The following is a 230,686-nucleotide window of genomic DNA, read 5'->3' as shown; positions in this document are numbered from 1 at the left end:
GTCTTTCTACATAACTACCATAAGGACCTGTCCCTTCATGGATTACCTTCTATTAGATAAATCAAGGCCAGCTCTGCTTGCCTTGATCGGTATAAATGCAATAAGCGCAGCACTATACGTACAGGCGGAACCGCTGGAAGTACAATTAAGCGCTACTCAGGAGTACTCCGATAACGTAACAAAAACTCAAAACAAAGAAGATGATTGGCTTAGCAAGGTGGGCTTAAAGCTGGGGCAAACGCTTACGAAAGGGGCTTTTGAGAGTTCACTTTCAGCAGATTTTGGGTTCGAGCACTATTGGGGCGACACCTTTGGGGATGAAGTTACCACTGAGGTGATATATGACGGTAGATATAATTTCAGTCCCAGCCTGTCTTGGCTTATTAAGGATGAATTGACTGAGGATGTGCTAAATAGCAGTACGCCAAATACCCCTGATACAAGAGTTCGGAAGAATGTTTTTACCACTGGACCTAGCTATCGTATTGCTGTGTCAGCGAAAGATGACTTGGTGCTAGGGGGGCAATATAAGCAAATCGACTTCGATAGTAATACCGCTATCGACAGCAAAAGAAATACCGCAACTGCCGATTATGTACATCGTTTTGCAAATGAGCTTACGTTTACATGGAGCAATAGTGGCGAGTGGGCTGACTTGGATAACGAAACGGACATTGAGACGTTAGAGTCTGAGGTGCGTCTCAGTAAACGCTACAATGATCTATTCGCCAGTATGGGTGTTGGTGTGACCAGGCTTACCACCGAGCAGTCAAGCGGAGACAGGAAGTCGGATGAGGTCACTGGATCTTTGAATCTAAGTTATCAGGCCAGCGCAGCAGTTGGTTTGACGTATGCCTATAATCGCAAGTTAACCGACAGCGCGTCTGAAACTGTTTTCCAAATTTTTGAACACCCGATCACGATAGGGTCTAGTGAGACCGTATTAATGCAAGAGCATGTTGCGGGTGTGAATTACAAGCCAAATTCCAGAGACGTGTTTCAATTAAAGGGTTCTAGTACGACCGAAGAAAATGAAACAACGACTCTGGAAGATAAAGAGTATTCCGCCGCTGTAAGCTGGTCTCATAAGGTTAACGCTGTCTGGAATTGGTTGATGTCGTCTGAATACACTAACAAGACCTTTGGGGGCAGTAACGCAGAGCAGGATACTTACGAGCATTCAATACAGGTTAACCATCATTGGTACAAAAACTTCAGCTCTCGCTATTACGTTGAATACGAGTCGAAAGATTCTGATGGCGGAGCAGCAGAATACGATGCCATGACAGTCGGAGTGGGCGTCGACTACGTCCCCAATTTTTAAGCATACAGGTGGTTGTCTTGCAGAACGCCTTGACTATAGATGTAGAGGATTATTTCCACGTTGCAGCGCTAGCGGAATCAATTGGCGTTGACGAGTGGACGAGCCGGGAGTGTCGTGTTGAAAAAAATACGCGAGACTTGCTCGAGTTGTTTGATAAGAAAGGTGTAAAAGGCACTTTTTTTGTTTTGGGCTGGGTGGCGGAAAGATATCCTCATATTGTCACGGAGATTCATCAGGCGGGTCACGAAGTGGCGTCACACGGCTACAGCCACCAATTGGTTTATTCGCAGACTCCTGAAGTATTCAGGGAAGAAACCGCTAAATCCAAAGATATTCTGGAAAATATCATCCAGCAGCCAGTGGAAGGGTATAGGGCGGCAAGTTACTCAATAACCGATAAGTCCAAGTGGGCGTTGGATATTTTGTGTGATTTAGGATTTAAGTGGGATTCAAGTATCTTTCCGGTAAGGCATGACCGCTATGGGATGCCGAACACACCGGAAGACCCTTATCTTCTACAAGCGCCAAATGGCAAACAGATTGTGGAGTTTCCCTTAACTACTTGCCCTATTGGCAAATACAGGCTTCCTATCGCTGGCGGCGGTTATTTCAGGTTGTTTCCCTATTGGCTTACGCGCTGGGGGTTGGGGCGGGTCAATAGATTGGGTCGCAGTTTTATTTTTTACTTGCATCCATGGGAAATTGATCCGAAGCAGCCCCGAGTCAAGGCCAGCATGTTGTCGACATTTAGGCATTACAACAATCTGGATGTTTGTTTTTCCAGACTAGAGGCGTTGCTCGATGACTTTTCCTTTACTACGGTTTCAGATGTGCTCAAGTCTCAGTCTATCGACTCTGCCCCAGTTGCGGTTTAACCCTTGTTATGAACGATGCTAACAATCTAGACAGCCTGAAGTTGCGGGAAGACCAGCTTAAGGCGCGCAAGGGCGAACTGTCGCGCTTAATTGGCGAGGCTAAAAAAAGTGGCTCCGATGATGCAGGCGAGCTCATTGTTGAAATGGGGGCGGTGTCAGCCGAGTTTAAGGAAGTAGCGGGGCGGATTAAGGCTTTTAAGAAAGCGCAGCGCCAGCAAGCTGGCCAATCGAGTGAAGTGCTTTCAGGTGGTCCCCTAGATAAGTCTAAGCAAGCGGAGAAGCTGCAACAGATTGTTGAAGAAGCCTATTCTGCGCCGCAGATCTTAAATCTTGCCGCCAAAGCGTTTCGAGTCGTGGAAGTCGACGCTGAGCCAGGCTTGCGAGCGTCTTGGGATGAATATGTCGACCGGCATCCACAGGCTTCTCCCTACCACAAGCTGTGGGTGAAATTTTTCGTGGAGTCGGTGTACGGCCACCCATGTCGATTTATTTGTGCGCTTGATGAGTCTGACAGAGTCGTCGGCGTTCTGCCGCTTACTCAATTGAACAGCCGTTTATTCGGAAACTTTATAGTTTCTACGCCGTATTTTAACTATGGCGGTGCTCTGGCGGACAGCAAGCAGGTTGCCCAAATGCTAATCGCTGATGCAGTGCGTTGGCGCGATCAGGTGGGAGCGGGGCATATCGAGCTGAGACATTTGACGTCATCCAATTTGGGCCTGCCGCAACGTACTGAAAAGTTGACGTTCTGGCTCGCGTTGCCCGAGCAGGAAGAAGATTTGTGGTCAAGCTTTAAGCCTAAAGTTCGAGCGCAAATTAAGCGCCCTCAGAAGGAAAGTGCGGAAATTACTATCGGTGGCGCTGAGTTACTGGATGACTTCTATTCCGTTTTCTCGCGGAATATGAGGGATCTTGGTACGCCGGTATATGGGAAAAACTTTTTTCATGGCTTCCTTAGATCGTACGGAGAATCTGCTAGAGTTGTCATAGGCAGATTAAGCGGCTCCGTGGTCGCATGTGCGATTATTATCGGTAGCGGCGATCGGATGGAAATACCCTGGGCTTCAACGGTGCATGAGGCGAATAGCTCCGGTATAAATATGCTGATGTATTGGGAAATCCTAAGGTTCAGCATTAGAGAAAAATACAAAATATTTGATTTTGGACGCTGTACGGAAGATAGCGGCACTTACAAATTTAAACAGCAGTGGGGCGCCACACCGGTGCGGTTACATTGGGACTACTGTCTTGCTGAAGGGAAAGAGGCGCCAAAGCTTAATCCTGATAACCCCAAGTTCAAGCTGCTGATTGCTGTATGGACAAGACTACCTGTGTGGCTGACTAATATAGTCGGCCCTATGGTGGTTAAGTATTTGCCCTGATCAAGAGCGTGCGATATGCAGTCTGGCCTTTACATGTTGCAGGGTTGAGGCGATGAGCAATACTCCCAACCATCGAGAACACCGCGCGGGTCTTTTTGCAATTGCGCAAGAGAAGGGCTGGGGACTGCCGGAAATCCTTCTTAATTCCGCTGAACGCTTCTCTGAAAGGCCTGCGGTAAAATCTGAAGATGGCGAGCTTAACTATCGCCAGCTTCTGCATCACTCCCTGCTGGTGGCTGAGCGACTCAAAGCGCTGGGGGTTGGCGCTGGTGACCGTGTTGCAGTATGTGTGAATCGTGATCATCATTTGCCGGCTTTGCTTTTAGGCGTTGGTATAGTTGGAGCAGCTTACGTTCCAGTTGACCCGGCATTTCCCGCAGAGCGCATCCGAATTATTCTGGAAGATGCAAACGCTTCCGCCGCCATATTTGAATCATCTACCTCTGATCTTTTGCAAGGCATCCCTGATTTGGTGCTATTGGATAAATACAAGGTAGCTGAGGCTGGCGATGGTGTGGTTAATAAGTCTCTTGATGATCTGCGTGACAACTATGTCAGTTTCAGAGGGTCGCTTGAGAGCGCTGCTGACTTGGTCGCGTATATCATTTTTACTTCAGGTTCTACAGGACGCCCAAAAGGCGTTCCTATTGCACAGTCCGCTGTTATTAATTTTCTATATGGTGTAGACGAGGCTATCGGGACTCGAGACGGCGATCGTTTTCTCGGGTTGACTACGATTTCCTTTGATATTTCTGTCCTGGAATTATTTCTTCCGCTGATTCTTGGCGGGGTTGTTTATGTCTGTAAGAAGAGCGATGCGCTGTCTCCAGATCGGCTTGGCGCTATTATCGAGAAAAATGACATTAATGTCCTGCAGGCGACGCCAGCAACTTGGCGTTTGATGTTAGAACTGGGGTGGCGTCCTTGCAATACGCACAAGATTTTGTGTGGCGGAGAGGCTTTTCCGGTTGATCTGGCGGGAAAACTCCTTAAGGAGGCCAGTGAAGTTTGGAATATGTACGGGCCTACCGAAGCGACGGTATGGGTTTGTAGTCATAAGGTAAGTCAAAAAGATATTGATGCGGGATTTATACCGCTAGGCGCTCCCTACACTAATGTCGACTTGGTTGTGGTGGATGAAAGTCTGAATCCAGTATCGGGTGAGGCGGCCGGAGAACTGTTAATTGGCGGCGCTTGTTTGTCCCCAGGATATTTCGGGAGGCCTGAACTCAATAAGGACCGCTTTGTTGTTCTCAATGTCACTGGTTCTCCACTGCCATACTATCGTACAGGTGATCTGGTGCAGGTCGCTGGCGGTCAGATGCGTTATGTGGATCGGCTTGATAATCAGGTAAAGATTCGAGGGTTTCGAATTGAGTTGGGAGAGATTGAGGCTGCGTTAACGTGTTTGCCGGAAATTGCTGACGCTGCGGTTGTTGCAGTGTCTAACCCGGCAGGTGACAACGTCCTCGTTGGTTGCTTGCGCTTTTCCAACAAAGCTCAGGCTTTTGAGGAGGTTGAGAGCTCACTGCGGCAAACGCTGCCGTTTTATATGGTTCCCGGCCTTTGGCGAATATATGACAGCTTTCCACAAACGCCGAATAAGAAAATTGACAAGAAAGCATTGAAAGGCGATGTGGAAAAGGGGATGGCGTCATCCGTATCGGCCGATAGGCTGTTTTCCTCCGATATGGAGCGGCGTTTGGCGTCTGCATGGAAGGCGGTTCTTGGCGTGTCCCCGCAGGACGTCCACGATCATTTTAATGAGCTTGGGGGGCACTCCCTGGCTTCAGCCAGGCTCTCAAACGAGATCGAGATTGAGTTTGGCAAATCCATTGGCGTTAATCAGTTGATCGCATGCCCCGTGTTTATTGAGCAGTGTGAACTTGTTACGGCTGCACCTGAGGCGACGAGTCACTCTGACCTAATAACGCTGGAAGAGTGTGCGGAGCTAAGTGATGGACAACGAAGAGTTTGGTTTATATGTCAGTTGGCGGGCTCCAGTAGTGTATTTAATGAATCTGAGGCGTTTATTTTAGAGTCGCCCTGGGATGCAGGTAGGCTGGAGCGGGCTATTTCCTTGCTGTTGCGCGAACTCCCTGTTCTAAGACTGAAACTGAATGCGGCTAATTTGTCGTGGCGCTTATACTCGGAGGTGGAGGCGCCATTGCAAGTAAGAGATATTGCAAGCTCATCAGATTCTTTAGAGGCGCTTCTGCATCAAGAAGCCAAGCGTGAGTTTGACTTTGATGCGGAATTACTTGTTCGCTTTGTCGCCTTTGAAAGAGAAGGGCGGATTTCAGCCCTGCAGATGGTGACTCACCATATATTGCTGGATGGCATATCCCAATTGAAGGTTTGGGACCGCTTGTTGCAACTTTATGAGGGAGGGGAGACTCTGGTTGCCAGCCAGGATAGTGAGGCAGGAGCTAAGGGTGTAATTGTCTCACCTCGCCGAGGAGACTTAGAGGAAAGCGTCGAGTTTTGGGTGCAGACGCTACGGAAGCCATTGCCGCTTTTAAGCTTGCGAACCGATTACGAGCGTCCTGATTTTTTTGACTTTAAAGGAAGGCAAGTTGTTGAGGTTCTAGGTCAAGATCTCTCTTCTAGACTCATTGGCGTAGCAAATAAATTAAGAACGCGGCCGTTTGTCGTGTTGATCAGTGCTTTCTCTGCGTGGTTAAGGAAAGCAACGGGCGCGCATGACCTGATACTTGGAACGGCTACAAGCGGTCGCGAGGGGCAAAAGGGACTACATGATGCAATAGGGATGTTTTTTAACACCATCCCACTTCGACTGCCTGAGGTGGTTGGCGGTTTGCAGGAGCAGCTAAGAAGCACGGAGCAAGCCTTAAATCTGGCCTTGCTGCATGGCGGGATCTCTTTTGAAAAGATAGTCTCTAGCATACAGGCTGCTCGCGATGCCTCCAGGCCTACTTTGGCGCAAGCTTATATAACATTTAACGATTTCTCTAATCGCAAGTTAAATGTGGCGGACAGCGGCGCTTTGAGTCCTGTGCCGGTTGATATTGGCTATACGCAGGGGGAAATCTTTCTTTACGTTGACTTTTATGGAGGCGACTTTGTTTTTCGCTTTCAGACAAGCACCGCCTTATTTAATTTGGACACAAGCAGGAAAATGCTTGCTGCGTATATGGCGACGCTAAAAAGTTTTATTGAAAGCATGGAAATTGGCGGGGCTGCACTAAACTCGGATGTCACAATAGATTGCTTTTCGGGAACTTTAGGCGCTAGCGGTACTGAGGGTCAGAGGCAGACTAGGTTTCATGATGGCGAGGATAAAGAGCTGCTTAATAAGGTTGGAGCCATTTGGAAAAGTGTTCTGGGGCTGGATGAGCTTGATCCTGACGCTAATTTTTTTGAGGTTGGCGGTCACTCGATTAAAGCGTTACAAGTATTTGACCAGTTACATCGGCGATATGGGATTAATGCGCCGCTGGCTTTGCTCTTCAAAGCGCCTACAGTAAGGTCCCTGGCTGGTGAGTTGGCGCGTATTAACACTAGTTATTCCGAGTCGGGGGTTGAGAGTAATAGCTATGCCGTCAGGGAGGTTGAGGGATGGAAAAACATCGTACAACTGTCTGCCGGAGGGGCCAAGACTCCCTTGATTTGTATTCATCCTGTCGGCGGTAACGTGCTTGCCTATAAGGCGTTGCTGGACTTTGACGATTTGAATCGCCCTGTTTATGGTATACAGGCTACCGGACTGGATGGGAAGAGCGAGCCCTCATATTCAATTCTTGATATGGCTCGCCACTATGCCGCACTTCTCGACGAACTTCTCAGTAAAAAGCAGGTTTTACTCTTGGGAGGTTCTATGGGGGGCTCAATAGCAGTAGAGCTGGCCAATGAGCTTTCAGTCAGGGGATTTAAGGTCGACTGGGTCATATTGCTTGACACCATCGGGCCTGCTGCTAAGCATTTACCTGAAGGATTCGCTGAGGATCGTCGCACCTTTTTACAAAAGGTCGCTCAAAGCACATCGGCCAGAATAAGATATTACAAGAATTTTTTAGAGGTCAGATTCTATCGGATGCTGGGCATTAGAATGCCTCAAACGTTGCGCGTGTTTGAGGTGCGCAGATCGAATCGACTTGCTGTTGAAAGGCATATTGAAAGAGCCTACAACGGCAGTGTAATGCTGTTGCGCCTGCCTTCCACCGAGTCTGGTGCATATAGCTTGCCCGTGTTGGGTTGGGAAAGGCACCTGACAGGAAGAGTAGAAGTTGAGACGGTGGATGCTGAGCATGCGCACTTTCTGGAGTCTGACGAGGCGAAGCGGGTGCTGGCTTGTTTTCTTCGAGAGCAAGAATAGAGTGCCGAAAGGGGTAACTTTCAGTTAATTTATGAAGAACGTATTACATATAATCGACACCACCGGCCCAGGCGGTGCGGAAACTGTATTTATTCAACTGATACGGAATCTATCCAAAGACAAATATCAACATCATGTCATTCTGCGAGGCGAAGGCTGGGTCGCTGACCAAGTCAGGGAGTCAGGTATTGAGCCTGTGTTCATCGACTCCAAGGGGAGTTTCAACCTGGGTTATGCTTGGGCGTTAGTCCGATTCATTCGTTCAAACAAGATAGATGTGATTCATGCGCATTTAATGGGCTCCAATGTATATGGCGCGCTTGTCGCCATGTTGACGCGTAAACCAATGATCGCCACATTTCATGGCGGGGTGGATGTAGCAAAGCAGGAAAGACTATTAAACCTGAAGTTTAAGGTTATTAGTCTGGGGGCTGATTCTATTATATGCGTATCCAAGAAGTTGGAAGAGGAGCTAAAGCTCAGAGGTGAGCTGGAAGTTAGTAAATTGAAGCTCATATACAACGGGGTGGATCCCAATCAGTTCTCGCGAAAAGGGGTGACCTTGAAAAGTGAGCTAGGTTTGCCCGAAGACGCAATTGTCGTGCTCTCCGTCGGCAACATACGTCCCGCAAAAGGCTATGAGTATTTAGTGGATGCCGCCGCAAAAATGAAAGGGGCTCATGAATATCATTTTGTTGTCGTGGGGCACCAGAAGAAAAGCCTGTATGACGAGCTGCTAAAGCGGATAGACTCCCACGGTGGTGTGCCTCATCTGCACTTTTTAGGCTTTCGCTCGGATGTCAAAGACATAATGGGGCAGGCTGATATCTTCCTTTTAACATCAACGAGCGAAGGGTTTTCCATTGCGACAGTCGAAGCAATGATGGCTGGCGTTCCTGTTGTGGCGACTCGCAGTGGAGGTCCGGAAGAAATTGTAGAGGACGGTGTGACAGGATTGTTGATTCCTGTGAAAGATCCAGAGGCTGTTAAAACGGCCTTATTAAAGCTTCGAGATGGGGAGTTGGTTAATAAAATGCGACAAGCTGCGCAGCAGTCAGCGACGGAAAAGTTTTCTTTGGTCAATATGGTTGGTGAGTACGAGACCCTGTACGACCGGCTGTCAGTCTGAGCATAGGGAGCGCTAGGCCCCGAAGGGCCTGATAGTTGGCGATGTTTTAGCTGCGTAAATCTCGGAAGTATTTCTTCAGCTCAAATATAAATGGACGGAAGTCTGAGAGCCGGTTGACTTCGTGCTTGGTATTTCTGTTGGGTAGCAGGAAGCGAAGTAATTCAAGCAGTTTCTGAGTAAGGGAATATTGCCGCTTTGGAGATTTCAAGACAAGGTATAAGCGGTCTAGGTCGCCAAGCAGCCAGCGCATTTTTTGTCCTGTGGTGAATGAACTGATAGGCGTGACTTCGCCGCCTCCAAAAGAGCTTAGCAGAAGGTAAGGGAAGTCCACCCCTGAGTCTATCGCCAATTGTAACGAGCCCCAGAATCGAGGGTTGATCTCCATCAAGTAGGGGGTGCCATCTTCCGCGACTTTGAACTCCACCATGGCTACCCCATTCCAATTAGCATGATGGAGCAGGGTGTCCGAAATATCCTTCATGCGAGAATCCACTTCTTTTGACTCGCAAAGTACGCTTACTCCCCCTGATGGCGGCTTTTCTCTCAGCCTTCGATGGGAGAAGTGGCAAAGGGGCGCGCCTTGGGAGTAAAGCGCAAACAACCCCTGGCCTTCACCCTTAATGTAAGACTGAATCATGAAGGGAAACTCGCGGAAATAACGCCTTTTAAGAGCCTCCTCCGCCTCCTCGCGAGAGTGAGCGATGATGACGGTGGTGCTAATAATTTCTCCGCCAGTAAGTATGCGCGACTTGAATGGCTTTAAAACAATTGGGTATTCACTAATGTTCTCTATCGCATCCTGCGCCTGCTCTATACTTTCTATATATAAGGTATGGGGTGTAGGGAGTCCCAGAGACTGCGCGAGCTGAAACAGGCGGTTTTTGTTAGCCAAATGCTCTATCGACTCAGCTTCGGAAAATGGCAGAATTAAGCCTTTTGGCAGCCTGTCTCTGTTTTCCAGGATGACGTAGGTAGAGGCCTCTGTCACAGGGAGCAGGAAGTTGATTTGTTGTTCAGAGACGATTTTAAGTATGTCTTCGAAAAATGCTGAAGGCTTGCTGTAAGGAGAGGCGTAAACGCCTCTTTCGCTTGAATATCGCGAAGCTCCAGCAAGTGTTTCAGAGCTTTCGTCTGCTGTCATGACCCAGACGCCCTTGCTTCCCAAGGAGCGAGTGGCGGCGAGAGCGGAGCGTTGGTTGGCGTCGAGTATCAAGGCGCGAGTATTGGTCATGGTAGGTTGGTCGCTTGATGAAAGGTAAGTAGCAGTGGTTCAGATGCCGGTGATAGTAATTGGGTAAGTGTTGAACTGTCAAAAGTTGTCTGCTGTGGTTTGAATAACCTCCAGCAGTCTCTATAATCGCGCTCGTGGAGCAAGTCCGACCCGGCGTCAATGTTAAGGTGAATCATTTTGGGTAAGCTAAAAAAGTTACTGAAGTTGCTATCAGAGTATCTTTTTATGGTGCTTGGGGTTTATAGACGATATTCCGATATTCCTCATGGATTCTCTCCAAAAAGAGTAATTTTTGTTTGCAAAGGGAATGTGTGTCGTAGCGTATATGCGGAAGCCTTTCTTAAGGGCAAGCTCCAAAAAGGTCAGGTTGAGATTGTGAGCTGCGGCCTTGCTACTGACGGAGGAACGCCCGCTAACGCAACAGCCGAAGAGGTGGCGGCTGAAAGGGGAGTAAGCCTTAGTGATCATCGCAGTACACGCATTCAAGACATGAGCATGCGCCAAGGCGATTTGTTTGTCGTCATGGAGCCATACATGGTTCATGCCTTGGATAGATATCGAAAGGACGATGCGGAGTCTCATGTTCTTATTCTGGGGATGGTTGGTTCGAATCAAAACCCTACCATCCCGGATCCATACGGCAGGGAAATTTCAGTTTTTAATAAAGTCTTCGATACTATTGAGTCGAAGCTTTCAGTATTGCAGAAAAGCTTGTAATGAACTTTCCCCAGTTAGGCCACTATCCTGGTCCTAATAAGCAGAAGAAATCGAGTGAACAGCCTCCACGCAGTGATATGGAACGGCTGTACTCTATGGACATTAAGTTTATCTATCAGACAATAAGGGCGGAAGGGTTCGCTTTTATTTGTATCTGCGGGTATTTGTTTTTCGAATATGTCAGGCCGCAATCGATTTATTTGTGGCTCAATATATTGCCGTGGGTGCCCCTTTTTATTATGTCGGCGTTTCTTTTTCATTGTGTGGAAAAGAAAAAGAAAGTGGATACGGGGCACGGGATAAACAAGCTGATGGTTCTCTACGGGGTGGTGGTGTTGCTATCTTCAGCCGCTTCCGAATACAGCGGGGCCTCATTCAATCGATTATGGACCTTTTTTGACTGGTTTTTGTTTTACTTCATGATTGTAACGATCGTGAATAATGAAAAGCGATTTTACATCTTCTTTCTCTCATTCCTGATTTACTCTTTTAAAATGTCCCAGCACGGATTTATTTCATGGATGAACCGTGGATTTGCATTTGCAAGTTGGGGTGTGACGGGCGCTCCTGGCTGGTTTCAAAACTCAGGAGAGGTCGGTATTCAGATGGCGATATTTACTCCTCTCTCGGTCGCGTTCCTGTTAGGCATCAGTTTATATATCAATAAATATTGGAAGATATTCTTTAGTCTTTTTCCGTTTACGGCCATTGGAACTGTCATCGCATCCTCTTCAAGAGGGGCGCTTGTGGCGGTTATTGGTATTGGCGTTCTTGCGTTGGCTAAGACTAAGCACTTTTTTAAAACGGCGATCGTTGCAGGCTTGGTTGGCTGGATTGTTGTTGTATCTGTTCCTGATGAGTTTAAAGCAAGATTTGAAACTTCCGGTGAAGATAGAACTTCACTGCACCGTATAGAGCGTTGGGAGCAAGGCTGGGAGACTATGAAAAAGTACCCGGTTCTTGGTGTAGGACACGAAGCTTGGACGACTTACCACCCAAGACATTTTTCGTCGGAGGTGAAGGGGAGCAAGCTGGTCCACAATATATTTGTTCAGTGTGGAACCGAGCTTGGCTTTGCTGGAATAACGGTTCTTGTACTTCTGATTTTGGCCAGCTTTGTGACAGATTATAAGGTTCGTAAGCTGGCGAAAAAAATGGAAAACCGTCTCTACCATTCTTTGGCGTTCGGGTTTGACTTCGCCATGATTGGTTTTTTGATTAGCGCCAGCTTTGTAACTGTACTGTATTATCCTTATTTGTGGATACATCTGGCTTTGGTTGTATGTATGCACAATTCAATTAAGAGAACCTATAAGGAACAGCAGCTTAAAGAGCGCGAGTCTAAGCTTGTGGGTGAGGCTTTGTGATGATGGACTCGAAAAAGAAGTGCAATGTCCTTATGGTCGACCAGGGCTTATCCTTTGGCGGTGCGCTAGTTGTACTGCTTAGCTTGGCTAAGTCATTACCAGAAAATTATCATCCAGTGGTGGTCACCGCAATTAAAGAAAATCCAGAGAAGTGGATTGATGCGGGTGATATAAAAGTTATTAGTTGCTCTCCTACATTCAATTATCTGGATTATTTCCGAGTTAGCCACAAAATTTCCAGTATTAGAAATAAAGTGACTCGAAAAATTCTGATATATGCACTGTCACTGTATTCGACCTGTAAAAACCTGTCTTATGTAACGAAGCTGATGAGAGTCATTCGAGAGAATGATATTGATATCGTGCATGCTAATAATAGTGTCTACGTACTTATGGCGGCGGCTCTGACCAGAAAACCTTGTGTATGGCATATTCATGGTGTAGTAGAAAGCCCTCTCTCATTTCTTGAAAGACTATTTTCACCAAGCGTCAAACTGTTCTTGGCGATATCTGGGTTTGTCTCCAATTCCGCCGTTAAAAATAGATACCCCGCTGACAGGTTGAAAGTCATTGAGAATCCAGTTGATCCCGCCGCTCTCGACTGGGCTCAGAATAAGGCTCAGCTGCAAAGCGTCAAGTCCCAGTTCAATTTGTTTGATGATAACTTCGTTGTTTCAATATTTGGGCGAATTATCCCTTGGAAAGGGCAGCTTGAGCTTATTGAGGCGATCGCTAAAGTCGCTGAGAAGTGGCCTGAAGTCAGGCTTTTAATTGTAGGTGACGCCTCAGAAGGCTTCAGCAAAGCATACAATGAAAAGATCAAGCACAGGGTTGAAGTCCTTGGTATCGAAGAAAATATCATATGGGCCGGTTTTCAAAAAGATGTTAGGCCTTTCTATGCTATTTCTGACTTAGTTGTTCACGCCTCAATAGACCCAGAACCTTTTGGCTTGGTAATAATTGAAGCTATGGCAAGCGGTTGCCCTGTAATCGTGTCAAATTTGGGCGCTGCTCCCGAGTTGGTGGAAGATGGGGTGGATGGTTACGTCATAAACCCCAAAGTTACTGATGAGCTGTCAAAGGGAATAATGACTCTTATTGAAAGTCCTGAGCTGAGAAAGAGTTTTGCGGAAAAAGGCCGGTATAAAGTTAATCAACGTTTTCACCCCCAGTCTTATGCTTTGCGGATGGCTGAGGAATACTCCTCTATTGTTGGAAAGGGAGGAGAGGCAGAGTAATGAATGCGCCTCAGTCAAAAGTGACTAATCCTGGAGCGGTAAAACAAACAAAAGTATTAGTGTCTAATACAGCTATATATGGGCTAGGCACTATTATTCGCTCCTTAGCGAGTTTCCTGCTTTTACCTATTTATACCCAGTATCTTTTGCCTTCTGAGTACGGTGTTATTGAGCTGCTTGGAATGCTGGTGGATTTGGCTGGTATTTTTTTCGGCGCGAGAATTGGGCAAGCCTTCCTGAGGTACTACGGGTTAGCGAATACCGATAACGAGAAGTATCAAGTTACTGGCAGCGCATTAGGTATGACCTGCGGCATGCATTTGCTGGCGGTGCTTACGTTAATATCCCTGTCTGGCCCAATCAGCGAGTTGCTGTTTGGCTCTTCGGATTTAAAGACGCTGGTGCAACTATACTCTTTGAATATGCTGCTTGGCGCCTTGATGGAGATTCCATTTGCATATCTTAGAGCTAATGGAAAAGCGCTCAAGTTTCTGGGGTATTCCGTTCTGCGTCTTACACTGCAGATATCCTTTAATTTATTTTTCCTTATATACCTTGAGATGGGGGTGTATGGGGCGGTTTACGCCTCTGTCATTGCCTTCTCATTAGCTGCGCTAGGTTTGACGCTTGGCGTTGTTGGAGAGCTAAAGCCTGAATTCAAATGGGAAACGGCGAAGAGCATGTTAGGCTTTAGCTTCCCTATCATTATTGCAGCCTTGAGTATGTTCTTTATTACATATTCGGACCGCTATTTTATTAGTGCATTCTTAGACTTGGACTCTGTTGGAATTTATTCTTTAGCGTATAAATTTGGCTTTATGCTATTCGCCTTAGGGTGGACGCCTTTTCTGAATATGTGGGATGCCGAGAAGTACCGTATCTACAAAGATCAGGAAAGCCACTATTTGTTTGATGCTGTCTTCAGGGTCGTATCAGGTATTCTGGTTTATATGGCGTTTGGTATTGCTTTGTGGTTGCCAGTAGTGCTGCGGTTTATGTCCGATGAAAACTACTGGGGAGCAGCGAGTATTGCCCCTATCGTTTTGATAGCCTACGTGCTTTTGGCTTGGACTAACTATTGCAATCTAGGGTTTTTTACAGAAGGCAAGACTGGGCGATTTGGCTGGATTTCTGTCGTGACGGCGATTTTCTGTGTGCTGGGCTACTGGGTCAGCATTCCCAAATATGGTATGTACGGCGCGGCATGGGTAACAGTGCTGGCATTTTTAGTCAGGTTCTTGTTAATTCATCACTTCGCAAAAAGACACTTTGACATGCAACTTAAGTGGCGTAGTCATATCGTGTCAATTTCGCTTGCGCTTTCCTTCTATCTGATCTCCGAGTATTGGATATTCTCAGATATGGATCCAGTAGGCGCTTGGGCGATCGCTATCAGAGTCGCCTTGTCTCTGCTTTATCCCGTCCTGGCGATAGCGCTGGGGGTTATTCCATTCGGGCATTTAAAAATGTTCTATCAGTCTATTATCAAGAAGCGTGGTAAGTAGCTAACTATGGGTGTGAAAGCAAACTTGTTTGTCATCGGGGCAATGAAATCCGGCTCCACTACTTTACACGATTGTCTGGCGAAGCATCCGGATATCCACATGACAGAGGAAAAGGAACCAGGGTATTTTGTGCCAGAGCTATGGGATGGGCGTGCTGAACAAGAATACGCCGAATTGTTGGCTCCTGGCGAAAATAAGAAATACGTGGGGGAGTCCAGTACGCATTATACGAAGCTGCCCACGTATTCAGGGGTGCCAGAAAAAATGCATGCCTACAACCCCAGCGCTAAAATTCTATATGTCATGCGTCAGCCGATAGCGAGGCTTATAAGTCACTACTACCATAATGTGCGTGACTTATATATGCACGGCGAGTCTCGCAGTATACAGAAGGCTATCCAGAGAGACCCTGCCTACATCGCTTACTCTGATTATGCATATCAACTTCGCCCATACTACGAGCTTTTCGGTGAAGATAAGATTTACATACTGACCTTTGAGGACTTGGTATCAGATCAAAATAAAGTAATGAGTGAGATCTTTGCCTGGTTAGGTGTGGATGCCGACTGTGAGCTAACAGAACAGGTCGACTCCAACAAAGCGCCGAAAACATATAGAAAGGTGCGCGGTTTGGGGCTGTTGAATAAGTTCCGCCATTCGAGAGTTTGGGATGGCGTATCAGCAATTGTGCCGAAGAGCATTCGCCGCATGGGAGTCAGGTTAGCTGAAACCCAAAGCAACGAGAAGCTTACTCAAGAAGAGATAGATGACGTATACAAGCTATTGACGCCCGTCTTTCAAGAGAAAGTGGCGGAACTCCATCGCCTCACTGGCAAAGATTTTAGTACTTGGAATCTGTAGGATGACTAACTCAAATCGGCCCGATACTCTCGCAGGCCCTGACTTTATATGCATCGGAGCTCAAAAAGCCGGCACTACCTGGCTTTATGATCAGTTGGCGCACCACCCCCAAGTCTGGTTGCCAGTAATAAAAGAGCTGCACTATTTTAATTTCGCACAGCCAAATGCGCTTTTAGCAGGGAAGGAGGGTTATCCTTGGGGGAGTCCTCTTGAGCGTATGCGTTTTCTCAAACAGCGGCCAGATATGGAAACCCTAAAATGGCTGCTACGTTATAACTTCGGCGCGAAGTCTTCGTCTTGGTATCGAAATCTTTTCCCCCGTATAGATGGCAAAGTTAGCGGGGAGTTGACGCCCGCATACTCTACGCTAGATGAGAGAGGGGTCGATCTCGTGAAGTCAACAGTCTCAGAGCGCTGCAGAATATTATTGATTATTCGGGACCCTGTTGAGCGCGCCTGGTCTGGGGTGAAAATGAACTACCGCTGGACAGGTGAGGACGTTACCCAAGAGGAAATTGAGGGGCTTCGAGCGAGAATAGGCTCCAATACCGTCCGTTTACGGTCTGAGTACTCGAAAATTATTCCCCGCTGGAAAGAGCGTTTTCCTGATCGCTTCAGTCTTTTGTTTTACGAGGACTTAAAAGCCGCCCCTGAGGCATTTTTCAAGCACGTATGTAGCCTGCTGGGAATTAGCCAGGACTACATTCCTGATACTCTACACAAGCGCTCCAATGAGGATAGAGAAGGGATTTCTATGCCCAAAGTCGCGCGAGAAATCCTGGAAGAGATGTTGGTAAGTGAAATTGAGCATTTTAAAGCTGTACGAGACGAATACTTGCGAGAGGAGGCCCAATGGCTAAGCCGTTGAGAATCCTTTCGGTCAACAAGCTAAAGTCAAAAGTGGAGGGGGTGGAAGTAACTTTCGCGCCTTTTGTTAATACTGGGCTGCAAGTGGTTGGCGAGTTACTGGGGTTTATTCGTCGGGCGTATAAGAATGATGTGATTCTTGCCTGGACGCCAAACTTGCGAATGCTTTGTATTTTTTTTCTTACGAAGTTATTAACCCTGGGGCGAGTGAAGATAGTCTATTTTGATGTTGTGCTTAGTCGCCCAAAAGGAAAGAGTGATAATGTCAAGATTTTGATGAAATCTCTTTTGTTAAAGTCCGCAAGCTTGATTATTTGTGTACATAAAGAAACATCAGGTTATGTAAAATATTACAGAATATCTGAAAGCAAGATTACTTATGTGCCTTTCAATGCAAACAACTTTGGCATATATGACGATTTTGTAATTAATGAAGGCGATTACATATTATCTTGCGGTGCATCACAACGAGACTTTGATACGTTATGTGAGGCGGTGAGTGATTCTGGTTATCCTTTAACCATATTGCTGCCGGAGCAAAGTATAACCAAGCATAATGCGCGCATTGACAAAGATAATCTTCCCGAAAATGTCACTTGGATAAATGCTTTTTTGCCTAGGAAAGAATGGTATGACTATTTGGCCAATTGCAAAATGGTAGTCATTCCTATTATAAAAGACGTCATTCAGCCGGCTGGTATCAGTGTGTGTTTGGAGGCGATGCTATTTAGAAAGCCTGTGATCATCACCCGGGGAACCTCGACGGTAGGTATCATGGATGATTCTCTTGCCATGGTTGTCTCTCCGGAAGATCGGATCGAAATGCGGCGTGCCATAGACGCTCTGTGGAAGGATGGGAAGAAGAGGGCGGAATTGGCGGAAAGGGGCTATAATTATGCCTATAGCCTTGGAGATAACGAACGCGTGGAGAGAGAGGTTCAACTCACTGTCCTGGAAAGATTTTGTTAAAGCCCTGGAAGTACTCTTGTGACCAAGTCGATAAAAATACGTACCGTAAAAGAAAGCGGCTCTTCTGTAACCGTATCCGGAATGGAATGAAAGTATACTGCTTATGAATTTATTGTTGGGGGGCAAATATGAAAATCAGATTTTTATCAGCCGTTTGCGCGTTGACGCTTAGTCTTAACGCTTTTTCAGAGGATTTTTCGAGGGAGGTTACCTTCGACAGCGGAGCGATAGGCGCCAAAGCCGAAACTGTTGACACCTTTGATGGAGTTGCTGGACGTACAACCTTTTCGACAGCTTTTCCCAGGCCTCTGGCGGATGGTACGGATCCCCAGCACGTAATGATGACTATTAAGGAAGGTGAAACGGGGTGGGGCGTATGGGGCGGCGCTATGAACTTCCGCAAAAACCTCTACAAAGGAGACACATTTTGGGCCTCTTTCCACATGTATGTCCCAGATGACTTCCAGTTTTACGCCGCAGGAAATGGGGCGTTAAAGTTTCTGCGAATTCGGACAAGAGCCTCAGCTGCAGATGGCGTTGGCGGCTTTAATGATTTTCAGATAATGGACGACCCATCATTTAATGGCTCCGTATATAGGTTTATCAAAGAGGGAGCTGCAGGTCGAGGCTGGAAGTATATTGGTACAAAAGATAAAAAAGATGAGTTATTGCCTCGTAACAAGTGGTTTAAGGTCGAAATCAGCCTGAGATTTGACTCTGTCCCAGTAAGTGAAGGCGGTTTGGCTTACTTTAAGTTGTGGATTGATAACAAGCTTGTTTGGGACGGGAAAGATGTACAAACTTTAACAAGCGCAGGCGATTGGGCTGATTCCTTGTATTTCTTTACGTACTGGAATGGCAAAGCGCCCAAAACACAGTCTCTATATATCGACAATATAGTAATGAAAAGCTCTGTCGATGCTGCCGAGTTGAGGCCGCAAGATAGAGATGCAGATGGCAACTTGTACATAGGCGAAAAAGGAAATCCATCTGCTCTTTATAAATCACCACCCAGTAGAGTGGAAGCAACCATTCAGTAGTCAGTAAGGATAATGTGAACTTAAGTATTGTTATTCCAGCTTTCAATGAGGAAGCTGTTATTGAAGAGACTCTGGCCTCTATCAAGATGTCTCTTCAAGATGTTTCTCATGAAGTGATAGTTGTCGATAATGGTTCTACGGATAGGACTTCTCAAATTGCTGAAAGCCTGGGCTGCCAAGTATTGGTGGCGCCAGGTGTTCTTATTGGTGAGTTGAGAAATATTGGCGCTCAAAAAGCTTCTGGTGATATTTTGTTATTTAATGACGCTGATGTCCTGCTGACACCGGAGTGGCGTCAAGCTTTTCTGAGGCTTAAAGACGAGCTTGAAGCCCAAAATCTCATTGTTGGCGGCTCTCTTCAGGTATCCGATCCAGAAAACATGCTCCATAAATATTGGTTTCAACCTCTTTTGAACAAAAAAGAGGGGGAATGCAATTATGTGGGAACCGGCAATATGCTGGTCTCACGACGTCTATTTGACCAAATCGGTGGATTTAGTCGTGATTTGCGTACCGGTGAAGACTATGATTTTTGCCTAAGAGCGCGTAACTCTTGTCATGCAACGGTTAGATATTTTTCTAATCTATCTGCTATTCATTTGGGTTATCCCGAAGATATGGGTTCGTTCTTCCGGCGAGAGCAATGGCATGGTAAGGGCGATGTGCAGACTTTGGCGGCGCTTTTAAAGTCAAAAGTAGCAATATTTTCTTCCGCTATCGCTATGCTTGTCGTTTTTTCTATCCTCTCTATTGCGTTGAGTAAGTGGTGGGTGGCGCTCTTTTTTGTTGCTATTGCAGCGGCCCTTGTTGTGTTTATGTCTTTTTATAAAGCTCGAGTAGTGGGTGGGGTAGAAGGGCGCTGTTATCATATATTCTTGACGTTTATGTACTGTATAGCCCGGGCGACCTCCAAATTTCGGTAGAACCCTGATGTCTAAATTCACCTTAACCTTGTATTGACAAACAGTGGCGGTAAAAGTGTTTGAGCAGGCCAGTAGTGGTATAGAAGTTTCTGTCATTATTCCTGTATATAACCGAGCCCGGGTTATTGGAAGGGCTATTGATAGCGTGCTTTCGCAGACTGGCGTGGGCGGCATTGAAGTGGTCGTCGTGGACGACGGGTCTCAGGACCATCTCGATGAAGCGCTGAGGGGTTATGAAGGACGCATAAAGCTTATAAAAAAGAGCAACGGAGGTGTCTCAAGCGCCAGAAATGAAGGGACGGCCAACAGCACGGGTAAATTTATCGCATACCTGGATTCTGACGATATATTTGAGCAAGGGAAGCTGAGCAAGTCATTGGAAATACTACGAAAACGCTCGGATGCTGGGTTTGTTTTTAGCGATTTTTCTCGTTTTGATATTGAGGAACCTTCCACAAGGTTGGAACATACAAACTCGTACTTTTTTAATAACATTTATCGCTATACTCAGTCCCCGCTTGAAGGTATTTCTTCTAAGTTATACTTCTTGCCTCAACAGGATGTCTTTGGATTATTATTGGCTGGTTATTTTATGTCTCCCTGTACGTTGGTTATGAGAAGGGAGCTGTATCAAGCCGCGCAGGGATGGCCGACAGAGTTTGACATATCGGAGGACTTTCATTTTTTTCTTCGGTTGTCCACTCTTGCAAACGCCGTTTACATAGACGAGCCATTAATTAGTGCGGGTCGAGGTGATAATAACTTGACGGAAAATCACCAAGATTGTGCAGAATCAGATATAAGTGTCTTAAAGTCCTGCTTGAATCTCAGTCATTTCGATGATGCCAAGAAGAGACAGATAAAAGCAGCGATTTCGGATAGGCTTGAGCGGTTAGGGTGGGGGCTAAAAAACAGTCGCTCATATAAAGAAGCTAGTCGTTGCTATAAAGAAGCCTTCAGCTTCAAACCTTCAAATATTAAGGCATTACTCAACTATTTGATGCTGCTGCCGAAATTATGACGAGCTAGTGTGCAGACGCGCCAATCACCAATGAGTAGGGATTGGCGCGTCTAGTGGCCTGACTACTTGCCACTTTTTAATGATAGAAAAACGTTGTTTAACTTTTCTTGAGCTTCTTTTACTTTAGTCGTAGGTATTCTGGCATTTTTCAATAGCTGGTCGAGAGTTTCATCTCCTGCTAGGAGGTAAGGCTGTGGTTCGGCGTCAATTGCAGTTCCATAGTCTCGGAATTTGAATCCGCCGCCAACTACTTTGTCTGATAGAGACATCCAAATGTTCGGTATGCCTAGGGCGTCAGCGGATATTATGCCGTGTAGAGATGAGGATAGAATATATTCACATTCGTCTATATCTTTGAATACTTCCCCAGGCTTTCTTTTTACACTAATTAGTTTTACTTCAGATGGGTAGCGGCTCGTTAATTGGGTGATGCGCCTATCGTTTGCGTCTACATAATGCGGAATTACTCCTAGAATATACTTCTTTTTGGCTCTTTCGCCTCGCAACAGCTTGGGCGCCAATAAGCCTGGATCGCCGAGTGGGACGTTGCTTGGGGCTTTGATTCTGTCTCTAGTAAGGCTCCCTCTGACTGCGAGAACATGCGCTTCAGGCATAGGAAATTCAAGGTCCTTTATCAGTCCTGATCCTATGATATGGCCTTTGTAGTCAATGGAGGAAAATTGCAGAATGCTACCTGTAGATAAGACTTCACAGCTTAAAGCCGAGGCATGGACGGGAGTAAACCCATAAAATTTTAGCAGCTCAGGGGTGATAAGGTCGCCAAAATTGGTTTCACCATTCCACCAGTACGCAGTAATTCTGTTTCCTTTAATTGTGCCTAATACGGAGCTGTACTTCTTAGTTGCGACTCGCTTTACTCTGTTTATTCCTTCGATAGTCTTGAGGTAGAGGCTATTTGACATGATTTGTTTCCGAGTAATTAGAAAGCTGTAGAGGAATACAGGCTATTTGCTTCGAGTTAGTTGCTGCTTTGTCAGACTTGTTAAGTTCTGGGTTTGAATCTCGGTAGAGAATTGGCTTTGTATGCGTGATACGGCATTTTGACTCATTTTCTCGATGTTGATGGTCTTGCCGAGTAGCATCTGAACTCGTTCGGCAAGCTCTGCTGCAGAACCAGGCGAAAATAGAAGGCCAGTTTCTCCATCAACAATTGTTTCTCTCAGGCCTTGTAAGTTCGATACAAGAAGTGGAAGTCCCGAGGCTTGCATTTCAATGGAGGACATAGTGAATGAGTCCCACCCTGTAGATGCGATAATGCCCGCTTTGCAGCTGCGGTGGATCCTGTGTAAATCCGAACGGTAACCGCCAAAAATAACCTGCTTTGACGACTTCTCGTTTAGTAGCGCCTGATAAGGGGCGGCCTCATCATTACGATTTCCAAATAATATGAAAGCTATGTCGTCGCGCTGAGCTGCAATAATATTGGCGGCTTCTGCTATAACTCGAACCCCTTTTCGTTCCTCAAAATGTCCAGAATAGAAAAATAATTGCTTATCTCTAGGGATGCCAAATAGGTCGTGAGCGTAATATTGATCTTCCTCATCCGGGTGGTACTTTTCTGTATCCACCCCTAAGTGGCAAAGGGCGGTTTTTTCTTTAGGTACGCCACGGCCAAGATAAGCTGACTGTCGCATGGCTTCAGACTCAAATATATAGAGATCGGGGCCATGTCTGTAACGCATCACGTCCAGCTTCTTTAATAGTAGTTTTAGACCACTATTGATGCTGCTCATGGGGGCTCCCCAGTAAGAAATGAAGGAGCTAACACCTGCTGAACGAGCTGCTTTATAGTAGGGAAGCGAAACGGGTTGATCGAAGCCGAAAATAACGTTGATATTATTTTTTTTCAGGTATGAGGCAAATAACTCAACCTTATCTGTAGCGTTCTGTCTGTCGGAGAACTCTACAAAATTGTCAAATCCTTCCGGAGTATAGTCAGGGTATCCATTGTTATATCCGGGGTAGCACAGGTGGATGTTGTCTGGCGATCCGGCTAAGCGTAAAGCCATGCTCCAGAATACTTTTTCCAAAGAGCCTATTGCATAGCCTGTATTTGCTTCGCAGTGATATAAAATTAAAATTTTAGTCATTTATCGCTGTCAGTTGATGGGGTTATAACATTCCTTGCTTCCAGAAAAGCGATAATGCCCGCAACAGACTCCTCAGTGCTTTCCTTGCTGGTGTCGATAACTAAGTCAGGGCTCTCAGGGGGTTCATAGGGGGAGTCTATTCCTGTGAAGTTTTTTATAGCGCCTTGTCTGGCCTTTTGATAAAGCCCTTTGGGGTCTCTTTGCTCGCAAACCTCAATAGGAGTGTTGACAAAGACCTCAATAAACTCGCCTGGCTCGTATAGAGAGCGAACCATCTTCCTATCATCACGAAATGGTGAAATAAACGCAGTCATGACAATTAAGCCAGCATCAACAAGTAATTTGCTGGCTTCGCCCACTCGGCGAATATTCTCTACTCGGTCTCTGTCTGAAAAAGTTAAGTCTTTATTCAGTCCGTGACGAACATTATCTCCATCTAACACATATGTGTGATAGCCGCGTTTGTGCAACGCCATGTCTAAAGCATTTGATACAGTGGATTTACCTGATCCACTTAGTCCAGTAAACCAGACAAGACATGGCTGTTGGTTCTTTATGTCTGCGCGATCTTGCTTCTTTAGCTTAAAATCGTGCCAGACGATGTTTTCTTGAGTCATCTAGATAGTTCCTGACCTAATAATTGGAAATAGAGGTTGAGATACTCGCGTGACTTCTTGACTGAATCAAAGTTTTCTCTCAAGTAACTCAGTCCGTTCATTTGCATTCGTTCTCTTTCGGCAGGGTTGCCGATTACTTTGTCGACGGCGGTAGCATAGCCCAAAGCGGAGTGGTCATCGACCAATAGGCCTGCGGCGCCAGAGTTGAGCGCTTCGGGAATTCCCCCAACATTGTGCGCGATCACCGGCACTTTCAGGGCCAGAGCCTCAAGCAGCGTCATCGGCAAACCTTCATGATCAGATGTCATTAGCAGTAGATCCAGTTTGGCTATTTCCGGTGTGGATGGGTCTACAAAGCCAGTGAATTCGATATGCTGACACAGGTTTTCATGGCGGACGAGATCCTCAATAGGCTTGCGTAATGGACCATCGCCAATTATCTTGCCTTTGATCTCATGATGCTTCTTTTTATGCAGCTCTTTGATTGTTTCAACAAATAAGTCTATTCGCTTTACTGGAGCCAGACGGCCAACTATTCCAATCGTAAAAGTTTCGTTTGGTGGCTTGTTAGGGGAGAGCGCTTCAAGTTCACGGCTATCGATAAAATTAAAAATCTTAACGACCTTGTTTGGGTGTCTTTCACTGAGCGACTGATATAATGGTCCAGAAACGGCCACAATTCGGTCGACTTTGTGTTTTGTCAGTAACTGGTCTGCAATATGTATAACTTTCTTGTGAGGTTTGCTCCACGAAACATCTGATTCGGAGCCTCCATGAATCGTGCGTACCAGGTTGGTAACTGGCGACTTTATACTTGCAATAGCGCCTAATATATTCTCTTTAAAACCGTGTGTATGCAGAATGCTACTTGTATGGCTAGTAAGGTGATTGCGAATATTGCGTATCATGGATAGAGGAGATAGCTTTGCTTCATTAACAACAGTAACGTCAATGTTGAGTTGGCGAAGTTTGTCTGCGAGAACTCCCTCATTAAATAATATGACCGATATGTCCAGTTTATTCGTTGAGACTAAAGCCTTACATAGTTCATATAGTTGTTTTTCTGCGCCAGCCCAGACATCCCCTGATGCAATGTGTGTTAGGTGAGGGCGTGAACTCTTCATTGTGTTACCCATTACTTAATGTTGCAAAGAAACTTACTTTCGATGAGGCATTGCCGTCATGCAGATTGTGGCGTTTCAACTGCATCAATGGGGTGTCAGGAGTGTTTGCGCCTTGTTTAGTTGTACAGGCGGCATTATAGTTTTGGGTTACAACTTGCACACCTTTTTCTGAAGTATTTCCATTGGGGTAGCAAAAAAACTCAGGTTGCTTCCCTGTTGATTGTGAAATTTTCAGTCTCGACTGAGCTATCTCGTATTCTAGCTCATCATCGCTTGCTATCTTATCGAGTCGTAAGTGGCGACACGTATGCGAGCCAAAATCAACCCAGCCCTCGTTTAATAATGCTGTAATATCTTCCTGACCAAGCAAGTTCCGGGTCTGTGATATGTCAGCTTTTTCCCCAAAAGTTTCAAGGGCTGCTTTATCTATTAGGGTGTTGAGAGCCCTGTCATCTATCGCTTTGCAAAGATTAATAACTGGATCTAACTGCTCAATGTCAGGAGGGCTGCTCCAATCTAGCGTTGCACCCAAGTCTTTCAGCCATTTGAATTGTGCCTGATCAAATGCGCTGGGCGTCTCTTTGAACGTCCGCTTCAAAAGATATATTAATTTTTCTGGCCAAAACAATGTGTCATGCTCTATGTAGTCTGCGACCAGGAAAATTGTACTAAATATCTTCTCCTTAGTAAGAAGAGGGATTGCGAACTCTGCGTTGTCTCGCCAGCCATCATCGAAGGTCACTGCAAAATAAATATTTGCAGGGAGGACGTCTTTCTCCTTTGTCCATCGCGCAAGAGAAATTGGGGTTGCTCCAAGTCTTTTCATCCATGCTACATGCTTGGCGACTAGCTCTGGCGCTATCATCATCCCGGGTTGTTCATATTCCCTTCGAGAATCGCTCTTTGGAAGCGTGCGATGATAGGTTAACACGTACAACGTTGGACAGGTGGCCTTCCTGATTTTTATCAAGAAGCCGACATAACGAAGGATTCGAAATACCTTTTTGACAGAATTTTTTACAAACACCCTGGCGCCTAAAATGTGAAGTCGTTCCCGTGTGATGATCAAGCTTTAACACACAGGAATTTTGAAGTTGTTTCTAAATTTTACTGGTAAAGTGTTTGGCTACAAATTGGGATAGCGAGTCCAAGGCTGCGTTGTCCGCGTTACACTCTTGTGTGGAGTTGCAGTACTTTGCAATTGCGATAAGTCCGCCTGATTCGTCGCCAGCAAGCTTGGAAAAGGCACCCAATACTTTTGCTTCGATATTGGTCTCTGCGATAAATCCGCCGACTTGATACCAGTGCCTTATTAGTACGTAGCTCTCAGTATTTTTCTTCTTCAGCAGCGTTTCCGCCACTTTCAGCTCTGATGTGGTGGATAATCTAATTGAAGAATTGCTAATCAAGCCCCACTGCTTTTCATCGAAAAGAAGGTTATTGAAGTATACCAGCTCTTTGCCTTGGTGTTGCTCAAAGTACCAGTTTATGCTCAGCTGCAAGCTCTCGCCGGTTTCATTGATGTAAACGCCATTGGTGCTTAAGTCAGTATTGTGAAAGCTGGGCTTCCAGTCCATATCCTTTATAAGGGGGCCTTTCCAGTTTTGGTCGCCAACAGGTAGGGCTTGGAAGTGCGCTGCATTTGTAGGCTCACTCTCTGTCGTTGACGAAAGTGTAAACAGCCAGGCGGGAGAAAAAAGTAAAGTGAATAGGGTCACGCCAACCAAGACAGCATTGCTGCGAAAGGGGGGGCGGTAAGTTGTGTGGTTGGTCGAGTCAGCCTCCTCTTCCTCAGGGTTTCCCTTTGCGGCATTCTTTTCAATAAAGTGGGCGGATATAAATAAAGGCAGAAGGCATACAAGCGCGAAAATGACCCACCCATACACTTCGTGATCATTAACCAGCGAGCTTTTCATGTCAGTCTGATATCCGGCGTATATAATGCCAAAAACCCGAACCCAGTTCGCCAGCATTGAAAAAAATATGCTAATAGAGAAGAGCATGAGGCTTCTTCTAATGTCTTGTAAATACAATATTCCATAGACATTTGCTATGAACATGGCCACTAACAGGTATCGAGAGCCACTGCAGCCGCCCGCTACAAAAAACGTTCCCTGAGGAATGGTAATATAAAGGTCCCTAATTACCGCAGGGATATCAAATATGCCAAGTAGAAATTGGTTGGTGAAAACAGTAATCCGCTGCAGCAATGGCGCTATGTCGTCCCACACAGGTAAGGCAAAATAGAGTAGCGCCAATGTAGGGACGACCTTTATGAAGAACTGTTTTCCATATAAGAGCAATCCGCTAAATATCAGGAAGCAGGGCAGGCTCAAGGTGGCTACGGTTTTCACGTCAGCAGCTTTCGCAAGCAGATGCGCGGAGGCCGTGATTATCAGTGCGGGAAGGAAGATCCACCATCTATTAGGCTGAAGCTTAAGGACTTCATCCCGTTTTGTGTAAAGGAGCCATATGGTGACAAAGAAGACCAAGAAGCCATGTGTATAGTCATAGGAGTCATTCCAAAGCTGAAATAACGACAGCCAATCTTGCCAATACCCTAGAGAAATGGCTAGAAGTACCAGGGAAATTGTGATCAGGTTAAGTTTTTTAATCTCTGACTGCATTGCTCGCACAACTAAAATTCAGTGATTGCGCACTATAAAGAAGAATAAAAACGGAGATCAACTGGTTTTGTGGCCTTATAACCTTCTTGTCAGGTTTTTTTACATCCTTAAGGTTTTTATAACTATCTGACTTTGTTTAAGTTATTGATTTACATTTGAAATTATTTTTTGGCACGCGTCATGCTATTAACTCTGCGGGTTTATCATCACTTTCTTTCAAAAGAAAAAAGGAATCGGTTATGAGTTCTTTCACCAAGTCAACTTTGGCGGCACTGGCGATCGGTGTTGCTGCGGCTTCTGCAAATGCTGCAACTATCAACGATGGCTATAACGGCGCTGGTCTTTCCTATAACGGCGACGTATTTGGTAATGCGAAGATTTATCAAGTGGATCGTATGGAAGTGTCCTACGATGCAGACAACCTGTACGTAAACGTATATACCAACTTCTTCGAAGGCGCTGACAGCCTGGGTCACAAGTTTGGTGACCTGTTCATCAGCACCAATGGTTGGAACCCTAACGGCACTGCGGCCAACCGTTATGGTACAGACGATGTTAGCAATGGCGAGCACTGGGAATATGCTCTGGATTCTGCAACTGGCGATCTGTATAGCTTGTCAGAAGTAGACTACGCTTCTCAGTTGGTTCTGTCTGGTCCTGGTTCTGTTCGTGTAAATCAAGAAGTTGGCGTTAAAACTGACGCTGCTAGCTTGGTTGCCGGCGAAACTTCTAGCGCTGACCTGAGTGGTGCGAGCACCACAATTGGCTCACTGGGCGTTCTGTCCTTTACTATTACCTTGGCTGACCTGGGTATTACTGATCTGAGCAAATCTACTGCTCTGGGTCTGCGTTGGACTATGACCTGCGCTAACGACGTTATCGAAGGCGGTTTCAACGTTCCTGAGCCAGGCACATTGGCTATGCTGGGCCTTGGCTTGGTTGGACTGGGTCTTTCTCGTCGTAAGAAAGCCTAATTCGGACCTGCCTAAAGGTTGAAATAATTGGGGTGTAAAGACTTCTTTACGCCCCTTTTATTTATTCTGCAACCAGTCTTGAGGGATGTCTTCCCATCACAAGAATAGTGGTTTGAGTTTATTTGAATGAGATGCCCATGGAAGCGGGTTCTAGTTAAATAATTTATGCCTCCAGGTTAGAAGGCTCTCCTTCTTAGCCATGCATTAAACCTTCCTTGTTCTTCTACTCCGCGGAAAAACCTTCTCCTGGCAAAGTTTGATGTCAGTAATTGCAGGGGCATAAAAGGTGTGGTGGAATGTGCGTTTTGACAGTTACCTTAAATAGGAGTTGGCGTGTTCGGCGAATTGGACCTCTGGTTATCTGCGCTGGTGGTTTTATCTATCCTTGTCGCGCTGGCTGCCACATCCTTGCGTCCAGCAATGGTGTTTATTTTTGGTTTGGTAGTCCTGTACGCCATGGGGCTGGTGGACCGTGAAAAAATGCTGGCGAATTTTACCAACACATCTCTGGCTTCATTGGTTTTATTGCTTTTGTGTTCGGTGGCGCTAGAAAAGACGTTGCTGCTGCCGAGAGTAGCGGGCTGGATAGTTGGAGAAACTGAGCGTAGTAGCTTGCTCAAGACTATCGGTGTTGCAGGAATTGTAAGCAGCTTTGCAAATAATACAGCGGTTGTAAGTTCGCTCATTGCCCCACTTAAGAATAATAACTTCATATCGCCTTCGCGCTTGCTTATTCCTCTATCTTACGCCTCAATTTTAGGGGGGGTTCTAACTCTGGTTGGTACTTCCACTAACTTGATTGTAGATGGGTTTGTTCGGGAGGCAGGGTACCCCCCTTTGGCGTTGCTTGATTTTATTTGGGTTGGAGTGCCGGTCTTCCTTTGTGGATGTGCATGCATTGTTTATGTCAGTGTTCGCTCTTTGCCCAAAAATGGCAAAGCCAAATCGTCTTTGCAGTCTGAGTACTTCCTTGAATATACCGTATTGCCTCAATCGCCGTTGATCGGAAAGACTGTGTCCGAGAACGGATTCAGAAATTTGGAGCAACTATTCCTTGTTGAAATTATTCGGCGTGGGCACTTGATCACGCCAGTGACGCCTTCTGAACTAATCGAACCCAACGATGTGCTTATTTTTGCTGGCGATATTTCGCAAGTGCAGTTGCTGAGCCATTTTCCTGGCTTGGAGCCTTTCGACGATAAGCAGGACTTGCTTGAGAGGAACTTGGTTGAAGTGGTGGTGACTCAGTCATCGCAACTGAAAGGGAAGACTCTGAAAGAGGTTAACTTTCGGGCGATGTTTGATGCTGGGGTCGTTGCAATCCGTCGGGGAGATGAGCGCTTAAAGGGGGGGTTGGGAAAAATCCGGATTTTCCCGGGAGATGCGCTGGTTTTGGCTGTGGGCGACGACTTTATGAATATGCCTAACCTGGCCTCTAATTTGTTGGTAGTTAGAGGGTTGCGCACTAATCAAAAGTTTTCAGGACTTAATAGCGCCTTAATTGTCCTGGGTTTTTTAGGGATGCTGCTTGGAAGCGCAATGGGAGCCTATTCACTCTTTGATGGCGCCTTGTTTCTGCTCCTCTTCTATATATCGATGCGCTTCATCAGTCTAAATGAGTTGTTCAGGAAGTTGCCAATAGAGCTGATTTTGATAATCGGCGCTGCGCTGGGCATCGCTCAGGCTATGACGCATAGCGGTTTGGCTGATGTTGTCGCTACTGGAATTATGTCTGTTTTTGGTGGGCTAGGTCCTTGGGGGGCCTTGGCGGGTATATATTTGGCGACTTGGTTGTTAACTGAGCTAATAACAAATAATGCCGCCGCTGCGCTGGCTTTTCCTATTGCCTTGGCGGCGGCGCAGAGTATGAATGTCGATCCAAAACCATTTTTTATGGTGGTTGCTTACGCTGCGAGTGCAAGCTTTCTCTCGCCTTATGGCTACCAAACAAACTTGATGGTTTATTCCGCTGGTAACTACCGGTTTTTGGACTACATCAAAGCGGGGGCTCCTGTGGCGTTGGTATACGGTGTCATGGTGGTCTTGCTTACGCCATTGTTTTTCCCTTTTTAACGGTTGAATCCAAAGCTAAAATTTCCAACTTGAAGTTGGCGATATGCTAATATCCTGCGCCAAATGCAGTGTTGACGCGATGCTCAGTTATTATGAGGTGGCGTTAATGTATGTGGACGGGATTTGAGAAGAATTTCTGCTTAATTTTGAATAGGTGACCCATGCTCAAGATACTATTCTGGGTGGCGTTGTTTGGCGCAGTATATAGCTACTTTTTATATCCTTTGATTTTGAAGCTGCTGCCCAAAAGAAGAATGGTTAGGGCGGAGGGATCGGCCGCAAGAAAAGTTTCGCTCATCATAACGGCTCATAATGAGATAGATCGAATTAGGGAGAAGATAGAGAACAGTTTGGAGCTGGACTATCCGGATATGGAGATTATTGTGGCGTCGGACTGCTCCACTGATGAAACGGACGATATTGTCAGAGAGTATGCGGATAAAGGGGTTCGGTTGGCCAGGGCCGATGAACGTAAAGGCAAAGAGTACGCTCAGCTGCAGGCAATTACTATTGCCGCTGGCGAGATACTTGTGTTTTCGGATGTTGCGACCAAGATTCCAGCGGATGCGATTAAAAAGTTGGAAAGCTATTTCGCAGATGAAAGAGTCGGTGCTGTGTCCAGTGAGGATCGCTTCATTACTAACGATGATCAGGTTGCGGGAGAGGGCGCTTATGTCAAATATGAGATGTGGTTGCGCCGCTTGGAATCTGAGCGTTTTGGTTTGGTTGGATTGAGCGGTTCTTTCTTCGCTGCGAGAAAGAAGGTATGCGAAGAATGGGATATCTACTCTCCTAGTGATTTTAATACTGCCCTTAACTGCGCGAAAAAAGATCTGGTTGCTGTGACGGCGCCGGATGTCTTGGGCTTTTATAAAGATGTTGCTGATCCGCAGAAAGAGTATCAGCGCAAGGTGCGGACAATTATCAGAGGAATTACCGCCTTGTCGCGTCATCCTCAAGTACTAAGTCCTGTCCAGTTTGGCTGGTTTGCAGTTCAGATATTGAGTCATAAGGTAATGCGCTGGGCGGTGCCCTGGTTTTTGGCGGCGTTGCTTGTATTTAGCTTGCTGCTGAATTATCAGGGGGGAATCTATTCTTTGGTGCTGCTGGGACAGACTGCATTTTACTTGCTGGTCTTGACTGGTCATTTCAAGCCGGACTTGCGCGAAAAAGTATACGTGAAGATTCCTTACTTCTTTGTCCAGGTAAATTTGGCGATCGCCAAAGCTACCATTGATTTCTTCAAGGGGACGAGAATGACCGTGTGGACGCCATCCAAGCGATAGGAGGCTGACGTGTTAGCTAAAGTCAGACCTGTAGGCGGCAAGGTTTATCTGTCGCAAAGTGCGCCAGTTGATATTCCATGGAAAGCGAGCTATCAGCATATCTATACTAATAGCGGCACTGCAGCTTTATCTCTGGCGGTTGCTGCTGCGATGCAGGCAAAAGCGTCATCAGTTGTTGGCGCTCCTGAGGTTATTCTGCCAGCTTATGCCTGCCCGGATTTGGTAGCGGCGATAATTGCTCAAGGGGCGTCTCCCGTTTTGGTTGATTTGGAAGAGAGCTCTTTCTTCCTGAATCTTGAGCAGCTTCAGGAGGCGGTGACTAGTAATACGGTTGCTATCATTGCGGTTAATTTTCTAGGCATGTATGAGCGGTTGCCTGAGTTGAGAGAGATTGCTGACGCCGAAGGCCTTATGTTAATTGAAGATTCAGCTCAGGCTCCTATTCCTCTGTCCGCTAAAGCAGCATATGCGGACTTCGCCATACTCAGTTACGGTAGGGGAAAGCCCGTAAACCTGATGGGCGGTGGTGCACTATTGTTTAAGTCCGCACATGCCGGGCTAATTTCGAGTATTACGAAAACTCTTGTACGTTCGCAGCTTGTCGTTAACTGGGCGTGGAAGCTAAAAGCGCTCATCGTGAATGCTCTGATAATGCGCTATCCGTATGGCTTGCTGGAGCGTATGCCTTTCTTGAATATTGGCGCCACGACCTATCATCCTCTTCAGTACATTGAAGTGAGGGATGGGATGGATCAGCTTGTCTCAATAGGGCTTAAGCATTTCTACGCTATTCGTGAAGCTCAAGTGACAGCATATGCCAGAGGGCTGGCGGAGCTTCGGAATGCTGGTTGGAAGCTTTTGCTGGATGGAGAGGCAGATAATGCTTCACGAAAGGGCTTGCTGAGGTTTCCAATTCTGGCTCCTTCGTGTGCGATGCGTGATCATTTGGAGTTGGAGTTGAATAGGCTTGGCTATGGCGTCAATGCGTTTTATCGTGTCCCTTTGTCGCAAATTGAAGGGATTAAGGCGCGAGTAAAGAATGGCGGGGATGATTTTCCGGTAGCGGAGGCGTTTGCGGATAGATTGTTAACTCTACCATGCCATGAGGGAATAACTACCAGTGAAATCGACGTGGTTGTTGATGCGGTGAAAACGGTGGCAAAGCTGGGATGCTGATCCTTATATAGGTTATAAAATTGGGATACAAAAAGGGGCGCTAATTGGCGCCCCTTTTTGTTGCTGTGGCGACTAGGTATTCCCTGAGTCGCCAAACTGAGTCATCACTGACCTGCTGCTTTTACTACTTCATCATAGTGGGCTTCGATTTCTTCGGACTTGCTGTCCAAAGTCGTAGCCTTCTTTAAGATGGGTAGGGCATTTTTGGCATCGCCATTTTTGTACATGATCCAGCCGTATGTGTCAGCGATAGCGGCGCTCTCTGGCTGTAGTTTATAGGCGTTTTCCGCCAGTTCCAGCGCTCTGGCGTCGCCTTTTTCAAAGTAGAGCCAGGAAAGATTGTTAAGCGCCACGGCATCATTGGGACGGATCTGACGTAGCTTTTCATACTGCTCAATCGCTTTGTCGGGCATGTTGTTGGCTTGGTAGCCCATAGCAAGCAGTGTAATGGTTTGTGGGCTGTTTGGCTCAATGGAAACCCACTCTTCAAGTGGTTTCAGTGATTTTGCGCCAGCCTGAGCCTTTTTCAGCGTTTCATGCATCTTGATCGCCAAAGATTGGCTTTGCTTCTGATACCAGGCTAGCTGGAATGCATTGATTGCTTTTTCAAACTGGCCTTTGCTGTAGTAATGGTCGCCTTCCACTTCATAGGGGAGGGAGGAGTCGCTAAATTCCTTCTTGATTTCGTTGAGCAGCTTAACGCCTGCAGCTTCATTGTCTGTTAAAAACTCTGTTTTAACGGGCAGTAGTCTTGCTTCTATACGATCAGGCAACGTCTTGGCGACTTCTGTGGCCAGTTTACGAGCTTCTTCATTCTTCTGGGCTTTGATTAAGCTGGGAATCTCCAGCGTGGCGACCAGAAGAGTTGTGCTTTCTAGCTGTGACCCGGCAGAGTCGAGGCCTTTTGCTTTGCTCAAAAATTGACGCGCCTTCTCAAACTCGCCGGTGCGAGCATAGAACTCCGCCAGCGTCAGGCTGGGAGCTGCTGTGGTGGTAACGTTATTTGCAATTTCCTCTAAGTAGGAAGTGGCTTCGTCAAGCTTGTTAAGCTTGTTGGCGGCCTCGAACAGGGCGCGAATAAGCGCTAAGTCTTCGGGGAACTGTTTAACCGCGCCTTTTGTTTCGTCCAGTAGCTTGTTCCAGTTCTGGGTCTTTGCAAACAGCAGAATGGAATTGCGGTATGGCGTTTTCAGGTCTGGAGAGATCTTTTTGGCTTGGTCGAACGCCTTTTCTGCTTTATCGAACTGGTCGAGGCTGGAGTAGTATGCGCCTTCTGCATTAAACGCCAGGGCGCTATTTGGTATCGCTTTCTTCCAGTCTTCGATTTCTGATTTGGCTTGATCGCCTTTTCCTGCCTTGGCGTAAGCAGAGACCAGAAGTGCGCGAATGCCTTCACTCTTGGGACTCTTGTCCTTACTGTCTGAGAGCAGGGTAATGGCTTTGTCGGCTTGACCGTTGGCCAAGTAGGCTTTGCCTAGTTTGTCGACCAGCACAGTATTAGACGCGTCCAGCGCTAACGCTTTTTCAAGTGCTTCTACGCCGCTAGCCAGATTGCCGGACTCAAGTTCCGCTACACCATAAATAGACAGTGAATCAGGGTCTTCTTTCGGTAACTTTTCGACCAGGCGAGCCGCAGCTTCAGGTTGTTGTAGCTTAAGTTTGGTGGCGGCAAGGGCTTTGGTGACGGCGCTGTTGACGTCTTCTGTGGCGAATTGGCTCAGATACTTGTCCGCTGCTTCCCAATCGCCCTGCTGGTATTTCACCATGCCCAAAAGAACGCCCGCTTCTCTGTGGCCTGGGGCTTTTTCAAGAATACCTTTCAGGTACTCCTCAGCTTTTGCGTAGTCCTTATTCTTAACTGCTTCGAGCGCTGAGACATAGCTGTTCTTGATGCTGCCTGGGCCAGACTTATCCAGCACTTCTTGGTAGGTGAAAGCTTCAGCATGTTTGCCTTGGGCGCGCAATACTTCGATTAATTCCGAAATAGTTTGATACTTCTGCAGGGTCATCAGGTCATACTGACCAATGTCTTCCAGGGCGCGAACATAAGCGTCTTCGGCAGCAGGGAAGTTCTTCTCCAAGGCGGACATTTTTGCTTTCCAGAGCCAAACATCGGAATCATTTGGCGCAAGATCCTCTGCTTTCTTCAGCTCTGCTGCTGCGCCGTCTTTATCGCTCTGCAGAAATGAGGCTTTGGATAAGCCAAGCAGTGCCTGGAATGATTTAGGGTCAGACTCCAGTGCTTTGGTATAGAGAGTGCGCGCGACGTCAGTGTTGCGCTTGGACAGCTCTATATCGCCTCTTACGATGTCTGCACGAGCTGACATGGTCGCATTGGGTTCTTGAATCTTGTCCAGCTCGGTCATGGCGTCATCAACTTTTCCGAGCAATAGCAGGGATTTAGCCAAGCCAACATGAGCCTCATTCAGCTCACCCTTTGTGGCTGTCTCTGGCTGAACTTTCAGCATTTGCTCATAGGCATCTTTTGCTTTAACGGCGTCGCCGGTGATCAGCAAAGTTTCGGCGATGATCAGGAAAGGCTTTCTGCTGGAAGGGTTGATGTTAATAGCATTTTGCGCTTCACGAATACTTGCTTTTAGCTGCCCTTGTTTTTGAAAAAAGCGAGCCTGATCCAAATGACTCTTAAACTGAATTTCTTCCTTGGAGGGGGCGCTGTTGTCTTGGCCGCTACATGCAACCAGAAGGCTGAATGCGGCCATAATTATAATTTTAAGGGATACTGCTTTTCGAAGTAGCATGATTGTTTCCTTGATTCACCCTGTATCAGGAGGACGAAATATTGTACTTATCGGTCAGGTTATACAGCGTCGGTCGGGTTATGCCAAGCAACCTGGCCGCTTTAGCCATATTGTTTTGAGTAGATTGCAGCGCTTGAATTATAGCCTGCTTTTCCGCCTCTTCGCGGACTTGGCGAAGATTCAGAATATCCCCGGCGAACTGAGGTTGTTCGCCGAGCTCCAGATCCTTGGCTGTTATTTTCTTTTCGTCGCACATGATGGTTGCGCGCTTTATTTTATTGATCAGCTCACGGACGTTGCCCGGCCATTCATAACATTGAATGGCGCGAATAGCGTCGTCGCTGAACCCAATGACGCCCTTATCAAGCGTTTTTGTAAAGTTCTCCAGTAGCGATCTGGCGATAACGATGGAATCGCCCATACGCTCGCGCAAAGGAGGAACTTTCAAGGTGATTTCGCTGACCCGATAGTAAAGGTCTTCCCGGAAATTACCCTCGGCGATAAGCTGGGTGACTTCTCTGTGCGTTGCGCAGATGACGCGAACGTCGACCGGGATTTCTTTCATCCCGCCAACGCGCTCAATGACGCGTTCCTGTAGGAAGCGCAGCAGCTTGGCTTGCAGAGACATTGGCATATCGCCGATTTCATCCAGAAATAGAGTGCCGCCGTGAGCCAGCTCTATTTTTCCCTTTTTCATTTGAGTGGCGCCGGTGAATGCGCCTTTTTCATAACCGAACAACTCGCTTTCCAGCAGGTTTTCAGGAATAGCGGCGCAGTTGATGGCGGCGAAATTGTGGTCTGCGCGGGGGCTTAAATCATGGATAGCGCGCGCGAGTACTTCTTTACCTGTGCCTGTTTCACCAAGGATGAGTGTGGTGACGTCAGCGGGGGCGATCTTCTCTACCGTTCGGCATACCTCCAGCATCTGTGTGCTGGAAGCGATAATGCCTTTCAGGCGTGAAGTGGATTTGCTTTGCTGAAGCTCACGGTTTTCATGCTCCAGTTCATACAAGCGGAAGGCGCGATTGACGACGAATGACAGAATGTCTGCGTCCAGAGGCTTCTGATAAAAATCGCTGGCGCCCATACCGATAGCCTTCACCGCATTCTCACGCTCTTCGCGGCCGGTTACGACGATGATTTTGGTCATCGGCGCAAGGGTGAGGATTTCCTGAAGCAACGCAAAACCTTCACTGGCTCCGCCAGGATCAGGAGGTAGACCCAGGTCAAGAGTAACGACCTGTGGTTCGACGCGTCGAAGATGCGACAGGGCTGATTCACGGTCGTCGGCGACGAAGACTTCTGTGTCCTCAAAACACCAACGCATCTGGCTTTGAAGACCCGGGTCGTCTTCAACAATGAGTAGTTTTTTCTTCACAGACTGATCGAACCTTAAAATTCCATGAACGGAGGTATGTAGTTTTTGGCGGTACATGTTAACAGGGAAATCCCCAAAGACAACAGAGGAAGAATGGCCTGTCAGGATATTTTACTACTTTGCTTGTCTTTACTGGTTAACCGCCTTCATATTGCTGAATCCGGGGGTAGGAACGGCTCCGCCAACGATGGGAATTTTGATCGTAAAACAGGTCCCTACGCCAACCTGGCTAGTCACATCGACCGACCCTCCGAGTTTGCGAATATATTCCCGGCTTTGGTATACGCCGATGCCCATGCCAGTTAACCCTTTGGTGCTTTCGAAGGGTTTGAACAACTGGCCTTTGATAAATTCATCCGTCATACCGCAGCCGGTATCCTGTACGAACACGACGACCCAGCCGGCGCTACGTTTTACGGAAATACTGACTTCGCCCGTTTTGTCCGTGGCGTCCTGCGCGTTCTGGATTAAGTGTATGAATACGCTTTTGAGTTTGTCGCGATCGGCGGTGATGGAAATCGCCGAGCTTTCACCACTGAAAGAGGGATGAGGCTCGCGTTTTGACTCATAGGCGATGACTTCCTTAATCAGGCTGACCAGATCAAACTGGGTGATTTCGTCTCTGGTGACGGGGTTTCTGATTTGCACCAGCAGATGGTTCATTTTTTTCAGGGCGTGTTCGGTGGTGCGAATCATATCGTCAATAAAGACGGGGTTGGTTTTATGCCTTTCCGCATTGTTCACCAGCAACGACAACTGAGCGATGATCGTTTTTAAATCATGCACCATGAAGGCGGAAGTTCTGTTGACCGCCTCAAACTGTTTTGACTCGGAAAGTCTATCCTGAGTCTGCAACAGCGCCAGATAGCCGCCAGCCTGACGGGCGACGATCTTCAATAAGTCGTAGTTTTCCCAGTTGAGTTCTATTTTGGCGATCGGCTCTGCGATCAAGACGAAGCCAAACAGGCTTTCTCGAACGAATAGCGGAACGATAAGCCAGGGTTTTTTGGTGTTCCAGATACAGTCTGGTATTTCCATGAGGTGATAGCGGGTAGGGTCGATCTGGTATTCCTTCAAATTGACGACCCAGTCGCCCTGGCTCAGAAACTCTATCAGCTCAGAGCTGACGTCGATCTTGTCGAACTTGATTTCACTCATGTTCCAGAAAGCTTTCGCCGAGAAGCTGTTGTCCTCGTCTCTTAACCATAATGCGCCGGCATGGCTCTCGACCAGGTTAGACATGACCCGGATGATTCTTTTTTCCAGCGCTTCATCGGAATCTAGCGCGGTGAGTAAGCGGGTGATGCTCAGCCACTCTTCCCGGTAGTCATATTTGTAGTTAAAGAAGTGCTGGCTGATAAAAACCATTAACCGTGCGCGCAACCAGGCGGAGCTGCCTAGTAGCACCAGAATAATGGTGGAAGAGAAGAAGAAAATAATCAGCAGCGCTTCGGACCAGGAGCCGCCAGCCGTGTTGATGTAGTAGCCGCCGGCGGACATGATGAGGAGGTACAGGCCGGCGAACACGAGGGCGCTGGTATGGAAGACAAACTGTCTCGATATCTGTACGTCAATGGGCTGTTTGCGCGTGTTGACCATGGTGAGCGCCACTAGCGGCGCGCAGATGGTGTTTACAGCGCCCCGGGCGTCCCAAAACGGCGCGGAGATCTTGTTGAACAGCAGCGCGTCAGAGTACAAAAAGAAGTCGTAGATATAAAAAGCGCCAATGCCCAGGCAGAGGTAGCGGATATTTGAGCGCTTATAGCCGGTGGCGTTGCGCCATACCTGCTCCAGCATGACCAGCCCCGCCAGGGAAACGCTGATTTGGCCGAGCAACAGCCACTGTCCTGAAATCAGCGGCTCGTCTGTAAAGCTGCGGGTGAAGCCCGCCACCAGCATGACCGCCAATACGGCGATGATAGACATGCCAAGCCAGTACTGAGTCGGCGTATTGCTTTTTCTTGGGCTGAGATTGATGCCCAGTATGATGAAAAGCACGCCAATCCAGGCCGCGTTGCGAACGACCTCCAGGCAGTAACGGGTGACGAAAGAGGGGGCTCCGATAGCCTGCTGCGCAGCAAGCGCTCCCAACCAGATAGAGGTGACCAGGCAAGCGGTCAACAACGCCCTGTCCACAAGGCGGCGCATATAACCCCTTGCGAGCAGAAGCGTAATAAGAAAGTAAACCAGGGCGCCAGTTGCGTGACTGATGGCTCCGAAATTAATAACCATACTGCAATACTAGGCCCGTCAAAGATGTCAAAGTCAGATCAGATGGATTCGTCAAGTATGCTGAAGGAAATGAAGGCTGTAAATATCGCTGTGGCGACGACGACCGGCAGGGATGGATTAGCCAACATAAATAGCCCGGAAATTAACCAGACATTCCTCACTATTTTCTTCTTCCACTTATACAGCCCTGTCGTTCGACGCAGGCTCGGATGCCTGCTCGCTTCCTCATCTGTAATGACTGCGCCTGGGTTGTAATACCGCTTCAGTGCGTAGTCCATCAAATCGAAGTGCCCCATGTCGACTTCTCCGCCTATGCGTTCGTCTTAAATAAAAAGTCTAGTACATACGTGAAGATGCCGCACAGGGCAAGTATGGGTCTACCGAAGCCTCTCAGCGTTATCCTTTTAAGTTACGGTAATAGCTGAAGATTTCATCCAGTGAATATTTAGGCGTGAACCCAAAAGTCGACCTGAATAGTTGGCCGTCGATGATCACTGGATATTTGAAATAGTTCAGCAAATAGGGAGGGAACGACTTAAGCTGCAGCATGTTGCTGATCAGTCTTGGCGCAATCGGTGGAATGGACCAAATTGGAATTTTTACGCAGTCGCAGCGGTCCAGCGCTTCTTGATAGGCGACCCAGTCTTCTGTCGCCACATTATAGATACCCCGATGATCCTGGCTTTTGATAACAGCGACAATCGCGTCCGCCATGTCTTCAATATGGATGAACTGCATCATCGGGGAAAAGCCCGCCAGCACTGGGCAATACTTGCTTGAGAGCAGCAGAGACATGGTGTTTCTGACGTCTGGGCCGACAATGTTGCAGGGGCGCAGCACGGTGATATTCAAATCCGGGTACTTCCAGAGATAAATGTTGGCCAGGTTCTCCAACTCCACTGAGTCGATCAGATCCATGGTCAATTCCGCGGCTTTGAGAGGGGCTCCTTCATCAATCAGCGCAGGATTGTAGGCGTTGGCTCCGTACACATGGTAGGTGGAAAGAATAATCACCTTGTGGATGTGATATTTGTGGCACAGGTCCAAAAGACGGTGGGAGCCAAGCACGTTAGAGTTATAGCGACGCATCCTGTTTTCTTCACTGGCGATCATCCTGCCGAGGTGAATAACGCCGGTGATGTTGTGCTTGCGGAATATGTCCTCAAACCCGCGCTTGTTGACGTCGATTCGATAGCTGGGAACATCGTCGCCCAGATACACCTGTTCACGAAAATCCACTGCGATGACTTTGTATTTTTCTCGCAGGCGCGCAATGACTTGTTGGGCGAGAGCGCCTGCCGCTCCGGTAACAAGTAACTCAGGTTTGGTCTTTTTTCTTCTCGCGGCCATTAAAATACCCTTTTCCGTTCATGCAGTCCCTTGTCGATCAGACGGCTGACCTCTGTCTTTACTTTATCCACGCGTTTGGTCACTTCGTCTTCCGTAATTTCTCCTGGCTCGAAATGTAGCGGCTCGCCAAAATTTAAAATGACCTTCGCTGGGAAGATAAACGGAATGGCGATGGGGGCGTAAGGAATGCCCAGCATCTTCGCCAGCGGAGCGATATTGGCGATGGCGGGAATAGTCTCTTCACAGCCAACCACGCCAACCGGAATAATCGGGGCGTTATGCTGCATGGCGAGGTGCATGAAGCCGTTGCCGAAACGTTTCAGTTGATATCGGTCCCGGTATAGTTTGCCGGAACCGCGGACGCCTTCAGGAAAAACGATGATGGCTTCCTCCCGTCCGAGCATCTTGGCGCAATTTACCGGGTCGCCCAGTACGGCGCCCATTTGGTTGAGCAGGTTGCCGATATAAGGGACTGTGGGGAAGAAGCGCTCAATCATGGCGCGAGGGATGCGGGGGCTGTCTTTACGAGTGGCTAGTGCGTAGGCGATTAGAACGCCATCAATAGGAAGCTGGCCGCTGTGATTGGCGACGATCAGCGCAGGCCCGGATGCAGGAATGTTTTCAATACCGTGAGTTTCAACCCGGAAATACTTCTCAAAGATGGGTTTGAACAGCGCCATTGCGACAATATTCGTGTCTACATTGAGGCCCCAGGGATCGTATCCGAGAGTTCCGACAGGTTTAGCGATGTTTGTATATTGGCGCTCCAGTTCCTCTGAGACAAAAATCCTTCTTAAAAGGGGGCGTAATTTCATGTCATTTATCCTTGGCGACATTGCAGCGTTTTTCTTATGTCTTATGGGCCGCTAGTATATCGATAAGGATGCATTGATGAAATCTGAAGCTGCATCATAAGCTTCTGATTTTGGCGCTAAATACTTTCGTTATATGAGTTTGTGAGCGAGATCAAAAAAACCCGAAACCCAGGGAGAGGCTTCGGGCTAGAGGTGTGAGTAGTATCCATGAAAGACTTCCTACATGACTGACCAGCAGGGTTGAGCAAGTCAGTCATCTTAAGTATTGATCTTTTACACATATTTACAAATCGAAAACGATTATTTTTTAATCATATTTTCTTATAACAATATAAGTTGCCTTTCATGAATGATATATAGGCAGGCAGATGGATCAATTATTCCAATTTGTCGTGATAACCCGGCAGATCATCAATATAAAGGTCGCTTTCCTCGGGAGAAAGTTTCTCGTTGCCGCTCCATGGCAATAACCGGTAGCGGGACTTGCTGTGTGAAAAATCAACAAACGGATACTTGATGATGTCGAAGTAGGGGGAGTAGTCAAAGTCGCTGGGCGTACACAGCTTCGGGTTGCGGCGAAATAGTTGGATGCCCTGCGCTGAGGTTTTTTTGACCAGAGGCAGAATGGGATACTGAATAGAGTTGAAGGCTTCCGCGATCATCGTGGAGCAGACAGTTTCCGTAGGCAACCCGGGGTGAGAACGAAACAGAGAGGAGCGCCAGCGTCGGGGCAGGATGGTCCAGGGCAGTAGAAAGCGAAACAGGTCGAAGATCTGGCGGATGTTGTAGTTGGCGCCCAGTTGCCGGATCGCGTAATTCAGAACATTCTGCGCGTCCTGATAATTCAGCTCTCTGGGGCGGCATATGCGGACATGATCACGGTCGTAACTGGATAGCGGCCGCACCACGGTGCCTCGGCCCAACTCACTTTCGACTATAAGCTGTATATTGGGTTGGCCATCGTAGTATTCGGAAATCCGCTTGCGCGTATAGGGGCTTTCAACCTCATGCAGGCGGCCTATATACAAGGCGGCGTGAGACCAGCGGCTTTGGGTGACGACCTTAATGACTTCGCTGACTCGGGAGCGACCTTCCACCAGAATGACGTCGCAGGGACGAATCTCATGGCGCAGGCGGTCGAAATTGCTCAAAGGGATTTCAGCGGCTGGTTTTTCTCTGACCAACCAGTCAACAAGCGTATCGAAAACTCCGGTTTTTATGCCTGCGCCCATTTTTCTACTTTGCGCCCACCTGTAAAAATCCTTTATGTGTTGATTACGTCGCCAGTGATAGTCCCCATCACTTTATACTAAATATATAGCATGGGCTTTATATGGCCGCATAGCATGAAAAAGCGGGCTTATATATCTTTAGCGCCTTTATCTTCCGGGCTTGTATTTTGCGCGGCTCGCAGCTCTCTTTTCCAGCTTTGCACCGCCACCTGTTCTTTGGACAGTTCAAGAATATCGACAATGAGTTCTATTACTTGGTCGTCCAACTGCATTAAGGCGCCGCCGCTACGCAGGTTAAGTTGTTCAAAACTGCTTTTGACGCCGTCAATATTGTCGGGAATCTCCAGATCTTCCAGCAGGTTGGCGATGGTGCTGACTACGATGTCGGCGATGGTGTCCTCCAGTCTGCCGGTGATATTGCTGCCAATAAAAGGAATGGCGTTGACGCGCCTGAAATTGACATGGGACTGCATGGCGTCGGTGAGGCTGCGACGCAGCTTGGCGACGAGCGGATTATCCGGGTTAGAGCGCATATTGCCGGACAGTTGGGTCACCATATGCGACCAGGTTTCCGCCAGTACAGGCAATCGGGGTTCGACGATTTTTTCCGCAATACGCCGTCCTATTTCGGAGTCATGACGCAGATCTTCCTGGATGCCGGAAATAACCTTAACCACCACCCGGTCGCTAAGTTCTTCGAGGAATACGTTGTAGTAAAAGGCGAAAAACGTGAACAGACGCGTGCTGGTGACGTCGATAATTTTATATTTATGCAGACGATAAATAATGGAAAACACGCGCAGGAAACGCAGTAGTCGGGTGGAGCCCAACGGTATGCAGCCAAGCAGGTCATACCAGTGCAGAAAGGGAAAGAAGTACCAGCGCTCGAATGTTTTCTCTTTGATGGCGACAAGCCAGCGCAGCATAAACTCTGATATAAACAGGGAGACGAAAGCGAGGTCCACCAATAAAAAGTTCTCATGCATCAACACTAGAGGCTCGTGCAGCCAAGGGGTGTAGTTGCGCGTCAGGAACTGCATCGCCGCTGTATCGAATAGAGCGTCAATAATGATCAGGGACAGGTTAATGATCAGCATAAAGAGCATGAACAGATCGAGGGCGATCCATATTCCCTGGCGGCTTTGCCTGAGGTGCTCGTAATCGACTTTTAGCAAACAGCGCTCCTTGAAGTTGTGTTTATTTAATTAGATAACACGGCTAGCCTATTTAATAAAGGCGTTCGCGCGCGTTAGTATGTCGCATTATTTGGCGTGCGGCGTTTAGAAAATATAGGCGCGTGGACACGGTAAAACAGGTTGGCAAATGGAATCGGCGGCGAATTGAGTGCATGACTATGACAGATCAGGACAACAACCCTAATTCCCCAAAGCAGGTGTCACAAAAAATAAAGGACTCAGCGCGTCAAATCTGGCTGGCTGGATTGGGCGCCTACAATAAGGCGGAAGAAGACGCTGGCAAAGTATTTGAGAAGTTAGTTCAGGAGGGAGAGGAGTTGGAGAAGAAAACCCGGGGCGTGTTTGAAAAGCAGTTGAAGGCGGTTGAAGACCGGGTGGAGGAGGTGAAAGACAAGGCCAACACCACTTGGGATAAACTGGAGCAGGTCTTTGATCAGAGAGTCTCGCGCGCACTGCACCGTTTGGGCATGCCTACCTACAAAGAGTTTGAGGCGCTACGTCGGGAAATCGAAGAATTGAAAGCGAAAATCGACGAGCTTGAGAGGTCGAAAATGAGCGGCGAATAGAGCAAGCAATACTCTTTAAGCCTGTTGTCGGGCGCTAAGTGAGATACTCCCGGCTCATCGTCATCAGCGCCTGCCTTTCTCCGTCGCGCAGGTAAGGCGCCACCAGCGACATCACCTGATATACCCCGTGCGATAAGTCGATATCCTGCGCATCCGCAGGGTGGCGGATGAGGTCAAAACTTGGCCAATAAGTAATGGTCAGGACAATATTGTTGCAAAGCGCCTCCAGTTCTTCGTTGGTGCCGATCAAAATCTCTTGACCGCGAAGACTGGAGCATATCGTCAGGGAGGCATCCGTCTTTTTATGAAGGATTTTTTTAAAGCGGGGGCGGATGCGTTCGTAGCGTTGCAGGATGTTGACCAAGTCTTTGTAGAGGAAACGGTATTCGGCGATTCTTTCAAAGATCAGGTGTAGAAACAGCCATTGATCTTCAATGCTTATCTCCACATTGGGAACATCCAATAACTCCAGCATTTGTTGCTCAAAGCGCGCGAAAAGCTCATGCAGGATTTCGGTCTTGTTCTTGTAATGGTAGTAAAGGTTGCCGGGGCTGATATCCAGTTCGTCCGCAATTTGCAGCGTGGTGACGTTGGGCTCGCCGAACCGGTTAAACAGGTCCAGGCTGATGTGGATGATGCGCTCCCTTGTTTTCATGCAACCTTTCTTAGCATCCTGTGGTTTCCAAGTCCCGATAATAATTCACTTTTCGCGTGTGCAAGGCAATTCCGAGCAGTGAAAATCGATAATTATTACCCAAAGTCCATGGGGCGGAGGGTGTCACTCCAGGTCAAAGTCAGCCCAGATTGGACAATGGTCGGAGGCCTTCTCCATACCCCGAATCTCGTAGGATACGCCGGCGTCGACGCAGCGGGCCGCCAGCGGTTGCGTGGCGAGAATCAGGTCGATGCGGAGGCCGCGCTTGGGATCATCCTCGAATCCACGACTGCGGTAGTCGAACCAGCTGTAGCGGTCTTTAACGTCAGGAAAATGCTGACGGAATGTGTCAACAAGGCCCCAGTCCAGCAGACGGTTCAGCCACTCACGTTCTTCAGGCAAGAAACTACACTTTCCGGTTCTGAGCCAGCGTTTTCGATTCTCTTCGCCGATACCAATGTCGTTATCCGTATGCGAAACGTTCATATCGCCCATCACAACTATCGGCTGATCCGGTGAGCGTTGTTTTAGGAAGTCCAGCGTTCCGGCGTAAAATCGCTGCTTGTTGGGGAATTTGTCGGGGTGGTTTCTGCTCTCGCCCTGAGGGAAATAGCCATTGCAAACGACAAGAGTTTGATCGCCCGCGGCGTACTCGCCCACAATCCAGCGTTTGTGCGCCTCTTCGCCGTCACCTTCAAACCCCTTAATGCAACGCAATGCGGGTTGTTTGCTAAGCAGGGCGACGCCGTAGTGGCCCTTCTGGCCGTAATATTCCGCTTGGTAGCCCATCTCGTTGATGGCTTCAATCGGAAACAGGTCGTCAATGACTTTGGTTTCCTGCAGACCGATGATGTCCGGCTGATATTGGCTGATAAGTTCTTTCAGCTGATGAAGACGTGAACGTACGCCGTTTACGTTGAATGAGACGATCCGCATGATAAGTACCTACCGGAAAAGGGAATTGTTTCGACATGTTGCGGGCCAATATACCGAACAACGTTGTCTATATGAAGAACCAAATCCTTGCGGTAGACGTATATAAACGAAGCATGTAGGAGCGAAGCTTCTATCCCGCTGGTTGAGTCGTATACGTTCATTGGTCTTTGGAGGCTGAAAGTGGAAAACAGCAAACGTCCTCAAATTGGCGTCAGTGCATGTTTAATGGGGGAGCAGGTCAGATTTGACGGCGGCCATAAGAAGTCTTCTCTTCTGACTGACCGGTTGCGAGATGTGTTCGACTTTCAGGCTTTCTGTCCAGAGGTGGCCATTGGCATGGGCATCCCACGTCGTCCGATTCGCCTGATAGAACGGGACGGACAAGTGCGAGCGGTGGGTTCGAAAGATGCGGAGCTGGACGTTACAGACAAGTTGGCCTCTTACGCGGTATCGCTGGAAGACAAAATTTCGCGTTTGGATGGCTATGTCTTTATGCAGAAGTCGCCGAGCTGCGGAGTCTTCAGAGTGAAACTATATAATGAAAGCAGTGACGCCGTTATTGGCGCCAGGGCGGGAATATTTGCAGAGAAAGTGATGCAGGCGCATCCCAATATGCCGATCGAGGAAGCAGGGCGGCTAAATGAGCCTGCGTTACTGGAAAACTTCGTGGTGCGAGTCTGTTGTTATCGCGAATGGAAAGATCAAGTGCTGGCCTCTCCTTCACCGGAGAAGCTGCAGCTATTCCACCGCAGATATAAGTATTTGCTGATGGCGCATCATCCACAGGATCAAATTCTGTTGGGTAATATTGCCGCGCAAGTCAGATCGGCCTCGATGGAAGGGGCGCTTAAACAATACGAAACCGTTTTGATGCGCTGTCTGACTCATCGAGCGCAACGAAAGAATCACTTTCATGTGCTTACCAATATTTCCAAAGTGTTGCGCAAGACGATGAATGGCTGGCAGAAGCAGGAGTGGGACACCGTGTTGACGGATTACCGCCATGGCGTCATTCCATTGGTGGCCCCATTGACGCTGCTGAAACACTACTGCTCTGCGACGCAGGATGGATTTCTCGCTGAGCAGGTCTATCTGCAACCGTATCCTTCCCATTTAGGGTTGAGGAACGCTATTTGAGTGAAGCCTGTCAGGCTTGTTTTCCATGGGGAGGTTAGCGCCTCCCCGATGCTTCACGGCTTGCGGTAGAAGTGGGCGATGGTTTCGTCTTCAAACTTATGGAAGAAGTTGCTGACTTCGCCAATGCGAACATATTGAGGGCGCGTGCGTTCGGGATCTGAAGGCTTTTGCATGACTTTGATATCTTCGTAAGCCCCTTTGATTTTGGAAAAACGTGCTTTCAGCGCACAGCAGACGACCTGCTCCGGCTTTAAATCATGGCGTTCAGCCAGCATGATTTTGATAGATTCCTGATCAATGGTTTCTGTGCTCTCTTGTGTATGAAGATGATGGGGGCGTACTCGGTTTATCATCATTTGCGAGTAACTTTTTGGCTGCTTTCTGGCGAGCAGTCTGAATTGCTCCCAAAAGTAGTTATCCGTTAAGTAGCAGAACTCATTGATATCAGTGAGGCAGGATCTCACATACTCTCCCACGTCCGGTTGACCGATGACTTCCTCCATCGCCTGTCGCAACAGCCAGTCAAAGCCTATGGAAGTTTTGTGACCATAAACTTTGCGATACATCTGATGGCGGGAGTAGACGAAATCTTCCAGTGCGCCCAGACCTTTCGGGGTGATGGCGAGGCCCATCCAGTTGGACTCCGGGTCCCAGCCTACATGAAGGTTCTTCAGCAAGTGATCAAGGTTGAAGCCGCCTATTGTCACTGAAGAGTGGAATCCATCTCGCAGCATGTAATCTGCACGATCAGCGTCAATTTCACCGGAGACAATCAGGCGCAGCAGGCGGACAATATGTCTCTCTGGCTGCTCGGGTGTTTCCGTCGAGCCACTGAGCAGCGGCCAGATTAACTCCGCATGCCGGGCGAACTCCGGCGTCACCGCGCCAGCAGTTGTTTCCATTAGCGCGCTGACGTCAAGGGCGGAAAAGGGCGATTTCTCGGCATTTTGAGAATGCAGGATTTCCCACGCGCAGCGAACGGAATAGTGCTCATGCTCCAGCTTATCCGGGGGCGCCGGATACAGGGCCGTCATGTCTTTATCGCTGATATTGGCCTGAGCCCACAAACGTTGAAACGGTTCACTGGTTCCCAGCATGGCGGCGATACTAGGGACTTTCGAAAACTGATGAGAGAAACTACTATGCCCGCAATCGTGCAACAGGCACGCCAGTCGCGTCAGCTTATTGAAAAAATCAATCGACGCCAAGGGCAGGGAAGAGGATGCTTGAGTTATTCTGTGCCTGCGCATGCAGGACTCCATCAATCCTCGGAACATTTTATGTCCGACATGCATGACGCCGATGCTGTGAAGGAAGCGTGAGTGGGTGGCGCCTGGGAATACCAACGAAAGAATGTCGTTTTGACAAATGTGGCGTAAACGTTGGAATAGCGGGTGATCGATGACGCGAACTTCGTGCTCAAATAACGTAATCGCGCCGTGTACGGGGTCCATTATGAGGCGATCTCTGACGCCCAGAAGATCGTATAAGAACTTATCCATGCTGAATTATTAAGAAATTGGATAGAGAGAAATGCGTATAAAATCTCATAGGGGCAATTAGTATGATAATTCTAATTTTTGACATTATGTTGCAAATGTATCTTGCAGGTCGAGCGGTTGTCCGCTAAAAACAAAGTAACGAGCTACAATAATATTCACTATGCCAGCTGTCGACCTACCCCAGTGTATAAAAATAGCTTAATAAGTAAGTGGCGCATGAGCCATGGCTGATCTAGAGGAAGCTCTTCTCATAATCGACTCCGACGAGGATGTATCCCGTCACATGAAGGAACACCTTACGTCCAGGGGGTTCCATGTGGTGCACTGCGCGTCGGTTAAGTGTTTTACGGATCTCAAAGCGCAGGTCACTCCCGACATCATCATTGGAGACCTCACTTCGGACGACATTAAGTCGTTGTATTCGCTGCTAAAAGACGTTCACCCCAGACCTCCCATTGTCATTCACAGCAAACGCGCTGGCGCGGAAGATATTTTGGGCGCTCTGCGTTCCGGCGCATCTGACTATATCGTCAAGCCTGTGGCGGATGTCGCGGTGTTGGACGAGGCCATTCAACGACAAATCGATCAAGTGCGCGTGTATCGCGAAAACCAGCAGTATCGATATGACCTTGAGCTGGCCAATAAAGAGCTGCGCGCAGGGTTGGAGGAATTGCAGGCGGATCAGCGCGCAGGTCGTCATGTGCAAATGAAAATGCTGCCTGAACGGGAAGTGGAATATGGCGGCATTCAGTTTGATCATTGCATCAAGCCGTCTCTATATCTCAGTGGCGACTTTTTTGATTATTTCCGTTTAAGCGGCGATAAGATTGCATTCTATTTCGCGGACGTTTCCGGTCACGGCGCCTCGTCCGCCTTCGTGACCGTGTTGCTTAAAAATTTGAGCAATCGACTGCAGCGTAATCTGCGTCGCCAGTCCAGCGATGACATATTGTACCCAGACCGCTTTTTGAAGCGGGTCAATGCCGAGTTATTGGATACGGATCTTGGCAAGCATCTCACGATGTTCGCTGGCGTCATCGATCTGCAAACCCGGGTGTTGAGCTATTCCATGGGCGCTCATTTCCCCATGCCAGTGATGTCCGTGAACGGCGTCAGTCGTTATCTGGACGGCAAGGGCCCGCCCGTTGGCTTATTTGATGATCCGGTTTACCCCTTGTACGAAGAGCCGCTGGCGCTGGGATTCTCCCTTGTTATATGCTCTGATGGCCTGCTTGAGGTGATTAATGCCAAATCACTCGCAGAAAAGGAGCAAGCATTGCTTGAAACCGTGCAGGAGGCGCGTCACACTATACCTGAACTGGAAAAAGCGTTCGGGTTGAGGTGGATTACCGAATTGCCCGATGACATAGCAATCGTGTCTATTATGGAAACGACGGTGTAATTGATGTCAGGGTATAAAATACTCCAGGCGGAAAAGCAGGGTGTTTACGTACTGAAGTTTATCGGAGAGATCCGACTGAATTTGTGTTCCACATTGGACCATTTGATCGACGAGATGAAAGAAGATCAGTCTTTCATAACGGTGGTCATTGATCTTACAGAGACGAGTATTGTCGATAGCACGACGCTCGGGCTCCTTGCAAAGATTGGGATTTTCGCCAAAAAGCACCGCAAAATTCTACCTACTATCGTCTCCACCAACGAGGATATTACTCGCTTGGTGTTGTCGATGGGGTTTGATCAGCTGTTCATTATTGTTGAAAAAGCCGCCACGGACATTGAGCACCTCTCGGAAATTCCGATTCTGCTGGCCTCAGAGCAGGAAGTGCGTGAGAAAGTTCTCGCCGCGCACAAAGTTCTGATGGAGCTGAATGAGAGCAATCGAGCCGCCTTCAAAGATCTGGTGCAGGCGCTGGAATGTGATCAAGGGCCTGCATCCTCCGTATCATACTGATTCCTATAAATATTGACGCGAGGGCGTTGCTGATAAGCGCCCTTAGTCTCGTCAAGGCCTTCCAAAGTATCTCTTCTCGGATTGTCATATCTTTTTTGTATAAGCATTTATAGCTGAGCTTTCATCATGCTGCCTGTGCGCTATCTTTTTATGGTGGGATGAGTGATGTCGTAAAGGGCGGTGGCATATGTTTTCTAAATCTGAAAAGTGTTAGAAAACTTCCACTTGGACGCTTACACTGGCGTTAAATGACAACCTAAACACAGTTAGTTCTATGGAAAAATCACAAAAAGTCACTGTTCTCGGCGGCGGCAGCTTTGGTACTGCACTGGCGAATATTGCGGCGGGTAACGGCTACCCCACGGTTCTGTGGATGCGAGACCAAGAGCGTGCTGCGGAAATGAGCAAGACAGGGGAGAACGCCCGATATCTTCCCGGAGTAAAGCTGAACGAAAATCTAATTTGTACGTCTGACATGGAAGAGGCGGTGGCGAACAGCGACTTGGTCTTGGTGTCCGTGCCGAGCAAATCCTTCGGCGATGTAGTGCGGGATGCTAAGCAGTACGCTAAACCCGGACAATTCTGGCTGAGTACGACCAAGGGAATTGATGAGAAAGGCTTCAAACTGATGAGCGATATCCTGCGGGAAGAATTGACCGAGCAGGAAATTGGCGTAATCAGTGGCCCCAACCTGGCGAAGGAGATTGGGCAGGAAAGCCTGGCCGCCACTGTGGTCGCCAGCAACAGCGAGCCAGTAAGGACTCTGGTGCAGGATGTCCTGAGCTGTCGTTATTTTCGTGTTTACGCCAATGTGGACATGTATGGCGTAGAGCTGGGCGGCGCATTGAAAAACATATATGCGATCATCGCGGGACTGGCCTCCGCGCTGGAGCTTGGCGAAAACACCAAGGCAATGCTGATTACGCGCAGTCTCGCGGAGATGAGCCGCTTTGCGGTATTCATGGGCGCCAATCCGATGACCTTCCTAGGGTTGGCTGGCGTAGGCGACTTAGTGGTGACCTGTAGCTCGCCTCTCAGTCGCAACTATCGCGTTGGGTTCGCTCTGGGTAAGGGCGAGAAGCTGGAGGATACCGTGGCGGCGCTGGGGGAAGTGGCGGAGGGCGTTAATACCACGCGTCTGGTGCGGGACAAATCCAGGGAGCTGGGTGTGGAGATGCCTTTGGTGGAGGGGCTTTATAAGATTATTTATGAGCACTTCCCCATTAAACAGGTGGTTTCCCAGCTTATGCTGCGGGAGCAAAACAGTGATGTTGAGTTTGTATTGCCGCGCTCGGAAGCCAATTGAGGGAATCTTTCATGCGAACCTGTTTTCTTATGCGTCACGGTGAAGCGGAAATGCGAGCGCCCTCGGACAGTCTGCGCGAGTTGACTGCCTATGGCCGCACGCGTACGCGAGAAGTCGCGGAGCGACTGGCAAGTCATCATGACGGCGAGTTGACCCTATTACACAGCCCTTATGTGCGTGCTACTCAGACTGCTGAAATAGTGGGAGAGGTACTTTCCCGAATCACGTCGGTGCATGTTATGGAGTTGGCTACTCCAGATGATGATCCCAGGGCGTGCCTAGCGGCATTGGAGTCTTTCGCGAGTCAGAATCTGATTCTGGTTACTCATATGCCGCTGGTGGCGGCGCTTGCTGCGTTGCTGGAGCATGGCGGGACTTTCCCTTCCACAGGGTTCCAGACCAGCGAAATTCGTGAATACGAAATGCCGGTCTGGGGGCTGGGATGTGCGATGGAAAAAAGCCGAATTTATTGAGTTAACAACTCTTTCAGCACCCGAGCGGCGGTTTCCAGATCTTTTTTCCTGGTATAGAAATGAGGGGAGAAACGAATGCCGCCGCCACGGGATGCGCAAATAACGTTTTTATCCATCAGCTGCTGGTGCAGCTCAGGCATAGTGCGTCCCTGGATAGTAAAGGTAAGGATGCCGGCGCAACGATCTGCATCGTTGGACGTAATGAACTCGATGCCGTCGATGTCAGATAACAGCGCTTTCAGTGTGACGACGTTTGCGCTGATTTTTCCGTAAACTTCTTCAATACCCACTTCCGCCAGCAACGCCAGACTGGCTTCCAGGGCGAAAATTCCCAGCATGTTAGGGCTGCCGCACTCGAAGCGGGTGGCGTTGGGCGCAGGTTCCCAGGTGTCTTTGCTGTAGTCGCCCCGGTCTTTCACCATGTGCCAGCCATATTGAGTAAGTTGCAGGCTTTCAATGCGCTGTTTGTTAACGTAAAAAACGCCAAGTCCTTCCGGACCTAACATCCACTTATGGCCGTCCGCCATTAAGAAATCGATATTGTCCCGCTGCACATCGGTGGGGCAAACTCCCAGGCTTTGAATGGCGTCTACGCAGAACAGGATGTCTCTACGCTTCAGCTCCGTGCCCAGAGAGGTCAGCTCCATCTTCAGACCTGTGCCGTATTGCACGGAACTGATGGATACGAGACGCGTCTTGTCAGAAAGGGCGTTTAGTACCGCCTGTTCTGGCGTTTCGGCTTGCATCAGTTTGGCTTGCACAACGCGGACGCCAAATTTTTCCTGCAGGGATTCCCATACAATGCGATTGGAGGGGAACTCTTGATCGGAAATCACGACTTCATCGCCCGCTTTCCAGTCCAGGCCATATGCGACGAAAGACAGCGCTTCTGATGTGTTTTTGACTAGAGCGATTTCGTTGATGCTTTCGGCGTTTACCAAGTCTTTGAGCAACAAACGCAAAGAACGCTCTTTCTTAAGCCACTCAGGATAGTGGGTGGCGCCAGTCTTGAGGTTTTCCCTGGCGAAGGTTTCGATGGCGGCTACGGCGCGCGAAGGCCAGGGGGCGACTGCTGCGTGGTTGAGGTAGGTGATGGACTCGTCCAGAGGAAATTCATCGGCGACCAGACGGTCAAAAGAGGCGTTGTCTAAAGGCATGGGTAATATCCGCGTTTTGTCGCCGTAGCGGCGACGTTTATTCCGTTATAATGGGCGTCTTTAAAGTGAGGACTCTAGTATGGGGGCTATCCCGATTCAATACGTAGAACCTGTTTTCAGGCCCCCCAGTGAGGCGGGATCGCTGATATTGCAGGTCACCAACGGTTGTTCCTGGAATAATTGTGTCTTTTGCGAAATGTACACTTCTGAGCAGAAAAAATTCAAAGCAAAGCAAGAAGATATCGTATTCCAGGAAATTATCAAAGTAGCCCAAACTGCGCCTCATGTACGCAGAGTTTTCCTTGCTGACGGCGACGCCATGGTGCTTTCGACCCGTCGTCTGAAGCAGATACTACAGTGGCTGAATCAATACTTTCCTGATTTGCAGCGAGTGTCTTCTTACTGTCTGCCAAGGAATATCAAGAAAAAGAGCGTGGAGGAACTGGCTGAATTAAAAGCGCTTGGCCTGGATTTGTTATACGTCGGCGCGGAATCAGGCGACGATTTGGTCCTGGCCAAAGTTATGAAAGGCGAAACCCGGGAAAGCACAGTAGACGCCTTACTGAAAATAAAACAGGCGGGGCTGCGTAGTTCGGTAATGATATTAAATGGCTTGGGCGGACGTCGTTATGCGGAGCAACATGCTCTCAACAGCGCCAGATTGGTGAATGAAGCGCAGCCCGATTATCTCTCCACGTTAGTCGTTTCCTTTCCGCTGGGGGAAGCGCGGCTGCGGGCGAGCTTCGATGACTTTGATATGCCGACTCAACAAGAGTTGTTCAGAGAAGTCAGGACCTTTCTCGCCGCTACCGAACTGAACAAGACCATCTTTCGCAGCGACCATGCCTCCAACTATCTAGTGCTTAAAGGCGTGCTCGGAAAAGACAAAGAGAAGTTGCTGCAACAGGTGGATATGGCTATTAATCATCCAGAGCAGATACGCCTGCGTCAGGAGTGGCAGCGTGGCCTGTAATATTCCGGTGTTAACGGGCGTTATATGGATGCAAGCAGGAGTTCAATTTTGAGTGATCAACATTCCCCGATACGTTCCGCCGCGGAACTGTCAGAGCAATTAGCTGCGATCTCCGGCGTCAAGCGGCCTCCAGTTGAGTCCTGGAATCCTACGGTGGAGGTTAGCGTTGATATCAAAATTCAACGTGACGGTAAGTGGTTCTACCAGGGCAACCCCATTGAGCGCATAGCCTTGGTCAAGCTATTCGCAAGCGTCCTCAGGAAAGAAGTGAGTGATTACTTTCTGGTCACGCCAGTGGAAAAAGCCAGAATAGAAGTGGAAGACGCCCCTTTTGTCATCACGGCAATGGAGCGTTATAAAAACGACGCAGACCAGCCTTGCATCATGCTTACAACCAATCTGGACGAAAGCGTCTTGGTTTCCGCAGAGCGCCCAATCAGAGTACATATTGACCCTGTCACCGAAGAACCATCCCCCTACGTTCTAATCCGCTCGGGAATGGAGGCGTTAATTGGACGTAACGTGTTTTACCAGCTGGCTGATTTGGCTGAAGAGCGTGTTATTGATGGTGTGGCGGCGTATGGGGTGGAGAGTGCTGGGGAGTTTTTTAAGCTTGGTTAGCAAAACCTGGCGCTACAGCATCATTACCAGCCTTAACAATTCCCCCACTCAAGCCACAGAATCCGACCCACCCTTAGCCTCCAGTAATCCCGGTTTGATCAGCGAGTAGTAACGGTATTGGCCGGGGCTGGATTTTTTGGCTTCGTACATGGCTTCGTCGGCGTAGCGGAGCAGGGTGGTTTCGTCGTCGGCGTCGTCCGGGTAGATGGCGATGCCGATGCTGGGGGAGGTGTGGATATGGACGCCGCCGAGGATATACGGGCGCGACAGGCTGATGACGACGCTTTTGGCGAGGCGGGCGGAGTTGTTGAGGTTCTTGTGGTCAAGGGCGACGATGACGAATTCGTCTCCGCCCAGGCGGGAAATCAGATCAGACTCGCGACAGATGCTTTTCAGGCGAAATGCGACTTCTTTTAATAGTGCGTCGCCGGCGTCATGGCCGTAGGTATCGTTGACCGCTTTGAAACGGTCCAGATCCAGATAGAGCAGCGCCAGCTTGCGTTTGCGGCGACGGGCCATGGCGAGTTCCTGAAACAAGTAGGCGGTCAGAAAGCGCCGATTGGCGAGTCCTGTCAGCGAGTCATGAGTGGCGAAATATTCCGCCTGACGCTGTGCGGTCATCTCTGAAATAAGCAGTGCGGCGCCAGCGGGGCCGCTCTGTTCATCTTCGAAGAGAGGCAGGCAGGCGGCGAGGAAGTGTCTCTCTACCTCATTCGCCTTGCCCCCGATAACGGCCTCGGCGTTGTAGGAAGGAGTTCCTGATAGCAGTGTTTGTGAAAGCGGCGTTTCAAACTGCCTAAGAAGTTCAGATGCAAGCTCGGTGACGCTGCGTCCGTGCACAACGGTATTTTGCAGCCCGCTCCACTCAGCGAGCTTCACGTTCATGCGCAGGCAGTGCATGGTCTGGTCAACAATGACAATCCCAATAGGCGCGCCTTCATAAAGCATATCCAATTCCGCATATTGACGTTGCAATGCCGTTTCCCTGGACTTCAACTGCTGCATCATGTCGCCCAATGCATCGCTCAAAAGGTGAATTTCCTGGGGCGCTGATTGCTGCATGCGAAAGGCGATCAGACGCGCGCCGTCTTTGATCTGACGGGCGGAAGCCGCGAGAGATTTCAATGGACGGGAGATTTGCTCGGCTATGCCCCAGCCGACCAGGGCGAATGCCGCGGCGATGATCGCTCCCCACCGCCAGATAACCGTGCGTAGCTGGCGGATCGGCTCCAGCGCGGTGTCCGCCTGCTGACGCGCCACCACGGTCCACCCCAGGCCTTTGAAACTGCGAAAGCCTTTGGTGTCGGCGAACCCTGTGAGATAGCGTTCGCTGTCTGGCCATTGAATCAACCCAATCGCGTTGGCTCTAAGCGAATCCGGCAAATGGATGTCCAGGGCGAGCAGGGAGTCTGGCCCCAGGATGACGCGGTTTTGCTGGGAGACAACCAATAGCTCGAACTTTTGGCTCTGGTGACGCAAGACATTCGCCGCCTGCTCTGAGGCCCAATCCCAGCTCACATAGGCGCCCAGTACGCCGATGACCAACCCTTGCCCGTTGCGAACTGGGGCGGCTATCTCAATGAAATTGGAAAGCTTGGTCGTGAAGCCGGGATTATTGATGGCGTCCTGGCGCAGGCTGCGAATGTCGCCCACATAAGGACCGGCTTCTCCACCCAGCCACCAGGACTGGCTCGCGACATTCAGCCCTTCCATCAAACCATTGGTGGCTTGCAATACGTCGCCGTTTTCGTCGGTGAATCCGATCCAGGCGTAATATTCCTGGGTTCTTTTCAGCGCCTCCAGAATATTGCGGCGTTCCTCCTCCTGGCCTTCCCGCAAATGGCGCATGGTGGGAAGGCTGGAGACATTGATGATATCCCGCAGCCTTGCGTAAATTCCCCGATCCAGGTCTTCGGCCAGTTGCGACGCGGCGCCGATAAACTGGCGATCCAGTTCTTTTTGCAGGCGGTGAGAAGCTTCATAGTCGACAATAGCGCTCACCACGGCGGTCGTCGCGATGACCACCCCGGCGAAGCTGAGGGAGAGCAGGGTCCTTAACCTTAGGCTCATTGCGGACGTCCTGGCCACAAGGGGAGAGTTCTTTAGGTGTAGATGAGCGGACTTAAAACTGCAAGACGGAAGCCGTGGCGTAAGAAAATATATTTTGCGCCAGACAATCCTGGCGTTTAAGCCTTAAAGGCTCCAGTCCTTGACCAGACGGCCTTCGTCAAGTTCCACCACCATCACTCTGCCGTCATCGCTATACAGGGCCAGCTGTTTGGGGAAGAACTTCATGTTCACTGGCGCAAAGCCCTCAACATGAATGGACAGGCAGAGCTGGCGGATAAGTCGGCCTTGTCTTGCATACAGGCGAAACTTGCGACCACCGCCGGGACTCTGGGTTTCCACCGCCAGCCAGTCATCCTGCAGCAGCGCATGGGCTATTTTATCCGTTGGCGGCAGCGCTAATGGTTCTCCACGATGATCGCCCTCAAGGAGCGATAAATGCTCCGCTCCATTGTCGCCCTGATCCGTGAAAAGGCCGGCGATGACGCCATCTGGGCCCATCGCCAGAGGGCGGCATTGACGAATGATCGTTTTGCTGACCGGGTCGCGTGCGCGCAGGAAAAAGTGCGGTAACCGATAGCGCCACAACTCGAAGGCGTCCCCGGAGCTTTGCACCAGCATTGTCAGCGCCTGGGGCGTTCGATTGAGCGCAACGACATGGCCTGGCAAGTCGGAAATGCTCCATAACGCACTTCTCTGGGAACTCAATACATCCAGCGACCACAGGCTGGTCCCTTCTGCGGCGATCCATTGTCCGCCATCGAAGCTGGTGGCGATGCGGTCAGCTTTAAGTTCCAGCCAACGGCGTACGCTGCGTCCGGCGAGATCAAAATATTGCGCTTTGATAAAGCTTTCATTGCGATCCAGCACCAGCGCTCGATTGCCGTGATCCGAACCCACCAGCGCGCGTGCGCCGACGGACCAGCTATGAACGCAGTGGCCCCGTGCGTCATACATAAACAAGCCGGCGTCGCCGCGTGCGACAAGAAGGCCGCCATTATGCAGTGGGCAAATGTCCAGGATGGCTGCGCCATCGCCTTTGGCAAGGCTGTATTCCAGAGGCGTGGCGCGAACATGCAGTGGTTCTCCGGCTCCATGATGAGCCGCGCCCAGAGCGAGCGCGCTTACCTCATGACTCAGTAATGGATCGGCCGCTACGCCGAGAAGTCGCTGCAGCGAACGCTTATCGTACTTCGCATGCCCTGTGTTCAGCTCTTTGAGCAGGGCGCGAACCGCTGTTTTCGCCGCCAGCCGTACGCCTTCCTGTTTGGCGTCCGCGCCATTGCTGACGCTTAACTCCTGAATGAGGGCGCGGCGGACATGGGCGTATTCAGCTCGATCGTCAGAAAGTATTCGCTGCGCTTCCCGTAGATAAGCTTGAGCGTTCGTTTGATGCCCTGTCTTCAGGTAATAGATCAATAGTTTCGCTGCGTTATCGCCACCTTCGGAAACAGCCCGGTTGATCCACTCAATCACCTCGTCGCGCTTATCCTCCAACGGCCAGGCGAGCGTCACCGCCTCATGGAAGGCGCCTTCTGCGGCTTGTTGGCTGGCGAATTCCCAGCGCATTCGGGCGGCTTCTTCCGGCGCGTGTCGATGTAGCAGGTCGAGGACGGCTCTGTAGCATTCAGTCTGTCTGACGATGGCGATGGCCCGGGCCGTATCCCCGGCTAGGAGCCATTGCCGCACGACCCGGGCGGGGAAAAGTTGTTGTCCTTCCGCCAGTTCCGCCGCCAGTTTGAACCTGCCGTGCTTTTCCAGATAGTCCACCGCTCTCTCGTATTTGCGCAACAGATCCGCCAGTACGAACGCCGCTTCTTCTATTTTGCCGGCGGCGTCCAGCCGTTTGAACGCCTGCTCGTAGGTCCGTTCCAGCAGGCTCATGGACTCATCTTGCACGTAAATTGAGCCGCCGCTGCTTTGTCGGTGGGTGCTCAGGGAGAGATCCTGGCGGGCGTCGGGCGAGCCAAAAGCAGGGCGTTCCGTGTTCCTATCGAAGGCGTCTCTTATATCCCCCAGTGGTATCGCATTTTTTAACGCCTCTTCCAGTAACCCTTGCTCAAACAGTTCCATCATCTTATGCAGATGCTGAGCCTGTCTTCTGCCAAGGAGAGCGCCCATGCGGGTGGTCATGAGATACATGGACACCGCATCGCGCATTCGCGACCATGGCGTGCTGGGCTTGCGCCTCTGACCTGACGCCACCCCGGAACCATTCTCTCCCGACGGTCTGAATAACCCGGATAGCGCGGCGCGAACCAAACCGGTAAGCGTCGGGCCGGCGTTTGCTCCAGACTGCATCTGCTTTAGCGCGTTAAGAGTCTCCTGTTGCGCTTGCGACGCTTCTAAGCCGGCTTCTTTGAATACCTGGCGGACATTGCTGTCGACATGCTGGATGGCGGCCTCAGGCGGGCTGATTTCCCCCAGCGGCTCTACCGTCAGAACCTGGTAGCGGTTAATGGCGATAAACCCGGACGGATCGCGCAGCTTCTCCTTGTGTAAAGAGTGCCTGGTCAAATCGCCGGCATGCTGCCGCAGCAACCACTGTAAAGACCCGTCTGGCGCAAATTGGCCGTCATGCAAGGGAGTGGTCGACAGTGTGTCGCCATAACGCACCAGCGCATAACCGCTTATCTGTTGGCAGTCCAGTTCTCGTGGCCGTGGCCAAACCAGCGCCCAACATTCGTCAAGCTCATAAAGAAAGGAGCCCGGAATCCAGTTTTTCAGAATCTGGCGTTTCAGTTTGTCGAGACTCGCGTCATTGCTTCCGAGTTCCAGCAAGAGGCCCTGGCAATCCAGAACGCCTTGGTGCAGCAGCTTTTTCGCTTTCATTAACGCTCTCCGCCTGGGTCAGAAAAAGCCTCTGATGCGGCGTCAATGGGCAGGCGCAGAAGTTCTTCCTGTTTCAGGATGGCGTAGACGACATAGTCCCCGTTGTCTTCAATGTAATGCAGATAGGGCAGGTGTGGATTGATCATCATATGCGACATTTTGCGCGTATTCTTCATGACTAAAAAAACGTGGGCGTCCTGGCGTGCGGTGACTTTGGTTCCGCACGGCTCCAGCACAATCAGGCTGGGTCTGGACTGACGCACATACCCTCCCAGCTCTTCCGCTGCCGGCGCGAATGAGACGATACCGACCACGGTCCCATCCGTCGCGGCGATGTCAATGGTTTCGTTCACTGAGGCGGCCGAGATCTTCCAGGTATTCTCAGCATATTGATACGCCATGGCGGGAACGCCCTGTACCGAGCCATGAGATCCAGTATGGAAGAAAACACTGGGTTCCGATTGCAGTTCAGTAGGAAATTGCTTCTCCTTCAGGGGGGCGCTTTCTCCACTCATGGCGCCATAGACGACCAGGTTCGGCTTGCGCCAGACCGCTCGGAATAAACGTTTGCCATAGGCGCCGAGATGTAGAACGTTTTCGTCCTTACGCTCAAACTCCGCATCGTCGGTGTCCCAGTTCATATACAGCAACCGTCCTTCGGCGTCTTTCACCCAAAGTTGGCGCTGCTCCTTGGCGGTGGGCGTGAAAAACAAGGGGTTTGGCGGTCTTCCCAACGGCTGGGGCGAAATATTCTTGGCGCCGGGACGGGCTAGAGTTTCCTGGCAGCCAGGAAAACGGTGAAGATAGGACTTTTGTCCCGAGACGAGTATAGCGCTAAGACGCTTTTTGCTGAGAGATAATGCCAGCAACTGTTGGCTCTTTGGCCAAGCCAGCGTTTTCACTCCTCCTGGATTTTCGCGGGAAGAGCTGGGAATAGACATGGCGACAACTTTGTTGGTTCCCTGGAAAAACGCCAGTTTGCGACCGTTCTGACTGAATGCCGCAAACCCGGTGATAGCCTCTTGCTGAGTCGATTCAGGCGTCGCTTTGTTCCGGCTGAATGGGTTGCGCAACAGACGCAGGCCGATGTCTTGTTCCGGCAGAGGGAGGGTGAGCGTTTTGGAGGAAGCAAGTGGGTCGCCGGGTGGTTTACTGGAACTGGCGGATGCGTATGGCAGGCTGACCTGAAGCGACGCCGGGGCGCCAATTGCGATGTTTTCCTCAATCAGGATAGATCGGGAATGGGGCAGGGAGGCTGGCGTGTGGACGCCAACCAGCCACAATTCTGAATACTCCTGATCTTGTAAACGCTGCTTCCAGGCGGAGATGTGTTCCATCGTTACTGGCTGCGGGTAGCGCGAACGCAGCAGTTTCATGACTGCGCTTTCGTCCGCCTGCTCGCTCAATTGCAGTTTGTCGTCCTGCAGCATCCCCCAGCGCAGAATGCGTTTTTGCTGGGCCGTCCGGCGCAGGAAAAGGATAAACAGAGCTAGGTGCGCAAGTCGCGGCGCGCCCAATTGCATGGGGCCGGCGTCAAAAAGCAGGATGGTGCTTTGGTCGTTACGGGATGTCTTTTGCGCTTGCGCCAAAAACAAATGCTCGCCCATCGCCGCTCTGCGCATGAACTCATGGGGGTAACGCTTGGCGACCGTCCATTCACTAAGCAGCAGGCGTTGGTAATCCGCCTCTCTGGACACGCCTGCGTAGCCGTCCGGCTCGCGCTCGCCCGATAGTGCGCTCAGCCGCGCGGGGCCAAACAGCGTGGCCAGCTTTTGCTGTGTCGTGTTCAGGTAGTCTCCGAGATCATCCTGAAACAACTGCAGCAGAACAGACCATTTTTCGGCGCCTTTATTAAGTCGCATGGCGTTTCAGTACGTCCTGAATAGTGTGCGGGTCCAGTGGCAGGGCTTCCCGCAGGGGAATCAACGTCTTGTGCTCTAGATCAATGGCGAAATCGCCAGAACCGGCGTGACGACGCACAGCCTGTTGTAACAGGTCCGGCGGCGTCATCGGCTGTAAGTAAGTCGGCCACCACAGGTTAGGGCTGGATGGGGTGCGACCAAGATAAATAACGCCTGGAATCCAGGGTAGATCTGTCTCGCCGCCAAGAATAACGATGCAGGACGCGGCGGCGACACCCATTAGCGCCGCCTGGCGCGCCGGCTCCAGTTGCAGGAGCGCGCGCAGGCAGTCGGCTCTGTGTTCTGCGCGCGCGAGCAACCCGCCGGGTTGCATTGGCTGCTCGCTTCGCCTCCACTCGATCTCAATCATTCTCCCTGCGGCGCCTCATGCTGAGTCAGTGCTTCCTGCAGACGTAGGCGCAGATTGGAGAGGCGCTCGGGCAGGGCGTCCGGCGCAAAGCCTGCGTCGATTTCCCGCCCCAGCGCTTCCAGGCGACTACGGCGTTCATGAGAGGCTTCTTCCTGTAACAAGGTCTCCGCTTTCTCCGCCAATCGCGCGGCGCGAGCGGCTGGGCTGTTGGCGGCGGCCTCCGCGGCGGCGGACAGGGCGTCATTTTCACAATGGCGCAAGGCGTCGCTAAGAATCTCACGGGCGCTTTCCTGATTCTCCCGGGTCGGGACGGCGTACAATAACGGCCACAGGTCCGCTTCAGTGGGCTGGCTTCGACCCGCCAGCGTGGCGGCGGCGCTGATCAGACCTTGCGCCTTCACCACTCTTCGGTCAGACAATTGAATGCCTTCCTTGCGCAACAGGCGCACGCACTTCGCCAACAAAGGTTGAACCAGGGACATGTCCGCCTGTCGCGCCTGTTCGGCCAGAGTATCCAGCAGCTTTATTTCGCAACTCTTGACCGGAGGATGGGTCGCCGCCCACCAGCCCTGGCGTAGTAATTCTTCCAGCTGCGCATCCGCCACGGGCTCCACAAAACAATGCACCAGGAAACGGTCGGCGAAAGCAGCGAGCGTTTCATCTTCCGGTAAGTGGTTAGAGGCGGCCACGCAGATACGCAACGGACAATCTATTTGCGTATGCCCACGCTTGAAGCGTCTCTCGTTGAGAACCCCAAGCAAGGTGTTTAGAATTGCCGTCGATCCGAGGAAGACCTCATCCAGGAACGCAATTTCCGCTTCCGGCAACATGCCGTCAGTGGCGGTTTCCACGACGCCTTCGGACAGTTTGCGGATATCCACAGGCCCGAAAATTTCACTGGGTTCGGTGAAGCGTCCCAGCAGATATTCAAAGTATTTTCCTCCCAGCGCCTGGGAAATCCGGCGTACGGCGGCGCTCTTGGCGGTGCCGGGAGGACCGATTATCAGCAGGTGCTCCCGCGCCACGGCGGAAAGAAGAATGAGGTCAACGATCGTTTCGCGCTCAACCAGCCCTTGGGTGGCTTCTTTTACGGCTTGGCGCACTGCCGAGAGGGCGTTTGATACTTCCATAGTAATAAGTTGCTTGCCAATGTGGAGGGGCTTCTGAAGAATAACGGGGTGGCCGCGCAACTCGTTGTGAAAACGAGAGTTTGTAACAAATAGGGCGCGCAGCGGCCCGCCACAAAATGATAGCCGGCGCGTCGGTGAAGTCAAACGATAATACGACAGGGCGCATAAGGGTTCGATAGTAAAGTCAGGGATCGCAAAGAGTGAAATTAAAGGTAACGTTTCAAACCAATACCGGACTGCAACGAGAGCACAATGAAGACACTGTGCTGATCTGCGGTCAGGTTATTAATCAATCCATGCCGGAGCCCGTCACCCGGTATTTTGAAACCGCAGGAGCGGAAAGCTGGGCCGTGTCTGACGGTCTTGGCGGTCATGCCTGCGGCGCGTTAGCCAGCTATACGCTGTGCTCCACTCTGGCGGCGTGCAATCTCAGCGCTGCGCCGGATTTACAAAGCGTACTGGACCGATGTCAGTCCCGTCTGGCGGAGCTGATGCATAATCGTCCCGAGACCCACGGACTGGGCGCCACTCTGGCGGGCGTCTACGAGCAAGAGGGCGCGCTGCATGCGTTCAATATTGGAGATTCGCGTATTTATCATTGGCAATTCGGGTACTTACGTCAGGTCAGTATTGACGATGTGTTCGGATACGACGATGATGACCCACCTGAATTAACCGGGCTGGACGGTCACAAACTGATCGCCGCCCTGGGGGTAGAGCCGGTTAACAATGCTCCCTTCGCCCACTACCGCCCGATTCGATTCGGCGTCACTGACAGATTACTGATCTGCACCGACGGGGTGACGGACATCGTCTCCGCCTCTGAATTTGAGGCCAACATGATGTCCGGCGACACAGAGCAGGTTGGCGACTGGCTGAGCGCTCGTATCAAAGCTGGCGGAGCGCATGACAATTTTTCGTTTATTCTTATAGAAAGACTGGATGATTGAATCCGGTGTGTGCGACCTGTCCCGGGAGACGCCAAGTCGTCATGCCCGGGATCGTGTTTTGGTGTTCATGCGGCTTGCGCTTAAACAGCGGCCGTTGACGTACGTTTTACTCAGAGGTCTGACGGAGTGGTGCAGTGACTGAGGATTCTCGCCCTTCACAGGATAGCTTGGACGAAGTGGTGGATCCCACTCAACCGCAACAGGACTGTGAACCGACGGTAGTAGCGCCGGGGATGGAGCCGACTCAACTGGCGCAGGCGCGATCCGCCGAGGAAGACGCTGCGCAGGAGGATGAGCCCACCGAGCCGCAATTGCGCACGGAGCCCCAGGAGCGGACCGAACCGCAACCTGACGCGGCCCCGGAAACCAAAGTGGTGCCGCAGCCCGCGACGGCGGTGACGTCAAACACCTCGCGACGCACAGACAATACCGCCACCGGTAAAGCTTCCACATGGGGGGTGATCCCTCCTGCGATTCTGCAGAATTATGATCTGGTGGAATGGCTGACCACCATCGGCGCGGAAGCCACCGTCGGCATCGTCACCCGTCACGACAACGGCGAAGACTGCATTCTTAAACTGTACAACCCGAATATGCGCCCCAAGGACGAAGTGGTGCGTTATCTGTTGGGGAATCAGGGCAAGCACCATATTGTTAACCTGATAGAAGCTCAGTTTTGTATGAGCACCCATCGCTTCTTCGAAGTGATGGAATTTGTACAGGCCGGAACCTTAAAAACCTACCTGAAATCTCTCAGCGGCCCCATGTCGCTGACCATGGTGCACAAGCTGCTGGCGCAATTGCATGACGCACTGACCCGTCTGCATGAACACTCCATCGTGCACCGGGATTTAAAACCTGACAACATCCTGCTGCGGACCACCTCGCCTTTGGATATCTGTCTGGTGGACTTTGGTATTTCCTCCATGATGAATACTGAAAGCAACCGCACCACGATCTCCCGCACCGAGCGCTATGCGGCGCCGGAGGCCAGCACGGGTCTCAAGTCCGCCGCTCTGGACTGGTGGTCGGTGGGCATGATCATCATGGAGTGTCTGCGCGGCAAGGGCGTTTTCGAGCAAATCGACCACGAAACGGTGGTGGACTATAAGATCCTGCATGACATTGATGTGAGCGGCGTCGCCGACGTGCGCTGGCGCTTGTTATGCGCAGGCCTGCTGACCCGTAACAATGAGTTGCGTTGGGGAACGGAGCAAATAGGCCGCTGGCTGGCCGGCGACAACGACATTCCTGTGTATCGGGACCTGGAGCCGGTGAAAGCGCGGCGTGTGTCCGCACGCGGCAAGGTGCCGGAAGGGGCTTTCCGAATTGGTCTGCATGATTGTATGACGTTGGAGGAAGTCGGCAAGGCGCTGCAATCGGAGTGGGACGTTAACCCTCTGGTGGACAAGGTGTTGGCCAAGCAGTTGGAAAACTGGTTTTCCTCACAGGATAACCTGGAGGCGGCGCAACGGGTGCGTCACTTCGCCCAGGAAAGCAGCGATCCCAACCTGCGTCTGTTCAAGTTCATCAGTTATCTGAATCCCAGTCTCAAGGCCAAATTTAAAGAACTGGAGCTGACCCGGGAAGGGCTGCAGGCGTTTCTCGGGCAAGGCGCCAAGAACCTGACTCGCAGCAACCTGGAAACCCTGACCGGGGTCTATCGCCACAATTTATTGGAGCAGGCGGGCAAGACGCAACGAGACGTCACCCTGCGCCAGTACGCCCACAATTGGCAGCGTGAAGTTATCGCGTATCTGACGTCTCTGAAAGGACTGCGGCAGCAGAGCGGAACCGAGACGCTGATGCCGAGAGTGGAAGCCAATCCGCTGTTGAATATTCCGCTGAAGTTCGCCGAAATGGGGTCTTTCACCCAGCCTGGCGCGTTCGAAAAAATGCCCGGCATGGCCTTCATGGCCCATGTCCTGGAAGCGATACTCAAGCACCAGTCTCCCGCCGAGATTATGGCGCAGGTTTCCATTGAACGTTTCCGGGAGGCCTCTCAGGTCAAGTGGTTCGGACGTGTCTATCGGGCGGAGCCGACCAGTATCGCCGAGGCCAGATTCATCCTTGATCTGCTGCCGATGGCTGAGGCGCAACTGGCGGATGAACGGGAAGAGAAGCGGCGCTACAAGCGCGCATTGATTGAGCGTGTTATTTTCGGCTCGCTGTGGGCCGCCATGTCCACCGGCTTCATCCTGTTCACTTTACGCAATCACGCCTCCTACCTGCAGGCGGAAAAAGGGCTGGTGTTCGGCCTGATGTTCAGCGTATTGCTGGGCTGCATTCCGTTCCGCCCCAAATATCTGTTGCTGCACGGGCTGAGTTTGAGCGCACTGGTGTGCGGGCTGGCCCTGGTGGAAGGATCACCCGTGGATCTCTCTTCGGTGGGAGATATGTTGTCCTCCATCAAACGGTTGGGGACAAATCTTGCCGGACCCATGCAGTATCTTATTACCCTGGCGTTGGGCGGCTTCGTGGCGGGCATCGGCATTCGGCAGGTGTTCGCCAAAGCGCCGGACGGACGTTTCGGACAACGTCTGGCGAGAGTGGCCGGGTTAGGTTCGGCTGGGGGAATTTTAGCCGTAATAGTGCTAATTCCTTCTCCAATCGCTACAATAACCGGCCTTGGCGGCCCGGCGCCCGCCAATGGAACAGTGACGCAGGACCTCAGTCCCAGCCTCAGCCTGTTCCTCTATCAGCATTACAGTAGTTGGGTGAAGGCCGAAAGCAATACATTCACTCTGCAAAAACGCCTCAAAGTGAACGAAGATTTACGGGAGCGTTTTGGTAGCCGTTACGAGCAGGATGTTCAGAAGACGCGTGCGCAGCTCAATGTTGCGCAGGATCAGGCGGCGCAGAGTTTAGGGGAATACAAAACAGCTTTGGCGAATGCATGCGATCAGAATCTGAGCGCAGAGAAGTTTACCCGTCATTTAAAGGACAACGGAGTGACAACCGCAAATCTATCCGATCAGCCTGTTACCCGCCTGCTGCTGGATCATCTCGGCCAATGCATTTCCACTGCTGAGGCTGGAGACGACGAATTGAAAGATCAATTGAACGCAATCTTGAATTAAACGACTAGCTATAAGGATTAGTAACGATGAAGAAATTAAGCCTCCTTATCCTCGCAGGCGCACTGGCTACTACCGGTTGCCAGCAGCAAAACGCCAAGCCGCAGAATGCGGACCAGAAAGCAGATCAGCAAACCGCTCAATCCACCAGCGACCAGCGCACCCAAACCGTGACTGAAGGCGCGGTGACCGGCGCGGCTTTGGGCGCAGTGACTGGCGCTCTGGTGGATAAGGACAAACGCGGACGCGGCGCACTGGTCGGCGCAGCGGCGGGTGGTCTATTGGGCGGTCTGCTGGGCAGCCACGTGCAGGACCAGCGTGAAGAAGCCATCTCCCAGGAAGATACTCTGGACGTGATGATCGCCAAGTCCACCGCACAGCGCGAGTACGCACTGGACACCAGAAACAATCTGCAGAAAGAAATCGAGTCCATCGAAAAAGAAATCGCTCAAGTCAAAAAGACCAAAGTGTCCAACCAGAACAAAAAGCTGGTGTACGCCAAGCAGAATGAGCGTCTGCAAAAAGTCTCCGCAGAAAACGCCGGCCAGATCGAAGTGTTGGAAGACTACCATCAGCACCTGGTGACCAAGTTCGACGCCATGCTGGCTGAAAACCCTGCGCCGACGCCTGAAAAAGACGCGCTGCAGAAAGAAATCGTCGCACTGACTGACGCTATCCGCTCCATGCGCGTGCAGGAAGAGCAGTTGGCGGCTATCCAGCAGAACCTGATCTAATCTCAGGCCGGACAAGGAGAAGCGCGTATGACTCTGCGAACTCTGTCTGCCGGCCTGATCGCCGCGTCCTTCCTGCTGGGAGGATGCGCGCATCAGCCGAATACGGACAACAATCCCCGCAAAGGCGGCTTTTTTGAAGGCCTGTATGGGGTGTACGGCGGCGATTACGAAGCGCGTAAGGTCGGCAAAGAGCGTGAGCTGGGCGAGGTTAACGCAGAGACCGCGGAAGTCGAAGCCGGCAACCGCGAGCTGGAAATGACCAAAGCCGAGCGCACGGCGGCGCTCAAGATTCAGCGCGCAGAGTTGAACAAGCTGAGAAAGCAATTGGACAAGGCTTCCAATAACCTGTCCGCGCTCAAGCAAAAAGTGGGTGCGCAGGAATCCAGCAAGCAGGAGCTGCAGGATAAAGTCGCCGAACTGGAGTACGCCATGAATAACCTGAAGGTTAAGCTCGGGCGCGCCGAAGTCGGCAGTGAAGTCATGTCGGCGGCGGACATGGCCTCGCTGGAAAATCAGCGCGACAGTCTGCTGGATGAATATCAGTTGCTGCAGGAACGCGCGGACCTTCAATTGCAATGATCCCAGGAAGACGCACTGCGCTTCCATGCCTGTTATTGGCGGCCGCCTGCGCTTCTGCGGCGGCCGCTTCTCTCGACACTATCGTCAATGAAAACTGGTATGCGAGCGATGCCGCCAAGGCGCTGCTATTGCAGGAGCGCAAGGATTTGGCGCGACTGCTGCCATTGCTGGACCCCTATGGTCTGGTGATTCCCCCCGAGCGAGCGCGGCGCGGACTGGGCGGAGTGGAATTCGCGCTAGGTCGTCAGCGCTTGATATACCCGCTGCCGGACGGCGGATTGGAGCAAGCGGGAGTCAACCGTCCTTTCATTTGGCTAAATCCCAGTAAAATCAGTCCTGATAGTGAAATCGTCCTTGTCGAAGGTCGTTGGCCTGACCAGTCAGAAAGCTGGTCCCGCCAGGTGCGTTTAGAGCCCTTTAACGCGCCGGATATGATCGTCGACGCGAAGCAACAAACGCTGACCTTGTTCCGTATCGACGCCCGCTCAACCCGCGCAACCCTCAATCGTCTCAGCGCAAGGTTGAAAGAGGGGTATACCCTGGACCTGCGTTACTGTCAGGGCGGCGACTTATACGAAACCATCGACATACTTTCCGATTGGCTGCCCGAAGACAAGAAAGTCGCGGAGTTGATCGCCGCCAGCGGGGAAAAGTATGAGTATTACAGCCAGAAAACTGCAAACCACCCGGCGGCTCCAGGCGTCATTCTGCAAAGCGAACTCACCGCCAGTGCATGCGAAGTGATGGCGGGCGCGCTGAAGACGCATATGGACGTTCCCATTGCGGGGGCGCCTTCCTACGGCAAATGCTGGTCCCAGCAGGAATTCATGCTGAACGACGGCAGCCGTTTGCATTTGACCACCCACTATTACGCCTATGCGCCGGACTTTGAATGCCGCGGCGCTGGTATCCCGGTGGATCAGGCTATTCCGGCGCAGCAGCGATTTCTTCCCGCGGCGGGGCTTAAAGGCCTGCCGCAGCGGGAAGATTAACGCTCAGCTTTCAGCCTGCGTTCGAAAACGCTGCTGAGGCAGCGGCGTCTTTAGCGCTTCCTGGCCCGCAAATGGGCCTTTCTGTCGATAGTGCAATCCGCCTGTGCTCCAGCGCCTCAAGATCTCATCAATGATATCGGGATGACTTCCCAGGTGAAGCCGCACATAGGGGGCCGGGGCCTGTTGATTGAACAGCGACGCGCATAGCATGGTGCCGGTGGCGTAGAACAGGTCGTCGCGGAAACGATCAATGCCGGCGGGTTCTTTCTGGTAGACCTCGGGCACGGCGAAAATCATGTAAGACGTGGAGGGGCCGATGCAGATTTCTTCTTGCGGCCAACCCAGTTGCGTCACCAGAAACTGCTTCACATGTTCTTTCTGTCGCGCGTACTGCAGCCCGGTTTCTACCGTCCAGTCCGCGGCGTCCTGGGTGGCCAGCCAGGCGCACATGACTTCCGCGTTGTGGGTATTGCAGTGATAGCGGTTGATCCAGGATTCTCGCGCTAGCTGACGCAGTAGCAGGGGAGATGTCGTGATCGCCGCCACGCCCATGGTGTTGCAACTGAATTGCTTGCCGAAGGGACGCGTGGAGACCCAGCGCTCAAACATGCCGGAGCGAACCAGCGTGTTGTCTCCGCCATTTTGATCAAAAGCCTGCAAGAGCGCTTTCAGGTGGTTCACTATTGGCGTTCTGGGGTCGTGCACGTTGAAGTAGGCGTCATCCAGGAGCAAGTAAGCGGACTCCTCGGCGCAAACCTGTAACAGGTGCTCCGTCACTTCCGTCGGCCACTGCATGCCGGTGGGATTATGCTGCGGGTTGCTGACGGCGAGCGCAATGCGTCGGCTTTGCAGTCCGCGCAGGTCGCCGATAATGTCTTTCCATTCCGATAAATTGGGCCGCCAGCCATGTTGCGGCCGGATGGGCAGATAGACCACTTCAAAGCCCACATCTTTGAAAATCCCTCGATAGTCCCAGCTGGGTGTGGGAACCAGCGCTACTGGCGCGGCTTCAGGCCAGCGAGCCTTAAATTGCCGATATGCGACTTTCGCCAGATCGTACATGGCCATGCGCGTCGTCATCGCCAGACAGCCAACGTCAATACGGCCGGCGAAGCCTTGCAGCAGCGAATGCAGATCATGCTCGGCGAGAATCAGGCGATGCAGGAAGTCGCGATGACGCTGAATGCCGTAACCACACTCCGCGTACCCCATATCTTCAGGGCGAAAGGTGAACTGATTGATAAAATCCAGAAATCCCGGGCAGACCCCGTTCCAGTGTTCGCCTTTTACTGCATACAGCGGCGGGCCATGAGGCTCGCCGGCGTCGATATAGTGATGATACAGCTGCTGTTCGGGAGAACATTGTCGCAATTGCTCGGAGTCATTGCGCAGGTGATCCGCCGCTGCGCGAATGTGACGGCGCATAAACGGCGTGTGTAAGGGGGGAGCAGGTATATCGGAATGGTCGGAAGTAGAACGATCGGAAGGGAAAGGGGCGTCTTGACGCTCAAATGTGCGTGACATATCGGACCTCCATTTCTAACGACTGCATAGTAAAGTTTAGTTTTTCGCCGCAGGGCGTCCATTGGGCGTTAAAATTATTCCTCATTAGGATTGCCGCTGCATTGATTTCGATGCTATGTTTGCCCACATGAAACTCATCAATCTTTTTTCGACCACCCGCACCACCACCAACTGGCTTGGAGGGTAGTGCGCGTCTGAAGAAAAAGGACCCTCCGAGCGAGAGCCGGAGGGTTTTTTTTCGCCTTCTTGTTTTCGTTTCGGGTCCTGAACTTGTACTGAAAACGAAGCCGTAGGAGGCGAACCATGAAAAATCATCGCGATATCGCAGAAGAACTCGATCTATTCCATTCAGAACCACAGGGGCCCGGTATGGCGTTCTGGCATCCGCGCGGCTGGCGGATGTTCCGGACTGTTAAAAACCATATTCGCGCCGCCTATGAAGCCGAAGGCTTCCAGGAAGTGGCCACGCCGCAGCTTTTGAAGCGTGAGCTGTGGGAGACTTCCGGACATTGGGAGAAATACGCCGATGACATGTTTGTCGGCGCCGGGTTTGGCGATGAGCCGGAATATGCGCTGAAGCCCATGTCCTGTCCAGCGCATATTCTGCTGTATAAGCGAGGCGTGCGCAGTTACAAGTCTCTGCCATTGCGTTTGTTCGAGTTTGGCTCGGTGCACCGCAATGAACGCTCCGGGGCCTTGAACGGGTTGATGCGTCTGCGCCAGTTCACTCAGGACGACGCCCACGTTTTCTGTCGCTGGGATCAGGTCAGCGACGAGATTCAGGCGTTTTTGCGCCGAGCCGAGCGCGTGTATGCGGATTACGGATACGGACGCCCCCAGGTATTCATATCCACTCGCCCGCAGCGGGACTACTTTGGCGCGCCTGAAGATTGGGAGCGCGCCGAACTCATGCTGGCGGCGGCCTGTGAAGCGGCTGGCGCGGAGTTTGTCCGGCAGGAAGGCGAGGGCGCATTTTACGGTCCCAAGATTGAACTGGCGCTCAAGGACGGGCAGGGGCGTCAATGGCAGATGGGCACTATCCAGCTGGACTTCAACATGCCGGAGCGCTTTGACCTGCATTATATCGACGCCGCTGGCGAACGGCGCCGGCCGGTGATTTTGCATCAGGCGGTGTATGGCTCCATTGAGCGTTGGATTGGCGTGCTGCTGGAGTCTTATCAGGCGGCGCTGCCGGCCTGGGTGCATCCGCAACCGGTGGTGCTGGCCTCAGTGGGGCAAGACTCAGTCGCCTATTGCGAAAGCGTTGGCGATTTGTTGAGGCGTCACGGCGTCCCCGTTGAAATGGACCTGGACGATGTTTCCCTGGCGAAAAAAATGAAGCTGCTGAGGCGGAGTAGAACGCCTGTCGTCTTGATCGCCGGCGCGCAGGAAATGGCGGACGGCGCCGTCGTAGTGCGTCGACGTGGCGGTGAGCAGGCGTTGGCGTCGCGGGAAGATATCGTTGCGATCGTGAGGGAAGCGTTGGCGGTCGCCAACTCAATGGATGCTGTTGAAAGCGAATCTGCTCATGAGACGGCGCTGGCAGACTAATGGCTGGCAGAGTAGCGGCTTGCAGAGTAACGGGAAAATGAGACGGCTCACGCCGTCCCATTACTGTGACGTCCTGGCTGCTGGCTAACTGGCTACAGCGAGACGCCCAATACGCGGAACTCCAGCAAGCTGGTCCAGTCGCCGTCATAGACATTGGCGTCGTTGACGCGGATGCGCAAGTAGCGCCCCGCGGCATCGACCTCATCGTGGTTAGGCGCGTCGATGGTTCCCGGAGTGGCGTTGTCATTGCGATCCACGATCTGCGTCCAGGGGCCTGCGGCCGCGTCGCTGACTTCCACCACATAGTGATACGCGCGATCTTTGTAGGCGACTAATTCAACCGCGCTGATTTGGGACTTTGAGCCAAGATCCACGGTCAGCGCTTGGGGAAAATATTTCGCCGACCAGCGCGTCTCCACATCGCCGTCCACGGCGCGACTACAGCCGTTGCCGTCCTCCGCATCGGTGCAGGAAACCGGTTTGCCCTGGGCGAGATTGGTCACTGTGGTTGAGCCGCCGTCGCTGGGAGGCTCGCCTCCGGCGGGCGCGCCGAATTCGATTTTATCCAGGTCCGGCGCCCAGGCGCTGGTGTTGTAGAAGCGTATGACGTTGTCCCCGGCGTCGAGGAACAAGCTGTCCTCGTACGCCTTAACCTGACTCCAGCCGCCTGAGTTCATCGCGGCGGAGTCCTCTCCTGCGCCATTGACGCTCCAGTACAGGGTGCGGGTTTTGCCCGAAGTGAAGTGCAGTGTCATGGGATAGTAATCGGCGCTTTTGGCGTTGACTCTGAACTCCGCCCAGTTATCGCCATTACCGATGTAGCCCAGGCCTTTTCCGCCGGACATAAAGGATTTCGACAGGATTTTGGCCTGACCGTGCAACCCGGCAGTCTCCGCTTCTATGGTTGTGACGTCGGGCTCGCCGTCGCCGGGTCCGTCTCCAGAGCATTGGTCGTCGCCCTCGGCGATGCAGAAATCGTTAAACAGCACCTTTTCGTCCCGCAGAGACGCCTTGTGGTTGAGACTGCGATAAATGCCCCACTTGGGGCGAACGAAAGGCTTGTCGTTGAGCCACATATCAATGTCATTGGAACTCCAGGACATCAACTCCTGGCCATCGCGCAGACGCTTGATGCGGATGCTGTAAGTGCCGTGGTCGTCAAAGCGGGAGGTTTCGATGACCTCCACCCATTCGCCCATAAAGGGCTCCAGGTCCACGATTTTGACCTTGCCGAGATTGACGCTGTCTGAGTTGTGAATGAGCTCCATTTTGTTGGGGCTGCCGGCGCGAGGGGTCAAGGTTATCAACGGCATGCCGCCGCCGTCCCCTTTGATTTGGTGGACGTGAGTGAAGCTATAAGACGGCTGGAAGCCTGAGTCCAGCTTGAACTTCCATCTGTAAGTATGTGTTTCGCCTAGGGTTCCTTTTAATTCGTCAGGCGAAGAGGATGCTGTTTTTACCTCTGTGCGCTGACGGTCGCTGTTGATGCAACGGTCGTCGTCTTCGTCCACATGGGCAAGAAAGGCGAATACATGCGTGTTCAGCTCAGCATTCCATTCTTCCGCAATATGTCTGCCGGTATGGCGACAGTCTGGCGTTTCAGGATCAGCGCCGAGCTTTTCGGCGAAGAGTTCATAAGTGTTGCCCGGACCATCGGCGGAAACGGTGACCGCCGCCTGGGCGGTGGCGCTGGCCAGAGCGGTCAGTGCGAAGGAAGCCGCCAGAGCGGAGGCGGATGAGCGCCACGGTTTACGAACGACGGCGCAGGGCGGCGTCGGGATAGGGGGGACGGTTGAGGTGTTCATAGTAGTTCCTTCCTGCTGTTCTTATATCCGGGCGGTTTGGGCGGCAGTACGGATGAGTTCCGCCAACAATGAAAATCATGGCGCACTGCAGCGAAACAACAAGAGTGTAAAAAGATGACGGCTGCTCCAATACCCTGGATGGCCTAAGGAGTAGGTGATATTTCGTTTGGAATAAGCCGTAATTATCTGTTTAATTTATTTTAAAACAATTAGTTGTGGATATTTGTTGATGTATTTTGATAGGAGTGGGAAGGCTATTGTCATCTCCCAAAGTGTTCCCAAATGCAAGTTGGCGGGACGGCGTTGACCCCCGCTCAGTAGATGGGGAGAGGGCCATGCTCTTTCACGGAGCGGATGGCGAAGCTGCTGTCGATGTTATTGACGGCGGGCAGGCTTTGCAGGCGGCGCACCCAGCGTTCGTATCCCGGCAGATCTGCGCTGACCACTTGCAACAGGTAGTCGAACGGACCTGATACGGTATGGCAATTCACGACCTCGTCCATATTACGCACCTTTTCTTCGAAGTCGGCGACCACGGACTCTGTATGCCGGCTTAAACGGACATGTACGAAGATGGTGACGCCCAGTCCCAGCTTGGTTCTGTCCAATTGCGCCCGGTAGGTCTGAATCAGTCCGCTTTCCTCCAGGTGTCTGACGCGTCGGGCGCAAGGCGAGGCGGAAAGACCGACTTTATCCGCCAGTTGCGCCGTAGTGAGTCGGGCGTCCTGTTGCAACAGATCCAATAACTGTCGGTCTATCCGGTCAAGATTTGCTCTCTGCATGCAATTAGCTCCAATCACTACAAATTAATAATTTCTTGGCTTAATGAGCTAATTATGCGCTATTTGAACGTGAAAGTTGCCCGTTTTCGCCTCTTAATTTCCATGATAATGGGAAAAACAACTAACGAGGCATCCCTATGTCCGCCAGTGCGTCCATTAACGCTCACTCTGAGGCGTCCCTGACCCGAGTCACTCCCATCCTGTCAGACTCGAAGCAAAAATTGCTGGGTTATGGCGCTGCTTGTCTCACTGTGTTGATCTGGTCCAGCTATTTTCTCTCCCTTAAGTTTGGCGCGCTGTCGCCCCTGGGGATTTTCGATCTCGCCTTGTTTCGCTTCTGTATTCCCGGTCTTATTCTGACGCCCTTGCTGATTAAACGCCGACACCGCATTCTGGCGGCGCCCAAACTGTACCTGTTGGGCGTCATGTTGGGGGCGGGGCTGCCGTTCTTTCTGTTGAGCGCCGCCGCCATGGGCTGGGCCCCGGTGGCGGACGGCAGCACATTGATTCCCGGAGCTGCGCCCTTGTTCGTCACGGGTATGGCGGTGCTGATCTTCAAGGAGCCTTTGTCGGTATGGCGTCGATACGGGTTGCTGGCGGTGGCGGTGGGCGCCTCCTGTTTTCTCTATTCCTCCTTATCCAATCCTTCCGGCGACCTGTGGCGCGGCCATGTGCTGTTCTTATTCTGTAGCGCCATGTGGGCGGTGTTTACGATTTCCGTCCGTCAGAGCGGTTTGAAGCCCTTGGAGGCCGCAGCGGTAGTGACGACGCCGAATGCGGCGCTGCTATTGATCTGGGCGCTATGGAGCCAGCCCGAATTAGCCTGGAGCGACATGCCTATGATGGAGTTAACGGCGCAGATGCTGGTGCAAGGCATTGGAGTAGGGCTGGGAGCGGGTTTTCTGTACAGTTTTGCGATCTCGCGACTGGGCGCCGAAATTACCTCCGCCATTGGCTCCATGACGCCAGTTTGCGCCACTTTGCTGGCGGCGGTTATGTTACAGGAAAGCGTCGAATTTGCTTCCCTGTTGGGACTGGGCTTGGTAACCTCAGGCGTCATTTGCGCCAGCGGACTGCTGAACCGGGAGAAAGCCTGAGCAGGTTAAGCGGCGGCGCCGAAAATCACTGAATTTCCAACGTCAATCACTCTATCAGATGGAGTAAAAAACATGTTCGAGCGTTTAAGCGCCCCCAAGCAGGACCCGATCCTGTCCATCAGCGTTGCATTCAAGGAAGACCCCCGACCCAATAAAATCGATCTGGGCATCGGCGTATACCGCAACAGCGAGGGGCAAACGCCGATCATGGCCGCCGTGCGTGAGGCGCAACTGGTGCTGGCGAACACGCAGCAATCGAAAAGCTATGTCGGTCTGGCGGGTGACGAAGTCTTCAACAAAGCGATGGTTGACCTGTTGTTGCAGGGAACCAAATTGCACAGCCGCGCTGCGGGCGTGCAGACGCCTGGCGCCAGCGGCGCGTTGCGTATGCTGGCGGATCTGCTGAAACAGGCGCGCCCGGACGCCACCGTCTGGATCAGCTCGCCCAGTTACGTGAATCACCGTCCGGTGATGGAAGCGGCGGGTCTGACTGTGAAAGAGTACCCGTATTTTATCGCCGAAACCAAAGCGGTGGACGAAGCCGCCATGCTGGCTCAGGTTGAGCAGTTGGGCGAAAGCGATGTGCTGTTGCTGCACGGCTGCTGCCACAACCCCACCGGCGCGGATATTTCCCTGGACGCCTGGAAACGCATTGCGGAACTGACCAACTCGAAAGGGTTTCTACCGTTTGTCGATATCGCCTATCAGGGCTTCGGCGATGGCCTGATGGAAGATGCGGCTGGCTTGCGCATCCTGGCGGACAGCGTGGAAGAAATGATCATCGCCACCTCCTGCTCGAAAAACTTTGGCCTCTATCGCGAGCGCACCGGCGCGGCCATCGTTATCGGCAAAACCATGGAAGAGACCATGAAGGCCCGGGGACGCATCCTGGAAATGGCGCGCTCCACTTACACCATGCCGCCAGATCACGGCGCGGCGATTGTCGCCATGATTTTGAATAACCCGCAGTTGAAAGAGACCTGGTTGACCGAACTGCAGGACATGAACGCCCGCATCAAACGTCTGCGTGAACAACTGGCGATGGCGTTCCAGGCTGCGACCGGCAGTGATCGTTTTGACTATTTCAAACGCCACAAAGGCATGTTCTCTGTCACCAGCCTGAGCGATGAGAAAATCGCCATGCTGCGTCAGGAACATGGCGTGTATCTGGTCGGCGGCGGCCGCTTGAATGTAGCGGGCCTGAGAGAAAGCGACATCGACGCGGTGGTGAAGGCCTTTATCGCAGTCGGCGCTTGATAAACCGACCTGGCGTCACCTCAACCTCATAAAAAAGCCCCGCGCGGATGGGCGCGCGGGGCTTTAAGGCATCCTGCCGGTCAGGCGCAGTTGCGGGCGCCAACAGGCTGATCCTGCAACTACGCCGATTCCCTTTCATCTTGAAATGAACGCCAGGCCGGCAGCGGGTCAGGGTAGGTCACCCAGACTTTTTCGCCCTGAGCCAGTTCCGCATCCGTCAATAAACAGGCGTCGAGTTCGCTTCGCAGTCGGTCCCAATCGATTCCCTGTCCGATAAACACCAGCTCCTGACGGCGATCGCCGTAAGGCTCCAGCCAGTTACCGCGAATCAGACGCAGGGACTCTTCATCCTGAGGCCAGTATTCCTGTGGCGCGCCCGCCCAGAACAGGCCTGCGTAACTGTAACGCATCACGCCGCCGGCCTGGGACCAGCTTCCGGCTTCATACGGGCGGCTGGCCAGCCAGAAATACCCTTTGGAGCGCAGCAGGCGGCCATTATTCCAGTCTCTTTCCAGAAATTGCTGGAAGCGTTCAGGATGGAAAGGGCGACGGGCGCGGAAACTGATGCTGCCAATGCCATACTCCTCAGTCTCCGGCTTGTGCTCGCCGCGCAATTCCTGCAGCCAACCCGGCGCGCGGGAGGCTTTCTCAAAATCGAATCTCCCCGTGTTTAACACTTTAGACAGCGGCGCCTGTCCCATCAAGGCCGCCACGATATCCGCGTCCGGGTTAAGTTTGCGCAGTACGGAAAATAACTCTTCCCGTTCCGCCTGACTGATCAGGTCAAGCTTGCTCACTACCAGCACGTCGCTGAACTCGATCTGTTCCACCAGCAGTTCGGCGACATTGCGCTCGTCTTCAGCGCCTAACGACTCGCCGACCTCCTGCAACGTAGCGGCGTTTTCATAATCGCGCATGAAATTGACGCCATCCACCACCGTGACCAAGGTATCCAGACGGGCGATATCCGCCAGGCTTACGCCATGTTCATCCCTGAACGTAAATGTTTCGGCTACCGGCAGGGGTTCGGATACGCCGGTGGATTCAATGACCAGATAATCGAAACGATCCTCCCGCGCCAGACGGGACACCTCCTGTAGTAGATCCTCACGCAAGGTGCAGCAGATACAGCCATTGCTCATTTCCACCAGCTTCTCTTCCGCGCGATTCAGATTCACCTCGCGATTGATCTGGTTGGCGTCAATGTTGATTTCGCTCATGTCGTTAACGATGACTGCGACTTTGAGGCCGTCCCGGTTTTGCAGAATATGGTTGAGCAGGGTGGTTTTTCCTGCGCCGAGAAATCCCGACAGCACGGTCACAGGTAATTTACGCATGGTATGACTCCTGGGGAGATAAATAGTGTATTTTGTGAATGTTATAACATAACAAAAAGACCATTTTGTCAACAAAGTTAAAACTCACAAAGGGAAACAAGAATATCGGTCAAAATTTGTTCTGGTGTTTTATAATTAACAACAGAACTGGCGTTATGAGAGGAATGCCTCTTCTGCAATTCAGCCCACCATCTCTCCTTGGCTACCTCGGAGCTTCAACAATGTCCCCTGTGAAAGTTTCCAAGCTCACCGTGGCGCTCATGTTTAGCCTGTTGTTTTTGGCTGCGCCTGCTTATTCCGCTTGCTCCAAATCCCTGGTCATCAATCAGGCGAATTGGAAGCCTTATATGTACGTGAAGGAAAACGGAGAACTTGCCGGTTTGGACTATGAACTGGTCAAAGCCATATTGGACCTCGCTGGCTGCGAGTATACGTTTGTGCGGATTCCCTCCAAGCGGGCGTTATTGGAACTGGAGAAAGGGCGCGTGGACATGGTGGCGGGCGCCTCCATTACGCCGGAAAGGGAAGTGTACGGGCGCTTCACCGTCAGTTATCGGGATGAAACCATGGTGATTTTCATCCGCAAGGAACAGCAGAACTATTACCCCGCCTCAAGCCTGAATGAGCTGTTGAATAACTATCAGCTGATCTTCGGCGCTGTCATCGGCGCCTATTATGGGGCGGAGTACGAGCTGTTGGATCACGCCTCGCTGGCGAAAGACAACCGCCTGATCCTGATGAAAGACAACGAACGACTGCTGGATTTACTGGTGTTGAACCGCTTGGACGCCATCGCAGGCGACCGGGTCAGTTTGAGCGTCATGGCGCGAACGCTGGGCATTGCGGAGAAGGTGGCCATTCATGAACACCTGTTGAATCAGGATTTCGTGCATTTCCTGTTAAGCAAGAAATCCACGACGCCGCAGGACCGGGAGGTGCTGAACAGCGCTATTCAGACGTTTGTTAAGTCGGATGAATATAAATATATTCTCAGCCGTTATGGACTGGAGCCCTATACCCGCCCTGGATCGGATAAAGTCCTGCACGACTTTTATCTGGATCAGCTAGAGAAGGCGGAACAGAACTGAGATGAGCGGAACTGAGATGAGATTGCGGCGACTCCGCGCAGATGCGCGGAGTCTGTCGTTTCAGGCATAAAACCTGAGAAAATATCTGAAGTTATTCAGATCAAGGAGTCAGCACTTCAAACTCCTGACCGGTTTCGAACACGAAGGCCCGACCGGGACATCCTTTAGCATCAAAGTCATACCATTTTGCATGCAATGAACCATCCGTCGTCTTCGTGTAGCCGCAGCCCCGATCGGGGTTGGGCTCGTTCAGGTTCCAGTGCACATCACAGCCGCCGTTGTCGACAAACCCCGTAGAGGTTTTCACATAGCGGCAGTCCTCGGGCCAGATACAGGACAAAGTCCATAAGCCCGCGCACTTGATTTCCTCTCCCGCCATCACGGCGGCGTTATATTGCTCGTCGACCACCTGAATTCCCTCTATTGTGGCGAATTCCTGAGCCTGTATCGCTGCGCTTAACAACAGCGCGCTCGTCAGCATCATGCCTTGTTTGAAATAAGTCATTTTTTCTCCTTTATTATGTTCGCCTAGTCCTATTGATTGGCTTAAAACGACCGCGCAGAGACGTATCCTGACGCCTTCTGCGCTTTGCGGCGCTCCACTCCAGGTGACATCCAGAGGGGAGCGTGCGGATGTATTTTTAACACAGTTATTGTGACGAAATATTGTATATTTCCGGCATTTTGAATTGCGCCGGCGCTGTCGTTTCAGACATCTAAAGGAAGCCAGTAATTCGCGGGATTAATTGTTCCAGAACAGGAGGTCGGGAGAGCATAAAATCCGCTATAATTTTCTCGTCATCCGCGCCATTATGGCGGACAAAAAAGGATATCCCGGACAGGAAATATGAAAAAACATGGAACGCTTTTTTTCTTAGTCGTCTTTACCGCCCTGATGGCCTTGCTGGTCGGCGTGTACTGGCAGGAAATCGAACGCAGCGTCGACGCCAAAGATACGCTCGCCCTGGGCGGCACCAAGATGAAATACAGGGAAACCCTGAAGGTGCTGCTGTGGAAGGGCTATATTCCCGACTCCGTGCACAAGAAAATTCAGCAGGATCTGAATATCAACATAGAGGTCACCACTTTTGATTCCGATGCGGAGTTCAAGAAACATCTGAATCTTCACGGCAACGACGACAAGAATCCCAACGATCCGGAAATTCCCTTCGATATCATCATGCCCACCGACTACATGGTGTTGAGTCTGGCGGAGAAAGGGCTGATCGAGAAAATCAACTACGACAAGATTCCCAACTACCGCAATATCGCGATGAACCTGCGGCGTCAGGATTTCGCCAGAAGCCTGTTCGATTACTCGGTGCCTTATATCTACGGCAGCCTGGGCATTGGTTATAACTACTGGGAAATCGGCAATATCGTGTTTAACTGGAAGATGCTGTTCGAACCACAGTCGAACACTTCTCTGAAAGGGTTGATAGCTATTTCGCCGGACGCCCGCATCAGTCTTGGCATTGCGCTGCTCGCCATGGGCAAGTCGCCGAACTCCACAGATGAGGACGAAGTACAAAAGGCGGGGGAATATCTGAAAACGGCTATCGCCAAATACGATATACGCATGATGAACTCCGGCATGGGCGACATGCTGGCCAGTCAGGACTTGTTGCTGACCATGGCCTGGAGCGGTGAAATTGCGGAAGCGCTTAATGAAGATCCGGACGTCAGCGGCATTAACAGCCTGGCGGCGAAAATCGTGCGTTTCTCGTTACCGGACGAGGGCGCTCTGGTGTATTTCGACGCGCTGGCGATTCCCAAAACCTCCACCAAGCAGGAACTGGCGCTGGAATACATCAACTGCCTGCTTGACCCCTTTATGTCGGCGGACGTCACTAATTACTCCTACTTCGCCACCGTCAATCAACAGGCGGAGCCTTATGTGAAGACCGAGATCGTGAATGGCCCGGCTTACTTCCTGCCCACCACCACCGGTCCTGTGTTTATCCGCCAATACCTGGGGGATGACGAGAAGATCTACGACACCGTATGGCGCGACGTCATGCGCTTTTACTTCGAACATCTACGCAAGCAGAACTACTACAAAACCGAACGCAGCCAGCACCAGCTCTGGAAGTTCTGAGGCGACCGTCAATCGACGGTCACCCCCACATCCTGACGTTGTTCAATGCCTTCCCCCAGATTCTTGGTGCTGGGCTTGGCGGTTGGCGTTGAAGGGATGATGGCGTTGGAAGGCGCGGACGGGTCGCTTGCTCTCGGCTGTGCAGTCGGCGTTGCGGAGGAGGTCAGGGCGTCGTCCGTCTGAGCGATGTTGGTGGACTTCAGGCTGGAGGCGAATACGGAGGACAGGTCTGAAATGCCCACGGGAGAACTGGGCGCCGCCGCAGTGGTCGTGTCGCCGGCGGTATTCAGAATCAACGGCAGACCGTCGGTGCCGCTGCCGCCAATCACCACCAGCTTGGCGTTGTTGGATTTCGCCAGCTCCAGTGTGGCGCGAATACCCTGATAGCGCAGATATTCCGGCGTCAGCCCTTCGTTGACGTTTTTCTGGAACTGCTGAATCCCTTGCGACTCATACTGCTTGCGCTGAATCTCCAACTGCTCCCGCTCCAGAATATAGGTGTACGCCAGGGCCTTTTGTTCCTCTTCCAGTTTGGTTTCTATGGCGGAGGCGACGGTGTCCGGCAGATGAATTTCCTTGATCAACAGATCGTCCAGCACGATATGCCGTTGTTGCAGTTCGGTCAGCGCCATCAGCACGATGTTCTGAATGATGTTGCCCTGGGTGGCGTAAATGTCGTCCGGTTCATACTCGCCCAGCACCCGACGGATAATGGCTTGGGTTTCCGGTATCACCACCCGGTCGATATACTCCGGTCCTACATACTCATGTAACAGGTACAGCGTCTTGCGATTGGGGGAGAAACGCACTGACGCGCGCACCCGAATCAGCAGGCCGTTTTTACTGAGCACGGTGAAGATGGTTTCCCGCTGCTGCACCCGCACTTCGTATTTATACATGATGTTGAACGGGTTGATGATGTGCAGCCCGCCGCCGTAGACCCGCTGCTCCACGCCGTCGTCGAAGCGTTTCCAGAGCACGCCGGCTTCCCCGGGGTAAATATTGATGAAGATGCGGTGAAATAAGTAGGCGACAAGAAACAGGAAGATAAAAAACAACACGATGAGAGGGACCTTGGCGCGGCGCCAGAATGGCCGCCAGCGCGTCATGAATCTCTCTCTCCAGCGTTTATTTCCCTTACTTCTCATGGATGCCGTCGCATTCATACCCAAAAGTCCCTTCTTGAACCAAACGTCCGCACTCTCCTGACGCTGGAGAGTTAAATGTGCAGACTAGGATTTGTGATTATTTTGCCAGCGTCGAGTTTGATCACCCGGTCAGCGATATCGAAATAATGATCGTCGTGGGTGGCCGCGATAATGGTTTTACCCTGCGCCTTCATTTCGGGAAGGATGGTCTCATAGAAATAGCGCCGGAAATCCGGGTCCTGATCCGCCGCCCATTCATCGAAAACATAGATCTGTTTGTCCTCCAGCAAGGACACAATCAGCGCCATACGTTTCTTCTGGCCGGTGGACAGCTTGATGTCGCTGATTTCGTTGTCCTTGATCTGGCAACGCTCTGACAGTTTCATCAGCTCCAGCAGGCGCTTCACTTTGCTGCGATCTTTGACGTCCACGCCATACAGATGCTTGAACAAATGGAAGTCGGAAAAGATGACGGAATACAGGCTGCGGTATTGCAGCATGTTGTTGGCGTGCAGGGGGCTTCCGTCCAGCAAAATACTGCCGGTATCGGGCTGGTATAGCGCCGTCAGCAGCTTGAGAAAGGTGGACTTGCCGCTGCCGTTGCCGCCGATCATGAAGATGATCTCGCCCCGTTTGATCGTCAGATCGATAGGCCCGACGGTGAAGCCTTTGGCTTGTCCCGGGCCTGGCTGACCGTTTTCGTTGTAGCTGAATTTGAGGTGATCGCAGCGAATTTCCTGGAACGGCGCTTCCTGATTCTGTGCGAGGGCGTCCTCATTGGAGAAGTGCGTCAGTTGGTCTGATTCGATGCTGCGCAAACCGTCCAGCTCTGTCTCCAGGCGCTGAATATTGACGATGGCCACGTTGCTTTTGGCGATCAATGGCGCCACGCCGACGATTTCGCTCAAGGGGCCGATGACGAACAGCATGATGGCCGCCAGCTTGGGAATGCTCTCCGTGGAAGAGGCGCTGATCATCGGGATCAGGAAGATGATGGACGCCATCAGAATAAAGGTGAAACTCTGGGTGAAGACGTTGAGGTTGTTGTACGCCAGACCGGTTTCTATTTTCAGCGTCTCCATACTGTTGGAGAGCGGCAGCAAACGCTCCTGGTAGAAACAGTTGCTTTTCGACGGGTTGATCTTCAGCTCCTTGAAGCCGTCCAACAGTTCGCCAAGAGCGTCGAAATACTCATTCTGCTTCTCCGACGCCATGTGCAGCTTACGGTGCAATACGCGCTGACGAGCGAAAAAATAGAGCAGACAGAGCGCAGTGGTCAGCACCGTGAGGAGCAGGGCGGTGGTGGACACATAAGCAATGAACATCAGCGCGAATATCACCATCACAAAAGAGCCGATGGCGTTGATAATGAAGGGCGTATATTGCGACAGCGTCAGGGTTTCCGTGTTCAACACCGAATACATACGACCGCGGCCCACTTTCTCAAACGCGCGCAGGTCCGTTTTACGGATTTTATCGGCGATGCGGGTGCGGATACGCTCAAGGACATGCTCCACCTGGGTGGTGTTGTAATTGAGGGTATAGCGTTTGCTGAGCCAGAATGCGGCCAGGGCGACGGCGAACATCAGCAGGTAGCGGAAGTTCAGTTCATGGGGGGCGGCGTGTTGCGCGGCGTGAATAACGATGACGGCGATGACGCCGTTGAGCATACCGCTGACCACCACCATCGCCAGCGCGTAATAATTGAAGTCCGCGTGTTCCCGTTTAATAAAGTTCAGAAATTCCATATAACGCAGCGACCGCCCATGTCCGGGTGATAAGGGATTCTTTTTGTATTTCTGTCAGACGGGTGCTGGGGGAAGAATAGATAGAGAGCGGACAAAGCCCTGTAAATACAGCATATTCCTGTTTTTCGATCACCCTTCCATAGTGTGCGAAATCATTCTAGGAGCTTTGCGCCGATATTTCTAATATTTCCTGCACTTGCGCGCGCGGAAAAATATTTTCTGAGAATCCGCTACCGATTTTTTCTCGCTTAACTATACTTATCGCTACCTTGCTCGCGCAGGGGGCGTCCCGTCTGGTCCAAAATTTATAGAAAGGACTGATTTAGAAGGAAAATTAATTTTTCCGGGAAGCCCGTCCAGAGCAAGGCGCAGCCCGTCAGGGAGTTCAACAAGGGCTGTCGCAGCCGCACGTATGGGCGCCAAAAATGTGCGGAGGTAACCTCATATAACAACAAGATAAAAGTTGATAAGCGACATGGAAAAACTTGCTGACGTCGAGGCGTGTCCCGTTGATCGTCTGGATATCTCTCAAATCACCCCCCAACTGTTTCACTCGGAATACCGGCGCAAAAGTCGCCCCCTTATCATCACCGGCGCTCTGAACGACGCCAAAAACTGGTCCCTTGAATTTATGTGTCGCGAAGTCGGCGATCGTAAATTTCCCGTGCGCTGCTACGGCCCTGGACACTTCAACAAGCCCAAATCGGAATGGAGCAAATACTGCGATTATCAGGAGATGAAACTCGCTGATTATGCATTGCAGCTGACCAGCGATTACGCGCGCAAGAACAATCATTACATGGGACAGGTCGCCATCGGCGATACGCCGCTGGCCAATGTGCTGCGAGGCGCGCTGGGTAATATTTCCGAGCGTTGCGATATGCAGAAAGCCACGGACATGTTCCTCTGGCTGGGGCCCAGCGGCCACACCGAACCGCTGCATTGGGATTGCGGGGAGGGCACGGTGCTGATGCTGCACGGCGCCAAGAAAGTGGTGCTGTTTCCGCCGGAGCAAAGTGAAAACCTGTATCCCTTTTCGCTCTATGGCAGCCCCGCTGCGCCCTGGTTCAGCAAGGTCTACGTGGCGAAGCCGGATTACGACGCCTACCCGAAACTGCGGGAAGCCATGAAACACAAAATCGAGCTGGTGCTGCGTAAAGGCGAGGTGCTGTTCATCCCCGTGTACTGGTGGCATGAACTGTCCAGCATCGGCAAGGATTTCTATACCTGCTCGGTCAATCGCTTCTGGCGGGTCAAGCCGTTCTCCCGTCTGACCAGCAATAAACTGGGACTGGCGCTGTACCTGTCCCAACTGGGTCTGATGACCGTTAATGGCGTTATCGACGGTTTGCGCAGACCGGCTGATGTGGTTTAGGGGTTAGAACGCGACGGGGTTATCAGGATGATCGCCTGAGGTTCCGTCGTCGCTCTGTCGTATCTTCCGCCACGCCCCCAATAAAATCTCTTCCCAAGGAGATGCCTGTCATGAACAAGGAAAAGAGTTACGGCTTGCAGTCCGAGGTGGAACGTCTGGATGCAGAGGACAGTGAAAGGTTCGCCGCGTTATGTCAGGAGTCATCGCGACCGGTGATTCTGACCGGAGGCGCGCTGGCGTGGCCGGCGCTGGAGAAATGGACGCCGGATTATTTTCGACGACGTTTCGCTTCGCAACGAGTGCGCCCGTCCTTGCAGTTGCCCGCCTATGGCGCTCCCTATTTCAGCACCGAAAAACATCACCGCAGAGAGATGTACCTGAGCGAGTTTATCGACATTCTGGAGACGGGCGACGCCTGTTATGTCGACCAGACCGACGTGCACTCTTTTAGCGGTCTGGAGGAGGATTATTGCTATCAGAAGTTTATTCCGCCGGGGTTGAATTTCACCAGTCTCTGGATCGGCTCCAAGACCCGCTCGGGACTGCATTACGACAATATGGACAACCTGTTCGTGCAGGTTTACGGAGAGAAAAAAGCGATCCTGCTGGCCCCGCAGGAAGCGCGTAATTTATATCCCTTTGGCGACTGCATCTCCAAGAGTCGGGTGGACCCGGAACGTCCCGATCTGATGCATTATCCCCGTTTCGCCAAGGCGCAAACCCTGATTGCCCGCCTGCAACCCGGCGACATTTTATTTTTCCCGCGTGGTTGGTGGCATCACTTTTCGTCCCCCGGGCCGTCGATCTCACTGTCCTGTTGGTATGGCGCGCCGCTCACCATCGCCGAGCAGGCGCGCGGGGTGAATCTGGCGGGACGGCATTTGTGGTTTCGCATCCTGCGCGACTTCCTCTGGCACGGTGTGTTAGGCCGCGCCTACAACCAGCGATTATTCAGTACGCCTCCTACCGGCAAGCTGCTTTATGACTTGCTGTTCGCACCCAAACGACTGACAAAAACCGAATAAAGGAATGCTTATGTCTAAACCAATTTATGTGCTGGGAACCGGACTGTCCCATGACGGTTCGGCGTGCCTGTTAAAAGATGGCGAGGTGTGCGTGGCCATCGAGAAAGAGCGGATCACCCGCATCAAGCATGACGGTTTTTGCGACAGCGAGGCGATGCAATATTGTCTGGACGCCGAGGGCATCGGCTTTGACGATGTGGCGGTGGTGGTGCAGAACGCCAATTTCAGCAACTTCGATCGCGGCAACAAGATCTTTCATGGGCAACCGCGAATCATTCCGGATCACGTTAAAACCGTCACCATTTCTCACCATCTGGCGCATGCCTACAGCGTAGTGGGAACCAGTCCCTTTGATGAAATGGCGGTGCTGGTGATTGACGGCTGCGGCAGCAGTTGGGACGACTGTCTGGATCTCGACGGCGCTCATCTGCCGGAGCCGCAACCGGATTCTGACAATAATCATCTTTTCTTCGAAAAGGACAGTTATTACCTTTATGAGAAAGGGAAGTTGCGTCCGGTTTACAAAGATTTCTCTCCTTTCGGCTATTTTCTCAAGGGATACTCCATGTGCCCGCCGACCACCAAACACTCCATTGGTGGGCTGTATTCCGGCGTGAGCCAGTATGTGTTTCAGGGCATGGAAGACCCGGGCAAACTGATGGGGCTGGCGCCTTATGGACGTCCTGGCGTTTATGATTTTCAGGCCTTCGAATGTCGCGACGGACGCGTGTTCGTCAATTATGACTGGATGAAGCACTTCGATCGGCCGCGGGTTCGCTATGAAGATCTGGCGGAGAATTTCGACTACTACGCGGATATCGCCTATTGGATGCAGCGGGAGATTGAGCGCGCGTTGTTGTATCTGGTGAACCATCGCTTCGAGCATCAACCCCACAAAAACCTGGGATACGCCGGCGGCGTGGCGCTCAATGCGGTGGCCAACGCCAAGCTGTTGAAGCAGACCGGCTTCGAGGATTTCTATTTTCAACCTGCGGCGGCGGATAACGGTTTGGCTATCGGCTGCGCCTATTACGGCTGGCTGGAAGTGCTGGGACAGGAGCGGATCAAGCACGACGCGTCGCCTTATTTCGGCAAGTCCTACGAAGCGGAGGAACTGTATCCCGCCATGCAGACATACGCCGGAAAAATCAGTTACCGACGCCTGCCGGAAGACGAAGCGATCAATCGTACCGCGGAATTGCTGGCCGCCGGCAAAGTGGTCGCCTGGTTTGAAAAAGGCTCCGAATTTGGGCCGCGCGCCCTGGGGCACCGCAGCATCCTGGCGGACCCACGTAACCCGGACGTACGCGAGCATATCAACCGCAACGTTAAATTCCGCGAAGACTTCCGGCCGTTCGCACCCTCCGTGCCGCTGGAAAAAGCCGGCGTCTATTTTGACTGCGACTATCCCAGCCCCTACATGATTCTGGTGGCCCCGACCCGGCAAGAATGGAAAAAAGAAATCCCCGCCGTCGTCCACGCGGACGGCTCCGCCAGAGTGCAGACGGTGACCGAGTCCGTCTCGCCCAACTACTATCGGCTGCTAAACAAATTTGGCGAACTCACTGGCGTTTCCGTACTGCTCAACACCTCGTTCAACAAGAAAGGCATGCCCATCGTAGAAACCCCCAAAGAAGCCCTCGACTTCTTCATGGAATGCGCCCTGGACGCCCTGGTCATCGACGGCTGCCTGATCGAAAAAGCCGCCGTCGCCCAGGAACCCAGCAAAGTGGATGAGAAGAAAGAATGGGAAAAAAGCCTGGGCAGCCTGTACCCGGAAAACGTGGGGATTTGATCCAATAATCCGTTTGTGTCCCTCAACAAAAATCCCCCGCGCGAGCGGGGGATGGGTACTCCTGCGGATGCGCTTGAATTAAGCTATTCACTCTCAAGTTCAGACTCATTTCTTTCCTATACTTAAACCACACAGCGCTAACCCCTGGCTCCCATAAAATCCCTGGGAGGTTAGCGATCATGCAAAACACTGAAAGACAAAAGCTTTTCATCGCAGACAGAGAAAAACCGCTCTTTAACAACCCGAAAACACCAGGTTAGCGCAAATACGCCATTAACACCTTTGGAATCATTGCATTATAGTTAGGCTGTCGCCTCCCATGCGGAGGCGTGGATTGAAACATAACAACGTTGACGTCTTTGAAATTGCGCCCGGTCGCCTCCCATGCGGAGGCGTGGATTGAAACGTTGTAAAACCGCCTAAAAATTCAACGGTTAGAAGTCGCCTCCCATGCGGAGGCGTGGATTGAAACATCAGCTATTTCGTGACAACTTGGAACCTGATGGCGGGTCGCCTCCCATGCGGAGGCGTGGATTGAAACACTGCATCAAATGACGTTGGCGTTTCCGGCACAGTCGCCTCCCATGCGGAGGCGTGGATTGAAACACAACATGGGCAATCCCCAAAACGAAGAAAGGACGTCGCCTCCCACGCGGAGGCGTGGATTGAAACATGTCGCTGACAATCTCTTGACCGGTAGCTGTATGTCGCCTCCCACGCGGAGGCGTGGATTGAAACGTGCAGTTTCCAAGCGCATGGACAGCAGGCCAGAGTCGCCTCCCACGCGGAGGCGTGGATTGAAACTGTTTCAACCTCGGGAAGATGGGTAACTTTGGGTGGTCGCCTCCCACGCGGAGGCGTGGATTGAAACGCGGGCTTGACCGCCTATAAACAATTCATCCTGTGTCGCCTCCCACGCGGAGGCGTGGATTGAAACGCTGAGGGGCATAGGGGCGATTTACTGAGGGCATGTCGCCTCCCACGCGGAGGCGTGGATTGAAACAAAACCGTAAAACAATGGTCAATGAAAATATGCGGTCGCCTCCCACGCGGAGGCGTGGATTGAAACACTACCATGCTACGCCCCACGGGCAAGCAGTGGTGTCGCCTCCCACGCGGAGGCGTGGATTGAAACCTGAGCTAGGTTGGGGTGACTCCATTGAAACTAAGTCGCCTCCCACGCGGTGGCGTGGATTGAAACGAGACTGAAGGATTGATCAGTAAAAAGATGTTGGTCGCCTCCCATGCGGAGGCGTGGATTGAAACTGTGCGTTAATGCGGGTGTCGTTTTAGGTATCGTATCGCTTCCTGCTTGAAGGTTTAGATTGAGGATCAACTTGGCCAGTTTAGCCCAGATGAGTTTTGGTGGCCTTGCTGAGGGGTACCATCAAACGGAAACACTGTCTGTGTTTTCGCTAGGCATGCACGGCTCAGCCTCATAAAATGCTCGACCCTTTATTCCAATCGGTGGTCGTTCATTGAAAAAATATCCTTATCCGGTAGCCATATTTACTGTGCGGAAGACTACAAGCTCTAGCGTTATTTAAAGCCGCTTTAGCCAACCATTATCCTGCCTCGCGCATTTGCGATTTCCCCTCAAACAAGTAATAGTCACTAATGAATCTTTGATGCTTTTCAAACTGTTAAGGATGAGGGGACATGGATATTCAGAAGCTGTTCGATGATAAGGCGGAGATATATGCGAAGGCGCGGCCGCATTATCCCAAGGCGTTGTATCAGTGGTTGGCGGATGCGTGCGACGGGCATGAGCGGGTGTGGGATGCTGCTTGTGGGAATGGGCAGGCGGCGGCTGATTTGCGGGAGTATTTTTCCGTCGTGGAAGCCAGTGACGTCAGTGCGGCGCAGATTGAAAACGCGCCGACGTATCATAGCGTTCACTACGCCGTGCAACCCTGTGAAAAAACCGGTTATCCCAATGATTATTTCGACGCTGTCTGCGTTGCTTTGGCCTTGCACTGGTTCGATTATGGGAAGTTCTGGCCGGAGGTGAAGCGGGTGTTGCGTCCGGGCGGGTTGTTTGCGGCCTGGGGTTATAGCTGGCCGCATCTTGGTATGGAATTGGATGGCGTTCTGGAACAGAGTCTGTTGCAGGTGATCGAGCCTTACTGGGCGCCGCAAAACCTGTTGTTGTGGAATGAATACAAAGAGGTTCCTTTTCCGTTTGAACCCATTCGTACGCCACGGTTTGAATTGATCATGCCCTGGACACTGGACGAATTTTTCTCCTACCTGCATAGCTGGTCGGCGACCCGGCGCTGTATGGAAGATCGCGGCGACAGCTTCTTCGCGGATAGTTACGCCCGAATGAAGGAAGCCTGGGGCGGGGTGGAAACCCGCCCGGTGACGATGGACGTATTTATCCTCGCCGGCCGCCACGGGGGCTAGCCGCGGCTATATACGCCAACCAGTCGATTCATGCCGATGACATGGGGCTCCACTTTCTCCAGCAGTTGCCAGAGAGTGAGCCCTTCGGGCAGATCCAGCTGGGCGTTGAGCGCCAGAATCCAGAAATAGTAGCGATGAGTCCCGTGCCCTGGCGGCGGCATGGGGCCGCCATAACCGGTTTTACCGAAGTCCGTTCTGCCGCTGGCGTAGGCGTCGACGCCTTCCGGCAGACTGTGCACGTTGGAAGGAATGTTATACAACGCCCAATGCACAAAGCCGTAGGTTCCCTTTGCGCCGATCAAGGGCGCGTCCGGATCATGACAGACCACGGCGAAGCTCTGCGTTCCCGCGGGTTCTCCCGACCAGGATAGCGCCGGCGAGACATCTTCGCCTTCGCCGGTATGTTTGCTGGGGATGCGGCCGTCATTGCTGAACGCCGCGCTGGTAAGCTGCATGTTGGATAAAGCAAATCCCATGAATCCTCTCCCTAAAAAGCCTGTTCCTGATTGAACGGATTTACTGCGTCACGCTGGTGAGAAATTCACCGAAACGGCGCCAGGATTTCTTGTCCGCATCTTCCCTGTATCGATCCGATCCAAATACCGTGAAAGCATGAGGCGCGCCGCTATAAGTAATCATTTCGTGGCGCACGCCGCTTTTTTCAAGCTCATTGGCCAAGGCTGCGAACTGATCCATGGTGATGGCGGAATCTGCGCTGCCGTGCATGATCAGGAGCTGGCCGTGGGTTTTGCTGTAGTCCTGACCGTCCGGTGTTTGCAGTCCGCCATGAAAGGTGGCGAAACCTTTCAGGTCCGCGCCGGAACGCGCCATCTCCAATACCGCCGCGCCGCCGAAGCAATACCCAATGGCCACGGCGTTGTTGATGTTTCCGCCTTCAGATTTCGCCGTATCCAGCGACGCCTGCAACAGCTTGCGCATTTTATTGCGGTCTTTATAAAGTTCGCCGGTATGCTGGCGTTTGTCTTCGTCTTTGGTGGGGCGTACGCCTGCGCCGAACAGATCGACGGCGAATACCGAGTAGCCCATGTCCGATAACATTTCCGCACGTTTGACTTCGTAGTCGGTCAGTCCATCCCAGTCGTGCACCAGCAGCACCAGAGGCGCGTCTTTGCCGGGGCTGACGTAATAACCTTCGTAGGCGTCGCCGTCGACCTTATAGGTGACGGTTTTGCCTGCGGCGAGGGCGCTGCAGGAAACGACAAGGCTTAGCAGGGTGAGTAGTGGCTTTCTCATAACCGGTCTCCGTATTAGTTTTTATTGTGAGGCGCGCCGGCGCAGGGTTGGCCGGCGACACTACTCAGTCTAGTACGAAGCGGGAAAGAATCAGGTTTACAGGTAATAAATCCATGCGCCAGCGACGGTGGTGGCGATAACGACCTTCCACGGCGCCAGTTTCCAGATGGTTAATAAGCAGAACGCGGTGAGGGCGATGGCGAAGTCACTTGGCGACAGTATGGAACTGGTCCATACGGGATGGTAAAGCGCAGAACCCAGCAACCCGACCACGGCTGCGTTGGCGCCCGCCATGGCGGCCTGGGCGCGGGTTTGCTGGCGGAAACGGTCCCAGTGCGGCAGTACGGCGACGACCAGCAGCATACCCGGCAGGAAAATGGCGACAAGACTGATGGCGGCGCCGAGCAGGGCGTTTGGCGTCAGCGACACGGAGGCGCCCAAGTAGGCGGCGAACGTAAACAACGGCCCGGGAACCGCCTGCGCAGCGCCATATCCCGCGATGAAACTGTTGGCGCTGACCCAGCCCGTGTCGACCACGCTGGCCTCCAACAAAGGCAGCACCACATGACCGCCGCCAAACACCAGCGCTCCGGCCCGATAAAAGGCTTCGAACAGCGCCAGGGCATTGGAGCCGGTGGAGAGGGTAAGCGCAGGCAGGATCAGCAATAAAAGAAAAAAGGTCGCCAGCGCCACGTAGGACTTGCCGTGAGGAAACTCCACCGGCCGATGCTCCTCCACTTTGCGTTGCGCATGACCGCAAAGAAGCAAGCCCGCTCCGGCGCCAAGCGCAATGACGCCTATTTGTCCGAAGGCCGAGGGCAGGGCGGCGGTCAGAATCACCGCGACGAGGGCGATGCCGGCGCGCTGTCTATCTGGACACAGATTGCGCGCCATTCCCCACACAGCCTGCGCGACCACTGCGACTGCAACCAGCTTCAATCCGTGGATCAGACTTTGCCCGATGCTTCCGGCAAATGCGTCGGCGCTAAGCGCGAAGAGCAACAGAAACAACGCGGATGGTAAGGTAAAAGCGGTCCAGGCGGCCAACGCGCCTTGCAGGCCGCCACGACGCATCCCCAACGCAAACCCCACCTGACTGCTTGCCGGCCCCGGCAGGAACTGACACAACGCCACCAGATCGGCGTAACTCTCTTCACTCAACCAGCGTCGCCGGGTGACGAACTCATCCCGAAAATACCCCAGATGCGCCACCGGCCCGCCAAAAGACGTCAGTCCCAGCTTTAAAAACGCGCGAAAGATATCGCCGGTCGTGGAGGTTTGAGCAGGAGCGTCAGAGAGGTCGTTCATAGCGGCGTTTGTGAATCAAAAAGTGCGAAATGCTAAGTCTGTTGTATTGCGCTTTGATGACAAAGTAGGGTCTCCTTCCAGTCTATTCCAAGCCTCTTTCCTGCAGGAGCTTTTGTAAGATTGGGAAGTCACAGTCGCCACGAATGTTGGGTTGATCTTTCACCAATAAGGCCAGCTCCCTCCAGCGATCATGAGCCGCCACATCAGGGAGAATAAGGGCTCGTACCATCATCACGTAGCTTTTGATGGGTAGCGTCCATTGCATTAAATTTGGATGGGAAAGCACTTGGGATAAAGGTAATAACTCACCAATAAACGCATATGGGTCCGACTCAATTAGGTGAGGTATCAGTTGGGCCCATTGAGGGTGGTCAGCGAGCATTGCGGGTAAAATGACGTCTTCGCTGATTAGGGCTTGGTGCCCTGGGCAATCGCTCATTTCAATCAGTTTGAGTACCAAGTCAAACCATTGCGGATGGGCGCGGGCCGCCTTTACCCCAAGCAGTTCGGCTACGCTGTAGGTAGTGCTGTATCCATCGAACCCCTGACATAGTCCCCCTTCGTCATCTTCGAAAGAAATGCGTTCGCCGTAGACTTCTTCCGCTACGTCCTCGAAGTCGCGGGAGGCGTTGATCGCCGCCTCCACCAGTTCCGGCCAGCGTGGGTGAGCGACGGCGTCTGGATGGGCGAGTATGGCGCTGCAGGCCTCATTCGCGGCTTCGACAGCGTCGTCGTCATTGGTTGACATGTGAGCAAGCAAATCCAACGCCCAGTTGGCGTCTTGAATGGCGGAAGCGGTTAAAAGTTGCTCCAATTCTTTCACGACTGAATTTCCTCTTGGATCTCTCTGTAAATTCACGGACAAATGGCCGATTCACCCTGTGCTCCACGGGTGTTATACCTTAATACGGCCGTTAACGCTAACCAGCTCCGGGTTTCGTGGCGGACTGTCGCATTAGGGTGTATCCAGTAGCCTCGGCAACCCGGCCAAGCCCCGTGGCGACGCCAATTCCTCATAATCAGACAGAAGTATTCATGGTCAGAATTATTGGTCCGGCAAGTCCCAGATATCGTTTTGAAAAATGTCCCGTTCAGGATAAATACGTCCTGGTTGAGAATGCCCCATTTGAAACCCCCGCCGCTACTTTGGGCGAGGCCCTGACGCAATACGCCAACGCTTTCAGCGCCAACATTCGGCCTTATGATGGCGACGACAATATTCCGCTGCCGGAAGGAGAGTCCAAGTACTTTTATTATCTGGACAAAAACTCCGTGCACGGCGAAGCTATCGTTGATATTCATATTCACCGCCACTCCGGCGAGCAAGTGTGTCCCGGTCAGAACATGAACTTTCAACTGTTCTCCGGCGACGCCATAACCATCGGCGCGCTGGCTTGTTAAGGTAATTCGTAGTCGCCAGGGAGGATTCTTTGTTCACCGACGAGCACATTACCCGGTTACTCAATCAGCAGCCGATTTCAGACGCGCCGCCCTGGTGCGACGGAGACGAGCGAGCTGTCGATAGTTTCTATAAGTACGTCTGCGCAAGGGTTTCGCAATTGACGATGGCCCAGTTTCATGCCGAATGGAAACACTACGGCTCCGGCTACGCGTCATTTGTCGACGTCTGTTTTTACCAGGGTAAGGCGGCGCAGGGACAAGACGCCCCTGAACAAATGGGGCTGGAAGTCCTGTTCAGCCGCTTGTCGCCTTATTTTGTATTGATGGAAGCCCCCGTTCCCACCTCCGGTTTTCATTCGCTACCCTCTTTTAATGGTCTGGATCGGCTTCGCACGCCGAATGTCATACAGCTGGCTCAGACAATTCAACCCATATTGGAAGACTTTGGGCTGTTGCGCTTGTATAAATCTGATCTGAATAAGACGCTGCCTCGCCAGATCAAGGTTCCTGCGGTGTTGAATGAAGGCGCTTGTAAGTTGTACGACGCGTTATTTTATTGGGAAGATTAGAGTGATGTTTTCCTGAAAAATTATGCGATTCAATAATTTGGGATCTGGCCTGTGGCGATAACAGGCCCCCGAAGAAAGCGTATATGCGCATGCATGGTTTTTCGTAAAGGGGGTAGCTTGGATTTTCGGGTGTTTTACACTGGAATCATTGGGCTGGAGGAACTATCTTCAAAGTGTTGCAATGGGAAGATGCGCATGCGCGATATATAAATGTTATATGCTCTTTACCCACGGATGGCTGAGAAGTGGAGAAGCTAGACATTCTGTACATTGTCTATATTGCCTGAATCATCACATTCGGCGCCAGTTTTAAAAGAGCTTTATAATAAGTCACATCAGTACGCGGCCGCCACTGTTGTGGCGCTGCTATGCTCAGCGTTATGTGTCCACAGAGCCGGTATGAATGAATTAGTAATTGTTCCCAAAGAGATTGATGGCGTGGTAATTCATGAAGGGATTAAGTTCTCGGAGTGTACGTTTATCGAAATCTATATCGATGGTATATCTGTTGAAGAAATTGAAGCGTTTGAAAGCGGAGCTGTTTACTGGGCGGAGCTAGAAAGATCCTTGCAGGGTACGGGAGAGTATCTACTGTTCACATGTTTCTGTGGCAATCCAGGAGACGCAGGTTGGGACTATGTGAAAGTGGTAGCTACTGATGACACTGTAAGTTGGTGTTTTGAACGGGACATAGAATCAAAATATGAATTTTCTAAAGAAGACTACATTGGTCAAATAATCTCATGCAGATCTATGTTGAATTTAGATAATTATCCGTTAGCGATATCTGCCTCAGTACTGCCATAATATTAAATTAAAAATAGCTACGGTACACAGCAAGGCAGTGCACTGCAACTAACTACGACCCACAAACTTGCGTTTCGCTGCACTCAATTTATCACAAGTTTGTTTTACTCGGTTGGTCCCGTGACTACGGCGTTACGATATATGAGCATGGAAATAATAGCCAAGAGTCCTAAAGACTGTACTGATGAGGAGCTTAAGTCATTTGAAAATTTAGTGGCCGAAGGTGGAGAAGTTAGTTTTGCAGGACTTCGGCGGAGAATTAAGCGCGCAGAAATGCTTTTCTTTATCAACGATGGCGAATGCGTGGCTGTAGGAGCCATTAAGAAACCTGATGCCATATATAAAACAGGTGTTTTTGAAAAGTCAGGAGTTCCTGAGCAAAGCTGGTATGAATATGAACTGGGCTGGCTTTATGTTTCGAAATCGGCGAGGGGAAAAGGCTATGGGCGCGTTTTAATGGGGTCGATTATTGACTCGTTACCTGGAAAGGCATGCTTCGCCACGACTCGTGAAGATAATGCTTCAATGCACTATTTGTTTGATCAGTTTGGCTTTGCGAAACTGGGGCAGCCATACGAAAGCCAAAATGGCGGTTACTTTCTTGCCCTTTACGCAAAATCATAACAAGGCCAAGCACTGCGATAGCTTTTTCGTTGAGGCTTCGCAGCGAAGCTGTGCGTGCTGGCAGCGTTAACTATCAAATATGATATCAAGCAAAGTCACAATAAATGATGCAAATATCAAGATCGAGCATGAAGCGTGCCCTGATCCTAATTGGTGTCGGAATAAAGGCATATTCATAGAGTCGTGCTGCTCTGACAACAACACTTTATCCACTATTACCTTCAATGATTACTTGACTATCTACGTTTTCTGGGAGTCATGCTTATCTGGCGTTTCTCAGGAATTGTTGTATGCACCTGAAACAGGAGTTTTGTTCTTAGGTTGCGGCTCTATTAGTACAAGAGTGTCCACACGTGAGAGCAAACTCATAGATATTGATAATGTGCATCTCTTTTGGGGTTTAAGTAGGCACAAAGAGTATGTGCTGGAAACTGGAGAGCTAGAGTGCTTCCTTTATTCTTTATCTGGTGAGAAAATTTCTAGTACAGAAGTAGATCCGCCGTATGAAATTGAAGTTACGGAAGAGGGTATCAAATTCGATTCCATAGTTCTTGGTAGCACTTGGCTAAGGTACAAGAGCAATGGTTAGCAAAGTAAAACACGCGGACGTCGCTAAGCTCCGCTGGTGTTTGAGGCGTTGGCTATCTATAGGTAAATATTAGTGGGATATGATTACGTCGCATTTGCAAACAAAACAAAGAAGGAATACATAGTACCTTCCCCAGGAATATCGCACAGCTCCGTATCCGCAGTGGTAGGAGATTGGTTTTTGTCTTCTGCCGCTTTATATCTTGTTTCAGAACCGCATAGATTTGATCTTCCTAAAAATGAGTTTGGCGTAAGACTGTCAGGTTCATGGAGTAATTGTGAGTATATGTGGGTGTGTGACTATGACGAAATATACGATGGAAATAATGATTGGAAGGTAGAGTGGAAGAATATTTCTAATGCGGCTTTGGTGATGCTGTATGAATATGGTCATTGGGGTGTTGACGAACTAATATGTAATCTTAAAAATAATCCAAGACCTATGCTAATTATTGGGGCGGCTGTTGAAGAGACAAATTGTGAGGCGCTGGAAAATGAACTCATTAATACCTTTGGTAGAGGTTGGCGGAAATGGTACTACTACGCTAAGAGCAACAAGTATAGTGCTGATAAAAATTGGCCAAATATAGTCGGCAAGGGCAAAGATTGCTAAAAATATGTGCAGGTGAATGTGAGAAATAAATGAGCTCGCGGTACTGAAAATGTATTTGGTAAGGTTAAGGCTCGGACGGCTTTAACAACTTGGAAATGATTGATGGAGTAATTGCTCGTCAAATAGTTGAAATAGATGGTGATATTAAGTGTGAAACACTACACGAAGATAAGGGCGTTACAGATCGTCACAATGGGTTTTAAGATTTATGGGACACACCACGAGACTAGCAAGATATCACCTGATAAGGTGCTGTTGTCGCCACTTTCGCGGCTGGGACAACTTGCACGTTGCTCCGGTTACCCCAACAGCTTAGCGGTAGGCGATTATGAAAATGCGACGTCCCACAATTCCAATTGCTAAATGGAAATTGGCTACTCACCTAGAGGCAACCCATGAAATTCAGAATCAAAAGGGTGTGCCAGCTTACGGTTGTGATTGTGAGTGGTGCTTTAACTGGAAACATTACTGGAAGGTTGTTCTTCCTGAAGAGTTGCAGGAGCAACTTAAAAGGGTTGGGGTGGAGCTAGACCATCCTACTGATCTGTACGAATTTAAAAGTGACGAAGATGGATCTAGCATAAGGGTTATCTATCATGCTGTAGGCAAGATTCTAGAAGGCCCCAATCAATGGAAAAGTACAGACATAGGGGAAGTGCTTATGTATTCCACAATCAGGGAGCACCCATATTTATCTCTGGTAGTTTTTCCACAAAGTCAATCCTATGATAAAGCTCCGGTTCTAAAGAATAGATCTGCTGGTGAGCTGGTGCGTATTGATTTACGTCTTGTAATACCAAATGAAGTGATAAAAAGTAATGTGCCAGATCTTCGCTTAACAAGGCGCTAATGTCGCCATTATCGTGGCTGGGATACGTTACGCTTCAGTCGCCCCAATGCTTTGCGTTATGCGCATATTTGATTGTTGAACGCTTTCATGAAAACTGAATATTTGAACATAAAGCCAAAGGCAGATTTGCTTCAAATATGGCTTCACTACGGTTTCCCTCTAATGCGGGCGATATGCTCATGAATAAAATTAGTCTGCTGTTAATACTTACTGCTTGCGGATTGTTAGCAGGTTGCCCTCCTGTTTATAAGGTAAATTTACGAAATGAAACGTCGACAGATATAGTCATTTTTTATCATTACAATGATTCTGAACTTTTGCGTATTCCTGCTAATGGTGAAGGACGTGAACATTGGAGTCATTATTGTTTTGCTATCAGTGATAATGGTGTTATTTATTATTTTGATGGTACTGATTTGCCAAGCAGTGTCTATGAAACTCACATGTTTAGCACATCTCTAAACGCGATCTACAATCATGGTAAGTTAAGATACCTGGATTCCAATGGTCAGGTTGTAGCTTCAGTCGACGGGGCATCAGAGTGCAAATAGAGTATAACAAGCGCGTCAACCACGCCGGCTGTTTGGGCTGGACCTCAAACTGCTGCGCAGTTTTTGAGTGGCTATGGCTGGGGCAGGTGTAACCATGAAAGTCGCCGATTTTGTAGAAGATACATATAATTTGTTCGAGTCGTTTGAGAAGCCTGATCTGGCAACTAATATACACCATTGTGATGAATGCCGAGATCATAATGACGAAGTAAATAGAGCGGATCGTAGGGATCTATCACCTGAGCAAGTGGGGACAGTTTGCTGGGGAATCTCATCATTTTTAACTCCACAAGCAATGGGCTATTACATACCTAGGCTAATTGAGCTGGCTGTTACAGGTCGGAATGATAAGGATGGCGATCCTTATATGTGCTTATTTCTGAATCAAATTGGACTAAATTCTGGATCAGAGCAGTTTTCTCTGTTTTCAAATGAACAACGCTTAGCTGTTCGTGATAGTCTTGAGATTCTGAAAAGTAACTATCTGGAAATACTGGAAGAGCACTGCTGGGAAGATGAAATCGATAATGCAATTATCCAGTGGAACTCCTAACAAGCAAAGGCAGAGGGGCCAAAAAGCGGCGCTCGCTGCAGCCTGTGGTGATAACGGACCCCGAAGAAAGCGTATATGCGTACACACGGTTTTTCGTAAGTAAGCCAGCTTGGATTTCCGGGGCTTTTACACTGGAATCGGTGGGCTGGAGGGGATATCTTCGAAGCTTGGAAATTGAAAAACGCGCACTTGCAATAATGAATATGATTGGAATATTTGAAAACCTAATAGATGAAGCTTTAGCAAAGGCTAAGGATTTAGATATTTTTACCTTTGCTATATATCATGACCATGAGTCGGGATTTGTTAGCGTCTGTATAGATACAAAACAAAATTCAGAAAATCAGTTACTTGAATCGAACAAATACAGTATGAAGCATTTTCGCCGAATTATTGAGGAAGGTAGTATTGAAGAGGCCATGTTCTGGCAAGCAAATATTGGGCGTAATCTATCATTAGGTAATTTTGCAGCGATAAACATCTCTGAAAAAGAAGTAGCGGGTATAACTCCCGATAATAGCTTCTATCTCGATATGGTGAAAGCCATACAAAATAAGGAAGACCTTATTTTACAGAAAAGCACGCAAGGAAGTTCCCTTCTATTTTGTTGCTCTACTGTAGATGAAGAAGTTGGTCTAACTTGGGTGCAAGAAAATGCTTGACAAAGCCATTACGAATGGTCGACAAAAAACGTGGGAAGGATAGCGTTTCATTTTGTCTATTTTAGAAGATTAATAATTGATAATGAATATTGATAAAGCACTAGGGTTTCTTAGAAATCATCAGCCGTTGCCAGCGGATGAGGATGTATCGGAAGCCGATATTGATATGTTCAATCAAGTTAGGACGTTTCTGATTTCAAATCCCGATGAACGTGCTATTCCACTTGTTCTCAATGCATTCGGTGATGGAAGTGGTTTTGGCGTCTATCAGGTCTGCGATGATATATTTAGGCCATTTAAATCAGAGGTGGTTTTACCTCACTTAAAAAACGCTCTGGCAAGTATGCACTATGGAGTGCGCTACTGGGCCTCCCAGTGGGCGATGGAAATTAATTCGATTGATATAGTTCCGGAGATTAACAGTATGCTAAAAAATCCTGAGGACACTGAAGCTCACTATTATTGTGTTGCAACGCTCATTGATATATGGAGAAAAACGAAAAATCCATTTGTTTCTAAGTCAATAATCGAGTTAGGTGGTAAATCAAAAAACATAGGTGTCTCAGAGTTAATCCATGAGCACCGCACTGAGAAGTAGAGTTATAACAAAGCAATCTTTCGGATTCGCTCCGCTCATGCGTAAGTTGCGGCGTTAACCACAGTCGAGGCGGGTAATGAATACAGAACTGCAAGTGAAAGCTAAGAAGCTCATAGAGGTCGATGATATTGATAGTGCATTGCAATTACTACGTGCGGAAGGGGCGAGTATAATTGAGTCAATTAAGCTTGTGAAAGAAACTAAATCAATTTCTCTTAATGATGCAAAAAAATTAGTTGCTCTACATCCAGTTTGGGATGATCAGCAAGAGAATTTTAGGGACTTTCACGATTCCATCATTGATGTCTTAAATGACAAAGACGCGTAATTCGCAGTTAAAAATTTTAGGCTGGTGGCGCAAAGAAGGTGCGCATCAGCTAATTGCGTGGATCGTTTCGCTCACTTTACTACGCAACGTTCAGTTCAGTTAGAGCGGCGTTAGCCTGAGCAGATAAATCGAAGAACTAAGAGGAACTGCAATATGGATCTCATTTTTGAGCCCTTCGTTGGCTTGGGACCACTAAAATTTGGTATGTCAAAGTCGGAGGTAGAATCTCTGCAGGCAGAGGTTTGTGGCATTGGAGATTGCGATTATCAAGACGGCAAACTTAGCGCATTTTCGATCTATCTAGCCGATGTTGAACACTTAATTATCGTTGGCGAAGATGTTCAGAAAATGGATAAGCTCTCGGCCGCACTTCATCTGGCTAACCTGAGCGCTGATTATGGGCAAGCCCAGGGCGGATCGCTCTACTTCATGGATTTAGGTTGCGCTATCCTCCAGTTTGAATCGCCTTCACGTGAGTTCTTATTCTTCGCACGCGAGTACGATACTGGAGAACCTTTGAGGGAAATGACGCTATCTTCTATCAAGTCTTACTACGAAGATAACGCCTGGGACGCCTAATAGTTATTTGTTAAGTGGGGCGACAGCTGTTTAGCAAACTGTAGCACGCGGCCCGTTCCGGGCATTGGACTCAAAGCGAACAGGCGTTCGTTTTTTACCCCACAGTCTGATTAGATACCCACTTGGTAACCTGCGCGCTCACATCAATCCGAAACTCACAAGGAACTCTGTTTTGTCTCAAAAAGACCTTCCGCCTGTTGCAAAGCAAGTCGCTATTTTGATCGTACTCACTTCGCTTTCTTTGGGGGCTTTGGTGTGGTTTGGCTTTGCGGTGGCGTCAACGATTAGTCAGGTGATGGCGCTCCCGCCCAGTCTGTATCTTGAGCCGGCGTTATACGGCATGCTGGGAATTGGCCTGGGCCTGCTTTCTTTGTGTGTAATGGGATTGCTGGAGCTGTTGGCGAGACTAAAAAAGCCTTTACGGAAAAACACCGAAAACCGCATTTTCAAAATACTGCAGCCTGTCCTGTTTGGAGGGGTGGTGGCGATTTTTCTGCTGCCTGTGCTGATTTACTTCCCCTTGTCTGCGTACTTGAAAAAACAGGGGTATAGCGATTGCGAGGACGCTTCCTATTCCGGGTTGCGATACCAGTATATCGTTTTCGCCAAGTCGGAAGCCGCCTGCACGCAGGCGGCGCAAGAGTAAAAGCGTATTTCGGTATTTGTCTGTATTCACCTTGCGGGACATCCCTGTCCCTGTTTCCCATTCTAAAAGCTCGCGGACAATCCGATCTGAGCCCAGCGGCCCGGCATGGGATAGCCTGGGCGATAGGCGTATTCACGGTCGAATAAATTCTCCACGGCGACAAAGACTTCACCATCCTGACCCAATGGCGCAAGAGGATAGGAAAGGCGCATATTGGCCACGGTGAAACCACTGACTTTTTCCCCATTAACGTCGCCTGACGCGCGCTTGCGCGTTAGCGCCCAGACCTCGGACTGATGCTGGGCGTCCAAGGCGAGGCGGAAGGGGCCAACCTGGCCGTTCAGACCTGCGGTAACCGCCCGTTCTGGAGTGTAGGGAAGGTTGTCGATATCCGGATCGAGCAGCGTCAGCCCGCCAAACAGGGACCATCCCGCCGGCAACGCCTGACTGACCGACAGTTCAACGCCACGCATGCTGTAGTCGCCGAAGTTAATGAACTGTGGGCTGGAGACTTGTGGAGGAAAAGCGAAGACGTAGCGGTTTTTCACCTTGTCCTTGAACACGCTGAGATCGATCTGGGTGGTGGTCGTTAACGCGAACTTGGCGCCGACTTCCAGGTGATTCAGCTCCTCCGCCTCCAACTGCTTCCAACTGTCGGCCAGGGGCGGTATCGCCGTCGCCAGGGTTGGCGCTTCCAGACCGGGATAGTTGACGCCTTGGGAGGCGTTGACGAACAGGGTCAGGGCGTCTGACATCAGCGACAGACCGGCGTAAGGGGCGGCTTGGGCGTCAAACTCACTGTGATCGTAATAACGCACGCCGATGGACGGCGACAGCATCCAGTCGTCGTTGAGCATTAACAAGTGGCTGAGACCGACATAGGGCGACCACAACTTGAACGTCGGCGCGTCCAGGTAAGCGCGCCTTGCGGGATCATCACGATTAAAGCGCGCTTCGCCGGACACGCGATCGTAATCCAGACCGGCGACCAGGGTTCCATCCATCCAGGGGGAGAACTGCTCGCGCCAGCGCAGGCCGCTCATGGTGAAGTCGGAAAGCGTATCGCCATCGCCGGCGCTCTGGTGATACCAGTTACCCTCGCCGGAGCTGTGATGCAGGCTGAACTCGCCGGTCCAGTCGCCATGTTCATGGGACAATGTGGTCGCCAGCATGAAGGCCTGGGTGTTGTACTCCGGCGCGACATCCGGCTTTGGGTCTCCTTCTTTGCCTGGATCCGTGCTTTCGTTGTCCACGTACAGCCCGCTAAAAGAGGCCGCCCAGTGTTCATTCAATTGCGCGCCAACCCTCCCGAATAGATTCTTTAATTCACCGTCGGCGTTGTCCCGATGGCCATCCGAAGTGGCGTAACCTTGCGCGAGAGTAAAATCCAGATCGCCATTGCGGCTGGTCAGTTCCGCCTGCTGCACCAGGGTATGGTAGGAGCCGGCGGAGATGCGCGCGGCGCCGTGAGTTCCGTCTTCAGTCGCCCGCTTGGTGTGCAGATCGATGGAGGCGAAGTTGTTGCCGTTGATCTGCGGTTGCGGGCTTTTATACACGGTCATGGATTGCATGGCGTTGACGGGCAGCAGATCCAACAGTGGGTGTCCCCATAAGCCCATGTACAGGGGCAGGCCGTCGATGTAGGTCTTTATCTCGCTGCCTGGACGGGTGACGCCCATGCCGCGGATAAACACCGCGCCGCCCTGATCGCCGCCAAAAGCGCCGACCGGGTTGTAACGGGAAATCTGTACGCCAGGCGTCCGGCGCAGGGCGGCGGTGAGATCCACTGCGTTTTGATCGCGAATCTGTTCCTCTGTGACCACGGCGGATGTGCTGGAGAACATATCCACTTCCACTTCTTCAATGACCGGCTTGGCGGTCACTATCATTGGCTCCAGAACGGTAGTTTGCGCGTGTGCGCCGCCCGCAGCGGTCAGTGCGACCGCCACGGTAAGTTTCTTGGGTGAAAATTTCATAATACTGACTTGATTGACTGCTTAATCGGCCTGAAAGGATCAGTTTTGTGGATGATTTTGATGATGCGCGGACATGCCCGGATCATTCGGCGTGCCAAACAGCCCGAACTGCGCCAGCTTTTGCGGCGCGATGGACTGCTCCGCTTCAGTCAGTTCAGAAATGAGCTGGGAGGCGGTGTCCTGAGGGATGCCGGCTTTGTGCAGCAGATCGACTTTCTTAAACTCGTCGCCGCCGCAGGCGAGCACCATCCACTTGTCGCCATCCCGGCGCAACAGCGCGCGTCCGCCTCGTTCGCCCTGAATCCAGTCGGCGATGGCGTAGTCGTTCACCACGATGACCGGCGCCGTCTCCACCTTGTGGTGGGGCTGGTCGTAGGTGGCGGAGATCAGCTTGACCACTTGCTGCTGTTCTTGGGTCAGGCCGTCGTTGGCGAACGCGGGCGCCACCAGCGCTGAACTTAACGTGAGGGCGGCCAGCAGGCTGCGGAAAGGGAGAGGCGGTGAAGACATCCTGTTGTTATGACGATTTTTCATGTTATTCCTCAGAAGAGTTTGGCGGTGTTTTATACAAGTAAATAATCAGACGCGTGGACGCGCCTGCGCGGAGATAAGCCGCGAAAAGACAGGGCCAGACACGGGCCGGCTCTGTCGTTGCAGACAAAGAGAACGTGGCTAGTCATCTGCTGGGTTCATCGAGTGAGACTGAGTTCCTTGTTCTTCTCCATCAATCAGGCCGGCGAGCATGCACAATGCTTCCAGCAGGAAAAAGCTGCTCCAGGGCGACTCCACCAGTTCGCAACCGGCGGCGCTGGTGCGGTAACAGGCGCCGATGAAAGCGCCGGCGTGCGCGGCGCCATCGCGACGAACGAAGTATGAGCTGCGTACGAGCGCGGCGATTTGCTGCGCCGCATAGGCGCGCCAACTGTCGCCGTCGTCCAGTAACTCAGAGAACGACAGCATGGCGATAGCGGCGATCAGCGTGGCGGATGGGTCGGACAAACTGTCGCTGCGTTCCGGCCTGTCGGCGGGATAGGGCGTGCGACGGGAGCGACGCCAGTACACGCAGGCGGCTCTGGCGTAATCGAGATAGGGCGAGCCCCAGCGTCTGGCCGCATGGGACAACCCAAGCATCGCCCAGGCCTGGCCGCGGGACCAGCCGCCGGGGCGGTCCAGCGCCTGTAAAATAACCTGTTGTGAGTTTTGCTGTTGGGTCGACTGGGCTTCCGCACTGCAGGCGCCATTGGCGGTGAAGCAGGTGGCGATCAGGGCGTCCGTGTGAGCGCGGGCGGCGTCTTGCAGAGACGCATGGCTGACGCCGCCGAGGAGTTGCACCGTGGCCGCCAGCGAGTCTACAGACAGACGTTGACTCCCGTCCGCGCCGCCGCCCATGGCGCAACCCAGAGGGAGATATCCGAGGCGATGGTCAAAACCGGAGGCGATGGCGGCGGCGGCCTGATCGGCCAGATCCAGAGCTGAATTATCTACGAGCCAACGGCCGCAAAGCGCGGGGCCATACCAGAAGATCATGCTGCGATTGAGCGTGTCGATGTGCAGTTTGTCCGTCAGCGCGGCGCAAAGGGCTAGCGCTTTGTCACGGTCTGCCGTGGACCTGGAAATCAACGCCCGCAACCCCCAGCATCCTGCCCAAAAGCCTCCCATCCAGGAACCGCCAGCGGAGGTCTTCCAGTGTTGGCCGTCGCGGGAGAACAGGGGAAAGCTTCCGTCGCAATGAGCTTCTATGGTGTCGAGGCGGCGTAACAGCAGCGTCATGGCCTGACTGATTTCCCATGGCGACAGCGCTGTGGCGTCCCAGGGCGGTACACGCAGGTTATTCATGACGCGCTCCTGCGTCGTAGCAGAGCCAGACTCAAGGCGGCAGCGGCCCCCAGCAGGGAAACGACAGCGAGCGCGCTCCAGGCGCTGCTGAAACCTGACGCGGAGCCGGAGAGTGCGCCAAAGAGCGGCGCGCCCATTGCGAAGCCGCCAAAAAATGCCGCGGACAGTAAGCCGGACGCCGTCGCCGGCGCGCCGAAAACGCTGTCTCTCAGTAGCATGCCCATCGCCACCGCATTGGTGGCCACGGCGGTGAGACCTACTATCAGCACGCCAACCCACAAAGGCCAATGGCTTTCCGGCGAGGCCTGTTGGGTGATCCAAAGCGCCAATGCGGTGAGCGCCATTAATCCCAGCAGCAGCCAGGATTCATCCTTGAGTCTGCTGGAAAGGGACGTCAGTGTGAGGCGCGACGTGAAGCCCATGACGCCGAAGACGGCCACCATCAAACCGGCGTCATGCTGACTGACGCCTTGCTGGGTGGCGAAGACCGGCAGAAAGGTCACGAAGGCGGACAGGGTGACGCCAGCGCAGCCTTGCACCGCCATCAGGTTGAGCAGCAGTTTGCCTGGGCGCGCGGGCAGCCAGGAGCGCCGCGGACCTTCGGACGATGGCGGTGGAGCCAGGGACGGAGCAAAACAGGCCAATAACAGCGCGGCTGGGATGACTGTCGCCATGGCGGCGCGCCACCCGAACGGAACCGCGATCAGCGGCAGCAATCCGCCGGCAATCAGAGCGCCAAGCTGTACGCCGGATTGTTTCAGTCCCACGGCGAACGCCTTGCGCGCAGGGGGAATCCGTTGCGCGATCAACAGATTCGTGACCGGGTTCGACAACGCCTGCGCCACGCCGCATACCGCCACAGCGGCGATAATTCCCGCAAAACCGGGGAGGGTGATCATCAGACCATAGGCCAGCGCCACGCTGAGAAACAGCATCCACAGGCCGCGTCGCGATCCCAGCCGCTCAACCAGCGGGCCTGCGGCGAGGGACAGCACCGCCGCCACGCCGAAAGCGCTCATGGTGACGTAACCGAGCCAGCCGGGTTCAATGCCCAGATCGGCGATCAGCAAGGGGCCCAGCGCGCCGATGGTGTACAGGATCAGCATCGGTAAGGTCATGGATAACAGCAGCACGACATGCAGGCTGATGGCGCGCAAAGGCGATTGGCGCAGCGGCGGCGCGATGGCGTTCATACTTGCGCCGTCTCCCGTTCCACCTGGGCGACAGGTGAGCTGTTTTGTTCTTCCCGGGGAAGATAACCCTCCAGAATCCGCCGCCCCACGGTATTGATCAGTACTTCATCAGCGCCGTCCAGAATGCGCGTGGCGCGAGCGTAGCGAAAAATATTGGAGAGTGGCGTCGCGTCGCACAGCCCCTCGGCGCCGAAGACCTGAATGGCGCTGTCGGCGGCATGATTGAGCGCGTGAGAGGCGGCGATCTTCGCCATATTCACTTCAATATCGCTATCCTCGCCCGCATCCAGCTTGGCGGCGGCCAGTTGTAACTGCGCCCGCGCGCTGACGATGCTTTGTTGGCTAAGGAACGCCAGACGGCGGATCAGTTGTTTGTCCGGCAGTCGCGCCAACTGACCGCGTTCGCTGCACACGCGCTCGCCAAGCAGGTCCAGGCAGCGTTGCGCCAGTCCTACCCAGTGGGCGGCGTTGATGGTGCGTCCCAGGCATAGCCGCTGTTTCATCAACGCCATGCCCCCGTGCAGCTCGCCCAATAGATAGTCTTGAGGAATGCGGACATTGTCGAACAGCAGCTCATGCTGGCCATTACGGCGACCCAGGATATCCAGATCCCGCAGGATGCTGAATCCGGGCGCGTCGGTGGGAACCACCAGCATGGACAGGGCGTGTTGCGGCGGCGCCTCCGCCTGGGTGCGCGCCACCACGGTGATAAAGTCCGCACGACGGGCGCGGGAAATAAACCACTTGCGGCCGTCAAGGCGCCAGCCGTCTCCCTCGCGCTGCGCCCGCAGCTGGATGGTGGCGGGAATGGAGCCGATACTGTCCGGTTCCGACATGCCATAGGCGGACACGGCCTTTCCCGCCGCCAGCGGTTGCAGGAAGCGTCCTGCGATGGTCTCGCTACCATACAGAGACAGCATGCGCACATCCAGAGCGGCGCGCCCGCCGAAGATTTCAGGGCCGAACTCGGAGCGTCCCTCCTGTTCAGCCAAGGGCAGATAGTCGCTTAACGTGGCGACTTCGCCTCCCAGGGCGGCGGGATAGTACAGACCCCACAGTCCCTGGGAGCGGGCCTCTGCGGCCAGGGCGGACTGCAGCGTCAGCGCCGCGTCGTCGTCTTTGGCGAGCAAGGGCTCGTTGGGAATCACCCACTCATTGATGAAGGCGCGTATGCGCTGCGCCAACTCGCCGGATGTCTTGTTGGCGACGCCGGAGCCGCCGTTTTCCATGGGCAGGTTCTTTCCTGTGTCTACACTGCGCATGCACTGCGCTCCAGAAAAGCGACTTCAGCGGTGAGCCGCTTCTTGTCAACCTTGCCCGCCGGCGTGAGTGGAAAATGACGGATGAAGCGCAGGTACTCCGGCAGTTTGTTCACTTCCAGCCCCTGATCGCGCAGAAAGCTGGCGATTTCCGCCAGAGAGGGACGATCGGCTCCGCTGCGCATGCTTAGACACAGGCATACGCGCTGCCCCAGGTCCGGGTCTGGAACCGGCACGCAGGCGGCGCTGATCACGTCTGGAAAACAGGTGACCAGATTCTCGACCTGCACTGTGCTGATGTTGGCGCCGCCGCGCACGATCACGTCTTTCTTGCGGCCGGAAAGGCGCAAATAGCCGTCCTGGTCCAGCAAACCCAGATCGCCGGTGTACACCCAGCCTTCAGGATCGCGATAACGGGCGTCCAGCTCTGGAGCGTTGACGTATTGCATGGGGCTGATCGGGCCCCGGGCGAGAATTTCGCCGACTTCGCCGCGACGGACTTCCTTACCTGCGTCGTCGACGATGCGAATCTCACAAACATCCGGGTTGGGGCGGCCAACGCTGCGGAACACCACGTCCAGCGCTTCATCCAGCGTGTTATGACAGTTCACCCCATCCGCTGAGCCGTACAGACTGATAAAGCCGCAGCCAAAGGCGTCCACGCAACGTTGGATGCTGGCGGAGTCAATGACCGAGCCGCCGCTGACAATGGCGACCAGGCTGGATTTGTCGATATCCTCCAAGAGAGGCTCGGCGGCCATGCGCTGAATCATTGTGGGCACGCCGAGCAGGTGGGTGGGACGCAGAGATTCGATGGCGCGAATGGCGTCTTCCGCATCGAATCGCGGCAGCACCGCCAGGGAGCCCCCCAGCCAGGACAGCACGCCAAAGGTGGCGGTGGAGCCGAAGGATGATCCCAGAGGCACCAGATACATGCCGCGAAAGCTCGCGCCATCGGGGTGTAAACGTTGTAGAAAACGTCCGCGTCCACCCAGCAGCGCATTATGAGAGTAAGCCACCAGTTTGGGCTCGGACTCGGTGCCGGAAGACACCAGCAGGCGCACTGGCGAGTCCGGGTCAACATGAGGCAGGCGCTGCAGCGCTATTGGCTCCGCCTGAAAACACTGCTCCAGGCTGATCCAGCCTTCCGGCGCCTGATCGCTGTCCGTAATCAGCCAGCGCAATGACAGGGTGGTGGAGCGCAATGACTCAATCAGCTCGCACATGTCCACACCGCCGTATTCCGGCGTCGCCACGATGGCGCGGGCGTCACAGCGCTTCAGTAATGACTGGATGTCCAGACGTCCGCGACCCGGTGGAAACGGCGCCACCACTGCACCGATGGCGGCGGCGGCGAGATCGACGGCGCAGCAACGCCAACTGTTGGGCAATTGATAGGCGATCACGTCGCCGGCGACGATGCCCATCTCCTGAAAGGCCGTCGCCAACCGCAGCGCCATATCCAGCAGGTCGCCGTAAGTCATGCTGGAATCTGGCGAGAGCACCGCGGTTTTGGCCGGGGACTGTTCCGCATACATCTGAAACATCTGGAATACAGTGCGGTTAGGATACAGGCCTTGCGTCGCCCACTGCTTGCGCAGCGCCGCTGGAACCAGATCGATGATGCCTGAGTGGTTCATTGAAACCTCCATGGTGAATTCACTCGAACATAGATGTCCTTGTTGAGAGCGGGCGCCAGACGCGGGTCACGGCTAAGCTCTGTCAAATCTTCGACTACTACGGCGGCGGGAACGCCGCTCATTTCGAACAACGCCGCCCACTCCTGGGCCTTGCGATGAAGAAGAGCGCGCTGTAGATGCTCTCGATCCGAGGTGTCGTCGTTAAGGTCTATCTGAAGTTCAGACGCGGCGTCAACAACGGCGTGGGTGAGCCTGGAAAACGCGCGTTCATCCAGACAGTCCAGAGCAAGCAACCCCTGCGCGGTGGCGTAAACCCCATTCAATGAAGTCCATGCAGGTGGGAGTGGTTCACCGTCCAGGGCATGATTTTGATACCCCGGCTGTTGCAACAGCGCGCCAAGTTCGTCTGCGCACAACAAGGTGGCGGCGCCCAGCAGGGAGGTATCCACTCTGATGGAGCGGGCGCGACCCAGTCCTCGGGCCAGTAGTGCGGCGGTGACGCCTTGAGCGGCGACGGCTCCGCCTAATACGTCCAAAACAGTAAACAGTGCGCCGCCCGGCAGTCCCGAAGCGGCGGCGATTTTTGCAGCGACGCCGGAGTAAGCCTGAGCCATGAAATCGGTGCCGGGCAGATCTTGCTCCGCATTCTCTCCCCAGCCTCCCGCATAAGCGTAAATGAGGTCGGGGTTTACCTGTGTCATGTCGTCATAATCCAGTCCCATTTCCGCCGCTTTGCCGGGCGCCCAGTTGTGCAGAAACACATCAGCCTGCTGGATCAACGCCATCACTTCCGCTTTGCCAGCGGCGGATTTGATGTCGATTTCTCGTACGTTTTTGTCTCGATTCAGGGCGTCAAAACGGGCGGAAACGTCTTCCGCCATAGGCGGCATACCGCGCAGAGGGTCGCCCCCGGGCGGTTCGATGCGAATCACCTCTGCGCCGAGCAGAGAGAGCAAGCGTCCCGCCAATGGACCCTGAATGCGGCGACAGGACTCAACCACGGTTAATCCGGCCAGAGGCAGGGGCGAGGACGGATCGCAGGGCTTCAGCGGCCTGGCCTGGGCGATGTCGCCATCACATTGAAAGCGCCAGGGGCCTTCGCGCCACATAGCCATCGTATCCTTGTCCTGAGCGCGGTCCTGCAGCGAGCGCACTCGGCAAACGGCGACGCCGGTTTGCTGGGCGAGGCGTTCGATCTGCGTAAATGGCAGCGAGGCGAGCGCCTCGCAGAGTGCGGCGGGAACCGGGGCGATGGCTTTGGCGTAGCGCAGTAAAAATCCGCTCCAGCCTTTGCCGGCGCTGGCGGCGTCGACGCCGACCTGGGTCCAGAAATCGCGCCAGGGGACGGCGTCCAGGGTTTCCAGTTCAAACGCTACGCCATCGGCGGACGTGAAGGGCGGGCGTTCCTGCACACTGGCTGCGCCGGGCAGCAGTTGCTCCGGCATTTCCGGGGCGGTGGCTCCAGCCAGATATTGCGCGACGCTGAGTAAGGCGCTGGAGGTCAGGCTGGTCGTAGTTGTGCGCGTCGATGCGCCCCGGAGACGACCAATCGCGGCGGCCATCGCGCCTTGCAGGGAAAGCGCGGCGGTGAGGGTGGAGACATAATCCACCACCAAAGGCTGCGCGCCGCCGCTGGCGCGTCCATGTACGGACATCAACCCTGTCGTCGCCTGAGCCAACGTTTCTGATATGGGACGCTCCACGGCATCCGACCAGCCCTCCAATACGCAATCGACATCTATATTGTCAGCCACGTGCAACGCGAAAGCGGCGCCAGATTCCGTATCGACATTCTCCCAGGCGACGCCGAGAGCGTTGGCCTGATATCGCAACGACGCATACAGCGGCGCCAGGGCCGGCGTTGGGTCGCGTAACGATCCGCTGAGATAGCAGTTTTCCAGTAACACGGCCATGGCGGTTATCTCAACCTGTCGCCGCACCCGCCCGCCACCGCCGGCAGGATGGTGATGGCGTCGCCGGCTTGTACGGACGTGTCCAGGTTCTCGGCGAAGCGAATATCGTCGTCATTCACGTAAATATTCAAAAAGCGGTGCACCTTGCCGTCCGCCATCAGTCGCTCTTTGACGCCTGGGAACTGTATCTCCATGTTCTCGATCACTTCCCGCACATTCGCGCCGTCGCCGTCAATGCGCTTCTGATCGTTGGTCAGCGGACGCAGAACGGTGGGAATATGGATGGTGATTGACATGAGAACTCCTGTTTTCAGCAAGGGGTAAGGATTTTTCGCCAGCGTATTGCTCGACGACGCGTATGGTTTCTTCCACCACGGCTCCGTTGACGATGCGGAAGCTGCGAATGCCGCCGCCGTACGCGGGATCGGTGGGGATAATGACGTAATGGGCATGCGGCTCCGCGGCACAAAGAATGTCATCCTTGCTGGGATAGGCGCGCGAGTGGGTGTGTGAGTGATAGATGACTACGGGCTCTTCGCCGTTTGCCTCCATTTCTCGCCAGACTTGCAGTTGTTCACGGGCGTCGAACATGAACATATCTTCTGACGCCGCTACATTGCGCATGGGAATGAGGCGCATGGGACGCTCGGCGCTCTCCCGGCCGGCGATAACGCCGCAGGTTTCCATGGGGTGATCTGTTTGCGCCTGTTGGATCATGGCGTCTACGAGTTCGGAAAGAATCGTCAGCATGTTGGGTTTCCTCCCGGATCAGTAGCTGGGCAATGAAGGGTCGACATCTCGAATCCAGGCGAGAATGCCGCCGTCGAGATGATGGACGTTATCGAAACCGCATTCGCGTAGAGACTGCAACGCCCGTTGCGAACGCACGCCGGATTTGCAGTGCAGCACGATGGGCGCGTTGCTGCTGAGAGAGTCCAGCATGTCGCGATCCAGCAGCCTGTGCGCAGGAATATGTTGCGATCCCGGAATGCGCACGATGTCCCGCTCCAACGCGTCGCGAACATCGATCAGTTGGAAGTCTCTGGCGCTGTCCCGCCACCGCTTTAGTTCATGAGCGTCAATGCTGGGGACGCTGTCGTTATCGTCTTGAACGGCAGTCGCCAGCCCGCAGAAGGCCTGATAATCCACCAGTTCGGTGATGGCGCGTCTTTGCGGGTCGCGGCGCAGTTTGATAAAACGGAAGCTCATTTCCAGTGCGTCGTACACCGCCAATCTACCCAACAAGGATTCGCCTAATCCAGTAATTAACTTGATCGCTTCCGTGGCCATGATGGAGCCGATGGACGCGCACAGGACGCCCAACACCCCGCCTTCTGAGCAGGAAGGCGCCAGATGGGGCGGGGGCGGTTCCGGATAAAGATCGCGATAATTCAGGCCTGCGCCTTCGGGAGCGTTTTCCCAAAAGACCGACGCTTGTCCTTCAAAGCGATAGATAGAACCCCAGACGTAAGGTTTTCCCGCCAGCACGCAGGCGTCATTGACCAGATAGCGAGTGGCGAAATTGTCGGTTCCATCCACAACCAGGTCGTATTGGGCGATGATTTCAAGGGCGTTGGCTGAGTCCAGGCGCTCGCTATGCAGCCGCACCGCGATGTGCGGGTTGATCTCGTGAATAGCGTCTCTGGCGCTCTCTCCTTTAGGACGTCCGATATCGGACACGCCGTGGATGATTTGTCGTTGCAGGTTGGATTCGTCAACCAGATCAAACTCTACAATGCCCAGGGTTCCGACCCCGGCGGCGGCTAAATAGAGTAAGACCGGAGAGCCCAGACCGCCGGCGCCAACCGCCAGCACTTTGGCGTTCTTCAGGCGTTTCTGCCCATCCAGTCCAACATCCGGCAGCAGCAGATGACGGCTATAGCGGGCGATTTCCTCCGCGGACAACTCCGCAGCGGGTTCTACGAGGGGGGGGAGCTTCATCGACATATGTCCCTCTATCGATTGATGCGATTTCTAGGGAACCTCTGAAAAACTACCTGCGGCCGCCATTACGGCGTCAAAAGTCGGCTCAAAATGCTCATTTATTCACGATAAACTGCGCTTTTTCGCCGACTTTTTCCTTGCACTGGCGGCCTCGCCAACGTTTTTCAGAGGCTCCCTATTTATTAGTTTGGTTATGTCACCGGATGCAGCCGGATAAGGCTGCGAGGACCGTCATCGACGGAAGGAAGGCGGAGAGAAAACGAATTTCCCTCAAAGCGGTCGCCGACATTGATGCGTGACGAACAACAGCTAAAGCGCGATCCATGCCGTTAATTTCTAATGTTTTTTGTAAGGTCCAACACCGCTTATTTTTATATGCGGAGGGACGGGCAGGGGGCAATGCGGCAGTTTGTCGCACCCAATCTGGCTAAGTCTCTGAATGTCTAAAGTTATCAGTCCTCAACGGTCTGTTACTCCCCGCGCACCGGCTCTGTGGTTAAATAGCCGCGCGCTGGCTCAGACGCTGTTTTTAAGGGATTTACAGAAGTTTCCAACCATGAAGACACCCCGTTCAAGAATTGCCGCATCGATATTATTTTGTTTGTTTTCCGACCAGTCTCTGGCGGAATGGCGGTGCTCTGAAAATGACTGTGAAGTGTTGAAGAATGTGCAGACGTTCACCAGTGCGCGGACCAGTAGAGGCGCCTCAGTTCCGGATCATATTAACGCCTATCGATGTCTGTTAAGTCAGGCGGACGCACAGCAACAGCTTATCAAGTTGCAAACGGAAGGGAGCAAGCCTGCTCAGCTCTATGCCATGATTGCTTTGCATGAATTGCTGCCTGGGTATTTCAGCAAAAAGCTGAGCAGTATGTAACGGATGTTTCTGTAGTAAAGACCATGAACGGGTGTAAAGGCGGTAGCACTGAGGTTGCAACGCTCTTCAGACAGATTGATGATGGCGGGAGCGTCCTAAAGCATTTCCTTTAGCATTTTGCGGGCGCGCTACAGGACGTGCGCTAAGAAAGTGCTAAGCAAATGTCGGTTAAGCCTCTTCTTTGTATGGCTAGTATGGCCAAATCCATTAATTTATCTCATATATCTCCCGTACTTGATTCCCCGCGCACCGGCTCTGTGGTTAAATAGCCGCGCGCTGACTCAGGCGCTTTTTTAAAGGATTTACAGAAGTTTCCACTCATGAAGACATCCCGTTCAAGAATTGCCGCCTCGATATTGTTTTGCCTGTTTTCCAGTCAGTCTCTGGCGGAATGGCAGTGCTCCGAAAATGATTATGAAGTGTTGAAGAACGCGGAGGAATTCACCAGTGCTCGTACTGGTTATGCTGGGGATGTTCCGGACCATGTTAATGCGTATGGGTGCCTGCTCAGCCGGGCGGATGCTCAAGAGCAGCTCATCAGGTTGCAAACGGAAGGCAGCAAGCCGGCCCAGCTTTATGCGATGATTGCTTTGCATGACTTGTTGCCAGGGTACTATCAACAAAAGGCGGAACAGTACGTCACGGACACCGCCAGTGTAAAAACAATGGAAGAGCACATCGCTGGCGACGCTACGGTTGCAGAACTGTTTAAGCAGATCGAAAGCGGCGAACGCATTCTGAAACACTACTTTGAGTTTTAATACGATCATTTATAGAACGCGCGATACGAGAAGAACATCCATACATTCGCAGGGACATTCATTGAATAGCTCCAAATCCACTTTGACAAAAAACCATACGCACAGCCTGACCTTGGCCCTGCTCATTCTGTCCCTGTTTACCGTGACGGGCTGCAAGGAACTGGAGTATCTGCGAGCTGAAAAAGTCACCTACCAAGTGCAGGATTACCAGGCGGACAAAGGTTCGAAAGAGGATATGGGCATTCTGTTGAAACGCCTGAACGCCGTTCTCCCGAGTAAACTGTCATCAGTACAGTTCAAAGACGTGGAAGGCAAGGGCGTGATTGAATTTTCACGGGGCGCCCCTGACGCTGAACTGGTCGCATTTCTAAGCGGGCATCCCGGCGAACTCGTATTCAGGGGAACGGAGCCGGATGATATCTGGTATAGCGATCAAGACGTCGTGGAGTCCGCTGCGGTTCCCGCTGGCGACGGACTTGCAGTTGAAGTGGTGTTCTCGGATGAATCCTACGGGAAAGCCTCACCAAGAATTAAACAAAGCATCGGACGCTACGCCTACACCATGCTGGATGACGAAGTACTTCATAAAGCCTTGGTGCAGACGGAACTGGGTAAAAAATTCCTCCTGACCAGCGCCAGCGATACGGAAGCGCAAGGCCTGGCCGTTATGCTTGACAGTGGTCGGATGAGTAGTGGGTATGTATTGGTAAAACTGTAAGCAGTTTGTGGCTGAGAATAGACCGCCGTGCGGGCCTATTCTCCATACCACCTCTAAAACCTGGCCCTGATAATTCCTGTAATACCTTCTTCGTCACCTCTTTCCACGGCTTTCATCCTCTGATAATCGATGTGCAACTAACGGTGTATTGAGGCTCCAAGCTAGGGTTTTCACTGGGTAGTCACACCGTACAAACTACGTTAATTTCATTCGGTAATCGAACTCTCTATTGAATAATTCACCGCATATTTCGATACGGAAATGCTTGGAGTGACGATGCCTGCAAAAGCTTCCACGCCTTTATTTGTAAAAATTATCAAGCTGAGCCTGTTGTTGATATCCGCTGTATTGGCTTATTTTCCGATAAAGAATAATGAAGAGTTTAGATACTTCTTTGCGCCTAAAGTGGTATACGAAGTAAAAGGCTATCAAGGTGATGGCAATGGCCCTGAGGATATGGAAATCCTCACAAGAAGAATCAGCCGCCTTGGTCCAGGCTTATTTTCCAGCGCTGACTTTATGCAAAATGACGGGAAGGCGTTCATCGTGCTAACAAGAGGCGCTGCTGACGCCAGACTTGTTGAATTCGTCAGTCAACATCCAGTCAATTTTGTGATGCGAGGGGAGACCCCTGAAGACATCTGGTATACCAATACGGATATAGTTGAATCAACGGCGGTTTCACCCCGCGGAGACGATATTGCAGTATCAATCACCGTCACGGATGAGGCCTATGCAAAGTCAGGGAAGAAGGTAAACGCTAACGTTGGCGGCTATAGTTACGTGACCTTGGACGGAACTGTCATAAGTAAGGCGAAACTTCAAACTAAGCTCGGTAAAAGCATTATGCTGGCGGGCTACGACAATAGTGATGCAACGGGATTGGTCGCTATTTTAAATGGCGATGTGATGAGCCGGGCGTATACGCTGGTTAGATTGTAGAGATTGTATTGGCTAGTGGTGCAGAATTTAAGTGCATTGATCAACCTGTCTATCACAGACCTCGACAACGCAATCAAATGTAGATGTCATCGGCCCATATTTATGCGGAATATATATGGAAAATTGCTCAATTCTCACTCCGGCGTTTAAGGTGACTGCTTCGTTTTGCCAATAGGCTATACGTTCATATTCAACTTGTGTGTCTGACGTGGAAATCTCCACGATGTCCCATAACTCTTCACAGTCGTCTTTACGTAACCCAATGAAAGTAACAGTCCCAGTGATCGAAGTCTTGGGAATCTCGTTATTGAAATACGCGTTCCACCACATTTGGGAGCCGACCTCGCCATATTTTTCTATATAGTCAGGTGCGTAAAGGGCGAGTTCTGTGTTGACGTCGTTAGCCCAGGTCTGGGGCTGGTCTTTTAGATCGAATATAACTGGCACTACAATAACCGTTCTCTTTATTAATATGGCAATGATATTGGCATGTTAATCATTAGTCGCAGGGATGCGCCTGCGCGGCGGTCAGCCGCGGGAGACAGGGCCTGACATGTGCAGGTCCTGTCGTTGCAGACAAATAGAAGGAAGCCATTTGTCTGCCTGATTAATAGCACTTTTTAAACTTGCGTGTTGAGCGCGGGGAATAGTAGCTGAAACATAAAAAGGCATACAAGAAATGCAATGGATTGGCCCTCTTTTCACCAACGCGGCAGGCTGGAAAGCCTATGTCTCCTTTGCGGAAGGAAAGTGGTATATCAAGCATGATGGCTCGCTAGAGATCGGGAAGGGGAGGTCGGGTTTGATGTTGCTGCCTATTCTTGAGAAAGGTTATGGCGAATGCTATCAGCATCAGATTGATCTTCTTAAAAGAGGGCTACGAGAGAGCGGTCTGGATGAGGCCTGCGCCGAAACGTTTCCCTTTAAAGTCCCTGTTCTCTTTCCTTTTCAGCATCATATGAGCAACTGGGCTGATGACGCATCGGACTGGTTATGGGATATCGAACTGACGCATGCGGAGGCGGAGTTGCTGTTCGCTGCGTCGCAGAATAAACAGTTCAGGCAAAAAACCAGGCATAGGTTGAGGCAGCGGGTAAACGCCTGGACGGCCCAGCAGGGGGTTTGTTTTGTGCGTGAGAAGTTGTGAAGGGCGCGGCGCCTGTTACTCAAGACGCCGCCGAAACTGAGTTAGCCGACTTGATAACGACCGGGTTTGTGGTTGACTGTCAGCAACAGGTTCAGCGCCATGGCGCCGAGCACTGAGTAAATCAGAACCATGGGAGTGACGATGAAGCAGGACGCCAGCACGATAATGCAGTCCACCATCATCTGAAATTTTCCGGCGCGCATGATATTGCGCTTTTGCAGGTATAGCGCGAGGATGCCGACGCCGCCCAGGCTGGATTTATGACGGAACAGAATCAGCATGCCCATGCCGATCAGAAAGCCGCCGAAAACCGCTGCGAACCAGGGCTCTATCGATTTAATGGAGACGACATCCCCTGTGTGATCCACAACCAGTGAAACGATGGCGACGGAAATAAACGTATTGAGGCAGAAACGCCATCCCATCTGCTTGAAAGCCAGCCAATAGAACGGCAGGTTAAGCAGGAAGAAAATCTTACCGAAGCTGATATGCAGCACATGCGTCAACAACAGCGCCAACCCCGCCGTACCGCCTGTCAGTAAGCCGGCTCCGTTGAACAGAAATACGCCGAAAGCCACAAATGCCGTGCCGCTGATCAGCGCAAACAGATCTTCAGGGAGTGAATGCGATTGTAGGGTAAGGGAACTATTAGTCATCGTGAATCCGTCAGAAGGGGAAAATACAGCCTGGAAGTCGCCCAGCGCGGCGATTTTAACGATGCAAAAGACAAAAGTCGCGGATCTTACAAAAAATAACGGGATATTTTAGGGATTTGTACAGAAAAATTGATTTAGGTGTGGCTTTAATCTATGGCTAAACGTAAATTTCCGCCGTTTTCTATTTGTTCCATTTGAATTGATAAAACGCCATGCAAGAACGCTCTCCCTATACTCCGCCAAGTGTCGAATTGGAGTCCCCTGTCACTCCGTCAGAAAATGAACGACTAAATCCCTGGTTCTCCATTTGGTTACGGCCTCGCGCAACCATGCAACAGCTTGCTCAAAGCGCGTCAGACAAGTCTGTATTTGTTATGGCTGGAATGGCGGGCATGATCAATATGCTCTATCGCATTAGTGACAATAAACTCTCCACTAAGGGGGATTTTGACAGTGTATGGCCCTGGGCGCTCCTGGCAGGTCTGATTGAAGGGCTTTTGATTGTTTACCTGGGGAGTGAGCTGATTCGATGGACTGGCCGTTTGCTAAACGGAAGAGCGAGTTATTCAGACATACGTAAGGCCATGGCATGGTCGTATATTCCATTCTTCGCCACGGCTCTCTTCTTCCTGACTGGATGCCTGATCTTAGACATCGGTTTGTTTGATTTCTATCTGGCTATCGCTGACGGCGAACTGGAATTTTGGATTATATTTATCGCGGTCAGCGCTATTCGAATTGTTTTCGGTATATGGGGATTCGTCGTCTTTCTCAAATGTCTTGGCCAGGTTCAGGGCTTTTCCGCTTGGAAAGCATTAGCGAATTGGGTGATGGTTATTTTTGTTGCGACGATCTTTATCTATCTTCCTCTGGGATTAGGTTTTCTCTGGTATCGAGGGTTGCTGAACTTTTAAAGGGGAGGCTCAACGATAGTCATAAGCCATATTGCAAAAGGGCGTTCAACGGATTGTAACGTAGCCGCTGCACACTAAGCGGCTCCCTCATGGGAGTTTAAACACTACGTTATGCTATGAAAGGATTTCTGCAATGTTAAAAACAAAAGTATTGGCTTTGGCCGCTTCCTGCATGGTTTGCACTCTTTCTTTGACTCAGATCGCCAGCGCGAGTGATCGCGTCGCCCAGGTGGATGTGGCGCAAATGGCGGCGGCGGAGAGAAGTTTTTATTATCCGCAGCGTATGAATCAGTATGGCCGTACTGATTACATCTTTATCGACGCCACCAACGGAACCCAGTTCTGTAAAGAAGAGGGTTACAACAACTCGGTTGGCGGTTCTATCCTCTGCGGCGAGGACGAAAGTTCCTACATCACTTTCGACTGGTACCAGCAGCAGTGGGTGTCAAAGAGCACTGGCAGCAAAAATCAGTGCTATCCCTTGTATAGAACTATCACCTGCCGTTAACGGCGACATAGTCTAATTCGGATTGAAAATAGTCTAATTCGGATTGAAAAAGGGTGGGGCAGGCTTCACCCTTTTTTCGTCATGGCGCCCGATCGTTGAAAACTCGCCCCCTTCCTGGTTACGTATCCGTCCTTTCGGAACCAGTCCGCGAAACTGACTGGCGCTGTTGTGCAAAAATACGCCAGTTGAGCTATAACTGAATCAAGGCAGCTTCGCTGCTTGCATGGACGTAAAGGAAGGAGGGAATCGTGCCGTCACCGGAAATTTTCGCTGCGCTTGGCGCGGCGCTGATTGGATTTTCCATCGCTCTTTGGGCTTTCCGAACCTATCGCGGAGATGTGAAGCTAGCCCAACCCAGCTATATCCTGCTTGACCAGGACACCACGTCCCAAGGTAAACGCATCAGCGAAGTGCGTTTGCGGACGGCTTTGTTCAGCGCATCCAAACGCGGGGTGGTGATCGACTACCTGACCCTGTGGCTGCGTCGGGGCGAAGAAGAAGCCAACTTCAGCATCTGGGCCTACCTTAACAAGCAATGCCTGCGGGAAAGCGGCGGCTTGCTGGCGCCCAAGGAAGGCGTCGTTCTTGAGCATCATTTTCTGACTGAAACGGAAGGGCCTGAATTCGAGTTCAAGTCTGGGCCCTACGAGATGGTGATACTCGCTAAACCCGCAGGATCAGGACGACTGCAAAAGCTCAGCAGCCTTTATTTCGTCATCAGTGACTATCAGGCTCAACAAATGCGTAAGTCCGCTATGGGCTTATGCCTGAGATGGGACCCCAAGCATCGCTGTTATCAATCTGATATAGAATCCAACCTCAAGCCCAGCGTGACGCCACTGGTGGAGGAACACGCCGGAGGGCACTGAGATTTTCGCTTTGCGCCTGGAAACTTCAATTAATCTAATAACTTGGAGTTCAGTAATTATCAGGCTATCCTTCATTAACGGTCGTTAATGGCGAGGAGTAGCTTATGGGGCGGGCCCCAACTTATAACGTTGTAAGCAGCGGGGAAATCAATGCGGGCTTTGACGCTCAGCAAGTGGCGAATAGTTGTGCGAAATTATTCAAGACCACGCCAGAAAAGGCCCAGGCGCTGCTCAGTAAGAAACTCGTCTTAAAGAAAGGTCTGGACCTGGAAACGGCGCGCGCATACGTACGCAAGCTGGATAGCATCGGCATGGCGGCGACGGTGCAGGAGGTGAAACCGGAGCCCACTTTTAAAGGGCGTACTCTCTCGTTGGAACCAACAGAGGAAGAACTCCGGGCGAAAGAAGAGGCGGTATCCCAGCCCTCAGACGACCGTGTTACCTGCCCGAAATGTAACCTGGAGCAACCCAAAGCGGAGCAGTGCGCCGGCTGTGGCGTATACATGCACAAAGTCGCCCCTGCGCAGGAATCTACTGAAGCGGCGCCAACTGCGGCGACGGCAACAAGGCCCGGCGGCAATATCCGCAACTCCAGCGCCAAACCCGGCAAAGAAGACGAAGTCACCTACGCGACGGACGATGTCGAAGCGCTCAACCCCAAAGCCATCGGCGCCGCTGCAGGCGCAGCGTTAATCGGCGCTGTGTTGTGGAAGGTGATCGCCATGTCCACAGGGTATGAATTCAGTCTGATCGCCTGGGGGATCGGCGGGGCTGTCGGCTTCGCCGCTCTGGCCATGGGAGGACGAGGCATATCCACAGGGATAGCCTGCGGCGTCCTGGCCTTTCTCGCCATCATGGGCGGTAAATATATGGTTATTCAGAGTATTCAGGAGAACTGGTTTGAAATCCTGGCGGATTCGGGGGAAATCGAGTTGCAGGATTTTCGCCCGGTCTATGATTCGGTTATACAGGCCGCTCACAGCTATCAAACTGATGTGACCGATGACGACTCGCTGCGCAATTTCATGATCGAGTACGGCTACACCGAGGCCAGTGAACCCAGCGAAGTGGTGCAATTTGAAATTGATGATTTCAAACGGGAGTTCGAGCCGGAGCTACGCAAAGTGGCCCTGGAAAACCCTTCGTTTGAACAATGGGTGCAAGCCACATTCAGTCAGGAATTTCAGGAATACTCCACTTTTCAGTTGATGCGAGAAGATTTCGGTCTTCTGGATATCCTGTTTTTATTCCTGGGAGTGGGTACGGCGTTTCAAATGGGAAGCGGTTTAAGGCGTCACTGATCTGCGTGACGCCACGCGCAGATTTCCCTGTCTCTTCCCTTTTTCGTCCCTTACCCAGCGTCGCCTTCCGGCGGCCTGTTTCCCCTTGTATTCACTGATCAGGCTGTCAGTCGCGCCATTCCTCGCATGTCTCTCAATACAGTCTAAGCTGTAAAGGGGGAGAAGCGATCAAAACGAACGTTCAGGGGCCGCCTGAGTTCGTAGGGATAACCAGAAAACTTCTGGTGTTAAGGGAGGGGCTTTCATGGCGTCCGCCAGACTTTCGGATTCATCACTGTTAAGCATGCGAACCTTGCTGGCGGTTACGCTTGCTTTCTGCACGCTGGCGATTCCTTTCTATTATCTGGCCTATTTCTATCAACTCGATCAGGAACATCACAACTACGACCTCAGGCTGGCGGAACAGGCGGAGCTGAGATCGGAAGCCATACAGGACAAGTTGGATCTATATCGTCGCGACGTGCGTTTCCTGTCCAACACGCCTCCTATTCAAGGCATCATCCGCGCCATTGATAATAATGGCCTTGACCCGCAAGAAGGGAACTCACTGCTTGTGTGGCAAAGGCGCTTGCAGGTCATTTTTTCCGAATTTATGAAAGAAAACCCCCGCTTTGCGCAAGTGCGCTATATCGGCGTGGCGGACAAGGGAAGGGAGCTGGTGCGTGTGGATCGCACACCGGAAGGAGTGGTCGCCGTATCGGAGCGGGAATTGCAAAGTAAAGCGGGGCGAGACTACTTCCAGGAAACGCTCAAACTGCCTGCAGGAGAGACCTATGTTTCCGACATCACCCTGAATCGGCGGCAGGATAATCAATTGGAAACGCCCCATCGACCAGTAATTCGGGTCTCAGTGCCTATCTATGCGGAAGGCGATCTGTTCGGCATGGTGGTGATCAACGTGGAGTTCGCTGAAATCTTTACGGAGCTGGTTACCGATCTGGCTCCGGAATACACCACCTATATGCTCAACAGCGATGGCGACTTTCTGGTGCATCCCGACCGCAGAAAAGTCTTTGGTTTTGATATCGGTAAGCGTCACCGCTGGACTGACTATTTCACCACCTCGGACGAATATGACACCTATGAGCACATGAAAATCTTCAAGGGACCGAAAGGTCTGATTCATGCTGTCATGGTCGACGTTCCGCTGGACAAAAATAACCCGTCTCGACATCTGACGCTGGTGAAATCAGTCAGCGATGAGTTTCTGGACGCACATGCGTCGCAAACCGGCAGAGTGGCGATCGGCGCGGTGTTGATAGTGGTGGCGATATTAGGCGTGGTGCTTTATCTGTTTATGCTGAACCTGCGCCGCCGCATGCAGATCAGTCAGGAGCAGGCGCGGCTTGCGGCGATTGTCGACGGCTCCACCGACGCCATTATCAGTAAGTCCCTGGAAGGAGTTGTCACGAGCTGGAACAGAGCGGCGGAAGAAATGTTCGGCTACTCGGCGGAGGAGGCGGTCGGGCAGACTATGGCGTCCCTGATCATGCCCGCGGAGCGCATGGCTGAGGAAGAATATATATTACAGCGATTGCGTCGCGGCGATCCGGTGAGTCATTTTGATACCACTCGTAAACGACGCGACGGCAGCGAGGTTGACGTGTCCATCACCGTATCGCCAGTGCGCGGCCCCAACGGCGCGGTACTGGGGGCCGCCACCACTATCCGCGATATCTCGGCGCAAAAAGCAATTGAAAAGCAAGTGATTGAGCTGAACTCCAACCTTGAGCTGCAGGTCAGGGAACGTACGGGAGAGCTTAAAAAGGCTAAAGATGTGGCGGAAGCGGCGAGCATGGCGAAGTCCGAGTTCGTCGCCAACATGAGCCATGAAATCCGCACCCCGATGAACGCCATTCTGGGCATGTTGCAGCTGTTGCAGCGTACGGTGCTGACCAGTCGCCAGCATGACTACGCGGATAAACTCGACGCCGCCGCACGCACCTTGCTGAGCATCCTCAACGATATTCTCGACTTCTCCAAAGTAGAGGCGGGTAAGCTCAGTCTGGATATGCATCCCTTCAATATCGATCAGGTGTTTCGTGAAGTCGGCGTCATCATGTCCGCCAATCTGGGCGGCAAACCCGTGGAATTACTGTTCGATATCGACCCTGACATACCCTACGACATGCTGGGAGATGGTCTGAGGCTAAAACAAATACTCATTAACCTGGTTGGCAACGCCGTCAAGTTCACGGACGCTGGCGAAATCGTACTATCCGCCAGGCTGCTGAAGCGCACAGAGCGTGAGTTGGAGCTTTTTTTCAGCGTACGGGACACCGGCATCGGCATTTCTCCAGAGAACCTGCAGAACATCTTTGACGGATTCTCCCAGGCGGAGGCGTCCACCTCACGGCGTTTCGGCGGCACCGGTCTGGGCTTGGCTATCTGTCGTCGGCTGGTGGACCTGATGAAGGGCCAGATGAGCGTGGAGAGTACGCCAGGCGAAGGAAGCACCTTCAAATTCACGGTCAAGTTGGGAGTAGTGGGAGATACCCAGGACCTGCGGCGCACCATTCCCAACTTGCACAAGCTCAATGTGCTGGTGGTGGATGATAACGACACCGCCAGAGAAATCGTCGCCGGTATGGCGCAAGGGTTTGGCTGGCGCACGGATCTGGCGGCGTCGGGAGCGGAGGCGGTCGTTTATCTGGAAGCCAGTCGCGACAGTGCGCGTCCCTACGACGTGATATTCGTGGACTACTTGATGCCGGAAGAAAGCGGTCTGGAGGTCTGCCGGAAAGTCCGTTCCATGGACTTTGGCGATGTCCGGCCTATCCTGGTGATGATGTCCGCCCAGGGACGGGAAATACTGGAGCGCCACAGCCAGAGCGGCGATGAAGCCATGCTCGACAGCTTTATCGTCAAACCGATAACGGCCTCCGTATTACTGGATTCAGTGGCGGACGCCCGCGCGGCGGGGCGAAAAGGCTCTTCAACTTCTTACCATTGGCGCAGCTCCGGTCAGATGCTGAAAGGGCTGAAACTGTTGGTAGTGGAGGATAATCCGACCAATCAGCAAGTTGCCATGGAGCTGTTAAACAGCGAAGGCGCGCAGGTGGAAATCGCCTGCAATGGGGCGGAGTGCCTGGAGATGGTCAAGCGGGCGCAACCGGGCTATGACCTGGTGTTGATGGATATTCAAATGCCGGTGATGGATGGTTATTGCGCCACAGGAGAAATACGCAATCGCCTGGGTCTGGCGGATTTACCCATTGTCGCTATGACCGCCAACGCCATGTCTTCGGACAGGAATGCCTGTTTGTCCGTGGGCATGAACGATCATGTCAGCAAACCCTTTGAGCTGGGGCAACTGGTGGAAGTCATTCTCAAGCAGACCGGACTGGAAAGTCGGCTGCAAAAAGTCGCGTCGCTGCATACGACGACGTCTCTGTTTACGGAAGAAGAATTGCAATTCGCCAACAGTCTGCAGATTGACGTCGCTTCCGCGCTGGCTCGTTTTGGCGGCAGCCTGGGCACCTATCGAACGGCGGTGTCTGGTTACAAGAAGGAAGTGCTGACTTTGCTGGAGGAATGGGACGCTTATTTCGCACCGAGCGGCGAGCCGGAGCAGGCGGCGAATGTCCTGCATACCCTGAAAGGTCTGGCTGGCTCCATCGGTTCAGGGGGCCATATGAATATTATCCAGGATGTGGAACTGGCGCTGCGTAATCACGAGCTGGATGAAAATCTGTTGGCGGCGTTGCGACGCGAACTGGAGCGAACCCCTCAGATCGTGGTGGAAATCGATAATCTGCTGGCGGTCAAACAAGCGATGGAGTCCCCGCTGGATATCGTTGGTCAGCCGGAGCGAAGTCTGCATCAGGATTTCAAAGAGTTGGCGTCGCTGGTGCGTGCGTCAAATATGGAGGCGATTTCGTTTTTTGAGAATCTCAAAAGGAAATACGAGTCGGAGTTGCCGGAAGCTGTCAACGAACTGGAAGAGTGCATCAATCAGCTCGATTTCAGTACGGCGCTGACTTTGTGTAACGACATGTTGAAACAGCTGGAGTCTTCGGACTGTATCGGTAACTGACATGCCTATGCAGATTGAAAAAAACCGGGCGCGTATTCTGGTGGTGGATGACCAGCCGATTAACATCCAGGCGATCTATCGATTATTCGCAGGCGAGCATGACGTTTTTATGGCGACTAACGGCGCGCAGGCGCTGGAATTCTGCAAGAAAGACATTCCTGACCTGATTCTGCTGGATGTCATTATGCCGGATACCGACGGGTTGGAGGTGTGCCGTCAATTGAAGCTCTCTCCAGAAACTAAAGACATCCCGATCATTTTCGTCACCGCCCACAACACGCCGGAAGAGCAGGACGCCTGCTGGGACGCCGGCGGCGTCGATTTCATCACCAAACCGATTAACCCCGCCACGGTGCGTAACCGGGTGCGCGCTCACCTGACGCTTAAGTTTCAGGCGGATCTTCTGCGGCAACTGGTGTTTCTGGATGGGCTGACCGGCGTCGCCAACCGACGCTTCTTTGATGAACGTCTGGAGCGAGAGTGGCGTCGCTGTAAACGCAATGGCCACCCCTTAAGCCTGATGATGCTGGATGTGGATTACTTTAAAAAATTCAACGACCGCTACGGTCATATCGCCGGCGATGAATGCCTGAGGATGGTGGCGGGCTGTATGAAACAGGTATTGCAGCGTCCTGACGATCTTCCTGCCCGCTATGGGGGCGAGGAGTTCGCCTGCATATTACCGGAAACCAAAATCGCCGGCGCCTGTCAGTTGGGTCGCGAACTAGAGGCTTCCATCAGAGCGCTGGGCATCGAACACCAGGCTTCGGAAATCGCCGATGTGGTGACCGTCAGCATCGGCGTGGCGGAGATCTATCCGATCCGGCATATCGAGATTGTGGACTTGATCAAAGAGGCGGATCAGCAGCTGTACGCGGCGAAACAGGCGGGAAGAGGGCGTGTCCACTGCGCTGAAGATAACGCAGAGGAACAACGGATGCTTTAAATGGGGATTTGAAAAATAGAAGATGAAATGGTGAGGTGAGGCGCGAAAGTGAAGGATGGGATAAAGCCGAAACAAAGCACGTTGGACTACTCCAAGTTACTGCTGGCGGGTCAACAGGAAGGCTCTTTGGGTAATCATGTGCGTGAACTGGTGTGTCAGGTGTTAGGTCGCGGCAAACAACCGGTGACGAATATTCGCAAGGCCATGGCTGAAGGGAGCATGACGGAGGCGCTGCGTCTGGCGCATACGCTGCGGGGCTCCATGGGCACCCTGGGCGCTGAGAAGGTGGCGGAGTGCGCCGGCGAATTGGAGGAAAGCATACGGGCCGACCAGGATACGGACAAAAGCCGCCTGCTGAACGCGTTGGAGCGTCGGATGGACGCCATGCTGAAAGAGTTAATGGAGTGGTCGCAGCAGTTCCCGCCGTCCTCGGGTTGCCCGATTAATGTCGAGCTGGACCTGGATATGCTGCAACATTGGCGCGAGCTGCTGGAGGGCAGCAATATGGAGGCGCTGGATTATTTCGACCGTATTCGCTCCTCTTTGCAGACCCTGTGCGGCGCTGCTCAGTTCGAATCCATCCGCGAAAAAGTGGCCAATCTTCAATTCGACGAGGTTTTGGATGAGCTGGATGCGCTGATGCATGAGAACGGCCATGCCTGACGCGGCAAGAGAGCGCCAAGTCCAGTAGCGCGGACGGAGACAATGATGCTTGGACGTATGAGATGGTTTCTTTGGGGGTTGCTGGCGGTAGGCGTACTACTGGCCTTGGAGGAAGGCGTGCGCCGGGCCAAGATGAATCAGAGCGAGGCCAGAGCGCGACTGGATATGTTGGCTAATCGCGTCGCCAGTCAAGTGCAGTTGCGCATGCAGATATACGAATATGGCCTGCGCGGCGCCCGAGGCGCCATCATCGGCGGCGGCCGTGAAAACGTCAGCTATCGCAAATTCCTTGAATATTCCCACTCTCGTGAGCAGGAGCGGGAGTTCCCCGGCTCCAGGGGGTATGGACTGATTCAACGGGTCACTCCGGAGCAGGAAGCGGCCTTTGTGGAGATGGCGCGGCGGGAGCGGGGCGGCGACTTTGCTATAAAGCAAATTAAGGTGAACGACGCAGAGCGTTTTGTGGTGCGTTTTGTGGAGCCGGAGCAACATAATTTGCAGGCGGTGGGCCTGGATATTGGCTCTGAAGCCACTCGACGCGAAGCGGCGCTGGCGGCGATGCGCAGCGGCCAGGCTACGCTGTCAGGACCCATTACCCTGGTGCAGGCGTCAGGAAAGCAGCAGCGCAGTTTTCTATTGTTGATTCCGATCTATCGTACTGACCTGTTTCCCGCCACGGTGGAGGAAAGAGAGCGGGAAACCTTCGGCTGGGCCTATACGCCGCTGGTGACGGACGAAGTGTTGCAGGATATGGATTTCCATGGCGAGGCCTTCGCTTTTTCTCTGACTGACGCGCCTGAATCCGGCGCGGAGGATGTTTTCTACACCTCCGCCGGTTTTGATCGACCCGCCGCAGACGGATTGGAGACCGTCATCAATCTGGATCTGTACCAACGCACCTGGCGCATGCGCATCAAGGCGCTGCCGGCGTTTGTCGAGAGTCTGCATTTGCTGTCGCCAGTTCAGGTGGCGCTCACCCTGGCGCTGATCTCTGTGTTGATGACCGGACTGTTCTATATCTTTTTGGTCAACCTGCAGCGCAAGGTGCATATCGGTCTGGAGCGCTCGCGTATGGCGGCCATCGTGGAAAGCTCCAACGACGCCATTATAGGCGTCACTCTGGAAGGTGAAATTACGAACTGGAACCAGGGCGCGGAATCCATGCTGGGCTTTCCCGCGGAGGAGGCTATCGGAAAAACGCTGATGAGTCTGATCGTGCCGCCCAATTGCCGCGAAGAAGAAAAAGACATCATGGAACGGGTGACTCAGGGCGAAGTAGTGCCTAACTTTCATACGATTCGCAGTCGCGCGGATGGGAGTCATTTTGACGTGTCCGTTACCGTTTTTCCGATCAAAGGCGCCAATAACCGGATCGTCGGCGCCGCCACCACGATTCGCGACATCACCGAACAAAAAGCCATCGAAACCCAGGTGCAGCTGCTTAACGTTAACCTGGAGCGGAAGGTCGCCGAACGCACCGAGCAATTACGCCAAGCCAAGGAAGCGGCGGAATCAGCCAGTCGCGCCAAGTCGGACTTTGTCGCCAATATGAGCCACGAAATCCGCACTCCCATGAACGCCATTCTGGGGATGTTGCAACTGGTGCAACAAACAGATCTGACTGTGCGGCAGTCCGACTACATTCACAAAACCGAATCCGCTGCGCGCACGCTGCTGGGCATTCTCAACGACATACTGGACTTTTCCAAGGTGGAGGCGGGCAAGCTGGAGTTGGATCTGCATCCTTTTTATCTGGAAAAACTGGTGCAGGAAGTGGGCGTGCTGTTGTCCGCCAGTCTGGGCAAGAAGAACGTGGAGGTGTTGTTCGATATCGATCCCGCGCTACCGGAACAAGTGGTGGGGGATTCCCTGCGCTTGAAACAGATTCTGATCAACCTGGCGGGCAACGCCATCAAGTTCACGGAGTCCGGCGAGGTAGTGCTGACCATCAGATTACACAAGATGGAAGCCACACATCTGTGGCTTTATTTCAGCGTGCGCGACACCGGCATCGGTATTTCCGCAGCGCAACAAAAACATATCTTCGATGGCTTTTCTCAGGCGGAAGCCTCTACCTCCAGACGCTATGGCGGCTCCGGACTGGGATTGGCGATCTGCCAACGCCTCATTCGCATGATGGACGGCGAACTGCAACTGGAAAGCGCGCTCGGCGAGGGCAGTGAGTTCTATTTCACTGTGCGCCTGACCTGCTCTGACGAAGTAGCGCGGAAACCGGAGCCAGCGCTCCAGGGGCCGCTGAAGGTGCTGGTCGTCGATGACAATCAATGCGCGCGGGACATCCACTGTAATATCGTCAAACATCTCTCTTGGCATGGAGAAGGGGCTGCCTCCGGCGAAGAGGCGATCGCCATGGTGAAGGCCGCCAGGGAGACGAACGCCGACTATGATGTCGTGATGATGGACTGGCGCATGCCGGGATTGGACGGCTGGGAGAGCATTCGGCGCATTCGCCGGGTCCTGATGGGCGTTAAAATGCCGCTCATCATGATGGTGACGACCCAGGACAGGGAAATTTTATCCTACCCGCGTGAGGGGGAAGCGGGCCTGCTGGATGGCTATCTGGTGAAGCCCATCACCGCCGCCATGTTATCGGAAGCAGTGACTGACGCACGCGCCGGCTATCGACAACGGCTACAGATCAATCGCAGCTCCGCGCAGGCGGACGCTCAATTGAAGGGATTGCGTATCCTGGTGGTGGAGGACAATCTGACCAATCAACAGGTGGCGCGCGAGCTGTTGAGTGGTTGCGGCGCGCTGGTCGATATCGCAAACGGAGGCTTTGCTGGCGTAACCGCGGTGAAGAAAGCGTCGCCGCCTTACGATCTGGTGCTGATGGACATTCAAATGCCGGATATGGATGGCTACTCCGCCACCCGTGAGATTCGCGACCATGCCGCGTTCAAGGATCTGCCTATCGTCGCGATGACCGCCAACGCCATGCCTTCAGACCGGGAAAGCTGTCTGGCCGCCGGTATGAACGACCATGTCGGCAAGCCCTTCGATCTGAGCGAACTGGTGGCTGTGATTCTGAAACACACCCTGACTCGTGGTGGCGCAAAAGTGATCGCACCGCCTGTCTCTGCGGTGAGTCCAAAGACGGCTTCAACATCGGGGACGCCGCCGCATATACAGCCGGCGATAACGCTGGCGGAAGCGCAAGGTTTAAAACTGCGGGATGCGTTGCGTCGTTTTGGGCAGGATACCGTCGCCTACAGCAACGCCACGCAGGGCTTTATTCGCGATGTCAGCGCGATGCTGATGGAGCTGCCGGACCTGTTGTCCCGAGGGGATACGCGGCGCGCAGCGGATATACTGCATACGATAAAAGGACTGGCGGGCGCGATAGGCGCGCCAACATTGGCGGAAGCCGCCGGGGCGCAGGAGCGGGGATTGCGCGGAGGCGACGCATGGATGCCGGAGCAGAATGCCGTGGCGTATATCCGGGCGGAATTTGAGCGTACGCATCACCTGCTGAATCAAATCGTTCCCCTGCTGAACCCTAAGACGCCAGAGGATGAGCTTATCTCCGCCAATCAGACGCTTGATGGACTGAAAGCCGGGCTGAGGGAACTGGCGCAGTTGGTCAAGTTGTCCAATATGAATGCGTTGAAGCTATTTACGGAATTGAACGCCGCTTATCGCCAGCAACTGCCGGTGGCTTTTAGCGTATTGGAAGAAGATATCAATCAACTGGACTTTGACGCGGCCTACGGTCATTGCCTGGAAATGTTGCGGCAGGTAGAACAGGAGGCGTCTACCACTTTGTCGCCTTAGAGAGGGTGGTCGTAAGAGTAAGAACAAGAATAAGCGCAAGAGCAAGAAAGCGCCCACCAGAAAGATTCTGATGGGCGTAAGACATTAAAGCGCCCGATCCTCAGACACTTCCAGTGATTTCAGCATAAAGCCCTTGGCTTGATCTACGCCGTAAATCACCGCTTGTACGTGAGTCAGGTCGTCCGGCATTTGCACCGCGGCTTCCAGTGTGGTCCAGTCGCTGGCGGTGACGGTTTGTCTGCTCACTTCAAACCATTCTTTCGCGCCGCTCAGGGTTTCGTAGTAGAGCCACAGGGTCGCTGCGCCGTCTTCCAGACCTTTGACTTTCGCCTTCAGTTGGTAAACGTCGCCAGGCTTCAGGTCGCAGGTCAGGTTAACGCCTGCCGTAGGAAGGTTGGCGGCGTTCTCCACTTGCAGCACATTGGTCAGTTTGCCGTTGATATCCACCTCGACGACAGAGAGTTCGTCCTCACCCTCAATCCATGGATAGACCGCCCCCGGCTTATTGTCTGAGAAGTCAATTTCAAGGTTGTCCAGGTGCCAGCCCGCTGTGGGCGCGCCCACGGCAAACTGCATCGGCGTTCCCTTGGCCCCTGCGAGCTGCAGATCGTTCTTACAGAAATTGGCGACCTGTTCCGCCGCCAGATTCAACGCGAGGGCGTTGTTGGCTTGCAGGCCGTTACCAAGATCACCGCCGATCGCCACTTTTTCGGATTCTTGGCAAGTCGCGCCGCCTTTCCGGCAAGCCTTAACGTCTGGCGTGGAGAAATAGGGAACCCATGGCGCGTAATCATGATCGTGAGGGTAGGCCATGATGGTGGAAACTTCGCTGTTGGTCGGGCCGCCATAACCGAAAGCAAAAGCATGTTGCAGAGGATATACCTGCGCTTCGACGGCTTCCTCAAGTGTGGAAAGCGTGGCGAATGGCAATGCTGGACGGTTGTTGTAGAAGCCTTCGCCATCCAGCGCCTGGAATATCTCTTCCAGCTTCGTCTGAATGCTGACGAACTCGGTTTGCTCTGTGGGCAAGCCGTGCCCCAATCCAAACAGATGGCCCAGTTCGTGCGCAAAATGATAAGGGGTGATGCTGTCGCCATTATTATCAATGGCGCAACTCGGGTCCACATCAATCAGTCCGTAAGCGCTATCGATATTGCTTACGGAGAATACGCCTTTATTGGCCAATAGTACGCCTGGAGCGGTAACGCCGCAGGTGTCTGACCGAGTATTATTTTGATCGTACAGCATCATTACCAGGTCGGCCTGATAGCGACCGCGTAGTTCACGGACGTAACGGTTTTGCTGCAAGGATGCCAGAGAATCGCTGATGTCCTGATTGTCCACGCTGAGGGTTGCGTCGGAGACCACTTCGCTATGGACCAGATTCAGCTGGATATCCACCTTGCTGTTAACGAAAGCCTGATTGGTGAAAGCCACGTAGTCGGCGATCTTTTGCTGGATTTCTTCGCCGTTGCTGATGTACTCATCTTGCGCTTGAGCGCTGTAAATCACCATAACGTCCACGCTGTGGGTGGGGGCCGCCCAAGTAAACTGGGATAAACAGGCGCCTATAGCGATAGCCAGTGTTTTTCTTAATTGAATCATTGTTTTAAAAGCACACAAGTAATAGTTGTATTTAAAAAGGGCGGGCAATATACGCAAACGATCTAAAACGTTTAAGTCCTCATATGTACTTACGACGAAGAGCGAACGCGGCTTAGGTTAAAAGGGAGATGCAAATGGCTGATTTTTATGAAATTTAAATGAAAAATAAGATAATTTGTTATCTTTAGGTTCTCAACAAGGACGTTAGCTCCTATGATATGGCCTGCTATTTCGAATCCGCATTATGGAAAATTAGAAAAATGAACAAAGAGGACTCCTGGAGTCTGAAAGACGCTAACCCTTATGGAAAAAGGGGCGTCAGCATCTTTACGCTCGTTGTATGCCTCGTTTTGAGTTTCCTGACTGGACTGGGTCTCTGGTTGGTGAAAGGGCCCGTTGAATACCCTTCGATGACCTTCTGGATCGGCGCCGTATTGATGGGGTTGCCGCTGCTGGGAGCCATTGAGACGAGTCATTGGATGTACGACAGAACGTTCGTCAGCAAACTGCCTGGTTCGCTGCGCATCCTCTATGGCGTCATTATCGGTCTGGCGGAGCTGCTGATTCTGGGCGTGATTGTATTCTTTCTGTCCTCACTGGTGGCTTTTTAAGGCTGGCCTGCGATCCTGAATTAGCCGCATATTCCGCCCCCTCCAGCAGTTGCCTTTGTTGATATAAGACCTCCAGCCAGTCTGTTTCCTGCTGAGTTAACGACCACTCTGTTTCATGTTTGTTGTTAAGGCGCGCATACAGGCGCTGGGCGATGTCGTTCAGGCGTCGACGCTGCGTCAGCCAATGCGGATTAGCGTTTTGCAGCAACCGCAGAGGGCGGAACTCAAAGTACAGAGTCTTGCGCATGCGCTCGCTGACCACTGGCGGAGACGCGTGGGGCAACCTGACGTCATGGAGCAACAGGTCTCCCGGTCGGGTGGGGAGCCGTAACGGCGTTATCATTGTGCCGGCTAACATTGACGTTAATGTGGAAATGGCGGCGTCGGATAGATGATGACCCGGCAAAACCTGCAACGCGTCCTCTTCCGCCAGCGCGGCGTCGAGATAAATTCCCAAGGTAAAGATCCGACCATTCTGCTGATGATTCATATCCCGATGCCAGTCAACCCGGGTGGCGTTGGCGGCCGAGCGCACCAACATCGACTCATACGTGCAGACCACTTCGTCTTCGCACAGGGTCTGAGTCAGGCGCTGCAGCGCAGGCATACCCAGAATGTATAGCGTATGCGCGCCGAAATAGCGCAGCAGCTCATTAACGCGAAACAGCGCCTGAGCACCGCAGTACGCCACATGTTGTACCGGCGCCTGCGCGCAGTCCTGCATCACTTGCGTCAGTCTCGCGTTATAACGATGAATTAAATCGGACGTTAAGAAGGCGGAAATATGGACATAGCCGTCACGGTCAAATTGTGCGGTTATCTCCCTCATCGCGGCGTCTCCCTGTCAGTGAACGGATATAGAAGGCTGTCAACTCTTTACTGCGTGGACGGAAGCGGCGCGCCGAACCAGATTTTTTCGTACCACTCCCGGTAGGGAATATCGCCGCCGAGGTTGTAGATATCGGTTTTATGCACGCTCTCATAGGTGATCAGCAGCGGCTCAGTCACATAGCCGCTGGGAGGCGCGCCAGCGAAGGCGCGGTTGAGTTCGTCCGCCAGTTGCCAGCCCTGCACGCCAGCGGGCTCCGCCACCGTCGCCACCTGGGTGGACAGGCCGCTACGAATACGGTTCAACGCTTGAAAGGAGCCGTCTCCGGCGGAAATATTACGAATATCCGTGCGGTTGTGTTTGCGCAGCGGGAAGCTGATGGAGTCGAAATAAAGGTCGTTGATCGCCAGACTGTGAGTCCAGGCGGCGCCGTATTCCGTCACCAGCCGGTCCACGGCTTTGGGGATTTCCGTCACCGTCTGGCCAAGGCTGATGTTCTCAATGGACAACACGCGGCAGCGATCGCATTGTGAGATGATTTTGCGCATGCTTTCGGTTTTGGCGTTGGCCACCTCAAAGCGCGCATCATTGAAGATCACCACGCCCACTTTGCCTTCGCTATGCTGCACCACGTATTGCGCCGCCATTTGTGCGACAGCGAAGGACGGGGTGGCGATGTTGTTAAACAGCTCCTCCGTCGGCCCAGGTTCCGCCGCCGCATGCCAGCCCACCAGGATGATGCCTTTGCGCTTGACGATGCGCGCTTCATCCCGAAGGCTGGAGAGAGAAACCCCGCCCAGCACAATGGCGTCGGCATTGGCGTGGCCCGCCTGCAATAAGGCGGACTTGGCGCTATGCAGATTGTTCTTGCTGTCGATATATTCCAGCTTCCAACCGAGCTGTTGCGCCGCCAGCTGAAAATGCCGATATAGACTGGAAATGCCGCCGTTATTGGAATCCTGGGACACGAACACAATATTTTTGTTCCGCTGCGCTGCAGGGCCCGTGGTTGGCCCGTTCCAGGTCACAGAGGAGGCGTTGGCCGCATGACTCTCGGCCTGAACGCAGCAGGTCGTCAGCAGCAAGGCGATAACTGGTAGCAAATAACGCATGGGTGTCCGTGTTGCGGATTCACTGCAAAGTTTAGGGTTGTCCGAGAGTAAACGACTTCTCGATTAATTATATAGCAGAGGATGCGTAAAGAGCCTGAACGAAATGAGGTTAAACCGCTGGCGTGAGCTACGCCAAGGCGTAGAACGGCTCGACTTTCATCATTGGAGACGTAAGAGGAGACGCTATGCCGTCTCAGGCGGAGCGTCGTTTGGGGGTGTCCTGCATAAATCTGACAAACTGGTCCGCCGGCATGGGCTTGGCGAAAAAGTATCCCTGACCGTAGGCGCATCCCAGATCGGTCAATAGATCCGCCAGTTCCTGGGTTTCAACGCCTTCTGCGACCGCCTGATAACCGAGGTTCGCGCACAAATCGAGCATCGCCCGGACGATGGCTTTATCGCAGGGATCGCTCAGCATGTTCAATACGAAACTGCGGTCCAGCTTGATGCAGTCAAGCTCCAGATTCTTGATATAGGACAGCGAACTCATGCCTACGCCAAAGTCATCCAATGATAACTTCACGCCCAGCTCGCGGAAGGATTTGAACACAGCCTGTGTGGTCTGGATATCAATCATGGTGGCGGTTTCCGTGAGTTCGATTTCCAGCATCTCCGGCGTAACGCCATAGTGATCCAGTTGCTCGCGGATGAACGCCGTCATGCTGCGATCCAGCAGATTGTAGGGGGACAGATTCACGGCGACGGACACTTCAAGGCCCTGATCACGCCACTTCTGAATCTGCTGAATGGCGTGGCTCAGCACGTACCGGCTGAAGGCGTGAATATAGTCGCTATGCTCTATCAGTTCGATGAACGCTCCGGGATAGATAAGGCCCTCCCGTGGATGGTTCCACCTGACCAGCGCCTCGGCGCCGGTGACCTGACAGGTCTGCAAGTGTACTTTAGGCTGGTAATGGAGCACGAATTGCTGTTCGCTGAGCGCCTGGGTGACTTCCCCGGCTAGCCGCACGCGTATTTCGGTGTAGGGGTTGTCGGCGGCGGCGTATACTTCCAGCCGGGAGCGCTTTCTTTTCGCGTGATACATGGCGATGTCCGCATTCTTCATTAATTCTTCGATAGTGTCGCCGTCTTTGGGGAAGTAGGCGGCGCCGATGCTGACGTCCACGTTCAGCAACATGCCGCTGACCTCGAAGGGACGTTGGCAGGCTTCAACGAGCGGAGCGGCGATTTTCGCCGCGTTGTCGGTTTGCAAGTTTGCGGTCCAGACCACGAATTCGTCGCCGCCGGTGCGGGCCAGGATATGGGAAGAGGGCAGCGCATCCCGCCAGCGACGACTTATTTTCTTCAATATTTCGTCGCCATAAGAGTGTCCAAGCGTGTCGTTGATTTCCTTGAACTGATCCAGGTCCAACAGCAGCAGGGCGCCGCAGTGGCTGCAATCGTCTGCGCTGCGGGCCTTTTCGATATGCGCCGCCATCTGTTCAAACACATAACGGCGGCTGGGCAGGTCCGTCAGGTGATCGTGCGACGCCATGTAGGCGAGGGCCTCATTGTGTTTCTCAATACGCTTGGTGATGATGCCGGATAGAATCAACGCGCCCCATACCGCCACCCAAAAGGTCAGAAACGACGTCACGGTCAAGCGTGTGGCGATATAGTGCAGAAGCGTGTCCAGAGAAGACGTTTCCTGCACCCACAGGGAGTAATTCTGCTTGTTATGATGGCTCTTGATCGCCGCCCACAGGTAGGTTTCCCCCTTCAGCTCGATCAGACCTGAGCCGGTTGCTTCTTCGCCGAGCAGGGCGGTAACCGCCTCTATTGTGGACTGAGCTACTCCGCTGGAAAAGACGACGAAGTCGGTGTCGTTTCTTACCAGAACCCCGATATTTTCTTTAACCTGCAGTTCTTCGATGTAATGCCCGCTCGGCGCCAACAGGGATTCAAGCTCGCTCTCACTATTGGCGAGATCGGTTTGCGCACTGAGTAAAGCGACATTGATTTCAGCGGCTTTCAGTTCGGAATTAACGCCGAGATCTGACGCGATGCGATAGGCGACCACCACAAAAACGGTGGAGACAAAAATGGCGAGACTCAAAGTGGCCAGCAGCAGATGGGATCTGAGTCTTGGGTCGACCTGGAGCGCCTGCGCGTCCATTGATAAATGCTCCCGGCGGCGTCAGGACTGTTCCGCCGGTGGTTTCAGGGTGCTTATATGGGCGATTTGATAAACGACGCACCAACCGGTGGCGAGAGAGATCAGATTTAATACGCCAAAAGCAATCAGAATTGCCTGCACAATCGGCTCGCCAATATACTCTCCGCCAAACAAGCCCGCCCCCGTTACGACAACGCCAATGACGCCACGCAGGGTGCGATCCAATGAGCTTAGGTTCTTCTTCAGCGCTTTCATGGCCGCCTCCCTTGATGCTGGTTGGTTGAACACAAAATGCCTATAAGGCCAAGTATAGCAGCCTGAATTTAGGGCAATGTCCCGAACAGCCTTGTCCTGCGCGCCCTGAGGAGCATCGGAGAAATGGCCGTCGTCGCCTGAAATCTGTTGGGGCCTTTGTCAATCTGTTGTTTAATAACGCGAAGTTGAGTCAGCAGGATTGAGTAGATGGGGCGACAACATGACGATGCAGAAAAAGAAAAGCCGTATCGCCCCTGCGTACGTAGCGAAACTCATCAAAACTGCATTGGATCAAGGTTGGAGCCCAAGCCAATACGGCCCCAATTTCCGAATTACTACCTAAATAGAGGCGCTTAACACATGAAGATAGGGATAGTCTGCCTGGCGTTGTTGTTATGGGGCGATATCGCCCGCGCGGATGCTCAGGATGATGAATGGGTTGCGAAAATGGACGCCATCGCCAATCAGGTCTGCGTTGACATACCGGAAGAGTGCGTGGTGATTTACAGCGCCTATGGAGAAGACGCCAAAGGGATGCCGGTTAATAATCTGCACGAAGTGGCCGTAGAGGGACAAGTGATAGTCGTGCAGCCTCATGATGCGTTCTGGGGAGAGGGAACGGGCTACCAGAGCAAACCCTTGCAAAATCCAACCTGGCTGGATCTGGCCAAGTCAGCGAACCAGATGATTCACACCACCGGCGATTACCACCATGTCTATCTGGAAGACTTTGAAATAGTTGGAACAAAGGATGGGGTGAGCTATATCCAGTTGCTGATGGGCTCGTAATCGCCACCGGCGCATCAATAGTTAAAGACCAGGCAATCTTATGTGGTTTGTTTGCTGCGGGCCAGGTTCCGGCGCGTTATGGTTCGCCATCGGTTGAGTGCGCTATCGCCCTAAGCTACTCTTAATCAACGAATAAAACTCTAGAGAATGTCGGCTGCATGTTTAAAACGATACTGTTGTTTCTGTTTGCCTGGGGGATCGCTTGTCAAAGCGCCTGGGCTGAAGAGAGGGCGTATCGTTTTGTCACCTTGGAGTTTCCTCCGCTGGAATTTACTGGGGAGAATGGCGAACCTACAGGCGTCGCCGTAGAAGTGGTGCATCGTATTATGGCGGCGTTAGGGTTGCAGGTCAGCATAGACGTGCATCCCTGGAGCCGCTCATTGGACCGGGTGCGTAAAGGGGATGCGGACGCCATATTCACCGCCTACAAAACCCCGGAGCGGGAGCAGTTTCTGGATTACTCCAATGTGGTGCTGATTCCCCAGGTCATCGCGCTGTACGCGAGGAAAGACTCCCCCATTAATTTCAATGGCGACTTGCTCGCGCTGCAGGACAAGCAATTCGGCGTGGTTTCCACCATCAGCTATGGCGCGGTGTTTGATCAAATGCGCAATCAACTGAGAGTGCAGCGGGTCGAAGATATCGAACAGAACTTCAAGAAACTGATGCTGGGTCGGATTGATATTCTGATCAGCAACATTTACGTCGCGGACTGGGAGCTGAAGAAGACCGGCTTCAACAAGCATATCTCGCGATTGCCGCTGGAAGTAGAGCGCCTGCCCAGCTTTATCGCCTTTTCCAAAGCGCGAGATTTGACGGCTTTGCGCGATCGTTTCGACAAGGAATTGCTAAGACTGAAGGAGAGCGGCGAGTTCGACGCCATTGTCGCCAAGTATGACCTGACGGTGCCGCCGGATATTCAATAACATAACCCCGCCAGCCGCAAAGAAGTGAAGAGGAAACAGAATGCATAGCGACTTCAGATTCAGATCAGCCAAGCTGAACCAATTGCTCGACAATGAAATCAGAGAGGGGAACAGCGTCTGGAATGTCACGCGGGGCGAGCAAGCGTACCTGGTGGAAGAGTTCAAAACCAGCGCCAGGGACCTCGGCTTGAAAAGCGAGAGAATGGCGGACCGCAATATCAGCTTTCTTAGATATGTCGATCCGGAAACTGGCGAATATCTCCAGTATGACTACTCCTGGTAATCCCAGAAATAGTCTCGGCTTGCGCATTCTCTCCTTGTGTTGGCCCGCCATTAAAGCCTGAGACCTCAGGCGCTGTTTTCAGCCATATCGGGCAGGGGCGTCGTCGCCCACACACAAAGTAACAGACAGCCTGTGGCGGCGATCAGAAGGACGGCGCCAAGGTTTTGCAGCCATCCCGCAGCAATTAATCCAATACCCAGTAACAGATAGTAAGCCAACCCAAACAGCGCTCCCGCCGCGCCGGCGTTCGCCCGATAACGCACCAGCGCCTGACTGAGAATGTTGGGGATAGCGATGCTGTAGCTCATCAGGGTCAAGGACATCGGCGCGAGGAACCAAAGGCTGTGTTGAGTCAGCAGGACGCCCTGGCCGCCCAGCATCGCCATGGCTATGCCGGCGCGAATCAGTTGTGTCGGGGATATGCCGCGCTTTAATCCCGCCTGGTTTAGCAGGCTGCCCGTCAGCGAACCGATAGCCAGGATGACGCCGCTGTAGCCGAACTCGACGGAGGAATATCCCAGTGACTCGAATATAAACGGAGCCAGGGAGTAGTATGAAAACAGCGTGAGGTTGAACAGGGCCACCAGGGCCATATGGCGCAAGACGTGTCCATCCCGCGCCAGCTGTGACGCCAGGGTTTTGAATGTTGCTGCGTTCAATGTAGACGGGCGGGTTTCCGGTAATTGTCTGGCGCTGAGTCCGAGCAGAGCAGTCGACATGACGAATAAGCCGATAAATACGCTCAGATAGCCGCCGAGCGCCGTTAATAGTCCGCCGGCGAAAAATCCCAGCACAGGGCTGATCGCCATACCCAGTCCCATGACGGCGAACATCTTCGCCAGGTCGGTTCCACTGTAGGCGTCGCGTAATATGGTTTGCGTCACTACTGACCCGACCGCCGCGCCAAAGGCGCTCAGGGCGCGCACGAACAACAGCGTTTCAAACTGATCCACGATCAGCGCCGCCGCAGCGCTGAGGCTATACAGGCCCAGCCCGCAGAGCATGGCGGGGCGACGGCCGATGCGATCAGCCATGCCGCCCCAGAATCCCACTCCCAGGGCGAAGGCGATAAAGTAAATGGAAAGCGTCTGCGCCGCGGCGTGCTCGGGCGTGGCGAAGTGATGGGCGATATCCGTCAGCGCCGGGCTATAAATGGTTTCTGCAATCTGTGGGAACATCAACAAGGTGAACAGCAGTCCTGTCGCCGGTTTGTGCGATGTCATACTTCCTCCAATGAGTACATAAAGGCGGCTATTTTAGGGACGGAAGTTGTGGTCAAATAACATAACCGGATCATAAAACCACAAGATAGAGACAGATGGCGCTAATAGACGGAGAAGCCCAGTTCGACGCAGACCAGCTGCATAACGCCGTTATCGGCGTGGCGGCGGAGGTGGGCAGCCATGATTCGGGCATGCACCACCATAAAAAAGCGCAGTTGTTGTACGCTCCCAAGGGATGCATGAACATCACGCTGGATACTATGCACTGCGTGCTGCCGCCGACCCGCGCCGCCTGGATTCCCGCCAACACCCCGCACTGCGTCAGAATGACCAACGTGGTTGCTTATCGCTCGCTGTATTTCGACTTATCCCGCAATGGGCCGCTGCCCGGCCGTATCAGTATTTTTTGCGTTAGCGGACTCATGCGTGAGTTGATAGAACGAATGGCGTTCTGGCCCTGGGATATTCCCGAAGAGAAGCAGCGCAATACGCGCGCGTTGTTTTGCGAAGAACTCAGCCTGGCGAAAACAGAAGCGCTGCAACTGCCGTTGCCGCGGGATAAGCGCCTGTCCGGCTGGCTGTCGAGCCTGAATCACCCGGACGCATTGCCAGACCCCTTGAACCAGCTTGCCAACCGAGTCGGCGCCAGTAGTAAAACCATCACCCGACTTTTCAACAAAGAGACGGGCATGTCCTATCAGTCCTGGCGCCAACAGTGGCGACTGCACAAATCCATCGAAAAACTGTCAGAAGGCCTGAGCGTCAACGACGTCGCCTACGCCCTGGAATTCTCCAGCGACAGCGCCTTCATCAGCTTCTTCCGCCAACACACCGGGCAGACGCCCTATCAGTATGTGCGGCGGGGATAAGAACGATCAGCGTGAAAATTCTGCGTCGGAGTAGGGCTGTAGCTTTGTGCATACGAAGCGTTTCAGTTCCTCATTGGAACAGCCGTCGTAATACCCCAGCTCCGGCTCGAAATAATACAGGTCATTCAATAGGGCGCGTGCGCAGCGCATTCTGACAGGCTGATCCGCGGCTTCCGCCATGCTGATTAGAAGGTCCAGCGCGGCAAGCACCGCAGGATAATAAACGCCCTGATGATTATTCCCGAGGGTGTTCAATACTGTCTCGCCGAGTACATTTGAGGCGTTTTGATCATGTAGCTCGATGAGAGCAAGCAATGACGCAACTACTTTGTCCGGCGCATAGAGGTCGGGACCGGAATATAGGAGCCAATCGATATCGCGAAGTCTGGCTTCAAGGCTTTTGTCCGCCATGGATGATCAGCCTTCCTGCGATCCGATAGTGGAGACAAACTTCCCGCTAACCATCGCCGCCAGGTGTAATGCGGTTTCAATACCGGGTTTGGGATGAATTTGTTGCAGTCCGAGGAACAGGCCGTAGGCGATTTGAGCGAGTTCTCCGGCGAGGCGGTCTTCGGCGCCCAGATCCAGATAGCACTGTTTAAGGTATTGCTGTCGTTGGTTGTCGATCTTCACCAAGTGTTCAGCGATCTGGACGTCTTTCAACGCCCAGGCGCGGATATGCATTTCCGCTTCGATATTGTGTGCGGCGATGACCTGATCGAGTTTTTTCAGCCGCTCCAGAGGCGCTCCGGCGGCGTCCGCTTGTTTAATGAACTCCATGGTCATGCGCTCATACCAGTGACTCATCAAGGCGTCGTTAAAGTCCTGGCGATTCTCGAAGTGGTGATAGAAAGAGCCCTTGGTGACCTTCAACGCCTCACACAACGGCATGATCTTCAGGCTATCAGGGCCTTTGTTCACCAGTTGTTTAAGCGCAAACTCCAACCAATCCGTTTTCGACAACTGCTTGGATTTTGCGGGAAGCGGAGCTCTGACTTTCTTGCTGTCCATGATTAGATGCGTCCATCTTTGACCGCGTTATGAATGACAACCCGGGCGATCAGCCAGTGAAAGGGCTTGATCATCGCCATATACAGGCGTCCTGTGAGCGTCTTCAGGTTCACCAGTGTGGAGACCACCACCTGTTCGCCTTGTTTGGAGACGGACAGATAAAACTGCATATGCTTGTCTTCCGTAAAGCTGACGACTTCGCTGGCGTCAGCATGGATAACGTGCATGAACGCCACGGCGTCGCCAACCTGGAGGTCGCGAGGAGGGAAGACGCTGCGATCATCCGTAAATGTCCGCCCAACCTCAAACCCCAACACGCCGACAATTCTATTGCGCAGCGCCATCAACGCCTGCACCCACAGAGGCATTACCGTGAAAATAGCATTCTGCAATTGTCCGGGCGTCAACGACTTATTGGAGACCGGCGCGGCAAGCGCGTCGCGAAAATAGGGACGAGCGGCGCGTTGGCCGAGATAGTCATCGGTAGGAATCGGTACAGCGGAAACGCGAAAAAGCTTAAAACCTGACATGACGTCCTCCTGAATTTTTAAAACATACCGTTAGGTATGGTATGGATGATATTGCGAAAAAGCAGTGGCGTAAAGGGGGTGACATAAAGAGGAGACTGGCGGCTGGATAACTTGGGGCGATAAATCAACCATGTCCTGTCTTTATCCACCGTTCGCCCTGAGCTTGTCGAAGGGCCTCCCAGAGAGTTAACGCAAAGACACTGGTCCTTAATTAACAATGCCGGAAGCGAGATAAAAATCTTGCAGACCTTGGATAGTGTTGATGGGGAAGGGGATATGCCACTTTCAAACGCTCAGGAAAGCCCTTCGACAGGCTCAGGGCGAACGGAATAGAAATAAAGGTCAAGTGAAGTGACTTCGTAACGCTATCGTTTTGCGCCCGTCATTCGTTTCACATATCAGAAGTGAAAGGGCGTCTGTACTGGTCATGGATGCAACATTTGGACGATTCCAATATCATCCGCACTTGCTGACGCCAAAATACCCGCTATTGGCGTTCGAAATTTGAGTTTTGTGCTGTGGATTCGCTAATAACGCTTTAGCCGGAACTGCGACGGACGCCGCCTAGTCTCTGATTAGGCTGGATTTGTTGCTAGTCATCGAGATTGAGTAGACATGGATATACCATTTACATTCGGAGAGCCGCTTTCCGATGAAAAGTGCAGGAATTTCTATCAAGAATTTACTGATATATTCAGGGTTAAGTTTGAAAGAAAAAAGCCGAGCACTCATGGTCCAGTCTGGCTCAACTTGAAGAATCAGACTGACTGGATTGAAGTCAGCGAATTTGACGATACGCTATTTGATGAGTGCTATATCTACTCTGAGTTTGGCAAGCGATCCCAGTTATTTGAGAGCAGTCTTAAGGAATATATTTCGTATATCAATAGGTGTGATTGTAGGAACCGATGGTATCTCTATGCGGTAAAAAAGGACTTTAGTCTTTGTGTGAGCTGGAATGGCGAGGACGGAAACACAGACGAGCATTACATAACCATTTCAAGACGTTGACTATCAGGCTTTGATCTCCTGCGTGCGGTCTAAAGCACCTTCCACCATGTCCGTATAAGCCAAAGTGAACGTCTTTACTCTGTACTTCATTCATGAAATATTGCACAGGCAATCATTGGAGTTAGGCTTCTGATTTCTGAATGGAATTAGAAGGCTATCTTCCAACTCAGAGTCGTCACTTTAGCAGAATACTATTCGACAGTGGCTCTTATGAGCCAGTGCTATTGGCTGGCTATGATGAGAGATTATCTGTACCGAACGAAAGATTGAGGGAGAGCGTCAAATGCAAAACAAACATCCCTTCACCCTCCTTGAAAACGGAACCCTGGGTCTGGCTACGCTGGTGTTTGGCGTGATGGCGGGGTTTTTCTGGACTTATACTTTCAATGTGAATCTGGCGATGATGCAGGTGGATGGCGAGACTTATGCGCGGGTGCAGTCTCTGTTTAATCAAAATGTCCGGCATCCCATGTTTTTTGCTTTCTTTTTTGGCGGCGGCCTGTTTTCAATCATTGCATTAGCGGCGAATTTGAGACAACGTAAAACTCTGTCGTTCTGGCTTATTATGCTGGCGGCTGCGACCTATATCGGAGGCGTTATCATATTCACCAAACAAGTCAATCTGCCTTTGAATTACTACACTGAATCCTGGATTCCCACCAGTTTGCCTGACGACTGGATGGAGACCCGAAACAGCTGGAATGACGCCAACGCCATACGGGTGGCGACCTCTTTTCTGCCGTTCCTGTTCTGCATCTGCGCATTGGTGATGAGAACCTTCCAGCAAAGCGCAGCGGCGAAGTCCTCGTAATATCGATCAGCTTAAGGGGTTGCTTGAACAGCCATGCTTATGGATGCATGCGTCTTGGTCTGGTAATTTACTTAATGTTACATAGAATGATGTTTTTTAGAGCTATTACTAATCCTGGAAGAAGAATGAAAAAGTTACTGGTTATCTCTTTATTGGCGCTGAGCTCGTTTTCACACGCGGAAGAAACGAAAGAAAATACAGTCACGGACGCAACCAAATCCGTTGTGTCCGGTATCGTCAAATTTGGCAAGGATTTATTGGAAGGCGCGGACGAAGGCGTCGATGAGGGCAGAAAAACAGGGCAAAGCCAGGATGGGGCGATCATCGTTGATAACGGCGCGGATCTGGAGAAAAACCTGAGCGTTGAACTGCTGTCCGTCAACAAAGAAGGGGACAATGGTTCCTATATCGAACTCGGTTTCAAGAATGCCAACGACAACCCCGTACGCATTATCAACCTGAAAGATTCCGAAAACATTATTGCCATTGACGCCGATGGTTATGCCACCAATCTTGCCAGAGCGGGCGATAACCCCATGGACGTCACCATTCCCAGCAATGCAGGCAGAAAGCAGCGCTTCCACTTCGATATACCGGCGGATTCGGTTAAGGAAGTAAGAATTATGGGTAAAGTGCTTTCACTCTAGGCAGTACATTTAGTCTTTCGAGCTTAGGCGACAACTTCTTTCCCGATTGAAGGCATTCAGCGGATATGAATCCGCTATTCCGACACATGATAATCATGGAAGATTTCTGTGGCCAACTTTCAACTGTGTGATGCCCTTATCCACCGTTCGCCCTGAGCCTGTCGAAGGGCCTCCCAGAGAGTTGACTCAAAGACACCAGCCTTATTCAATACCCGAAGGCGACAAACCCCTCACTGCTAATAATTTAAAGCTGCTATGGAAGAAGATTATTATTTTTGCTACACGGTCTCATTGAGAATCATCGGAGATATTGAGCATTTCGATGAAATCACAAAGGTTGTAGGAGTAAAGCCAACTTACTCACATAAGAAAGGCGATAAACGCTCACCACGAAGTAAGCCGTTTGAACGGGACGTATGGATTTATAAGCCCGAGATTGATGAGCATAAACCACTTGCTGAACACCTGGACTCATTATGGGCGACAGTTAGCGCTAATGTTGAGAACATAAAAGCGCTTAAGGAAAAGCTAAAAGTGGATATTTTTTGCGGTTATCGCTCTGATTGCGATCATGCAGGTTTTGATGTGCCGTATCAGAGTCTCACTATCTTTCAGGCGCTGGAAGTTCCGTTTAGTGTCTCTGTCATTGTGATTCGTCCAGATTGAGGCGAGTCAGCATGCAGACGGACCGTTGCTTTTCTCCCTTAGCTCTAGGCTCGCCTAACTGCAGAATGACATCATGACTCAAATCGCCCTCATTCCCGTTATCGAAATACTGTACCCAGCGGAAGCCAAAGAGGCGGAGAAACCCGTGCCGAATGGTTCTTGGCAGGCGGCGCCGGAAGCCTGGGATGTTTATCTGAGGCGGCTCAATCGTCGTATGGGCTTTAGCGATCTACGTTCATTTCCCCCTGGTTCGCGGAGGTATCCCGTTGCCGATCTGACGCAGGCGGATATCGCCTTGGCGATTGATCTGCACCTTGGAGATACTCCGTTGCAGGAGTCCTGTGGGCTGTTCGGCGGATTGGTTTTGATGGAAGGCGCTACGCCAATATTGATTCCTCAATGCTGCGGCATGCTTGCCGATATAACCTCCTGGGAGGCGCTTACGAGACCCGAGGCGTTTGCGGAGCCTTTTTGTCTGGAAGGGCATCCCTGTCCCCAGGCGATGTCGGATTCTGTCGAGGTGGAGATTCAATGTGTTGAGGATAGGGAGCCCTTCGAAATGCCCGCGCCCCTGAGTTACAGAGTTTCCCGACAGTCTCTCTGCGACGCGCTGGAAGAGGCGAAGCGAGTTCTCAACCGCTTTGCCGCCAAGGTGGAAATTTGGGGACGCGAAAGGGGTTATCCCGAGGCGGCGGATGTATTAGTCTACGAAAAATGACTGTGCAGTCTATGTGTTCGATAGCGCGCTGACGTGAAGGAAGTAACAGAACCTCCCTGGTGAGGTGCGGTCAGCGTGGCGGTTTCTCTCTTAAATATAACAAGGAGTTCCCATGAGCCTTAACGTTAAGCAAAGCAGTAATCCCAAGGTCGATAGTTTTTTGGATAGAACCGAACGCTGGAGCGATGAGTTGGCTTTGCTGCGGCGCATGGCCCTCGATTGTGAACTGGTGGAAGAGTTGAAATGGGGGAAACCCTGCTATACCTTGCAGCAAAACAACATCGTCATTCTGCAGGGGTTTAAGGACTTCTGCGCCATACTGTTCCCCAAAGGCGCCTTACTGAAGGACCCCAGGTCCGTGCTGGAGAAACCGGGCGAAAACACCCAAAGCGCGCGCCGGATTCCCTTTACCAAAGCCGAGGACATCGCCGATATGGAAGCCGTGATCAAGGCGTATATCCACGAGGCGGTGGAAGTGGAGCGCGCGGGCCTGAAAGTGGATTTCAAGACCATGGAAGACTACGTCATTCCCGAAGAGCTGCAGGCAAAACTGGATGAAATCCCCGCTTTTAAAGAGGCTTTCAATGCCCTGACGCCAGGACGGCAGCGAGGCTACCTCCTACATTTTTCCGAGCCCAAACAATCCAAAACCCGCGCCTCGCGAGTCGCCAGGCACATGCAGCAGATTATGGACGGCAAGGGACTTAATGACCGCTAAGTCGTGAATGCTTTGAATCGGTCGCTGCGTATTTCTGAATAGTGCGGCGGCCAATGCTGAACCTTGAGATATCACCCCACAAATTCAATAGAGTAAAGCGCAAAAGACTGTATTATTTAGCTCACGTCTACAGTTAGTTGAAGTGTGAAAGGAGTAAGGGTTCATGGCGCAGATATTTGAAACAGAAAGGCTGATTCTCAGACCCCGCGGCCTGCAGGATGTTGAGGCCTGTATCGCCATGGATAAAGACCCGGAAGTCACTCGCTATATCCCGGGCGTTTATGACGGATCGAAGGAGCATGTAGACTTCCTTCTCTCGCGCATCAATGGCGACTTTGGCGAGCGCTGCGGTTATTGGTCAATCTTCGCCAAAGACAACCCTGATGAACTGCTGGGCTGGGTTTCCTACATCCCTCTTGACGCCGTTGGCCCTGAGCTGGAGATGGGCTGGCGTCTTGTGCGCAGAGCCTGGGGCATAGGCTACGCAACCGAAGCGGCGATCAGGCTCGCTCAATACGCCTTCGAAGACCCTGAACTGGATATTCTGACGGCCATCGCCCATATCGAAAACCAGGGGTCCATCAATGTGATGGAGAAACTGGGCTTTAAGTATATCCGCGACAGCGAATTTGAAGGCGTGGCCTGCAAATACTTTGAGCTGACAAAAGAGGAATTTTTGCGGCGTTGGGGATAAGCGCGTTCACTAAAAATCGTCGTTATTTCCCCATGGCTCCGGCTATACTGCTGAACTGAGTTTGCGCACCTTCCCAAGCTTGGATGGGGTTCCTCTTTGTCGGCAAGTTGGGAGTGAATGGGCGCGTCGTTCAACACCTGTTTTGCAGTCATCGCTGTCTGTGGGATCTATGAATATCGAACAAGCCTTGAACGCCTTCTACATAGAAAGCGGTTTTGAACTCGAAACCGGTAAACGGCCGGCTTTCGTTGAAGTTTTCGTAGGCTGTCTGCTGGTTCCTTTGCCGAACGTAGAGACGCGCCGCAAGTACATCAAGTACCACGATCTGCATCATGTGATTACCGGCTATGGCGCCTCGCAAGTCGGCGAAGGCGAGGTCAGCGCCTGGGAGTTAGGGACGGGCAGCATGCTGCATCCCATTCTGATGTTCATGAACCTGATCGCTATTTCCACCGCCTTGGCGGTCAGCCCGCGACGGGTGTTCAAGGCGTATCTGCTGGGCTGCAAAAGCCGCAATCTGTATTGCCCCAAAGTACGTCGCCGCATTGATAACGGCGAGCTGAACGACATCGCGCAACTGCGCAGTGAGTTTGTTAACTGCCGCTGCAGCGACGGCTGGATCGCGTTGAAGATGATCCCCTTTGTCCTGTACGCACTGCTCTCTATCATCATTCACCTGATCCTTGTGATCCCCGCTTTGCTATACAAAAAAGTCTGGGGCAAACTTTTCAGCGCCAGACTGGTGAAGCTGGTGAAAGTGCGCAGCTAGCTTGCTGACTCACAACACAAAGAAGAATAAAATTTAAAGAACTTTCAGAACCATATTTCCAGAAGACACAAAGTCTATGGCTGATCGTACATTTAGCAGAGTCATTCTATGAGTTTTCCAAATTTGAAAAAGTTGGCGATAGTTTCGCCAGCTTTAGTGATAACAGTGTTTACAATATGGATCTTGCTAGCATGGACTCATTTTCCTAACACGAATGATCTGAACCAGCTTGACTATGATGGCTTCGTTTCAGAGTTTGGGACCCCGACGTATGTTATGCCAGAAAAGGGTATTGAGTGGGTAAAGAAAGTGGGGCTGATTACGACATTGGTATGTATATCTCATGACGCAAATACGGCTGGAAATAGAACCAACCTTTTGAGTCTCAAGGCCCTATATCTAGATATTTTTGGAAAGAAATTCCCGCTGTATAGTGAGTCATAGCACTGCTACACATAAAGTCTGTGGGCGGTTGTTCAGCCCCTGACTGGTGAAAGTGCGCAGCTAGATTGACGCCCGGTTCCTCGCAACACAGAGAAGAATAACAATGGAAGACCTCAACTTTACTTATATTGTCAAAGACAACGAAGTCACTATCTATCATCACGGCAGGAAAGCCACGACCCTGCGTGGCGACAAAGCACGCCAATTCGCCGAAGAGGCGGACAGCGCCTCATTCGGAGACATGCAACAACTGATGGCCAGACTCACCGGAAACTACAAACGCGGCAATGAGAAACACGCGAAGAAAATTCGGCGAGAAAAGTATGGTTATTAAAGGTCGACACTAAAAATATTTCTGAAAGAGCGGTAGATAAATGTCCGGTAAAAAAGACAGCAGTGGTGAAAGAGAGCGTTGTCCTGTTCATGGTCGCGGCCGACGTTTGTCTCGGGACAATATTTCTGAGATTCGACGGACGATCGATATCGCCAACTCGCAAGCCCGCAGAAAAGGCAAGACGCCTCAGAAGCCAAAGATTGTTATGTTTAGCTGCGCCTGTAATTGTTTCGCAGTTATTGTCGATTGAGCCATCTTACGATCATCGCTTTTTCAACGGCATCATCCCCAGGCGCTGGGGATGATGCGGAATGCTAATTCCCCCGTCACCCATAACTCAACGCAGAAAACAATTCCCTTCCCATGTCTTCCGATGGGCGGCGGCCGTGCATCATGCGTTTGTTGTTGAGGACGGCGATGTCGCCGTCGCGCCAGGGGATGTCGCGGGTGTGGAGGTCGTACAGGGATTTGAGTTCTCCCATCAGCCAGTGGGGGATGGGGGAGCCGTCTTCCATGGTGACGGTCTGGCCGGGGTAGGGGCCGGTGAGGCTGTTGGCCAGGGCGCGGTGGCCGCCGGGCAGTTGGTTGTAGACGTAGGTGGAGTAGCTGAAGTCGAGCTGGTTGTCTGCGTTAAGCTCGATTCGCACTCCTTCAAGGCCGTTGAATAATTTTTCCAGATGATCGCGGTTGATCTCCTCCACGGGAATGTCCTCGTCGATCATGAAGGCCACGAACACCTTCCAGAACATTTCCGGGAACAGGCGGCGATAGATAAAGCGGACGTTCTCAATGAACGTGCGGCTGGTCTCGCTTAGGGAGCGCCAGATTTCCAGGCCGTCGCAATAGGTGGTCTGGCCGCGGTCGCCGGCGGCGCGGCGGCAGTAGAACCAGATGTAGTCCGGGGTGAACGGGCTGTTGCTGTGTTCGCTGTGCAGCTCGATGCCTGGCGTTCCCGACAGCACGCGCTGCACGCGGCGGTCGTAGGATTGCCGGGTGGGATCGAGTATCAGGCGTGAGCTGAACTTTTCCACGAAGTCGCCGAAACGCTCCGGCGTCGCTTCATAGCCGCGAAACAGCGCCACGCCTTTCTGCTCCATGGCGAAGTGAAAGTCGTCGGCGCTGACGCTGTCGAGCGTATCTCCTTCCTGCGCCTGCACCAGATAGCCGGTGAAGGCGAACTGGCGCTCCGGCGCTTTGCGCGGGGCGGTAGGAATGCGGTGAGTGATGGGTGAGGTTGTGGTCATGCTGTCTGCTCCTTCCGTTCCGTCGTCATGGGAGTAAAGGATTCCGCCTGCTGCAGATGCACCAGCAGACGCGTGGCTAAGGTTTCAACATTGGGCGGTTGCACCATGGTCTGGTGCCGACCCGGAACGTACTCCACCTCCACGCCCCGTTGCGCCCACTTGGACCAGCCCAGACTGGGATCGTCCGGGCATACGGACTTCGCCAACTGTTCCTCCCCGAGAGGACGGAACAGGGTGATCTTGCCGTTGTAAGGCTGCGGTTGATAAGACTCCACCGCGTGATAGTTCAACTTACTGACCTGCAGAATGCGGCGCGCCTGCTCCAGACTGAATCCCTGGGGCAGGGCCTGGGCTTCCCGGGTGGCTTGAATGGCCACCTGCAACTGATCTTCCGTGGACAGGCCGCGCAACGTATCCGGGTCCACATCCGCAATGCCGCCCAGCAGGGAACTGATGATCTCCGCATCGTCATGGGCTTCGAATCCGCCATCGAACACGTCCGGCGAGTAAGAGTCCAGCAGACCCAGGAAGGCGATCTCACGACCCCGCGCCTGCAACACGCGGGCGACCTCGAACACCGCCACGCCGCCGAACGACCATCCCGCCAGATAAAACGGTCCGGTGGGCTGACGCTCACATAGCGCGTCGGCATAGTAGGCGGCCATCTCCGGGATGTTGTCGAAGGGGAGCTGCTCCGGCTCGATGCCTCGGGCCTGCACGCCGATGAAAGGGCGTTCTTCGCCCAGACTGGCGGCCAGATGGTAGTAACAAAGCACCGTGGCGCCGGTAGGGTGTACGCAGAACAACGGCGGATGTTCGCCGCGGGCGGTCAGCGTCACCAGGGGCGACCAGTCTTCAGGATGGGCTTTGCGGGCGCTGCGCACCTGTTCCGCCAGCTTCTCCACGGATGGATGCTGGAACAGAGTGGTCAGGGGAAGGGCGACATGAAACTCCTGCTGAATCGCGCTCATCAAGCGCACCGCCAGCAGGGAGAAACCGCCCAGGGCGAAAAAGTTGTCCGTCACGCCCACCGGGCTGCGCTCCAGCAAACGTTCCCAGATGCGCGCCACGCCTAACTCCACGTCGTCGCGAGGCGCGACGAATTCGTTTTGCGACGCGGCGGCGTGCATTCCCTCCAGCGCGGCGTAATCTGTCTTGCCGGAGGGCGTCAGCGGCAGCGCGTCCAGCGGAACCAGCAGGTCAGGCAGCATGTAAGGGGGCAGGCGCTCACGCAGATAGGCCAGAATGGCTTCCGTCTGCAGCTCGCCTTTTTTGGCCGTGCGCGCCAGCACCACATAGGCCAGCAGACGGCGATCCGCCTCTTCGCCCTGGGCGACGACGGCCGCTTGCTGAATCTCCTCCCGGCTTAGCAATTGGGTTTCCAGTTCGCCGGCTTCGATACGGAAACCGCGCACTTTAAACTGGCGATCCGTTCTGCCGAGCAAATCCAATGCGCCGTCCGGACGCCAGCGCGCGCGGTCGCCGCTGCGGTAATAGCGCCTTGGCGCGGATAACCCGGGCAGCGCCAGCTCCACGAAACGGGCTTCATTCAGATCTGGTCGGTTATGGTAGCCCAGGGCCAGGCCGACGCCGGAGATCAGCAGCTCGCCGGGTACGCCAACCGGGCAGGGACGGTCCAGAGCGTCGACCACATGACACTGCATATTCTGAATCGGCTGCCCCACATCCGGCGGCAGGCCGCTGTACACCACTTCGCCGAGGGTGGCGCAGACCGTCGCCTCCGTGGGGCCGTAGGCGTTGATCATCAGACGACCCTTGCTCCACTTCGGAACCAGATCCGCCGGACAGGGTTCCCCCGCCACCACCAGGGTTTGCAGGCCGGGAGCGGCGTCTTCCGGCAACAGCGCCAGAGACGACGGCGTCAGGGTAATGTGGGTGATTTCAAACTCTTGCAGCGCCTGAGCCAGATCCGGTCCGGGCATGATGCGGTCGCGGGGCGCCAGCACCAGACGGGCTCCGGCGCACAGAGCGGTGAAGATTTCCGACACTGCGGCGTCGAAACTGAATGACGCCACCTGCAATACCCTGCTGTCGCTGCGTAATCTGAACGCCTTGATATGCGCCTCCAGCATGTTGATCAAGCCGCTGTGATGCAGCAAAGCGCCTTTGGGCGCGCCGGTGGAGCCGGAGGTATAGATCATGTAAGCGGCGGCGTCTGCCGCGGGCGCATAGTCCAGAGGCCGCGGCGACTGTTGGCGCCAGGAGGTGATGTCGTCGAGATAAATGACGGAGCCGCCGCGATCCTCCAGCACTTCAATGAAGGGCGCATCCACCTCCGGGCTTTCCACCAGGAACAGGCGGCAGCCGGAGTCCTCCGCCATATAGCGCAGGCGCTCCGCCGGGTAATCCGGGTCCAGGGGCAGAAACGCGCCGCCGGCCTTCAGCGCCGCCAGCAGCGCGATCACCATATCGCAGCCCGGGCGGCAGCAGACGCCGACCAGACCGCCTTTTTCCAGGCCGGAAACCTGCAGCTCCCGCGCCAGCTGATTGGATTGCTCGTCCAGCATGCGGTAGCACAACTGCACGCCCGGCGTTTGCAGCGCGATATGCCCACCGTAGCGGGACACCACTTCGCGGAACTGGGTCAGCACATTGGCGTTGGCGGGCGTCGTTTGTTCAGTCAGATTGAAACTGGCCAGCAGACTCCAGTCGCGGGTGGTGAGCATGTCCAGTTGTTTCACCGGCAAATCCGGCTGCTCCAGCGCCATGGTCAACACTTGCTGCAGGTGCTCGGCGAACAGTTCGATGCGATGCAGATGAAAGCGCGACTCGTTGTAGGCGATGGAGAAGCTAAGGGAGCCAGCCCGCTGCAGCAGACTCACCGTCACATCGTTGTTGAGATTGGCGGGCAGCTCGCCGTGCAGGGCGTCGTAATGGGCCGCCACGTCGAACAGCGGACAGTGGTGACGCCAGGACAGACCGAAGTCCTCCGCCATTTCCCGCCACTGATAATGCTGATGCTGATACGCGTCCAGCAGCTGCGAGCGGGTTTGCAGCAACAGCGTCTTGAACGACGCTTCAGGGTCAATGCTGTTGATGATGGGCAGAGCGTTGATAAAGCCCGGTTCGACGCCGTTCTCCTCCCGTCGCGCCGGCGAGCCGGTGACCAGGGTTTCCACGCCGCTGGCGTCACTGTCGGCGCAGAAGGCCTGATTGTAGCGCTGCAGACATAACTGCACGCCGGCGGTGACGATCGTGTAAATAAGAAAGTGTCCGCCCTTGCTGACCTTCATGATGAGGTCGTAAAGGTGGCTGTCCAGCGCCAGACCGTATATCTGATAAGACTTGGGACCTTTATGGGGGAGGTCGTAATCCCGCGGCAGGTTGCTGGGGCTGATGGCCTTGGTCAGGGATTTGCGCCAGTAGTCCCTTGCCGCGAGTGAGTTTGCGTCAAGCAGAAAACCGCTTTCTTGTTGCGCCATGGTCTTTCCTTATTTTCCTTGTTCCGTTCATGAGAGTCTTATTGTTATGGTCGCCGACCGCGCAACCGCCCTAGAAAGCAAAGCTCTCCAGCGCGTCCTGGCTGACTGTCTCGTTACTTCTATGATGGATATTCGCCATAAAGGCGTCATCCGTGGTTTTTTCCAACAATAGAGTGCGCATGCGCTGCAGTATCGGCGCGGGTATCGCCTTCAACGTGGGATCGGCCATCTGCGCCTTGATGGCTGAATTGAACAAGGCCACGTAGTCGATCACCTGTTTGCGGGTATAGCCGCGACGCTGCAGATAGAAAGTAGACCATTGTTCGAATCCGTGCTGGGGCAACCAGGTGGAATTGCGAATATCGAAGAACAATCGCTCTACCCAGTCGCAGGCGGTTTCGCTGTTCATGGTGCGATGCCGCCAGGAAAAGCCGTTGCCTTCCAGGTCATACTCCTGGCGGTTTTTCCAGATCGGCGTCAGCGGATCGCAATACCACAACTGGGCGCGGTAGAAGTCCGGCTTGCTTTGCTCGATCAGGGATTGCGTCTCCCGAATGGTGTCTTCGGTTTCGCCGGGGAAGCCGACGATCAAGCTGGCGTGGGCGGAAATACCGGCTTCCTGCAATTGCGGAATGGCCTCGGCGAAATTGCGCCGGCGCGCGGTTTTGTTCATGTTTTTGAGCATGGTGTCGCTACCGGACTCAATGCCCAGGAACACGCCTTCGCAGCCCGCCTCGCGCATCAGCTGGATGGTTTCGTAATCCCCCTGATCGCTGCGGTAAAACGAATTCCAGCGGAAGCCGTATTGCTTGCGGATCATCAGCCGCAGGATTTCCTTGAAGCGTTTTTTCGGCACGTTGAAGGTGTCGTCGAGAAAGGTGAGGGTGTCCACATTGCCCAGCGCGGCGATGCGGTCCAGCTCCTGCTCCACCAAGTCCGGCGCCAGAGTCTTGTAAGCGCCCGCCCGTTGCGGAAAGCCGCAGAACGCACAGCTGTAGGGACAGGATTTGGCGGTGCGAAGAGAAATAAACTGGGACAACTGATCCGGCGGAAACAGGCCATAGTCGACGGGGTTTTCCTCCAGAGGGTTGTACTCCGTCTCCACCAGGGTGCGGGAAAACGGTCGCAGCAGACTTTTGGGATCGCGGATGGCCAGATTGGCGACGCCGTCCAACGGCTCTCCTTTTTGCAGCGCGCTGATGATGTGGGCCAACGCCTGTTCGCCCTCGGAGCTGATCACGTAGATATCAGCCCCCAGGTATTCAAACAGACTGGCCAGCTCATCTGCATTGCGCACCTCCGCCTGACCGGAGATATAGGGCCCGCCGACGATGATATGGGCGTCGCTGTGCTCGCGTACGAACTTGATGACTTCGATCATGGGCTGAGGCGACACATACAGCGTGGTGGTGACCGCCACCGTGCGCACCTGACCGCTGCGCAGTATGCGGCGCATCTCGTCTTTTTCCTGTTGAAACAGGTTGATCCAGTCCACGGTGAAGCCGCGCCGCCTCAGGAATGACGCCAGATAGGTCACCGCCGGCCAGAGAAAGTCGAGGTTGTTGAACTGCCGATGGGACTGGCCGGCTTCGTCATAGATATGGTTAATCAGATCCAGCGCCGTATACGGCTGCCCCTGGTGCTCCACAAACGCCAGCCGCAGATCGCGCCAGGCTCCGCCGTGATTATCGACGGAACGCACCATCTCCACGTGTTCGGGAGTGGGCGGCATATTGGTTCCGACAATCAGGCAATCGATCATATCCGCTTTCCTTCCTTGTTAGCCCGCCGCGTCACCGCTGTTTGCAGGCGGCGGGTCTTTATTGTTATTGGCTCGCGCTGGACGACGTTCGTTCAGTCGCAGAGACCTGTTCAGGTCGCTTAGAAATCCTGCATAAATTTAAAAATCAAACTCCTCCGCCGCGTCCGCTTCGCCGGTGGCGGGCTTGCCGTCAGCGCCGGCCAGACACAGCAGACTGTCTCCGGGACGTTGCGCGGCGGCGTCCAGCAGATGCTGGTAGTGCTCCTGCAGCGCGGTGATTTCTTCCGCGGTGAAACGCTCCCGGTCATATTCGAAGACAATGCGCACCTCCTCCGCCTGGGCGTTGACGGACAACACCAGATCGTACTTGGCTGAGCCGCGCTGTCCCGGCAGATAAGACACTTCCAGATCGTCCAGGAAGCTCCCTTTGGGCGGCGCGGCGGACGTCGGCGCATCGCTGTTCTGGAAGTCGAACACCACCTGGAAGATAGGCTGACGGCCCGCCACTCTCGGTGATTGCAGCGAACGCACCAGTAGGTCGAAAGGCAGTTCCTGATGTGCCTGCGCCTGCAGGGTTTTGTCGCGGGTCTGGGTCAGCAGATCCAGGAAGCTGGCGCTGGCGTCCAGACGCAGCCGGATCGGCAGGGAGTTGACGAAGAAGCCGATCAGGCTCTCCAGCTCCTGGCGATTACGGTTGGCGACCGTGGTTCCCACCACGATGTCCGACTGCCCGCTGAGTCGCTGCAGCAGGGTGGCGAAGGCGGCGAGCATGGTCATATAGAGCGAGCTGCCTTGTTGACGGTTGAAATCCTGCAACGCGGTCACCGTCGACGCCGGCAGATCCTGCACCGCCAGGGCGCACAGACCCGCCGCCTCGCTGTGGGGACGACGGGGCAGACGGATGGCCTCTGGCGCGTCCTGCAGCTCCTGACGCCAATAGTCCAGATGCTGCTGCACCCGTTGCGGCGTGAGCAGGCGGCGCTGCCAGCAGGCGAAGTCCGCATATTGCAACTGCATGGGCGGCAGGCCGGCGGCGGAGCCGGTGCGTCGGCTGTGGTAGAAAGCCTGCAGCTCCCGCACGAACACGCCGTTGGACCAGCCGTCGAAGATGATGTGATGCATGGTCGCCAGCAGCACATGACGCTGATCCTCCAATTGCACCAGACGAATGCGCAACAGACGGTCGCTTTCCAGATCGAACGCATAGTTGGCTTCCAGGCGCGCCAGTTCCCGGACCTGTTCGGCGCGCTCCGGCTCCGGCAGCGCGGACAGATCGAAAAAGCGCCAGTCCGGCGCGGTGTCGCTGTGAATCTCCTGCACCGGCGCGTCCCCCGACATATGAAAGCGGGTGCGCAGCACCTCATGGCGGGCGATGATGTCGCGGAAACTGTCGTGCAGCGCCTGGGCGTCCAGGGGGCCTTTCAGTTCCATGGCGAGAGGCATGTTATATCCCGCCGCCGCGCCTTCCAGCTGGTGCAGAAACCACAAGCGCTCCTGGGCGAAAGAAAGCGGCGGCGCGGCGGGACGGGTCTGCGCGCATAAGCGCTCGCCGTCGTCCGTCGCCGCGGGAGCCAGCGCCGCCAGTCTTTCGGCCAGCTCGGCGATGCTGGGATTTTCGAAGACGTCTCTGACCGTGGCGTCCACGCCGAGGCGCGCGCGAATGCGGTTCAACAGGCGGGTGACCAGCAGACTGTGGCCCCCCAGTTCAAAGAAGTTGGCGCGGATATCGATATGCGGCAGCGCCAGCAACTCGCTCCACATATCATGCAGACTGCGCTCCAAAGCGCTGCGCGGTTCCGCCAACAGTTCCGGGACGTCGCTCAACGCGTCCGGGGCGGGCAGGGCGCGGCGGTTGATCTTGCCGCTGACGGTGACCGGCATTTTCTCCAGAGTCAGGATGCGGGCGGGCGCCATGTAGTCGGGCAGACGTTTGCGCAACCAGGCGCGCAGATCGGCGACATCGAATCCGGAGGCCTGGCGGGGCTCCACATAGGCCAGCAGGCGCATGCCGGCGCCGTCGTCCCGGGCGATCACCGCGGCGGCCTTGACGTCGTCATGGCTGTTCAGCACCGCTTCCACTTCGCCGGGCTCCACCCGGAAACCGCGGATTTTCACCTGCTCGTCAATGCGTCCCAGATACAGGAACTCGCCTTGCGCGGTGCGGCGGGCCAGATCGCCGGTGCGGTACAGGCGCTGACTGATCTCGCCGTGGGAGCTCATGAGCGTGGTGGTGATGAAACGTTCGGCGGTGAGGTCGTCGCGTCCGACATAGCCCTGGGCGAGACACACGCCGCCGATATACAGCTCGCCGGGGGCGCCGGCGGGCACAGGTTGTCCCAGTGGGTTGAAAATATGCAGTTGCACGCCGCACAGGGGCGCGCCAATGCCGGGCAGGACCGGCCAGCGGTCAGGCTGATCATCCAGTTGCAGGGCGCTCACCACATGGGCCTCAGTGGGGCCGTAGTGGTTATGCAGGCGACAGTGCGGGCGCTCCCGGAAGAAACGACGCACCGGTGCGGAGATCTGCAACTGCTCGCCGGCGGTGATCACATCACGCAGATTGTCGCTGACGATGGCGTTATTGCCGGGTTGGTCCTCGGTCAGGGTCTCCGCCAGTTGCTGCAAGGCGACGAAAGGCAGAAACAGACGCTCCACCCCTTGCGCGCGGATAAACGCCATCAAGGCGCGCGGGTCCTGCCGCAAGTGGGGCGGACACAGCACCAGCGAGCCGCCGCAGGCCAGGGTGGCGGCGAACTCCTGAAAGCAGACGTCGAAGCCGACGGCGGCGAATTGCAGGGTGCGCGCTGGCGCGCTCAGACGGGGATGCTGACGATGCCAGACCACCAGATTGCTCAGGGCGCGCTGGGGCATGGCGACCCCTTTGGGAACGCCGGTGCTGCCGGAGGTGTACAAAATATAGGCGATGCAGTCCGGGTCCGGTAGCGGCGGCGGTTCCGCGCGGCGTTGGGACAGTTGCGCCCATAGTTGCGGCAGCGGCGCGATGGCGCAGGGCGTGTCCTCCCAGCCATGCTGCGCGTTCACTGTCACCAGCAGGTGCGGAACGGCGCTTTCCACCATCTGCCGCACCCGGGGCAACGGGAACTCGGGATCGATGGGCGTGTAGGCGACGCCCATTTTCAGCGCCGCGTATTTGAGCACGAACAGCTCGGGACTGCGGGGCAGCCAGAGCGCAATCACATCGCCGCTCGCCACGCCCTGTTCCCGCAGCCAGTCCGCCGCCTGATTGGCGAGACGGGCGAATTCCCCGTAGCTGACGTGGGAGTTGAGCCGGGACCAGTCCGTCAGTGCGCTGGCCTGGGGACTCCAGCTCAAGGCTTCCAGATCCGGAGTGCGTTCACATTGATCCTGAATCAGGGCGGGCAGCGGCGTCGCCCCCTGAGCCGGCTGGGCGGGAATTTCCGCCGGCGCCGCCAGGGGCAGGCCCAGCACCGGTTCATCCGGGCGGTTGACGCAAAGCTCCAGCAGGCTCAAATACACCTCCAGCATGCGTTCGATGCTGGCGCGGTCGAACAGGGTGCGATTGTAGACCGCCTCGCCGTGCATCTGTCCCTGGGATTCGGTCAGGGAGAACAACAGGTCGAAGGCGGCGCGCTGCTGCCGAATCGGGAACGGCGTGATTTCCAGTTCCGGCGTTTCCCGAGTCACCGTGGGCGCGTTCTGCAACACGAACATCACCTGGAACAACGGGTTGTGATTGAGGGCGCGGTCCAGCTCCAGTGACTCCACCACTTTGTTGAAAGGCGGGTCCTGATGCTCATAAGCGTCTAGAGAAACGGTTTTAATTTCCTTCAATAACTCATTGAAAGTAAAGTTTTCCTTGCTGCGGATGCGTAGCGCCAGGGTGTTCACGAAGAAGCCGATCAGCGGCTCCAGCTCGGGCCGGGTGCGGTTCGCCACCGGCGCGCCGATGACGATATCGCGCTGGCGGCTGTACACCTTCATCAGGGCGGCGAAGGCGGCGCAGCTCACCATGAACAGGCTGGCGCCGGCGGCGTCGGCGAAACGGCGCAACGCCGCAGTGAGGCCGCTGTCGATATGAAAAGGCAAGGTGTCGCCGGCGAAATCCGCCTGCGCCGGGCGCGGACGGTCATGGGGCAATTCCAGCAGGGGCGGCGCGTCCGCCAGTTGCGTGCGCCAGTATTCCAGTTGTCGCTGCGCTTCCGGCCGCTCCAGACGCAAAATCTGCTCGGCGGCGTAGTCGGCGTATTGCAGGGACAGGGGTGGCAGACTGAGCGTCGCGGCGGCGTCCAGGGTGAAGGTTTCCGGGTTGATGGCCTGATAGAACGCCTTCACTTCGTTAAACAGGACGCCAATGGACCAGCCGTCGGAAATGATGTGGTGCATCGCCAGCAACATGATGTGGCGACGCGGCGCCAGCCGCACCAGCAGTACCCGCACCAAGGGGCCGCGACTCAGGTCGAAAGGCGTCTGCGCCGCTTCCACGGCCAGCCGTTCCGCCTCGGCCTCCCGTCGATCGGACGGATGGGATTCCACGCTGGCCCGGAGAAACTCGCAGGGAAGTTCCGGGTGAATGCGTTGATAGGGCGCGCCATCCGCCCCCAGGGCCTCGTCTTCATGGAAGGTAGTGCGCAGAATCTCATGGCGCGCCGAAGCGCAGGCGAACGCCTCCTGCAAACGGTCCGCATGCAGCTCGCCATTGATGCGTACGGTCATGTGCAGGTTGTAGGCGCTGCTGCCGCCGTCGATTTTGCTGAGGAACCAGAGACGCATCTGCGCGGGCGCTAATGAAGCGCAGCGGGCTCCGCCGCTGGGGGCGCGACGGATGGCTTTCTCCGCGGGCGTCTCCATGGCGGCGGCGCTGCGTTCGCGCACCAGGGCGGCGAGTTCCGCCACATTGGGACATTCGAACAGATTACGCACGGTCAGGCCGGCGCCGAAGCGCTGGTTGAGACGGGCGATAATCTGGGTCGCCAACAGGGAGTGGCCGCCCAGTTGAAAGAAGTTGTCACGTACGCCAATGATCTCCTGTTGCAGCACTTCCGCCCAGACATCGGCCACCGCCTGCTCAAACCCATTGCCGGGCGCCACATACTCAGTTTCGCGGGCGCTGCGCTGGGGAATCGGCAGCGCCTTGCGGTCGGTCTTGCCGTTGGCGGTCAGGGGGATGGCGTCCAGCGTAATGATCGCCTCGGGAACCATGTAGCCGGGCAGGCGGCGCGCCAGCCGTCGTTTCAGATCATCGGCGTCGATGCTGCGCCCGGGCGCGTTCACGACGTAGGCGGCCAGATAGGGACCCAGGCTGTCGTCCTTGATCACCGACACCACACAGTCTTTAACCAGTTTCTTACTATTGTCTCGTAACTCATTGATACAGGATTCAATTTCTCCCAGTTCTATGCGAAATCCACGCACTTTCACCTGCTGGTCGATACGCCCCAGATACTCCAGTTGATCGTCGCTGTTCACCCGCACCAGATCTCCGGTGCGGTACAGGCGCTCGCTGAGATCGCCGGAAAACGGGTTAGCGATGAAGCGCTGGGCGGTCAGCTCCGGCTTGCCCAGATAGCCCCGCGCCAGACCGCGGCCGCCGATCAATAATTCACCCGCCACGCCCCGGGGAACCAGTTGCAGATTCTCGTCGATGATATGGATCAGGGTATTGCTGATGGGGCGTCCGATGTTGGCTTTGCCGCCGGGGCGTCGCAGGGCGCAGGTGGAGTAGGTGGTGTCCTCGGACGGACCGTAGAGGTCATAGACGCGACGGATATGCGGCAATGCGTACAGCTGCTCCACCAGTTCCTGCTTCAGGGGCTCACCCGCCAGATTCACCGTGCGCACCTGGGGCGGCACGGCGTTGGCCCGCAACAGCGCCTGAATGGCGGATGGCACCGTATTGATCAGACTGACCCTGGAATAGACCTCCAGATCGCCGGCGCGCTCCGCCAGCGCGGTCATATTGTCCGCCAGATGGACGCGGCCGCCGCTGCACAGGGTAACGAAAATCTCAAACACGGAGAGGTCGAAGCAAATGGATGTGGTGGCCAGCACCTCCTCCAATTCTTCAAGGTGATACTGGGTCTGCGCCCAGTGAATCAACGCGCCGACAGAACGGTGCTCAATCGCCACGCCCTTGGGCAGACCGGTGGAGCCGGAGGTGTAGATCACATAGGCCAGATTGTCCGCCGCCATAGAACGCTGAGGATTGCTGTCTTCGCAGCCAGCGGTCAGGGTTTCCAGATCGTCCAGCATCAGCGTGGCGACCCCCTCCGGCAGACGCCCGCTGGCGGCCTGTTGGGTCAGCGTCAGACGCGCGCCGCTGTCTTCCAGCATGTAGGCGATGCGCTCCGTGGGGTAGGCCGGATCGAGAGGCGCGTAGCCGGCGCCGGCTTTGAAAACGGCGAGCAGGGCGACCACCATGTCCAAAGAGCGGTCCAGGCAGACGCCGATGCGGTCCTCCAGCTTGATGCCGCGGGCGATCAGCAGATGGGCTAGGCGATTGGCGCGGCGGTTCAGCTCGCCATAGCTGAGAGAACGACCGTCCCGCATGACCGCCGTCAGCTCCGGATGCAGCTCGGCGTGGCGCTCGAACCACTGATGAATGCAAAGCGTGTCGGGGTAAGGCTGCGCTTCCATAAACAAGCCGCGGCTGAGCTCGCCGTGTTGGTCGCGATCCAGCATGGGCAGCCCCATCACCGGTCGCTGCGGCTGGTTCAGCGCCGCCTCCAGCAGCGTCAGATACTGGCGCGCCATACGCTCTACGGAGTCCTTATGCAGCAGCTGCGAGCGGAACCAGAAGTCCAGATGGAAGCCGTCGGCGTCTTCTTCGCCGTACACCTCCAGATCAAAGCGAATCTGGCCGGGCTGCGGTAGTCGCAGCGGCGTCACCTGCACCCCTTCCAGTTCGAAGGCGTCCATGGGCGCGTTCTGCAGGACGAACAGCAACTGGATCAACGGCGGGAAGCTGAGATCGCGCTCCGGCTGCAGCGCCTCCACCATGCGCTCGAAGGGCAGGTCCTGGTGATTGTAAGCGTTGAGGGCGGTGTGCTTGACCCGGCGCACCAGATCGCGGAAGTTGGGATCGTCAGCCAGATCGCAACGCAGAGGCAGGGTGTTGACGAAGAAGCCCACCAGGGCCTCCACATCCGCCTGATTGCGATTGGCGATCAGGCTGCCCACCACCACGTCCTGTTGGCCGCTGAGACGGCCGATTAGCACGTTGAAGGCCGCCAACAGCACCATATACAGGCTGGCCCCGGAGGCGCCGGCGAAATGCCGGGCCTGATGCGCCAGACGCGCGGGCAGGTCGATGCGCACGTAGTCCGCATCCGGCGACGGCTGCTGGGTGCGGGGGTAGTCCAGAGGCAGATTCACCAGGGCCGGCGCGCCCTGTAGCTGTTGACGCCAGAAGTCCAGCTCCTGTTGCAGCAGATCGCCCTGCAGGCGCTCCCGCTGCCATACCGCGAAATCCGCATACTGCAGCGCCGGCGGCGGCAGTTCGCAGGGGCGATGGCGCAGGGCGGCGCGGTACAGGGCCGCCAGCTCCCGCACGATCACGCCCACGGACCAGGCGTCGGCGATGATGTGATGAATACACAGGTTCAACCAGCTCAGGCTGTGCGAGCGGCTGCTGTCCAGCTCCACCAGAGTGGCGCGCAGCAGCGGCCCCTGAGTGAGATCGAAGGGACGGCGGTTCTTCTCCACGAAGTACGCCTGGGCGCGGGCTTTACGGGCTTCCAGGTCGCTGTCGGCGAACCACACGCGCTCGATGGCGATGTGCAGGGACGGCAATACCCGCTGGGTCGGCAGTCCGCCGTCGCTGACGAACAGGGTGCGCAGAATCTCATGGCGGGCGATCAGGGTATCCAGCGCCCGCTGCAGCGCGGCGTGGTCCAGGGGGCCTTCCAGTTGCAGGGCGGCGCTGATGTTGTAGGCGACGTTGTCCCCCTCGAATTCGTGCAGGAACCACAAACGCTCCTGGGCGAAGGACAGGGGGAATTGATAAATCTGTACGGCGGTGGAAGCTTCGGTCATGGCGGCGTACTTGCTCGTTATTATGTTCTTTGGGTTGTCGTTATGGTTGTTGTCTTTTTCTGTTTTCTTCCGTCTTCAGGATGACTCCGCCGCGGCGGGGTCCTGCGTCTCCGGGGTCTGGGTTTCCGGTTTTGGCGCGCCGACGGCGTAGCGCGAGCGGTCGACGCGACGAATGCCGCTCTCGGACGCCGGCGTTGCGGCGGTCGCCAGCGCATCAATGGCGGCGGCCAGATCCTTGAGCGTTGGCTTGTCGAACAGCAGCGCCAGCGGCAAGTCACGCTGCAGGCGTCCGCGCAGCTGCGACAGGACGCGGGTGGCGCTCAAAGAATGCCCGCCCAGCTCCAGAAAATGATCGTTGCGGCCGATAGGGCGACGATCCAGCACCTGACTCCAGATCTCCGCCACCTGCTTTTCCGTTTCCGTCTGCGGGGCTTCGTAAGGCGCTTCCGGGCGCAGTTGCTCCGCTTCGCGCTCAAGGGCCTTGCGATCCAGTTTGCCGTTGGCGTTCAAAGGCAGGCGCTCCCGCTCCCTCAGAATGGCGGGAGTCATGTAGGACGGGGCGCGCCGCGCCAGCCATTGGCGGATGTCGTCCAGGTCCAGGGGGGAATCTTCCGCGCTGCGTGGCGTGATGAAGGCCGCCAGCAGCGTGTGTCCGTCCGCGCCCCGGGTCGCCGCCACCGCCGCTGCGCGCACGTGTTCGTGGCGGGACAGCAGGTGTTCTATCTCTGCTGGCTCCACGCGGTGTCCGCGCACGGATAACTGGTCGTCGATGCGTCCGAGAAAATCCAGATTGCCATCTTCGCGCCAGCGGCCCTTGTCCCCGGTCAGGTACACCCTCTCGCCGGGCTTGTAAGGATGCGCCACGAAGCGCGCAGCGGTGAGATCCGCGCGTCCCCAGTAACCTCGCGCCAGGGAAGGTCCGCTCAGGGCGATTTCTCCCGCTGCGCCCAACGGCGCCAGGCGCTGCTGGCGGTCCAGAATCAACGCCTCGGCGTTGGCGATGGGCTTGCCGATGGGATAGGGGCTGGGCTCCTGGGGCGCCAGATAGCAGGAGGTGGCGCACACGCTGAATTCGGACGGCCCGTAATTATTTGAGACTTTGATGCAGTCGCTGGCGCCGCCGTTGCGGATGCCTTTCAGGGTGTCGCCGCCGGACTGCAGCACGATGTTCTGCAACAGGTGCGGAAAGCTGACGCAGGCCTCTTCGCACAAGGCGGGAGGCAGAAAAGAGATATCAATGCGCTGCTCATGCAGAAATTGACACAGAGGGCCCACATCCCGTCGCAGCGCCTCCGGCGTGATCACAATGGTCGCCCCCGCGCACAGCGAAGGCAGCGACTCCCATACGGAAGCGTCGAACGCCGGCGACGCCAGCAGAGTGGTGCGTTTGTCCGCTTGGATGCCGAACTGACGGCGGCTCCATTGGATCAGGTTGATCAGGCCCAGATGCTCCAGCATGACGCCCTTGGGCTCCCCCGTGGAGCCGGAGGTGAAGATCACGTAGGCCAGACTGCGCAACCCACAGGCGCGAACCGGCGCCTGGGCGCGACGGCTGTTGGGGGCGAGGGAGTCCAGGGGGATGAAGGGAATCTGGCTGTGCTCGCGCCACAGCTTGTATTCGCCCCACAATGCGGCTTCCTCGGCGTCGCCGATCACCAGTTTGCATTGCGCCTGCTGGAAGGTGCGCAGGCGGCGCTCGGGCGGGTAGTCCGGGTCCACCGGAACAAAGGCCGCGCCGGCTTTGCCCGCCGCCAGTTCGGCGATCAGCAGGGCGGCGCTGCGGGGCAAAGCGACGCCGATGCGGTCCTCCACGCCCACGTCATAGCGCTCCTGCAGCAACGCGGCCAGGGCGTTGGCGCGTTCATCCAGCTCGCGATAGCTGATGCGACGCTCGCCGTCTTCCACCGCAATGCTGTCCGGCGCGGCGGCGACGGCCTGCTCGAACAGATCCAGATAACTGTCGCAGGTGGGCAACGGATAAGTCTCGCCCTGAAAGGCGCGCAGGCGGTCGTACTCGGCTGCATCCAGCAGGTCTATTTGCTGCAGCGGCGGTGAGGTCACATCCCCGCTCGCGCCCAGTCCCTGACGCAACAGGCGCTCATAGTGTCCGCACAGACGCTCGACGAAGGCGCCTTCGAACTGCGCCGGGTTGTACAGGTAGCGCATCACCAGCGTGGTCCCCTGCGGGCCATGCTCCGGTGTGGCGGTGACGCCGAAATCGTAGGGAATGTCTTCGTGCTTGCTGATGCTTTCCACCTGAATGGCGTCGCGGAAAGCCCCGTCCGGTTGCGCCGGCGCGGGATAGTTCTCGAAGGCGAACAGATGGGTGATCAGATCTTTGCCGAGAGGGCTGAGCTGTTGCACCTCGCTTAACGGCAGATACTGGCGCGACTCCGCCTCCAGCAGACGCAATTGCGTGGCCTGGGCCAGTTCGCGCAGGGTGGCGTCGGGACCGACGCGCAAACGCAACGGCAGGGTGTTGATGAAGACCCCTACCATTTCCATGGCCCCGGGAAGCTCCGCCGGACGCCCTGACACCAGGGTTCCGAACGTCACGTCGTCGCAGTCGTTGTAGCGGGCCAGCAATGCGCCCCAGGCGGCTTGCAGAATGGCCCCTGGCGTCATTCCCCAGTCCGCCGCGGCCTGCCGCACGCGTTCACTGAGCGTCCTGGGCAGCGCGTGGGTGAAGGTGCGTTTGCCGGCGCTGGCGGGCGCGAGGGTCTGCTGCCGTGGGACCTGGGCGGCCTGATGGTAGTCTTCCAGTTGCCCGCGCCAATAATTCCGGGCCTGGGTCGCGTCCTGGCGCTCCAGCCATTGAATGTAACGGCTGTAGGGCGGCGGCGCGGGCAAGTCCAGCGGACGCGCCTCGCGCAGGGCGTCATAAATCAGGGTGAAGTCCCGCAGCAGCAGGCTCAGACACCAGCCATCCATGAGGATATGGTGCAGGCTCCACAACAAGGCGAAGCGGTCGTCCGCCAGTTGCAGCAGTCGCATGCGCATCAGCGGCTCCCGTTGCAGATCGAAACTGCGCTGACGGTCTTCCGCCTGGGCCTGACGAATCAGTTCCTCCTGAAAATCCGGCGACGCATTGCGCAAGTCGCTGTAATGAAACTCGCCGACCCGGTGATGCAGCACCGCCTGCAGGGGACGGGACACTTTCTCGGCGATGAACTGGACGCGCAGGATATCGTGACGCTGGAATAACCGCTCCCAGGCCTGCTCCAGCAGATCCACCCGCAGCTCGCCGCGCAGCCGGTACAGCGCCTGCTCGTGATACACCGGCGCGTCGGGATGCAGCAGGCTTTGATAGAGCATGCCTTCCTGCATGGGGGACAAGGGATACAGGTCCTTGAGGTTTTCCTTTTTTATCATGAAATGATTCCTTCCAGCTCATCCAGGCTGATATCAGAATAGGTCAAATCCGAGGGCGTGACGGTAGCTCCCGCGCAGCCCAGGCAGTGTTCAGCCAAATGCGCTAATTGTTCGCTCCAGCGGGTCAGCAGGACGTCGGCGTCCAGCAGAGGCCGCGCCCGATCAATGCAAAGCTGCAGGCGCAGGCGTCCGCCCAGGGCCATGGCGCTGATCTCCAGGGCGCAGGGACGCGGCGCTTCGGGCGGAACGCAGTCGCCGCTGGACTCATCGCTGAAGCGCAGACTGGCGTCAGCGAGAGGCGCGTCGAGCTGTCCCAGGTAGTTGAAGCTGATCTGCGGCTGCAGGTTGAAGCGCAGCGCCGCGGTGGCGGCGTCGCCACCGAATTCCTGCAGCAGGGAGTAGCCCGCGCCCTTGCGGGGAACGCGGCGCAGGCTCTCTTTCACCGATTTGATCTGATAGGCCAGTTCGCGGTCGCCGGGAAAGGTCAGAGACAGCGGCCACAGACTGGTGAACCAGCCGGCGCAGCGGGACAGGTCCAGATCCGTCTCCAGCAGGTCGCGACCGTGGCTCTCCATTAACAGGCACAGATTGACCGTCGTGTTGTCGGAAGACGCCATGGCCCGGGCCAGGGCGGTCAGCAGTAGGTCTTCCGGCGTGGTGTTGTAAGCCTGATTGGCGGCGGTCAGCAGCGCCTGGGTCAGCTCCGGGTCTAATTCCCGGGTCAGAGTCAGGGCGTCGCCATAGTGGCAAGGTTCGCTATCGGAGGCGTCGAGATCATGGGTTTCCTCCAGCGCCGCCCAATAGGGGATGTCCGCCTGCAGTTCGCGGCTGCCGCCGAAACGGGCCAGTTGCGCCGCCCAGCGCGTAAAGCCGGGGGCTTCCGGCAAGTGCACGGACTGGCCGTCGCAAGCCTGGGCGTACCCCTGCAGCAGATCATCCAGCAGAATGCGCCAGGTCACGCCGTCCACCGCCAGATGGTGCGCCGCCAGCAGCAGTCGGTCGCCGTCCGGGCAGAGCAACAGCGCGGCGGCGAACAGGCGTCCGTTTTCCGGGTTCATCGCGGCATGCAGCTTTTCGCCCTCCTGAATCAACGCAGAGGGAAGGTCTTTGCTGTCCCTGAGATCGATGTCCCGCAGTCGCACCCCTGGCGCCTCGTCCAGGGGCAGGGCCTCCTGCATCCAGCGGTTTTCGTCGTCCCGTAAGAAGTGCAGACGCAGGGATTCGTGGGCGGCGTAAATCCCGTCCAGGGCCGCCTGTAGCGCCGAGGCGGACAAGGGCTGCTCGCTGCGCAGCAGGAGCGCGTGATTGAAGCGGCGCGGATTCTCGCTATGTTCGCGGAAGAAGCGACTCTGCGCCGGGGTAAGGGGAACCGGGCCTTGCGGGGCCGCCCAATCCTGATCCTGGCGTTGCTCCAGTGGCGTGACCCAGGGCGCCAGCGCCGTGATGGTCGGATTGGCGAACAGGTCTTTGATGGCCATTTTCCAGCCTTCCCGATGCAGCCGGGACGCCAGTTGGATGGCTTTGATGGAGTCGCCCCCCAGGGCGAAATAGTTGTCGTTGGCGCCGACCTGATCCCGTCCCAGAATCTCGCTCCACAGATGCGCCAGCAGCGTTTCCAGAGGACTTTGCGGCGCGGTGAAGGCGGTGGTCACGCCGAGGCGCTCGCCTTGCCGCAGCGACGCCAGCGCCTTGCGATCCAGCTTGCCGCTGGCGTTCAGGGGCAGCGCGTCCAGAACGACATAGCCGCTGGGCAGCATGTATTCCGGCAAACGTTCTTGTAAGTATCTTCTTAAAGTATCTGAGCCAACTTCTTGTTTTAAAACAATATAAGCGATCAGCTCAGCGTTGGCGGCTGTATTCTCCGAGTCAGGGGCGACGAGCAACGCCGCCGCCTGCTCTACATCGGGATGGCTGCGCAGATGGGACTCCACATCTCCTAATTCGATACGATGGCCGCGCACTTTCACCTGATCGTCCATGCGTCCCAGGAACTCCAGCGCGCCGTCCATCGTCCAGCGACCGCGGTCGCCGCTTTTGTAAAAGCGAACCGCACCGGAAGCGGAACAGGGAGAAGCGAGGAAGACGAACTTCTCTCCGTTCAGCTCCGGCCGGTTCAAATACCCTCGGCTGACCCCCGCGCCAGCCAGAACAATTTCACCGGGAACCCCTGCCGGGACCGGCGCGCCATGGCGATCCAGCACCCAGGCGCGGGTGTTGCGCAGGGGCTGGCCGATGGGAACATAAGGTGATTGCGGCAGGCGCTTGCTGTCGATCACGTAGGCGGTGGCGTCCACGCAGCATTCGGTTGGACCGTAGACGTTGATCAGCCGTACGGCGGGCAGGGCCTCGCCAACGGCCTGCGCCAACGCGCTGGGCAGGGCCTCGCCGCCCACCAGCAGAGTGTCCAGCGCCAGTTCGTCGCTGCGCCGCGCCAGTTCGGGCAGCCACAGCGCCAGTAAGGTGGGCGTGCAGTCGCTGAGCGTGATGCGCTGCTGGATGAACAGGTCGGTGAGACGGGCGGCGTCCTGCCGCGTGTCCTGATCCACCACCAGCAGTCTGTGTCCGTGCAGCAGGGCGGGAAACAGCTGTTGCACGCTGGCGTCGAACACGGCGTTGGCCAGCAGCGCCACGTTGACGGGGCGGCTGTAACGGCGGTAGGCGATATCCCAGAGCGCGTCGTTGAGGTTGACCACGTTGCGATGTTCGACGGCGACGCCTTTGGGGACGCCGGTGGAGCCGGACGTGTAGATCACATAGGCGAGCTGGTCCGGGCGCAGGGTCCGTTGCAGCTCCAATTCCGGCGCGGCTTCCAGATGCTGGTCCGCATCCGGCAGCGCAAGGATCTGCACGGGGGCGCCGGCGTCGATGTCCCGCAGCGCCGCCAGGGTGGCGTTATCCGCTACGATGACGCGCAAGCCGCTGTCGACGATTTGCTGGCGCAGACGCGCTTCCGGCTGCGCGATATCCAGAGGCAGATAAGCCCCGCCGGCGCTCAGTATTCCCAGAGCCCCCACCGCCAGATTGACGGAGCGGCCGGTGCACATGCCGACGGGCTCGTCGTCAGCGACGTTCTGTTCCGCCAGGCGGCGCGCGAGTCGGTTGGCGGCTTCGCGCAGGGCTTCATAACTCAGTTGCGCGTCGCTGTCGCTGACCGCAATGCGCTGAGGCGAGGCTTGGGCCTGACGCAGGAAGCGGTCAATCAGGGTGTCGCTGTCCGGCCGCCAGGACAGCCCCTCGCAAACGTCCCGCAGCAGCTCCAGACTGGTTTCGGAAAGCAGGGGGATGGCGGCGATCTTAACCTCGATATTACTGCAGAAAGATTCGATAATGGTCTGAAATATTAGTGGAATAGACTCCACGTAAGCGGGTTCGTAGCGGCTGCGGTTGTAGATCAGTTTGCCTTGCAGGCGCTCCCCGGGCATGAATTGCAGGTCGAAGTCGTAATGGGTTTTTTCGAAGCTGAACACATCCTCCACGGCGAAACCCAGGTCGGACTGATCGGCGGCCCGTTTCACCAGGGCATCCACCGGATAGTTCTCCACCGCCATCACCAGATTGAACAGGCCCTGATCCTGACCGGCGAAACCGGCGGCGGCCTGAATTTTAGCCAGGGGATAGTAGTGATGGGGGGCGGACGCCAGATGACGCTGCTGCAGCGTCTGCGCCAGTTGCAGCAGGCTGTAATCGGGAGCGACGCGAATCCGACAGGGGACGGTGTTGATAAAGGGCCCCACCATGTTTTCCACGCCCGCCAGATCCGCCGGCCGGCCGGACACTACGGTTCCGAAGGCCACGTCTTCCTGATCGCAGCAACGCGTCAGCAGGGTCGCCACGGTCGCCTGCAACAGGGCGTTGAGGGTAATCCCATGTTGCGCGCACAGGCTTTGCAGGCGCTCGGTCTGGCCCCGGCTCAACTGAAAGCTCAGTTCGGCGCTTTCCGGCTGGGCGTCCGCGTGGTATTTGCGAAAGGGCGGCTCTGCCGGCTCTGTGAAGCCTTCCATGTAGGTCCGCCAGTATTGCGCCGAGGCGTCCTGATCCTGGGCCGCCAGCCAGCGCGCATAGCGGCTGAACGGGGGCGTCGGCGTGAGGTTGAGCTGCGCCTCTGCGTCCTCGTCCTTACACAGGCTGCGATAGGTCGCGAGCAGTTCGCTCAGCAGTAATCCGTAGGACCATCCATCCAGCAGGATGTGATGATGGCTCCACACCACTTCCCATAGATTATCTTCCAGGCGCAGCAGGCTGATGCGCCACAACGGCCCCTGGGTCAGGTCGAAACCCTGACGGCGTTCGTTGTCGCGAAAATGGCGGCAATAGGCGTCAGCGCGCAGGGAGTCGATATGGCGCAGGTCCTGGCGTTCGATATGGGGAGGCAGCTGATGCAGCACGATTTGCAGGGGCTGATCGCTTTGCTGGTGGGAAAACAGGGTGCGCAGCAGATCATGGCGCTGCGCCAGTAGACGCCAAGCCTGTTCAAAGTCGTCCGCGTCCAGTTCGCCCCGCAGCCGCCAGGCGGTCTGCTGGAAATAGGCGCTGGATTCGGGCTCCAGCAGCGCATGAAACAGCATGCCTTCCTGCACCGGCGTCAGGGGATAGATGTTCTTGATGTCCTTCTTGGTAACTGTCATGGTCCTTGTCCGATTCTTGTTGTTCAGGGACTTCTGGATCTGACGCCTTCAGCGGCGCGGACTTTGCGACCGCTGAAGGCGTTTTCCCGCACGTCTTCCCATACGAGCGGAACGGGTTAACTCAACCGGTCTATGAACTCATCCAGTTCCTCCAGGTTGAAGCCGTCATAATCAATGTCCGCCGGGGTCAGCTCCGCTTCGGTTTTGCCGGCGGCGTGGCGGATGATGCGGCGCAGATCGTCCATCAGGGCTTCCGCGAACTTCACCAGATCGCCGGCGCTGAAACAGCCGGCGCAGCCGGTCAGACGCAACTGCAGGCAACCGTCCAGCACCAGCGCCACCACTTCCAGCGCCTGCAGGTTCAGCGCCTGCGGGTCCCGTGTTGGTCCGGCGTTTTCTTCCGCCAGCTGGAACAGGTCGCCGGTGAAAGTGCGGTCGAACTGGCCGAGATAGTTGAACGCCACCGCAGGCAAGGGCGCAAAGGCGATGGCGTCGTCGCTGTCGATATTCTTCTGGTCGCGCATGTAGCGGAGGATGCCGTAGCCCGCCCCCTGTTGCGGCGCGCTGCGCAAGGTCTCTTTCACCACTTTGATCTGGCGGTCGATCTCGTCTTCAGCGTTAATCGCGAAGGCGAGGGGGTACAGACTGGTGAACCAGCCCAGGGTTCGCGAGATATCGAGACCGGTGCCCAGGTCTTCGCGGCCATGTCCTTCCAGCAGCAGGCTGGGCGACGCCAGATCCTGTCGCATCAGCGCCCGCAGGAGAGCGGTGATGAGCAGTTCGTCTCCCCGGGTGCGGTAGCCTTGATTGGCGTCGCGCAGCCATTGTTCGGTGGCTCCGCCGTCAAGATGGCTTTCCACGTAATGGTAGGCGGCCTCGCGGCGCTGCAGGCGCGCAGGCGTTGGCTGACTGGCGCGCAGGCTCTCCTGACGCCGCCAGTAATCCAGCTCTTTCTGGGAAAATACCGGCGCGCCGCTGTTGACGGCCTGCGCCCATTGCGCGAAATCCGTCACTGGCGTCAGGGTAATCTCCGATCCGGAGACGGCCTGTTCGTAGGCCTGGGTCAGGTCTTCCAGCAGCACGCGCCAGGACACCGCGTCCATGATCAGGTGATGGGCGGTCAGAAACAGACGTTGCTCGCCGTCGCCCAGGCGATACAGCGCTGCTTTGAAGAGGCCGCCTTTGCGCAGGTTGAAGCGGGTCTGCAGGTCCGCCATATGGGCTTCCATTTGCGCTGTGAGGTCCGCCGTCGGGTCTGTTGAGGCGTCTGTGGAGTCAGACGAGGTATGCAGGTCAATGACGCTCAGTACGCTGTCGGGGTCCACTTCCACACGCACCTGACGCAACTGGTCCGGCTCGCCCTGGAAGGCCAGTTGCAGCGCGCCGTGGCGGCGCAGCAGGGCGGCCAGACTGCGCTGCAGCGGCTCTATTTGCAGCGCCTGGGCCGGACGCAGCAATACCGCCTGATTGTAATGGTCGTGACGACCTTCAAAGTGACTGAAGAACCAGCGCTGGATCGCCGTCAGCGGCGCTTCCGCCGGCGCGGCGTTGAGGGCGACAGTCTCTACGATGGCCTGCAGTTGCGGCGCCAGTTCGGCGATGCTGCGGTATTCGAAAATCTGTCTGACTTCCATGCGCCAGCCCATCTGGCGCAGCCGCGCGGAGATCTGCAGCGCCTTGATGGAGTCGCCGCCGAGGGCGAAGTAGTCGTCCTGGGCGCTGATATCGGCCACATTCAGCACGTCGCTCCAGACCTCCGCCAACGCGGTTTCTCTGGCGCCCTCAGGGGCGCGGCGCGGGCGTTTTTCCTGGTCAGGAGCGGTGGCTTCGCATTGCGGCAGGGCGCGACGGTCGATCTTGTTGCTGGCGGTGAGCGGCATCTGTTCCAGAAACGACCAGCGCGTCGGAATCATATAGTCCGGCACGCGATCCTGCAGAAAGCCGCGCAGCGCCTCCACCGCGGGCGCCTGCGCCTCTTCCCGCAGGGTGAGATAGGCCGCCAGTTCGTGGCGTCCCGGTTCGGTTTCCAGGGCGATCGCCGCGGCTTCCGCCAGCGCGGGATGCTGACGCAAGTGCGACTCAATTTCTCCCGGCTCCACCCGATGGCCGCGAATTTTGATCTGCTGATCCATGCGGCCGAGATATTGAATGGACCCGTCCGGAAGCCAGCGTCCACAGTCGCCGGTGGCGTACAGGCGGCGTTCGGAAATTTCGGGGTAATAGGAGAATTTTTCCCGGGTCAGGGCGGGTTGATTCAAATAGCCGCGGCCGACCGGGTCGCCGCCGATGAATATCTGGCCGGGGGCGCCCAGAGGAACCGGCTGACAGAACCTGTCCAGAATGAACGCCTGCGCGTTGGGCAGGGGCGTCCCAATGGGAACGATGGGAAAGTGATAGGGATTGTCCCGGGGGACACGCAGCGCGGTCACGTCCACGGTGCACTCTGTAGGGCCATAAACGTTGAACAGCGTGGCCCTGGGGTTTTGCTGATAAAACGACTGCGCCAGCTCCCGCGTCAGCGGCTCGCCGCCGGTAAGCAGGGCGTCCAGACGCAAGCCGGGGGTCGCCGGCAATCTGTCCGCCGTCATGATCGACAGCAGGCTCGGCGTGCAGTCCGCCACCACCACATTGTGGTCCAGAAAACACTGAGCCAGACGCGCAGGCTCCAGACGCTTCTCCGGCGGCGCGATCAGTAGTTTATGTCCCAGCAGCAGGGCGGCGAAGATCTGTTGCACCGAGGCGTCGAACACGGGATTGGCCAGCAGCGCCACGCACACCGGCTCCTGATAATTCTGATAAACCAGCTCCCGTAGCCCTTCCACCAGATTCAGCACATTGTGATGCTCCACCTGACTGCCTTTGGGGGCCCCGGTGGAGCCGGAGGTGTAGATGATGTACGCCAGTTGGCTGCGTTGTATGGCGAGTGGACTGGTCGGCGCGGCCACGGGTTTGGTCAGGGCCTGCTCAATGCAGATCAGCTCGGCGGGATAAGGCGCCACGATGGAGCGGGCGGGGTTCAGCGTGGCCTGGTCGACCACGATCAGGCTCAACTTGGCGTCGCGGATCTGATGGTGCAGGCGGGCGCGGGGGTGGGCGATGTCCATGGGCATATAGCCGGCGCCGCTTTTCAGGATGCCGAGGATGCCGATGATCAGGTTGACGCTGGGTTGTACGCACAACCCCACCGGCTGGTCCGGCAACGCGCCCTGATGGCGCAGGCGCGCCGCCAGCGCGTCGCTGCGTTGGTCCAGCTCGGCGTAACTTAACTCGCCGTCGTCGGCGATGACGGCGGTCAGCTCCGGGTTGCGGGCCGCCTGTTGGCGGAAGCAACTGACGATGTCGTCTCCGAGAATGGGCTCCTCCACCGGGCGCGCCGAGGCGGGAGGCGAGCGCCAGTGTTCGTTGAAGGCGCGGAGCTGACGCAGGTCTTCGGCGTCGATCATGGTCAGCTGATCCAGTTCGGCCTGCGGCGCCATGATTACGCTGTCCACCAGGGTTGCGAAGTGCCGGGCCATGCGCTCAATAGTCCCTGACTCAAACAGGTCGAGGCTGTATTCAAACTCGCATTGCAGGGCGCCGTCGGTCTCCGTGACCAGCAGCGACAGGTCGAACTTGGCGCTGCCCCGGTTGATCGGCAGGGATTCAATCGTAAGGCGCGGCAGCCGCAGGCTATCCATGGGCGCGCTTTGCAACAGGAACATGACCTGGGCGATGGGCTCGTAGCCGGGGCGGCGCTCCGGTTGCAACGCCTCCACCAGTTTATCGAAGGGCATTTCCTGATGTGCGAACGCGCCCAGGGTGGTTTCCCGCACCTGTTGCAGCAATTCGATGTAATTGGCGACCCCGCTGAGGTTGACCCGCAGCGCCAGGGTATTGACGAAGAAGCCCACCACGTTTTCCAGCTCGGGACGCTCCCGGTTGGCCACCTGGGTGCCCACCACCAGATCGCTGGCGCCGCTGTAGCGTTGCAGCAATATGTTGAAGATCGCCAGCAGCGCCATGAACAGGCTGCACCCCTGCCGCTTGGCCAGGGCCTGCAGGGCGTCGCCCCGATCCGCGGACAGGGTGATGAAATGGCTGGCGCCGCGATAGCTGCGTTGACGGGGGCGTGGGTGATCATAGGGCAGATCAGGGGGCGGCGGCAGGTTCTGCAGGCGCGGCAGCCAGTATTCCCGCAAACGCGGCAGCTCCGCCGGCAAGAAGCTTTGCTGTTGCCAGCAGGCGTAATCCGGGTATTGGGTGGACAATGGCGGCAGTTCGCCGGAACCGGCGTAAAGCGTCATCAGCTCACGAGTGAGAATGCCCTTGGACCAGCCGTCGGCGATGATGTGATGCAGGGTGAACAGCAACACGTGGCGCTGCGGTCCCAGTTTCAACAGACGCGCCCGGGCCAGGGGCGCGCGGCCCAGATCGAAAGGGGCCAGGGCCTCCGCATCCGCGAGTCTGGCGGCGGCGCGCTCCGCCGCGCCGGGCTCCAGACTGCTCAGGTCCTCCTGGGTCATCGACAGGGTCGCCTGTTCGGCGATGTGCTGACGGGGCCCGTCCGGCCCTTCGATAAAGCTGACCCGCAGGGCTTCGTGACGGTCCGCAATACGTTGCAGACAGTGACGCATCAGACTGACGTCGATGACGCCGTCCAGGCGCAACGCTTCGGGAATATTATAGGCGGCATCGCCAGGTATATCGTAGGCGGTATCGTCAGATATATTACAGGCGGCATCGCCTCCCGGGCCGGTCTGCGGCTCCGCCATGGCCATCACGAACCAGAGCCCCATCTGATTCAGGGTCAACGGCGCATTGTTGGCGTAAGCCGGGGCGCGCGGCGGAATGCCCCGGCGCGGAGCCACCGCCTGCAATCGCGGCGGCGCCGGTTGCCTGGGCAGCAGGGGCAGAATGGTCTCCTTCATGGTCTTGAGACGGGCGACCAGCTCCGGCGTCATGGCGTTTTTCGGAGCCCGGTAGCGTAGTTGCCCGTTATCATTCCAAAGCTGCACGCCGCTTTGTTCGACTTCCCGCAGAAAGGCGTACACTTCCATCACAGCACCCCTTCATCCATTTCTTCCGACAGGTCCGTGTCCACGGCTTCCGGACAGGCGCGCTGCAGCCATTCGGCGAAGGCGGCCACGCTGGGGTAGTCGAACAGGGCCTGCATGCTGATATCGGGCGAGAACCGGCTTTTCAGCCGCGACGCCATCTTGATGGCGATGAGGCTGTCGCCGCCCAGATCATGGAAATTGTCGTGTCGTCCCACCCGGTTGACTCCCAGCACCTCGCGCCAGATGGCGGCGATGTCCCGTTCCAGCTCGGTGGCGGGCGCATCGGCGCCGACTTGCTCGTCCTGAGCCGCGTTGCTGAGTCGGCTCTGCTCGACGATGCGCTGCAGGTTGACGTTGCGGGAGTCCTGCAACAGAACGTCGATATGGCGACGGGACATCAGCACCTGACTGAGGCCGCGTTGGGACAGCATGCGCAGGAAGGCGTCGGCGCCGGTGGCGGGGTCCATGCCGCCATCCGGGTCCTGGCCGGTTTTCTGACGATACAGCGCTTCATAGGCGCAGGCCATGCCCACATGCCGCCAGCGTTCCCAGTTGATGGACAAGGCCGCCACGCCCTGGCTGCGGAGTTGATGGGCGAAGGCGTCTACGCAGGAGTTGGAGGCGCAGTATTCGGCGTCGCCGACCCCGGGCGCCACGGCGCTGGTGGAGGAGGACAGCGCTACAAAATCCAGCTCTTTGACCGCCAAGGTCGCCAGCAGATTGCGCACGCCGTGAGCCTTGGCGGCGAACTCGCCGGCGCTGGGATCAGGTTGTTTGAGCTGAATGGGGCCGCGGTTTTCGGAGGCCGCGCAATGAATCAGACCGTTGATGGGGCCGAAGCGTTGTTGCGCCTGCGCCAGTTGTTCCTGTAGCGCCGCCAGGTCGGCAATGTCCGTCTGCAAGGTCATGACCTGGGCGCCGAGGCTGCGCAGTCGGCGCAGCTTGGCGCTGCGGTCGCGGGCGCTCCGTTCCGCGTCGGGGCTGACCAGGGCGAAGGGGTCCGCCACGTCGGCGTCGCCAGCGGCGGCCAGTATCAGGCCGCAGTCGACTTCTTCCGGCCGCATATCTGCGCCGGGGAAAGCGCGCACGTTCTGATAGCCCAGCTCTTCCAGCAACGCACGCCACTGCGGCAGGGACAGGAGCGGACAGTTCTCCCGCAGGCCGTCGGCGAAATACCACCATCCCGCCGCCAGCCCATAGGCCATGTTGGTCCAGCGCTCAGTGTGGGTGGACTCTAGCAGGCACAGCAGGCCTCCGGGGGCCAGCAGACGTTGGGTCTGGCGCATGGTGGCGGGCAGGTCCGCCGTGGCGTGCACCGCGTCCAGTTCTATCACCAGATCGAAACTGTGCGGGTCCAGCCCCTGTTTCTCCGGCGGCAACGAGGCGTCGAATTTGGCGAAACGCATTTTGCCCGCCAGATCCGGATCTTGCTGAAAGCGTTCTTCCGCCGCCATCACGAAGCTGCGGCCGATATCGGTGAACCAGTACTCCACGTTCGCTTCACGCAGCGCGGGGGCGATCCAGTCGGTAAGGATGCCGGCCCCGGCGCCGATCTCCAGAATCCGCAAGGGTGTGGCGTCAGGCTGCGCCGCCCGGGCCTGATGCAGTTCCCGCAGCAGGCGTTGCAGTAACAGGCCGTACAGACGGTGATGCGTATGCTCCACGGTCTCCGCCGCCGCTTTCTGCAGCTTGTCGCCCTGTCCGGAGGGGTACAGCACGCTGATGGCGTCGATTTCGCCGGTGAGCGCGGGGCGATAGTGGCTGACGCAGTGATCCAGAAACGCCAGCATGGGGGCGAAGCCGGGATGTCGCTGACTGACTTCCTCGCGCAGGGCGGCGGTGTCAGGCAGTTGCTGCAGCGCGGGCAGAAGGCGCAATTGCTCGCTGTCCAGTTGCAGCAACCCGTCTTCAGCCAGAATGGCGAACATCCAGCGGAAGAACTTGTCGAAGCGGGCGTCCAGACCGCAGACCTGGATGAACTCGTCCACGCTGACGGCGTCTGTCTCGCCCAGATGGTCGCGCCACAGGGCGGCGATAAACTGGCCCAGATAGGCGGAGCACAGGCCGTGCAGATCGCTGCGCAGGCCCGGATGGGCGTCGACAATCTGAATCCCCAGTTCGTCCTTCAGCTCGCTTTCCATGGCGGCGATGCGCTTGGGCTCAGGCAACTGTTTGATGAGGCCGCCCTGTGTGGCGTCGGCGTCCTCGCTCCAGGCGGGAGCGGGCTGACGACCGGCCAGAATCAGCTTGGCGCGACATTGTTGCGCTACGCATTCCGCCAGTTGCAGGCCGATACCGCCCAATCCGCCGGTGATCAAGTACACGCCGTCATCACGCAAAGGTAATTGATGTGGGTCGCTGACCGCCGCGGTGGGCGTGGGCGTAAATTCGCAGACCCAGCGGTGATGGCGGGGCGGTTGCGTCAGATCCAGGCCGCGCAACGCCAGCAAGGGTTCATCGCTGGGACGCTGGGCGAGGTCGATCAGATCGCGACAGAGCGCGTCCTGCTGGGCTTTCGATTGCGGCGGGATAACGTCAATGCACAGGTTGCGCAGGTCGGCGTATTCCAAGGGCGCGACCTTGATCGGCCCCATGACCGCCGCCAGCTCCGGCGTAATGGTTTCATCTCCGAGCACCGTTTGCGCCGTGGCGGTGACGGCGCACAGCATAGGCGCAGCAGAGGTCAGGCTATCGAACTGCTGGATCAGCCGGATCAGGCTGCTGTAACCCAGGTTCAGCAGTTTCTCGCTGCGTTGCTGTTCGTCGGTGGCGTCGATGTGGGGTGCGTAGGCCCAGGCGTGCAACACGACATCCGGCGCCTGGGCGTCCGCCTGCAATTGCGCGAACAGAACCTGGAAATCTTCTTCCTTAGTGGGATCTATATGGAGTGCGTTCGCCGGGTGTGGATCTTGAGGCGCATAGGTGGAGCGCACCTGAGTCATACTGTCGCCGCGACGCTCAATTTCCCCCCGCAAGCCTTGGGCGAGCGAGGCGTCGTCCACCAACACCAGCCAGTGACGGGGTCTGGCGTCTGTATCTGGCTTGTCTGTATCTGGCTTGTCTGTATCTGGCTTGTCTGTATCTAGCATAGCAGGAGACGGCTGACCTGAGAGGTCGGCGGTCATGGGGAGACGCCGCCATGACGGCGCATAGAACCAGTCCTGTAACGGCGGCTCCGCCTGATGGATGCGGGCGCTCGGCGCGGCTGCCTGACCGCTGGGAGGATCTATCCAATGGCGCTGCCGGGCGAAGGGGTAGCCCGGCAAGTGCAGACGCTGGTAGCGACGGCGGGTCTCCGGCGCGGCGGCATTGATGACGTCGGCGTAATAGGCGCGCCAATCCAGGTCGCAACCGCGACGCCAGAGTTCCCCCAGCGTTTCCAGCAGCAGTCGCTCTGGATGCTCGCGACGGGACGCCGCCGGAATCAACGATAATGCGTCGTGACGCCAGCCTTGTTGATGAGCCAGGGCGGTGAGCGCGCGTCCCGCGCCCACTTCCACGCACACATCCACGCCCTCCCGCCGCAATGTCTGCAGGCCAGCGGAGAAACGCACCGGCTCCAGCATATGGCGCACCCAGTAGTCCGGGTCCGTCGCCTGTTCCGGGCGCAGCAGGTCGCCGGTCAGGTTGCTGACAATGGGAATCTGCGGCGCCTGCAGGCGCATACCGCGCAATAGCTCGCGCAAGGGGGCCGCCACCGGCTCCATGGCCGGAGAGTGGAAGGCGCCGCTGGTGTTGAGGCGCTGGCAGGTGACGCCCTCGGCGATCAGGCGCGCCTGTAGCTGTTCGATCGCCGCCGGCGGGCCGGACAGGGTGCAGCATTCCGGGCTGTTGACCGCCGCCAGAGACAGGCGTTCACCCTGGCCTTTGTCGCCGGCGTGGGCGCGCAGATAGGGAATGACGCCTTCTTCGCCAAGGGAGACCACCAGCATGGCGCCGGCGGCGGTGTCCTGCATCAAACGACCGCGTTCGGTGAGCAGACGCAGGGCGTCAGGCAGAGTAAACACCCCGGCGAGACATGCGGCGACATATTCGCCCAGACTGTGACCCAGTAACGTATTGGGTTGCAGGCCCCAGCTTTGCAGCAGACGCGCCAGGGAATACTCCAGCGCGAAGTTCAGCGGTTGCGCCAGAGCGGTGGGCGTCAGGGCGCGGTCTTTTTCCTTGTCGTCGCAAAGCAGCGAGCGGATATCCCGGTTCAGCAACGGCCGCAGCAGGTCCGCGCATTGATCCAGATCCCGGCGAAAAGAGGCGTAGCGACGATACAGGGAGCTGGCCATCCCCGCATATTGAGAGCCCTGGCCGGTGAGCAGAAACGCCAGTTGGTGGATAGGACGCTCTTCCTGATTTCCGCCTTCGTGCTCTTTCTGATTTCCGCTATCGCGCTCTTTTTGACCTCCGCTATCGCGGAATAGCGTCGCCTCCCCGTCGCTGACTGCATAAGCGCGTCGCTCCAGGCGTCGACGGCCGCAGGCCAGTGTGAAGGCGACATCCGGCAGCGCCTGCGCCGGCAGGTGTCGCAGATGCCCGCTCAACTGTTCCTGTGCGCTTTTCAGCGCGGTTTCCGTGCGGGCCGAGACCAGCAACAGTTGCGGCAGGGCCGTCTCCGAATCTTGAAGGGCATTGGCGTCGACACAGGCGTCCGGGGCCTGCTCCAGCACCACATGGGAGTTGGTGCCGCCGACGCCGAACGAGCTGACGCCGGCGCGCCGGGGTAAATCGGCGGGCCAGTCGATGGCGTCGGCGTTGACGAAAAACGGGCTGTTCTCCAAATCCAGCTTGGGGTTGGGGCGCTGGAAATGGCGGGTGGAGGGAATTTTGCCATGCTTGATCGCCAACGCGGCCTTGATCAAACCCGCCATGCCGGCGGCGGTGTCCAGATGGCCGAAATTGGTTTTCACCGATCCCAGGGCGCAGAAGCCTTTGCGCGCGGTGGTCAGCCGGAAGGCTTTGGTCAGCGCCGCCACTTCGATGGGGTCGCCCAGGGGCGTCCCGGTGCCGTGGGCCTCCACGTAGCTGATGGTGTCCGCAGAGATGTCCGCCAGGGCTTGCGCCTCCGCGATCACCGCCGCCTCGCCGTCCACGCTGGGCGCGGTGTAACCGATTTTATCGGCGCCGTCGTTGTTGATGGCGCTGCCGCGAATCACCGCATAGATATCATCGCCGTCTTCCAGGGCGTCCTCCAGTCGGCGCAGCAACACCACGCCCACGCCGCTGCCGCCCACCACACCCTGGGCGTCGGCGTCAAAGGCGCGGCATTGGCCGTCGGGGGAGGGAATGCCGCCTTCCTGATACAGATAGCCTTCTTCCTGAGGCACACGCAGGGTGGAGGCGCCGGCCAGGGCCATATCGCACTGGCAGGACAGCAGGCTCTGGCAGGCCAGATGCACCGCCACCAGGGAGGTGGAGCAGGCGGTGTTGACGTTGAAGCTGGGGCCCTTCAGGTCCATTTTGTAGCTGACCCGGGTGGCGGCGAAGTCCTTGTCGTTGCCGATCAGCAGTTGATAATCCATGTCCGGCCCGGTGTATTGCGGGTGCGGAATGATATTGCGCAGGATATAGGTGGGCATGCCCACGCCGGCGAAGACGCCGATACGGTTTTCCTCGCCCTGTCCGGTGTGGCCGGCGTCTTCTAGCGCGCACCAGCAACTTTCCAGAAACAGCCGATGCTGCGGGTCCATCATTTCCGCTTCCCGGGGCGTATAGCCGAAGAAAGCGGCGTCGAACTTGTCGTAATCGTTGACCACGCCTTTGATGGGAACGTAGTCCGGGTGGTCGATCAACGCGGCGGGAATTCCCGCCTGCAGCAGTTGTTCACGGGTGAAGCGGGTGGTGGAGATCACGCCGTCGAGCAGGTTGCGCCAGAACCCCTCGATGTCGTCCGCGCCGGGAAAGCGGCACGCCATGCCGACAATGGCGATAGCGTCCGCTGGGATGTCTTGGGATAGGGTGTCCTTCATGGTTATATTCTTTTTCTTCCGTTTATTGTTCTTGCATTTACTTGATTGGCAGCGATTGACTCACAGCGCGGGCGTCGGCCTGTCGGCGGCGCGCCTGTCGTTGCCGGTCCACGCGCTGGGCGACGCTGTCCCGCAATGCGGCGCGTTCGTTCTCCTCACCGCCGCCTTCCTGGTCCGCCAGATGGGCGGCGAGCTGGGCGATGGTGGGATAATTGAACAAGGCGGTCAGCGGCGTCCGGAACTCCAGGCGCAGCAGGCGTTCATAAACTCGCGTCAGCAGCAGGGAATAGCCGCCGATATCGAAAAAGTTGTCGTAGATACTGATGCGTTCCTGCCCTAGAACTTCGCGCCAGATCGCGGCGATTTCCTGTTCAAGACGATTGCGGGGCGCCTGGAATACGGCGGAGGAAACCCGGTTGGGCGTGGCCTGGGGCAGACGTTTGCGGTCGATCTTGCCGTTGCTGTTGAGGGGCAGCTCCGACAGGATCATATAGCTGGTGGGCGCCATGTACTCCGGCAGCTTGCCGCGGGCCAGCTTGCGCAGTTCCTCGAACAGGCTGGCGGGATCGTCCGGCGCGCGGCGCAGCACCAGGAACGCGGCCAGATATTCACCGCCGTCCTCTGCGTACTGCTTGCACACCACCGCCTGACTCACCAGCGCATGCTCGGTGAGCAGCGATTCGATCTCTCCCGGCTCGATGCGGAACCCGCGCAGTTTGATCTGGAAGTCGCTGCGTCCCAGATAATCGATAGCGCCGTCTGCGCGGCGTCTCACCAGATCGCCGGTCTTATAGACGCGACCGCGGCACAGCGGATGCGTCATCTTGACGAAGCGCTCCGCGTTAAGCTCCGGCCGTCCCAGATAACCCCGGGTGACGCCGGCGCCGCCAATGCATAGCTCACCGGCGACGCCCGCCGGCGCTGGCTCGCCAAAGGCGTCGATGACGTACAGTTGATAGTTGGCCAGGGGCGCGCCGATAGGCAGCGTCGCCAGCTCCGCGTCCGCGCCGGTGACCCGATGAATGGAGGACCACACGGTGGCTTCCGTCGGGCCGTAAAAATTCCAGACCGGCAGGCCGAATTTTAATATCGGCGAAACCAAGCGGCCTGGAAACGCTTCGCCGCCGCAGCAGAAAGCGCGTAATTGATAGGGAAATGCGTCGTCTTCCCGGGTCGCCGCCAGCAGTTTCTCCATATTGCTCGGAGTCAGGTTCAGCACAGTGGCGTTCTCCCTGCGCAGCAGCCGGGCCAGGGCGTGAGGGTTATGACGCTCTTCCTCAGTGGTCACCAGTAGGGTGCCGCCATATAAAAGACAGCCCCAGATCTCCCACACGGAAAAATCGAAAGCGTAGGAATGGAACAGCGTCCATACGTCGTCCGCTGAAAATTCCACGATGGGTTGCAGCGCCGCCAGCATGTTGAGCACGTTACGGTGCTCGATAGGCGTGGCTTTGGGCGCGCCGGTGGAGCCGGAGGTAAAGATGGCGTAGGCGAGATGATCCGGCCGCGCCGGGTTGCTCGGCGTCGGCATGCCGCAACGGCAGGGCTGGCGGCTCAACGCGTCGTCTGTATGCAGGTGGCGCAGGGGATCGCTGCACTCAGGATCATTGCGTAACAGGCGGTCCAGGCGCACCAGGGTGCAGCCTTCAGGCAGATCCAGCGCCAGATCCGAGTGGGTGACCACCAGCGCTGCGCCGGCGCTGGCGAGCATATCGGCGATGCGGTCGCGGGGGTTGGCCGGATCAATAGGCAGATAGGCGGCGCCGGATTTTAGCACGCCCGCCAGCGCCGCGATCATATCCACGCTGCGTCCCAGGTAGACCGCCACCAGCGTGTCCGGGGCGACGCCAAGATGTTGCAACTGCAACGCCAGCAGGGTGGCGCGCCGGTCCAGCTCCAGATAGCTGATGCGCTGGTCGCCGCAGACCACGGCGGTTTTATGAGGATGCGCTAGTGTCGCTTCCCGCAACAGGTCGGTCATGCGGCGATCGCTGGGCAGCGCTTTTGCCGTCGCGGCGGCGTCGTTCCATTGCTGGGTTTCCGCCGCGCTTAACATGGGCAGACGCAGCGGCGGCGTATTCAGGCCTCTCGGCAGCTCCGCCAGCAGTTTGCGATAGTGTCCGATCATGCGGCGGATCGTGGCGGCCTCGAACAGGCAGCTGTTGTAGACGAACTGACCTTGCAGCTCGCCGTCCACTTCCCACAGATGCACTTCCAGGTCCACGCTGACGTTGCGGCGTTTCAGCGCCAGGGGCTCGATCAGCAGGCCGCGCAGGCTCAGCTCCGGGTGCGGCGTATGCCGCGGCGAGTTCTGCAGGGCGAAAATCACCTGCACCAGCGGATTATGGGAGAGATCCCGCTCCGGCCGCAGCGCTTCCACCAGTTTTTCGAAGGGAAGCTCCTGACGCTCCATGGCGCCCGCGCAGAAATCCCGCACCTGATCCAGATATTCAGAAGTGGTGGCGCAAGCGCCGGGACGCAGCCGCAGGGGCAGGGTGTTGGCGAAATAGCCGAGCAGTCCTTCTACTTCGCGGCGGTTGCGATTGGCCACCGGGGAGCCGATCAGCAGATCGTCCTGACCGCTGTGACGGGCCGTCAGCACGCCAAAGGCCGCCAGCGTGGCCATGTACAGCGTCAGGTTGTGACGACGGCACAGGTCTTTAAGCGGTTGCAGCAAGGTGGCGGGAATCGTGAAATGCTCCACGTCGCCATGGAAGTTCTGCACCGGCGGGCGCGGATAATCCAGAGGCAGCTCCAGACGCAGGGGCGCGCCCAGCAGTCGCGGCAGCCACCAGTCCAGTTCCGGCGGGCTGGCGTCGCGGGCGTAGCGTCGCTGTTGCCACGCCGCGTAGTCGCCGTATTGAATGGGGAGCGCCGGCAGCGCGGGCGGCCGGTTCTGGGAAATGGCGTTATACAGGGCGGAGATTTCCTCCACCATGACGCCGATGGACCAGCCGTCGGTGACGATATGATGCAGGGTGATGAGCAACACATGGTCCTGCGCGCTTTTACGCAGCAGCTGCATGCGCAACATTGGCCCCAGCTTCAGATTAAAGGGTTCGAACGCCGCTGACGCCGCCAGCTCCTGGATGCGTCGATCCTGTTCCGCCGCGGGCAGGGCGGACAGATCCAGCTCCGTCAGCTCCACGCAGGGCAGCGGCTCCACAAACACCGCTTCGCTGTCCGGGTAGCGCGTGCGCAGCACTTCGTGGCGCACCATGAGGGCGCGCAGACTCTTGCGCAGCGCATCCACATCCAGCGGACCCTGCAAGCGCATGGCGGTGGGCATGTTATAGCCGTGACCGCCGCCCTCAAGCTGGTCGAGGAACCACAGACGCTGTTGTCCGAATGACAGAGGCGGCGGTTGCTCGCGCCCGGCGGGCGCTACTGTGTCGCCTTCTGCGCGGCTCTGTCGTTGCAAAAAGCGGATGACTTCGTCCTTGCGGGACTTCAGTTCGTCAATCAGTCCGGCGACGACTGGATCTTGCAGCAGTTCGGCGGGCGCGTTCAGTTTCAACGCGCCCTGATCCAGTCGCAAGCGCACATCGCTTGCCGCCAGTTGGGCGAGAAAATTATGAATGCCTGACTCCATAGTCACCCAACACTCCCTTTGTCTGTCGTTGTCTTTATAGTTCTATTTCAACCCTCGTCGGCGCGTCCGCAGATGGCGCCTGACCGCTTTCGGCGCTGTTCCCGTCCGTTTTGTCACGGGTCAGCGCGGCCAGCTCCCGCACCGACGGACATTTGAAAAAATCCGCCAGGGACAGGTCCGCGCCGCAACGTTCGCGAATACGGGAAATCGCTTGCGTTGCGATCAGGGAATCGCCGCCGAGATCAAAAAAATTGTCCTTTACGTTAAGGATCGGTACAGCCAGAAGTTCGCCCAGAATGTCGCACAGCATAAGCTCCGCGTGATCGCCGGGCGCAAGGTCACCGCTACTGCCGGGAGGTACTGAATGTGGCCGAGAACATGCTCCGGCGTCATGGCCGGGAGCTTTTCTCCGGGGATGGTAAAGTCGGTAGAACCGAGACTTCAGCGATAGTGTGGATATCGCAACCTGGTGCTCTTCTTCCATCTGCAGCACAGCGTCGGATAGCCGCAATGCATGCTCAAGCGCCAAAAACCCTTCCTTTGAATCTATAGCATTGGCGGCCAATGCGGATTTGTCAAAAAATTCCTGCGCAATTTTTGCGTTCGCGCCCATGCCCAGGCCGCTGGCGCTATGTGGACGCCAAGCATCCCAGTTAAGCGACAGCCATTTGGCGCCATGATTTGCGTCACTGCGAGCGGCGCACTGTGCGACCTCCAGGTCCATGACCAGATTGGCGGCGGCGTAAGCCCCCATTTGATAGCCTCCCAACAGCGCCGCCAGGGAAGACATGCAAACCACGCGACGCACCGGACGTTGCGTGACCAGTCCGGACAGGGCGCGCACGCCCTCGACCTTGGCCTGGATCATGGTTTCCCAGGTTTGCGCCAGATCGGCGCTGATGGGCTGCTCCTGGGCCTGGGACATGTCGGCGGCGGCGTGAATAAGCGCGTCGATGGCGCCGTAGCGGTCGCACAATTCATCCAGCAGCGCGCCCATGGCGTTGACGTCGGTAACGTCCGCCGCCGTGACGCTGATCGAAGCGCCCGCTTCGTGCAGGGCCATCAGGGTTGCGATGGCGTGGCGTTGCCGGTCAGGCATTGATGGATCATCCAGATATTGCGGCCACTGCTCCGGTGACGGCAGAGGCGTGCGCGACACTAATCTGATATGACGCGCGCCGCGCTGCGCCAGACCTGTGGCGAGGGCGAGCCCGATTTTGCCAAGGCCGCCAGTGATCAGATAAACGCCGCTGGCGGCGGGCTCCTCGGCGACGGAGCCAGCCACGTTTGATTCGCCGTCTACCCGACAGGGTCGCCATTCGCAACGCCACGCATGACGTCCGCGCAGGGCGACGATGGGCGGTCCGGCGTTGAAGTCCGCCTCTTGGTCAGGATCGGCCAAAGTCAGTAACGCCGGGGCCTGTCGCGCCAGGGTGGCGACGGCGGAAGCGTCTTCCACATCAAGCAATAGCGTGCGCAACGCGGGAAACTCCTGCCTCGCGCTCAACAGCGGACCCAGCAGCGCGCCCCGTGCGGGACGCAAGGATTCCGAACCCAGCACCGACTGGGTTCCGGTGGTCGCCACGGCAATGAACACGTCGGCTCGTAATGCGCCCAATTGCTGTAATAAGGCGCTCAGCAGAGACAGGTCCTGAGACGCGGTCTCATACTCCGCGCTGATTGAAGTCTGTGGACTCAGGTTGCGGGCGAACAGCACATGGTCCGGCAACAAGTCATTCTCCGCCAGCAGGGCGAACAGCGCGACGGGATCTTTGGCGGCGTCAGCGGGCAGGGCGATGGTTTGGCGCTGGCCGGGATGCTCGGCGTGGGGCGCCAGTGCGGTGACGGCGATGTCCGTGACGGTGACCAATGTGTGCGGTCGATGTTCTGACAGCCTCTGAATTAATGCGTCGGTAGTGGCGTCAGCGCCCGCGTTGGTCAGCAGCAGCCATTTGCCGCCGCTGGCGTTGCCGTTCGCCGTCCCGCTCAAACGGCTCCAGGAACAGGTGTAGAACCAGTCCTCCAGAGGCTGGCGCTCCTCTGAGAGGGCGTCGCCGGTGAGCTTGGGCGGATCGATCCAGTAGCGACGGCGGTCAAAAGGATAAGTGGGCGTGGGGATGAATTGCCCGTCCAGGTTTGCAAACAGGCCCGGGCGGTTGATGGCGAATCCTTTGCTCCACAGACGGCCGACGCATTCCAGGGCGCTTTTGCGCGAATCCTGGCCGGGACCGGCGGCGAAAGTGGCGATGGCTTCCCGACATGTCTCCCCGGTTTGCGGCAGGGCGCCGGCGAATGCGGTCAAGGCGCGTCCCGGACCTACTTCCAGCAGAGTATCCACATGGGTGTCCGCGCACAGGGTCTGCAATCCCTGATAGAACTGCACCGGGCGTCGCAGATGCTGGCGCCAGTAGTCCGCGCTGACAGCCTGCTCGGCGCTGAGACGCGCGCCGCTCATGTTGGAGTAAACCGGCAGCCGCGGCGCCTGCAGCGTCATGGCGTCGAGCAGCTCGGCGAAGGCGTCCAGCATGGGCTCCATCATCGGCGTATGAAACGCATGGGAGGCCTGCAAACGGCGATAGCCGATCTGCGCTTCCTCCAGCGCGGCGGCGAAATCCTCCATGGGGCCGGGGGGACCGGCGAATACATTGGCTTGCGGGCCGTTGGCCACCGCCAGGGATACTCCCGCGCCGGCGTAGGCTTCCGCCTGCTGGCGGGGAATGCGTACGGCGATCATGGCTCCCGCGGGCATGCTTTGCATCAGGCGGCCTCTTTCCGCCACCAGACGCACGCCGTATTCCGGGCTGAATACGCCCGCCACGCAGGCGGCCACATATTCCCCCAGGCTGTGCCCGATCACCGCCTGCGGGGTCAGACCCCAGCTTTGCAACAGCATGGCCATGGCGTAATCGACGATAAACAGCGCAGGTTGCGCCAGCGCGGTTTGTTTCAGGTCTTTGTCTCCCTGTTCCGCGTCCGCGCTGCGGGGGCGGGTCAGCAACGGCCGCAGCTTCTGCGCAATAAGAGGCGGCGCGGCTTGCAGGCACTGGTCCACCGTCTGGCGATAGACCGGTTCGGTCAGATACAGCTCCGCGCCCATGCCCGCATACTGCGCCCCTTGTCCGGGAAACATGAAGGCCGCCGTCGGCGCGCTGTCCTGCACCCGCCGCCAGCTCAGGTCGTTGGGAAAACGCAGCTGCGCGATGGCTTCCGCGGGCGTCGCTGCCGCCAGGGTCGCGCGATAGGGCAAGGCTTTCTTGCTCAGCGCCAGGGTGTAGGCGAGGTCGCCGAGCGAAGTCTGGGGTCGCTCGTCCAGATGTTGCGCCAGACGTTCCGCCACCTGATCCGCCGATTGTTCGCCGGCGGCGGACAGCAGCAGCAACTGACTGAGCGCCGATTCGTCTTGCTGATGGGACGCGCTGCGGGGGGCGCGGGTTGCGAGAGGGGCTTCCTCCAGAATGGCGTGCACGTTGGAGCCCCCCATGCCGAAGGCGCTGACCGCCGCGATTCGCGGCGCGTCTCCCCGGGGCCAGGATTCCGTTTCGCTGCAGACCCGGAAGGGCGTGCGCAGCCAGTCGATCTGAGGATTGGGTTGCTGGCAATGCAGGCTGGGAGGCAAGGTCTCGTAATGCAGGCACAGTACCGTCTTGATCAGACCGGCGACGCCGGCGGCGGCGTCCAGGTGCCCGATATTGGTTTTCACCGAGCCGATGGCGCAACGGCGACCGCCCCCCGGCGCGATGTCGAAAGCCCGCGCCAGCGCTTCGATCTCAATGGGATCGCCCAGATGGGTGCCGGTGCCGTGGGCCTCCACATACTGAATCGAACGAGGGTCGATATTGGCGGTGAGCTGCGCCTCCCGGATGACTTCCGCCTGTCCCTGCACGCTGGGAGCGGTGAAGCCCACTTTCCGACGGCCGTCGTTATTGGCGGCGGTGGCGCGAATCACCGCCAGCACGCGGTCGCCGTTCTCCAGGGCGTCGTCAAGGCGTTTCAGCGCCACCAGCCCCGCGCCGCTGCCGACGGCGGTTCCGTCCGCTTCGGTGTCGAACGCCCGGCATTGGCCCCGCGGCGACAGAATCATGCCGCTCTGGCTGCGAAAACCGCCGTGTTGCGGCAGTTGTACTGACGCGCCGCCGGCCAGGGCCAGGTCGCAGTCCCCCGCCAACAGACTCTGGCAGGCCAGATGCACCGCCATCAGGGAGGTGGAGCAGGCGGTCTGCACTCCCACGGCGGGACCGGTGAGGCCCAATTTATAGGCGATGCGGGTGCTGAGGAAATCCTTGTCGTTGAGCAGCATGGCCTGATACAGATCCGACACTCGGCGGGCGTCCGTATTCGGCAGCACATGGCGATAAAAATAGTTGGGCATGCCGCAACCGGCGAATACCCCGATGGGACCGGCGAACTCATCCGGATTGCAGCAGGCGCGCTCCAGGGCTTCCCAGGCGCATTCCAGCAGCAATCGGTGCTGCGGATCGAGCAATTGCGACTCTCTGGGATTCATGTCGAACAGGGCGGCGTCGAATCCGCTCACATCTCCCAGCGCCGCCACCCGGCGCACGTAGTCCGGGCGCTGGTATTCGCTTTTCGGCACGCCGGCGGCGTCCAGTTCCGCATCGGTCAGTTCGGCGACGCTTTCCACGCCGGCGACCAGATTGCGCCAGAACGCCTCTGGCGTGTCCGCGCCGGGAAAGCGGCAGGCCATACCGACGATGGCGATAGCGCTCTCGGCTCCGGCTTCGGGATTGTCTTCAAAGCTGTTCATTGGAACGCAGACTCCTTTGCGCTTCTTTGGCGTTGCGACGGCCCGCCAGACGATTGTTTTTGCGACGGGGCGCCTGGGACAGCGCGTCTTCCTCCGGCGCGGCGCTGAGCAGGCGTGCGGTCGCCGCCACGGTGGGATTGGCGAACAGGTCCACCATCGCCACCGGACGTCCGAAGGCGTCGCTCAATTGACGCTGCACCTGGGCCAGCAGCAAGGAGTGGCCGCCGAGATCGAAGAAATTGTCGTCACGGCCCACGCGGGACAGATTGAGGCAGTGTCGCCAGATATCCGCCACCCGCCGCTCCACTTCCGACACCGGCGCGCCCCCGTCCATGGCGGCGACGCCTTCCGGTTCCGGCAGGGCGCGGCGATCCAGTTTGCCGCTGGCGTTCATGGGCAGACGCGGCAACGTCAGGATATAGGCGGGGATCATGTATTCAGGAAGCCGATCCCGTAAATGGGTCTGCAGATCCTGAGCGCTGGGCGGCGGGGTCGCATCCTGGCGATACACCACATAGGCCGCCAGTTGCTGGCGTTGGGCGAACAGCGCGACGGCGCATTCGGCGATGGCGTCATGGGCGGCCAGCTGACTTTCGATATCGCCCAGCTCCACCCGGTGACCGCGGATTTTCACCTGCGCGTCCCGCCGTCCCAGATAGTGCAACTGGCCGTCGTCGAGCCAGCGGCCGAGGTCGCCGGTGCGATAGGCGCGGGAGGCGTTTAGTTCGGGCAGGGCGACGAATTTTTCCGTCTGCAATTCCGGGCGCTTGAGATAGCCGCGGCTGACGCCGGCGCCGGCGATCACGATTTCTCCTACGGCGCCTGTCGGCAAAGGCTGCCCCCAGGGATCAAGCACAAACAGACTGGCGCCGCGCAAAGGACGGCCCAGCGGCGCGATGGCGGCTTCGGGCAGGGCGTTGCGTTGCAGGGCGCAGGCGCTGACGTCGACGCAGCATTCCGTCGGTCCGTACACATTGATCAGTGTGCTGTGGTGGTTGGCCTCATAAAAGGCGCGCACCAGCTCCATCGACAGGGCTTCGCCGCCTACCAGCAGGCTGTCCAGCGTCAGACGACTGGCCTGATCCGCGCCGGTGAGCATGCCAAGCAGGCTGGGGGTGCAGTCCGCGCAGCGCACCTGTTCGGTATTCAGTAAATCGGCGAGGCGGGCGGGGTCGCGACGGCTGTCGGCGTCCACGATCAGCAATCGATGACCCAGCAGCAGGGCGGCGAAAATCTGCTGCACTGAGGCGTCAAACACAGTATTGGCGCACAGGGCGACGGCGATGGGCTGGTCGTAACGATGATAGACCTGATCCCACAGGGCGTTGACCAGATTGATGACGCTATGGTGCTCCACCAGCGTTCCCTTGGGCGCGCCGGTGGAGCCGGAAGTGTAAATCAGATAGGCGAGGCTGTCCGGCCCAAGAGCGACCTGCGGTTCTTCGCGCGTGGTGGTGACATCCTCCACGCACAGCCATTGCGCGGCGCCGAGGCCTTCCAGCGCGGCCAAAGTCGGCATGATGGCGCGGTCGGTGACCAGGGCGGCGACGCCGGCGTCGGCCAGTTGCGCGCTCAAACGAGCGGGCGGGTGCGCCGGGTCCAGGGGCAGGTAACCGCAGCCGCTTTTCAGAATCCCCAGCAGGCCGACAATGAGATCCACGCTGCGCGACACGCACAGTCCCACGGCGGCGCCGGCGGGCGTCCCCTGTTCACGCAGGCAGGCGGCGACGCCATTGGCGCGCTGATTGAGTTCGGCGTAGCTGAGCTGGCGGGTCCCGTCGGATACGGCGATTCGTTCGGGATACGCCCGCACCATGTCGAGAAATCCGCTGACCAGATCCGGCGCCGTGAGTCTGGCTTCCGTGGGCGCAGCCTCGCAGGCGTTTTGCTCCAGCTGATGGCGCTCGTCCTGATCGTACCAGGACAAGTCGGCCAGCGGCTGGGCAAGCTGGCCGGCCACGCTGAGCGAGGACAGAATATGGCGATAGCGTCGGAGCAAGCGCGCCACGCCGGTGCGGCTCCAGCGATTGGCGTCGTATTTCAGGAAACCCTGCAGACCATTGGCGCTATCGGCGATTTCCAGGGACAGCTCAAACTGGCCTTCCTGCTGCGGCATGGGATAGGGCGACAGTTGCAGGTCGCCCCAGCTCACCCGCAGGTTGTCGTCGGTGGCCAGGAACAGGTCCAGGGTGGCGTTGTCGGTTTGCGGCTTCTGCATGATGAAGGTGGTTTTCACCAGAGACTGCCCCATGCCATTACGCTGTAAGCCCAGCCGCTCCACCAGCAACGGCAGGGGATAGTCGCCGTGGGCGAGCGCGTCGAGCAAGGTGTTCTGCTGGTTGCGCAGGTAGTCGTCCAGGGACAGCTCCGGGTCGAAGCGGCTGCTTACCGGCGCGAGATTCACAAAGTCTCCCACCAGCGGCTGAAATTCCGGATGGCTGCGTCCGTGCACCGGCGTGGCCACGATAACGCGTTGCTGTCCGCACAGGCGGTGCAGCAGCAGCTGGTACGCCGCCAGCATCAGGCTGAACAGCGTGGTTCCCCGTTGTTTCGCCAGGGTGCGCAGCGCTGTGTCCAGTTGCGGGGCGAGCTGAAAGTGGATGGATTCGCCCACCGCTTTTTGCGTCGCGCCTTGGCGGGGAAGGTCCGCCGGCAGATTCAGTTCGAAGTAGGCGTCCGCCAGAGCGTCGCGCCAGTAATGCCAGAGCTGCTCGCCGCGTTCCGTGTCCAGCATGGCGTTTTGCCAGCGCACGAAATCCACCTGGGAGTGCGTCAACGTCGGCAACGCGGCCTGTTCCGGGGCGACGCCAGCGCGGCGCGCCTCGTACAGCGCTTTGAGCTCATCCAGAATCACCCACAGCGACCAGCCGTCGCAGACCGCGTGATGGGCGGTCAGCAGCAGCACGCTGTCCTGAGCGGTGACGAACGCGCAGGCGCGCAGCAGGGGCGCGCGGGACAATTCGAACGGCGTTTGATAAGCGCGCCGCACTTCCTGATACAACGTGGAAGCGTCAAGGTCATGGGCGTTCACCACCTGTAAGGGGATCGCGATATCGTCCCGAGCCTGCTGGCGCGGTTTGCTGTCCACCTGAATCGCCGTGCGCAGCGCCGGATGGCGGCGGGCGATCTGATTCAGCGCGGCCTGCAGGAAGGCGTGATCCTGCTCTCCCGCAAAACCGGCGCGCAGGCGGGCGGCGAAGGAGACATGGTAGGCCGGGCTAGTCGGGTCCAGTTGATGCAGGAACCATTGCGCCTGCTGGTTGTAAGACAGTTCCCAGGGCGCGCCGCAATCCAGGGGCGCGGGCAGAGTTTCCGGGGCGGTGGCGGCGCCTTTGTTCGCGTCACGCTCAGTAAGCCTGTCAGCGACGCTCTGCGTGAGTTCGTCCAGGCCATTGCTTTTCAGGATGTCGACGATGCTGACGTTGGCGTTCAGGTTTTTCTCAATGCGATTGCGCAACTCCACCGCCATCAACGAATCCAGCCCGTATTGCGTTAAAGGCGCGGCAGGGTCGAGGTTGTCCGGGTTCAGTCGCAAAACGGCGGCGGCCTGCTCGGTTAACCAGCGCAGCAGCGCCGTCTGGCGTTGCTCCTGAGGCTGATCGAGCCAGTCCAGGGACGCTGGGCTTTCCTCCGCTGTGCTACTGGCGGGCGCGTCAACCTGTACGGGCTTGAGCCCTTGTAAGTACAGGCTGGCGTCGGCGTAAGCCGTTAAATTGGAATCTTCCGGTGTGACGCCGATGACGGCCTGGTTCGCCGCCAGCAGCGCAGGCGTCAGCGCCACGCAGGCGTCTGGCGTCAGACCCACACTAGCGGTGTTGTTGTCTCTTTGCGCCCGCGCCATCAAGCCGATTTCACGGAATGCGCCCCATTGCACGGACAGCGCCAGCTCTCCCTGCGCGCGCCGTTGCGCGGCGAGTCCATCCAGCCAGGCGTTGGCGGCGGCGTAGGCCGCCAGGCGGGGAGAGGGCAACGCGGCGGAAGTGGAGGAGAACAGCAGCAGAAAATCCAGAGAGCCGACCGGGAAACAGCGACTTAGCGTTTCGCCGCCGCAGACCTTGGCGGCGATTTCCCCGCGCAGCGCCTCCCGATCCAGCGTCTCGACGGCCATGGCGTGAGCGACGCCAGCGGCGTGTAACACGCCGCGAATGGCGGGTTGCTGTTGCTGATATCGATGCAGCCAGGAGGCGCAGGCGGCGCTGTCGCTGATGTCTATGGCGGCGATGCTGACTTGCGCCCCCAGAGCTTCGATCTCGCGAAGCGCGGCGACGCGTCGTCCGTCGCGGGAGTCTGGCGACAATTGCGTCCAGTCGCAGCGCGGCGGCAGACCATTGCGTCCCATCAGCACCAGCCGTCGCGCCCCTTGCTCCGCCAGCCAGCGCGCCCAGCGCAGCCCCAAATCTCCCAGGCCGCCGGTGATGAGATAACTGGCGTCGGCGCGCAGAGAAAAAGTCCGGTTTTTGCCGGCGGTGAGATCGGTGCGACCCAATGTTGCGCGATAGATGGCGCGGTGGCGAATCGCGAACTGAGCGTCTGCGCCGCTGTCCTGATCCAGTATGGTCTCCAGCAACAGGCGCTGGTCTTTAGCGGACGTTTCTGTATCCAGGTCCACCATGCCGCCCCAATGATTGGCCTTCTCCACCGCCAGTGCGCGCCCAAAGCCCCATAGAGCCGCGGCGTAGGGACAGACCGCGGCGTCCGTCTCCGTCACCGCGTAGGCGCGACGGGTCAGCAGCCAAAGCCGGGGCGCGTCCTCGTCGTCTTCCTGTGCGGCGGCCAGGGCTTCAAGAATGGCCTCAAGCTGTTCCACCAGGTTGTCCAGCAATTCGTCCGGTTCGGCGGCGTCTTCAGGAATCTCCGGCGCGATGCAGAGCAGGACGGAGCCATAGCGACGCAGCGCCAATTGAGAGGACCCGTTGGCGAAAACCGCGTCGGCGTCAAAATCAGTTTGACGATCCTCCGTGAGCGTTTTCTCCGGCGTCGCGGCGATCTCTGTTCGTTCCCAGGTCAGGTTGAAGGAGAACCCCTGTTCGGCCTCGGGGCTGTGTCTTCTGGCGGCGTCGAGGAAGCTGAAGCGTAAGCCTTCCACTTCCGCCAACAGGTCGCCGTGATTGTCGAAAATAGCCAGCGACCCGCTCAGCAGATGCTCGGACGATGGATTCTGCTGCGTCAGGCGGGCGCGCACCCAGTAGCTATATTTGCTGAAGTTGCGCAAAAATCGCAGATTTTGTACGGAATGCCCGACAAATGCGCCTTTCTCGTCGCCTCCCAGCGCCGCCAGGGTCTGAGCGCAGGCGTCCAGTACGGCGGGATGCGTGCGGTAGGCGTCGAGCTGTGAGGCGGCCTCTTCAGGCGCCTGAATCAGCGCCCAGGCTTCCTGTTGCGATGACCAGATGCGTTGAATGCCCTGAAACTGGCCGGACCAGTCATTGCCCCGTTGGCGCCATTGCGCGTAGAACTGCTCCCCGGACAGGCTGCTTTCATATTGGGCCAGCGCGGCTTCAGTAGGGAGCTGGCGCAGTGGTTCCTGATGCTCGGCAATGTCCTGACGGCTGACTTCGCAACTGGCGTGGAGTCGCCAGGGCGCTTCGTTCTGATCACGCCCATCGCGACGAGCGAATATCCTGATCTGCGCGGCGTCAGCGCCTGTTTGAATAAACTGAGTCTGCAGCCGCCAGTGGTCCAGATCGTCGACGACCAGCGGCGCGTGGAATTGCATGTTGCGGCAGAGTGCGCCGGCGTCCGGCCAGTGTCGTCCTGCGGCGGACAGGGCCATGTCGATGTAAGCCGCGCCGGGGAATACGACGCCGCCGCTGACTTTGTGTCCCGCCAGAAAAGCATGCGCGCGGGCATCGAGATGCTGGTCGTACAGGTCGCCCGTTGGCTCCGCCAGCGAGGTGGCGCGACCTAATAGCGGATGGCCATCGGCGACCCGGTCAGAGCTGGCGTGAGATTCCTGATAGTTCTGCGGCCAGTAACGATGACGCTGGAAGGGATAGCTGGGCAGCGCGGCGTCCCGCAGACGGCGGCGTCCCGGCAGCGTGCGCCAGTCCGGCGCGCCGCCATGGCAATACACGCGACCCAGGGCGTTGAGCACAGACGCCTGCTCGTCTTCGCCATAACGAATGCTGTGCACCCAGGCGGCTTTGCTGTCCGGCAGACAACGTTTGCCCATGCCGCACAGACTGGCGCCGGGGCCGATTTCCAGAAACAGATCCACATGGCGATCCGCGGCGGTGAGCATGCTCTTGCGGAATTCCACCGGATTCATGGTGTGCCGCAACCAGTAATCGTGTTCGAAATCCTCCGCTTCGATGAAGTCGCCGGTGACGTTGGACAGCAGGGGAAATTGCAGATGTCCCAGCGGCGTCGACTCCGTCACTTTGCGCAGATCCGGCAGAATAGGAGCCATCATCGGCGAATGAAAGGCGTGGGAAACCTGCACGGATTGGAAGCGAATGTCCTGTTGGGACAACAGAGGGCGTATCTGCGCCATGGCTTCGCCGCGACCGCTGATCACGGTCAGGTCGGGTCCATTGTCCGCCGCTATGGCCAGGGCGACGCCGGAATCCTGTAGCAGCGCTTCGACTTTGTCCCTGGGCGCGAACACCGCCAGCATTTCTCCGGCGGGGAGGGACTGCATCAGCTCGCCGCGCCGCAACACCAGCTTCATGCCCTGTTCCAGGCTGAACAGACCAGCGGCGTGCGCGGCGGCGTATTCGCCTACGCTGTGCCCCAACGCCAATTGCGGCTGCACGCCCCAGGACATCCACAGCCGCGCCAGCGCCGCTTCGCAGGCGAATAACGCGGGCTGGGTGAAACGGGTCTGATGGATGCCGGAGTCCGGGTCGGCATTGAACATCAGCGCCAGCAGCGATTGCCCCAGCAACGGCGCGGCCACCGCTTCACAACGATCCAGGGTTTCCCGCACCACCGGCTCGGTCTCATACAGACGCCGCATCATGCCGGGATACTGAGCGCCCTGACCGGAGAACAGGAACACAATCACCGGAGCGTGTCGGGCCACGCCGAGACTCAGATTTGGCGCTTCCTGTCCTTGAAACGTCTTGAGCGTTCCGGCGGCGTCCTGCGCGCTTTGTGCGCTGAGAGCCAGACGATAAGGCAACGCCTCCCGGGCGTTGTTCAGCGTATGGCAATAGTCCGCCCAGCCTGCGCCGTTAGCCAGTTGGGCGTTGTCGTGCAAGGTCGTCAGATGTTCGCCGTGACGGCGCGCCAGCGCCTGTAACGCCTGGGCGTCGGCGGCGGATAGCGTTAACAGGCGATAAGGCGCGTCATCCCCTTGCGGCACGGTGGCTGCAGCCACGGCGTCGGAAGCGGATTCGGCGGGCGCTTCCACGATGCCTTGCAGCACGACGTGGGCGTTGGAGCCGCTGAAACCAAACGAGCTGACCCCCGCCAGCAATTCGCCGTCCCAGGGCTCACTGCGCTGGGGCAAGCGAAACAGGCGCTCGTCGATATCAATCAGAGGATTGCGTTGACGCAGATGCAGGCTGCCGGGAATCACCCGGTGTTTGAGGGCGAGAGCGGTTTTGATCAGCCCGGCCACGCCCGCCGCCGCCTCCAGATGGCCAATATTGGTTTTGATGGAGCCGATGCTGCATGGGTGGTTCCTGTCGCGATTTTCTTCCAGCACCTCCCGCAGGCTGTTTACCTCGATGGGGTCGCCCAAGGCCGTGCCGGTGCCGTGGGCTTCCACATAGCGGATGCGACAGGGCTGCACTTCCGCCTTGAACAGCGCGGAACGAATCACGTCCTGTTGCGCCTGTCCATTGGGTGCGGTGAGGCCGTTGCTATGGCCGTCCTGATTCACGCTGGAGCCGCGGATCAACGCGTAGATTTCATCGCCGTCACGGCGCGCGTCCGCCAGACGCTTCAGAATCACAACTCCGCAGCCTTCGCCGCGCACGTAACCGTCCGCCTCGGCGTCGAAAGTCTTGCAACGGCCGGTCGGCGACATCATGCGTCCCTGGGACAGGGAAATAGTGCCTCCGGGCAGCAGGATCAGGTTGACGCCTCCCGCCAGCGCCAGGCTGGATTCGTTGCGGCGCAGGGATTCACAGGCCTGATGAACCGCCACCAGGGAGGACGAGCAGGCGGTGTCGATGGTCATGGCGGGACCGCGCAAGTCCCACAAATAAGATAGGCGTCCAGACGCCACGCTGGCGGCGGCGCCGGTGCCGGTGTGCATGCGAATGGCGTTGCGGTCTGCGTAGCTGATGCGTTGAAACTCAGTATTGCAGACGCCCATGAATACACTGGCGTCGCTACCGGCCAAAGCGCTGACAGCTATGCCCGCGTCTTCCAGCGCCTCCCAACAGACTTCCAGCAGCAGGCGTTGCTGAGGGTCCATGGTTTCCGCTTCCCGGGGCGCAATGCCGAAGAACTGCGGGTCGAACTGGTCAATGTCATCCAGAAAACCGCCCCAGCGGGTGTTCATGCGCCCATCGACGCCGGCTTCCTGATGATAATAGGCGTCGCTGCTCCAGCGCTCCGGCGGCGTCTCGCGAATCGCGTCCACGCCCTCGTTCAGCAAGCGCCACAACGCCTGTGGACCGTCCGCGCCGGGGAAACGGCAACCCATGCCGACAATGGCGATGGGATCGTTGCTTTCAAATGGCGTGGCTTCCACATCCACCAGGCGCGCATTTTTGCGCTTCACTCTGGTTGCGCCGCCGTTGTCTTTGGCGCCTGGCGCCCCGCTGGCCAACGTGGCGATAAACGCCGCCAGTCGCGTGATATTGGGATGCTGATAAAACAGGGTGGGCGGCGTGGCGACGCCTGCATAGCGCTCCAGCTCGCCGCTCAGAGCGACCACGTGGCGGGAGGCGAGTCCGAAGCTGGCGAAATCCGCGTTAGGGTCAATGTCGGCGGCGGGCAGGGCGGTGATCGCCGCCAATTGTTGGGTTAACCAGTCGGCAATGTCTTTGGCGTTAGGGCTTTCCGTCGCGATGACGGGCGTTGCGGCTTCAGTGGCGGCCTGTGTTTGAGCCGGTGTCGCAGCCTGCGCTGTTGTATCGTTCTGGGCGCCGGCGCGCCATTGATAGATCGGCTGTAGCGAACCGTCCAGCCAGGCTTTGCGATTGGCCTGACGCTGGATTTTACCGCTGGTGGTCTTGTAAGCCTGCAACGGCTTTAGCAGGGCGATGGCGTGCACCGGCAGCTCGTGCTCCTGAAACACGGCCTGACGAATGGCGCGCGCCACGGTGTCGCCGTCCAGCTGACGTACGGCGGTGCGTTTCACCTCCTGCACGATCACCAGACGCTCCTCGCCGTCGATATCCACGGAGAAGGCGGCGCCGTTGTCGGCGGTCAGGTCTGGATGACTGGCGAAAACGGTCTTTTCGATGTCCTGGGGATAGTAATTAACGCCGTCGATGATCAGCAGATCCTTACGGCGGCCGGTGATGAATAACTGCGCGCCATGAATGAATCCCAGGTCGCCTGTGCGCATGTAGGGGCCGGCATATCTGCCCTGCGGGTCGGCGAGATGCGCGTCGAAGATGTCGGAGGTGGCCTCCGGCCGCGCCCAGTAACCGCTGGCGATGGAAGGGCCGCGCACCCAGATTTCGCCGATTCTGTCCGGCAGACAGGGCGTCCGCGTCGTCGCATCGACAATCAGGCTCTTGGTGTCCATGTCCACCCGCCCGGAGCCGACCAGGGGCGTGGAGCCCGGCGCGCCGGCGGCGACGATTTTCACTTCGCCCTGGGACAGCGCCTCCCGCTCCACATGCAGCACCGTGGGCGGTTCGGATATGGGAGTGATGGAAACTTTGACGGTGGCTTCCGCCAGACCGTAGCTGGGTGAGAGGGCCTGATAGTCGAAGCCGCAATCGCTGAAGGCGGCGGCGAAATCCCGCAGGGTTTCATAGCGCACCGGTTCCGCAGCGTTGCAGGCGGCTTGCCAGCAGGATAAGTCCAGATCCTGCTTTTGCTCGGCGCTGATTTTATCGATACAGAGCTGGTACGCAAAATTGGGCGCGGCGCTGTGTGTGGCGCGGAAGTCGGAGATCGCCTGCAGCCAGCGCACCGGGTTGCGGATGAAGGTCGCCGGCGCCATCAGGTAGCAGATCGAGCCTGCGTACAAGGGCGTCAGAATGGCGTAGATCAGCCCCAGATCATGAAAGTGCGGCAGCCAGCTCACCACAATGGAGTCAGCGTCATGGCCGTAGCAGCGATGCAGTTCGTCGAGATTCAGAATCAGGTTGCGATGGCTCACCATGACGCCTTTGGGGGCGGAGGTGGAGCCGGAGGTGTATTGCAGAAAAGCGAGATCGTCCGCGTGCAGCGATGCGGGTTCGCTGTCCTCACTATTGTTCTCTCTGTCGTAAGCGCCGTTGCCTGTTGCGGCATCCGCCGGGTTTAACAGACTTGCGTCCACCGTGAGCCAGACCGCTTCCCGTAAACGTTTGTCGCCGACGTCCGCATCCGCGATGGCGGCTGCGACGGAGTCATTGGCGAGGATGACGCGGGCGTCGGCGTCGTCGAGAATGCTGTCGAGACGCTCTGCGCTGCGGTTCTTTTTCGGCGGATGCATGGGGATCGCGGTGACGCCTGCGTACAGGCAGCCGAAGAAGGCGGCCAGAAATTCCAGTCCGGGATGAAACAGCAGCAAAGCCCGCTCTCCAGGCTGGGCGTGACGTCGCAACAAGGCGGCCACGCGTCGCGCCTGTCGATCCAGTTCAGCGTAGGTGAGCGGGAAACGGGCGTCGCGATCTTCGGTCAGGAAGACGAAGGCGTCGGCGTCCCCCTGAGTGATCGCATGAGACTGCAGCGCGCGACTGATGTCGGCGTAAAACGGACGGCGAGCGGCGTCTGTAACGCGGCGAGTAGTATCTGTAACCATGATTCGATGTCGTAATTTATTATTTTTAACCGACGCATGGCGCACGCCTCCCTACCGCATAGAGGCCCACGGCCAAAACGCCACGGGACGACTTCAGGCTACTTCCGGTAAAGCCTTCTAATATTTCTTCATAACGACGGCGTGATTGCCTGGCGCGTTAACGCCACCGGGGTGAAAAAATATTGGAAAACACGACCATGAAGCCCATTGAGGGAATCACGGCGAGGTCTTGACGAGGTGCTTGTCCGCCTGGGCGAAGACAACGATCAGGCCGACGATGGGGGAGAATATAAAGGAAATAAAAAAGTTTAAGGTAAAGCCGAACTTCTTATTTTTGCCAAGGAACGCCACAAATAAGCATACAAGCAGATATAACAGGACGTGAAGCATAATTATTCTGATCCTTTTCCATGCCTTTCTCTCTCCCCGGCGGAGAGACGATTCAATCCTAAGTAACGGCTATAGCATGTAGGGCTAACTCCAGCTGCAGTCAAATGGTAGACCCAAATTATGACGATATCAATTAAGCAATTAAAAATAATGCCGCAGGCTTGGCGAAGGGCCTGGCGACCCATTTGCGCGACGGTTTGGCGGGCGTTATTCGAAAAATCGGGAGGCCGGCGTGAAAGCCTTATATGACAGGGGATTTGCAGAATTGAAATATAGCGACGGCGGCGCTGAAACAGGGCGCGAATGCACAAAAAAAGTACTTGCGGGCCTATAGGTATTGAACTAGTCTCAGTACGGACACTTCGGAGGTCCAGGACTTCTTTTTGTATATGTTGTTTGTTTTATTACTATCGCTATCAGCGGCGGAAAATAAAATAGTAACGATATATATAACCGCCCGTGAATTTGTACTTGATGTTTTACGGACGTATATACCCTGCGTAAGTCTAATAATCATCAATATGGGAACATCAGTATGGCTGCAACAGCAACTAAAGAAGACACAACAGAAACGGAAGTGAATGTAGAAGAGCGTTTGGCGGGCGTGCGCGCAATGACCAGAAAGTACGTGCTGGGGTCAATGGGCATAGGGCTGGTGCCGATTCCTGTAGTTGATTTCGCCGGTTTGACGGCGCTGCAGTTGAAAATGCTGCACAGCATGTCAAAGACTTATGAGATCAAATTCTCCCAGGACATCGGTAAGTCATTGATTGCTTCTCTGGTCGGCTCTGCGGCTCCCGTTCCTATTGGTATGAGCCTGGCCAGCCTGACCAAGGTGATTCCGGTCATCGGCACAGTGTTGGGCTCCACCAGCGTGGCGATTATGGCGGGCGCCTCTACTTATGCGCTGGCGCGGGTGTTCATCCAGCACTTTGAGTCCGGCGGCAACTTCCTGAACTTCGACCCTGAAGCGGTGCGCGCGTTCTACGCGGAAGAACTGGAGAAGGGCAAAGCCTACGCGGAAAATCTCGGCAAAGACGACAAGACCGCTAAAACGGCCACCGCCAAGGCGTAAGCCGGACGCTGATCGTTTTATCGAACTGACGCGTTCACTCTGACCGCATATTATCCCTGCGTGCATTCGCGCGCCGCGGACATGCCTGCGCGCGCCCGGCGCGCAGGTCTCCCTGGTATTCTCTGGAGCAAAGAAAAACAATGGAAAGTTCCTCCGGCGTCGCCTCTCTGTCTGTCTTTTTCCCAGTCTTCGCCCTGATGTTTTCGCCTTTTGTCGTCGCTGACGATTCCGCCTCAACATCCACGACGACTGCATCGGCCCAGTCCGCTCAGGATAAAACCCAGTCCGTTCAGGACAAAACAAAGTCTCCGTTGAGAAAGATGTTGAATATGCCGGACGCCCTGACCATTGGCGCTTCCGCCAGCATTACGTCCAGTAAAGGGCAGACGGATTACGACAGCCGCACCTATGTGCTGGAAGCCAGTTGGACCACGACCAAGAACATCATCTCGACCTATAACCAGATCCAACGCAGCGAGACCGGTCCTCAGGTGTTATCGGACAAGAAAAGCAGCGACAACTTCTGGCAGTACAATTTCTCCGAGCGCTATTACCTGCTGGCGGGCTATCGTTATTCCACTGATGAAATACAACTGGTGGACAGAGAGCATGAGGTGTTTCTGGCGCCGGGATTTTATCCCTATCGCTCCAAGACCTGTCGGCTGAGCACGGCGGCGGGCGCGGTGTACCTGTCCCAGGACTACTCGCAAACCGCCATCCTGGCGGGTGAAGATGCGCACGAAGAAAGCTGGCGCTACGGCGCCTACGAAGCCTTTGACTGCGCGTTGATGGGCGGAGCGCTGAGTCTGTCCCAGAGCGTGATTTACTCGCAGAATAAAGAAGACAGCGACGACTATCGCTACCGCTCCATGATCGGCGCCGCCGTTCCCATGGCGTATGGACTCTCCGTCAGCGTCAGCTACAACGTGAGTTACGACAACCAGCCCAAGTTCGGCGTGGATAAGAAACAGGCGGACCTCACCACGGCGTTGTCTTATAAGTTTTGATGTCGGCGGCGCATTGAAACGGAGATGACGGACAGGACCTGATCTGCAATGACTTGCGCAGGTCCTGATGCGTCAGGTAGGTAGCTTGGTGCGTCAGGCAAGTAGCCTGTGGTGTCGTACAAATAGAACGTGATCAGCCGTCAGTGGAGCGCGTCAGCGATTCCCAGGCGTCGATGTCTCGCTGCAACGCCTGCAGTTGTTCTCTCACCAGCTTCAGCGCATCGCTGCCCAACAGCAAATGCGCCGGCGGCTGCTCCGCGTCTATCACACGCAGTATCGCCGCCGCTGCTTTTTTTGGATCTCCCAACTGCTTACCGCTTTTCTCCAGGCGCGCTTTTCTAATCGGATCAAAGGAGGCGTCGTAATCCGCAATCGAGCGCAGAGTGCGCACCATTGAGCGACCGGCCCAGTCAGTCCGAAACGATCCCGGCGCCACGGACGTGACGAAGATATTGAATGGTCGCAGTTCTTTACCCAACGCTTCAGAGACGCCAACCATGGCAAACTTGCTGCCGCAGTAGTCGGTGATGCCAGGCATCGTAATATAACCGCCCATGGACGTGATATTCAGGATGCGCCCTTGACGACGTTGGCGCATAGCGGGCAGCACCGCCTTAATCATGGCGACGCCGCCAAATACGTTTACGTCGAACTGGCGACGGATGTCCGCCATGGAGGACTCCTCCAGCAACCCCTCATGGCCATAGCCGGCGTTATTAACCAGGACATCGATAGGGCCGACTGTCGATTCAATTTCCGCCACCACCGCGTCAATGGATGCCCACTCCGTCACGTCAAGCCTGCGGCCAAATGCGCGGCTTGCGTGCAGCGCTTCAAACGCCATCAGGTCGTCTGGCTGGCGTACCGTTCCCACCACTTTATGGCCTGCTTCCAGCGCCTGTTGCGCCAGGGCTCGCCCAAAGCCGCTGCTGACGCCGGTAATCAATAGGGTTTTTGAGGATGACATGGTTAAGCTCCTTAGATCCTTTGTTAGCGTGGATTGCCATATTAATGAGCCATCCAGATAGAAATTAGGCCTTATACTATGAAATCATTGCCTATTCTTATGAGTGATGAGTAAATCATGCTGGAGTGGCAAAGCGATAAATGAATCAAGACGATGTCTACGAGCCCCCTCAAACTGTGCAACAACAGATCGTGGAGCGTCTTCAGATCTTGGCGCCTGATGAGGGCTATAATCTGACGCCGCTGCCCGATGTGCGTTTGCTGCGCTCCAATCGACCTTTGTCCCGCACGCCGGTGCTTTATGACCCGGGCGTCGTGGTGGTCTGTCAGGGATGCAAGCGGGGCTACTTCGGCGATCAATGCTATATCTACGATGCGCAGCACTATCTTGCGGTGTCAGTGCCGGTGCCGTTCACCATGGAAACGGACGCTTCTCCGGAACATCCACTCCTGGCTATCTATATCCATCTTGATTTCAAAGTCGCCGCGGAACTCATGCTGCAAATCGAGCATCATGGAGCGGGGGAGAGTCGCGCCAGCGCCCCGGAAAGTATGATCTCCAGCCCCATGGACCATGCGTTGAAAGCGTCAGTATTACGATTCCTGCAGGCGCTCAGCCGCCCCCTCGACGCAGCGGTTCTGGGGCCGTCGCTACTCCGCGAACTTTACTTCCACTTCCTGACGGGAGAGCAGGGCGGAGTGATTCGTTCAGCCCTGGCGATGCAGGGACAATTTGGCAAGATCAGCCGGGTGCTAAAAAGCATTCATGGTAATTATGCGCAGTCGCTCAATCTGTCGCAGCTTGCCGCCGAAGCGGGCATGAGCGCGCCCACCTTTCACAGCCACTTCAAAAACATGACGCGCCAATCCCCCATGCAGTACGTTAAATCCGTACGCCTGCATCAAGCCAGATTGCTGATGGTGCGCCAGGCGATGACCGCGTCAGCGGCGAGTTACGCGGTGGGCTACGAAAGCCCCTCTCAGTTTAATCGCGAGTTCAAGCGACTGTTCGGCCTGCCGCCTGCAGAAGAAATAAAGCGAATGAAAGCCCACTTCGCCATTCCGCCTGCACATCAGTCAGCGGATTACGTGTCGTCTCATTAGGGCTGCTATTACTCTTCGTCAGTAATGTGGAGTGAAAAGTAATACGGACAGTTAATTTGAGTGGTAACAGGGAAGCTATTTCAGGGATTTATATTACAGCGGAATTGATATCGCTGATGTAGTTTTGGAATTGGGAGAATGCACTTTTTACAGCGTATAGATAAGGGATAGCTCTAAGCGCACTGCAAAATCTGAAACACTGTGATATGACATTCAGCTTATCTTTCGAACTATTAAAGGTTTTTCTCCGCGCGGCGCTGGCGATTAATAGCGTGATATCGCTGCATTGTCTATGATGAATATTAATGTAATTGCGGTCTGAGATTTGGTGAGTTCATATTCATCAGAAGGAGGCTTCTTATGCCAAAGAAGGAAACCGCGGATTCTGTTCTAGCGCATACTGAGGCGAAGCTCCAGTTTTACACAAAATATCTGGAACGATATCTCCAAATTCTTCTGGCTGCCAAAGATGTCAATAAGATTAATATATATGATCTTTATTGCGGTGCTGGTAGGTACTCTGATGGCCAAACTGGCAGTGCAGTAAGAGCGGTGGAGGCTGTTTCAAGTGCTCAAGCGAAAATCACCACAGATAAGGTCATCAATCTGCATTTAAACGATTTGAATGCCGCTAAAGTCAAAAAATTGAGAAACCTCTTGGCTGGCAAGGATTCGTCAGAGAAGCAATTTTTCATCACCTTCTCCAGATATGAGGCGTTTGATCTTCTCAAAAAAATTGCATCCAAACTTCCTGCGCAAGACCGCCATACGCGTAACCTGATTTTTATTGACCCGTACGGATACAAAGATATTGATAAGGAAAACCTTGAAGCTGTTTTAGTAACGGGAAGGACGGAGTTAGTTCTGTTTCTGCCGATAGAGCAAATGTATAGGTTTAGACTTAAAGCCATCGATGATGAAGTGGATAACCCCTATATACCGTTAAAAAATTTTATCGAGCAGTTTGAACTTGATGTGACAAAAATTACAAGCGAAAAAGAATTTATTGTGGCTTTAGAATCAGCTCTTAAGTTTCAAGGAAAATTTTTTACAGCCTCATATAGTATCAGGAATCATAATCGCCATCTTTATGGGATGTTCTTCATCACTTCTCATCTATATGGCTTGGAGAAAATTGTAGAAGTCAAATGGGAGTTGGATTCGCAGAAAGGACAGGGGTTCACAGGTGAAAACCAGTTAGATATCTTTCTGGAAACCGATCGACTTTCTGTATTGCGAAAAGCCATAACTGCACTAGTTAGCAATGGAGAAGCCGATAACCTCACGCTATACGAATTAGTAATTCGAAAAGGCTTTCTCCCAAAACACGGAAATAATGTTTTACGTGAACTATGCGCCGAGGAAGTCCTGTATGCCATTGATGCAGTAGAAAGAAAATCGGTAAGAAAAGGAGCTTACAAACTAAACTACAAAGAATATAAATCACGTAAGCCATCAGTATTCTTTCGAGAAGGTCCTGGAAAAAAGCTATGAGTAAAATTGAATGGACGGAACAAACCTGGAATCCTGTCACCGGTTGCACGAAGGTATCACCGGGCTGCAAGCATTGTTATGCCGAAACTATGTCTAAACGTTTGCAAGCAATGGGCGCGCGAGGTTACGAAAACGGCTTTAAGCTTTCCCTTATGCCAGAACGGTTAGCGCAACCCCTTCAACGGCGTAAGCCTACGATGTTTTTCGTCAACTCAATGAGTGACCTTTTTCAAGATGAAATACCCCAAATATTTATTGATCAGGTGATGGATGTTATTCGCGCTACTCCACAGCACACTTATCAAATATTGACTAAACGCAGTGGCAATATGCGCGAATATTTCTCTACTCGAGCAGTACCGGATAATGCTTGGCTCGGAGTTTCTGTTGAAAACAAGAAGTATGGTAAGCCGCGTATATCAGACTTGCTGACAATCGAGGCCAAAACGCGCTTTTTATCTATAGAACCGTTACTGGAAGATCTTGGTCGTATTCAATTAAGCGGTATTCATTGGGTGATTGTAGGTGGGGAGTCAGGATTTGGCGCTCGCCCAATGAAAGAAGAATGGGTCATAAGCCTTCGCAATCAGTGTGTTAGTGCTGGCGTAGACTTTTTCTTCAAGCAATGGGGGGCGTGGGGAGCTGATGGAAAACATCGTAATAAGAAAGCCAACGGTCGAGTGCTTGAGGGAAAAGTGTGGGACATGATTCCCTCAGCAGCTCTTTGAGCCTTAGAGAGCAAAATTGATGCAGGCTGTCTGAGTCACTTCCAGCCCTGTAATAACTTACTACTACCAAGCCAGATTAAATGTAAATGGATCATGACATAGGGTGGCATAAGACCGGCGACGATTTAAAACGCTGAGATAGCCTATTCAACAATACAAGACTCAAGGTTTTCCGGCGTGCAGTAGTGGTAGTCGAGATGATAAAACTCTTTTTCGGGCGTCTCTCCATGTTTGATATAGCGGTACAGAAGCTCTGCGCCCAGTCTGCCCATTTCAAACGGTCTTTGCCCGATATTCGCTGTAGACAGCCCTTCTGATAGGGCTTTGAGTTGTAACGGCTCGGTATCGGCGGAAATGATGACAACTTCATGGCTGGCTATTCTGGGCGCATATTTTTTGATGCGGGGAATGTAGTCATGGGAGAACTGGGCAAAGCCCGCGACGGCGATAATGACGGGGGGAGGTTTGTACGCCGTGATCATTTGCTCCAGTTGAAAGATGGCGGTATCTCTCTTGCCCTCCGAATAGAGAGGGCAGCGGCTGTTTTCCCTCCATCCCACGGTTTTACTAGAGAAGCTTGCAGAGGTCGTTTCAGTCAATGCCAGACGAACGCCCTCGATACGCTCATTCAGATTCGGCGTGGTCGGATGACCGCTTTGGATACAGAATTCCGTGATGCCTGTCGGACGTTTATATTTCTTCGCGTAGTCGCCCAGCGCTTTGCCAAAATCAACGTTGTCCGTGCCGACGTAAGCCATCCTGTAACTGCGGTGCTCCGGCAGCAAATCCGAATCAAACATAATCGTTGGGATGGATTTTGATTTGGCGATGGTCAGGGCTCTTTTCACCAGATGCTCTGAATCTGTGGTTGAAATCAGTAGAGCATCGACCCCCTGGTTGATAATTTTCTGCACCACCATGGCTTGCGACCTGGGGTCCTGGAAGTCGGCGGGGCCATCATAAATGCAGGTTACATCAGGATAGGCCGCCGCAAAGCGCTGGCATCCGTTAAAGGACGCGACATAAAAACTGTCGTTCTTGGTTTTCCCGATGACCGCGATCACCATAGCCTGCGCCGAGCTGTCGGCGATAAACAGGAAGAAGGTTAGGGTGAGCGCTAGCTTTCTCGTCATAATGCTCCGCCCGAAAATTCAATGATTGCGGTGAGGCTTGTTCTCACTCACTTTAACTCATTATAGAAGGCGTTAGCGAAACCGACGGGAGCAAGCTCAGATCGTCCCCGTTTTGAATAGCCGTTGAAATGCCGCTCTGATCGTGAAAGACTTGCCGGGAGTCATCGTTATTCGGATTTGGAGAAGGCTATGAAGTCGGAACAATCCTCAATTATTGACGATATCTACCGCTTGACCCTCGCCCTGGATGCGCAGCCGCCCGCTAATTACAAGGATAAGAAATTACGTGAGGAGCAATTGCAGTTGCTTCAGGAGCTGTGGCGCGAGCTTGACATGGTTATCAAGCATGAGTGGCCGGACGGTAAGGCGTAATAGTTGAATCGCTTCACTTTGATGGCCATAAATAGTAGAAGCCCAACGCCTGCCAACGAACACTCTCCCGCCTTCCTCATTAACGGGGCGGTCAAGCATTAGTGTTGAGGTTTTTCCGCCGCCTGACCGGTTTCTTCATATACCCTGTAGGTATTCCTCCCTGCTTCCTTCGCTGAATACAAAGCCTTATCCGCCATCCTGACCAGATCGTCCGCTGACACGTCGTGAACGGGCAGTAGAGCGACGCCAATACTGGTTCCCACTTGGATGCTCAATTCATTGAGTTGAAACGCCTGTTTCATCGCCCAAAGTATTTTCTGCGCGATGTGTTCTGCGTCGCCCTGGTCGCCAATGTTCTCCGCAATGATGACAAATTCATCTCCTCCCAGTCGGGCCAGCGTGTCGGATTCTCTGATAATTAGCTGAATACGGCTGCTGAACGCGGTCAGCAGTTCGTCGCCGACGCCATGGCCGTGAGTGTCGTTGATCGACTTGAAGCGGTCGATATCCAGATACATGAGGGCGAACAGCGCTTCGTTGCGATGGGAGCGCGCGAGAGCCTGATTGAGACGGTCATAGAATAAGGCGCGGTTAGGCAGGCTGGTGAGGCTGTCGTATTGAGCTAAATGACGCAGCTTTTGCTCTGTCTGTTTCCTTTCCGAGATATCATGCAGAAAGGCGTAAAACTGCCATTTTTCTCGTACCGAAATGGCGGAAATGGTGATCTCTACCGGTAACTTCTCGCCTTTTTTATTGAGAGCGAGCAGTTCAAGGCGCTTGCCTAAAACGATCCCCTGGCCGGTTTCAATGAATTTGCGCATGCCAAGCTCATGTCTTTCACGGAGCCCGGTCGGAATGATTAAGTCTGATAATTTACGCCCGATCGCCTCGGTCGCAGTCCAGCCAAAGGTTTCCTCGGCTTTAAGATTCCAGTCTGTGATAAAGCCGCCTGCGTCCATTGCGACGAAGGCTTCATGAGAACTTTCTATGATGCGCCGGGTGCGCATTTCGTTGGCTTTGAGTCGCTCTTCAATCCGCTTCCGCTGCTCTACTTCTTGCTCCAACTGCATCAGCGTCAGAGACTTCGCCTGTAATAAATCCTCTTTTTCCTGCAGCCTGATTTTCCGGCCAATGGCTGAGCCGATGAGGCCCGCCATCATTTCCAACGTTTTCAAATCTTCATCGTCAAAGGCATATGGCGTGTCGGAAATAATTTTTAGCACGCCCACCACGTTACCCTCTTCATAGAGGGGAGTGACCACCATTGAGGCCGCTCGGATTTTTTTGCACGCTTCATGGTTTACCCTGGGGTCAGTGGCGGTGTCTTCGGCGATAAGGGCTTTACGGTCAGTGATGCAGAGACCGGACAGGCTGTTGAGTAAATTCAGCCTCATTCCTTCGAACTGATGCGCGGAGCCGCTGGTGGCTTGATACACCATTTCGTCCCCATTCATGAGTTCGATAATAGCCCCCGTAGCGGGCGTGAGAAGTAGCATTTTATCTGTCACAAGCTGCATAAAAGCAGTCATGTCTAATTCTGCTTGCGACAGATGGGACTGGGTTTCAACGATTTGGTTTAGCTTTTCGGTTGCTTTTTCCAGCCTGATTTCTGTTTCGCGATATTCACGCAATACTTCGAGCAGATAGTCATTGGAGGTCGCCAGCACTTCTCTTTCACTTTGTAGCTTGGCGACGGAGGAGTGATCACCTTCTTGTTGCGATTTGCCGCCATGAATATCTGTGAAAGAGACGAGCCAGCCAGGAATTTCGCCCAGCTCATCGTCGAGAGGAACGATATGACAAACATGCCATCGATATGATGAGTCTGACGCACGCTGCAGGCGCATCGTCAGCTCGAAAGGGCTTTTTGCTTCGATACCGATTCGCCATCCTCTTTGAACCGCTGAGATATCGTCCTGGTGGATGACTTCGATCCATCTCATACCGGTAGAACTGGCCGCAGAGAGTCCAGAGTACTGGCGCCATAATGTATTGCACTTGATCCAATCGCCGCTCTGATCCGCCTCGGCGAGAAGATGGGGAAGCGGCAGCTTCCATAAGTTGGCTAGTCGCATAGAAATACTGACTTTGGCGCATGAAGAGGATTCCACCGTCAAGCCCCAAATTTTTGTAAGTCCGTGTAGGTAAAAGTATAGATGATATGAGCCGCATGTCTGCCTTCATTTGAGAAAGCGAGAGGCGTGATCAACCTGGCGGGACCACGTATTAAATATGCCGGAGAGGCATTCCTGCCTCACACGCTATCTGAGTAGATCTCAACGAGTTTTGCGGCAATACGCATAGCTCTGTTTGCGTTAACTCTAATGATCAAAGACAGGCGGTAAACTTTTATTTGACTGTTTTTTGTGCAGATTCGTAATCGAGCCTATTATTCCCTGTAAGTGGGGGTTGTAAGCTGTATTTATGACCCGCTCGATTACCCCGAAGAAGAGGAGTCTTCTCCATGTATGACGCATTGGTCACAACTGTCGATGATTGGCTGGCTTTGCCGGAACTTGCAATACCAAGAGCTGATTACAGCCGGGGGATCAGTGGGGTTGTTCTCGATGTCGAGGAAGTATCGTTTTGTGCGGTCTCCAAATATGAATGTGAGCAGGCAGGATTAAATGCTGAGTCCACTCCGGGGGGAAGGCGAGTGCTTCCTGTCATCACTGTCAGAGAGGCGGGGGACTACGAGGTGTATAGACTTCCATTGAGCCTTACTTCATGGGCGATAATGGTGGTTTCTCTGATAAAAATGGGAAGGAAAGTTCTTCCTTCAAAAGTTGAGTTCGGAGAAGTGCAGGAACAACTGATCGCTAAAGTTGAAAGCCTCACCAATCGGGATGCCGCCAAGAGAAGCGTACGAAAAAGCGCTTAATACGTCATTTGCAAATAGGGCTGAATAATTCTGAGGTCGACGTTTTTCAGAGGCTCCATAGGAATAGCCGCACAGATAAACCTATATCCGAAGCTTAAAAAGCCTATATTTTTGTTTTCCCTAAAGTCCGTAAGACTGGGGCTGAATAAGCAAAAGGCGCGCCCTTAACCCAATCGCAGGCTTTGTTATGCCATATCAATATAAACCCGGGCTCGCTGCCCCTTTAATATCAGCTAAATTTATAATTGTTGGCTAAATTCCGCTTGAAGAATATCGATAATGACTAAGCCTTATGTCGACTTTAATTGGGCCATAGCAGGAAGCGCCGACACTCCCCAGGAGCAAGTGGTCAACACGATTGTCAGCAAGTTGATCCAGTTATGTGAGCTCTCCGTTGCGGCGGAAGAGATGCCCGACATTATGTGTCAGATCCTGACATGCCAGAGCTGCCTGCATAATCTCAAGGGCCATATTGGAGAAGCTGACTTTACCCACTATTTCTCTCTGGCGGACGTTGAACTGGAAAAGCTGGATGGATTGCTTGAAACCGGGGAATCAGAACCAGGAAATGAGCCGGACGGCTTTTGCTTTGAATGACTTTCATTGGGTAATAACCAGACGTACAGACGCGCCTGCACGGCGACATTATGCCGGATTTTAAGATAAGAACTTCCGGCGAAGTCCTACTTGTCATTAGGGCTTAAGAAGTGCGGGGAAATGGGTATGGCCGAGATATTGGTTGACGCTGATTGGGGCCTGAGTCTAGGAGATGAAGCGACTCCCTCCGCAACAAAAGTTGGTCTGATTGAAGCCAAGCAACAGCAGTTGATGAAGCTGAAAAAGAGATTAAAGCTGTCCAACAAACAAATTTACTTGATAGATATAACGATAAACGAGCTGACTAATTTAAAGATAAATCTCGAAGCCAGTGAGCGCACTTTGCTTTATGGGCGTGTGATTTACCTGCTGCGGCAGATCGAAAATGAACTGCAAGATGGACTTGGCTTGTAGATTAGGCGAATCGAGTCGGGAACGGACATGGGCAGGTAGATACAGAATGGTCTAAGGGATAGGGATGAACCCAAAGGTGAACACATGCCGCAACGTTTCGTTGATGAAGAATGGAATCGAATCGGAAACAGAGAGGCGCCGTATAACGCGATCCTGGATTGTGTCGCCAATAAGCTTCTAAGTCTGAAAATGCTGCAGGAAGTAGCTTGCCATCAGGAAAACTTAACCTTTCAAGCAAAAAAGTGTGAATGGGCTATCCGTTTACTGCCTTCTCTGATTGGACGTGACGATTATCTGAACTTCCATCGCTATGTCGAAATTGAGCTGGAGAGGCTGGATGAATTGCTTGCTGATTATGGAGCGAAAACCGGGTAAGCCTTGCACGGCGACAACACCCATAAGGATATGAGCATATGCCGACAATCGCTAGAAACCATAACGCCGACAGGTATGGTAAACCAGAAGAATACAGCACTCTGGCGCACTGAGATGGATAACTCTGTTCATCGGTCTCCCTATTCTCACCTTTATGGCTGGATACGCTTTCTGAAAGGAGAGGGCAATAGCCAGCAGGAAATCCTCAAGGCCTTTGAAATGTGTAGTTCTGTACGTCTGGAGCCCTTTGATAAAGGGCAAATGGTGCTGGCGAAAACCATTATCCGCCATGCTTTAGGGGAGTCGCCGATACTGGAGCTTGAGCGCTACTGTCCGCCCACGTGCGTGCTTGGTTTTGTAGCGGTGGTTAACTGCACCGAAGGATATATTTTCAAGGCTATGACTCCGGCGGAGGAAGAGGACTTTCTGTTCTGGGTGGGCCGCTCTGAAGTCAGCGGGAGCCCTGGACTAAGTGAATTACAAAACAGGTTGCTGGAACTCAATAAAGACATCCGCGAACTCCTTCTGTTCAAGGTCCATGCAGGAAAGCGATACCGCATGGAGCGGCTGCCATACCGCCCCCTGGTGACGATATTAACAGCGAGGGACTTCGGCCTGCCCAAACCCTTTTCGTATAGCCCTGATTGTTATAGAGCACAGTGGGGCAGGGGTGGGTTGAGTCTGTGAAATAGATTAAGTTATTGCCTGCTCCTGCTCCCACTTTTCCTTTTTGCGATAAATCGTGGAGGCGCTGACGTCGAGCATTGCTGCGGCTTTGGGGATGTTGCCGCCGCAGTGTTCGATGGCTTGTTCGATGGCTTCTTTTTCGATGAGCCATAGTGGTTTGATGGGGGCGTCTTCCTGTCCTGGTTCGGCGGATAAGGGCTGTTCGAATTGTGGCGCGGAGGGGCGCTGCGGTGATGACGACGCCCTTGAGGCGGCGTGAAAGGGGATCATGTCCGGAGTGACGGCTTCATCGTTGTTGAGCACGACAATGTTGCGGATAACGTTCTGCAGCTCTCGGACATTGCCCGGCCAGTTGTGGGCCATCATGATATTGACCGCTTCTGGCGAGAAGCGGGTGAAGCGTTTGTTTTCCTGTTTGGCGTATTCCCGCAGAAAGCTTTCCATCAACAGTTTGATGTCGGTTTCCCGCTCTCTGAGCGGCGGCAGATAGATGGGGATGACGTGGAGTCGGTAGTACAGGTCCTCCCGGAAACGTCCCGCCTGCACCTCCTGTAAGGGGTCGCGGTTGGTGGCGCATACGAATCTGACGTCCACCGTTTCTTGTTGTGAGCCGCCAACCCGCTGAAAGGTTCCGGTTTGAATAAAACGCAGCAGTTTGGTTTGCAGCTCCAGATCCATCTCGCAGATTTCGTCCAGAAACAGGGTGCCGCGATGAGCCTGAGTGGCGGCGCCGTCGCGGTTGTTCAGAGCGCCGGTGTAGGCGCCTTTGACGTGGCCGAATATCTCGCTTTCCATCAGGTCTTTGGGAATGGCCCCGCAGTTCAAGGGGACGAACGGGCCGGGTTTGCGCGGACTGCGATTATGGATCGCTTCGGCGCACACTTCTTTACCGACGCCGCTTTCGCCGGTGATAAACACCGTTGCGTTGCTGGGGGCGGCGCAGTCGATGATGCGATACACCCCTTGCATGGGCAATGACTCGCCGATGAAGCCTTCATAGTGACGGCGCGCGAACTGCTCCCGATAGCCTTGCACCTCCTTCACCAGATTATTGTTGGCCAGCGCGTTCTTCACGGTGACCTGCAGGCGGCGGGCGTCGAAAGGCTTCACCAGAAAATCGAAGGCCCCGTATTGCATGGCGTTGACGGCGATGTCGATGGAGCCGTGGGCGGTCATGACGATCACCGTACAGGGCAGGTCATCCTGCTGGATGCGCTTGAGGATATCCATGCCGTCCATGTCCGGCAGCTTGATGTCCAGCAGCACCACGTCCGGCGGCTCTCGCAAAATTTGCACGATGGCGTCGCGACCGGTTTCCACCGTGACGATCATGTAGCCGCCCGCTTCCAGGTAGCTTTGATACAGGGACGCCAGGGACTGGCTGTCTTCGATCAACAATATCCGTTTCTTCACGTCAGCTTCCATTGGGTCATGGGTGAATCCATCTCATCGCCACGAGTGAGCGTTCAAGGGCTGGCTCTGAGCAGCAACAGGGTCGCATCGTCCTCAAGCGTGGAGCCGGCGGCGCGTAAGGCTTCGTCCAACTGGGTTTGCGCCGGGGCCTGGGGAAATAGCTTCAGGTTGGCGGCGAGCAGCGTGCGAACGGCGTTTTCCCGGTCCTCCACTGCGCCTTCTCCATGCTCTGTTAATCCATCAGTGTAGCCAATGAATATGGAATCTTCCGGTAGTTCCAGCTCACATTCTTCATAAGAGTAATTATGCGCCAGGCCAAGCATCATGCCGCCGCAGGCGAGAGGGCGCAGTTCTCCATCCGTCAGCAGCCAGGGCTCCGGATGGCCTGCGGAGGCGATGGTGAGACGGTTGCTCCCGGGACGCAGCTGAATGACCAGACAGGTAAGTCCGGTGCGGGCGAGCAGTGGCGAAGAGGCGACGAAGTGGGACAATTGATTCAGCAACTTCCCCGGCGAGGCGGACTGCGGCGCGGCGTGGCAGAGCCCATGTAGATAACCCGCCGCGGCGTGAGCGAAGAATTTGGCTTGCTCGCCATGCCCCATGATGTCCCCGAGAATCAGGGTGAAGGCGTCGCCGCTGTCGCGATGGAAGATGAAATCGCCTCCGCCTCTGGCGGCGACGCGGTAACCGGAAGATATCCGCATTTGGCTGAAGCGCTCGGGAATAGGCGACCACAGCAGGGAAGACACGCGGTTGTCCAGCTCGGCGTTGAGGGTGTTTCTCACATCCTGAGAGCGTTTGATGACCTGGGCGACGGTTTGCTGCAGCCGCTGCCTGGTCATGGGCTTTTCGATAAAACCGTCAATGGATAGATGCGCGGCGCTGCTTTGCACTTGTTGGGGGGCGCATCCGCTCATGAAAATAAACGGAATCATACGGGTGGCCGCGCGTTCCGCCAGCCGCTTACGTAAATCCAGACCGTTGAGATGAGGCATGTTGATGTCGCAGAGAATGAGCTGTGGCGGTTGCTCGATGATCGCCTTTTCGGCTTCGCGGGGATCTTCCAGAGTCGTCACCTCGTATTCATCCGCCAGATAAGCCTGCAGCAGGTGAAGCTGAGTCAGGTCGTCGTCGATCACGGCGATGCGCGGTTTTGCGCCAGTCAGTTTTACGCGCACGCAATAGCTGTTGAAGCCGCCGTCTTTGCCGACGATGCGCTGGTAGCGCGCGTGGGGCGCCAGACTGCGAATCAGCGTCAGCCCCATGCCGCTCTCATGCAAAGGACTCTCCGATAACAGATCCTCGATGTTGCGTTCGGCGTCAAACAAAGAGGACAGATCCGCGCCATTATCCAGTAGCAGCAGGTCGACAAACCCATCTCCGCTGCGTTTATCCAGCGCGATAAAATCCGCCTGGGCGTCATGTTTCACCACATTGGTGAAATACTCCGCCACCAGCAGTTGCATGTCCTCGCAGGTCTGATTGGCGGCGCCTTTACCCAGCAGAAAACGGGCCGCGCATTCCCGCGCCGCGCCCACGGCGGCGAGGTCCGGGCGGGATTGGTAGAACAGTCGGTCGTAGCCGGGATGACTAGTTAAAAGGGTGGAGTTCATTCAACGCCTCTAATGTCGAGTCGGTCAGTTGGCGCATGGAAAGATATTCGTTCTCCGCCTCCGTGTAGTTATGCGCTTTGCAGGCTTCCTCAATGGCTTTGGCGTGCAGATGAATGCGCTGCGCGCCGAAGGTTTGCGAGCTGCTTTTCAGCGCATGCGCGCAGATTTCAAACTGCTCGTAGTCCTGGTCGCCAAGGTGTTCCTGCATGGCGTCCACCCGCTTGGTCAGCTCAGTGGAGAAAATCCCCAGCATGCGTTTCAGGGTGTCCGCCGAAGTGTCGTTGAGCAGTTGCTCCAAGGCTTTGGGATTAATCAGCGCATTGTTGACGCCAGGCTCGGCGGCTGGCGGCGTGCTTGTGGACGCTGGACCGGAAAGCGGCGTTGGATTGAAAAGTGACGCCGGACTGGAAAGCGGCGCTGGCGGAGACGCCTTTTTGCCGCTTTTCCTGATCCAGTGACTGGCCATTTCAATCAGGCGCGCGCGGTCCACTGGCTTGGTGAGGAAGTCCTGCATGCCGCCGGCCAGGCAGCTCTCCCGCTCTGAGGTCATGGCGTGGGCGGTGAGCGCGACGATGGGCGTGGTGAGTCCGCGTCGGCGCATGACTTCCACGGTTTCGCGGCCGCTCAGGCCGGGCATGCGCATGTCCATGAATATCAGGTCGTAAGCGCTGCTTTCGATTTTCTCGATGGCTTCTTCGCCGCTGAGAGCAGTGTCGACGTGGAACCCGGCGTACTCCAGAAACGAGCGGGCGATAAGTAAATTGGCGTCGCTATCGTCCACCACCAGAATCTCACCCAGATCTGTTTCCACAGACTGCGGAGACGAAGGCGCATAGAGATTGTCGCGACGCAGCTCGACTTCTTCGGCGCTTTCCGGCGCTTCAATGGGCCTTCCCAGGGCGCAGGCGAGCAGAGCCTGCAACGTCTGTTTGCGGGTCGCAGGCGTATGCAGGGCGCCGTAACAGCCTTCCGCTTCCGTTTTGGGTTGGCTGGCGTGACGATAAACGGCGATACGGGTCAGAGCCGGCTCCTGGAACGCTGCGTCAATCCAGTCCGGTGGATTCTCCATGTCCAGTAATGCGATGAGCTTGAGACCGCTATCGAGCTGCTTGCGCAGATCCTCTTCTTGCAGGCAGCAAACGCTGTCCAGGGTCCAAAGATGCAGTTGCCATTGGAAGGCTCGGCGCCATTCTCTGCTGTTGCTGGCGATGATAATGCGGTGACCTTGCAGCGGCGCGACCAGGGCGTCCAGATTGGCGCGATTGACGGTGGGCGACGCAGTGTTAGCAAGTGGAAGCTGCAGACTGAATGTGGAGCCGGAGCCCACTTTGCTGGCCAGGGTAATGTCGCCATTGATGATGTTCGCCATATGGCGTGAAATCATTAGCCCCAATCCCGTACCGTCTCTGTGAGTATGCTCTTGGAAAAACTCGGAAAAGATCTTCTTTTTCGCTTCCGCGCTGATTCCCGGACCCGTGTCGCTGACATCAATGCAAAGGTGCTGGGTTCCGTGCAGGTGGGCGACGTAAACCATGATATTGACGCCGCCGCGCTGAGTGAATTTGATGGCGTTGCCGATCAGGTTGACCAGGATCTGGCGCAGGAAACTGCTGTCGGTGACGATGCTGGCGGGTGTATTAGCGTCGATCACGCTTTGAATGAACAGTCCCTTCTGGTGGGCTCTTTGCGACAGCAGGCGGGTGACATACTCGACCTTCGCGGGCAGGTTACAGGGCTCCAGATGAGGCTCCAGTTTGCCGGCTTCGATTTTGGCCAGATCGAGGACGTCGTTGATGATTTCCAGCAGATTCTTTCCGGCGCTTTCCGCGGATTGCAGATAGTGACGCTGATGCCGGGTGAGGGGCGTGTCTTTTAACAGCTCGACGGTGCCCAGCACCACGTTGAGAGGCGTGCGGATTTCGTGGCTCATGGAGGCGAGGAAATCCGACTTGGCGTGATTGGCGCGGTCCGCTTCTTCAATGGCGTTGCGCAGGGATTCCTGCTCCTGCCGGCGTTCGGAGATATCTTCCAGCATGGCGGTGAAGATGTAGCAGCCCGCCAGTCTGGACACGGTGACGGATATCTCGATGGGAAAATTAACCCCGTCCCGGCGCTCGGCCTCCCCCTGTAGACGCTTGTTGAGGAAGGGCGAGCGCCCCGTCGCCTTGAACTGATCCAACTGCTCCTGAAAGGCGCCTCGCAGGGCGGTCGGCACTAGATAATTGGCGACGGGCTGAAACATGACGTCGTCTCTGGAGTAGCCGAACATGTCTTCCGCAGCAGGGTTGAACTCAACGATTTTGCCGCCGTCGTTGACGGAAACAATGGCGTTGAGGGAACACTCCAGCATGGCCTCTTTCACCGCCAGATTGATGTCAGCCATTTCCTTCAGTTCTTTGATCTTGGATAAATCCCGGAAGGTCAGAATGGCGACCTGGTCTCCGTCTATTTCGGCGGCGTTGATGATCAGGTCGAGAGGGAAGCGGCCGCCGTCGCGACGATAGCCCCATTCGTCGGTCTGCCGCGTGACATGGGCCGGCGCGCGGTGATGGGACAGTTTGAGGAGGAAGCCCTCGATGCGATCCCGCTGCAATTGGTCGACGATAATAAGGTCATAACGATGCCCATCCAGCTCTTTCATCGCGTAGCCGAACATGGTTTCCGAGGCGTGGTTCATGTAGCGAATTTTGCCCTCGGCGTCCAGGGTGATCAGGCCGTCCAGCATATTGTCGGTAATGGCGCGCAATTGCGCCTCGCTGAAATGCAGCTTATGCGCCAGCGCCCGGGCTTGCTCCAGACTCTCCCGCATGTCCTGATGCACGCTTTCCAGCTCTCGGCTCATCAGGTTGAACGCGCTGATGGTTTCGCCGAGTTCATCCCGTCCGGGATTGGCCTCAATCAGACTGAAATCGCCTTCCTGCAGGCGGCGCAGGGCGCTGCGCATCAATTGCAGCTGCCGAGTCAGGTAGGAGCCGAACATCATAGACACCAGCCCTACCAGCACTACGCCGATAATCGCAATGCGGATGCTCTGATCGCGGGCCTGTACCCAGGCCTGGTCGAGGGCGCTGGCGTCGAGTCCCAGTTCGACATTGCCGAAGACCGCGTCGCCCACCTTGATGGGAATCTCCTGCAATGTCGCGCCGAGCTCATCGTCAGGAGAAGGGCGCACGCCGCCGCTGCTGAGGACGCCGCTGTTGTCATGGATGGACACGTAGGTGACATGGGGGCTGGTCAGAAGCTCGGCCACCATGCTGTTCAACGTGGCGATATCTGAAGACAGCAAGGCATCGGTGGCGGCGGCGCTGAACAGCACGCCAAAACGGGCGGCTTCCTCTTGCGCCTGCTTCAGGTGGGACTGGTTCATGATCTGCAGAAAATTGAAGATCAGCACCGACATGAAGACCGCTTCGATCAGTGCGACGCCCAGTATGGTTTTCAATCGAAAGGACATAATTTCAGCACTCTTATTTACAGCACTCTTTTTTGCACCTGTCGCCGCTACAGCAAATCAATCTGTAAGGCGCGAATGTCATCCCAGTCAGCATTGGCGGCGGGAATGAAACCGCGCATATTCAAGGGCTCCAGCAGGGCGCGACCCTGCTCGCTGTCACCCATGCTGATCAGCGTTTCCGTCACTGCTTGCACCACCTGCGGCGGCACGCCGGGCGCGCTGGCGATGGCGTGAGGCGTATACGCCGGCGTGGTCCACAGAATGCGCAGGTTGCGGGTGACGTCATCTGGCATGGCGTTAAAGGTGCGCATCACGCCGCCGCCGGCGACAAAGCGCTTCTGCATCACATTGAGATAGACGGAATCGTGGGTCAGCACGTACTGCGGCTGAATACGGATGCCCTGACGCGCCAGGATCGCTTGGGGCAGAACGCTGGCGGCGAAGGCGGCGGGAGCGGGAAAGGCGAGCTTGGCGTTTTGCAGGCTCTCCAGGTCCTGAATGGGGCTGTCCGCAGGGACCACGATAATGCCTTTGATCATTTTGTCTTTCTCCCGGGCCACCGCCTGATAACCGGGATACTTGTTGTAGACCACAAAGTGGTAGGGGTTCATGTACGCGAAGTGATACTGGCCGCGACCCAGGCGCGATTCGAATTCGGGAATATTGGGCGCGGTCTTGAACAACAGACGTACGCCGCTCTTCTGTTCAATGTACTTGAGCACCGGGCCCCAGGCCCGCGCCAGTTTGTCGGCGCTTTGCTGCGGCACGATGCCGAACTCGTAGCCTTGCGTTTCGGCGGCGCTCAGGCTGGCGCTGACGAGTGCGGCGTAGATCAGGCAGAGGAAGGTGACGAGTATCCGCATGCATGTCTCCCTATAACGGCAGATTCAGAAAACGGCTGGACTGAACCCAGCGGCGAAGGCGGGCGGCGAAGTTGGGAAAGCGGCGCGCCAGTCGGCTGATTTCCCGTTTCAGTTCCGCAGCGAGGCCGGGGTTTTCGATGTCGTTCATCACCGCGCCGAGAATGCGCGCATCATGGGACTTCAGCTTGTGGCAGGCGTGTTCCAGGTCCGCCTCCGTGGTGGCGCCGGATTTCACGATCAGAATGCACGCCTGACTGGCGGCGCAAATCAGTTCTGCTGGAATGTTTTGATGGTTCACCGCCTTTAACGGCGAGGTATCGAAGACAATGGCGTCCACTTGGCTTTCCCAATCCTGAATGACTTTCCTGATGAGTCCTGTGTCCCTGAAGCCGATTGATGAATTCAGTGTAGCAGTTAAAACCTGCATGTTTTGCCCGGCCTCAGCGATGGCGCTGTGGCTGGAGCCGTTGTCCAGCGACCAGGCGGCGCGCGGCAGTTGAAAGTGGATATCGGCGGAGGGGCGGAACAGGTTCATGTCCACCAGCAGGGTTTGCCGGCCTGAGGCGCTGTGGCGGCGGGCCAGGGCGTAGGCGAGGGTGGAGCAGCCGTCCCCGGAGTTGACGGCGGCCACCGCCAGGGTGCGCAACCCCTTGCCCAGAGTCTGTGCGTAAACATGTTCGATTTCGACGAAGTTTTCGATAGCGGGCATCACAGCGCTCCTATGATTCCAACCACGGAAATGATCTTGAACACGCCTTCCAGACTGCTGCTGAGCGTGGCCCAGTGGCTGTCGGACTTATCCGGAATATACAGCGTGTCGCCAGGGCGCAGCACCGGCAGCTTGCTCATGTCCGGCTCCTTTACAAAGCTTTCCAGATCGAAGCTGCTGGCGCTGTCGGCGCAGCAGGAGGTATTCACCACCACAATGCGCTCGATATAGGCGCTGGCGGTGGCGCCGCCCGCCTGGGCGAGCAGGTCCAGCACGGTCATGTCGTCGCTGAAGCGGTAGCGTCCAGGTTTGTTGACGGAGCCCAGCACTCTCACGGTGTTCTCTTTGCTTTCTTCCAGCCAGTTACGGTCTTTTTCCGGCACGAAGATGGAGTCGCCAGGCTTGACCACGGGCAGCAGGGTCTGATCGCCGGTTTCAAAGTAAAGCGCCAGGTTGAGCTTGGAAATGCGCGCCTGAGCGCCGTCCCGATGCACCACGCGAATGTTGTGGATGTCCGCCGAGCCATTGGGTCCGTCCGCGGCGGAGAGAATGTCGAGAAAGGTCATCTCTTCATTGAACATATAGCGACCGGGAGCGCCCACCTGACCCATGATGTAGATGGAATTCTCTTTCGCCTGACGCACCCATTGCGCTTTGTTGTCCGAAGGATCTTGCGGCAGTTCCGGAATGATTACGGAGGTTCCCGCGTCGAGTTGTGGAATCTCGCTCAGGTCGCCGCCGTATTTGATGAAGCGGTCCAGGTTGAAGGTGCTGGACAGGACTTTATCGCCGCTGCGACGCATGATTTTTATGTTGGCGATATCGGCGCGGGCGGTAGGGCCCTGGGCGTGTCCCAACAGGTCCATCAGGGTCATTTCATCGGACCATTCAAAGCGGCCGGGATTGTAGACCTGACCGATGATTTCCACGGCGCGATCTGGTGGCGTTTTCAACCAGGAGGCTTCGTTGACGTCGGTTTTTTCCGGCACGAAAACCGCGTCTCCCGGCGCCACTTCCGGCAGGGCGAAGCGACTGACGCCTTCCGTATAGGCTTGCAGGTCGAAGGGAATCACCGCGCCGTCGGCCTTGAGGATGCGGATCTGCCGCGATTCGGCGAAACGAGTGGGACCGCCGGCGTTGGCCATGATGTCCAGCAGCGTGGCGCCGGGCTTGCCTTCAAAGGCGCCGGGTTTGAACACCTCGCCCATCACGTAGACCACGTTAGCGCCGGCTTTGATTTCGTCCTGCTGGATGGGCACAAAAATGGTGGAGTTGGGCTTCAGTTGCGGCAGCAGCGACGCGTCGCCGCTTTCCAGATAGCGCTTGAGATTGAAGTTGTATGGGGCGCTGTCCGAGATGATTTTGATTTGCTCGACCGCGGCGTAGCGGGTCACGCCGCCTGCGCGCATGATGGCGTCGATGACGCTGTAGTCCGGCTCGTAATTGAAGCGTCCCGGACTTTTCACTTCGCCGAAGATGCGCACCGCCTGACGGTCGTCGCTGGCGTCGCCGCTGGCAGCCAGGGTTTGCGCGTCAAAGTCGATCTGCACATTGCCAATCAGCGGCGAAGCGGGAATAAACAGGCGATCCAGAGAGCGCAGCGGCGGCAGGCTGGAGCGGTCGCCGGAGTCCAGGTACGCCTTGTAGCTGAAGTAGATGATGTCGTCGCCCCGTTGAATCTGCATGCGGTCCAGTTGCGCGCCGGGCAGCAGACCGCCCGCCAGGGTGATGGCGGTTTGCACGTCGCCGGCGATGGGCGTCAGCACGCTGCCGGGGTTCTCCACATAGCCGGAAACGTCAATGATGAGATTGCGTTCCGCCAGAGTCACCTGCAAACGCTCCACGTCCCGATAGACCTGCCCCAGCGCCAATTGGATCATCTGGGTTGCGGCGCTCAGCGATTGTCCGGCGATTTTCACCGGGCCGGCTTCCGGCAGCAGAATGCGTCCCTCGCGATCCACAGGGAAGTTACGATTGAACGCCTGCTCTCCCGTCAGTCCCAGATAGAGTTGATCACCCGGTTGTAACGGAGCAGTCGTCTCTTCAGCGCCTACGTGGCGGCAAGTCAGCAGTATTCCGATCAGCGCCGTCAGCCAAATAGTCAACCGCGTCAGGCGAGCGCCTCGCTCTGGCGTTCTGATCGAATGAGGGATGATAGGGTGCGTTTGACTTGCCATAGTGATCCGGGTCCTGTTTTAGAGGTAGCGTCCCTGTAAATGGGACTCCCAATCGCGCTGGGGAATGGGCGTTGATACTGCGCCGCGTTGTTGCTGGCGATTGAGGTAGATTTCCACCCGACGATTGAAGCCATGGGAGTGGCTGTCCGCGTCCTGCAACAACGTCTGTTCTTCGCCCTCGGCACGGATCTGGATGCGCGTCTGCGCCACCCCTTGTTGCGCCAGAAACGCCGCAACCGCCTTGGCGCGGGCCTGGGCAAGATGCTGGTTGGCGTCGTTTTCGCCACGCTGGTCCGTGTGTCCAATCAGTTCGATAGAGACAGAGTCGTCTCCCAGCAGGTAAGCGGATAAACGGGTGAGATAGCCCTGATATCCCTCTGACAACTCCGACTGGTTTACATCGAAATGCACCAGCATGGGAAAGCCGTTCAAGGCTGAGTCAGAATCATATTGGTCGCCGGCGACCGCGCAGGTGGTGTGTTCGTTGAGGTAAGCCAGCTGGGCGTTGGCGCTTTTCGTCTCTTTGTGCAGAATCGCCAGACTGTTGTAAGCGTCCGGCAACAGCCCCGCATCCAGCTCTCTGAATGCGCGATTTAGGCGTTGTCTAAGCGTTTTAAGCTGGGCGGGAATGCAATAGTCGCCCCCCAGCAAAGTCAGCGCATCCAGCTCCAGCTTTTCCAACTGGGCCTGTTTGGCGAGACTGTCCTGATCCGGCGTGAAACTGATCTGATGATAACGCTGCACCTCGCCGCTGCGGATTTCCGCCGCGCCGCCTTTGCCTTCCTCCGGCCAGCTCTGACAGCCGGCGAGGGCGCACAGACCCGCTCCCAGGATCAGCAGACGGGCGCGTCTCATGCCCGCTGCTCCTGCGCAGGTTGCTGCAAGGCGATAAAGCTTTTCATGGTGTCAAAGGACAGAATGGTGCGGTCGATCCGCAACAACGTCGCCAACCGCTGCGGCTGCCCCTGCAACCCCACCAGCGCCATCTGCCGACGGTTGGCGTGCAGCTGCTTATAGATAAAAACCAACGCGCCGATGCCGGAAGAATCCATAAAAGACACATCGCTCAAATCAAAAGCGACCCCACCAACATGATTCAACGCCGACTCCTCCAACTGCTCGCGGCAATGCTGCACCGCATTAGCGTCAAAAGTCCCATCCAGCGCGATGACGAGATAATCGTTGCAAGAATATTCAGTGATGTTCATAACGTCCCCAGGTCGTAGTGATAAAACTCAAAAGACTAGGAGCAACCCCTGTGCCAGATTATTTTTGCAATAAAAACAATTGGTTAATGGGCGGCGTCAGAAGTGGGAACGAGCTAATTCGCTTTTTGCAGTTGCGGATTGCGAAGATTTGGGGGGGGCTTGATGCGGCGTTCGTTGTGATTTGTAACCAGAAAAAAGTACGCCTGAGTGGCTATGGCGCGCGGAGCTTCGTTTCATGAGAAGTGGCTTGATGGTCAGCAAGTATCTTGGGCGAGTTCGGCGGGGCGGCCTCGCTAACAGGAAGCGATCAAGGACATAATAGGGGCGCCATTTGAAGAAACAATCTGGCCTGAATGCCTTAAAGTTTCAGAACTTCAACTATTGGGATTGAAATGAGCGCCTGGAAATCAGTATTTGGATCTATCGTTAACAACGATATAAGAGCATTTGGTAAGTGGCGCATGCGTAATCGCGTTGAGTTCTTTATGTATTTGCCAAATAAACAGGAGCAGATGGACAACTTCAAAATATTAGGTGCTAATCCAGTCTATTTTGATGAGTTGGATAAGTTAATTGTTCCTGCAAACTTCAAACACGGCTCTATGGAAGTTAAGAATGAATTGGAACGTATTCTCGGGTGTTTAGGCCGGCATGAGGGAGTGAGCGTAGTAATGGAAAGCAATGAGTTAACCATATGCCTTCGGGAACAGCAGTAAAAATAGCGCCAATATTAGGGGGTGAATTTGGATTTGCTGAGCCAAACGAGATGGCGCTTCCCATTTGCACAGACTACGAAAAGCCTTTATCAGCACCTACTATTAATCAATCATCTCATACGCCAACAGAAGTTATGTCTGGGCCTGTTACAGCTAGTGTGGCCATTCAGCTCTGCATGTCGGAAGGCGCTTCGCTT

Annotated in this window: 171 protein-coding genes, 1 pseudogene and 1 CRISPR repeat array; of the genes and pseudogenes, 94 read left to right on the top strand and 78 right to left on the bottom strand. The window is 55.0% G+C overall.

Annotated elements, in window-relative coordinates; translation table 11 throughout:
* Positions 1–37: 37 nt before the first annotated feature.
* The 5 genes from ONV78_RS09000 to ONV78_RS08980 are packed head-to-tail and all read left to right on the top strand — an operon-like array spanning position 38 to position 9,046.
* Positions 38–1,324: a hypothetical protein gene (locus ONV78_RS09000; RefSeq protein ID WP_279502720.1), complete on the top strand. Its 1,287-nt coding sequence runs from the start codon at positions 38–40 to the stop codon at positions 1,322–1,324.
* Positions 1,325–1,341: 17 nt separating this feature from the next.
* Entirely contained in the window at positions 1,342–2,199 is an 858-nt protein-coding gene (locus ONV78_RS08995; protein WP_279502718.1) for an XrtA system polysaccharide deacetylase, read from the top strand.
* A gap of 8 nt (positions 2,200–2,207) precedes the next feature.
* Entirely contained in the window at positions 2,208–3,581 is a 1,374-nt protein-coding gene (locus ONV78_RS08990) for a FemAB family XrtA/PEP-CTERM system-associated protein (RefSeq protein WP_279502716.1), read from the top strand.
* 52 nt (positions 3,582–3,633) lie between these two features.
* Complete coding sequence (locus tag ONV78_RS08985; RefSeq protein WP_279502714.1) at positions 3,634–7,917, top strand: amino acid adenylation domain-containing protein; 4,284 nt, start codon at positions 3,634–3,636, stop codon at positions 7,915–7,917.
* 31 nt (positions 7,918–7,948) lie between these two features.
* Positions 7,949–9,046 carry a glycosyltransferase family 4 protein gene (locus tag ONV78_RS08980; RefSeq protein ID WP_279502712.1) on the top strand — a complete coding sequence of 366 codons (1,098 nt, stop codon included), beginning with the start codon at positions 7,949–7,951 and terminating at the stop codon, positions 9,044–9,046.
* A 46-nt stretch (positions 9,047–9,092) separates the two neighbouring features.
* Here the strand turns inward: ONV78_RS08980 and ONV78_RS08975 are convergent, their stop codons facing one another.
* On the bottom strand, positions 9,093–10,187 hold the full coding sequence (locus ONV78_RS08975) for an ATP-grasp domain-containing protein (RefSeq protein WP_279502710.1): 1,095 nt from the start codon (positions 10,185–10,187) through the stop codon (positions 9,093–9,095).
* Positions 10,188–10,454: 267 nt separating this feature from the next.
* On the opposite strand from ONV78_RS08975, the gene ONV78_RS08970 reads away from it, so the two are divergent.
* From ONV78_RS08970 to ONV78_RS08925, 10 genes are all read left to right on the top strand, one after another.
* Positions 10,455–10,994 (top strand): hypothetical protein, encoded by a 540-nt coding sequence (locus ONV78_RS08970; RefSeq protein WP_279502707.1) that lies wholly within the window; start codon positions 10,455–10,457, stop codon positions 10,992–10,994.
* Entirely contained in the window at positions 10,994–12,361 is a 1,368-nt protein-coding gene (locus ONV78_RS08965; protein WP_279502705.1) for an O-antigen ligase family protein, read from the top strand. Before ONV78_RS08970 ends, ONV78_RS08965 begins: the two co-directional genes overlap by 1 nt.
* The gene (locus ONV78_RS08960; RefSeq protein ID WP_279502704.1) at positions 12,361–13,599 is read left to right on the top strand and encodes a glycosyltransferase family 4 protein; all 1,239 of its coding nucleotides are present in this window, start codon (positions 12,361–12,363) and stop codon (positions 13,597–13,599) included. Before ONV78_RS08965 ends, ONV78_RS08960 begins: the two co-directional genes overlap by 1 nt.
* Complete coding sequence (locus ONV78_RS08955; protein ID WP_279502702.1) at positions 13,599–15,104, top strand: oligosaccharide flippase family protein; 1,506 nt, start codon at positions 13,599–13,601, stop codon at positions 15,102–15,104. The genes ONV78_RS08960 and ONV78_RS08955 overlap by 1 nt, the downstream gene beginning before the upstream one ends.
* A 6-nt stretch (positions 15,105–15,110) precedes the next feature.
* Entirely contained in the window at positions 15,111–15,965 is an 855-nt protein-coding gene (locus ONV78_RS08950; RefSeq protein ID WP_279502700.1) for a sulfotransferase, read from the top strand.
* Between the two features lies 1 nt (position 15,966).
* Complete coding sequence (locus tag ONV78_RS08945; RefSeq protein WP_279502698.1) at positions 15,967–16,833, top strand: sulfotransferase; 867 nt, start codon at positions 15,967–15,969, stop codon at positions 16,831–16,833.
* Entirely contained in the window at positions 16,818–17,801 is a 984-nt protein-coding gene (locus ONV78_RS08940) for a glycosyltransferase (RefSeq protein WP_279502697.1), read from the top strand. The genes ONV78_RS08945 and ONV78_RS08940 overlap by 16 nt, the downstream gene beginning before the upstream one ends.
* Positions 17,802–17,929: 128 nt before the next feature.
* Entirely contained in the window at positions 17,930–18,841 is a 912-nt protein-coding gene (locus ONV78_RS08935; RefSeq protein ID WP_279502695.1) for a hypothetical protein, read from the top strand.
* Positions 18,842–18,855: 14 nt separating this feature from the next.
* Positions 18,856–19,764: a glycosyltransferase gene (locus ONV78_RS08930; RefSeq protein ID WP_279502694.1), complete on the top strand. Its 909-nt coding sequence runs from the start codon at positions 18,856–18,858 to the stop codon at positions 19,762–19,764.
* A 43-nt stretch (positions 19,765–19,807) separates the two neighbouring features.
* Complete coding sequence (locus tag ONV78_RS08925) at positions 19,808–20,785, top strand: glycosyltransferase family 2 protein (RefSeq protein WP_279502692.1); 978 nt, start codon at positions 19,808–19,810, stop codon at positions 20,783–20,785.
* 62 nt (positions 20,786–20,847) lie between these two features.
* Here ONV78_RS08925 and ONV78_RS08920 read toward each other — a convergent pair whose 3' ends face one another.
* The 6 genes from ONV78_RS08920 to xrtA all read right to left on the bottom strand — a co-directional run bounded on the left by ONV78_RS08920 (position 20,848) and on the right by xrtA (position 27,264).
* Positions 20,848–21,708: a polysaccharide pyruvyl transferase family protein gene (locus ONV78_RS08920; RefSeq protein ID WP_279502690.1), complete on the bottom strand. Its 861-nt coding sequence runs from the start codon at positions 21,706–21,708 to the stop codon at positions 20,848–20,850.
* A gap of 42 nt (positions 21,709–21,750) precedes the next feature.
* On the bottom strand, positions 21,751–22,896 hold the full coding sequence (locus ONV78_RS08915; protein ID WP_279502689.1) for a glycosyltransferase family 4 protein: 1,146 nt from the start codon (positions 22,894–22,896) through the stop codon (positions 21,751–21,753).
* Positions 22,893–23,513, bottom strand: coding sequence for an adenylyl-sulfate kinase (gene cysC / locus ONV78_RS08910; protein WP_279502687.1), 621 nt, complete (start codon positions 23,511–23,513; stop codon positions 22,893–22,895). The genes ONV78_RS08915 and cysC overlap by 4 nt, the downstream gene beginning before the upstream one ends.
* Entirely contained in the window at positions 23,510–24,637 is a 1,128-nt protein-coding gene (locus ONV78_RS08905; RefSeq protein WP_279502686.1) for a glycosyltransferase family 4 protein, read from the bottom strand. The genes cysC and ONV78_RS08905 overlap by 4 nt, the downstream gene beginning before the upstream one ends.
* Before the next feature lie 4 nt (positions 24,638–24,641).
* Entirely contained in the window at positions 24,642–25,463 is an 822-nt protein-coding gene (locus tag ONV78_RS08900; RefSeq protein ID WP_279502685.1) for a polysaccharide deacetylase family protein, read from the bottom strand.
* A gap of 274 nt (positions 25,464–25,737) precedes the next feature.
* On the bottom strand, positions 25,738–27,264 hold the full coding sequence (xrtA, locus tag ONV78_RS08895; RefSeq protein ID WP_279502684.1) for an exosortase A: 1,527 nt from the start codon (positions 27,262–27,264) through the stop codon (positions 25,738–25,740).
* Between the two features lie 239 nt (positions 27,265–27,503).
* On the opposite strand from xrtA, the gene ONV78_RS08890 reads away from it, so the two are divergent.
* The 4 genes from ONV78_RS08890 to ONV78_RS08875 all read left to right on the top strand — a co-directional run bounded on the left by ONV78_RS08890 (position 27,504) and on the right by ONV78_RS08875 (position 32,773).
* The gene (locus ONV78_RS08890; protein ID WP_127971438.1) at positions 27,504–28,238 is read left to right on the top strand and encodes a PEP-CTERM sorting domain-containing protein; all 735 of its coding nucleotides are present in this window, start codon (positions 27,504–27,506) and stop codon (positions 28,236–28,238) included.
* A gap of 333 nt (positions 28,239–28,571) precedes the next feature.
* Positions 28,572–30,311: an SLC13 family permease gene (locus ONV78_RS08885; protein ID WP_279502683.1), complete on the top strand. Its 1,740-nt coding sequence runs from the start codon at positions 28,572–28,574 to the stop codon at positions 30,309–30,311.
* A 161-nt stretch (positions 30,312–30,472) separates the two neighbouring features.
* Entirely contained in the window at positions 30,473–31,597 is a 1,125-nt protein-coding gene (locus ONV78_RS08880) for a glycosyltransferase (protein WP_279502681.1), read from the top strand.
* Positions 31,598–31,606: 9 nt separating this feature from the next.
* Positions 31,607–32,773, top strand: a complete 1,167-nt coding sequence (locus tag ONV78_RS08875) for a DegT/DnrJ/EryC1/StrS family aminotransferase (protein ID WP_279502680.1) — start codon at positions 31,607–31,609, stop codon at positions 32,771–32,773.
* Positions 32,774–32,877: 104 nt separating this feature from the next.
* On the opposite strand, the gene ONV78_RS08870 is transcribed toward ONV78_RS08875, so the two are convergent.
* From ONV78_RS08870 to ONV78_RS08835, 8 genes are all read right to left on the bottom strand, one after another.
* Positions 32,878–35,532: a tetratricopeptide repeat protein gene (locus tag ONV78_RS08870; protein ID WP_279502679.1), complete on the bottom strand. Its 2,655-nt coding sequence runs from the start codon at positions 35,530–35,532 to the stop codon at positions 32,878–32,880.
* Between the two features lie 25 nt (positions 35,533–35,557).
* Entirely contained in the window at positions 35,558–36,910 is a 1,353-nt protein-coding gene (prsR, locus tag ONV78_RS08865; RefSeq protein ID WP_127971430.1) for a PEP-CTERM-box response regulator transcription factor, read from the bottom strand.
* Between the two features lie 129 nt (positions 36,911–37,039).
* Positions 37,040–39,142, bottom strand: coding sequence for an XrtA/PEP-CTERM system histidine kinase PrsK (gene prsK / locus ONV78_RS08860; RefSeq protein WP_279502678.1), 2,103 nt, complete (start codon positions 39,140–39,142; stop codon positions 37,040–37,042).
* Between the two features lie 38 nt (positions 39,143–39,180).
* Positions 39,181–39,438 (bottom strand): hypothetical protein, encoded by a 258-nt coding sequence (locus ONV78_RS08855; RefSeq protein ID WP_279502677.1) that lies wholly within the window; start codon positions 39,436–39,438, stop codon positions 39,181–39,183.
* A gap of 100 nt (positions 39,439–39,538) precedes the next feature.
* Entirely contained in the window at positions 39,539–40,492 is a 954-nt protein-coding gene (locus ONV78_RS08850) for an SDR family oxidoreductase (RefSeq protein ID WP_279502675.1), read from the bottom strand.
* On the bottom strand, positions 40,492–41,307 hold the full coding sequence (locus ONV78_RS08845) for a lysophospholipid acyltransferase family protein (RefSeq protein ID WP_279502673.1): 816 nt from the start codon (positions 41,305–41,307) through the stop codon (positions 40,492–40,494). The genes ONV78_RS08850 and ONV78_RS08845 overlap by 1 nt, the downstream gene beginning before the upstream one ends.
* 377 nt (positions 41,308–41,684) lie before the next feature.
* Positions 41,685–42,539 carry a YiiX/YebB-like N1pC/P60 family cysteine hydrolase gene (locus tag ONV78_RS08840; protein WP_279502670.1) on the bottom strand — a complete coding sequence of 285 codons (855 nt, stop codon included), beginning with the start codon at positions 42,537–42,539 and terminating at the stop codon, positions 41,685–41,687.
* A 128-nt stretch (positions 42,540–42,667) separates the two neighbouring features.
* A complete protein-coding gene (locus tag ONV78_RS08835) occupies positions 42,668–43,714 on the bottom strand; it encodes a hypothetical protein (RefSeq protein WP_279502668.1) in 1,047 nt (348 codons plus the stop codon).
* 173 nt (positions 43,715–43,887) lie between these two features.
* Here ONV78_RS08835 and ONV78_RS08830 point away from each other — a divergent pair, with 173 nt between their 5' ends.
* A complete protein-coding gene (locus ONV78_RS08830; RefSeq protein ID WP_279502666.1) occupies positions 43,888–44,301 on the top strand; it encodes a phasin family protein in 414 nt (137 codons plus the stop codon).
* A gap of 34 nt (positions 44,302–44,335) precedes the next feature.
* Here ONV78_RS08830 and ONV78_RS08825 read toward each other — a convergent pair whose 3' ends face one another.
* On the bottom strand, positions 44,336–44,956 hold the full coding sequence (locus ONV78_RS08825; RefSeq protein ID WP_279502664.1) for a TetR/AcrR family transcriptional regulator: 621 nt from the start codon (positions 44,954–44,956) through the stop codon (positions 44,336–44,338).
* Between the two features lie 123 nt (positions 44,957–45,079).
* Positions 45,080–45,892 (bottom strand): exodeoxyribonuclease III, encoded by an 813-nt coding sequence (gene xthA / locus ONV78_RS08820; RefSeq protein WP_279502662.1) that lies wholly within the window; start codon positions 45,890–45,892, stop codon positions 45,080–45,082.
* Between the two features lie 180 nt (positions 45,893–46,072).
* Here xthA and ONV78_RS08815 point away from each other — a divergent pair, with 180 nt between their 5' ends.
* On the top strand, positions 46,073–47,029 hold the full coding sequence (locus tag ONV78_RS08815; RefSeq protein WP_279502660.1) for a DUF523 and DUF1722 domain-containing protein: 957 nt from the start codon (positions 46,073–46,075) through the stop codon (positions 47,027–47,029).
* A gap of 53 nt (positions 47,030–47,082) precedes the next feature.
* Here the strand turns inward: ONV78_RS08815 and ONV78_RS08810 are convergent, their stop codons facing one another.
* Complete coding sequence (locus ONV78_RS08810) at positions 47,083–48,531, bottom strand: HD domain-containing protein (RefSeq protein ID WP_279502659.1); 1,449 nt, start codon at positions 48,529–48,531, stop codon at positions 47,083–47,085.
* Positions 48,532–48,754: 223 nt separating this feature from the next.
* On the opposite strand from ONV78_RS08810, the gene ONV78_RS08805 reads away from it, so the two are divergent.
* The 4 genes from ONV78_RS08805 (at position 48,755) to sixA (ending at position 52,225) form a co-directional block, all read left to right on the top strand.
* Positions 48,755–49,933: a SpoIIE family protein phosphatase gene (locus tag ONV78_RS08805; RefSeq protein WP_279502657.1), complete on the top strand. Its 1,179-nt coding sequence runs from the start codon at positions 48,755–48,757 to the stop codon at positions 49,931–49,933.
* Positions 49,934–49,936: 3 nt separating this feature from the next.
* Positions 49,937–50,446, top strand: coding sequence for an STAS domain-containing protein (locus ONV78_RS08800; protein ID WP_216739185.1), 510 nt, complete (start codon positions 49,937–49,939; stop codon positions 50,444–50,446).
* A 274-nt stretch (positions 50,447–50,720) separates the two neighbouring features.
* Positions 50,721–51,752, top strand: a complete 1,032-nt coding sequence (locus ONV78_RS08795) for an NAD(P)H-dependent glycerol-3-phosphate dehydrogenase (RefSeq protein ID WP_216739184.1) — start codon at positions 50,721–50,723, stop codon at positions 51,750–51,752.
* 11 nt (positions 51,753–51,763) lie between these two features.
* Positions 51,764–52,225 (top strand): phosphohistidine phosphatase SixA, encoded by a 462-nt coding sequence (gene sixA / locus ONV78_RS08790; RefSeq protein WP_279502655.1) that lies wholly within the window; start codon positions 51,764–51,766, stop codon positions 52,223–52,225.
* On the opposite strand, the gene ONV78_RS08785 is transcribed toward sixA, so the two are convergent.
* Entirely contained in the window at positions 52,219–53,382 is a 1,164-nt protein-coding gene (locus ONV78_RS08785) for an aminotransferase class V-fold PLP-dependent enzyme (protein WP_279502654.1), read from the bottom strand. The genes sixA and ONV78_RS08785 overlap by 7 nt on opposite strands.
* A 79-nt stretch (positions 53,383–53,461) precedes the next feature.
* Here ONV78_RS08785 and ONV78_RS08780 point away from each other — a divergent pair, with 79 nt between their 5' ends.
* Positions 53,462–54,355: a radical SAM protein gene (locus ONV78_RS08780; protein ID WP_279502652.1), complete on the top strand. Its 894-nt coding sequence runs from the start codon at positions 53,462–53,464 to the stop codon at positions 54,353–54,355.
* Between the two features lie 48 nt (positions 54,356–54,403).
* Positions 54,404–54,976, top strand: a complete 573-nt coding sequence (locus ONV78_RS08775) for a DUF1285 domain-containing protein (RefSeq protein ID WP_279502650.1) — start codon at positions 54,404–54,406, stop codon at positions 54,974–54,976.
* Between the two features lie 48 nt (positions 54,977–55,024).
* Here the strand turns inward: ONV78_RS08775 and ONV78_RS08770 are convergent, their stop codons facing one another.
* From ONV78_RS08770 to ONV78_RS08750, 5 genes are all read right to left on the bottom strand, one after another.
* Positions 55,025–57,046: a diguanylate cyclase gene (locus ONV78_RS08770; protein ID WP_279502648.1), complete on the bottom strand. Its 2,022-nt coding sequence runs from the start codon at positions 57,044–57,046 to the stop codon at positions 55,025–55,027.
* Between the two features lie 123 nt (positions 57,047–57,169).
* Entirely contained in the window at positions 57,170–59,875 is a 2,706-nt protein-coding gene (locus ONV78_RS08765; protein WP_279502646.1) for a bpX6 domain-containing protein, read from the bottom strand.
* Positions 59,875–61,737 (bottom strand): hypothetical protein, encoded by a 1,863-nt coding sequence (locus tag ONV78_RS08760; protein ID WP_279502644.1) that lies wholly within the window; start codon positions 61,735–61,737, stop codon positions 59,875–59,877. The genes ONV78_RS08765 and ONV78_RS08760 overlap by 1 nt, the downstream gene beginning before the upstream one ends.
* Positions 61,727–62,146 (bottom strand): hypothetical protein, encoded by a 420-nt coding sequence (locus ONV78_RS08755; protein ID WP_279502643.1) that lies wholly within the window; start codon positions 62,144–62,146, stop codon positions 61,727–61,729. The genes ONV78_RS08760 and ONV78_RS08755 overlap by 11 nt, the downstream gene beginning before the upstream one ends.
* The gene (locus ONV78_RS08750; RefSeq protein ID WP_279502642.1) at positions 62,143–63,276 is read right to left on the bottom strand and encodes an AAA family ATPase; all 1,134 of its coding nucleotides are present in this window, start codon (positions 63,274–63,276) and stop codon (positions 62,143–62,145) included. Before ONV78_RS08750 ends, ONV78_RS08755 begins: the two co-directional genes overlap by 4 nt.
* A gap of 200 nt (positions 63,277–63,476) precedes the next feature.
* Here ONV78_RS08750 and ONV78_RS08745 point away from each other — a divergent pair, with 200 nt between their 5' ends.
* The 5 genes from ONV78_RS08745 to ONV78_RS08725 all read left to right on the top strand — a co-directional run bounded on the left by ONV78_RS08745 (position 63,477) and on the right by ONV78_RS08725 (position 69,608).
* The gene (locus ONV78_RS08745) at positions 63,477–64,226 is read left to right on the top strand and encodes a protein phosphatase 2C domain-containing protein (protein WP_127971375.1); all 750 of its coding nucleotides are present in this window, start codon (positions 63,477–63,479) and stop codon (positions 64,224–64,226) included.
* A 134-nt stretch (positions 64,227–64,360) separates the two neighbouring features.
* A complete protein-coding gene (locus tag ONV78_RS08740) occupies positions 64,361–67,306 on the top strand; it encodes a protein kinase (protein WP_279502641.1) in 2,946 nt (981 codons plus the stop codon).
* A 26-nt stretch (positions 67,307–67,332) separates the two neighbouring features.
* Positions 67,333–68,037: a glycine zipper domain-containing protein gene (locus tag ONV78_RS08735; RefSeq protein WP_127971371.1), complete on the top strand. Its 705-nt coding sequence runs from the start codon at positions 67,333–67,335 to the stop codon at positions 68,035–68,037.
* Between the two features lie 27 nt (positions 68,038–68,064).
* Complete coding sequence (locus ONV78_RS08730) at positions 68,065–68,616, top strand: hypothetical protein (protein ID WP_216739172.1); 552 nt, start codon at positions 68,065–68,067, stop codon at positions 68,614–68,616.
* Positions 68,613–69,608, top strand: coding sequence for a S41 family peptidase (locus tag ONV78_RS08725; protein ID WP_279502639.1), 996 nt, complete (start codon positions 68,613–68,615; stop codon positions 69,606–69,608). Before ONV78_RS08730 ends, ONV78_RS08725 begins: the two co-directional genes overlap by 4 nt.
* 3 nt (positions 69,609–69,611) lie before the next feature.
* On the opposite strand, the gene ONV78_RS08720 is transcribed toward ONV78_RS08725, so the two are convergent.
* Complete coding sequence (locus ONV78_RS08720; RefSeq protein ID WP_279502638.1) at positions 69,612–71,132, bottom strand: aminotransferase class I/II-fold pyridoxal phosphate-dependent enzyme; 1,521 nt, start codon at positions 71,130–71,132, stop codon at positions 69,612–69,614.
* Between the two features lie 300 nt (positions 71,133–71,432).
* Here ONV78_RS08720 and thrS point away from each other — a divergent pair.
* Positions 71,433–72,683: pseudogene (thrS, locus tag ONV78_RS08715) on the top strand (threonine--tRNA ligase); the annotation flags it as partial.
* 92 nt (positions 72,684–72,775) lie between these two features.
* On the opposite strand, the gene ONV78_RS08710 reads toward thrS, so the two are convergent.
* Positions 72,776–74,488, bottom strand: a complete 1,713-nt coding sequence (locus tag ONV78_RS08710) for a discoidin domain-containing protein (RefSeq protein WP_279502637.1) — start codon at positions 74,486–74,488, stop codon at positions 72,776–72,778.
* 314 nt (positions 74,489–74,802) lie between these two features.
* Entirely contained in the window at positions 74,803–75,270 is a 468-nt protein-coding gene (locus tag ONV78_RS08705) for an Lrp/AsnC family transcriptional regulator (RefSeq protein WP_279502636.1), read from the bottom strand.
* A 137-nt stretch (positions 75,271–75,407) separates the two neighbouring features.
* On the opposite strand from ONV78_RS08705, the gene ONV78_RS08700 reads away from it, so the two are divergent.
* Positions 75,408–76,367, top strand: coding sequence for a DMT family transporter (locus ONV78_RS08700; protein ID WP_279502634.1), 960 nt, complete (start codon positions 75,408–75,410; stop codon positions 76,365–76,367).
* 72 nt (positions 76,368–76,439) lie between these two features.
* Positions 76,440–77,624, top strand: a complete 1,185-nt coding sequence (locus ONV78_RS08695; RefSeq protein WP_279502632.1) for an aspartate/tyrosine/aromatic aminotransferase — start codon at positions 76,440–76,442, stop codon at positions 77,622–77,624.
* 119 nt (positions 77,625–77,743) lie between these two features.
* Here the strand turns inward: ONV78_RS08695 and zigA are convergent, their stop codons facing one another.
* Complete coding sequence (gene zigA, locus ONV78_RS08690) at positions 77,744–78,961, bottom strand: zinc metallochaperone GTPase ZigA (RefSeq protein ID WP_279502629.1); 1,218 nt, start codon at positions 78,959–78,961, stop codon at positions 77,744–77,746.
* Between the two features lie 221 nt (positions 78,962–79,182).
* Between zigA and ONV78_RS08685 the strand changes: the two genes are divergently transcribed.
* Positions 79,183–80,049 carry a transporter substrate-binding domain-containing protein gene (locus tag ONV78_RS08685; protein WP_279502627.1) on the top strand — a complete coding sequence of 289 codons (867 nt, stop codon included), beginning with the start codon at positions 79,183–79,185 and terminating at the stop codon, positions 80,047–80,049.
* 100 nt (positions 80,050–80,149) lie between these two features.
* Here ONV78_RS08685 and ONV78_RS08680 read toward each other — a convergent pair whose 3' ends face one another.
* A complete protein-coding gene (locus ONV78_RS08680; RefSeq protein WP_216739162.1) occupies positions 80,150–80,554 on the bottom strand; it encodes a hypothetical protein in 405 nt (134 codons plus the stop codon).
* A gap of 342 nt (positions 80,555–80,896) precedes the next feature.
* On the opposite strand from ONV78_RS08680, the gene ONV78_RS08675 reads away from it, so the two are divergent.
* Positions 80,897–82,147 carry a spermidine/putrescine ABC transporter substrate-binding protein gene (locus tag ONV78_RS08675; protein WP_216739161.1) on the top strand — a complete coding sequence of 417 codons (1,251 nt, stop codon included), beginning with the start codon at positions 80,897–80,899 and terminating at the stop codon, positions 82,145–82,147.
* An 8-nt stretch (positions 82,148–82,155) separates the two neighbouring features.
* On the opposite strand, the gene ONV78_RS08670 is transcribed toward ONV78_RS08675, so the two are convergent.
* On the bottom strand, positions 82,156–83,256 hold the full coding sequence (locus tag ONV78_RS08670) for a prohibitin family protein (RefSeq protein ID WP_279502623.1): 1,101 nt from the start codon (positions 83,254–83,256) through the stop codon (positions 82,156–82,158).
* A 110-nt stretch (positions 83,257–83,366) separates the two neighbouring features.
* Complete coding sequence (locus ONV78_RS08665; protein WP_279502622.1) at positions 83,367–85,043, bottom strand: cyclic peptide export ABC transporter; 1,677 nt, start codon at positions 85,041–85,043, stop codon at positions 83,367–83,369.
* 475 nt (positions 85,044–85,518) lie between these two features.
* Here ONV78_RS08665 and ONV78_RS08660 point away from each other — a divergent pair, with 475 nt between their 5' ends.
* The 4 genes from ONV78_RS08660 (at position 85,519) to ONV78_RS08645 (ending at position 91,644) form a co-directional block, all read left to right on the top strand.
* Positions 85,519–86,418 (top strand): cupin-like domain-containing protein, encoded by a 900-nt coding sequence (locus ONV78_RS08660; RefSeq protein WP_216739158.1) that lies wholly within the window; start codon positions 85,519–85,521, stop codon positions 86,416–86,418.
* 110 nt (positions 86,419–86,528) lie between these two features.
* Positions 86,529–87,443 (top strand): cupin-like domain-containing protein, encoded by a 915-nt coding sequence (locus ONV78_RS08655; protein WP_279502619.1) that lies wholly within the window; start codon positions 86,529–86,531, stop codon positions 87,441–87,443.
* Positions 87,444–87,453: 10 nt separating this feature from the next.
* The gene (locus ONV78_RS08650) at positions 87,454–89,238 is read left to right on the top strand and encodes a carbamoyltransferase C-terminal domain-containing protein (RefSeq protein ID WP_279502618.1); all 1,785 of its coding nucleotides are present in this window, start codon (positions 87,454–87,456) and stop codon (positions 89,236–89,238) included.
* A gap of 309 nt (positions 89,239–89,547) precedes the next feature.
* A CRISPR array of direct repeats spans positions 89,548–90,504; the repeat unit is 20 nt; unit sequence GCGGAGGCGTGGATTGAAAC.
* A gap of 393 nt (positions 90,505–90,897) precedes the next feature.
* Positions 90,898–91,644, top strand: a complete 747-nt coding sequence (locus tag ONV78_RS08645; protein WP_279502617.1) for a class I SAM-dependent methyltransferase — start codon at positions 90,898–90,900, stop codon at positions 91,642–91,644.
* Here ONV78_RS08645 and ONV78_RS08640 read toward each other — a convergent pair.
* The 4 genes from ONV78_RS08640 to ONV78_RS08625 all read right to left on the bottom strand — a co-directional run bounded on the left by ONV78_RS08640 (position 91,641) and on the right by ONV78_RS08625 (position 95,029).
* Positions 91,641–92,120 carry a YbhB/YbcL family Raf kinase inhibitor-like protein gene (locus tag ONV78_RS08640; protein ID WP_279502616.1) on the bottom strand — a complete coding sequence of 160 codons (480 nt, stop codon included), beginning with the start codon at positions 92,118–92,120 and terminating at the stop codon, positions 91,641–91,643. The genes ONV78_RS08645 and ONV78_RS08640 overlap by 4 nt on opposite strands.
* A gap of 40 nt (positions 92,121–92,160) precedes the next feature.
* Complete coding sequence (locus ONV78_RS08635) at positions 92,161–92,898, bottom strand: dienelactone hydrolase family protein (RefSeq protein ID WP_279502614.1); 738 nt, start codon at positions 92,896–92,898, stop codon at positions 92,161–92,163.
* Positions 92,899–92,994: 96 nt separating this feature from the next.
* Positions 92,995–94,206 carry a chromate efflux transporter gene (gene chrA, locus ONV78_RS08630; RefSeq protein WP_279502612.1) on the bottom strand — a complete coding sequence of 404 codons (1,212 nt, stop codon included), beginning with the start codon at positions 94,204–94,206 and terminating at the stop codon, positions 92,995–92,997.
* 82 nt (positions 94,207–94,288) lie between these two features.
* Entirely contained in the window at positions 94,289–95,029 is a 741-nt protein-coding gene (locus ONV78_RS08625; protein WP_279502610.1) for a hypothetical protein, read from the bottom strand.
* 212 nt (positions 95,030–95,241) lie between these two features.
* Here ONV78_RS08625 and ONV78_RS08620 point away from each other — a divergent pair, with 212 nt between their 5' ends.
* The 13 genes from ONV78_RS08620 (at position 95,242) to ONV78_RS08560 (ending at position 103,575) form a co-directional block, all read left to right on the top strand.
* Entirely contained in the window at positions 95,242–95,607 is a 366-nt protein-coding gene (locus ONV78_RS08620) for a hypothetical protein (protein WP_279502607.1), read from the top strand.
* Between the two features lie 29 nt (positions 95,608–95,636).
* Positions 95,637–96,176 carry a hypothetical protein gene (locus ONV78_RS08615; RefSeq protein WP_279502606.1) on the top strand — a complete coding sequence of 180 codons (540 nt, stop codon included), beginning with the start codon at positions 95,637–95,639 and terminating at the stop codon, positions 96,174–96,176.
* A gap of 399 nt (positions 96,177–96,575) precedes the next feature.
* Positions 96,576–96,983 (top strand): hypothetical protein, encoded by a 408-nt coding sequence (locus ONV78_RS08610; RefSeq protein ID WP_279502605.1) that lies wholly within the window; start codon positions 96,576–96,578, stop codon positions 96,981–96,983.
* A gap of 141 nt (positions 96,984–97,124) precedes the next feature.
* Entirely contained in the window at positions 97,125–97,607 is a 483-nt protein-coding gene (locus ONV78_RS08605) for a GNAT family N-acetyltransferase (protein WP_279502600.1), read from the top strand.
* Between the two features lie 769 nt (positions 97,608–98,376).
* Positions 98,377–98,808, top strand: coding sequence for a hypothetical protein (locus ONV78_RS08600; protein ID WP_279502598.1), 432 nt, complete (start codon positions 98,377–98,379; stop codon positions 98,806–98,808).
* Positions 98,809–99,136: 328 nt separating this feature from the next.
* The gene (locus ONV78_RS08595; RefSeq protein ID WP_279502597.1) at positions 99,137–99,658 is read left to right on the top strand and encodes a hypothetical protein; all 522 of its coding nucleotides are present in this window, start codon (positions 99,137–99,139) and stop codon (positions 99,656–99,658) included.
* A 179-nt stretch (positions 99,659–99,837) separates the two neighbouring features.
* Positions 99,838–100,209 (top strand): hypothetical protein, encoded by a 372-nt coding sequence (locus ONV78_RS08590; RefSeq protein ID WP_279502596.1) that lies wholly within the window; start codon positions 99,838–99,840, stop codon positions 100,207–100,209.
* A gap of 94 nt (positions 100,210–100,303) precedes the next feature.
* Positions 100,304–100,762 carry a hypothetical protein gene (locus ONV78_RS08585; RefSeq protein WP_279502595.1) on the top strand — a complete coding sequence of 153 codons (459 nt, stop codon included), beginning with the start codon at positions 100,304–100,306 and terminating at the stop codon, positions 100,760–100,762.
* 167 nt (positions 100,763–100,929) lie between these two features.
* Positions 100,930–101,424, top strand: coding sequence for a hypothetical protein (locus tag ONV78_RS08580; RefSeq protein ID WP_279502594.1), 495 nt, complete (start codon positions 100,930–100,932; stop codon positions 101,422–101,424).
* Between the two features lie 82 nt (positions 101,425–101,506).
* Positions 101,507–102,022: a hypothetical protein gene (locus ONV78_RS08575; RefSeq protein ID WP_279502592.1), complete on the top strand. Its 516-nt coding sequence runs from the start codon at positions 101,507–101,509 to the stop codon at positions 102,020–102,022.
* 76 nt (positions 102,023–102,098) lie between these two features.
* Entirely contained in the window at positions 102,099–102,350 is a 252-nt protein-coding gene (locus ONV78_RS08570) for a hypothetical protein (protein ID WP_279502591.1), read from the top strand.
* Between the two features lie 153 nt (positions 102,351–102,503).
* Positions 102,504–102,929: a hypothetical protein gene (locus ONV78_RS08565; RefSeq protein ID WP_279502590.1), complete on the top strand. Its 426-nt coding sequence runs from the start codon at positions 102,504–102,506 to the stop codon at positions 102,927–102,929.
* A gap of 172 nt (positions 102,930–103,101) precedes the next feature.
* Positions 103,102–103,575 carry a hypothetical protein gene (locus ONV78_RS08560; protein WP_279502588.1) on the top strand — a complete coding sequence of 158 codons (474 nt, stop codon included), beginning with the start codon at positions 103,102–103,104 and terminating at the stop codon, positions 103,573–103,575.
* 62 nt (positions 103,576–103,637) lie between these two features.
* On the opposite strand, the gene ONV78_RS08555 is transcribed toward ONV78_RS08560, so the two are convergent.
* The 10 genes from ONV78_RS08555 to moeZ all read right to left on the bottom strand — a co-directional run bounded on the left by ONV78_RS08555 (position 103,638) and on the right by moeZ (position 115,333).
* Positions 103,638–105,551 carry a TonB-dependent receptor gene (locus ONV78_RS08555; protein ID WP_279502586.1) on the bottom strand — a complete coding sequence of 638 codons (1,914 nt, stop codon included), beginning with the start codon at positions 105,549–105,551 and terminating at the stop codon, positions 103,638–103,640.
* Between the two features lie 39 nt (positions 105,552–105,590).
* The gene (locus ONV78_RS08550) at positions 105,591–106,085 is read right to left on the bottom strand and encodes a copper uptake system-associated protein (protein WP_279502584.1); all 495 of its coding nucleotides are present in this window, start codon (positions 106,083–106,085) and stop codon (positions 105,591–105,593) included.
* 138 nt (positions 106,086–106,223) lie between these two features.
* The gene (locus ONV78_RS08545) at positions 106,224–107,387 is read right to left on the bottom strand and encodes a hypothetical protein (protein ID WP_279502583.1); all 1,164 of its coding nucleotides are present in this window, start codon (positions 107,385–107,387) and stop codon (positions 106,224–106,226) included.
* Positions 107,384–108,580 (bottom strand): MFS transporter, encoded by a 1,197-nt coding sequence (locus ONV78_RS08540; RefSeq protein WP_279502582.1) that lies wholly within the window; start codon positions 108,578–108,580, stop codon positions 107,384–107,386. Before ONV78_RS08540 ends, ONV78_RS08545 begins: the two co-directional genes overlap by 4 nt.
* Positions 108,577–109,842 (bottom strand): acyl-CoA dehydrogenase family protein, encoded by a 1,266-nt coding sequence (locus tag ONV78_RS08535; RefSeq protein ID WP_279502581.1) that lies wholly within the window; start codon positions 109,840–109,842, stop codon positions 108,577–108,579. Before ONV78_RS08535 ends, ONV78_RS08540 begins: the two co-directional genes overlap by 4 nt.
* Positions 109,830–111,479 (bottom strand): class I adenylate-forming enzyme family protein, encoded by a 1,650-nt coding sequence (locus ONV78_RS08530; protein ID WP_279502580.1) that lies wholly within the window; start codon positions 111,477–111,479, stop codon positions 109,830–109,832. The genes ONV78_RS08535 and ONV78_RS08530 overlap by 13 nt, the downstream gene beginning before the upstream one ends.
* Complete coding sequence (locus tag ONV78_RS08525; protein ID WP_279502579.1) at positions 111,476–113,419, bottom strand: CoA transferase; 1,944 nt, start codon at positions 113,417–113,419, stop codon at positions 111,476–111,478. The genes ONV78_RS08530 and ONV78_RS08525 overlap by 4 nt, the downstream gene beginning before the upstream one ends.
* A complete protein-coding gene (locus ONV78_RS08520; RefSeq protein ID WP_216739136.1) occupies positions 113,398–113,688 on the bottom strand; it encodes a MoaD/ThiS family protein in 291 nt (96 codons plus the stop codon). The genes ONV78_RS08525 and ONV78_RS08520 overlap by 22 nt, the downstream gene beginning before the upstream one ends.
* On the bottom strand, positions 113,624–114,142 hold the full coding sequence (locus ONV78_RS08515) for a M67 family metallopeptidase (protein WP_279502577.1): 519 nt from the start codon (positions 114,140–114,142) through the stop codon (positions 113,624–113,626). Before ONV78_RS08515 ends, ONV78_RS08520 begins: the two co-directional genes overlap by 65 nt.
* A gap of 18 nt (positions 114,143–114,160) precedes the next feature.
* On the bottom strand, positions 114,161–115,333 hold the full coding sequence (moeZ, locus tag ONV78_RS08510) for an adenylyltransferase/sulfurtransferase MoeZ (RefSeq protein ID WP_347815410.1): 1,173 nt from the start codon (positions 115,331–115,333) through the stop codon (positions 114,161–114,163).
* A gap of 559 nt (positions 115,334–115,892) precedes the next feature.
* Between moeZ and ONV78_RS08505 the strand changes: the two genes are divergently transcribed.
* From ONV78_RS08505 to ONV78_RS08485, 5 genes are all read left to right on the top strand, one after another.
* Entirely contained in the window at positions 115,893–116,213 is a 321-nt protein-coding gene (locus tag ONV78_RS08505; protein WP_279502574.1) for a hypothetical protein, read from the top strand.
* Positions 116,214–116,533: 320 nt separating this feature from the next.
* The gene (locus ONV78_RS08500; protein ID WP_279502573.1) at positions 116,534–116,974 is read left to right on the top strand and encodes a hypothetical protein; all 441 of its coding nucleotides are present in this window, start codon (positions 116,534–116,536) and stop codon (positions 116,972–116,974) included.
* Between the two features lie 61 nt (positions 116,975–117,035).
* Positions 117,036–117,692 carry a hypothetical protein gene (locus ONV78_RS08495; RefSeq protein ID WP_279502571.1) on the top strand — a complete coding sequence of 219 codons (657 nt, stop codon included), beginning with the start codon at positions 117,036–117,038 and terminating at the stop codon, positions 117,690–117,692.
* A 276-nt stretch (positions 117,693–117,968) separates the two neighbouring features.
* Positions 117,969–118,634: a hypothetical protein gene (locus tag ONV78_RS08490; protein WP_279502570.1), complete on the top strand. Its 666-nt coding sequence runs from the start codon at positions 117,969–117,971 to the stop codon at positions 118,632–118,634.
* A gap of 679 nt (positions 118,635–119,313) precedes the next feature.
* Complete coding sequence (locus ONV78_RS08485; RefSeq protein WP_279502569.1) at positions 119,314–119,781, top strand: hypothetical protein; 468 nt, start codon at positions 119,314–119,316, stop codon at positions 119,779–119,781.
* Between the two features lie 41 nt (positions 119,782–119,822).
* Here ONV78_RS08485 and ONV78_RS08480 read toward each other — a convergent pair whose 3' ends face one another.
* Complete coding sequence (locus tag ONV78_RS08480; RefSeq protein ID WP_279502567.1) at positions 119,823–120,437, bottom strand: YitT family protein; 615 nt, start codon at positions 120,435–120,437, stop codon at positions 119,823–119,825.
* A gap of 212 nt (positions 120,438–120,649) precedes the next feature.
* On the opposite strand from ONV78_RS08480, the gene ONV78_RS08475 reads away from it, so the two are divergent.
* From ONV78_RS08475 to ONV78_RS08440, 8 genes are all read left to right on the top strand, one after another.
* Positions 120,650–121,351: a Yip1 family protein gene (locus ONV78_RS08475; protein ID WP_279502566.1), complete on the top strand. Its 702-nt coding sequence runs from the start codon at positions 120,650–120,652 to the stop codon at positions 121,349–121,351.
* Positions 121,352–121,484: 133 nt separating this feature from the next.
* A complete protein-coding gene (locus tag ONV78_RS08470; protein ID WP_279502565.1) occupies positions 121,485–121,859 on the top strand; it encodes a hypothetical protein in 375 nt (124 codons plus the stop codon).
* Between the two features lie 248 nt (positions 121,860–122,107).
* A complete protein-coding gene (locus ONV78_RS08465) occupies positions 122,108–122,728 on the top strand; it encodes a hypothetical protein (protein ID WP_279502563.1) in 621 nt (206 codons plus the stop codon).
* 104 nt (positions 122,729–122,832) lie between these two features.
* Positions 122,833–124,029, top strand: coding sequence for a hypothetical protein (locus ONV78_RS08460; RefSeq protein WP_279502559.1), 1,197 nt, complete (start codon positions 122,833–122,835; stop codon positions 124,027–124,029).
* Positions 124,030–124,273: 244 nt separating this feature from the next.
* Positions 124,274–128,065 (top strand): response regulator, encoded by a 3,792-nt coding sequence (locus ONV78_RS08455; RefSeq protein ID WP_279502557.1) that lies wholly within the window; start codon positions 124,274–124,276, stop codon positions 128,063–128,065.
* Between the two features lie 7 nt (positions 128,066–128,072).
* Positions 128,073–129,011, top strand: coding sequence for a diguanylate cyclase (locus ONV78_RS08450; RefSeq protein ID WP_279502555.1), 939 nt, complete (start codon positions 128,073–128,075; stop codon positions 129,009–129,011).
* Between the two features lie 48 nt (positions 129,012–129,059).
* Positions 129,060–129,674 (top strand): Hpt domain-containing protein, encoded by a 615-nt coding sequence (locus ONV78_RS08445; protein WP_279502553.1) that lies wholly within the window; start codon positions 129,060–129,062, stop codon positions 129,672–129,674.
* 57 nt (positions 129,675–129,731) lie between these two features.
* Entirely contained in the window at positions 129,732–133,469 is a 3,738-nt protein-coding gene (locus tag ONV78_RS08440; protein WP_279502551.1) for a CHASE domain-containing protein, read from the top strand.
* Positions 133,470–133,553: 84 nt separating this feature from the next.
* Here ONV78_RS08440 and ONV78_RS08435 read toward each other — a convergent pair whose 3' ends face one another.
* Complete coding sequence (locus ONV78_RS08435; protein WP_279502549.1) at positions 133,554–135,074, bottom strand: zinc-dependent metalloprotease family protein; 1,521 nt, start codon at positions 135,072–135,074, stop codon at positions 133,554–133,556.
* 260 nt (positions 135,075–135,334) lie between these two features.
* On the opposite strand from ONV78_RS08435, the gene ONV78_RS08430 reads away from it, so the two are divergent.
* Entirely contained in the window at positions 135,335–135,685 is a 351-nt protein-coding gene (locus tag ONV78_RS08430) for a hypothetical protein (RefSeq protein ID WP_279502547.1), read from the top strand.
* Here the strand turns inward: ONV78_RS08430 and ONV78_RS08425 are convergent.
* The 4 genes from ONV78_RS08425 to ONV78_RS08410 all read right to left on the bottom strand — a co-directional run bounded on the left by ONV78_RS08425 (position 135,615) and on the right by ONV78_RS08410 (position 139,997).
* Complete coding sequence (locus tag ONV78_RS08425; RefSeq protein ID WP_279502545.1) at positions 135,615–136,514, bottom strand: phytanoyl-CoA dioxygenase family protein; 900 nt, start codon at positions 136,512–136,514, stop codon at positions 135,615–135,617. The two genes, ONV78_RS08430 and ONV78_RS08425, sit on opposite strands and share 71 nt — an antisense overlap.
* 47 nt (positions 136,515–136,561) lie before the next feature.
* Positions 136,562–137,626 carry a substrate-binding domain-containing protein gene (locus ONV78_RS08420; RefSeq protein ID WP_279502543.1) on the bottom strand — a complete coding sequence of 355 codons (1,065 nt, stop codon included), beginning with the start codon at positions 137,624–137,626 and terminating at the stop codon, positions 136,562–136,564.
* A gap of 193 nt (positions 137,627–137,819) precedes the next feature.
* Complete coding sequence (locus ONV78_RS08415) at positions 137,820–139,742, bottom strand: EAL domain-containing protein (RefSeq protein ID WP_279502541.1); 1,923 nt, start codon at positions 139,740–139,742, stop codon at positions 137,820–137,822.
* 21 nt (positions 139,743–139,763) lie between these two features.
* Entirely contained in the window at positions 139,764–139,997 is a 234-nt protein-coding gene (locus ONV78_RS08410; RefSeq protein WP_279502538.1) for a DUF2892 domain-containing protein, read from the bottom strand.
* 360 nt (positions 139,998–140,357) lie between these two features.
* Between ONV78_RS08410 and ONV78_RS08405 the strand changes: the two genes are divergently transcribed.
* From ONV78_RS08405 to ONV78_RS08395, 3 genes are all read left to right on the top strand, one after another.
* Positions 140,358–140,786 carry a hypothetical protein gene (locus ONV78_RS08405; RefSeq protein WP_216738752.1) on the top strand — a complete coding sequence of 143 codons (429 nt, stop codon included), beginning with the start codon at positions 140,358–140,360 and terminating at the stop codon, positions 140,784–140,786.
* A 158-nt stretch (positions 140,787–140,944) separates the two neighbouring features.
* The gene (locus tag ONV78_RS08400; RefSeq protein ID WP_216738751.1) at positions 140,945–141,712 is read left to right on the top strand and encodes a transporter substrate-binding domain-containing protein; all 768 of its coding nucleotides are present in this window, start codon (positions 140,945–140,947) and stop codon (positions 141,710–141,712) included.
* 40 nt (positions 141,713–141,752) lie between these two features.
* Positions 141,753–141,995, top strand: coding sequence for a hypothetical protein (locus tag ONV78_RS08395; protein WP_279502531.1), 243 nt, complete (start codon positions 141,753–141,755; stop codon positions 141,993–141,995).
* A gap of 65 nt (positions 141,996–142,060) precedes the next feature.
* On the opposite strand, the gene ONV78_RS08390 is transcribed toward ONV78_RS08395, so the two are convergent.
* Complete coding sequence (locus tag ONV78_RS08390) at positions 142,061–143,218, bottom strand: multidrug effflux MFS transporter (RefSeq protein WP_279502530.1); 1,158 nt, start codon at positions 143,216–143,218, stop codon at positions 142,061–142,063.
* A gap of 95 nt (positions 143,219–143,313) precedes the next feature.
* On the opposite strand from ONV78_RS08390, the gene ONV78_RS08385 reads away from it, so the two are divergent.
* Positions 143,314–144,087, top strand: a complete 774-nt coding sequence (locus tag ONV78_RS08385; RefSeq protein ID WP_279502528.1) for a helix-turn-helix transcriptional regulator — start codon at positions 143,314–143,316, stop codon at positions 144,085–144,087.
* 6 nt (positions 144,088–144,093) lie between these two features.
* Here ONV78_RS08385 and ONV78_RS08380 read toward each other — a convergent pair whose 3' ends face one another.
* The 3 genes from ONV78_RS08380 to ONV78_RS08370 are packed head-to-tail and all read right to left on the bottom strand — an operon-like array spanning position 144,094 to position 145,628.
* Entirely contained in the window at positions 144,094–144,498 is a 405-nt protein-coding gene (locus tag ONV78_RS08380; protein ID WP_279502527.1) for a hypothetical protein, read from the bottom strand.
* Between the two features lie 6 nt (positions 144,499–144,504).
* Entirely contained in the window at positions 144,505–145,098 is a 594-nt protein-coding gene (locus tag ONV78_RS08375) for a TetR/AcrR family transcriptional regulator (protein WP_279502524.1), read from the bottom strand.
* Positions 145,099–145,100: 2 nt separating this feature from the next.
* On the bottom strand, positions 145,101–145,628 hold the full coding sequence (locus ONV78_RS08370; protein WP_279502522.1) for a DUF2867 domain-containing protein: 528 nt from the start codon (positions 145,626–145,628) through the stop codon (positions 145,101–145,103).
* 1,294 nt (positions 145,629–146,922) lie between these two features.
* Here ONV78_RS08370 and ONV78_RS08365 point away from each other — a divergent pair.
* The 8 genes from ONV78_RS08365 to ONV78_RS08330 all read left to right on the top strand — a co-directional run bounded on the left by ONV78_RS08365 (position 146,923) and on the right by ONV78_RS08330 (position 152,440).
* Positions 146,923–147,450, top strand: a complete 528-nt coding sequence (locus tag ONV78_RS08365; RefSeq protein ID WP_279502520.1) for a DUF1772 domain-containing protein — start codon at positions 146,923–146,925, stop codon at positions 147,448–147,450.
* 125 nt (positions 147,451–147,575) lie between these two features.
* Positions 147,576–148,097: a hypothetical protein gene (locus tag ONV78_RS08360; RefSeq protein WP_279502519.1), complete on the top strand. Its 522-nt coding sequence runs from the start codon at positions 147,576–147,578 to the stop codon at positions 148,095–148,097.
* Positions 148,098–148,352: 255 nt separating this feature from the next.
* Positions 148,353–148,763 carry a DUF4279 domain-containing protein gene (locus tag ONV78_RS08355; protein WP_279502518.1) on the top strand — a complete coding sequence of 137 codons (411 nt, stop codon included), beginning with the start codon at positions 148,353–148,355 and terminating at the stop codon, positions 148,761–148,763.
* Between the two features lie 73 nt (positions 148,764–148,836).
* Positions 148,837–149,481 carry a hypothetical protein gene (locus ONV78_RS08350; protein WP_279502516.1) on the top strand — a complete coding sequence of 215 codons (645 nt, stop codon included), beginning with the start codon at positions 148,837–148,839 and terminating at the stop codon, positions 149,479–149,481.
* A 112-nt stretch (positions 149,482–149,593) separates the two neighbouring features.
* Positions 149,594–150,199, top strand: coding sequence for a YdeI/OmpD-associated family protein (locus ONV78_RS08345; protein ID WP_279502515.1), 606 nt, complete (start codon positions 149,594–149,596; stop codon positions 150,197–150,199).
* Positions 150,200–150,362: 163 nt separating this feature from the next.
* On the top strand, positions 150,363–150,893 hold the full coding sequence (locus tag ONV78_RS08340) for a GNAT family N-acetyltransferase (RefSeq protein WP_279502514.1): 531 nt from the start codon (positions 150,363–150,365) through the stop codon (positions 150,891–150,893).
* A gap of 169 nt (positions 150,894–151,062) precedes the next feature.
* On the top strand, positions 151,063–151,662 hold the full coding sequence (locus tag ONV78_RS08335; RefSeq protein ID WP_216738737.1) for a hypothetical protein: 600 nt from the start codon (positions 151,063–151,065) through the stop codon (positions 151,660–151,662).
* A 547-nt stretch (positions 151,663–152,209) separates the two neighbouring features.
* Entirely contained in the window at positions 152,210–152,440 is a 231-nt protein-coding gene (locus ONV78_RS08330; RefSeq protein WP_216738736.1) for a hypothetical protein, read from the top strand.
* Between the two features lie 326 nt (positions 152,441–152,766).
* On the opposite strand, the gene ONV78_RS08325 is transcribed toward ONV78_RS08330, so the two are convergent.
* The 12 genes from ONV78_RS08325 to ONV78_RS08270 all read right to left on the bottom strand — a co-directional run bounded on the left by ONV78_RS08325 (position 152,767) and on the right by ONV78_RS08270 (position 205,503).
* Positions 152,767–153,684, bottom strand: coding sequence for a TauD/TfdA family dioxygenase (locus ONV78_RS08325; protein WP_279502512.1), 918 nt, complete (start codon positions 153,682–153,684; stop codon positions 152,767–152,769).
* Positions 153,681–157,127, bottom strand: a complete 3,447-nt coding sequence (locus tag ONV78_RS08320; RefSeq protein ID WP_279502510.1) for an amino acid adenylation domain-containing protein — start codon at positions 157,125–157,127, stop codon at positions 153,681–153,683. The genes ONV78_RS08325 and ONV78_RS08320 overlap by 4 nt, the downstream gene beginning before the upstream one ends.
* Positions 157,128–157,197: 70 nt before the next feature.
* Positions 157,198–158,889: a PhpK family radical SAM P-methyltransferase gene (locus ONV78_RS08315; RefSeq protein WP_279502508.1), complete on the bottom strand. Its 1,692-nt coding sequence runs from the start codon at positions 158,887–158,889 to the stop codon at positions 157,198–157,200.
* 138 nt (positions 158,890–159,027) lie between these two features.
* Entirely contained in the window at positions 159,028–166,902 is a 7,875-nt protein-coding gene (locus ONV78_RS08310; RefSeq protein WP_279502506.1) for a non-ribosomal peptide synthetase, read from the bottom strand.
* A 75-nt stretch (positions 166,903–166,977) separates the two neighbouring features.
* Positions 166,978–170,274, bottom strand: coding sequence for an amino acid adenylation domain-containing protein (locus ONV78_RS08305; RefSeq protein WP_279502504.1), 3,297 nt, complete (start codon positions 170,272–170,274; stop codon positions 166,978–166,980).
* Positions 170,271–174,899 carry a non-ribosomal peptide synthetase gene (locus tag ONV78_RS08300; RefSeq protein WP_279502503.1) on the bottom strand — a complete coding sequence of 1,543 codons (4,629 nt, stop codon included), beginning with the start codon at positions 174,897–174,899 and terminating at the stop codon, positions 170,271–170,273. The genes ONV78_RS08305 and ONV78_RS08300 overlap by 4 nt, the downstream gene beginning before the upstream one ends.
* A gap of 116 nt (positions 174,900–175,015) precedes the next feature.
* A complete protein-coding gene (locus ONV78_RS08295) occupies positions 175,016–179,935 on the bottom strand; it encodes a non-ribosomal peptide synthetase (RefSeq protein WP_279502502.1) in 4,920 nt (1,639 codons plus the stop codon).
* Positions 179,935–185,895 (bottom strand): type I polyketide synthase, encoded by a 5,961-nt coding sequence (locus tag ONV78_RS08290; RefSeq protein ID WP_279502500.1) that lies wholly within the window; start codon positions 185,893–185,895, stop codon positions 179,935–179,937. The genes ONV78_RS08295 and ONV78_RS08290 overlap by 1 nt, the downstream gene beginning before the upstream one ends.
* A gap of 37 nt (positions 185,896–185,932) precedes the next feature.
* The gene (locus ONV78_RS08285) at positions 185,933–189,487 is read right to left on the bottom strand and encodes an amino acid adenylation domain-containing protein (protein WP_279503111.1); all 3,555 of its coding nucleotides are present in this window, start codon (positions 189,485–189,487) and stop codon (positions 185,933–185,935) included.
* Positions 189,488–189,521: 34 nt separating this feature from the next.
* A complete protein-coding gene (locus ONV78_RS08280) occupies positions 189,522–194,252 on the bottom strand; it encodes a type I polyketide synthase (protein WP_279502498.1) in 4,731 nt (1,576 codons plus the stop codon).
* Positions 194,239–205,113: a non-ribosomal peptide synthetase/type I polyketide synthase gene (locus ONV78_RS08275; protein ID WP_279502497.1), complete on the bottom strand. Its 10,875-nt coding sequence runs from the start codon at positions 205,111–205,113 to the stop codon at positions 194,239–194,241. The genes ONV78_RS08280 and ONV78_RS08275 overlap by 14 nt, the downstream gene beginning before the upstream one ends.
* A gap of 216 nt (positions 205,114–205,329) precedes the next feature.
* Positions 205,330–205,503, bottom strand: coding sequence for a hypothetical protein (locus ONV78_RS08270; RefSeq protein ID WP_011396807.1), 174 nt, complete (start codon positions 205,501–205,503; stop codon positions 205,330–205,332).
* A 535-nt stretch (positions 205,504–206,038) separates the two neighbouring features.
* On the opposite strand from ONV78_RS08270, the gene ONV78_RS08265 reads away from it, so the two are divergent.
* Complete coding sequence (locus ONV78_RS08265) at positions 206,039–206,578, top strand: DUF697 domain-containing protein (RefSeq protein ID WP_127971198.1); 540 nt, start codon at positions 206,039–206,041, stop codon at positions 206,576–206,578.
* A 140-nt stretch (positions 206,579–206,718) separates the two neighbouring features.
* On the top strand, positions 206,719–207,585 hold the full coding sequence (locus ONV78_RS08260; protein WP_279502496.1) for a DUF481 domain-containing protein: 867 nt from the start codon (positions 206,719–206,721) through the stop codon (positions 207,583–207,585).
* Positions 207,586–207,718: 133 nt separating this feature from the next.
* On the opposite strand, the gene ONV78_RS08255 is transcribed toward ONV78_RS08260, so the two are convergent.
* A complete protein-coding gene (locus ONV78_RS08255) occupies positions 207,719–208,552 on the bottom strand; it encodes an oxidoreductase (protein ID WP_279502494.1) in 834 nt (277 codons plus the stop codon).
* Between the two features lie 140 nt (positions 208,553–208,692).
* Between ONV78_RS08255 and ONV78_RS08250 the strand changes: the two genes are divergently transcribed.
* The 3 genes from ONV78_RS08250 to ONV78_RS08240 all read left to right on the top strand — a co-directional run bounded on the left by ONV78_RS08250 (position 208,693) and on the right by ONV78_RS08240 (position 211,877).
* The gene (locus tag ONV78_RS08250; RefSeq protein WP_279502492.1) at positions 208,693–209,655 is read left to right on the top strand and encodes an AraC family transcriptional regulator; all 963 of its coding nucleotides are present in this window, start codon (positions 208,693–208,695) and stop codon (positions 209,653–209,655) included.
* Between the two features lie 360 nt (positions 209,656–210,015).
* Entirely contained in the window at positions 210,016–211,149 is a 1,134-nt protein-coding gene (gene tcmP, locus ONV78_RS08245) for a three-Cys-motif partner protein TcmP (protein WP_279502491.1), read from the top strand.
* Positions 211,146–211,877: a phage Gp37/Gp68 family protein gene (locus tag ONV78_RS08240; RefSeq protein WP_279502490.1), complete on the top strand. Its 732-nt coding sequence runs from the start codon at positions 211,146–211,148 to the stop codon at positions 211,875–211,877. Before tcmP ends, ONV78_RS08240 begins: the two co-directional genes overlap by 4 nt.
* A gap of 143 nt (positions 211,878–212,020) precedes the next feature.
* Here ONV78_RS08240 and ONV78_RS08235 read toward each other — a convergent pair whose 3' ends face one another.
* A complete protein-coding gene (locus tag ONV78_RS08235) occupies positions 212,021–213,010 on the bottom strand; it encodes a substrate-binding domain-containing protein (protein WP_279502489.1) in 990 nt (329 codons plus the stop codon).
* Between the two features lie 189 nt (positions 213,011–213,199).
* On the opposite strand from ONV78_RS08235, the gene ONV78_RS08230 reads away from it, so the two are divergent.
* On the top strand, positions 213,200–213,382 hold the full coding sequence (locus tag ONV78_RS08230; RefSeq protein ID WP_216738718.1) for a hypothetical protein: 183 nt from the start codon (positions 213,200–213,202) through the stop codon (positions 213,380–213,382).
* 98 nt (positions 213,383–213,480) lie between these two features.
* Here ONV78_RS08230 and ONV78_RS08225 read toward each other — a convergent pair whose 3' ends face one another.
* Positions 213,481–215,457 carry a diguanylate cyclase gene (locus tag ONV78_RS08225; protein ID WP_279502488.1) on the bottom strand — a complete coding sequence of 659 codons (1,977 nt, stop codon included), beginning with the start codon at positions 215,455–215,457 and terminating at the stop codon, positions 213,481–213,483.
* Positions 215,458–215,846: 389 nt separating this feature from the next.
* Here ONV78_RS08225 and ONV78_RS08220 point away from each other — a divergent pair, with 389 nt between their 5' ends.
* From ONV78_RS08220 to ONV78_RS08200, 5 genes are all read left to right on the top strand, one after another.
* Positions 215,847–216,263, top strand: coding sequence for a hypothetical protein (locus ONV78_RS08220; RefSeq protein WP_216738716.1), 417 nt, complete (start codon positions 215,847–215,849; stop codon positions 216,261–216,263).
* Between the two features lie 279 nt (positions 216,264–216,542).
* Positions 216,543–216,860, top strand: a complete 318-nt coding sequence (locus tag ONV78_RS08215) for a hypothetical protein (protein ID WP_279502485.1) — start codon at positions 216,543–216,545, stop codon at positions 216,858–216,860.
* Between the two features lie 126 nt (positions 216,861–216,986).
* Positions 216,987–217,274, top strand: a complete 288-nt coding sequence (locus ONV78_RS08210; RefSeq protein WP_279502483.1) for a hypothetical protein — start codon at positions 216,987–216,989, stop codon at positions 217,272–217,274.
* Between the two features lie 84 nt (positions 217,275–217,358).
* Positions 217,359–217,649, top strand: coding sequence for a hypothetical protein (locus ONV78_RS08205; protein WP_216738713.1), 291 nt, complete (start codon positions 217,359–217,361; stop codon positions 217,647–217,649).
* Positions 217,650–217,763: 114 nt separating this feature from the next.
* A complete protein-coding gene (locus ONV78_RS08200) occupies positions 217,764–218,336 on the top strand; it encodes a hypothetical protein (protein WP_279502481.1) in 573 nt (190 codons plus the stop codon).
* Between the two features lie 6 nt (positions 218,337–218,342).
* Here ONV78_RS08200 and ONV78_RS08195 read toward each other — a convergent pair whose 3' ends face one another.
* The 8 genes from ONV78_RS08195 to ONV78_RS08160 are packed head-to-tail and all read right to left on the bottom strand — an operon-like array spanning position 218,343 to position 229,773.
* Positions 218,343–219,749 carry a sigma-54 dependent transcriptional regulator gene (locus tag ONV78_RS08195; RefSeq protein ID WP_279502479.1) on the bottom strand — a complete coding sequence of 469 codons (1,407 nt, stop codon included), beginning with the start codon at positions 219,747–219,749 and terminating at the stop codon, positions 218,343–218,345.
* A gap of 53 nt (positions 219,750–219,802) precedes the next feature.
* Positions 219,803–221,362 carry a SpoIIE family protein phosphatase gene (locus tag ONV78_RS08190; protein ID WP_279502477.1) on the bottom strand — a complete coding sequence of 520 codons (1,560 nt, stop codon included), beginning with the start codon at positions 221,360–221,362 and terminating at the stop codon, positions 219,803–219,805.
* Positions 221,340–224,816, bottom strand: coding sequence for a PAS domain S-box protein (locus ONV78_RS08185; RefSeq protein WP_279502475.1), 3,477 nt, complete (start codon positions 224,814–224,816; stop codon positions 221,340–221,342). The genes ONV78_RS08190 and ONV78_RS08185 overlap by 23 nt, the downstream gene beginning before the upstream one ends.
* A gap of 47 nt (positions 224,817–224,863) precedes the next feature.
* On the bottom strand, positions 224,864–225,679 hold the full coding sequence (locus tag ONV78_RS08180) for a phosphate/phosphite/phosphonate ABC transporter substrate-binding protein (RefSeq protein ID WP_279502474.1): 816 nt from the start codon (positions 225,677–225,679) through the stop codon (positions 224,864–224,866).
* Between the two features lie 10 nt (positions 225,680–225,689).
* A complete protein-coding gene (locus ONV78_RS08175) occupies positions 225,690–226,388 on the bottom strand; it encodes a hypothetical protein (RefSeq protein ID WP_216738707.1) in 699 nt (232 codons plus the stop codon).
* A complete protein-coding gene (locus ONV78_RS08170; protein WP_279502471.1) occupies positions 226,388–228,565 on the bottom strand; it encodes an SLBB domain-containing protein in 2,178 nt (725 codons plus the stop codon). Before ONV78_RS08170 ends, ONV78_RS08175 begins: the two co-directional genes overlap by 1 nt.
* An 18-nt stretch (positions 228,566–228,583) precedes the next feature.
* Positions 228,584–229,420 (bottom strand): OmpA family protein, encoded by an 837-nt coding sequence (locus ONV78_RS08165; RefSeq protein ID WP_279502469.1) that lies wholly within the window; start codon positions 229,418–229,420, stop codon positions 228,584–228,586.
* A complete protein-coding gene (locus tag ONV78_RS08160; RefSeq protein WP_216738704.1) occupies positions 229,417–229,773 on the bottom strand; it encodes an STAS domain-containing protein in 357 nt (118 codons plus the stop codon). The genes ONV78_RS08165 and ONV78_RS08160 overlap by 4 nt, the downstream gene beginning before the upstream one ends.
* Positions 229,774–229,823: 50 nt before the next feature.
* On the opposite strand from ONV78_RS08160, the gene ONV78_RS08155 reads away from it, so the two are divergent.
* The 3 genes from ONV78_RS08155 to ONV78_RS08145 all read left to right on the top strand — a co-directional run.
* Positions 229,824–230,012, top strand: coding sequence for a hypothetical protein (locus tag ONV78_RS08155; protein ID WP_279502462.1), 189 nt, complete (start codon positions 229,824–229,826; stop codon positions 230,010–230,012).
* 153 nt (positions 230,013–230,165) lie between these two features.
* Positions 230,166–230,489 carry a hypothetical protein gene (locus ONV78_RS08150; protein WP_279502460.1) on the top strand — a complete coding sequence of 108 codons (324 nt, stop codon included), beginning with the start codon at positions 230,166–230,168 and terminating at the stop codon, positions 230,487–230,489.
* Positions 230,468–230,686: hypothetical protein (locus ONV78_RS08145; RefSeq protein WP_279502458.1), on the top strand; the 219-nt coding region annotated here is incomplete at its 3' end. The genes ONV78_RS08150 and ONV78_RS08145, both read left to right, overlap by 22 nt.

Source organism: Hahella sp. CR1, from assembly GCF_029813005.1.
Taxonomy (GTDB): Bacteria; Pseudomonadota; Gammaproteobacteria; order Pseudomonadales; family Oleiphilaceae; genus Hahella.
The sequence above is the reverse complement of the archived record's forward strand: the minus strand, read 5'-3'. Positions and strand labels throughout refer to the sequence as shown.

Excerpts from the sequence above, each read along its gene's own strand:
- ONV78_RS09000 (WP_279502720.1), top strand. The coding sequence starts at position 38 with ATGGATTACCTTCTATTAGATAAATCAAGGCCAGCTCTGCTTGCCTTG.
- ONV78_RS08990 (WP_279502716.1), top strand. The coding sequence starts at position 2,208 with ATGAACGATGCTAACAATCTAGACAGCCTGAAGTTGCGGGAAGACCAG.
- ONV78_RS08985 (WP_279502714.1), top strand. The coding sequence starts at position 3,634 with ATGAGCAATACTCCCAACCATCGAGAACACCGCGCGGGTCTTTTTGCA.
- ONV78_RS08980 (WP_279502712.1), top strand. The coding sequence starts at position 7,949 with ATGAAGAACGTATTACATATAATCGACACCACCGGCCCAGGCGGTGCG.
- ONV78_RS08975 (WP_279502710.1), bottom strand. The coding sequence starts at position 10,187 with ATGACAGCAGACGAAAGCTCTGAAACACTTGCTGGAGCTTCGCGATAT.
- ONV78_RS08965 (WP_279502705.1), top strand. The coding sequence starts at position 10,994 with ATGAACTTTCCCCAGTTAGGCCACTATCCTGGTCCTAATAAGCAGAAG.
- ONV78_RS08960 (WP_279502704.1), top strand. The coding sequence starts at position 12,361 with ATGATGGACTCGAAAAAGAAGTGCAATGTCCTTATGGTCGACCAGGGC.
- ONV78_RS08955 (WP_279502702.1), top strand. The coding sequence starts at position 13,599 with ATGAATGCGCCTCAGTCAAAAGTGACTAATCCTGGAGCGGTAAAACAA.
- ONV78_RS08950 (WP_279502700.1), top strand. The coding sequence starts at position 15,111 with ATGGGTGTGAAAGCAAACTTGTTTGTCATCGGGGCAATGAAATCCGGC.
- ONV78_RS08945 (WP_279502698.1), top strand. The coding sequence starts at position 15,967 with ATGACTAACTCAAATCGGCCCGATACTCTCGCAGGCCCTGACTTTATA.
- ONV78_RS08940 (WP_279502697.1), top strand. The coding sequence starts at position 16,818 with ATGGCTAAGCCGTTGAGAATCCTTTCGGTCAACAAGCTAAAGTCAAAA.
- ONV78_RS08935 (WP_279502695.1), top strand. The coding sequence starts at position 17,930 with ATGAAAATCAGATTTTTATCAGCCGTTTGCGCGTTGACGCTTAGTCTT.
- ONV78_RS08920 (WP_279502690.1), bottom strand. The coding sequence starts at position 21,708 with ATGTCAAATAGCCTCTACCTCAAGACTATCGAAGGAATAAACAGAGTA.
- ONV78_RS08915 (WP_279502689.1), bottom strand. The coding sequence starts at position 22,896 with ATGACTAAAATTTTAATTTTATATCACTGCGAAGCAAATACAGGCTAT.
- cysC (WP_279502687.1), bottom strand. The coding sequence starts at position 23,513 with ATGACTCAAGAAAACATCGTCTGGCACGATTTTAAGCTAAAGAAGCAA.
- ONV78_RS08905 (WP_279502686.1), bottom strand. The coding sequence starts at position 24,637 with ATGAAGAGTTCACGCCCTCACCTAACACACATTGCATCAGGGGATGTC.
- ONV78_RS08900 (WP_279502685.1), bottom strand. The coding sequence starts at position 25,463 with ATGAAAAGACTTGGAGCAACCCCAATTTCTCTTGCGCGATGGACAAAG.
- xrtA (WP_279502684.1), bottom strand. The coding sequence starts at position 27,264 with ATGCAGTCAGAGATTAAAAAACTTAACCTGATCACAATTTCCCTGGTA.
- ONV78_RS08890 (WP_127971438.1), top strand. The coding sequence starts at position 27,504 with ATGAGTTCTTTCACCAAGTCAACTTTGGCGGCACTGGCGATCGGTGTT.
- ONV78_RS08880 (WP_279502681.1), top strand. The coding sequence starts at position 30,473 with ATGCTCAAGATACTATTCTGGGTGGCGTTGTTTGGCGCAGTATATAGC.
- ONV78_RS08870 (WP_279502679.1), bottom strand. The coding sequence starts at position 35,532 with ATGCTACTTCGAAAAGCAGTATCCCTTAAAATTATAATTATGGCCGCA.
- prsK (WP_279502678.1), bottom strand. The coding sequence starts at position 39,142 with ATGGTTATTAATTTCGGAGCCATCAGTCACGCAACTGGCGCCCTGGTT.
- ONV78_RS08855 (WP_279502677.1), bottom strand. The coding sequence starts at position 39,438 with ATGGGGCACTTCGATTTGATGGACTACGCACTGAAGCGGTATTACAAC.
- ONV78_RS08850 (WP_279502675.1), bottom strand. The coding sequence starts at position 40,492 with ATGGCCGCGAGAAGAAAAAAGACCAAACCTGAGTTACTTGTTACCGGA.
- ONV78_RS08845 (WP_279502673.1), bottom strand. The coding sequence starts at position 41,307 with ATGAAATTACGCCCCCTTTTAAGAAGGATTTTTGTCTCAGAGGAACTG.
- ONV78_RS08840 (WP_279502670.1), bottom strand. The coding sequence starts at position 42,539 with ATGGGCGCAGGCATAAAAACCGGAGTTTTCGATACGCTTGTTGACTGG.
- ONV78_RS08830 (WP_279502666.1), top strand. The coding sequence starts at position 43,888 with ATGACTATGACAGATCAGGACAACAACCCTAATTCCCCAAAGCAGGTG.
- ONV78_RS08825 (WP_279502664.1), bottom strand. The coding sequence starts at position 44,956 with ATGAAAACAAGGGAGCGCATCATCCACATCAGCCTGGACCTGTTTAAC.
- xthA (WP_279502662.1), bottom strand. The coding sequence starts at position 45,892 with ATGCGGATCGTCTCATTCAACGTAAACGGCGTACGTTCACGTCTTCAT.
- ONV78_RS08810 (WP_279502659.1), bottom strand. The coding sequence starts at position 48,531 with ATGGATAAGTTCTTATACGATCTTCTGGGCGTCAGAGATCGCCTCATA.
- ONV78_RS08805 (WP_279502657.1), top strand. The coding sequence starts at position 48,755 with ATGGCTGATCTAGAGGAAGCTCTTCTCATAATCGACTCCGACGAGGAT.
- ONV78_RS08800 (WP_216739185.1), top strand. The coding sequence starts at position 49,937 with ATGTCAGGGTATAAAATACTCCAGGCGGAAAAGCAGGGTGTTTACGTA.
- ONV78_RS08795 (WP_216739184.1), top strand. The coding sequence starts at position 50,721 with ATGGAAAAATCACAAAAAGTCACTGTTCTCGGCGGCGGCAGCTTTGGT.
- sixA (WP_279502655.1), top strand. The coding sequence starts at position 51,764 with ATGCGAACCTGTTTTCTTATGCGTCACGGTGAAGCGGAAATGCGAGCG.
- ONV78_RS08785 (WP_279502654.1), bottom strand. The coding sequence starts at position 53,382 with ATGCCTTTAGACAACGCCTCTTTTGACCGTCTGGTCGCCGATGAATTT.
- ONV78_RS08780 (WP_279502652.1), top strand. The coding sequence starts at position 53,462 with ATGGGGGCTATCCCGATTCAATACGTAGAACCTGTTTTCAGGCCCCCC.
- ONV78_RS08770 (WP_279502648.1), bottom strand. The coding sequence starts at position 57,046 with ATGAGCCTAAGGTTAAGGACCCTGCTCTCCCTCAGCTTCGCCGGGGTG.
- ONV78_RS08765 (WP_279502646.1), bottom strand. The coding sequence starts at position 59,875 with ATGAAAGCGAAAAAGCTGCTGCACCAAGGCGTTCTGGATTGCCAGGGC.
- ONV78_RS08760 (WP_279502644.1), bottom strand. The coding sequence starts at position 61,737 with ATGCGACTTAATAAAGGCGCCGAAAAATGGTCTGTTCTGCTGCAGTTG.
- ONV78_RS08755 (WP_279502643.1), bottom strand. The coding sequence starts at position 62,146 with ATGATTGAGATCGAGTGGAGGCGAAGCGAGCAGCCAATGCAACCCGGC.
- ONV78_RS08750 (WP_279502642.1), bottom strand. The coding sequence starts at position 63,276 with ATGGAAGTATCAAACGCCCTCTCGGCAGTGCGCCAAGCCGTAAAAGAA.
- ONV78_RS08735 (WP_127971371.1), top strand. The coding sequence starts at position 67,333 with ATGAAGAAATTAAGCCTCCTTATCCTCGCAGGCGCACTGGCTACTACC.
- ONV78_RS08730 (WP_216739172.1), top strand. The coding sequence starts at position 68,065 with ATGACTCTGCGAACTCTGTCTGCCGGCCTGATCGCCGCGTCCTTCCTG.
- ONV78_RS08725 (WP_279502639.1), top strand. The coding sequence starts at position 68,613 with ATGATCCCAGGAAGACGCACTGCGCTTCCATGCCTGTTATTGGCGGCC.
- ONV78_RS08720 (WP_279502638.1), bottom strand. The coding sequence starts at position 71,132 with ATGTCACGCACATTTGAGCGTCAAGACGCCCCTTTCCCTTCCGATCGT.
- ONV78_RS08710 (WP_279502637.1), bottom strand. The coding sequence starts at position 74,488 with ATGAACACCTCAACCGTCCCCCCTATCCCGACGCCGCCCTGCGCCGTC.
- ONV78_RS08705 (WP_279502636.1), bottom strand. The coding sequence starts at position 75,270 with ATGCAGAGAGCAAATCTTGACCGGATAGACCGACAGTTATTGGATCTG.
- ONV78_RS08700 (WP_279502634.1), top strand. The coding sequence starts at position 75,408 with ATGTCCGCCAGTGCGTCCATTAACGCTCACTCTGAGGCGTCCCTGACC.
- ONV78_RS08695 (WP_279502632.1), top strand. The coding sequence starts at position 76,440 with ATGTTCGAGCGTTTAAGCGCCCCCAAGCAGGACCCGATCCTGTCCATC.
- zigA (WP_279502629.1), bottom strand. The coding sequence starts at position 78,961 with ATGCGTAAATTACCTGTGACCGTGCTGTCGGGATTTCTCGGCGCAGGA.
- ONV78_RS08685 (WP_279502627.1), top strand. The coding sequence starts at position 79,183 with ATGTCCCCTGTGAAAGTTTCCAAGCTCACCGTGGCGCTCATGTTTAGC.
- ONV78_RS08680 (WP_216739162.1), bottom strand. The coding sequence starts at position 80,554 with ATGACTTATTTCAAACAAGGCATGATGCTGACGAGCGCGCTGTTGTTA.
- ONV78_RS08675 (WP_216739161.1), top strand. The coding sequence starts at position 80,897 with ATGAAAAAACATGGAACGCTTTTTTTCTTAGTCGTCTTTACCGCCCTG.
- ONV78_RS08670 (WP_279502623.1), bottom strand. The coding sequence starts at position 83,256 with ATGACGCGCTGGCGGCCATTCTGGCGCCGCGCCAAGGTCCCTCTCATC.
- ONV78_RS08665 (WP_279502622.1), bottom strand. The coding sequence starts at position 85,043 with ATGGAATTTCTGAACTTTATTAAACGGGAACACGCGGACTTCAATTAT.
- ONV78_RS08660 (WP_216739158.1), top strand. The coding sequence starts at position 85,519 with ATGGAAAAACTTGCTGACGTCGAGGCGTGTCCCGTTGATCGTCTGGAT.
- ONV78_RS08655 (WP_279502619.1), top strand. The coding sequence starts at position 86,529 with ATGAACAAGGAAAAGAGTTACGGCTTGCAGTCCGAGGTGGAACGTCTG.
- ONV78_RS08650 (WP_279502618.1), top strand. The coding sequence starts at position 87,454 with ATGTCTAAACCAATTTATGTGCTGGGAACCGGACTGTCCCATGACGGT.
- ONV78_RS08645 (WP_279502617.1), top strand. The coding sequence starts at position 90,898 with ATGGATATTCAGAAGCTGTTCGATGATAAGGCGGAGATATATGCGAAG.
- ONV78_RS08640 (WP_279502616.1), bottom strand. The coding sequence starts at position 92,120 with ATGGGATTTGCTTTATCCAACATGCAGCTTACCAGCGCGGCGTTCAGC.
- ONV78_RS08635 (WP_279502614.1), bottom strand. The coding sequence starts at position 92,898 with ATGAGAAAGCCACTACTCACCCTGCTAAGCCTTGTCGTTTCCTGCAGC.
- chrA (WP_279502612.1), bottom strand. The coding sequence starts at position 94,206 with ATGAACGACCTCTCTGACGCTCCTGCTCAAACCTCCACGACCGGCGAT.
- ONV78_RS08620 (WP_279502607.1), top strand. The coding sequence starts at position 95,242 with ATGGTCAGAATTATTGGTCCGGCAAGTCCCAGATATCGTTTTGAAAAA.
- ONV78_RS08610 (WP_279502605.1), top strand. The coding sequence starts at position 96,576 with ATGAATGAATTAGTAATTGTTCCCAAAGAGATTGATGGCGTGGTAATT.
- ONV78_RS08605 (WP_279502600.1), top strand. The coding sequence starts at position 97,125 with ATGAGCATGGAAATAATAGCCAAGAGTCCTAAAGACTGTACTGATGAG.
- ONV78_RS08595 (WP_279502597.1), top strand. The coding sequence starts at position 99,137 with ATGAAAATGCGACGTCCCACAATTCCAATTGCTAAATGGAAATTGGCT.
- ONV78_RS08590 (WP_279502596.1), top strand. The coding sequence starts at position 99,838 with ATGAATAAAATTAGTCTGCTGTTAATACTTACTGCTTGCGGATTGTTA.
- ONV78_RS08585 (WP_279502595.1), top strand. The coding sequence starts at position 100,304 with ATGAAAGTCGCCGATTTTGTAGAAGATACATATAATTTGTTCGAGTCG.
- ONV78_RS08575 (WP_279502592.1), top strand. The coding sequence starts at position 101,507 with ATGAATATTGATAAAGCACTAGGGTTTCTTAGAAATCATCAGCCGTTG.
- ONV78_RS08570 (WP_279502591.1), top strand. The coding sequence starts at position 102,099 with ATGAATACAGAACTGCAAGTGAAAGCTAAGAAGCTCATAGAGGTCGAT.
- ONV78_RS08565 (WP_279502590.1), top strand. The coding sequence starts at position 102,504 with ATGGATCTCATTTTTGAGCCCTTCGTTGGCTTGGGACCACTAAAATTT.
- ONV78_RS08555 (WP_279502586.1), bottom strand. The coding sequence starts at position 105,551 with ATGAAATTTTCACCCAAGAAACTTACCGTGGCGGTCGCACTGACCGCT.
- ONV78_RS08550 (WP_279502584.1), bottom strand. The coding sequence starts at position 106,085 with ATGAAAAATCGTCATAACAACAGGATGTCTTCACCGCCTCTCCCTTTC.
- ONV78_RS08545 (WP_279502583.1), bottom strand. The coding sequence starts at position 107,387 with ATGAATAACCTGCGTGTACCGCCCTGGGACGCCACAGCGCTGTCGCCA.
- ONV78_RS08540 (WP_279502582.1), bottom strand. The coding sequence starts at position 108,580 with ATGAACGCCATCGCGCCGCCGCTGCGCCAATCGCCTTTGCGCGCCATC.
- ONV78_RS08535 (WP_279502581.1), bottom strand. The coding sequence starts at position 109,842 with ATGCGCAGTGTAGACACAGGAAAGAACCTGCCCATGGAAAACGGCGGC.
- ONV78_RS08530 (WP_279502580.1), bottom strand. The coding sequence starts at position 111,479 with ATGAACCACTCAGGCATCATCGATCTGGTTCCAGCGGCGCTGCGCAAG.
- ONV78_RS08520 (WP_216739136.1), bottom strand. The coding sequence starts at position 113,688 with ATGTCAATCACCATCCATATTCCCACCGTTCTGCGTCCGCTGACCAAC.
- ONV78_RS08515 (WP_279502577.1), bottom strand. The coding sequence starts at position 114,142 with ATGCTGACGATTCTTTCCGAACTCGTAGACGCCATGATCCAACAGGCG.
- moeZ (WP_347815410.1), bottom strand. The coding sequence starts at position 115,333 with ATGAAGCTCCCCCCCCTCGTAGAACCCGCTGCGGAGTTGTCCGCGGAG.
- ONV78_RS08505 (WP_279502574.1), top strand. The coding sequence starts at position 115,893 with ATGAAGACACCCCGTTCAAGAATTGCCGCATCGATATTATTTTGTTTG.
- ONV78_RS08500 (WP_279502573.1), top strand. The coding sequence starts at position 116,534 with ATGAAGACATCCCGTTCAAGAATTGCCGCCTCGATATTGTTTTGCCTG.
- ONV78_RS08490 (WP_279502570.1), top strand. The coding sequence starts at position 117,969 with ATGCCTGCAAAAGCTTCCACGCCTTTATTTGTAAAAATTATCAAGCTG.
- ONV78_RS08485 (WP_279502569.1), top strand. The coding sequence starts at position 119,314 with ATGCAATGGATTGGCCCTCTTTTCACCAACGCGGCAGGCTGGAAAGCC.
- ONV78_RS08480 (WP_279502567.1), bottom strand. The coding sequence starts at position 120,437 with ATGACTAATAGTTCCCTTACCCTACAATCGCATTCACTCCCTGAAGAT.
- ONV78_RS08475 (WP_279502566.1), top strand. The coding sequence starts at position 120,650 with ATGCAAGAACGCTCTCCCTATACTCCGCCAAGTGTCGAATTGGAGTCC.
- ONV78_RS08470 (WP_279502565.1), top strand. The coding sequence starts at position 121,485 with ATGTTAAAAACAAAAGTATTGGCTTTGGCCGCTTCCTGCATGGTTTGC.
- ONV78_RS08460 (WP_279502559.1), top strand. The coding sequence starts at position 122,833 with ATGGGGCGGGCCCCAACTTATAACGTTGTAAGCAGCGGGGAAATCAAT.
- ONV78_RS08455 (WP_279502557.1), top strand. The coding sequence starts at position 124,274 with ATGGCGTCCGCCAGACTTTCGGATTCATCACTGTTAAGCATGCGAACC.
- ONV78_RS08450 (WP_279502555.1), top strand. The coding sequence starts at position 128,073 with ATGCAGATTGAAAAAAACCGGGCGCGTATTCTGGTGGTGGATGACCAG.
- ONV78_RS08440 (WP_279502551.1), top strand. The coding sequence starts at position 129,732 with ATGAGATGGTTTCTTTGGGGGTTGCTGGCGGTAGGCGTACTACTGGCC.
- ONV78_RS08435 (WP_279502549.1), bottom strand. The coding sequence starts at position 135,074 with ATGATTCAATTAAGAAAAACACTGGCTATCGCTATAGGCGCCTGTTTA.
- ONV78_RS08430 (WP_279502547.1), top strand. The coding sequence starts at position 135,335 with ATGAACAAAGAGGACTCCTGGAGTCTGAAAGACGCTAACCCTTATGGA.
- ONV78_RS08425 (WP_279502545.1), bottom strand. The coding sequence starts at position 136,514 with ATGAGGGAGATAACCGCACAATTTGACCGTGACGGCTATGTCCATATT.
- ONV78_RS08420 (WP_279502543.1), bottom strand. The coding sequence starts at position 137,626 with ATGCGTTATTTGCTACCAGTTATCGCCTTGCTGCTGACGACCTGCTGC.
- ONV78_RS08415 (WP_279502541.1), bottom strand. The coding sequence starts at position 139,742 with ATGGACGCGCAGGCGCTCCAGGTCGACCCAAGACTCAGATCCCATCTG.
- ONV78_RS08410 (WP_279502538.1), bottom strand. The coding sequence starts at position 139,997 with ATGAAAGCGCTGAAGAAGAACCTAAGCTCATTGGATCGCACCCTGCGT.
- ONV78_RS08405 (WP_216738752.1), top strand. The coding sequence starts at position 140,358 with ATGAAGATAGGGATAGTCTGCCTGGCGTTGTTGTTATGGGGCGATATC.
- ONV78_RS08400 (WP_216738751.1), top strand. The coding sequence starts at position 140,945 with ATGTTTAAAACGATACTGTTGTTTCTGTTTGCCTGGGGGATCGCTTGT.
- ONV78_RS08395 (WP_279502531.1), top strand. The coding sequence starts at position 141,753 with ATGCATAGCGACTTCAGATTCAGATCAGCCAAGCTGAACCAATTGCTC.
- ONV78_RS08390 (WP_279502530.1), bottom strand. The coding sequence starts at position 143,218 with ATGACATCGCACAAACCGGCGACAGGACTGCTGTTCACCTTGTTGATG.
- ONV78_RS08385 (WP_279502528.1), top strand. The coding sequence starts at position 143,314 with ATGGCGCTAATAGACGGAGAAGCCCAGTTCGACGCAGACCAGCTGCAT.
- ONV78_RS08380 (WP_279502527.1), bottom strand. The coding sequence starts at position 144,498 with ATGGCGGACAAAAGCCTTGAAGCCAGACTTCGCGATATCGATTGGCTC.
- ONV78_RS08375 (WP_279502524.1), bottom strand. The coding sequence starts at position 145,098 with ATGGACAGCAAGAAAGTCAGAGCTCCGCTTCCCGCAAAATCCAAGCAG.
- ONV78_RS08370 (WP_279502522.1), bottom strand. The coding sequence starts at position 145,628 with ATGTCAGGTTTTAAGCTTTTTCGCGTTTCCGCTGTACCGATTCCTACC.
- ONV78_RS08365 (WP_279502520.1), top strand. The coding sequence starts at position 146,923 with ATGCAAAACAAACATCCCTTCACCCTCCTTGAAAACGGAACCCTGGGT.
- ONV78_RS08360 (WP_279502519.1), top strand. The coding sequence starts at position 147,576 with ATGAAAAAGTTACTGGTTATCTCTTTATTGGCGCTGAGCTCGTTTTCA.
- ONV78_RS08355 (WP_279502518.1), top strand. The coding sequence starts at position 148,353 with ATGGAAGAAGATTATTATTTTTGCTACACGGTCTCATTGAGAATCATC.
- ONV78_RS08350 (WP_279502516.1), top strand. The coding sequence starts at position 148,837 with ATGACTCAAATCGCCCTCATTCCCGTTATCGAAATACTGTACCCAGCG.
- ONV78_RS08345 (WP_279502515.1), top strand. The coding sequence starts at position 149,594 with ATGAGCCTTAACGTTAAGCAAAGCAGTAATCCCAAGGTCGATAGTTTT.
- ONV78_RS08340 (WP_279502514.1), top strand. The coding sequence starts at position 150,363 with ATGGCGCAGATATTTGAAACAGAAAGGCTGATTCTCAGACCCCGCGGC.
- ONV78_RS08335 (WP_216738737.1), top strand. The coding sequence starts at position 151,063 with ATGAATATCGAACAAGCCTTGAACGCCTTCTACATAGAAAGCGGTTTT.
- ONV78_RS08330 (WP_216738736.1), top strand. The coding sequence starts at position 152,210 with ATGGAAGACCTCAACTTTACTTATATTGTCAAAGACAACGAAGTCACT.
- ONV78_RS08325 (WP_279502512.1), bottom strand. The coding sequence starts at position 153,684 with ATGACCACAACCTCACCCATCACTCACCGCATTCCTACCGCCCCGCGC.
- ONV78_RS08320 (WP_279502510.1), bottom strand. The coding sequence starts at position 157,127 with ATGGCGCAACAAGAAAGCGGTTTTCTGCTTGACGCAAACTCACTCGCG.
- ONV78_RS08315 (WP_279502508.1), bottom strand. The coding sequence starts at position 158,889 with ATGATCGATTGCCTGATTGTCGGAACCAATATGCCGCCCACTCCCGAA.
- ONV78_RS08310 (WP_279502506.1), bottom strand. The coding sequence starts at position 166,902 with ATGACCGAAGCTTCCACCGCCGTACAGATTTATCAATTCCCCCTGTCC.
- ONV78_RS08305 (WP_279502504.1), bottom strand. The coding sequence starts at position 170,274 with ATGATAAAAAAGGAAAACCTCAAGGACCTGTATCCCTTGTCCCCCATG.
- ONV78_RS08300 (WP_279502503.1), bottom strand. The coding sequence starts at position 174,899 with ATGACAGTTACCAAGAAGGACATCAAGAACATCTATCCCCTGACGCCG.
- ONV78_RS08295 (WP_279502502.1), bottom strand. The coding sequence starts at position 179,935 with ATGGAAGTGTACGCCTTTCTGCGGGAAGTCGAACAAAGCGGCGTGCAG.
- ONV78_RS08290 (WP_279502500.1), bottom strand. The coding sequence starts at position 185,895 with ATGAAGGACACCCTATCCCAAGACATCCCAGCGGACGCTATCGCCATT.
- ONV78_RS08285 (WP_279503111.1), bottom strand. The coding sequence starts at position 189,487 with ATGGAGTCAGGCATTCATAATTTTCTCGCCCAACTGGCGGCAAGCGAT.
- ONV78_RS08280 (WP_279502498.1), bottom strand. The coding sequence starts at position 194,252 with ATGAACAGCTTTGAAGACAATCCCGAAGCCGGAGCCGAGAGCGCTATC.
- ONV78_RS08275 (WP_279502497.1), bottom strand. The coding sequence starts at position 205,113 with ATGGTTACAGATACTACTCGCCGCGTTACAGACGCCGCTCGCCGTCCG.
- ONV78_RS08270 (WP_011396807.1), bottom strand. The coding sequence starts at position 205,503 with ATGCTTCACGTCCTGTTATATCTGCTTGTATGCTTATTTGTGGCGTTC.
- ONV78_RS08265 (WP_127971198.1), top strand. The coding sequence starts at position 206,039 with ATGGCTGCAACAGCAACTAAAGAAGACACAACAGAAACGGAAGTGAAT.
- ONV78_RS08260 (WP_279502496.1), top strand. The coding sequence starts at position 206,719 with ATGGAAAGTTCCTCCGGCGTCGCCTCTCTGTCTGTCTTTTTCCCAGTC.
- ONV78_RS08255 (WP_279502494.1), bottom strand. The coding sequence starts at position 208,552 with ATGTCATCCTCAAAAACCCTATTGATTACCGGCGTCAGCAGCGGCTTT.
- ONV78_RS08250 (WP_279502492.1), top strand. The coding sequence starts at position 208,693 with ATGAATCAAGACGATGTCTACGAGCCCCCTCAAACTGTGCAACAACAG.
- tcmP (WP_279502491.1), top strand. The coding sequence starts at position 210,016 with ATGCCAAAGAAGGAAACCGCGGATTCTGTTCTAGCGCATACTGAGGCG.
- ONV78_RS08240 (WP_279502490.1), top strand. The coding sequence starts at position 211,146 with ATGAGTAAAATTGAATGGACGGAACAAACCTGGAATCCTGTCACCGGT.
- ONV78_RS08235 (WP_279502489.1), bottom strand. The coding sequence starts at position 213,010 with ATGACGAGAAAGCTAGCGCTCACCCTAACCTTCTTCCTGTTTATCGCC.
- ONV78_RS08230 (WP_216738718.1), top strand. The coding sequence starts at position 213,200 with ATGAAGTCGGAACAATCCTCAATTATTGACGATATCTACCGCTTGACC.
- ONV78_RS08225 (WP_279502488.1), bottom strand. The coding sequence starts at position 215,457 with ATGCGACTAGCCAACTTATGGAAGCTGCCGCTTCCCCATCTTCTCGCC.
- ONV78_RS08220 (WP_216738716.1), top strand. The coding sequence starts at position 215,847 with ATGTATGACGCATTGGTCACAACTGTCGATGATTGGCTGGCTTTGCCG.
- ONV78_RS08215 (WP_279502485.1), top strand. The coding sequence starts at position 216,543 with ATGACTAAGCCTTATGTCGACTTTAATTGGGCCATAGCAGGAAGCGCC.
- ONV78_RS08210 (WP_279502483.1), top strand. The coding sequence starts at position 216,987 with ATGGCCGAGATATTGGTTGACGCTGATTGGGGCCTGAGTCTAGGAGAT.
- ONV78_RS08205 (WP_216738713.1), top strand. The coding sequence starts at position 217,359 with ATGCCGCAACGTTTCGTTGATGAAGAATGGAATCGAATCGGAAACAGA.
- ONV78_RS08200 (WP_279502481.1), top strand. The coding sequence starts at position 217,764 with ATGGATAACTCTGTTCATCGGTCTCCCTATTCTCACCTTTATGGCTGG.
- ONV78_RS08190 (WP_279502477.1), bottom strand. The coding sequence starts at position 221,362 with ATGAACTCCACCCTTTTAACTAGTCATCCCGGCTACGACCGACTGTTC.
- ONV78_RS08185 (WP_279502475.1), bottom strand. The coding sequence starts at position 224,816 with ATGTCCTTTCGATTGAAAACCATACTGGGCGTCGCACTGATCGAAGCG.
- ONV78_RS08180 (WP_279502474.1), bottom strand. The coding sequence starts at position 225,679 with ATGCGGATACTCGTCACCTTCCTCTGCCTGATCTACGCCGCACTCGTC.
- ONV78_RS08175 (WP_216738707.1), bottom strand. The coding sequence starts at position 226,388 with ATGCCCGCTATCGAAAACTTCGTCGAAATCGAACATGTTTACGCACAG.
- ONV78_RS08170 (WP_279502471.1), bottom strand. The coding sequence starts at position 228,565 with ATGGCAAGTCAAACGCACCCTATCATCCCTCATTCGATCAGAACGCCA.
- ONV78_RS08165 (WP_279502469.1), bottom strand. The coding sequence starts at position 229,420 with ATGAGACGCGCCCGTCTGCTGATCCTGGGAGCGGGTCTGTGCGCCCTC.
- ONV78_RS08160 (WP_216738704.1), bottom strand. The coding sequence starts at position 229,773 with ATGAACATCACTGAATATTCTTGCAACGATTATCTCGTCATCGCGCTG.
- ONV78_RS08150 (WP_279502460.1), top strand. The coding sequence starts at position 230,166 with ATGAGCGCCTGGAAATCAGTATTTGGATCTATCGTTAACAACGATATA.